Genomic DNA, 228,265 nt, shown 5'->3' with positions numbered 1-228,265 from the left:
AGCAAATCGGTTCGGGCTGGAATGTCATGACGTCCATCGAAGCCCCGGGCGATTTCAACGGAGACGGCAAGGCGGACGTCATTGCCCGCGATGGCAAAGGCGTTTTGTGGCTGTACCCCGGTAACGGCTCCGGCGGTTGGCTGACGGCCAAGCAAATCGGTTCGGGCTGGAATGTCATGACGTCCATCGAAGCCCCGGGCGATTTCAACGGAGACGGCAAGGCGGACGTCATTGCCCGCGATGGCAACGGTGTTTTGTGGCTGTACCCAGGTAACGGCTCAGGCGGTTGGCTGACGGCCAAGCAGGTAGGTTGGGGCTGGGGTGGCATGACCGCCATCGACGGTCCCGGTGACTTTGACGGCGACGGAAAAGCCGACGTCCTGGCGCGGACCTCCTCCGGAGGGCTGATGCTTTACCCGGGCAACGGTGCTGGCGGTTGGCTGGCAGCGAAGCAGATCGGTTGGGGCTGGGGCGGCATGACTGCGATCGAGGGTCCAGGTGACTTTGACGGTGATGGTCGAGTGGACATCCTTGCCCGCAACGGGGCCGGAGGCCTGGTTTTGTACCCAGGCAATGGTTCTGGAGGATTCCTCCCCGCCCGGCAAGTGGGGTCCGGCTGGAACGTCATGAGCATCATCTTGTAACCCAGTTCACAGGGCCTGGTTAGCGAGTTCCCGCTCATCACGCTTTGTCCAGACGCATCCATGAAGAGGCCACGATCGAGAGATCGTGGCCTCTTCATTTGATCTACGTCACTCTTCCGGATTTTTGCGCCACGATTCTTTGCCTTTACAGACGATTTCCTTGGTCAAGCTGCCCACAAGGGCGGTCCTCCGCACGGCGTAGCCCTTCAGGAGGATCCCCGTTGAGCCTTGTCCGGTTGGCGTACCAAGTAATCGACTGAAGGAAATCATGCTTAGAAGAATCGCCGCGGCCTTGGCTGCGACCACCATGCTTGCCGCGGGGGTGTTCGCAGCGCAACTGGCCATGCCAATTACCGCAAACGCGTCAGCCCCGCCAGCGGCTGCATCATCATTTGACGCCAAACCCTGCACCGGGCAAACGGACTATGAACCAAATCCTGACACCACGGTAACTGGGACAAACCTGGACGCCTACAACCAGGGATTGGTCGTGGAGTTGTACAACATCCACGGAGAGCCTCCTGGTGACAGCATCTCTACACTGCCGCCCCTATGTGGCGTGCGCTATGCATCCGAGGCCGAGGGTGGCCCGGTCGGCGGAGGTCCCGTAAGCGCTTGGATGTTCTGCACTGATTACGTTCTGCACTCTTGCTTCGACGGACGCGCCCTGGACGTGCATCCCGAAAAGAACGCGAACATGACCGACACTCAGCGTCGGGTCTTCGCTTACATCGTCCAGAACGGGTACCAGTTCAACGACGGATCCATCAACCGGTTCGTCACGGCGGACGGCGACGTTGATAACCGCTTCAGTCTGCAGCAGTTGGCATGGTGCGTCAAAGACTACAACGACCTGGGGGCTCGCGTTCAGAAAGCGTGTGACAACGGTGGGTTGAGCCCGGACAAGATCGACCAGACATTCGCGTTCCTCACGCAGCCGTACGTTCCGGCACTGACCATCACCCCCGCAGCTCAGACGATGACGGCTGGCCAGCAGGCGCAGGTCACGCTATCCACGAATGTGGCGCAGACGCCCATTGAGCTGACAACCAACGGAACCATTGAGCTCTGCGCTGGCGAGTCTGATGCGAATCTCAGTGGCAATATGCTCACCGTCAACACCCCGTCGTCGCCCGGCAGCACGGTTGATGTGGACCTTTGTACGACGAGCACAGTGTCTGGAACCGTCGACATTTCCGCGTCAGTTATTCCGGCGACGGAAGACAGTCTGAACTGGTACCACAATGGAGACTCGGACTGCCAGGTATTCGCCGTATTTGCGCGCGTAGACGCACAAACCATCAGTGCGTCCGCCGAAATTGCCTATGATGTGCCCCCTACGCCGACTCCGTCTGAGACGCCTACGCCGTCGGTAACCCCGTCGCCGTCGGAGACCCCGTCGCCGTCGGAGACCCCGTCGCCGTCGGAGACCCCGTCCCCGTCTGAGACGCCTACGCCGTCGGAGACGCCGAGCCCGTCTGAGACGCCGACCCCGTCTGAGACGCCTACGCCGTCGGAAACTCCGTCGGAGACCCCGTCGCCGTCGGAGACGCCGAGCCCGTCGGAAACCCCGACCCCGTCTGAGACGCCTACGCCGTCGGAAACTCCGTCGGAGACCCCGTCGCCGTCTGAGGCGCCGAGCCCGTCGGAGACCCCGTCGCCGTCGGAGACGCCGAGCCCGTCGGAGACCCCGTCGCCGTCGGAGACGCCGAGCCCGTCGGAGACCCCGTCGCCGTCGGAGACCCCGTCCCCGTGCGAGACGCCGAGCCCGTCTGAAGCGGCATCGCCGAGCCCGTCGGCGACTGCGTCTCCCGGCGAGACGCCTGAACCGTGCGTGACGCCTTCGCCGAGCAACCCGGTGATTGCTCCTCCCACAACGGGTACGCCGACTACGGACGCCCCGGTCACTGGTTCCCCCGTAACTGGCGGTCCAGAAACGGAAACTCCGGCTACCAGTGCTCCGGCAACCGATGCACCCACGACAGATGCTCCGGGTGGCGACCTCGCCTCCACCGGCTCGCACCTGACTCCGTACATCGCAGCCGCAGCAGCGCTCCTGGTCTTCGGCATCATTTTGATGATGATCACCCGCAGGAGAGCGGCCTCCCGGCAACACTAATCACCTGTCAGTCGATTAGTTCTGCCTGAACGTGTGGCCCGGAAGCAACAGCTTCCGGGCCACACGTTTCCCTCGGACAAGGGCATCGCCACGGTACTCGTTCCGCTACCTCCCAGCTTCCCGTGGGTAGAATCGAGGCCTGAACATCGCCGGATTGCACTGGATACGGAGAACTCATTGTCTGCATGGCTAGAACTTGGTCCGGACCACTACGTCCTTGAAACCGAGGGTTCCTTACTCAACACCGGACTTGTAGTGGGCACTGAGCTCGCCATGGTAATCGACACTGGTTGCGGTCCGCGCCAAGGTCGCGAGATCCTCGCTGCGGTCCGGGAGAAAACCCAGCTTCCGCTGGTGGTGGTGAACACCCACGCGCACTACGACCACTTCTTCGGAAACGCTGTCTTCGCGGACGACGGCGTCACAGAGTTTTGGGCGCACGCCAACTGCGCCGAAACCATCGAGAAGGACGGTGACCTGCAGCGTCGCTTCGTCACCACCAACGAGCCGGAGATGGCAGCGGGGGAGGGCGACGCCGTCGAAATCGTTGTCCCTAATGCGATCGTGCGCGATCAGCCGGTTCTCGTAGACCTGGGCGGCGTCACTGCTACCTTGTTCTACTTGGGCCGTGCGCATACGGACGGTGACCTCCTGGTGGGTACCAACTCCACGCTGTTCGTTGGTGACTTGGTTGAACAGGGAGCACATCCTTCCTTCGAAGACTCGTACCCCGAGGAGTGGGCAGACGTTCTCCGCCACATCTCGGCTCTGCGCCACCGGTACGAGCACCTTGTTCCCGGCCACGGCAAACCTGCCAGCGACGAATTCGTCAAGACCATGGCGAACACCATGACCACGGCCGTCCGGCAAGCCACGCAGTCTATTCGCGATATGCCGGCGGATGCCACGAAGGCCATCCCCGTACTGCCCTACGGGCCGGAGCAATCGCGCTGGTTCATCAAGCGGCTGCAGGAGACGCAGGCGCAGCAAGGCAAGACTGCGGGCGCGTCCTTGGGCGTGCCGGACTTTGGACCCGAGAAGACGGGCTTCTACCCCTCATAAAACAAAGGGTCCTTATAGAAAGTTCATCTCGACCCCTCCGAACCATGGACTATTGCGTTAGCCCAGTCCTAGGATGAAAGCGACCATCGGTTTGCGACTACCTGGGGGGTGTCGAGATGTAGGCCATACGCGTGTTTCCGCGCGGTACTCGGACTCTCCGCTCCGTCATGATCGCAGGGGCCGGCACCGCAGTTTGGATGGCTCTCTCGGCGGCCGCCGCCAACGCAGATTCCGGCAACCAGGACAACCACTCGTTGCTTGGTGGGATAACAAGTTCTGTTGCTTCCACCAGCGGTTCGCTGACGGCCCAGACCAATTCGACGCTGGGTGCTACAACCGAGGCTGTTAAGGAAACCCGAGCCACCGTTACGAAAGTCGTGGCGCCGAAGGCTCCCGCCGGCACTGTTCAGATTCCGTTGCCGGCGATTCCGCTTCCTGCGCCAATCAAAGCGATCGTGCCCACATCGACCGTCACGGTGGATGTTCCGGCGGTTACACCGGTTATCCAGCAAGTTGCAGCTTCCACTGACAAGGTTGTATCCACAGTCCCGGTTGTTGCTGAGGTTGCTCCAAGCGGCACCGTGGGCGGAGTCGTGGACGCAATCGCGACGCCGGTTGCTGAAACTGTGGACCACACAGTCGAGACGGTAATCCCTCCGGTGAACGAAGCTATTGAGCCCGTCGCCTTGGAACCCGTCACCAACATCACCAAGCCGATCGTGCAGCCAATCGTCGATATCGTCGACCCCCTCCTTCCTCCGGTGAACGGAGCGGTGCCTCCCGTAGCAGGGCCGGGCCCGGCAGTGCCATCACTGCCTGGGGGAGGAAGCCCCGTAGTCCCGGCAAAACCGGACGCAGGCATATCGCCGCCATCCGCCGTCGTGAGCTTGCCTGAAGCGGCCACTCCTGCTGCGTCGGTGGAGAAGGCAAAAGAATCCTGGACTGCTGCGGAGGTTACTTCCGCGTTTCTGCCTTCCAGGCTTTTGCAACTGAAAGCGGCTCAACCAGGCCGCACCGTGGGCACCGGTGCGGGTACCACCACCAACACGGATGACGAGACACCCCTGGAACTTCCGGGTGACCCAGAGGGCGCCCCGCTGAATTCGACCGGAAGCGGATCCGGAAGCTCACAGAACGGTCCTCCTAGCCCCGCGGCTGCCTACTTGGGCGGCGAAGTAGACATTCCTTCAGGCTCCATCTCTGGCCTCGCATCGGTCAGCACTGAACAACATCCAAAGCCGGTTTCATTCGATCCCGGCTCATCTCCTGATTAATTTCCCAACCTCGCCGCAACACCATCTGCGGCAGACGGTCATTGGACGCTCCGTACCCCGGACGTCACTGGGAACAAGACCTTCAGGAGAAGATCATCATGAATTCGACAGTACGCAAGTGCCTTCTCGGCACATGCTTTGCCGGTGGGCTGCTTGCCCTCGGCGCGACGGCGGCCAATGCCGCAGACACCACCAGCGGTAAGGACGGACTGTTGTCCGGGACGCAAGTGGTGGCACCAGTAACAGCACCAGTCACCCTCGGCTCCACATCGCTGGGCGTCTTGGGAGACTCTGCCGCAAGTTCAACGGCGCCCGCGGCCACCCCGGCCGCAGCTCGGCCGACTACCTCCGGTACCAGCGGCTCAAACGCCGTCGGGTCCGGAACGCAAGTAGTCGCACCGGTTTCGGCGCCGATAAACCTGGGCTCGTCCTCAGTGGGTCTGCTGGGGGGCTCCACTGCGACGGGCCCAGCCAATTCTGCCGCACCGGCTGCACCTTCACCGGCAGCTCCTGCGGCAAATACCAGTGGGTCGGGCGGAGCAGCGTCCGGTACCCAAGTAGTTGCACCGGTGACAGTCCCCGTGACTGTCGGTTCCACATCGGCGGGTCTGTTGGGGGACTCATCGGCGTCATCCGCACCAGCTGCAATTACGACTGCGCCGGCCCAACAGCCCGCGCAGGCAACAACGTCGGGGGGAGACAGTATCGCATCCGGCGCTCAGGTAGTGGCTCCGATTTCGGTCCCTGTTAACATCGGAGCCACTGCCGCGGGAATTGGGGGAGATTCCACCTCCACGTCCGCGGCTCCCGCTGCCACCGGTTCGGGTGCTGCGGCTCCGGCTGCTGTTGCTTCGGGTTCGGATGGTGTTGCGTCTGGTACCCAGGTTGTTGCTCCAATTACGGCCCCGGTGAATGTAGGTGCTGTTTCGGCAGGTGTGCTCGGTGATTCGGCGGCGGCGACGGGCTCGACTGCTGCCACCGGTTCGGGTGCTGCGGCTCCGGCTGCTGGTACTTCGGGATCGGATGGTGTTGCGTCTGGTACCCAGGTTGTTGCTCCGATTACGGCTCCGGTGAATGTGGGTGCCGTTTCGGCCGGTGTGCTCGGTGATTCCGTCGCCACGACTCCCGGTACTTCCACGGGTACTGGTACTACAGGCACACCCACTGGCGGAGCGACGTCCGGCGAGGGAGGAGTTCTCTCCGGAACTCAATTGATCATTCCTATTGCAGCTCCGGTCACGATCGGTTCGACTTCCGTCGGCATCGGCGGAGGTTCCGTGGGCACGGTTACCCCTCCGGTTGTGAACCCGCCGGTGGTGAATCCTCCGGTTGTGAACCCGCCGGTGGTGAATCCTCCGGTGGTGAATCCTCCGGTGGTGAATCCTCCGGTGGTGAATCCTCCGGTTGTGAACCCTCCTGTAGTGAACCCGCCGGTGGTAAGCCCTCCCATGACCGGTGGACCAAGCACAGGCGGAGCGACTGCCGGATTCAGTGCTAACCAGTCCAGCGGCGTCGAAGTTGCCATGAGCGGCACCCAGAGCGCGATGGCAGCGGGAGCTGCTGCCACGGTCAACAGCTCAGCAGCCCTGGCAAGTACGGGACTGAATCAGAGCTTCCTGCTCTGGGCAGTCGGACTGGTCCTCCTGGGCCTGGTCCTTGCGGCCAGCAGTCGACGCAAGGCAGTTGCAACCCGCAGCTAGAAACGAGGTGCAACCCGGCTGTTGTTGCGGTCCGTTCTCCGGAACCGCAACAACAGCCGGGGAGACCGCTCAGGCGGTCCTAGGATGAAAGGGATGACAAGCACCCAAGCAGACCAAAACTTCAGCCTCCGCAGCATTGCCCTCCCGGCCTTCGGTCCGGCTTTGCTGTTTTGTATCGGTGAAGGAGCGGTCCTGCCGGTCATAGCCCTCTCGGCGCGCGACCTGGGGGCGTCTGTGGCGGTTTCGGCGTTGATCGTCACGCTGATCGGTCTGGGATCGTGGCTCTTCAACATCCCCGCATCGATCATCACTATCAAGTTCGGAGAGCGCTGGGCGATCGTCGGAGCCGGTGCCGCCGGTGCCCTGGCGCTCGGAGCCGCAGCGTTCGCACCGCAGTGGGAGCACGGCATTTGGCTGCTGGCCGCGGCGATGACAGTGGTTGGCATGAGCTCGAGCGTTTTCAACCTGGCACGGCAGAAGTACATCACAGAGGCAGTACCAGTAGTCTATAGAGCCCGGGCGCTTTCGACGCTCGGCGGTGTGACCAGAATCGGTATCTTCATTGGCCCATTCATTGGCGCTGGCGTCATGCAGTTCGCCGGGATCAGTGGTGCTTACTGGGTGGGTTTCGTGGGGATGATGGCGGCTGCTGCGCTGTCGCTCACCATTCCGGATCTGGTTGCGCCGGACACCTCCGACGGCGGTGCGGCACCTGCTGCTTCCACGCTGCGACAGGTAGCGGCCTCCCACGCGGGTGTGTTCTTGTCGGTTGGCTTCGGCATCCTTCTGCTGAGCGCGTTGCGGGCATCCCGCCAAGTGGTTATCCCGCTGTGGGCGGACCATCTGGGCATGGACGCGACCCACGCCTCGCTGATCTATGGCTTGTCCGGAGCGATAGACATGCTGGTGTTCTATCCGGCGGGCAAGCTGATGGATCGGAAAGGCCGGCAATGGGTGGCCGTTCCCTCCACGTTGATCATGGGCATTGCCTTGGTGCTGATTCCGTTCACCGGCGGCTTCATGTCATTGCTCCTGGCAGCGCTATTGATCGGCTTTGGTAATGGCATCAGCTCCGGCCTGATCATGACGTTGGGTGCGGATTTCTCGCCGGACAATGGCCGCAGCCACTTCCTGGGGATCTGGCGGTTCATTGCGGACTCCGGAGCGACCGGCGGCCCTGTCTTGTTGTCCGGTCTGACGGCTGCGATCTCGCTGGCCGCGGGCGTATGGGCGACCGGCGTGCTGGGCTTCGCAGCCGCGTTAGTGCTCGCCATTGCCATTCCGAGACTGAAGCATCGACGAAATTATTGATTGGAGGCCCTGAATTCGTTTTCTGAGGTACAAATAGGACTGCTCTCTCGGAAATGTAAAAGGATCTTTCGTAAACTGCCAGCTATAAGCCTCAAATGCATAACGAAATACTCTGCATACCAAAAATGCCCTGTTCTGTCCTGTCATAGTTATCGCATGACTACACCTGAGCTCCCGGGGGCGGGCTCGCAGCAGCATTCGCCCCAGTACCAAGCACCGACTTCCTTCCCGCCGCAAGGTCCGGGAGGACCCACGCAGCCATTTTCGCCGCAGCCTCCGCAGGCTAAGAAGCAACTCAACGTGGTAGGCCTCGTAGCGCTCATCGCAGCTGTTCTCGGACTGATTTTCTCTTGCGTTCCCGGCGCGCTTATTGTCGGATGGATTCTTCTGCCGGTTGGCTTTATTTTGTCGATCGTCTCCTTGTTCCTGAAAGACAAAGCCAAGTGGATGGGCATCGCTGCTCTGGTGACCTCGGTTGTTGGGACGATCGTGGCGGTCCTGGTGTTCATAGCCGTGGTTGCCACCTCGTTCAACAGCGCATTCGGTAGCGGTGACACCAAGGTGGTTCAGCCTTCGGCTTCTGCCGGGGCCTCCAATGCTCCGTCGTCGAGCGGTGGAGCGTCCGAGCAAGGTACGCGTGCCAATCCGTATCCACTCGGTTCCACCATTGAATCCAAGGATTGGCGGGTTGTGGTCAACTCCGTCACTTTGGCAGCTACAGATGCGGTGATGGCCGCTAACCAGTTCAATGACCCACCCGCGGCTGGTTCGGAATACATCCTTATCAATTACTCCGTCACGTACATCGGCGACGACCCGCAGGGGCAGATGCCTTTCACTTCACTTGAATATGTAACGCCTCAAGGAAATAGCCTGAGCGGGAGCGATAAGTCTGTCGTGGCACCTGATGAGATCAATACGTTCAAAACTTTGTATTCCGGCGCTACCGTCTCAGGCAATGATGCCATCGAGGTTCCTTCGGCCACCGCCGGTCAAGGTGTCCTGGCAATACGTCCCGGCATGCTGGCTGACAAAGTTTTTGTTGCCGTGAAGTAGGCGCTGAAACTGCCACAAGCTCCGCTCTGAGATGAGGACCCCGGACAAATGTCCGGGGTCCTCATTCAATCTCACTTTTTCGATTTTCTTAGCGCCTCTTCACCTATGGGCCGCTCTGAGCCAGTACTGGCGTCTTCCATTTGCGGTCGGCAGTGCGCCGCCCACTCACCAGCGCAACAGCCACGACCATCAACACCAACCCCCACGACGCATTCCAAACATCCAGGGCACTCCGCATCACGACGAACGGCGGAATGATCGCCAGCACCGTGGCGAGGCCAATGCGCCACATGGCCGGACGGGAAGCCCCAGTTGCCAGTGCGGTGCTGGCGAGTTCAAGGCGGACGAGGGGCGCGGATACCAACAGCACCAGGGCCCAAGCTGCCACGTAGAAGGCTGGACGGCTCAGCCACCACTCGGTGCTCGCAGGTTCGGGGAAGGGGAGCCGCAGTACAAGGGCCAGCCCGAACATTGCGATGATCAACGGCAGATGCCACAAGTAGATGGTCATGGCCCGGCTCCCCACAACAAACATGACCTTCTGGACCCAGCCCTGCTGAACCACGCGCTGCAGCCAAGGGTACGCAGCCTTCACCAGCAGAACGTGCGCCAAGCCAACCAGTATCAACGGGAACATCGGAGGATTCTGGTTCGTCAGCATGTCCACTGGGTACAGTCCGTCCTGCGTGAGTGCCACCAGGGCGAGGTAGCACGCAACCGCCGACGCAATCAGCTTCCACCGCGCAAACCGATCGAAGAAGCCGTCCGCATAGAAGAACCCCAACTGCTGCAGCAAGCCCCACACGAACACCATGTTCAGCAGCCCGATCGGGTTCGAATCGAAGCCCCACGGGTTGCGTTCCAGCCCGAGTCGCAGGACATCGACGACGACGGCGCCCGTCACCAATGCGGCGACGGTTCTGTACGGCGCAACCTTATGGAATCGAGCCATCGTCGGGACCATCGCCTGGCAGATCAGATACGCGGCAAGGAACCAGAGTTGTACTCCAGCACCCGCGGCGATAACTTTCAGCAAGTCGCCCGGGACGCCCGCCGCCGTCGCAATCCAGAGCGCCAAGGCGAGGAAGGCGTACAGGGCGACCGTTGGCCGGACCAAACGAAGCACCCGGGTGCGGAGATAGTCGCCCGCGTCCCCGCCCTTCCGCTGCAGGCTACGCCACGACGTGAGGGATGCGAAGCCGCCAACGACGAAGAACAGGGGCATGACCTGTCCAAACCAGGTTCCTTGTGCAAACCAACTCAACGACGTCAGGGGATTCTCCACGCCGATGCCGGCGGGGCCTACGCTGATGCCCATCATGAGCAGGTGAACGGCAACCACGGCAAACATGCAGGCGACGCGGATGAAGTCCACCACGAGGTCCCGTGAAACGGGGACCGCTGCCAAGCGGGTTGCGCCACGGCCGGTCTGGGCTGAAGGCATGGGTCTCTCCTGACGATTAATCAAACGATTGGATTAATCGTATTCCAAGAGAGGGCCTGTCGCCATGGGGAGTTCTGATGCGGGCGCGCCGGAGAGTGAAAGCTGCCACCCGGCGTCGTGCGTTAACGCTTCCTGGCCGCCAGTCCGAAGAGCCACATCCCGCCCAAGGCGGAGAGGTAACCGGCGATCACTATGAAGGCGGTCCCGGCCCAGAAGTAGTCGGTAGTGCTGTCCGCGCTGAGGCCTGGCATGACCTGGAGCAGGGAGTAGGCGGCTACGGCGCCGGCCGCCAGCAAGGCAGCGAGTGTGAGGAAGGCCCATAGCCTGGACGAGGCCCAGTGCTCGCCGTAGCCGCGCCACACGTTCCAGCTGTTGCCGGAGCGCAGAATCAGCCATCCGGCAGGGAGCATCACGATGCCGACGACGAGGAAGGCGGCCACCACATCGGCAGGGCGGTGCCATTGGTTGATGAGCGTGGACACACCTGTGGCGACGGCGAAGGTACTCCCCAGGAACCCTGCGAGGGGCCGCCAACGCGGCGAAACCATCAGGAACACTGCGGCCGCCGCGGACGCTGCCAAGGTGGTGTGGCCGGACGGGAGCGAGTTCATCTCCAGCGTCTGGACGCCGCGGTCCGGACGGTCCGGGATGAGGAGTTTGAGGACTTGCGTGGCGATGTTGGCGGCGACGCAAGCGACGACGGCGATGCCCGCGGCTGTCCAGCGTCGGCGCGCAATGGTCACGAACAGCACCACGAGCGTGGCGATGATCAAGGAGGTGACGGGCAGGACGTCCAGGAATCCCGTGGAGGCTTTGCCTGCTGTGCCGCTGAGTTCGGTGGCTTCAACAAGGGCTGACTCGTCAATGAACTGGCCGGCGGTGGTGCGGACGAAGAAGTAGTACGTCGCTGCCAGGCCAACCATGCAGGCGAGGGTGATGAGGCAAAACAAAAAGCCCGTACCGGCGCCTGCTGGGCGCTCCTGACGTGGCCGTTTGCTCGACCTCCCGCTGACGCGGAATTGCTGGGAACTCATTCTCTCTACCCTGCCACAATTCGCTGGATGCCTCATGTGAGTCCGCTGTGCCCGCGAGTCCCGAAAGTGAGATCCACGCAACATTACTGTGACGCTTGACACGTGTTAGGTGACAGGTCTAGTGTTCCTAACACGTGTTAGGGAAGGAAATCTACAATGCCGGGAACCAACGGGGCTTTGCGTCAATTCACACGCAGAACCGCCCTCACAGCCCTCGGTGCTGGGATCGTCGGAGTAACGGCGGCGTCGTGGCCGCGACTGACCGGAACAGACATTCCAGGCCGGGGAGACAACAGCCTCAGCATCGCCATCATGGGCACCGCCGCAGACGCCGCAGCCCGCCAAAAGGTAGTGGACGCCTTCGCCAAGGTCCACCCCGAAATCAAAGTGAAGGTCCAGGCCATCCAGGCCGTGGACTGGAAGGACTTCTTCACCAAGATCCTCACCATGGTGGCCGCAGGCACGCCGCCGGACGTGGTCTACGTGGCCACCGAGGGCGCCCAGCTCTTCGCCGAGAAACTTGCCCATCCGCTGGACGAGTACCTCCGCCGGGACGCCGAGGACATGAAGGAGTACTTCCAGGACGTCCATCCGAGCCTGGTGGAAGCGTTCATGTACAAAGGCAGCCTGTTCCAGCTCCCCATCGACTGGAACGCCGCCAACATGTATTACAACGCCACGTCTCTGCGGCAGGCAGGCCTGGAGCGGCCGACCGACAACTGGACGCACACGGACTTCCGCGCCACTCTGGCCGCGATGAAGAAGGCCAACCCCAAGGACTTCACGCCCTACTACTGGACCAACCGCCTCTTCGGTGGAGTTGTGCCGTGGCTGTACGCGAATGACACCAGCTTCCTGAAGGAAACCAAGTCCGGCGGCGGCGAATGGCTGTGGGACGGCTTCTACGCCAACGACCCCTCCCGCAGCCTCCGCTCCGGTGGGTACCAGTGGTTGGAACCCAACGCGGACGATCCCCGCGTCTTCGAATCCTTCGATTACCTCCGCGGACTGGTCAAGGACGGGCTGGGCGTACGCCCCGAGGAGGGCGGCGGCAGCTCGCTGATCGGCCTCTTCGCCTCCAACCGGATAGGTACGACGCCGGCCGGCGGCTATTGGGTGCAGGGCCTCCATGAGGCGGGGATGACTGAGGATGCGTTCGACGTGCAGTTCTTCCCCAAGTGGCGGACCCAGCGTCACCAGTTCGGCACCGCCGGGTACGCGATCATGAAGACCGCCAAGGACAAGGACGCCGCCTGGGAATGGGTGAAGTTCAGCTCCAGCCTCGAAGCCATGCAGATCGTTTTCCCCACGCCGAACACCACACCCGCGCGGCGTTCCATGGTGAACGAACAGCTCTACGCGGGGACCGGCCCACGTCATTGGAAGGTCTTCTACGACACCCTCGACAGGTTCCCCACCACAGGGCCCATCCCGGCGCCTCCCCAGCAGGCCGCCGTCGAAACCGCGCTCATGAAGAACGTGTCCCTTGCCGTCAGCGGCGACGAACGCCAACTCAAAGATGCGCTCAACTCCATGCAGCGTGACCTCGAACTGGCCCTGAGGAGGCAGCCATGAGTACCGTCACCCGTACCCCAACGGGCACCGGCCGTGCTCCGTCCCACAAGGGTGGTCCGGCGTCCAGGCGCGGCCGCGTCCAACAGCGTTGGCTCCCGTGGGCGTTCCTGGCCCCCACCATCGTGGGCATGGGCATCTTCACCCTGTTGCCAATCGTTGCGTCCGTGGCCCTCGCATTCTTCCGCTGGGACATCATCTCGGCGCCGACGTTCGTGGGTTTCGATAACTTTGCCGAAGTGGTCCAGGATCCGACGGTCCGGGTGTCGTTCCTGAACACCATCGTCTTCGTCATTGTGGCTGTGGCACTCCAGCTCGGCCTGGCACTGGGCCTGGCCATCATGGTCCAGGAGAAGCTCCCCGCCTGGCTCAGGGTGTTCTTCCGTTCCGCGTTCTTCTTCCCGCTGATCCTGTCCGCGGCCTCGGTATCCATCTTCATGCGCTACCTCTTCAACGAGCAGTTCGGCGTGGTCAACTGGCTGCTGTCCCTCGTAGGCATCCCAGCGGTACCGTGGCTGACCACGCCAACCGGGTCTGCCGCCGTCGTGATTCTTGTGTATGTGTGGCAGAACTTCGGGTTCTCGTTCCTGCTGTTCATTGGTGGCCTGGCCTCCATTCCAGTGGAAACCTACGAGGCCGCGTCGATCGACGGTGCCACCGGATGGCGCAAGCATTGGTACGTCACCCTGCCGCTCCTGAGCCCTACCACGCTGGTGGCCTCCGTCATGGCCATCATCAACGCACTCCAAGTGTTCGACCAGCCCTACGTGCTCACCCGCGGCGGACCCGGCGACTCAACCCGTACCGCAGTCATGGTGATCTTCGAGTCGGCCTTCCAACGCCTCGAATTCGGCCAGGCCTCCGCGATCGGCGTGATCCTGACGCTCATCATCATGGCTATCACGGCCCTGCAGTTCCGGCTCAGCAAACGATTCGTCTTCTACCAGTAAGGCCCGCCATGACCACCATTTCTGACCGTGTGAAAACCACGGCACCCGTTGTAACGCGGAAGAAGCGCGACTGGTCAGTGGCCGCCCGGATCGTGGCCCTGCTGATCGCCGCCGTCTTTGTCCTGGGACCCGTTCTCTGGACGTTGTCCACCTCGCTTCGACCGCCGTCGGAGTCCTTCAAACTGCCGCCGTCGTTCCTGCCACTGAACCCGGACTTCACCTCCTACGGCCAAGTGTTCAAGCAACTCAACATCATTGGACTGGTGGTGAACAGTGCCCTGGTGACCGGCCTGATCGCCGTGGGCCAGATGATCACCGCAGCGTTGGCCGGTTACGCCTTTGCGCACCTGAAGTTCCGGGGCCGCGGAGCGCTCTTCTCGATCGTGCTGGCCACCATGATGGTGCCAGCCCAGGTGACGATCGTTCCCGTGTTCATGCTCATCCGCGGCGTTGGACTCTCCGACACGCTGCTCGCGTTGATCCTCCCGGCCATCCCGACGGCGTTCGGCACCTTCCTGATGCGGCAGTACTTCATGGGGCTCCCGGGTGAGCTCGCTGAAGCGGCCGCGATCGACGGCGCCTCGCCCTGGCGGACCTTCCGTTCCGTGTATGCGCCGCTGGCCATGCCCGGCCTGGCAATCGTGGGCATCCTGGCGTTCAACTTCCACTGGAACGAGTTCTTCAGGCCACTCATCATGACCATCTCGGAGCAGAACTTCACCCTGCCCCTGGGCCTGGTCTCCCTCCAAGGCAACCTCGGGACCGGAAGCATCTCCGTAGTCCTGGCCGGCGTTGTCCTCTCCATGATTCCCGCGCTGGTGGTGTTCATGTTCGGGCAGCGTGCCCTGCAGGACGGGCTCACCGCCGGTACGGGCAAGTAGATTCCCTTCTCTCTTCGAAAGGCATTTCCAATGACGGACCTTGCAGTTGTTTCTTCCCTGGCCCAGGCCGCTACGCACCCGGATCCCGCGTTCCCGCGCTTCCACCCGCGGCCTGCCCAAGGCTGGATCAACGATCCCAACGGCATCAGCTACATCAATGGCCGGTACCACGTGTTCTTCCAGTACAACCCGTCCTCTGCGCGGCACACCCAGATCCACTGGGGCCACGTGAGCACTGCTGACCTGGTGAACTGGGAAGAGCACCCCGCTGCCCTGGCACCGCAGGCAGGCGGGCCCGACTCTGCCGGCTGCTGGACGGGTGTGGTGACCCTTGATGGCGACGTTCCGACGGCCGCCTACTCCGGCGTTCAGGACCACGGCGGGCATTCCCAGGTTGTTATTGCCCGGGGCTCCTCGGACCTGGTGACCTGGACGCAGGACGGGCACGTTGCCGCGTCGATGCCTGCTGATTCCTCCGTGACCGCCGTGCGCGATCCTTTCATCTTCACGTTCAACGGATCCCGCTACGCCATCCAAGGTGCCGGACTCGCTGATGGACGGGCCGCTTTGCTGCTGTACACCGTGGACTCGCTGGATGATTGGAAGTACCAGGGCATTTGGCTGACGTCGGCCGACCCCGTCGCCGCCGTGCACACGCCCGCCGAGATCTGGGAGTGCCCGCAACTGGTGGAGGTGCCTTCATCCTCGGGTTCGTCCTCGGGTTCGTCCTGGGTGATGATGTTCTCGCTCTGGCTCTCCGGCGACGACCACGAGCATGCCAATGGCGTCGGGCACCTGATCGGTTCACTTACCTCGGATCCCGAGTCCGGGCTGCCTGTGTTTTCCGCCGTTTCGGGTGGGAAATCGGATCTGGGCCGCGACTTCTACGCACCCCAAATCGTCCAGCTTTCGTCTGGCTCTGAGCCGGCGGCTTTGCTGTGGGGCTGGGCCAACGAAGGTCCCGGCCGTGACGGTCGGCGGGGCCGCACCCAGGATGAAATCGACGACGCCGGGTGGTCGGGTGTGCTGACACATCCTCGCCTTTTGTCCGTGGTTGACGGGGCGTTGGTTGTTTCCCCTGCACCGCAAGTATCCGCGTACCGTGGGTCCTTGGTGGCATCCGATGCCTCGGGCCCGGTTGCCGTTCCTGCCTTTGCGGAGGTGCTGGTGGCCGGCACTGCCGGGACAGTTGAGCTGGTCCTTGGCTCCGGTACTGCAGAGCAGGTGGTTTATAAGGGAGAGCTCGCCGCAGGGGAGGAGCTCCGGATCTTCGTGGATGCCTCGCTCGTGGAGGTTTACTCGTCCAATTCAGTGGCCACCACGCTGCGGGCCTACCCTGCTCCCGGTGAATCCTGGACGCTCAACGTTCCCGCCGGCGCGACGGCAGATGTCTGGGAGCTGTCCCTCCCGCGCTGATTGCCTCCCGTTGTGGGGGCTGCTCTATTTGCTTCGCCAAGGTTTGGTGCGTAGAGCAGGCCCCGCAAGGTGGGGTTTAGCGGGGTGCTGGGCCTGTCGACTCGCGCAACACCAGGCGGCAGGGGACCATCGTCTCCAAGGTGGGCACCGCCGTCGTACTTTCGCTTCCCTCGATGGCACCCAACAGGGCCGACATGGCCGCCCGGCCAATCTCGCGCAAGGGGAGTGCCATGGTGGTGAGGGCGGGGACCATGGTGCTGGCGATGCGGTGTTCGTCGTCGTAGCCCATGACTGACAGATCACGCGGAATGCTCAAACCCAGGCGGGCGGCGGCGAGGGCTACGCCGACGGCCAAGCGGTCGTTGGCGCACATGATGGCCGTGGGGCGTTCCGCGGGGGCAACGCCGTCGAGGAGGCGCATGGCCCAGTTGAAGCCGTCGTTGATGTCCCAGCCCGCATGGGTGATGAGAGCCTCCCTGACGCCGAGGCTGGCTCCGACGAATGCGTCGCGGTAGCCCTGGACACGCAGGGGAGCCGCCGGGTCCACTTCCGCGCCGGCCAGCAAGGCAATGTCCCGGTGGCCGAGCTCCAGCAAATGTTCGGTGGCTTCGCGTCCGCCGGTGACCTCATCCGGGATGACGTGGTGGATCTGTGGCTCGGTGCGGCTGTCGTAGCAATTGGCCAGCACAGAGGGAACACGCTGCATGCCTGGAGGGACATCGAGCGGTTTGAGGCCTACCGTGACGTACATGAGTCCGTCCACTTGGCGGTCCAGCAGCGTCTCGATGGCGCTCGCATCCCGGGCGGCATCGCGTTCGGTATCCATCACCACCGTGACGAAGCCATGGCTGCGGGCAACATCGTCCGCGCCGCCGATGATGTTGCCGTCAAAGGGGCTGACCACCACTTCGTCGGACACGATCCCGATGACGCGGGAGCGCTGGTTCCGGAGGCTGAGTGCGATGGCGTTGGGGGAGTAGTTCAGCTCCTGCGCTGCCAACCGGATGCGGTCCTGACTCTCCTTGGCCACGTTGCCGTCACCGCGCCCGTTGAGGACCAACGAAACGGCGCTTCGGGAAACCCCTGCCCGTTTTGCGACGTCGAGTGCGGTGGCCTTGCGGTTCATGGTGGTCCTTTCCTGCGGCTAGGCAGCAGTCTACCTAACGCGTGTGAGGACTGGGTGCGGGACGTGGCGCCTACGAACCGTAGCCAACACCGGACACGATGCTTTGCATCAACAGGATGCCTTTGACGTAACCGACCACGATGTAAAGGATCCATCCCGCGGTGAGCATACCCAGCGGCCACCAGCCACGGCCCCTGGCCACCTTGTTCACGATGATCGCGCGGCCGATCACGTACACCACGCCTCCCATGTAGATGAACGCCCATGCCCAGTGGAAGGGCCGGACGACTCCAGCGGGCAGCAAGCGCCGGTAGTCGAAGAAGGCCAGCACAACCGAGGCGACATAGACCAACACCAAGGAGCCCGCGGTGAGGAAGTAGCCCACGGTGAAAATCGAAGCGGGATCCGGAGCGACGCCACCACGACTGGTGGCGTAGAAACGCAGGTCCGGGTTCCACGTCAACAAGGCGATGGCAGGAAGCAACGGCAGCACAGCCATGAGCCAGATGAAGACGTTGTACACGGGGTGTCCGGACCGATGAGCGGACGTTGGGCCAGCAACCGTGAGGCTGGCGGGCCCACGTGCGCCGTCCACGCAGAACCGTCCCACCACCTGTTGTAGCGCGGATCCGCAGGGTCGGCATACCAGCCGGGTGCCGCCGTCGTGCTTGGTTGCGGCAGTTGGCCCGGCGCCCTGGCGTCAGTCATTGGTGCCCGCCCTTAGGCGTTGATTGAGTAGCCGATTTGCGAATAGATCTGGTTGAAGAAGTTCGCCATCCAGATGCCAAACACGATGAACGACACCACGATGGTCCCGATCATGACCCAGATGGGTGCCAGGCCGCGGTCCAGGGCGACCTTGCGGACAATGACGGTCCGGCCAATGACGTAGACCAAGGGGCTCAGGAAGCACCAGGCCCAGTGGAAGGGACGGATCACCCCTGATTTGGCGAGCCGTTGATAGTCGAGGTAGGCGAAGAGGATGGTCGCGGCCCAGATGACGAAACTTGAGATCTGGAGGAGGAAGTAGCCGGGGGAGTAGATCGACGTGGGGTCGAGCGTCGTTGCGCCCGAGCGGGTGGTGATGAGGCGGAACTCCGGCTGCCACGTCAGGAGGAGAAGGACGGACACCAGGGGGATGAGCACGATTGCCCAGATGAACGGGTTGTAGACCGGCGTCTGGTTGCTGATCAGTACGCGTTGAAGCGGCATGAATTGAGGGTGCGCGGGGGCCAGGTGCGGCGTCCATTGCACGCCGTCCCACCATCGCATCTGCTGCGGATTGGAAGGGTCCGGATACCAGCCCGGAGGCGTCGTTGAACCGCTGTAGCCCTGAGTCATGAGTCCCCCTGAATGAGTGTCGATTCAGAGGATATCGCGGTTGTGGCCTCTCTCTTAGCAAGCGGTCCTCCCCATCGCGGTGAAGTCGGTGTATGCATGGAACATGACCTTCTTCGAGGACCTTCCTGTACCGCCAGAACGTCCGCGACATACCCAGCCCATACCGCCTGCCTGGGTGGGGCCGCCAACGGATGAATTGCCCGGAGTGGTGCCGGTCAGTTGGTTCGTGCACAGCAGCAACCGTATGGCGTTGGCGCTGAAATCCGTTGACGTTTACTCCACCGGTTGTGTTTTGGACCTGGTTTGGACAGTCCGGCGCGGAGACCAAACAGCAGGCGAATGGCGCGAAGCAATGGACAAAGCACTCACACCCCGCGGTCCGTTCCAACAAGGGCTGGACGGATTGTTGGTGGGGGTGGGATATCCGAACGGCCGGAAGGTTTTCGCGGGACTGGTGGAGCCCAGCCTGGGAGGCGGAATGGACGGCGACGTCACGGGGCCGGTACTCACGCCGCTGGGAGGTGGCGGGTCCGGCGGCAACGACGAATTCCTGCAGGGCACTTCACGGTACTGGTTATGGCCGCTGCCGTTGGACGTGGGAACCGTCCTTGTGGCCAAGTGGGATGGCCTGGGGATGCCCGAGAGCTCCGTGCCGTTGCCCGTCGAGTTGTTCGCCGAAGCAGCCCGTGCAGCCAGGAAGTTCTGGGTGGACTAGATTTCCACATAGCGCGCTTGGCCCCATCCGCGCCCGAAATGCCGCCGGTACAGTGGCACTATGCTCCCTTCCCTTGAAGAACTAGAGGACTCCGCTTACGTCGTTTCCTTGCCCATGCGGGTCAAATTCCGCGGCATCATGCAGCGTGAAACGCTCCTGCTGAAAGGACCACATGGTTGGGGCGAGTTTTGTCCGTTTCCGGAGTACGACGACGACGAATCCTCCCGTTGGTTGGCCGCCGCTTTGGAAGCGGGCTGGCAAGGGTTCCCGGTTCCGCTCAGGGACACCATTCCTGTGAACGCCACCGTCCCCGCCGTCGCCGCGGATCGGGTGCCCGATGTGCTCGCGAGGTTCGGACGCGTTGATGCGGTCAAGATCAAGGTCGCTGAGCGGGGCCAGAAATTGATCGACGACGTAGCTCGGGTGGTTGCCGTTCGGGAAGCCTTGCCGGACGCCGCCATCCGGGTGGACGCCAACGGAGGTTGGGACGTGGAGCAGGCCGTCGACGCATTGAGCAAGCTCTCTGCGGTGGGACTTGAGTACGCCGAGCAACCCGTGCCCACCATTGAGGGACTGGCAGAAGTGCGGCGGCGGCTTTCGGTTGCTGGAACACCCGTGCTTATCGCGGCGGACGAGAGCGTCCGTAAAGAAGACGATCCTCTGCGCGTGGCCCGTGCCGGCGCAGCTGACCTCCTGGTGGTGAAAGTCGCGCCGCTTGGGGGAGTGGCGCGTGCCCTGGACATCGTGGCCCAAGCCGGCCTTCCCGCCGTCGTCAGTTCAGCCCTGGACACGTCCGTGGGAATCCGCGCCGGATTGGCGCTCGCCGCCTCGCTGCCGTCCCTGCCGTACGCGTGTGGCCTCGGAACTGTTTCGCTTTTCGCTGCGGACATCACGCGTGACCCATTGGTCGCGGACGACGGCGCCATCCGGCTTCGCGGGGCAGCGGCCGATCCGGAGCTTCTTGAGCGGTATGCGGCACCCGCTGACCGGCGCGACTGGTGGTTGGAGCGGCTTGCCCGGGTTCACGCTGTCCTGGCCTCTGCCTGACGCGGTTTGTTCACCGTTCCGTAACCAGAGCGTCCTCTCGGCTTCGGATTACGCTGAAAGGCTCGGCGGGAAGCTCGTAACCATTCTGGAAGGTCCCCCATGTCTGAAACCACCGGACGCACGTTCCCGCTGCTCCCCATGCTTGGCCACACCAAGGGCAAGCGCAGCGCGGTGACCTGTGCGCTCAAGTGCGACAATGCCTGCGCAGGCGATGTATGCAACACCAGCTCCAACGGCTACTTCCGCGATATCGCCTCCACGGCCATGTCCCGCCGCGCCGCCCTGGGCTTGGGCGCCGCAGGTGCGCTCGCCGTCGTTCTCGGTGGCGCTGTCACCGGCGCTGACTCTGCTGTTGCGGACTCCGGCAATGGCCTGTCCGATGCAGCCAAGAAGGGCTTCGACAAGTCCAAGCTGAAGTTCACCGCCATCAAGCCCGTTGACTCCGCTGTTGACGCGTTCACGGTTCCCGAAGGCTTCGACTGGAACCCGGTCATCCGCTGGGGCGACCCGCTGTTCAAGGACTCGCCGGCGTTCGACCTGAACAACCAGAGCGCCGCAGCCCAGGCCCGCCAGTTCGGTTACAACAACGACTACACGGACATCCTGCCGATCCCCAACTCCAAGGATCGCCGTGCGCTGCTCTTCACCAACCACGAGTACACCAACGAGAACATCATGCTGCCGGTGGGCTTCGATGCTGCCGAGGCCCGCGCCATCGGTCGTGCCGCACACGGTCTGGCTGTTGTGGAACTCGAGCGCAAGAACAAGAACAAGCCGTGGAGCTACGTCCAGGGTGCAGCCCTCAACCGCCGCTTCCTGACGGACACCGTCTACGAGCTGACCGGTCCCGCCGCCGGCACCAACCTGGTGAAGACCATCGACGACCCCGCCGGCCGTTGGATCAAGGGAACCCTGGGCAACTGCTCCGGCGGTACCACCCCGTGGGGCACCATCCTCTCCGGTGAAGAGAACTTCAACGGCTACTTTGCCGCGCCGGGCACCAGCGACGGCGACAAGCGATACGGCCTGTCCGCCAAGGCAACCACCCGTCAATGGGAACTCGACGAGCCCCGCTTCGATACCCGCAACTCCGGCTACGCCAACGAGTCCAACCGATTCGGCTGGATTGTGGAGGTGGACCCCTTCGACCCCACGTCCACCCCGAAGAAACACTCCGCCATGGGCCGCTTCAAGCACGAGGGCGCCAACGTGATCGTCGCTCCCAACGGCCGCGTTGTGGCTTACATGGGCGACGACGAGCGCTTCGACTACCTCTACAAGTTCGTCTCCAAGGGCAAGTACCAGGCCGGCGACTCTGCCGCTGCCCGCAGGAACAACATGAACCTTCTTTCCGAAGGCGACCTGTACGTTGCCCGCTTCACCGGCGATTCCCCGGCCGCCGAGATCGATGGCACCGGCAAGCTCCCTGCTGACGGCGCCTTCGACGGTTCCGGCGAATGGTTGCCGCTGGTGGTCAACGGCCAGTCCGCGGTCCCGGGCATGTCCGTAGCCGAGGTCCTTGTTTACACCCGACTTGCAGCGGACAAGGTTGGCCCCACCAAGATGGACCGCTGCGAAGACGTCCAGCCAAACCTGCTCACCGGCAAGGTCTACGTGGCCTGCACCAACAACTCCGACCGTGGCAAGGCCGGCAGGGAAGGCGCCACGGAGGTCAACCCCCGCACCCTGAACCGCGACGGCCACATCGTGGAGATCACCGAGGCTCCGGGCCAGACCGGGACCAAGTTCAACTGGACCCTCCTGCTGGTGGCCGGCGACCCCGCCAAGAACACCTCCACCTATTTCTCAGGCTTCCCGGCGGACAAGGTCTCCCCGATCTCCTGCCCTGACAACGTGGCTTTCGACTCCGTGGGCAACCTCTGGATCTCCACCGACGGTGCCCCGTCCACCATCGGCTACAACGACGGTCTCTTCAAGGTCACCTTGGAAGGCCCGGAGCGTGGCAAGGTGGAGCAGTTCCTTGCCGTCCCGCGTGACGCCGAGACCTGTGGCCCGATCATCCACGATGAAGAGCGCACGGTCTTCGTCGCCGTCCAGCACCCGGGTGAAGAGGGCACGTTCGAGGCCCCGCACTCGTACTTCCCGGACTACGTCGGCGCGGGATCACGCCCGGCTGCCGGCTCCGTGCGTGCGCCGCGTCCGGCGATCGTCCAGGTGTTCCGCAAGTAGGCCTGTTCCGCGTAGGCGCTCCTCCAGCCCCTCGGGGTGGAGGAGCGTTTCCGTTTAAGGGGTGTTTGGTGAGAGAGCGTCGGTGGTATCCGACGCTCTCTCACCGAATCGCCGTTTTCGGTGATCGCTCTCTCACCGAATGGCCGTTTTCGGTGATCCCTCTCTCACCGTTCGGCCGCTTTCGGGTCGAGGGGCGCCCATAGACTGGGACGGTGACTTCCCAGGACTCTCTGACATCCATTGGCGCCGCCCGGGTTGCGGTATCCGCCCTGCTCGACGGCGGTGTGCGGCACGTGGTGGTGGCGCCCGGTTCGCGGTCGGCGCCTATGGCCTACGCCTTGGCGGAGGCAGAGGCTACGGGCAGGGTGATCCTCCACGTCCGGATCGACGAACGCGATGCCGGTTTCACGGCCCTTGGCCTGGCCCTGGCCACCGAAGCGCCAGCCGCCGTCGTCACTACGTCCGGGACCGCCGTCGGGAACCTGCTTCCGGCAGTGATGGAAGCCAATCACGCGGCGGTTCCGCTGATCGTTGTTTCGGCCGACCGGCCCGAGGAGCTGCACGGCACCGGGGCGAACCAGACCACCATCCAACTGGACCTTTTCGGCGATCACGTGAGGTTCGCCGTCGACGTCGCCGCCGGGGACAACCCGCAGCGGGCCGTCACCACGGCGCTTTACGCGGCCACCGGTGCGCTGGAAGACACGCCGCCCGGGCCCGTCCAGGTGAACCTCGCCTTCCGGGACCCTCTGGTGCCGGAACCCGACGACGCCCTGCCGCCCGCCGCGGGCCATGGCCCCTTCCATTACGACGCCGGTCCGCAGGCACTTGATCTTCCAGCAGCACCCAGCGACCTTCCGGAAAGAAACACCGTGGTCCTCGCGGGCCACGATGCCGGGCCGGTAGCGGAAGCCTTCGCCCGGGCCCAGGGCTTGCCGTTGCTTGCGGAACCTTCGTCGAACGCCCGCTTTGGCCCGAATGCAATCGGCCCGTACCGGTTGCTGCTCGAGCACTTCGGCCCCGGCTCTCCGACGCCCATTGACCGCGTTGTCCTGTTCGGCCGTCCCACGTTGTCCCGTCCGGTCAGCGCACTGTTGGCCCGTGAAGGCATCGAGTCCGTGATCTACCAGCCCGTTCCCGTGGCGTGGTACGACGAAGGCCGCCGCAGGGAAACGCCGATCGAAACCCTGCCGGAACTAGCGGAGTTCGCGGGCCGTGGGTCAGCCGAGTGGCTCGACTCCTGGCTCCTCGCGGGCGCCGCCGCCCAGCACTCGCTCGACGGCGTGCTGGCCGGCGAATCCGCTGCCAACGGACCGTCGGTCGGCGCAACGGTGTGGGAACATGCCCGCGGCAAGCTGGTGCTCGGTTCCTCCAACGGCATTCGCGATGTAGACCTGGCCGGGCAACCCCACCCCGATCCTCTTGCCACGGTTTACGCCAACCGCGGCCTCGCCGGCATCGACGGCACCCTCGCTACGGCTACCGGCATCGCCCTTGGCAGCGGCCGCGAAACCACGGTTCTGCTCGGTGACCTGACCTTCCTGCACGACGTCGGCGGCCTTCTCCTCGGCCAAGGCGAACCCACCCCGGACCTGCGCATCGTTGTCCTCAACGACGCCGGTGGGGCCATCTTCGGCCTGTTGGAACACGGTGTGGTGGAAGACTCAGGCGCCTACGGCACCGCCGTCGAACGCCTCTTCGGAACCCCGCACTCAGTGGACATCGCGGCACTCGCGGCGGCGTACGGCGTCGGGCACAGCGCGGTAAGTACGACGGCGGCACTGGCCGAAGCGCTCAGGGCGCCGCTCAAGGGACGCGCGATAGTGGAAGTGCGCGTGGATCGGGCGGGCCTGCGGGGACTCCATGCGCGGATCAAGGAAGCCATCAACGCAGCCGTGGGCAAGGTCCTCACGGCAGGCTAGGAATCGACCGCGCCCGTTCCCGCCGTCCGCGCCCGTAACCTCGGGGGCGCAAGGCGTGAAAGGGTGCGCCGCGGGCGAAGCAGGGGTGCGCCGGGCGGGAGTGGGTGCCTCAGGAACGATCGCAGGGTGCGCCGCGGGCGAAGCAGGGGTGCGCCGGGCGGGAGTGGGTGCGTCAGGAACGATCGCAGGGTGCGCCGCGGGCGAAGCAGGGGTGCGCCGGGCGTCAAATGGCGCGCTAAGAAACACGGAGGGCGGCACCCGAATGCGGGTGCCGCCCTCCTTCGTCGCTGAACGGGGGATTTAGTCCTCCACGACGTCGATGTGCGTCGGGTCCAGGACGCGGCGCAGGAATTCCTTGGTTCGTGGCTGCGTGGGGGCGCTGATGACCTGCTCGGCCACGCCCTCCTCCACTACAACGCCGCCGTCCATGAACACCACGCGGTCGGCCACTTCACGGGCAAAGCCCATCTCGTGCGTGACCACCAGCATGGTCATGCCTTCCTGGGCCAGCTTGCGCATGACAGCCAGGACGTCGCCCACGGTTTCGGGGTCCAACGCGGACGTGGGCTCGTCGAAAAGCATCAGCTGCGGATCCATGGACAACGCCCGGGCGATGGCAACGCGCTGCTGCTGGCCGCCGGAAAGCTGGTCCGGGTAACGGTCCGCAAGATGGCCAAGCCCCACGCGTTCCAGGTTGCGGCGGGCCACGTCGGCGGCCTCGGATTTGGACCGCTTGAGGACCTTGACCTGCGAGATGGTGCAGTTGTCCAGGACGCTCAGGTGCGGGAACAGGTTGAAGTGCTGGAACACCATTCCCACGCTCTGGCGCATGCGGTTGAGGTCCACATCCGGATCCGTGGCCTCGAACTTGCCCACGTTGATGGTGCCGGCGTTGGGCTGCTCAAGCAGGTTGACGCAGCGCAGGAGCGTGGACTTGCCCGAACCCGAAGGACCGATCAGGCAGACCACCTGTCCGGGCTCGACGGTCAGGGAGATGCCCTTGAGGACCTCATTGTTGCCGTACGACTTGCGGAGGTCCTTGATGTCCACGCCCGCAGCGCGGACTGTTGCGGAGTTGGTCATGACTGTCCGTCCTATCGCTTGGTCCGCGCAGAGCGGCTTTCGAACTTCCGGGCAAGGAGGCTCAAGGGGATGGTGATCACGAGGTAGAACGCGCCGGCCACCAGCAGCGGGGTCAGGCCTGCGCCCAGGCTGGAGATGCCGTCGCGGCCGAATTTGGTGAGCTCGTACTGGGACGCAGTGAGGCCCAGGACGTAGATCAAGGACGAGTCCTTGGTGAGCAGGATGATCTCGTTGGTCAGCGGAGGCAGGACGATCTTGAAGGCCTGCGGGATCACGATCGAGACCATGGCCCGCCAGTGCGGCATGCCGAGGGACCGGGCGGCTTCCATCTGTCCCTTGGGAACAGCCTGGAGGCCGGCGCGGAGGGTTTCAGCGATGTAGGCCGAAGCGACGATGCCCAAGGACACCATGACCACAATGTTGACGTCCCACTGCACACCGAAGGCCAGGGGCACGCCGTAGCCGAAGGCGATGAAGACCAGCAGGGCCGGAACACCGCGGAAGAACTCGATGTAGCCGGTGGCGATCCAGCGGTAAAGCGGGAAGGAGGAGAGCTTCATCAGGGCGAGCAGGAGGCCGCCTGAGAGGCCCACCACGAATGCCAGTGCGGTGTAGATGAGGGTGTTCTTGAGGCCAACCAGGAAGATTCCCGGGAACATGGGGCCGATCTTGGCGAAGTTGAAGACGCTGTTGCCAATGGTCTTCCAGTCCACGGCGATGATCACTGCGGCCACAGCCACAACGAAGATTCCGGCCTGGACGTAAAGACTGACTCTGGCTCGTTGACGTGCAGTCATTGCCATGGTGTTCTCACAATCATGTTGCGCAGCGGGGGCCCCGAACCGACTGCTTTAACAGAGAGTTACGGGGCCCCGCTTGCGTGGATATCGGGAGCCGGTTGCCTTACTTTGCGGCTTCGCCGAACCAGGTGGTCTTGAACTTTGCCAGCGTTCCGTCATCCGTGAGGCGCTTCAGGGTGGCGTTCACGGAGTCGGCCATGGCGGTGTTGCCCTTCTTGATGGCAATGCCAAGCTTCTCGCCGGTTGCGTAGTCCTCGATGCGCTTGATCTTGGAGTCATCCTTGATGGCGTAGCCCAGGACGGACTGGTTGCCGACGGCGGCGTCGATGGTGCCGGCCTTGAGGGCCTGGACCAGGAGGCCGGAGTCCTCGAACTGCTGGGCGTCAATTCCCTTGTCCTTGGCGTACTGGGCGCCGGTGGTGGCCTGCTGGACGCCCACCTTCTTGCCTTTGGCACCGTCAAGGTTGCTGATGCCGGAAGCGGTGGAGGCCACCAGGGTCAGGTCGTCATCCATGTAGGGGCTGGAGAAGTCCATGACGTTCTTGCGGACATCGGTGATGGAGATGGAGGAGATGGAAACGTCGCAGCCAGTGAGGGCCGTGCCGGTTTCGATAGCCTCGAAGGAGCTGTCCACCACGTTGAGTTCAGCCTTGAGGTCCTTGGCAACTTCGGCCGCGATGTCCATGTCGAAGCCGACGTTCTTGCCGTCCTTCTGGAACTCGAAAGGCTCGTAGGGGATGTCCGAGCAAACGGTCAGCTTGCCGGCGTTGATGAGCTGGGGGCCCGAACCTGAGGCGGCCGGAGTGGAGGAACCACCGCATGCGGTCAGGGCCAAAGCACCTGCTGCGAGCACGGCGGCCATCTTGGTACCGGACAGAACCGAACGGGAGATCTGCATATTTTTACCTTTTGTTGCAGTGGATGCTGGACTGAGTCGGTCTTTAGTGTAGTACCGAACGTGAGATGTGCATCACAGGAAACTAAGTTTCACTATTGGATAACCAGTTTAGCGAATATGCAAGGGGGGTCGGAGAGTCCCGGTCTGGAATCCCAGATTCAGCGGCGGATGCCGAGGGCTTCGAGCATCGGACGGAACTTGGCCCAGGTTTCGGCCAATTCAGCTTCGGGCTGTGAGCCTTCAACGATGCCGCAGCCCGCATACAGGCGCACGGTGTTGGCGTCCTCGATCACGGCTCCGCGCAGGGCGATGCCCCACTCGCCGTTGCCTGCCGCGTCCAGCCAGCCGACCGGACCTGCGTAGGGTCCTCGGTCCAGATGTTCCAGTTTCCTGATCAGCGCGCCGGCAACCAAGGTGGGTGTTCCGCATACGGCTGCGGTGGGGTGAAGGGCGTTGATCAAAGCGAGGCACGTTGGCACATGGCCTTCGATGTCCGCCAGTTCGGCCTTCACGTCCGAAGCCAGGTGCCACACGTTCGGCAGTTCCAGGATGAAGGGTTCGCTGTGCGAGTTCATCGCTTCGGAGAACGGGGCCAGCTGCCGGGTCAGGGAATCGATGGCGATCTCGTGTTCGTGCCGCTGCTTCTCCGACCCGGCCAGCACGCGTTCGGCGTATTCCATGGGGGAGCCGTCGATGCCCTCGGCGTCCCTGCGGTCGAGGGTCCCGGCCAGCACGCGGGCCTGGGCTGTGCGGCCCTCCACCTGGATCAGCATCTCCGGGGTGGCCCCCACCAAACCGTCCACGCCGTACGTCCAGCATTCCCGGTACCGTGCCGCGAGTTGGCGAAGCACCTCCGCGGCGTTGACCCCTGCTGGAAGGGTGGCAACGACGTCGCGCGCCAGCACCAGCTTCTCCAGCTTGCCGGCGCGGATTTCCTCCACACCGTTGGTCACAGCTTCCATCCACGCTGCTTCGGTAAGCGACCCGCGCCCAAGCGAGCCACGCGAACCGTTGAGCGCGTCGCCGTCAGGTGAGTGCCCGACGTCGGAAGTTACGACGGCGGGTTCGTCACCGTTGGTGCCGGACAGCCAGCGTTCCACAGTGGCCAGGACAGTCGCCTCGGTGAGGGGGCCGTCGTCGAACGTCAGCTGGGTGGCCCAGGCGCGGCCGTCGCGGATGCCGACCACAAGCTCCGGCAGGATCAGGCGGGAAACATGCGGCGAGGTCTTGGAAAAAGCGAAGGAGCCGAACGCCACCGGCCCCGTCCCAGGCAGCTCAACATGGTCGGTGATTTCGGCCTCAAGGATGAGGTGCCGCCACCAGATATCGGCCTCGAGGAAACGCTCCGGACCGGTGGTACTGAAGCGGGTCAGCTCCCCGTATCCCACCAGGCCGGCTTCGCGGCGGGACCAGCACAGAACGTCGTCACGCACCAGAAACGACGGCAGCCCCCCGGAGGATGAATCGACATCGAGGGGGACTGTCAAAGTGCGGAGCGTGCTGGTCATGATGGAACAACAGTACTCCCGGGTGCAGGCAGAACCCGCCCCTTCTTCTACAGCGCAGCAAACTTGGCTGTTTGTCTGAGACAATTGACGGGTGAACCGAGCATCCTTGGAAAAGCGTCCGGACGAAGTTGCGACGATGTTTGACGATGTCGCCCCTAAATACGATGTTGTCAACGACGTCCTCTCCATGGGGCAGACGCGGCGGTGGCGCCGGATCGTGGTGGATGCCATGGACGTGAAGGCCGGGCAGCGCGTGCTGGATCTGGCTGCAGGAACCGGTACCTCCAGCGAGCCCTACGCCGATGCCGGTGTGGATGTTGTGGCCTGCGATTTCTCCCTGGGGATGCTCAAGGTTGGCAAGCGCCGCCGCCCGGACATCGACTTCATTGCCGGTGACGCCACCAATCTCCCGTTCGCGGACAACAGCTTTGATGCCTCCACCATCTCCTTCGGCCTGCGCAACGTCGTTGAACCCCGCAAGGCCCTCCAGGAGATGCTCCGCGTGACAAAGCCCGGCGGTCGCCTGGTCATTGCTGAGTTCTCCCAGCCGGTGGTTCCGCTGTGGCGCACCATGTACACCGAGTACCTCATGCGTGCCCTGCCGGCCATCGCCACCAAGGTGTCCTCCAACCCGGACGCCTACGTCTACCTCGCCGAATCCATCCGCGCCTGGCCGGACCAGGACCACCTGGCCCAGTGGCTTGCCGACGCAGGATGGACGGACATCACTTACCGCAACCTCAGCGGCGGCATCGTCGCAGTGCACCGCGCGCAGAAGCCCTCCGAACACCGCGAAAGCGTTCCCGTGGCCAAGCTGCGCCGCCAGATCAAACCGCGCCGGACGGGCGCACAGTCAGGCTGACTTAGGACACCGTGAAAGTACTGATAGTTGGCGCGGGCCCCGCAGGGTCCACCGCCGCGTATTACCTGGCCCAGGCAGGCATCGACGTTACGGTCCTGGAAAAGACCTCCTTCCCGCGCGAAAAAGTGTGCGGGGACGGGCTCACTCCAAGGGCTGTCCGGGAGATCCAGAAGCTTGGATTGCCGCACACCGTTGAGGACGGGTGGCGCCGGAACAAGGGTCTCCGGTTGATCGCCGGTGGCCGCACCATCGAGCTGCCCTGGCCCGAGGTCTCCGGCTTTCCCACCTACGGACTCATTCGAACCCGCCTCGGCTTCGACGAATCCCTCGCCCGGCACGCGGAGGCGGCAGGCGCCGTCGTGCTTGAACGCCACAGCGTCACCACCGCACTGCAGGACGACGACGGCCGCGTCATCGGCGCGCGCGCCGCGATCCTTGACGAGTCCGGACGCAAGACGGGGGAAACGCGCGACTTCTTTGCCGACGTCGTGCTCGCCGCGGACGGCAATTCCACGCGGACCGCAGTCTCGCTGGGAATGCACAAGCGCGACGACCGGCCCCTCGGTGTGGCCGTGCGCACCTACTTCACCTCGCCCCGGCACAACGACGACTGGATGGAAGGCTGGCTGGAACTGCCCGGCAAGTCCGGCAAGCCGTTGCCCGGCTACGGTTGGGTGTTCGGCGTGGGCGACGGCACGTCCAACGTGGGCCTCGGCATCCTGAACTCCTCCAAGGAATTCGGCAAGCTCGACTACAAGCAGGTCCTGCGTGAGTGGACCGCCGCGATGCCGTCCGAATGGGGCTTCACCCCGGAGAACCAGGTGGGGGAGATCCGTGGCGCCGCGCTGCCCATGGGCTTCAACCGCACCCCGCACTGCTCGCCCGGGCTGCTCTTGCTGGGCGACGCCGGCGGCATGGTGTCCCCGTTCAACGGCGAGGGCATCTCCTACGCCATGGAATCGGCACGGTTTGCGGCGGAGTTCCTGATCGATGCTTCCTCCCGTACTGCCTCTGCCGGATGGAACACGCACGACGCCGATGCGCACCTTTCGCGGTACGCGGACTATGTGCGGGACCAGTGGGGTTCGCATTTCACGCTCGGACGGGCCTTTGCTTTCCTGATCGGCAAACCCGCCGTGATGAAGCTCGCCCTGCGGACCGGCATGCCCATTCCCGTGCTGATGCGCTTTGTGGTCCGGCTGCTGGCCAACCTCACGGACTCCTCGGCGAAGGGCTTCGAAGACCGGGTGATCCGGGTCCTGGAAATGCTCGTTCCACCCACGTCCAACACTTCCTCCACCCGCCCGTTTGCAGCGGCAGGGTCCGACACCGCGGTTTCCGCACCAACTAGTTAGGGTTAACCCGTGACGAACTCTGCCGAACACAGCTGGACCCATGCCGGGCACGGCCTGCCGGACTCCAACGAGCCCGCCCCCAACACCACCGCGATCGCAACGGGCCTTCAGCTGCCCGCCGGTTTTGCCGCCATCGCAGGCGACGCCGAGCTCGGCCCCGCCATCACCACCAACCTTGCCCGCGTGGAGAAGAAGCTTCGCGAGGCCATCTCCAACTCGGATCCGCTGGCTGACGCAACGTCGCGCCACCTGGTGGAGGCCGGCGGCAAGCGCATCCGTCCCTTGCTGACCCTGCTGTGCGCCCACCTTGGCGATGCTTCCCGTCCCGAGGTTGTCCAGGCCGCCGTCGTGGTTGAACTGACGCACCTGGCCACGCTGTACCACGACGACGTCATGGACTCCGCGCCCTTCCGCCGGGGAGCCCCGACGGCCCACGAAGTATGGGGCAACTCCGTCGCGATCCTCACCGGCGACCTCATCTTTGCCCGCGCCTCCATCCTGGTGTCCGAGCTCGGCTCCCGCGCACTTGGCATCCAGGCGCGGACCTTCGAACGCCTGTGCCTCGGCCAGCTCCACGAGACCGTCGGTCCCCGCGAGGACGAGGACGCCGTGGACCACTACCTCTCCGTCATCGCGGACAAGACGGGGTCCTTGGTTGCGGCTTCGGGCCAGCTCGGCGCGATTTTCGCCGGTGCCGCTCCTGAGTACGAGGACGTCCTGGTTGAATACGGCGAGAAGGTCGGCGTTGCCTTCCAGTTGGCTGACGACGTCATCGATGTCACTGGTGTGAAGGTCAAGTCCGGCAAGTCCCCGGGCACCGACCTTCGCGAAGGCGTGCCCACCCTTCCCGTGCTGCTGCTCCGCCGTGACGCTGCCGCTGGGGATGCCTCGGCCGTGGCTTTGCTTGAACTGGTGGATGGCGACCTGTCTTCCGACGCTGCCCTGGCTGAGGCTGTCGCCGGCCTCCGCGAACATCCCGTCACCGCCGAGTCCTGGAAGATCGCCCGCGAGTGGTCTGCCGAGGCCGTTGCCGCCTTGGCCCCGCTGCCGGAGGGTGTTGTGAAGTCCTCCCTGACCAACTTCGCCCACGCCGTGGTGGACCGGAGCAGCTAGCCTTTCTTCTGCGTTGAGGCAGGCCTCTGACCCTCCGGGGTTGGGGGCCTGCTTTTTGTTTGGTGTCGTTTGCCGTCGCGACCCGCTTTGGGTTGGCCGGGGCTTTGAGGGGCTCGGTTTTGCGGCGTGTCTTCGGCTGTCGGCGTCAAAGTTGGTCGTGACGGCACACCACGACGGCGGCGGTGCTCGGCTTTGGAGGGCACAGGGCGGCGGCGGTGCGACGGTTTGGTGGCTACACGGCGGCGGCTGGGCCAGGGTTTGGTGGCTTCCGTGGGTGCCGTCGCGACCCACTTTGGGTGGGCAGGGGCTTTGAGGGGCTCGGTTTTGGGGCGTGTCTTCGGCTGTCGGCGTCAAAGTTGGTCGTGGCGGTACACCACGACGGCGGTGCTCGGCTTTGGAGGGCACAGGGCGGAGGCACCTGGCTTTGGTGGCTTCCGTGGGTGCCGCTGCGACCCGCTTTGGGTGGGCCGGGGCTTTGAGGGGCTCGGTTTTGCGGCGTGTCGTCGGCGTCAAAGTTGGTCGTGGCGGCACACGACGACGGCGGTGCCACGGTTTGGTGGCTACACGGCGGCGGCTGGGCCAGGGTTTGGTGGCTTCCGTGGGTGCCGTCGCGACCCACTTTGGGTGGGCTGGGGCTTTGAGGGGCTCGGTTTTGCGGCGTGTCTTCGGCTGTCGGCGTCAAAGTTGGTCGTGGCGGCACACCACGACGGCGGCGGCACCTGTCTTTGGTGGCACACCACGACGGCGGCACCTGGCTCTGCTTGGCACACCACGACGGCGGCGCTCGGCTTTGGGCGCGCGGCTGGGCTGGCGGGTGGTGGCGAGGGCTAAAATGGAATGGCCCCGGCTCGCTGCAACGTTACGAGTCATACGCTGCACCGAACCGGGACCACAATCTCCGTTCGCATCAGACCCACCGGAGGCATTTAGTGGATCCGTGAATAGCTTATGACAACTCTGTCACATAAGCAACTCCGCGGGTCAAAGAAATTTCGATGGAAGTGCTGTCCTTTACAAAGGTCATCCGTGCCGTGACCACCAACTTTGGTGCCGACGAATCCATGACACGCCGGCTGAGGAGTCTCCGCCGGTGGGGACGCTGCAGAGTGGGTGGTGGGGGTACGGGGGTTTTCCACATACGGCTTTCTGAGTGCAGCGTGCGGCCTTGGCGGAGTCACAGCATGGGCTGATGGATGTCACTCAATTTCTCCGCAGCCGTCATGGGGCTGCGACCACCGCTTCCCTCTATGCAGCCGGATTCACCCGCAGGGGATTGGCTAAAGCAGTTAAGGAGGGCGATATCAGCAGGCTCCATCGAGGTGTGTACATCGGGAAGGACGCTGATCCGGACATCGTGGCGGCGTTCCGGGCCAATGGAAAACTGACATGCGTTTCCGCCGCCCGGTTCTATGGCCTGTGGACGCTCCAAGATGGTCCGCTCCACGCTGGTGAGCAACTCCACCTGAGCTGCGGCACCGGGCTTGCCAGGCGACGGATTGTCCACCACGGCCAGCGCCTGCACCCGGACCATCCCTATCTACCCGTGGCAGGAGTCGCCGACGTCCTGCTGCATGCCATGAGGTGTCTCCCCGAGTTGGAAGCCCTGGTCATGGTGCAGAGTGCTGTCAGTCATGCATTGCTGACCACGACTTTCCTGAAGACCAAGATGAACGGCAACCGGAACGGAGTAGCCAGGGCCATCCTGGACCTTGTCCTGCCGAGGGCCGACTCGCTCTTGGAGGTGCTCGCTCATACCCATTTCACGCGGGCCGGGTTGCAAGTCCGGATGCACGCGGATGTCCCAGGGGTCGGTGAAGTTGATTGCCTGATCGAGGAATGCCTGATCGTCGAACTCGACGGCGGGACTCATTTCGAGCCGAAACAGGTGAAGAAGGACCAATACCGGAACAATGCAGGACTCCTCGGAGGCCTCACGAGCCTGCACTACTACTATGCAGACGTCGTGTATCAGCCACAGAAGATGGTGGACGAAGTCCTGGCCGTGCTCCGGAACAGGGAGGCCGGGCGTTTCGGGCCGTTCCGATACCTGGCCAGCCAGCCGCCGTCGTAATTAATGTTCTGAGCGCTGTACCGCCACGACCAACTTTGAGGGCAAAAGGTAGCCGGGAGGCCCGTGCAACGGCGTGTTGCGTCGGTTTAGCGCTCAAAGTGGGTCGTGGCGGTACAGGGACCGGTGGATGGGGCGAAAGTGCCGGAGGAGCGGGTCGTGGCGGTACAGGGGCCGGATGGATGAGGCGAACAGGGACGGGGGAGTGTGGCGGGCCGTTCCGATACCTGGCCAGCCAGCCGCCGTCGTAATTAATGTTCTGAGCGCTGTACCGCCACGACCAACTTTGAGGGCACTAGACGGCCGGGAGGGCCGGGCACCGGAGTGTCGCGTCGGCTTCCCGCTCAAAGTGGGTCGTGGAGGCACACAGGCCGGGCGAAGGAGCTGGAGGAGTGGGTCGTGGAGGTACACGGGCCGGGCGAAAACGGCGAAGGGGCCCGGGCCAGCGGCGCCGCACAACAAAAACAGCCCCCGGCAACCACAACGGGCTGCCCGGGGGCTGCGAAACAAGAAAAACCTAGTCTTCGTCGTTGAATGCCCAATCGAACATGTCGAAGACGAACTCGGAGAACGTACCTTCCTCGCTCTTCCACTGGCCGCGGGCATTGTTGCGGCGGAAGACGATGGGGTCAGGGACGCCGAGGTCTGCGACGCGGAAGCCCCACGTGAACTGCTCGTCCTCGTCCTCGAGGAACATGAGGAAGCCTTCGTCATCGACTTCAAGTTCCTCGGGATCCCAGAAGTAGTGGTACGCCTCCATGAGGTCTTCGCAGCCGCCCAGGGCGAGGTAGAACTCGCGGAGAACCAGGGGGATGGTGAAGGAGTGCTCGGACAGTGCGTCATCGAGTTCGCCGGGCGTGAGGCCGTCTTCTTCCTGCCATTCATCCTCGAGATACTTTGGGACCAGCGCGCGGAACTTCTCGAGGAACATGTCAGTCATGCTCTAATCCTAGCTAATCGCGGACCCCGGAATTCGCCCCCGGGCCAACCCCTGCGCGGTGCCAACCGCGGACGGCCAATGGCACGTACCACCCGCGTCGCCAGGCGGTGACGCGGAAGGCGAAAACGATGCCCGCGACAAGGCAGGCCCAGAGTCCGTTGAAGTCACCCAGATGCCACAGCAATGTGGTCAATCCGGCGCCGACGAAGGCCGGGAGGGCGTAGATGTCGCGGTTGTTGAAGAGGGTGGGAATCTCGTTGGCCGTGATGTCCCGCAAGAGGCCGCCGCCAACAGCCGTGGTGACGCCAAGCAGGATGCAGGTCACGGGATTCATCCCCGCCGTGAGGGCCTTCAGCGTACCGGTGATGCAGAACAGGGCCAGCCCGCCGGCGTCGAACAGGGTCAAAAGGGAAGTGAACCGCTGGACCGAGGAGAACAAGTAGTAGACCAGCAGCGCGGCCAGCAAGGGCGGGGCCAGATAGGCGGGGTTGGTGAAGGAAGCCGGGGGACCGGCGTCGATGATGATGTCCCGGATGACACCGCCGCCCAGGGAAACAATGGAGGCAAGCAGCACTGAGCCAACAAAGTCGAACTGCTTCCGCGCGGCCAACAGCGAGCCTGAAACGGCAAAGAAGAACACGCCAATGAGGTCGAGCCAAAGAAGAACAATGTCGATGGAAATCAAGTGGACGGTTCTTTCTGGAGCGCGCTTCACAACAGGTGCTGGCTCAACGTTACGCTAGCTCCCATGAACAGCCCCGTCTTGATCGCTTGTGCCCACGGAACCCGCAACGCCGAGGGCCAGGCAGCCATTCGCCAGGTCATGGCCGAAATCGAGGAACTGCGGCCGGGGCTTCAGGTCCTGGAGGCCTACGTGGACGTCCAGGAACCCGAGCTGTCCGGGGTGGTGGAGGGGCTGCCCGAGGGGACCGAGGCCGTGGTGGTACCCCTTCTGCTCAGCACCGGGTTCCACATCAAGGTTGACGTGCCCAAAGCGATCAAGACCCGGCCCGAGGTAGTGGCCGCGAAGCCGATTGGGCCGGATCCGCGACTGGCGGAGCTGCTGGCCGCCCGCTTGCGCGCCTCCGGACTGCAGGAGAACGACGGCGTCCTGCTGGCTGCCGCGGGATCGTCCCTTCCGGACGGCTCGGTTGACTCGGAGGAGCAGGCTCGACTGCTCGCGGAACTGCTGCCGAACAAAGTCCGGGTGGCTTACGGTGCCAGCGCCCAGCCCAACGTGCCCGACGGCGTTGCCTCCTTGCGTTCAGAGCTCACCGGAAGCGGGGGCCGGGTTTTCATTGCGTCCTACCTCCTGGCGACAGGCTATTTCCACGACCAGTTGTTCAAGGCAGGGGCGGATATTGTGACGGACCCGCTGCTGCCCTCACCGGTTCTGGCCGAGATCGCGCTGGAGCGGTACGACGCAATAAAGGACAGCCTTTCCTAAACCATTCGGCCGCGAAATGACGGGGCGAGGGACTGCATAAGAAGCTGGTGCGGACAAGGCCCCAGGACTGTTCATGACGAAGTGTTTCCTTAGGTGACTCAACATTTCCGGACCTTTGCTGGCGAAATCTGGCCACACCTACCCTCGATATATGACAGAAACAGCTGTAGCCGGTGCGCCCGCGGACACCGAAGTCTCGAAGCGTCCCGCACGCACCCGCCCGGCCGCCAAGCCCCACGGTCAGTGGAAGGTTGACGGCACCACGCCCCTCAATGCCAACGAAACCTGGAAGCAGGAAGACAACGGGCTGAACGTCCGTGAGCGCATTGAGTCTGTCTATTCCAAGGAAGGCTTCGACTCGATCGACGGCACGGACCTGCACGGCCGGTTCCGTTGGTGGGGCCTCTACACCCAGCGCAAGCCCGGGATCGACGGCGGCAAGACGGCGACGCTTGAACCGCACGAGCTCGAAGACAAGTACTTCATGCTGCGCGTGCGCATCGACGGCGGTGCCCTCACCACCGAGCAGCTCCGCGTCATCGGCCAGATCTCCGTGGACTTCGCCCGCGGCTCCGCCGACCTGACGGACCGCCAGAACATCCAGCTCCACTGGATCCGCGTTGAAGATGTCCCGGAAATCTGGCGCCGCCTGGAAGCTGTGGATCTGTCCACCACCGAGGCTTGCGGCGACGTTCCCCGCGTCATCCTGGGCTCCCCGGTTGCGGGCATCGCCAAGGACGAGATCATCGATCCCACGCCCTTGATCCACGAACTGTCCGAGCGTTTCATCGGCGACCCGGAGCTGGCCAACCTGCCCCGCAAGTACAAGACGGCCATCACGGGCCACCCGTCACAGGACGTGGTGCACGAGATCAACGACTTTGCCCTGGTGGGCGTCGTCCACCCCGAGCTCGGTGCCGGCTACGATCTCTGGGTTGGTGGCGGCCTCTCCACCAACCCGCGCCTGGCTGAGCGACTTGGCGTGTTCGTCTCTGCCGATGTTGCCGCCGAAGTATGGCTCGGCGTCACCAGCATCTTCCGCGACTACGGCTACCGCCGCATGCGCACCAAGGCCCGCCTGAAGTTCCTCATGAACGACTGGGGTCCGGCCAAGTTCCGCCAGATCCTCGAGGACGAATACCTCGGCTTCAACCTCCCGGACGGCCCGGCCGCTCCGAAGCCCACCTCGCCGGGCGACCACATTGGCGTCCACGAGCAGAAGGACGGCAAGTTCTTCATCGGCGTTACCCCCACTGTGGGCCGCACGTCGGGTGAGTCCTTGGTCAAGCTGGCCGAAACGCTGGAGCAGCACGGCACCTACCGCCTGCGCACCACGCCGCACCAGAAGCTCGTCATCCTGGATGTTGAGAAGGACCAGGTGGAGCCGCTCATCGCCGAACTGGACACCCTGGGCCTCTCCGCCCGTCCGTCCGTGTTCCGCCGTGGCACCATCGCCTGCACCGGCATCGAGTTCTGCAAGCTGGCCATTGTTGAAACCAAGGTCACCGCTGCAACGGCCATCGCCGAACTGGAACGCCGCCTGGCCGACCTCGTGGAAACCAAGCAGCTGCCCCAGGCACTGTCCCTCCACATCAACGGCTGCCCCAACTCCTGCGCCCGCATCCAGACTGCTGACATCGGCCTCAAGGGCATGATGCTGCCGACGCCCGACGGCGACCCCACCCCGGGTTTCCAGGTCCACCTTGGTGGCGGGCTGGCGAACAACGAGCGCGAAGAAGCCGGTTTGGGGCGTACCGTCCGCGGCCTCAAGGTCACGGTCGAAAACCTGCCCGACTACGTGGAGCGTGTGGTCCGCAAGTTCGTCGAAGTTGGCGCCGAGGGCCAGACCTTCGCTGAGTGGGCACACTCCGCAGACGAAGGAGATCTCCAGTGACAGTGATTACCAAGCGCTCCAACGAAGAGCTCAAGGCACTGGCCGAAGCCGGCGCCGCCGAGCTCGACTGGAACGCGCCCGCAGCCGACGTGATTGCGTGGGTGGCACGGAACTTCGAACTGCCCGCCATCACGGTGGCCTGCTCCATGGCTGATGCGGTCCTGCCGGCCCTGGTGGCCGAGCAGATTCCCGGCGTCGACGTGCTGTTCCTGGAGACCGGCTACCACTTCAAGGAGACCTACCAGACCCGTGACGAGGTTGCGGCAAACCTGCGGGTCAACGTGGTGGACGTCCTCCCCGAACACACGGTGGAAGAGCAGGACAGCCTTTTGGGCAAGGACCTCTTTGCCCGCGATCCCGGCCAGTGCTGCGCGCTCCGCAAGGTGGCACCGCTCCGGCGTTCGCTTGGTGGCTACGAGGTGTGGTTCACCGGCGTACGCCGCGACGAAGGCCCCACCCGGACCAACACCCCCGTGGTCACGTGGGATGAAGGCTTCGGCCTGGTCAAGGTGAACCCCATGGTGGACTGGTCCTTCGATCAGTTGGTGGAGTACTCCGAGGACAACATCCTTCCCGTCAACCCCCTCCTGAGCCAGGGCTACCCGTCCATCGGATGCCAGCCCTGCACCCGCAAAGTGGCCCCGGGCGAAGACCCCCGAGCCGGCCGCTGGTCAGGTACCGACAAGACAGAATGCGGACTACACACATGAGCACTTCTACAACCAGCGAGGACCTCGAGTTGAACCAGTTGCAGAGCGAGACCGAGGAATCCGCCGCGGCGTGGCGGGCATCGCGAAGCGGGCACGGCGGATCCTCGGTCGAGCGACTCAGCTCACTGGACACCCTCGAGTCCGAGGCCATCCACATCATCCGCGAGGTTGTTGCCGAGTTCGAGAAGCCCGCGCTGCTCTTCTCCGGCGGCAAGGACTCCGTGGTGATGCTGCACCTGGCCACCAAGGCTTTCTGGCCGGGCAAGGTTCCCTTCCCGGTGCTCCACGTGGACACCGGCCACAACTTCCCGGAGGTCCTGGACTTCCGCGACCGCACGGTTGAGCGCCTGGGCCTGAAGCTCGTTGTGGGCTCGGTGCAGGAATTCATCGACCGCGGCGAACTGGCCGAGCGTGCCGATGGCACCCGCAACCCGCTTCAAACGGTTCCGCTGCTGGATGCGATCCAGAAGAACAAGTTCGACGCCGTTTTCGGCGGCGGCCGCCGCGACGAGGACAAGGCCCGTGCCAAGGAGCGCATCCTGAGCCTCCGCGACGAGTTCGGCCAGTGGGATCCGCGCAACCAGCGTCCCGAGCTGTGGAACCTGTACAACGGCCGCCACACGGTCGGCCAGCACGTTCGCGCGTTCCCCATCAGCAACTGGACCGAGCTGGACATCTGGCGTTACATCGAGCGCGAGAACATTGAGCTCCCCGGCCTGTACTACGCCCACGAGCGCGAGGTCTTCGCCCGCGACGGAATGTGGCGCGCGGTCGGCGAGGTTTCCCAGCCGCTCCCGCACGAGGACGTCATCACCAAGACGGTCCGGTACCGCACGGTGGGCGACATGTCCTGCACCGGTGCCGTCGAATCCGACGCGTACACCGTGGCCGACGTCGTTGTTGAAGTCGCTGCCTCCACCCTGACCGAACGTGGCGCCACCCGTGCAGATGACCGCATCTCCGAGGCAGCCATGGAAGACCGCAAGAAGGACGGCTACTTCTAAATGAGCACCGAAACCACCTTCCTGGAAGCCGGACTCGAGTCCGCGCCGCTTCCGTCCACGCTGTTCCGTTTCGCTACCGCCGGATCGGTGGACGACGGCAAGTCCACTCTTGTGGGCCGCCTCCTCCACGACTCGAAGGCGATCCTTGCCGACCAGCTCGACGCCGTTGCCCGCACCTCCGCGGACCGCGGTTTCGGCGGCGACAAGGGCGGCATCGACTTGGCGCTCCTGACCGACGGCCTGCGTGCCGAGCGCGAACAGGGCATCACCATCGACGTCGCTTACCGCTACTTCGCCACGGACCGCCGCAGCTTCATCCTGGCGGACTGCCCCGGCCACGTTCAGTACACCAAGAACACGGTGACCGGCGCGTCCACTGCGGATGCCGTCGTCGTACTGATCGACGCCCGCAAGGGTGTCCTTGAGCAGACCCGCCGCCACTTGTCCGTGCTGCAGTTGCTGCGCGTGGCCCACGTGATCGTGGCTGTGAACAAGATCGACCTGGTGGACTTCAGCGAGCAGGTGTTCCGCGACATTGAAGCGGACGTGCAGAAGGTTGCCCGCGAGCTGGGCCTTGGCTCGGATGGCGTAGCCGACCTCCTGGTGGTTCCCGTGTCGGCGCTGGACGGCGACAACGTGGTGGACCGCTCGGAGCGCACCCCCTGGTACAACGGCCCCGCCCTGCTGGAGGTCCTCGAAACCCTTCCGGCCGCCGACGAGCTCGAAGCCGAACTGGAAAGCTTCCGCTTCCCGGTCCAGCTGGTGATCCGCCCGCAAGGTGCGCTGGCTCCCGACGCCGTAGCCGGTGGACTGGACGTTGAGGCCTACCGCGATTACCGCGCCTACGCCGGCCAGATCACCGAAGGCTCGGTCAAGGTTGGCGACCAGGTCACGGTGCTGACTCCGGGACACGAACCGCGCAACACCACGGTGGTGGGCATCGACTTCGCCGGCCGCTCGCTTGAAGAAGCAGCTGCCCCGCAGTCCGTGGCGGTCCGTCTGGCCGATGAACTCGACATTGCCCGTGGGGACACGATCGCTGCAGCAGGCACCGTCCGCGAAGCTTCCGCAGACCTCTACGCCTCGCTGTGCTGGCTCTCGCCCAAGCCCCTGCGTGAAGGCCAGAAGGTCCTGGTGAAGCACGGAACCCGTACGGTCCAGGCACTGGTCCGCAGCGTGTCCGGCAAGCTTGACCTCGCCACCTTCAAGTCCGAGCCGGCGTCGAGCCTGGAGCTCAACGACATCGGAAACGCGCAGCTTCGCCTCGCCGCTGCGCTGCCCCTGGAGAACTACCTGCGCCACCGCCGCACGGGTGCGTTCCTGGTGATCGACCCGATCGATGGCAACACCCTTGCCGCCGGCCTGGTCAAGGACCACCCAGGCGACCACGAAGACGAACGTTACGTCATCTAAGGACACGCAAAGACACAGAACCGCGGCTTGTTCGCTGGTCCCGGCCATCAAAGGCGGGATATCCGAACAGGCCGCGGTTTCTTTTTTGGAAAGGCACCATGCCCCGGAACACCACCTTGAGCACCCTCCTTGACGCAGGAACTGACCTGGTCCTGGACGGCGCCCTGGCCACCGAACTCGAAGTCCACGGCTGCGATCTTGACGATCCGTTGTGGTCCGCCAAGGTCCTGCTGGAACAGCCGCACCTGATCAAGCAGGTCCACCGGGACTATTTCGACGCCGGTGCCTCCGTGGCGATCACGGCCAGCTACCAGGCCACGCCGGAAGGCTTCGCGCGGCGGGGCCTTTCCGTGGAGGAATCCCTGGAGCTTGTATCCCGGAGCGTCAGGCTGGCCGACGAAGCCCGGCAGGAGTACTACGCTGCGCACCCCGGTGCCCGCTCCCTCCTGGTGGCAGGGTCGGTGGGACCCTACGGAGCCTACCTCGCCGACGGCTCCGAGTACCGCGGCGATTACACGCTTTCTTCCGCGGAATTCCGGGATTTCCACCGCCCACGCATCGCCGCGCTCGTGGACGCCGGGGTGGACTTCCTTGCCTGCGAAACGTTGCCATCCTTTGCCGAGGCGGAGGCGCTGCTGGCGCTCGTGACGGAGTTCGACGTCGAAAGCTGGTTCACGTTTACGCTGCGGGACAGTGCCCGCATCAGTGACGGAACGCCCCTGACGGACGTGGCGGCGCTGCTCCGCACGGAACCGCGCGTTGCCGCCGTCGGGCTTAATTGCGTGCCGCTGGAACTTGTGACCCCGGCGTTGGGCACCCTCCGGAACCTCACCGACGCACCGCTGGTGGCATACCCGAATTCGGGTGAAACCTACGACGCCGTGACAAAGACCTGGGGAGCTTCCGAGGGTGCCGGTCGCGTCGGCACCCTGGCTGGGAACGCTGCTGACTGGCGGGCGCTGGGTGCCCGTTTGGTGGGAGGTTGCTGCCGCACGAATCCGCGGGATATTGAAGCCTTGGCGACGAATATGACGCCACATGAACCTTCATGAACCCCGATTTCTCCGGGATTGAAGCGAAATATGACAGTCCCTACTGTGAATTCATGACCTCCCTGGAACGGTCCTTCCTTGCCTTCGATGGGCGATGTTAGGGGCCCGATCTTCGCCCCGCTTCACATCCCCAAAGCTTTCTAAGGACCTCCCCATGGCAAACACCCCCGAGTCGCAGAAGCCTGATCCAGGCACCATCCGCATTGTTGCGGGTGAGTCCACCAAGCCCAAACGCCGCCGTGCCGTGGAGGTCGGTCTGGCTGTCGGCCTCGTCCTGCTGATCGGTGCGGGCGCGGCCGTGGCCTCGGTTGTTTCGAACAACAACCAGGCTGCCCCGGCTGTGACCACCTCGCCGGCGGCTGAGCTGAAGCTTGGTTACTTCAGTAACGTCACCCACGGCCCGGCGTTGGTGGGTACCAGCAAGGGCTTCATCGCCAAGGAGCTCGGCAGCACCAAGCTCAGCACGCAGGTGTTCAACGCCGGCCCGGCCGCGATCGAGGCGCTGAACGCCGGCGCGATCGATGCCACGTACATTGGCCCGAACCCGGCCATCAACTCGTTCGTCAAGAGCAACGGGGAGTCCATCAGCATCATCGCCGGTGCGGCCGCCGGTGGTGCCCAGTTGGTGGTCAAGCCCGGGATCACCTCCGCAGCGGACCTCAAAGGCAAGGTCCTGGCCTCGCCGCAGCTCGGTGGCACCCAGGACGTGGCGCTGCGGGCCTGGTTGGGGGACCAGGGGTATAAGACCAGCCCTGATGGCAGTGGTGATGTGACCATCAACCCGACCGAGAACGCCCAGACGTTGAAGTTGTTCCAGGACGGAAAGCTCGACGGCGCGTGGTTGCCTGAGCCGTGGGCCTCCCGTCTGGTGCTCGAGGCCGGGGCGAAGGTCCTGGTGGATGAGAAGGACTTGTGGGAGAAGGGTGATTTCACCACCACCATCCTGATCGTGAACAAGAAGTTCGCCGCCGAACACCCCGAGACCGTCAAGGCGTTGTTGAAGGGCCACGTTGAGTCGGTGAACTGGTTGAACTCGGCCTCGGCCGAGGAGAAGGCCACCACCATCAACGCCGTGTTGAAGGACACCGCGGGCAAGCCACTCCCGGCCAATGTGATCGACCGGGCGCTGCAGAACATCAAGTTCACCACTGACCCGCTGGCCGGGACCTACAAGAAGCTGCTCCAGGACGGCGTGGACGCAGGTACCACCAAGACCGCCGACATCAACGGCATCTTCGACCTCCGCACCCTGAACGAGGTGGAGGGCAAGAAGACCTCCGCCGCCGGACTCGGCCAGGACTAAGCACTACACAGGCCGGTCCGCTTCCACCCCGGACGCGGACCGGCCTTGGCCGCAACCGGACCACTCCGGTCGCGGCGCACGCAGTACCAGCTTCACGAACAACAAACGAAGGACGGGACCATGCCAGTCGTACTGGAGAACTTGGGCAAACGCTTCGGTGACGGCGCCCCCGTCCTGGACGACGTCAACGCCACCATCGGGCAGGGCGAATTCGTTGCCCTCCTCGGTGCGTCCGGCTGCGGCAAGTCCACCCTGCTGAACATCATCGCGGGACTGGAGCACCCGACGTCGGGCGCCCTTGAGGTGCCCAGCGACGGTGCGGCCTTCATGTTCCAGGACTCGGCACTGTTCCCGTGGCTGACGGCGCGCGGCAACATTGAACTCGCCCTGCAGCTCGCCGACAAGTCCAGCAGCAAGGCGAGCCGTCGTGCCCGGGCAACAGAGCTGCTGGAGCTCGTCCACCTCGGCGGTGCCGGTGACAAACGTCCGCACGAACTGTCCGGCGGCATGCGCCAGCGCGTGGCCCTGGCCCGTTCGCTTGCCCAGGACCGGCAGGTGCTGCTCATGGACGAGCCGTTCGCTGCCCTGGATGCCATCACGCGCGACCTCCTCCACGACGAACTTGAGCGGATCTGGAAGGAAACAGGCCGCACCATCATCTTCGTGACCCACAACGTCCGCGAGGCCGTGCGCCTGGGCCAGCGGGTGCTGCTGCTGTCCTCGCGTCCCGGCCGGGTGGTGGCTGAGTGGGATGTCACCGAAGAACACCGCACCGACGCCGGCCGGGCAGGGGAGCTCACCGGCGTCATTACCCGACGACTTCGCGAGGAGATCCGCCGCCATGCCAAGTAACCAGACCACCGAAGAGCGGACCCTCCCCGTGAGCGACCAGAACCACATCACCTCGCCGTCCATCAAGGGCAACCCTTCCGAGCTGCGGGACCTTGAGGCGGGCCTGGACAACCTCCAGTCGGACACACGGCGCAAGGCCGGCATTGACTGGAAGCGCATCCTGTTGCCAGTGGCGGCCTTGGTGGTCCTCGTGCTCGTTTGGCAGTTTTACGTTTCCCTGGGTTTGAAGCGCCGCGACCAGGTTCCCGGCCCGATTGATGTTCTCACCCAGCTGGGCGTCCTGTGGGGCGAAGGCAAGGTCCAGGAATCCGTGTGGACTTCGCTGCAGCGTGGCTTGGTGGGCTTCCTGATTTCTGTGGTGGTGGCAACTCCTGTGGGCTTGTTGCTGGCGCAGGTTGCTCCGCTCCGGCGCGCTTTCGGTCCTTTGATCTCCGGCCTGCAGGTCCTGCCTTCCGTGGCTTGGGTCCCCGCCGCCATCATCTGGTTCGGGCTCACGGATGCCACCGTCTATTTCGTGGTGCTCATGGGTGCCATCCCGTCGATCATCAACGGCCTGATTTCCGGCGTCGACCAGATCCCGCCGCAATACCGCAGCGTGGGAACTGTCCTTGGCGCCAACCGCGTGCAGATGGCGTTGCAGATCGTCCTTCCGGCCGCCCTCCCCGGGTACATCGGCGGCTTGAAGCAGGGCTGGGCGTTCTCATGGCGCTCCCTCATGGCCGCGGAAATCATTGCCGTGGGCGGCACCATCGGCTTCGGCTTGGGCTCCTTGCTCGACCAAGGCCGTGCGTTGTCCGACATGGCGATCGTGATGTCCGCGATCCTGCTCATCCTGTTTGTGGGCATCCTGATCGAGCTGCTCGTGTTCGGCCCGATCGAGAAGCGCCTCCTGCAGCGCCGCGGCCTGCTCGCAGGCAGCTCCCGCTAACCCTTTCGAAACGCGACGAGCCCTTTCGAAACGCGACGTGCCCTTTCGAAAGGCGACATAAAGCCCGACGGTGACTCCCGCCGTCGGGCTTTACCTTCGGACGCGCTCTCACCGAACACCCCTTTCTTGCGGACGCTCTCTCATCGAACACCCCTTTGTTGCGGACGCTCTCTCATCGAACACCCCTTTCCCAGCGATCCTCTCCCACGTATCGTCCGTTTTCCGCGGTTGCTCTCTCCCTTCTTCGTCTGCCCCGCAACCTTTCGCGCCCTGTGCTGCCGTTCCCGCCGTTCGCTCCCCTTCTTCGTCTGCCCCGCACCCCTTCGCGCCCAGTGCTCCCGTTCTAACGGGTGCGGATGGCGCGAACTGGTGCGGTCGGCGGCAACGTGGCGGGTTCAGTCGCGGGGTGCGGGGTGCGAGTGGCGGGAACGGGTGCCGCAGCGGGAGGCACCCGCTGACGCGCCCGCATCCGAGGGCTAGGATCGCCAGATGGGACTCCTTACTTTCAGCATCAACGTCACGCTGGATGGCTGCGTCGACCATCGGGAGGGCATCGCGGACGACGAGACGCATGACCACTTCACCCGCCTTTTGGACGAAGGCGGGGCCATGCTTTGGGGCCGCACCACCTACGAAATGATGGAAGCCTACTGGCCGCTGGTCGCCCTCGGTGAGGTCGATGCGCCGCCGGCCCTGAAGGAGTGGGCGGACAAATTGGAGACGAAGCCGAAGTACGTCGTTTCCGGAACGCGAAGCGAGTTCCCGTGGACCAACAGCCACCACTTGACCGGCGAGCTGCGGACAGCCGTCCAGGAACTCAAGGACAACACTCCCGACGGGGTGCTGGTGGGCAGCGGCAAGCTGGCCACGGAGCTGGACCGGCTGGACCTGATCGACGAGTACAAATTCCTGCTCCACCCCATGATCACCGGCCACGGCCCCACCCTCTATCAGGGCGGGCTGCCGGGCACCCGACGCCTCGAACTGGTCGAGGCGGTGCCGCTCAGCAACGGAGCCGTGGCCATGCACTACCGCCGGGCTGCTTAGGGTTTTACGCACGACGGCGGTGGCAGCCTGCGCGGGCACGGGAGGCACTTTGTACTCCGGGCACCGAGTGGTTCGCAGCACAAACCTGACCTGCGCGGAATGAGCGGGCACGGCACGGCGTTGTCCCGGACATGCACACGAAACGGATCGGCTTCCTGTCCTTCGGCCATTGGGCCCGCGTCCCCGGTTCGCTGGTTCCCACTGCAGGCGAAGCCCTCAAGCAGGGGATCGAGCTCGCTGTTGAGGCCGAGAAACTGGGCATTGATGGCGCGTTCTTCCGCGTGCACCACTTCGCCCGGCAGCAGGCTTCGCCTTTCCCGCTCCTGAGCGCCATCGCCGCACGTACCAGTCGCATCGAAATGGGCACGGGCGTGATCGACATGCGCTACGAAAACCCCTTGTACATGGCGGAGGAAGCAGCGGCCACAGACCTGATCAGCGACGGCAGGCTGCAGCTCGGCGTGAGCCGTGGTTCACCCGAGCCGGCGCTGAACGGCGCTTCCAATTTCGGTTACGTTCCTGAGGAGGGCGAGGACGGCGGCGACATGGCACGACGCCATACTGCCTTGTTCCGCAAGGCCATTGCAGGACACGGCGTAGCCCAGGCAGACCCGCATTACGCAGGAGGCGCTACCGGGCTGCTTCCCATCCAGCCACAGTCACCCGGCCTTCCACAACGGATTTGGTGGGGTGCCGGCACCAGGAAGACCGCAGTCTGGGCGGCCGAGCAAGGCATGAACCTGATGAGCTCAACACTCCTTACCGAGGACACCGGCGTGCCCTTCGACCAACTGCAGGCCGAACAGATCCAGATGTTCAGGGATGCCTGGGCAGCTGCGGGTCACGACTTCGAGCCAAGGGTTTCCGTAAGCCGCAGCGTCATTCCGATCGTGGACGCGGAAGACAACCACTACTTTGGTCTGCGCGCGCAGGCTGATCGCGAGGACCAAGTGGGAATACTCGACGGCGCCCTGTCCCGTTTCGGCAAGAGCTACATCGGCTCCCCGGAGCAACTGGCCGAGGAACTCGCGCAGGACGCGGCGGTGCAGGCAGCGGACACCGTGCTGCTCACGGTTCCGAACCAGTTGGGCGTGGAGTACAACGCAAAGCTCCTGGGGAATGTGGCCAAACACGTCGCCCCTGCGTTCGGCTGGAGTCCGGCACTGGAGGCACCGTAGCGGAAACTCCTTTTGTGACGCTGCATTACCCAGCGTTACCGGGTGTGTCCGGGCCTTTGAAGCATGTTACGCGCCAGCCCTACAGTTTTTTCATGGCAATACAGGACATTTACCCCACAGCACTGCGCCTCCTTGGCCGCCCGGTGCTGGTGGTGGGCGGCGGACCAGTCGCGGCGCGCCGCGCCAAGGGACTGCTCGACGCCGGAGCGAAAGTTACGGTCGTCGCTCCCATTGCCTCCGAAAAACTCCGCGGCCTGGTGGATTCGGGCCTGCTGGCCTGGGAGCAGCGCGAGTACCGCACGGAAGACCTCGACGGCGTCTGGTTCGTCCAGACTGCCACCGGCACTCCCGCCGTGGACACCCAGGTAGCGAACGACGCCGAAGCGCAGCGCATCTGGTGCGTCAACGCCTCCGACCATGAATCATCGGCCGCATGGACCCCCGCCGTGGCCGTGGTGGACGACGTCAAGATCGCCATCAACGCCGGGGGAGACCCGCGCCGTGCGATGGCCCTGCGTGATGCCGTTGCGACAGCCTTGGAGACCGGCGATCTCCCGCTGCGCCGGCACCGCAAGCCCGGAGCCAACGGTTCGGTAGCCCTCATTGGCGGTGGCCCGGGCGACTCGGGACTCATCACCGTCCGCGGTCGCCGCCTGCTGGGCCAGGCCGACGTCGTAGTTGCTGACCGTCTTGGCCCGCGCGGGCTGCTGGCAGAACTGGCGCCGGACGTCCGCGTGATCGAGGTGGGCAAGACCCCAGGCCACCACCCGGTCCCGCAGCTTGAGATCAACCGCATCCTCGTGGAGGAAGCCCTCAAGGGCAACCGCGTGGTCCGCCTCAAGGGCGGCGACCCCTACGTCCTGGGCCGCGGTGGCGAGGAAGCAGAATTCTGCCGGCAGAACGGCGTCGAGGTTGAAGTGGTGTCCGGCGTGACATCCGCAATCTCGGTTCCGGCCGCGGCCGGCATCCCCGTGACCCACCGTGGACTGGCCAAGGGCTTCAGCGTGGTGACCGGCCATGAAGAGTTGTCCGAAGTCCCCGCACGCCCCGACCACACTGTGGTGTTGCTCATGGGAGTGGCCCAAATGCGTGAGTCTGCGGCCGCCCTGGCAGGCTCGGGTCTGCCTTTGGACACTCCAGTAGGTATCGTAGAAAACGGGTATTTGCCGGAACAGCGCGTCACGATCGGCACGTTGGAGACTATCGCCGACCAGGCGGAAGCCGTCGGCGTGGCGAATCCAGCGGTGATTGTCATTGGCGATGTTGTCCGTGTCAGCCCGTTTGCGCCCCAGCACTTCAAGACCGCTGACTACAGCACCATTACCCCCAACCGTCCCCGCGTCCGCACCAACTAAGCCCCGCCCAACCCAACTAAGTCGCAATAGTGCGCGTTATGAGCCCTCAAAACGCGCACAACTGCGACTCAGTTGGGAGGACTGAGAAGAAGAAGGAACACAGCCGTGTCAACTAGCACCCCCGTAGGTTCTGCGGACCGTCCGCTTCGCGTCGCCGTCATCGGCTCCGGCCCTGCCGGCGTGTACGCAGCTGACATCCTGACCAAGAGCGAAGCCGTCAAGAGCGGCGAACTCACCGTCAGCATCGACCTCTTTGACCGCTACCCGGCACCGTACGGCCTGATCCGCTACGGCGTGGCTCCGGACCACCCCCGCATCAAGGGCATCGTCAACGCCCTCCATAAGGTGCTGGACCGCGGCGATATCCGTTTCTTCGGCAACGTGGACTACGGCACGGACCTCTCCATCGAGGACCTCCGCAAGCACTACGACGCCATCATCTTCGCAACAGGCGCCATCAAGGACGCGGACCTGAACATCCCGGGCATTGAGCTTGAGGGTTCCTTCGGAGGCGCCGACTTCGTCTCCTGGTTCGACGGACATCCGGACGTTTCCCGCGAATGGCCGCTGGAAGCCACCGAAATCGCTGTCCTCGGCAACGGCAACGTGGCCCTGGACGTGGCCCGCGTCCTTTCCAAGCACGCCGATGACCTGCTGGTCACCGAAATCCCGGACAACGTCTACGCCGGGCTGAAGGCTTCGCCGGTCACCGACGTGCACGTCTTCGGCCGCCGCGGCCCGGCCCAGGTGAAGTTCACCCCGCTGGAACTCCGCGAACTCTCGCACTCCAAGGACGTCGACATCATCCTCTACGCCGAGGACTTCGAGTTCGACGAAGCCTCGGACGAGGCCATCCAGAGCAACAACCAGGTTAAGACCATGGTTGGCACGCTCACCAACTGGATCGCCGAGCAGCCCGAGGACCTCTCCGAGCTCAAGGCTTCCCGCCGCCTGCACCTGCACTTCCTGCACAGCCCGGTGGAGATCGTCGACTCCCCGGAGACCCCGGGCAAGGTTGCCGGCATCAAGTTCGAGCGCACCGAGCTGGACGGCACGGGCAACGCCCGTGGCACCGGCGAATTCATCGACTACCCGGTCCAGGCCGTGTACCGCGCCATCGGCTACTTCGGTTCGGCCCTGCCGGACGTTGAGTTCGACCACAAGAAGGGCGTCGTAACGAACGACGGCGGCCGCGTCCTGGATGCCGACGGCCAGCACGTTCCGGGCCTCTACGCAACGGGCTGGATCAAGCGTGGTCCGGTTGGCCTCATCGGCCACACCAAGGGCGACGCGCTTGAGACCGTCACGTACTTGCTCGAGGACCGCGAAAACCTGCCGTTCGCCGAGGTTCCCTCCGCCGACGCCGTGGTGGACCTGCTCGACGCCCGCGGCGTGCAGTTCACCAGCTGGGAAGGCTGGCTGGCCCTGGACGCCCACGAGCTCGCCCTCGGCGCAGCGGCCACCGAGGCCGGCACGTCGCACGGTGTTGAGGTCAAGCGTGAGCGCATCAAGGTTGTTCCGCGCGAGGAAATGGTCAGCATCTCCCGCGACGGCGTAGCTGCGCAGGTCTAGTTTTTTATCCGGCAAGCGGGGTCACTCATTTCGAGTGGCCCCGCTGCTGCTTTAAAGGGGTCAACCGTCAGCGGTACCCTGAAGCATGGACGTCGTGGTCATCGAAACGCCCCAGTTGGGCGACCGCAGCTACTTGGTCCACGACGGCTCGGTTGCACTGGTGATCGACCCCCAGCGGGACATCGACCGCATCGAAGCAGCCGCCCTTGAAGCGGGCGTGCGGATCACCCATGTCGCTGAGACGCACCTGCACAACGACTACGTCACCGGTGGGCTGGTCCTCGCGGAGAAACAAGGCGCCTCCTACCTGGTCAACGCCGCGGACCAGGTTTCGTTTGCGCGGGCGCCGGTCATGGACGGCGATACCTTTTCCGTAGGACGCCTGTCCGTGCGGGTGGTCGCCACCCCGGGCCACACGCACACGCACCTTGCGTACGTGGTGCGGGATGAAACGCACGACGGCGGTGCGGAGGCCGTGTTTTCCGGCGGCAGCTTGCTGTACGGCTCGGTTGGACGGACGGACCTCGTGACCCCGAATGACACGGCCGCGTTGGCGCACGCCCAGTACGATTCGGTGCGCCGGCTTGTTTCCTCGGCATCTCCCGACGCGGCGCTCTACCCAACCCACGGCTTTGGATCCTTCTGTTCCATCGGTCCGGCGAGCCACCAGGATGCTTCCACCCTGGGGGAGCAGGCAACGTCCAACCATGCCCTGACCGACCCCAGTGAGGACCACTTCGTGGCAGAACTCCTGGCGAACATCACGGCCTACCCCGCCTACTACGCGCACATGAGCCCCCTCAACGCTGCGGGCCCTGCCGCCGCGGACCTGGATGTTCCGGAATCCGTTGAACCTTCAGAGTTGGCCCGCCGCCTGCACAACGGCGAGTGGGTGGTGGACCTCCGGCACAGGGTGGCTTTCGCGGAGGATCATCTGGAAGGCAGCGTGGCTTTCGAGTACGGCAACGGTTCCAACTTCACCAGCTACCTGGGCTGGGTGATTCCTTGGGAACAGCCGCTCACCCTTCTGGGGTCCCACGAAGAAGTGCACACGGCGATCCGGGACCTGGCGAGGATCGGCATCGAAAGTCCGGATGCCGCCGTCGGGCCTGAAACCCGCGACGGCGACGGCGCAGCCAGTGGCGTGCTGCAGGCCATGGCGCCGGGTGTGCGGCGAAGGAGCTACCCGCACGGCGACTGGAGGCTACTGCTGCGGGAGAGGGCGTCCCAAGACGTGGTCCTGGATGTGCGGAGGCCCGAGGAATTCAAGGTTTCCCATGTGCAGGATGCCGTGAACATCCCCGTTTATGAGCTCCTCACGAGGATCACTGAGTTGCCCGGGACGAGGATCTGGGTGCACTGCGCCACCGGGTACCGGGCCAGTGTTGCCGCGAGCCTGCTGGACCGGGCGGGCCGGGACGTGGTGCTGATCGACGCCCGGTTCCGGGACGCTGCCGGAGCGGGGATCGAGTTAGCTCGCTAGGACGTCGAAAGCCCGCGATTCCGTTGCTGGGCTGCAAGGGAATCGCGGGCTCACAACCTAAAAGTTCAGGACTGAACCGGGCTCTTGTCCGCGCAAAAGTCGAGGTTCCGGTACACGCTGGAGACGGCCGCCTCGGGATCGTGGGCTTCGAGGGCATCCACGAGTTCGTCGTGGCCTTCGCGCGGGATGCCGTTGAAGCCGTCCTGACGCTGCTGGCGGAGAAGGTCGTTGTGGAACACGCCGCCGAAGGATACGTACAGCTGGTGTAACAGGGGATTGCCGGACGCCTGGGCGACGCGCTCGTGGAATTCCCAATCGGCACCGGCCCACGTGGGGTAGTCCTTGGCAAGCCAAGCATCGTGGCGGAGCGCGAGCAGGCGGCGCATTTCGGCGATATCCTCGGCCGTGGCGTGCTTGACGGCAAGGCGGGCCGCCTGGGTGTCCAGCCCCAGCCGGACCTCCACGATGTGTTCCTGCGTGTGTTCCTGGTACATGCGTTGGGCAGCGCCGGAGATCTCGCTGTTGGCCCGCACATACGTGCCGTCGCCACGCCGGACCTCCAGCATGCCCGAGTGCGCCAGGGCCTTGATGGCTTCACGCAAGGTGCCCCGCGAAACGCCCAAGGTGGCCATGAGCTCAGGCTCCGCCGGGATGCGTTCCTGCAACGGCCATTCACCGGACTTGATCATGTCCCGCAGCTTGGCGGTGATCTCCTCGGCCAGGACCGGGCGATGCGAAGGGGTAAGGGTCATGCCGTCCTCGGTTGGGTCTTGGATGCTGTGCGCTTGCTGGTGAGCAGGTGGCAGGTGACCATGAGCGCCACGGCCACGATGGACAGCAGGCTCAGCGGCAACACCCAGCCACCGGTGGCGCTGTGAAGCAGCCCCATGCCGAAGGGGCCGATTGCCGCAATCAAGTATCCCAGTGATTGGGCGATGGTGGAGAGCGCAGTGGTCTCGGCCGTGGAGCCGCCGCTGCGGCTGATGATCACCAGGACCAGCGGGAAGATGCCCAGCCCGAAGCCGAACAGGACTGCCGGGATGACGGCGAGCGACGTGGGCAACCACAGCATGGTGCCGATGGCTACCAGGGTGGAGCTGCTGGCCAGGTACAAAGCAGGGCGCAGCATGCCGGGTCGGGAACCGAACGCCAGCAGGACCATGCCGGCAGCAACGGAGACCAGCTGCATCACGCCGAACTGCAGCCCACTCTCGGAGGCGCTCAGGCCCTGCGACGTGAGGATGTAGGCGAACCAGCTCATCACGGCGTAGGCAAGGAAGGCCTGGAAGGTGAAGATCGCGGTGATGAGGATGCCCAACCGGGTGCGCAGCAGCGGCCACATGGACACCCGGGGACGTTCGGTCTTGGCGGCATTGCGGTGGCTGTGCAGGACCACGGGCAGGAAGCCGAGGAGTGCGGCCACGCCCAGCAGTCCCCAGGCTGCCAGGCCCATGGACGGCGAACCAAGCTGCTGCGCCAACGGAACGCTGACGGCCGCTGCGAACGTGGCGCCACCGGACATGGTGAATGTGTAGAGCCCGGTCATCATGGAGGTGCGCTCGGAATAGTGCTCACGGATCAGCGAGGGCATGGCCACATTGCAGACAGCCAGCCCGGACATCGCCAGCACCGTGCCGCCCAGAAGTGCGCCAGTGGCGGGAACACCACGGACCAACAGGCCTGCCGCCAAGAGCGCCAAAGCGATGAAGATGGCTTTCTCTACGCCTACCCGGCGGGTCAGCCACGAGGTCCCCAGCCCGGCCACGGCGAAGCACAGCAGCGGGATGGAGGGCAGGATCGAGGCCACCAAAGCGCCATAGCCCAGGAACTGCTGCAGTTCGTGGAAAAGGGCAGCGGCGCTGGTGATGCCGGCACGCAGATTGAGGCCGATGAGCACCACGGCAATAATGCCGACGACGGCGACGACGCGCGGCTTGGGCGCGCGGGCACTGGCTACCGAAGCAGCAGCAGTGCCGGCGGGAGAGATCGTAGGGATGTTTCCTGTCGTCGTAGTGAGTGAAGTCGTCGCCATAGTTAAAGGTTAGACGTTTGACGTCTAATGTCTAGACTTCTGTGGCGAATCTCTCCAGCGTGAAACGCAGGGGGCGGTGCGGCACCCAACGGGAGTGCCGCCGTCGTACGTCCTACCGGGGGTTCCGCGACCCCAGGCGCTGGACCGCCAAGGCCAGCCACAACTGCACCCGGTCCTGGGTCTGGGATGGGTCGTAGCCGGTGAGTTCGGTGATCTGGGCCAGCCGGTAGCGGACCGTGTTCCGGTGCAGCGTCAGGGCCTCGGCGACGGCTGCAACAGAACCGTTGTGGTTCAGGTAGCTTTCGAGCGTGGCCACGAGTTCGGCACCATGGGCGGCATCGAACTTGCGCAGGGGAGTGAGGGACTCGCTCGCCATGTCCGCCAGCGGGACGTCTTCGCTCGCCAACAGCAACGACGTCAAACTAAGCCGCTCCGGCTCGTTGACCGGCAGGCCGTGCGCCACGGCGTCGCGCGCCTCGAAGTAGCTCCATCGCAGGCCGTTCGGCTTGGTGTAGGCGCCGCCGATGCCGATCACGGCGTGGATTCCTGCCTCCTGCAGGTGGTCGCTGAGGCTCTTTGCCAGCGAGGTGGCCGAACTGCCGTCGTCCGCCACCACTGCGACCAGGTCCTTTCCGACGACGGCGCTCACGCCGCCTTCCAGCGCCTGCGGCAGCGAGATGCTGACCAGTTGCTTGTGGTGGGCCGTGGATTCGGCAACCAGCACTACGTTTTTCCGGGTGCTGTTGATGCCCACGCCGGCCAAACGACGGGCGGCCTCGATGGTTTCCAGGGTCCCGTGGATGACGTCGTCCAGCACCTGGCCGGCCATGGCGCGCTGGGCCTGACGCTGCTTGACCATGTTGTTGAGTTCAACGCTGATGAGGTTTTGGGCATAGCTGACAATGCCGGAGTCGATGAAGGGCTGGCGCAACCACAGCGTGCAGGCGTCGCGGCGGCCCGTGGGAATCGGATAGGAGGCCCAGCCCTCCGCGGTGGGGGCAGGCTTCCCGGGCAGGCTGTTGTAGAGCTGCGCGCTGAACTGGGTGAGGACCACATCCGTGCGCAGCATGCTGCCGAGTTGCTTCAGTAGTTCTGCCAGTCCGCCGCCGGTGAGGAGGGCGCGGGCCAGGATTTGGTGGCCGGCCAGGAGTCTTTCCAGGTTGGAATAGTGGTCTGCTGAATGCGACTCGGCCACGAGCTTGCCGATGGCGATGAACGGAATCGCGTACGGCACCTCAACCAAGGGCAATCCCCAACGGTTGGCCTCGGCGATGAGGGGTTCCGGAACTGCCTCGTGGGTGAGCCCGATGCCAAAGCCGATGCCCACGGCGCCCGCACGCTGGACCTGCCGGACAAAGCGCCGTTGGTCCGCGGCACTCTTGAGGCGCAAGCCGGTGGTGAGGACCAATTCGCCGCCGCTGAGGAAACGTTGCGGATCCTCGAGTTCGGTCACTGCCACCCAGCTGATGTCCTGGTTCCACGTGGTCTCCGCAGCGCCCGTTTTCCGGAGTTTCAGGGAGGGGACAGCAAGGAGGGAAGCGAGGGACATAGCCATGGATACAAGGGTAACCCGGCACTGGGCAAGCGCACTAAGAGCCGGGTCAGTGAGTGTGCAGCTGGCTATTCCGTGGGGCACCTCACTGGCATAGGCTCTGATCAGCTAACCAGCCCATGCCAACACACCGAAAGAGGGTTGCACACCGTGGTTCAAACCTTGCAGAACTTCATCAACGGCGAATTCGTCACGCCGTCAGGTACGGGTCTCCTGGATGTCGTGAATCCCACGAACGGGGAGATCGTCGCCAAGTCGCCCATTTCGGTGCAGGCAGATGTTGACGCTGCCATGGCCGCCGCCAGCGAGGCTTTCAAGACCTGGAAGCACGTCACCCCCGGCCAGCGCCAGCTCATGCTCCTCAAGCTCGCCGACGCCGTGGAGGCCAACAGCGACGAACTCGTCGAAGCGCAGCACCGCAACACGGGTCAGGTCCGTTCCCTCATCGCCTCCGAGGAAATTGCCGCCGGCGCTGACCAGCTCCGCTTCTTCGCCGGTGCCGCACGCCTGCTGGAAGGCAAGTCTGCCGGTGAGTACTTCGAGGGCCACACCTCTTATGTGCGCCGCGAACCGATCGGCGTCGTGGCGCAGGTTGCGCCGTGGAACTACCCGTTCCTCATGGCCATCTGGAAGATCGGCCCCGCCTTGGCCGCGGGCAACACCGTCGTCCTGAAGCCCTCGGACACCACCCCGGAATCCACCTTGGTCCTGGCACGCCTGGCCGGCGAGATCTTCCCGGCCGGCGTCCTCAACGTTGTCCTGGGTACCGGAGAAACCGGCTCGCTGATGGTGGAGCACAAGGTCCCCGGCCTGGTGTCCATCACGGGTTCGGTCCGTGCAGGCATCGCGGTTGCCAGTGGTGCAGCCAAGGGCCTCAAGCGCGCACACCTGGAACTCGGCGGCAAGGCCCCCGCGATCGTCTTCAAGGACGCCGACATCAAGAAGAGCGCCGCGGCCATCGCCGAGTTCGCCTTCTTCAACGCCGGCCAGGACTGCACAGCGATCACCCGCGTGCTCATCGAGGACTCGGTCCACGATGACGTGGTGGCGGCAATGGTGGAGCACACCAAGACCCTGCAGACCGGCTCGCAGAACGACGAAGACAACTACTTCGGCCCGCTCAACAACGTGAACCACTTCAACGCCGTGACCTCCGTGGTGGAGAACCTGCCGGAGAACTGCAAGATCGTCACCGGTGGCCACCGTGCGGGCGAGAAGGGCTTCTTCTTCGAGCCCACCATCATCACCGGCGCCAAGCAGAGCGATGACATCGTGCAGAAGGAAACCTTCGGGCCGGTCATCACGGTCCAGAAGTTCACCACCGAAGCCGAAGCACTCGAGCTGGCCAACGACGTCGAATACGCCCTGGCTTCCAGCGTCTGGACCACGGACCACGGCACGGCCATGCGCATGAGCCGCGACCTGGACTTCGGTGCCGTCTGGATCAACACCCACATCCTCCTCACGGCCGAAATGCCCCACGGCGGCTTCAAGCAGTCCGGCTACGGCAAGGACCTCTCCATGTACGGCGTCGAGGACTACACGCGCATCAAGCACGTGATGAGTGCGCTGGACGCATAACCCCTTCGCATAGCCCCTCCGGCTCCCCACTTCGCTTCGCACCGGCCAGGACCCCGGCCGGTGCGGCCCCCATCAGTAAAGAAGGAAACTCCATGACCACCACCGCGAACGAACTCTCGTACCGCATCGAGCAGAAGCGCAACATCAACGGCGCTTTCCCCGGCCCCAAGTCGCAGGCACTGGCTGAGCGCCGCTCCGCCGTCGTTGCTGCCGGCGTCGCTTCCGGCGTCCCCGTCTACGTTGAAGACGCCGACGGCGGCATCATCCGCGACGTCGATGGCAACTCCTTCATCGACCTCGGCTCCGGCATCGCCGTGACCAGCGTCGGCGCGTCCGATCCCGCCGTCGTCGCCGCTGTCCAGGACGCAGCCGCGCACTTCACGCACACCTGCTTCATGGTGACCCCGTACGAGGGCTACGTCGCCGTTGCCGAGCAGCTGAACCGCCTCACCCCGGGCGACCACGCCAAGCGCACCGTGCTCTTCAACTCCGGCGCCGAAGCGGTGGAGAACGCCGTCAAGGTTGCCCGCCTGGCCACCGGCCGCGACGCCGTTGTTGCTTTCGACCACGCCTACCACGGCCGCACCAACCTGACCATGGCACTGACCGCCAAGGCCATGCCGTACAAGACCAACTTCGGCCCGTTCGCGCCCGAGGTCTACCGCATGCCCATGAGCTACCCGTTCCGTGAAGAGAACCCGGAAATCACCGGTGCCGAGGCCGCCAAGCGCGCCATCACCATGATCGAGAAGCAGATCGGTGGCGACCAGGTTGCCGCGATCATCATCGAACCCATCCAGGGCGAAGGTGGCTTCATTGTTCCGGCCGAAGGCTTCCTCCCGGCACTGTCCGCCTGGGCCAAGGAAAAGGGCATCGTCTTCATTGCTGACGAGGTCCAGTCCGGCTTCTGCCGCACGGGCGAATGGTTCGCTGTTGACCACGAGGGCGTTGTCCCGGACATCATCACCATGGCCAAGGGCATCGCCGGCGGCCTCCCGCTGTCCGCGATCACCGGCCGCGCCGACCTCCTCGACGCCGTCCACCCGGGCGGCCTCGGTGGCACCTACGGTGGCAACCCGGTTGCCTGTGCAGCAGCACTCGCCGCGATCGACACCATGGAACAGCACGACCTCAACGGCCGGGCACGCCACATCGAGGAACTCGCCCTGGGCAAGCTCCGCGAGCTGGCCTCTGAAGTTTCCGTGGTTGGCGATGTCCGTGGCCGTGGCGCCATGCTCGCCATCGAACTGGTGCAGGCCGGTTCCAAGGAGCCGAACGCCGAGCTCACCAAGGCTGTTGCCGCCGCTTGCCTCCAGGAAGGCGTCGTCATCCTGACCTGTGGCACCTACGGCAACGTGATCCGCTTGCTTCCTCCGCTGGTCATCAGCGACGAACTGCTGCTGGACGGTCTTGACGTCCTGGCGAAGGCCATCAAGGCGCACGCTTAAGGTCTTGCTGCGAGAGGCGGGCCGGGGGTTCCCCGGCCCGCCTCTTTTGCGTTGGACGTTACCGCTGATTTCGCGGGAAACCGTCGATTTCGCACGGAACCTTCCGGCGGTTTCGCAGGTTTCCGGGCGGGTTCGACGGCGGTGCTCGCCGGGCAGGTTCGACGGCGGAGCTCGCCTAGGCGCCCAGCGTCAGGTTCTTCTGGTGGCCATGACCGTCGAGCTGGACCTCGATGGTGTTGCTGCCCACCAGGGTGACGCCCTCATCGGCATTAAGCAGGGTGTTCCACGTGCCGGGAAGAGTGATCCGGACGCTGGCCTGCGTCCGGGACGGATCGGCAATCGAGACGGTGAGCTTGCCGCCTGTTTGATGTGTGGCGAGCGTACATGGACCGGATGCCGCATGACCGGCCGCATCAACTGCCGCAAAGAAATTGGCCAACACCAGGCCTTCCTTGCCCACCTGGATCATCTGGGCCTCCGCCGAGTTGGCCAGCACCTTCACGTCCGGGTTGGCCGACTGGGAAAACGTGGCGTCATGAGTCGCGGCAGGCAGCATCATGTAGGCGTAGCCGGACCCCAAGGGATCCTTGCCATGCCGGTGCGTCAGCGTCACGTAGTCCCGCGTGACGTTGTCCTTGCTGCCGCCCGTATCTGCTCCGGAGTTGACGTCATACCAACTGCCCGTACGGCGGACCACGGCCACTTCGGGACTGCCCGTGACTCCCGGTGCGTCAAGGAAAACATAACCACCGTGACCCTCAAGATGGAGCGAGCGCTTCAGGACCACGGCCGCATCCCCGGGGGCCATGGCGCGGTTCCGGGAGTCGGTCCGCAACGCCGGTACCTTGCCCTGGGCATAGGCGCGGTTTTCGATGGTGGTCTGCACCGAAGCGCCACCTGTGCCGGTGATGGCCGAACCCAGGCACACCACGGCGTCGTCGAGGAAGAACCACGACTTCCTGCCGGAGAGGGTCTTGTTGTGGTTGAGGTGGTCCATGCCGATGACACCCCAGCGGCCGTCGATTGTGAGCCCACCCGCGAAGGCCTGGTAGGCGCGGGGAATGCCTGTTCCTGCTCCGCCGGCACCGCTGGCACGTACCTGATCGTTGACCGTGGTGCCGGGCAGTCCATAGGGGTCCACGGTGGGCCAGAAATCGGCGCTGAACTGTGACGGGTCCTGCCTCGTGTACACGAACGTCATGCCGTCACCCTGGTACCAGCCCAGGTTGTTCTCGCTGTTGCCCCATTCGTAGCGGCCAATGCGCTTCGATGAGAGGTTGACGGTGCAGCCCCACGCTGGCCGGTGGTGCACCAGCCTGTCCTGGTCCGCGAACATACGGCTATAGACCGGAGCCGGGGCCGCCGTCACGGAGGCATCGGACAACACCGACAGGGACAGCAAGGACTTCGCCAGGCTTTGCGTGGGGTGGCCTACCAACTTCTGGTCCGCGCACCGTTCCAACCACCCCTTCGCCAGTGCCAGGAAGTGCGAACGGTAGGGCTCTTCGCAGCCCGGGGCCAGCAAGAGGACAGCGGAGATCAAGCCAAAGCCGCTCACGTAGTCCGGCTCGCGCTGGCGGGAAACGGCACGCCCGCGCACGGTGTCCATGATCCGGCCGTCCCATACGAACGGAGCGTACGTGTCTTCGATGGCGTCCAGGAGCACTGATTGCTTGGGGTCGTTGATGGCCCAAGTGCTGCCGCCCAGCATCGCGATGATTTCGGCAATGCCGGCCAAGGCCACCACCCCGTAGGTCCCCGCGTAGGGCAGGTAACTGTGCTGCACGAACGAGCCGTCCGTGTAGAAACCATCGCCGCTGGTCACGTAGGTGAACACGCTGTTGGTTCCTCCGCGCACGGTGTCGCTCAAGGCGTCCCTGCCCAAGGCGATCTCATCCGTGTTGTTGTCCAGGATGCCCCGCATGCTGCACGCCAAGGACTTGTCCACGCGGTTGGCTCCGGTCTCCGCCAAGGATGTAGCACGCCCGCGCCAATTCGGGTTCGGCGCGAACCAACGGACTGCGGCGAGCAGGGAAGTCCTGAGGGACTCAGGGATCTCCGCATACAGCAGGGTCAGGATGTCCACCGACTTCCGCGGAACCCCGATCTCCCAGAACCACCAGTTTCCGGCGGCTCGGATGCCGGGGTTGTAGGCAGTGTCGTTGAGCAGCTTGAGCCCGGCGACGATGTCCGCCGCGAGCTCCGCGTTGCCCGCGTAGGGGTTACCCGGCACGGCGTACCCCAAGGCCATGTCGTAGAGCCTGTTGAAGTGCAGCCCCAGGTTCCCCGTTGCCGTGGCGGATTGTCCGATTCCGGTCAACGGGATGTCGTTCCAGAGGGAGGTCCGGACGGGGGCTTTATCCATGGAAGTCCACCAGTTTCCGGCAGTTTGCCCCATTCCTTCCAGCTGGGTGGCGAGTTCGGGAACACCTTCTGCGCTCCGTGCGCCGGTGAGGACCAGCTTGCGGCGGTCGATGAGTTCCTTGAGCCCTGCCGGTGCTGCCAGGGCGGGGCTGGCCTTGGCCAACATGGCTCCGGCGAGGGCAGCTGCGCCTGCAACGTGGAAAAGGGTCCTGCGGCTCATGTGGTGTCCTGTTGAGTTCAAAACTGCTCCGTTTCGAGAGGTGTGGCCGCAACTAACTGGCAGTAGTGGTTGTTCCCAGCCCTGAGAACAACCACTAGTGCCAGTTACATGGGTGCGGCGGAAATTTTCAGCAACCCTACGATCAGGCGAGGCCCACCTCAACAGAAGTGAACAGAAGTGCTCAGGATCTGCTGGGTGGTGACACCGAATCGCGGATCACGATGTGCGTTCCGACGGTGAGGGTGTTGTCTGCGGTGGCACCGGCGTCGTGGGGAGTGGCTGCCAGTGCCAGCCGGACGGCTTCGCGCCCGAGTTCTTCCAGGGGGACCCGCACCGTGGTGAGGCGTGGCCGGAGTTCACTGGCCACCGGAACGTCGTCGTAGCCCACCACGGAAATGTCCTGGGGTACCCGGAGGCCCCGCTCTTCCAAGGCTTCCAGGATTCCGGCGGCAACAAGGTCGTTGGCGCCGAACACGGCCGTGAAGTGGAGGTCCTGGTCCAGCAGTTCCCTCATCCGGCTGTAGCCGAAGCCCCGGCCAAAGGCGCCCTCGTGTACCAGATCAGGATCCCGCTCGATGCCCCGGGCATCCAAGGCGCGGTAGAAACCTGCCAGCCGTGAGGCCGTGGTGGAGAAATCGCGGGGGCCGCCTACGTACAGGATCCTGCGGTGCCCCTGCGAGATGAGGTAGTCGGTAATAGCGAAGGCGCCTCCTTCGTTGTCATAGGTGACCATCTTGGTGGGGACACCAGGGCCCAGGGAAGGGCGGCCGCACAACACCAACGAGGAACCGGCGGCTGCCAGTGCCCGCGCGCGGTCGGCCATCTGCTTGCGGTACCGGGGATCGTCCGAGGCTCCACCCACCACGATCACGGCATCCGTCCGCTGCTCGCGCATGAGGTCCACCAGGGCAAGTTCGCGTTCCTTGTCCCCATGGGTTGCCGTGATCAGGCATAGCCGGCCTTCAGCGCTCGCCTGCCGTTCAACACCGCGGGCGATGTAGGCAAAGAAGGGGTCCGCAACATCATTGATGATGATGCCCACCGTGCGCGTGGTGGCTCCTGCGAGGGCCCTTGCGTGGGCATTGGCCACGTAGCCCAGTTCTGTCACGGAACGGAAGATGCGCTCACGGGTGGCCTTGGCCACGGGATAGTTGCCGCTGAGGGCCCGTGACACGGTGGCCACTGACACCCCGGCGGCCTGCGCGACGTCGGCAATGGTTGCGCCGGTGCCGCTGCGTCCGGGGAGCTGGTCTGTGGGGGAACTCTTTTCAGTCACTAGGCGATTCTCGCAAGATCCGCGGCCAATACCGGATAAGCCAGGGGTAAGCCCTCGCTCAACCTGCGAACTTCGGTCACCGCATGGCTGCCCAGGCGGTGCACCTCATTCCCCAAGGCGCCTGCGATATGGGGTGTGATGACCACGTTGGGCAGCCCATGGAGCGGAGAGCCCGACGGGAGGGGCTCGGGATCTGTGACGTCGAGGTAGGCATCCAGCCGGCCGGATACCAACTCTTCGGTCAAGGCGGCGGAGTCGATCAAGGCTCCCCGGGCCGTGTTGACCACCAGGGTCCCGTCCTTCATGAGTTCCAGTTGTCGCCGGCCGATCAGGCCACGCGTCTCGGCGATGTCCGGGGCGTGGACACTGACCACATCCGACAGTGAACAGAGTTGGTCCAGCCCCACAGACTCCACTCCCAGGCGGGAAGCCTCGACGGCGTCCAGGTAGGGATCGTAGACCAGGACCCTTGCGTCGAGGTTCTTGAGCAGGCCGATCACCAACCTGCCCACGCGGGAGGCTCCGATGAGCCCGATGGTGACGCCGTTGGTTCCGATGGACGGGAATCCCAAGGTGCTTCGTGAGGCGCCTGTGGTGCGGAGTTGCTCGCTGAAACGCCGGGCACGCTTCAAGCCCATGACGATCGCAGCAAACGTGAACTCCGCGACCGGGACGGCATTGGCTGAGGCCGACGACGACACGTCGATGCCGCGTTGGTACACCTCGGGTGTCAGGAAGGTCTTGACCGTTCCGGCGGCGTGGACAATGCAGCGAAGGCGGGGGAGTTGGTCCAGCACGCGGCCGTCGATGACGGGCGCACCCCAGCCGGTGATCAGGAGCTCCGTATCTGCGAGCTCCCCCAGGGCGCCAGGTGCCGAGAAGTCGCTGACGGGCTGGTCCCTGACAAGCCTCACGATGCCGCGCAACCTGGCTCGGTCCTCCGTGCTGAACAAGGTGGGCAGGACGTTGCGGCCCATCACAAAGGCGGCCTTGATGGTGCCGGCCTGCTGGAGCTTGGTGGTCACGTGGATCCCATCGCATCTCGTAGAAAGTTATAGAAAGCGTTTGCTATTTGATCGCCACAGTAGGTGCGTGGTCTGCCGCCTGTCAATCGCTCTACATACCGAAAAGTGCGGCTTTGGGCATGTTATTGACATCACATAGGTTCTCTGGATAGCTTGTCACGCATAGTAAACGCTTACTATTCCAACGCGGGGCGCCAGAGTACCCCAGCCACTCCACACCGCCCCGCACGCCAAGGGGCGCAGACAGAGGACAAGCATGAGCACCAACAGCCAGACACTGCCGCCCCAGGCGAGGTCCGACGTCGGCGGGCAGGCCCCGGTGGCGGAAGGCCGCCGTCGTTCACGGCCTCCGGGCGCAACGCTGCCCGGGCACCGCAAGCAAAGCCTCCTGGCCAGGATCCGGCGCGACAAGGTGATGTTGCTGCTGATCGCCCCGGGGTTCCTTTACTTCGTGGTGTTCCACTACGTTCCCTTGGCCGGCAACATCATCGCGTTCCTGGACTACAAGCCCTACCTCGGCTTCATGGACAGCGTGTGGGTTGGCCTGGAAAACTTCGCGGCGATGTTCCAGGACGGCGCCTTCTGGGAAGCCCTCCGCAACACGCTGGTAATCACGGGACTCCAGTTGGCGCTGTTCTTCCCGGTGCCCATTTGCCTGGCGCTGCTCTTGAACAGCATCGTCTCGGACAGGATCCGGAAGTTCGTCCAAAGCGTGGTCTACCTGCCGCACTTCATCGGCTGGGTGATCATCGTTGCGGTGTTCTCCGAAGTCCTGGGTGCCACGGGCGCCGTTCCGCACCTGCTGGAAAACCTCGGGCTGCCGCGCTTCGACGCGATGACCACTCCCGAATTCTTCCCTTTCCTGGTGACCATCCAGTCCATCTGGAAGGACGCTGGCTGGGGAACCATCATCTTCCTGGCGGCGCTCATGAACGTGGACCAGGAACTGTATGAAGCGGCCGCCGTGGATGGCGCGAGCGCGCGTCACCGCTTGTGGCACATCACGCTCCCCGGAATCATGCCGGTGATCATCCTGCTGCTCATCCTCAACCTCGGCAGCATTCTCTCGGTGGGCTTCGAACAGATCGTGCTGCAGCGGGACAACGTGGGCCCCGGCGCCGGTGAAGTGTTGGACACCTACGTCTACTTCCACGGCATCCAGGACGGACAGTGGGGTCCGGCCGCGGCGGTGGGACTAGTGAAGGGCGTTGTTGGCCTGGTCCTGGTCCTTGGCGCCAACAAGCTCGCGCATTTCTTTGGACAGGAAGGTGTCTATTCCAATGGCAAGTCAAAGTAGCACCCTGGTGGCCCGTCCGGGGCGCGCCGGCGCCAAGGCCAGGGTAAACCGCCGCAGCCAGCGGCCGGCCTGGATGGAGAAGCCCAACACTGCTGTCCAGTTGTCCAAGGCCATTGCCCTGGTGGCCATTTGCTTCCTGGCCCTCTATCCGCTGCTCGCCGTGCTGGCCACGAGCCTGTCCAGCCAGTCGGAGATCGCCGCCAACAACGGACTGGTGCTCTTCCCGAAAGAGCCCACGTTCGCCGCGTACCAAACCATCTTTGCCGGGGGCGTGGTCACGGACGCCTTGGTCCGTTCGCTCCTGATCACGACCGTTGGAACGGCCCTTTCCCTGCTGGTCACTGTTGCCATGGCGTACGGCCTGACCCGTCGGGACCTCGTAGGCGGGCGCTTCTTCCTCATGACGGCACTGTTCACCATGCTCTTCAGCCCCGGCATCATTCCCAGCTTCCTCATGGTCAAGGAACTCGGCTTGCTGGACAGCTACGCCGCACTGGTCCTCCCCACGCTGATGAGCGCGTTCAACCTGGTGGTGGTCCGCTCCTTCTTCATGAACCTCCCGCAGGAACTCTTCGAGGCCGCAAGGATCGACGGTGCCGGGGACTTCCGCATCCTGGTCCAGATGGTGCTGCCCCTCTCCCGGGGTGTGCTGGCCGTCGTCGGGCTTTTCTACGCGGTGGGGTACTGGAATGCCTTCTTCAACGCGATGCTCTACCTCAACGACGACAAATGGCCGCTGTCCATGATCCTTCGCCAGTACGTCCTCCTCGGCCAGCCCATGGGGGACTCGGCAGTCGCCGAAGTGGCGGTGCCGTCCCAAGCGATCCAGATGGCCGTCGTCGTGATTTCCCTGGTCCCGATCGTGATCGTTTTCCCGTTCCTCCAGCGCTACTTCACCAAGGGCGTCCTCACCGGCGCCATCAAAGGCTAATCAACCATTCCACTTGAAAGGGAAGCCCCATGAACGCAGTACCCTCTGCCGGCCCCAGCCGCCGGAACTTCCTCTCGGTCGCAGGCATCGGCGCCTTGGCCCTGTTCGGCGGCGGCGCCCTGGCCGGTTGCGGCCAGCGAACCACCGGCGTGGCCTCCAACGCGAGCGAAGCCCTGCTGCCCACCACCGTTCCGCTGAAGGCGTCCATGGCAGACATTCCAGGCACTGCCGAGGGCGTTCCGGCCGCGTTCTACAAGTACCCCGCCCCTTTCCGGAGCGTCGCGAAGGCGCCCTTGAACGGCGGCAGGATCACGGCGATCACCAACCTCTTCGGCACGGCCCCGAATGGCCGTGCCGACAACCCGGCATGGCAGGCGATCGAAAAGCGACTGGGTGGGCAAGTGGACATCACGTCCGTGTCCTCGGACGATTACGCCACCAAGTTCAACACCATCATTGCCGGCGGCGAACTGCCGGACCTCATGCTCAACGACGGTGCCGCCGTGCCGAACATCGTGGAGTTTCTCCAAGCGAAATGCGCTGATCTCACTCCGTTGCTGGGCGGGGACAAAGTCAAGGACTACCCCAACCTGGCTGCCATCCCGGAGGTCTTCTGGAAGCAGACCGTCCAGGCCGGAAAACTGTACTCCTTGCCCATCCCGCGGAACCTCACGGGCGGCTCGGGCTTCGTCAACCAGACTCTCCTGGAAGCCGTGGGCCTGAAGTCCACCGAGGACATCAAGGACAAGGACGATTTCTACCGTGTGGCCAAGGAACTGACCAACCCTGCCAAGAACCAGTGGGCCCTGGGCAGCACCAAGTTCGGGCTGACGATGCTCCACCACATGTTCCGCACCCCGAACGTCTGGAAGAACGACGGCGGCAAACTCACCAGGGCGTTCGAAACGGACGAATACTTTGCCGCGATCGAATTCGCCGCCAAGCTCTACAAGGACGGCCTGTATGTCCCGGGTTCCGAGGGCTGGACCAAGTCGCAAATGGTGAACTCCTTCATCTCAGGCAAGGTAGCCATGATCTATGACGGCTTGCCCGCGTACATCGGTCCCACGGGCTACGGGCGCAGTGTTCCGGCAGCGAACAAGGCCAACAAGGCGGTCCCGTTCATTCCGGTGGGCCACGACGGCGGCAAGGCCCAGACGTGGCTGGACAACATCACTTTCGCCACCGTGATGCTCAAGAAGGCCGATGAGGCCAAGCTCAAGGAAGTCCTGGCCGTGGCCAACTTCCTGGCCGCACCGTTTGGCAGTGAAGAGTACCTGCTGCTCAACTACGGTGCAGAGGGCGTGGACTACACGCTGGATGCCAACGGCAACCCCGTGGTCACCGACCGCGCGCTCCTGGACAACGCCGTGCCGTGGAAGTACCTCGCAGCTCCCCAGCAGGTGGTCTACGATCCCAGCAACAAGGACATTGTGGACGTCATGCACAACGCCTATTCCAAGCTCATTCCCCTGGGCGTGGAAGATCCGTGCGGCACGTTGTTCAGCCCCACGAATGCGAGCAAGGGGGCCAAGCTCGGCCAGCCAGTCTCCGATGCTGCCACGGCGGTCATTGCGGGCCGTGGTTCCATGGACGCACTCAAGACTGCGGTGGCGGACTGGAAGAAGAACGGCGGAGACACCATCCGCGGCGAATACGAATCCGCCCTGGCCAAATAGCGCTCCGGCCGCAATCAGACTCATCAGCGTGCATCAGCCCTCCCGCACCAGACCCAAGGATCCAGCACCGTGAAACAGCCCTTCCCCACCAACCTGCCCTGGCTGCCCAAACCACAGACCGCACCCTCCCCGTTCACGGGCTGGACGCGGGCACAGTGGGAGGCCACAGCCGATCACTGGCTGGAGCACATCCGGAACTATTCCAGCCCGCTCAAGGCCAGTCCAAGGCTCCCCGGGCGCGTCACCCGCGACGGCGAGCGCCGCGAGGGCATGGAAACCATTGGCCGGAGCCTGTTGCTGGCGGCTCCGCGCATCGTCGGAGCCCGCGGCCAGGACCGTTTGGCTTTGGCGGAGTGGTACCGCGAGTCGTTGCTGGCCGGTACTGATCCCGTGGGCAAGGAACGGTGGCCGTTGGGCGTGACCTGCAAGTCGCCGTTGCTGGGGGTGACCAATTCGATCGTGGAGGCGGCCAACATAGCCTTCTCACTGTTCATTGCCCGTGAGTGGTTGTGGGATCCGTTCACGGAGTCGGAGAAGAAGCAGGTGGCCGGCTGGTTGCGGCACCACGCCCGCTTGGAGGTGTGGGGCAACAACTGGCAGCTGTTCCCTGCCATGGCCGAGGGGTTCCTTCGCTCGGTGGGCGAGGATGTCTCCGGCTGCACGGGCGGGCGCAACGTTGCCCGGGTGGAATCCTGGTACCTGGGCGATGGGTGGTACACAGATGGTCCGGAACATTCGATCGACTACTACAACGCGTGGGCCATCCACCCCTATCTCTGGGCCTGGTACAAGATGACAGGGCGGGAGGAAACCCCTGACGGGCAGCGGCATCTGGAGCGTTTGCGTGAGTTTGTCTCGACGCAGAGCCTGATGTTTGCCACGGACGGGGCGGTGCTCCATGTGGGGCGTTCCCTGGCGTACCGGACAGCCGTCCTGGCAGCGTTGTGGTGCGCTGAAATGTCCGGAGTGAATCCGTTGTCCTCCGGGGCCACGCGGAGGTTGGCGTCAGGGGTCTTGGCGAACTTCACCGCCCACGGCGTGGGTGTCGACGAACCCCTGAGCCTGGGGTGGTACGGTCCGCATGAAGGATCGTGCCAGGCCTACAGCGGTTTTGGCTCGCCCTATTTGGCCGGCATTGGTTTCCTGGGGCTGGCCCTTCCGCCGGAACACCCGGTGTGGCAGGACGTGGAGGAGCCGCAGCCCAGCGATGGTCCGCCCATCGTTCGCCCGCTGCCGGACCTGGGGTGGACGTTGGGTACCCACGGAGGCCTGTCCCGCCTGACCAACCACGGCAGCGACCATTGCGGCCTGCCAGTTGGCGGTGGACCGGATCCGGACGATCCGCACTATGCCAAGTTCTCCTATTCCACCCACACCGCGCCGGGAACGGGACAGGCGTGGGCGGACAACATTGACGGCCACCTCGCGTTGCTGGGATCCGACGGCGTGGCGAGCCGGCGTTGTGCGCTCCGAGGCAGCCGCACGGACGGCGTGGTCAGTGGCTCGGTCCATGTTCCGCAGTTGTACGGCAAGGCGCTCGCGGGTACTGCCGTCACCACGGTGTCGGTAACCAGGGGGATCCACGAAGTGCGCTGCCATCTGGTGCGCGGTCCGGTGGATTACCGGGTCCGTGAGGGTGGCCACGCGGTTGCAGGCAACCAGCATGTGTCCGTGGGAACGTCCTGCGCTACCGCCTGGGTGGACAATGGCGACGTCTTCGCGGCGGTCACCGGGCTGCATGGCTGGGAGGACGCTGGAACCACCTGGTACACGGGGGCCAACGCCATGGGTGAACACTCGGCGGTGCCGCATCTCGCTGCCCGGCGGAGCACGGAGCAAACAGTGCACGTGGCCCTGCACACGCTTACCCGGGGTCCTGCCCCGGCACCCGAATCGCTGGAGGCGATGGCCGCCGTCGTGGTTTCCGGTACGGAAGTTACGGTGAGGTGGGCGGACGGCGGTACCCAATCCGTTGACCTGGCGTCGTTCGTGCCGTGGGACGGGCAGGTGGGGAAGTGATCGAGCTCAAGTACGGTGCTTCACGCGAGAATCCCCGCGAGGATGACGCCATGCGGCGCTTCCGCGGACACCGCGTGGGCCAATTCATCCACTGGGGTCTCTACTCCTTGCCCGCGGGCCGGTGGGAGGGCAAGGACGTGGAGTTCGCGGCCGAGTTCCTCCCGCGGATCGCCGGCATTCCGCAGGCGCGGTGGGAGGCGCTGGCCAACGACTTCACGCTGGCGGACTTCGACGCCGGCGCGTGGGCAGACACAGCGGTGGCCCTTGGAGCCAAGTACATGACCATCACCACCAAACACCACGACGGTTTCTGCCTCTGGCCCAGTGCCTACACGGACTTCCACATGGGCAACACTCCGTCCGGCCGTGATGTCCTGGCCGAACTCATCGAGGCCTACACGGCCCGTGGGATCGATGTCTGCTTCTACTATTCCGTGCTCGATTGGCACCACCCGGACTGGCGCTTCACGTTGGAGAACGACGGCGACCACGCGGCTTTCGCACGCTACCTTGACTTCGCGATGAAACAGTTGGAAGAGCTGGCGGACAGGTATCCGGACGTGAAGGGGTTCTGGTTCGACGGGACCTGGGACGAGTCGGTGAAAGCCAACGGCTGGTGGACGTGGGAGGTGGAGAAAATGCTCAAGGAACGCATCCCCGGCGTGGTGGTCAACAGCCGCTTACGGGCCGACGATTTCGGTGCGCGGCACGTGGATTCCAACGGCCGGCTCATGGGCGACTACGAGAGCGGATACGAGCGCAGGCTGCCCGAACCCTGGAACACCGGCGTTGCCAAGCGCGATTGGGAAGCGTGCATGACCATTCCGCAGGCATCGTGGGGTTACCACCAAGGCGAATGGGCGCAGTCCACGCTCAAGCACCCCCTGGACATTGTGGACATGATCGCCCACTGCACTTCCCTGGGCGGGAACCTGCTCTTGAATTTCGGGCCCCGTGGCGACGGTTCCATGGCTCCCGCCGAGGTGGACATCGCACGCGGCGTGGGGGAATGGCTCGCGGTGAACGGTGAGGCGGTGTACGGCTGCGGCTTTGCTGACGGTTGGGAATACCCCGGCTGGGGGTACTTCACCGAGGACCAGTCCACAGGCAGGGTTTTTGCGATCGTCACGCGTATGCCTGCCTCAGGGCGGATCCGGATCCAGCTGCCGGGCGGATTGGCCCTCGTGGGCCTCCGCTTGCTGGGCTCTGGAGCCCATTCGTTCAAGCCGTTGGCGGATTCCTTGGTGGAGGTGGACGTTTCCGGGATGCGGGGTGTGCCCGTGTTGGGCCTGGAAACCGCCGAACGCGCGGGGGAGGGCTTGAGGGAGCCAAACCCGGACGTGCTCACGTAGGGGCCCGTACTGTTCCCACGAACCCGGCCAACTCCCGGGAAGCCTGCGCTTTCGCCGGGAAACTTCCAGCGAACCTGCAGGGTTCCCACGAACGCGGCGAAACCCGGCGCAACCCGGCGCAGCGTTCCCAGAACCCGGCGAAACCCCGGGACTCAGGCAGCCGCGAGCTTCGCCTGCCTCCGGAGCACCGCGTTCTTCCGGGCGGTCCGGAGCATGTCGATGGTGAGGAGCACCAGGGCCAGCCATACCACGCAGAAACCGATCCAGCGGGCCGAGGTCATGGCCTCGTGGAACACGGTGAGCGCCACGATGAACTGGAGCACCGGGGCAAAGTACTGGAGCAGGCCGATGGTGGTCATGGGCAGGCGGCGGGCGGATGCTCCAAAGAACAGCAAGGGAACCGCGGTGATGACGCCCGAGGCCAGGATGAGCCAGAAGTGTCCCGGACCTTGGGTGGTGAGCGTGGCAACGCCGGTAGCTCCGAGGACCACCATGGTGATGGCTGCGAAGGGGGCCAGCACCACGGTTTCAACGGAGAGGCTGGTGAGCGCGTCCACCTTGGGTCCCACCTTCTTCTTGACGAAGCCGTACAGGCCAAAGCTGAAGGCCAGGAGCAGCGCGATCCACGGGAGCTGCCCGTAGGAGAACGTCAGCACGCCAACGGCGACGAAGCCGATTCCCACGGCGGCCCACTGCAGTGGCCGCAGCTTTTCCTTCAGGACGAACACGCCCAGGAGCACGGACACCAAGGGGTTGATGAAGTAGCCGAGGGAGGTCTCCACCGCATGGCCGGTGGTGACACCGAAGGTGTAGGTGAGCCAGTTGACCGCGATCAGGCCTGCTGCCAAGGCCAGCGGTCCCATCACTGAGCGATCCTTCACCGCAGCAAAAAGGGTTCTCCAGGACCGCGTGATCGTGATCAGGAGGGCACAGAAAACCAAGGACCAGACAATCCGGTTGGCGACGATCTCGATGGCTCCGGCCGGTTGCAGCACGAAGAAGTAGAGGGGGAGCAGACCCCAGAGCCCGTACGCGCCGATACCAAACAACACACCCGTGGTGGTCTCACTCCGAACCGGTTTCACCGCAACAGCACCCGAATCCGTACTGCTGCCACCGCCGCCCGCCGTCGTGGGCTGGTTCGAAGAGGACGTGGCTGCGGTGGTTTGTTCGGGTGTCGACACAAAAGCGCCAACACCACCCGCGGACGCAATATTCCGCAATATTCCCTGAAACATTAGGAATTTGTGTGAGTCCTGCCATATGAGCGGCCGGGGCAGGGGTCGAGATCTAGAATTGGAAACCTGCGCGCCCCAACAACGGGCGTGGCTCACTGCTTCGGAAGGGCTCCCGGTGTCTGACTCAGCCGCAACAACCCCCAGTCGTCCACTTCGCGTTGCGATCGTCGGCGCAGGCCCGGCCGGTGTGTACGCCGCGGACATCCTGACCAAGTCCAACGAGGTCAAGGACGGGCAGGTGGATGTCAGCATCGATCTCTTCGAGGCGTACCCCGCGCCGTATGGCCTGATCCGTTATGGCGTAGCGCCGGACCACCCGCGCATCAAGGGAATCGTCAACGCGCTCCACAAGGTGCTGGACCGGGGCGATATCCGCTTCCTGGGTAATGTGACGTACGGCCGGGACCTGACGCTGCACGATTTCCGGGCTTTCTACGACGCCGTGATCTTCTCCACCGGAGCCATCAAGGACGCCGACCTGAACATTCCGGGGATCGAACTCGGAGGTTCCTTCGGCGGCGCGGACTTTGTCTCCTGGTACGACGGCCACCCGGACGTTCCCCGCGACTGGCCCCTTGAAGCCAAGGAGATCGCGGTGATCGGCAACGGCAACGTCGCACTCGACGTCGCCCGCATGCTGGCCAAGCACCCCGAAGAACTCCTGGTCACCGAAATTCCGGACAACGTGTACCAGGGCCTGAAGAAATCGCCGGTCACGGACGTCCACGTGTTTGGTCGCCGCGGCCCTGCGCAGGTGAAGTTCACCCCGCTGGAACTGCGCGAACTCTCGCACTGCAAGGACGTTGACATTGTCCTGTACCCGGAAGACTTCGAGTTCGATGACGCCTCGGATGAGGCCATCCGCACCAACAACCAGATCAAGACCATGGTCAACACCCTGACCAACTGGCTGGTGGAGGAACACGCCGAGTCGGAGCAGCCGTCCTCCCGCCGCTTGCACCTGCACTTCCTGCACAGCCCCGTGGAGATCCTGGATTCGCCCGATAACCCGGGCACGGTGTCCGCCATCAAGTTCGAACGCATGGAATTGGACGGCACGGGCAACGCCAAGGGCACCGGCGAATTCATCGAGTACCCCGTCCAGGCCGTCTACCGGGCCATCGGCTACCACGGCTCGCCCCTTGAGGAACTGCCGTACGACGCCCGCCGCGGCGTCATCCCGAACGACGGCGGTCGCGTCCTGGGTGCCGACGGCCAACCCGTACCGGGAATCTACGCCACGGGCTGGATCAAGCGCGGTCCGGTGGGCCTGATCGGGCACACCAAGGGGGACGCACTGGAAACCATTGGCTGCCTGCTCGAGGACCGGCTGAACCTGCCCCCGGCGGAGAACCCCGACCCCCAGGCCATCATCAACCTCCTGGAGGAGCGTGGCGTCGAGTACACCACGTGGGAGGGCTGGAACCGGCTGGACGCCCACGAGGCCGCCCTGGGTGAGGCGTGGTCCGGTGGCGCGGACAATGGCGACGGCGTGGTCCGGGAACGCATCAAGGTGGTCCCGCGCGAGGAAATGATCCGCATCTCCCGCGGCTGAACCCCGGCGCAACCTGGCCGGCGGCAGGCATCGCTGTACCCAAAGCCCGGGTGCCGAACTAGACTGGCCCGTACCGCCCGCCGTGAACGCCGCCCCGTTACCGCGGCATGTACCGCAGCCAGGGAGTTCGATGAAGAGCCCAGTCCACCCGCCGCTTCCGGGTAGCGAAGCCGCCAAGCTGCTGCAGCGGCGTGCCCTTACGGGCCACGAGCACCTGGAGTCCGGGGATCCGGCGGACCTGGCCGGCCTCCGCAGCCTGGTGCGCGAGTCCTGGCAACGTTCGGCCATCCTGCAAGCCAACCCGGACGTGGCCGAAGCGCCGCTCGCCATGGACCTTGACGAACTTGAGGACTACCGCGCGCGGCATCCGCTCGCCACCATCATGCCGGTGATCCGTAAGCTCCTGATCCAGCCCAGCCATGACAGCGGCCTGCTGGTGGCCGTGGGGGACGACGTCGGCCGCCTCCTCTGGGTTGATGGCGACCCCGTGATGCAACGCAGGGCTGAAGGCATGATGTTCGTTGCCGGGTCGGATTGGTCCGAGGCCTCCGTGGGGACCAGCGCACCCGGTACCGCGCTCGCCTTGGACCGCAGCATCCAGATCTCCGGCGCTGAACACTTCAAACGTTCGGTCCATCCGTGGAGCTGCACGGCCGTTCCGTTCCACGATCCCGATTCCGGGGCCCTTCTGGGTGTCGTCGACATCACGGGCACGGAGACAGCCGTGGCCCCACACACGGTTTCGCTGGTGGAAGCCACCGTGGCGGCGGCCCAGGCACAGTTACGGATCGAACGCCTGCAACTCGCTGCGACAGCAAACGCAAAACCACGACGCCGGAGCTCACCTTCCGCCGCAAGCGCCGGTTCCGGGGACAAACCTCACAAGCAGTCGCTGTACCGCAACAGCCTCCAACTCCTGGGCCGCGACCAGGCGTTGCTCAGCATCGACGGCAGGACGGCGACGCTGTCCGCACGGCACAGCGAAATCCTCGCGATCCTCGGCAACCACCCCGCAGGCCTGAGCGCAGATGACCTATGCACCCAGCTGTACCCCGGGGAAGGTTCAGCCGTGACGCTCCGGGCCGAGATGGTCCGGCTGCGCAAGGTCATCCACGAACTCAGCCCGGAAGCGGTCCCTGAATCCCGGCCCTACCGCTTGCCTGTGGAGCTCTTGCCCGACTCAGGCCAGGTCCTCACCTGCTTGCAGCGCGGAGCCCACCGGATTGCCTTGGAGATCTACAAAGGTGCCGTCCTCCCACGATCGGAGGCGCCCGGCGTCGTGCAGTTGCGCGAACGGGTCTCGCACCTGCTGCGCGAGGCGCTGCTGAGCGACGGCAGCGCCGATTCGCTGCTCAAGTACGCCGAACTGCCCGAGGCAAGGTTCGACGTCGAACTCCGCCTTGCGATCCTGAAGCTCCTGCCGCCGCGCTCGCCCAAGCGGGCTGCGATCGTGGCCGATCTTGAGCGGCTGGAGGACGAGTTGGCCGTCTGAGTGACTCGCCTCACAGGGTTGCAACGTAGCTGCAACCTTCCCGCTCCTAGGCTCGGATCAATGGCGACAGCCACCGTGATTCGCAGCAAAGGAGCTAGCAATGACTGTTTATGCACAGCCAGGTGCAGAGGGATCGAAGGTCACCTTCAAGGACCGTTACGAGAACTGGATCGGCGGGGAATGGGTAGCCCCGGTCAAGGGCGGCTACTTCGAAAACATCACTCCTGTCACTGGCAAGGCCTTCTGCGAAGTTGCCCGCGGCACGGCCGAAGACATCGAATTGGCCCTGGATGCCGCGCACAAGGTGGCGCCGTCGTGGGGCAAAACCTCAGCCACTGAACGCGCAGCCATCCTCAACAAGATCGCCGACCGGATCGACGAGAACGTGGAGCTCCTGGCCGTCGCCGAAACGTGGGACAACGGAAAGCCCGTCCGCGAGACCCTCAACGCCGACATCCCTTTGGCCGCCGACCACTTCCGCTACTTCGCCTCCGCGATCCGCGCCCAGGAAGGCCACCTGTCCCAGCTCGACGATGACACCACGGCCTACCACTTCCACGAGCCGCTCGGCGTGGTGGGGCAGATCATCCCTTGGAACTTCCCCATTCTTATGGCCGTGTGGAAGCTCGCCCCGGCGCTGGCCGCAGGCAACGCAGTGGTCCTGAAGCCGGCAGAGCAGACGCCCACGTCGATCCTGGTCCTCATGGAACTCATTGGTGACCTGCTGCCCGCCGGTGTCGTGAACGTGGTCAACGGTTTCGGCGTCGAGGCGGGCAAGCCGCTCGCTTCCAGCCCGCGCATCAGGAAGATTGCCTTCACCGGTGAAACCACCACGGGTCGCCTGATCAGCCAGTACGCTTCCAACAACCTCATCCCCGTCACGCTGGAGCTGGGCGGCAAGAGCCCCAACATCTTCTTCGACGACGTCGCATCCCAGAACGATGCCTTCTACGACAAGGCCCAGGAAGGCTTCACGCTTTTCGCGTTCAACCAGGGTGAAGTGTGCACCTGCCCGTCCCGTGCTCTGGTCCAGGAAGGCATCTACGACTCCTTCATGGCCGACGTCGTCGCCCGGACCAACAAGATCATCCAGGGCAACCCGCTGGACACCGAGACCCAGATCGGCGCGCAGGCCTCCAACGACCAGCTCGAGAAGATCCTCTCCTACATCGACATCGGAAAGCAGGAAGGCGCAAAGGTCCTCACCGGCGGTGCCCGGGCCGAGCTTCCAGGCGACCTGGCCGGCGGCTACTACGTCCAGCCCACCATCTTCGAAGGCCACAACCGGATGCGGATCTTCCAGGAGGAAATCTTCGGCCCCGTGGTCTCGGTGACGCGCTTCAGCGACTACAACGACGCCATCGGCATCGCCAACGACACCCTCTACGGCCTCGGCGCCGGCGTCTGGTCCCGCAACGGCAACGTCGCCTACCGGGCGGGCCGCGAAATCCAAGCCGGACGCGTCTGGGTCAACAACTACCACGCGTACCCCGCAGGAGCTGCCTTCGGCGGGTACAAGTCATCAGGCATCGGCCGTGAGAACCACGCCATGATGCTGGACCACTACCAGCAGACCAAGAACCTGCTGGTCAGCTACAACGAGAACAAACTCGGCTTCTTCTAAAGAGCTTGTGCACGGCAGCCGTCCGTCAGCTGGTCCCTGTGGCGGCCGCCGTGCACAACACATCCTGTTGTTCATCTGAAAGAGGGAGATCGTCAATGTCGACGACCATGCAAGCAGCAGTAGTTACCGAATTTGGAACCGACCTGAAGGTCATGGAAGTGGAACGTCCGACGCCGGGTCCCGGCCAGGCGCTGGTCCGCCTCCTGACGTCGGGGGTCTGTCATACCGACCTGCACGCCGCCGAAGGCGACTGGCCGGTCAAGCCGACGCCACCCTTCGTTCCCGGCCATGAGGGTGTGGGCGAAGTGGTGGAACTGGGCGAAGGCGTCACGGACGTTGCCGTAGGAGACCTCGTAGGCAACGCCTGGCTCTGGTCCGCTTGCGGCGACTGCCAGTACTGCCGCACAGGCTGGGAGACGCTGTGCGAGTCGCAGAAGAACGGCGGCTACAGCATCGATGGCTCGTTCGGGGAGTACATGCTGGTGGACACCCGTTTCGCCGCGCGCATCCCGGAAGGCTCGGACCCCGTGGAAGTTGCTCCCGTGCTCTGCGCCGGAGTCACCGTCTACAAGGGCCTGAAGATGACCGAAGCCAAGCCCGGCCAATGGGTCACCATCTCCGGAATCGGTGGACTGGGCCACATAGCCGTCCAGTATGCCGTGGCCATGGGCCTGCGGGTGGCGGCCGTGGACATTGCGGATGACAAGCTGGCACTCGCCCGGGAACACGGCGCTGAACTGACGGTCAATGCCCTGCACGAGGATCCAGCCGAGGTCATCCAGCGGGAAACCGGCGGTTGCCACGGAGTCCTGGTCACCGCTGTCCATCCCTCCGCCTTCGGCCAGGCGATCGGCATGGCCAGACGCGGCGGAACGATCGTCTTCAACGGACTGCCTCCCGGAGACTTCCCGGCGCCGATCTTCGACATCGTCTTGAAGGGCCTCACCGTCCGGGGTTCGATCGTAGGCACCCGGCAGGACCTGGAGGAAGCGCTCGAGTTCTACGCGCAGGGGAAGATCAAGCCAACGGTCTCCACCCGCGAACTCTCTGAAGTGAATGCCGTCTTCGACGAGATGAAGCACGCCAAGATCGACGGCCGAGTGGTCTTGAAGTTCTGATGACCGCAACCCCGGACATCCTGGAAGCTTCGGTGACACTGCCGGGGGAGGGCTTCTCCCGGGTGGCACTGACCCCGGCCGCAGTGGAAATGCTGCGCAAGCTCTGGGAGCAACACGGACCCTTGATGTTCCACCAGTCCGGTGGCTGCTGCGACGGGTCTGCGCCCATGTGCTATCCGGCCGGTGACTTCCTGACGGGAGACTCCGACGTCCTGCTGGGCAGGTTCGATCTCGGCGATGACGGAGACTCCATTGGGGCCAAGCCCCTTGAGTTCTGGATGTCCAGGGAACAGTTCGCCTACTGGTCCCACACGCACCTGACAGTGGATGTTGTCCAAGGCCGGGGGAGCGGCTTCTCCGTGGAGGCACCCGAAGGGAAACGGTTCCTGATCCGCTCCACCATCATGGACTGGGACGTGCCAGGTGTCTGACAGCAAGCATTCCTGAACGTCCAAGCCTGAGTACCTGGAAGGCCCCATGACGGCGAATTTCCGCCTGAATGGGGCCTTTCGCATGATGTGGCGGGGGCATTAGCGGAAGTCACAGCAGCACCATCAGCCCCACTAGTCCATTTGTTGTCTCATTATTTGGGACAAATATGGCCGTCCATTGGCCGGACACTATCCTTGATGAGTCCTATACCACCCCCATCCAGAATGTGGCATATTTATGAACATTTTCAGGACCAAATCAATCGAGCAGTCGATCGCCGACGCCGATGAGCCCGGTCGCAAGCTCAAGCGAAGCCTGAGCACCTGGGACCTGATGATCATGGGCGTCGCCGTCGCCGTCGGCGCCGGTATCTTCTCCGTGGGCGCCAAGGCAGCGGCAAACTTCGCAGGCCCGGCGGTCACCATTTCCTTCGTGGTTGCGGCTGTCACCTGCGCCTTGGCCATCATGTGCTACGCGGAATTCGCCACGGCGATCCCCGTGGCAGGCTCCGCCTACGTCTTCACCTACGCCACCATGGGCGAGGTGCTCGCGTGGATCATCGGCTGGAACCTTATCCTTGAACTTTTCACCGCTGCGGCCGTGATCGCCAAGTACTGGGGCATCTACCTCAGCAAGGTCTTTGGCCTCATGGGAGTGGACATGCCTCCCGCCATCAACATCGGAGGCGTGGACCTCTACTGGGGCGCCTTCCTCATTGTCGCCATCTTCACGGTGCTGCTGGTGCTGGGGACAAAGTTGTCCGCCCGCGTCGGCAACATCTTCACGCTGATCAAGATCGGCGTGGTCCTGTTCGTGATCGTCGTCGGCTTCACCTACGCGAAGTTCTCCAACTACACCCCGTTCGTTCCTGCCTCGCAGCCCACCGCGGGCAGTGGCGTGGACGACGTCATGAAGCAGTCCTTCTTCGGATTCCTGACCGGTGCCGTACCGGCGCAATACGGAACCCTCGGCATTTTCGCGGGCGCAGCACTGGTGTTCTTCGCTTTCATCGGCTTCGACGTCGTTGCTACCTCCGCTGAAGAAGTGAAGAACCCGCAGAAGACCCTTCCGCGCGGCATCTTCGGCGGCCTGGCCCTGGTGACGCTCCTCTACATCCTGGTCTCCCTGGCCTTGACCGGCATGGTCTCCTACACGCAGCTCGCGGCCGAGAAAGCCCCGACGCTGACTACGGCCTTCGAGGCCGTGGGTAACAACGATGCCGCCAAGGTCATTGCCTTCGGTTCACTGGTGGGCCTGACCACCGTGATCATGGTGCTCCTCATGGGCCTGGCGCGCGTGGTCCTCGCCATGAGTCGGGACGGTCTCCTGCCCCGTGCCCTGTCCAAGACCAGCGAGAAGCGCGCCACGCCTGCCCGGCTGCAGATCATTTGTGGTGCGGCGGTGGCCCTGGTTGCCGGGCTTACCGCCGTTGACCTGCTCGAGGAAATGATCAACATCGGCACGTTGTCCGCGTTCGTCATGGTGAGCCTGGGCATCCTGGTGCTTCGCAAGAAGCGCCCTGACCTCAAGCCTGCCTTCCGTGTGCCCTTCGGCAAGGTAGTGCCGTGGATCTCCGCGATCCTCTGCCTCTACCTGATGACCAACCTGGCTGTGCAGACCTGGATCTTCTTCGGCATCTGGCTGGTTGTTGGCATGGTCATCTACTTCGCCTACGGCCAGCGCCACTCACGGTTGAACGAGAAGTTCGCCGCGGCCAAGGAGGCTGTGGACTCTCCCGTGGGCTAGGGTACGGCATGTTCGCTGACCCAGTCCACCAATGGCCGGAGGGTTTCCCAGCGGGCGGCGATCTCCTGGCGGGCCGCTGCGGTGGAGAGCCACTCCGGCTCACCCACCTCCACGCCTGCTGAGAGTGACTTATGCTTCAGGAGTTCGGCCCGTGGATGGTCTTTGTCGAACCCGCGGGGCACGGTCTTGAGCTTTTCGCCTTCGATGGCAAAGCCCGCAGCGGCCACTGCGTCAACGATCTTCCGGAGTTCTTCGCCGCTGCCCGGGGCATCCACGGCGGCGCGGAACCGGGCCAACTGCGCAGGGGTATGTGAGTGGTAGCCGCCGCCGATCAGGAGTCCGTCGGCGCTGATCTGGACGTAGAAGCCCACGCCTTCCTTGCTTTCGGCGAAGGCACCTTGGGCCGTCTTGTACGGCGACTTGTCCTGGGAAAACCGGATGTCCCTGTTGGGCCGGAAAATCTTAGCCGGCCCGAACTCCGGTTCCAGCCCCGAGAGGAGAGCCGAAAGCGGCTCTCTCACCTCGGCGTCGTACGTCTTTTTGTGCTCCAGCCACCACTCGCGGTTGTTGTTCCCTTCCAATTCCTCGTAGAAGCGGAAAGCGGCAGAGGGGATTCCTTCAAATGTGCTCATGCAAGGATCCTAGGGATGCGCTACCGGGCGAAGCCATAGCGGGAAAAGCCTATGTGGAAAAGAAAAACACCCCGCCGCGGAGAAGAATCCGCAGCGGGGTGTTCCCGTTAAGGCTGACGCTTAGAGCTTGTTGGCTGCTTCTGCGTCGGAGGCACCTTCGCCGGCGCCGAGGTTGGCGCGCAGCTTGGCGCCGAGTTCGGCATCAACGTTGGTCCAGTACTGGATGGCGCGTTCCTTGATGTCGGCGCTCTTCACGCCGCCAACAGCACCGGTGATGGTGTCGAGGAAGCGTGCCTTGGCAGCCTCGTCGTAGACCTCGCGGTACAGCGCACCGGCCTGGCCGAAGTCGCTGTCCTCAGCGTGCAGGGAGTGTGCGGAGAGGGTGAGCTCGCCGTCGTTCTCCCAGCCACCGGCCGGGGAAGCCGGCTCAACAGCAGCCGGGCCACCAACGGTGTTCGGAGCGTAGACCGGGGTGGACGGGGAGTTGAACAGGTAACGTCCCTGGCCATCCTGGCTGTAGTTGTGGACCGGGCTCTTGGGCTGGTTCACGGGGATCTGGGCGTGGTTGGTGCCAACGCGGTAGCGGTGTGCGTCAGCGTAGGAGAAGATGCGGGCCTGCAGCATCTTGTCCGGGGAAGCAGCGATACCCGGCACGAAGTTCGACGGCGCGAAGGTGGCCTGCTCGATCTGCGCGAAGTAGTTCTCCGGGTTCTTGTTCAGCTCCATGGTGCCCACGTGGATCAGCGGGTAGTCAGCGTGCGGCCACACCTTGGTGAGATCGAACGGGTTGAAGCGGTAGGTCTTGGCGTCCTCGTAAGGCATGACCTGGACGTGCAGTTCCCAGGACGGGAAGTTGCCGGCCTCGATGTTCTCGTGGAGGTCGCGGATGTAGAAGTCTGCATCCGAACCGGCCAGGGCTTCAGCCTGCTCGCCGGTGATGGAGTTGACGCCCTGGTTGGACTTGAAGTGGTACTTGACCCAGAAGCGCTCGCCCTCGGCGTTGATCCACTGGTAGGTGTGCGAGCCGTAGCCCTGCATTTCACGCCAGGAAGCCGGGAGGCCACGGTCGCCCATGAGCCAGGTGACCTGGTGTGCGGACTCGGGGGAGAGGGTCCAGAAGTCCCACTGCATGTCAGCGTCACGCAGGTGGGTACCCGGGAGGCGCTTCTGGGAGTGGATGAAGTCCGGGAACTTGATGCCATCGCGGATGAAGAACACCGGGGTGTTGTTGCCCACGAGGTCGTAGTTGCCCTCGGTGGTGTAGAACTTCACGGCGAAACCGCGGGGGTCGCGCCACGTGTCGGGAGAGCCGTTCTCGCCGGCCACGGAGGAGAAGCGGATCAGCATGTCCGTCTCGGCACCCGGCTGCAGGAAAGCGGCCTTGGTGTACTTGGAGACGTCAGAGGTGGTCTTGAAGGTACCGAAAGCGCCGCCACCCTTGGCGTGCACAACACGCTCCGGAACCCGCTCGCGGTTGAACTGTGCGAGCTTTTCCACCAGGTAGTGGTCGGTGAGGATGATGGCACCGTCGGCGCCGACGGACTTGGAGTGCGCGTCCGACGTAACGGGGGCACCTGACTGTGTGGTCGAAATGGCAGTCATGTTTCTCCTATTTCTGGGTTGCTGGTTGTTTGGGAAGCTGTTGTTTGGCTTGGCAGTCCTGGCAGATTCCCTGGTAAAGGACGTCTGCGATCTGGATGGTCATTGGCTTGGAGTTCTCGTCCCAGTGCGGCGTGAGGCACGGTGCGTGTCCCACCGCGCAATCCACGTCCTCCACCCGGCCGCAACTGATGCACACGGCGTGGTGGTGGTTGTCGCCTACCCGCGTTTCGTACAGCGCGGGTGAGTGCGGGGGTTCGAAGCGTCGCAGCATCTGCAAATCCGTGAGGTCGCTGAGCACCACGTAAACGGACTGCGCCGTCAGTTCAGGAAGCTCTTCGCGTGCAGCGGCAAGGATGCCCTCTGCCGGAGAGTGCGGATGATGCTGGACCGCAGCCAACACTGCCAGCCGCTGTTTGGTCACGCGCCGTCCATGGGCATGCAGGGCTGCGGCCCATGCTTGCTGGTCGGTCGTGTGATCGGTCATGCATTCATTGAAACACTTATTTTGATGAGTTCACAATAAGGCGAGACTAACTTCCGGTAAACGGAACACATCCAACAGCGGACTCCCGTCTTCGGCCCCGGATCTGCCCACGGCATGGATCCGCACGGCAGAACCGGCGCGTTCGCCTTCCACGGCTACACAACTGAAGCCGCTCAGGCCGCTCGTCAGGGGCAGTGCACCAAGCGACGCGGCCATGGCCACCAGTTCGCCGGGAAGCAGCCCGGCTATGGAGGCGGCTCCACTGGCAGGTTCAATGACGCTATGGTGCCGGGAGGCATCCACCGCCGCCACCAGGGGCACCAGCGTCCGGGCACGCACGACGCCGGCGCCTGGGCCAGGTGCGAACGGCACCCCCGGCGGCGGTTGGGTGCGTGGGTGGTGGACAGCCGAAGGTTGTTCCGGCAGGAAGGGGCCCTCCGCAAAGAAACGAAGCGACTCCCGAAGTTCCGAGTCCACCCTTTCCAGGGTTTCCTCTGGTTCGGCCAGCCGCCGGTGGGCAGGCAGCGCAAGCTGGCGTCCCGGCGTCGTGGTTTCAGAAGCCCAACGGCCGAAAAGGTGGAACGTGGGGGTGGAGGATTCCGCGACCGGCTCACCCAGGGCCGAGCCGAGCGGATGCCAGCGGTGCGCGAACATGACGGCGCACCGGACGACACCCAGGACATCCTGCAAAGCGGCCCGGGCGAGGTTATGGCACAGCAGCCAGTCGGCAGCGGAGGCCTCGCCGAATTCGGTGGAAGGATCGGACAACCGGACCACAAGGTGTCCCGCCGTCAGCGGGTGGCGGGGCCGGGCTATTTCCCAGATGGCGGAACGGAACAGCAATTGACGTGACAACGCCATACGTACCCCTCCTTCCTTCCCCGGGTGAGCCTACCAAGGGTGTGGTTACGCCGGGAGTCCTGCCCACGCCGGGCACTGGGTAGGGTTGCTGGGTGGCAAGACTCCTGGCAGATATCACTCCCCTCAAAGAAAGCCCGGCCTTCCGGAGGCTCTGGTTGGGGGCATCGGTAGCTGCCGTGGGCACGCAGCTGACGCTGGTGGCCGTCAGCCTGGAGGTTTACCGACTCACCCAGGAGAGCCTGTACGTGGGGCTCCTGGGCATTTTCGCCTTGGTTCCTTTGGTCATTGCCGGGCTCTACGGCGGATCGGTGTCGGATGCCTATGACCGCCGAAAGGTGGCGTTGGTGGCCTCCCTGGTCCTCTGGGTTACCACCGCAGGATTGGCGCTCCAGGCTTGGTTCGAGGTTGGCAACATCTGGCTGCTCTACGCCTTGGTTGCCGTGCAGAGCGGAGCGCAGGGCATCAACGGTCCCGCGCGCAGTGCCATCATCCCGCTCCTGGTGCGCAAGGACCTGCTGCCGGCCGCCAATGCCCTGAACATGCTGACCTTCGGCTTGTCCATGACGGCGGGGCCGTTGCTGGCGGGCGTCCTGGTGGCGACCATCGGCTTCGGTTGGACCTACACCATCGACGTCGTCAGCTTCACGTTCGCGTTGTGGGGCCTTCTCAAGCTTCCGCCGCTCCCGCCCTCCAAGGACGCCGTGCGGCCAGGCCTCCGTTCGGTGGTTGAGGGCTTCAGGTTCCTGGGCACCCGGCCGAACGTCCGCATGACCTTCATCATCGACCTCATCGCCATGATCTGCGCCCAGCCCCGCGCCCTCATGCCGGCGATCGGGGCGGTAATGATCGGCGGGGGTGAGACCACCGTGGGTGTGCTTCTTGCCTCCACGGCTGTAGGTGCCTTCCTCGCTGGCCTGTTTTCCGGTCCCCTCGGCCGCGTACGCCGCCAAGGCAGCGCCGTGGTTTTCGCCGTGGTGGGTTGGGGCGCCTCCATAGCCGCATTCGGCGCAGTGGTGCTCATGGCGGGGGATTCCGGGCGGAATGGCGTGACGTTATGGCTCATCCCTGCTGCAGCTTGTTGCGCGCTCGCAGGAATCTCGGACTCAGTCAGCGCCGTGTTCCGCACCACCATCCTGCAGTCGGCCACCCCGGACCACATGCGGGGACGGTTGCAAGGCGTGTTCATCGTGGTGGTGGCCGGCGGTCCCCGAGTGGGGGATCTGTTGGCCGGCGGTGTCACCCAGTTCCTGAGCGAAGGTGGCGTGCTGCTGATCGGCGGGGTGCTCTGCATGGTCCTGGCATGGCTGGCGTCGCGCGTACAGCCGGGCTTCGTGGCCTACGATGCGAAGCATCCGTTGCCGTAGGCGTCGGCGCCGAATGCCGGAACATGCTGGCCGGCGTCGACGTTAATCCAGACAGAACTCCAGCAAAAGGGCCAACGAAAGCGAAAGAACACCGTGCACAAACACAACAATGGACTCAAAACCGCCGCGCTGTTCGGTGTGCTGTGGGCTGTGCTGTTGGGTTTGGGGGCCATCATCGGCGCCGGCACCCGCAGTTCCGCGCCCATCGTCATCATGGCGCTGATCGGCGTCGCCACCACGGCCTACGGCTACTGGAACAGCGACAAGATCGCCATCCGGTCCATGGCTGCCTACCCCGTCAGCGAAGCGCAGGCACCCCAGCTCTACCAGATCGTGCGGGAACTCTCCGTCCGGGCCAACAAGCCCATGCCGCGGATCTACCTCTCGCCCACCATGACCCCGAACGCCTTCGCCACGGGCCGCAACCCCAAGAACGCGGCCGTGTGCTGTACGGAGGGAATCCTGCACCTGCTGGATGCGCGCGAACTCAGGGGCGTGCTGGGCCATGAACTCATGCACGTCTACAACCGGGACATCCTGACCTCCTCGGTCGCAGCGGCCGTTGCCGGTGTCATTACTTCTGTCGGCCAGATGCTGCTGTTCTTCGGGGGAGGGGACCGGCGGAACGCCAACCCGATTGCGATGATCGCCATGGCCTTGCTGGCGCCCTTCGCAGCTTCATTGATCCAGATGGCCATTTCCCGGACCCGCGAGTACGACGCCGACGAGGACGGGGCCGAGCTGACCGGAGATCCGTTGGCCCTCGCCTCTGCCCTGCGCAAGATCGAATCCGGAGTGACCCAGGTGCCCCTGCCGCAGGACCAGCGCCTGGTCAATGCCTCGCACCTGATGATCGCCAACCCCTTCCGGGGAGGCGGAATGCGGCGGATGTTCGCTACCCACCCGCCCATGGCGGACCGCATCCGCAGGCTCGAACAGATGGCCGGGCGCCCGCTCTCCTAAAAGCGCGGCACGAAGTGCCGAAAATGCCTGAAGCCCGCTGTTCTGTTGCTGGGCGGCAACGGGACAGCGGGCCAGCAACGGGCAGCTAGGCGAACAGCCCTTCGCCGATGTATCCGCCTTGCTGTACACCCGGCGGTACCGCGAAGAGCCCCGATCCGGTGTGCTTCAGGTACTCGACGGACAGGGTGTCGCCCTTGGCCAGCGCCAACTGCATGGGCACGTAGTGTGTCCTGGGGTCCTTCACGAAGGCGATGAAGAACAAGCCCGCATCCAGGTGGCCCAGTCCGTCCGAGCCGTCGGTGAAGTTGTAGCCGCGGCGCAGCATCCGGACCCCACCGTTCTGCTCCGGGTGGGCGAGCCGAACGTGGGAATCCAGCGGGATCAGCGGATCGCCGTCGCGCCCGGCGATCTTGAAGTCCGGGGCCGTGAACTCGTCGCCGCCGGACAACGGCGCACCCACGCCCTTGGTCCGGCCAATCAGGCCCTCCTGCTCCCGCAAGGAGGTGCGGTCCCAGATCTCGATGTGCATCTGGATGCGGCGTGCCACGAGGTAGCTTCCGCCCGTCATCCAGTTCTCCTCCGGGCTATCGCCGGATGGCACCCACACGTGCTCGTTCAACAGCGATTGGTCCTCAACCTTCAGGTTGTTGGTGCCATCCTTGAAGCCGAAGAGATTGCGCGGCGTCACCTGGGCCCTTGACGTGGACGACGTCCGGCCGAAGCCGAGCTGCGACCACCGGACACGGACCTTGCCGAAGCCGATCCTGGCCAGGTTGCGGATTGCGTGCACAGCCACCTGGGGATCGTCGGCGCAGGCCTGGACCACCAGGTCCCCGCCGGTCCGGCCGGGCTGAAGATCGTCGCCCGGGAAGTGGGGGAGGTCGATCAAAGCCCCGGGCCGGCGGCCATCCAAACCGAAGCGTGCCTTGCCGTTCTTTTCGAACAACCCGGCACCGAAGCCAAACGTGAGCGTCAGCTGGGAAGCTTCCAGGTCCAGGGCTTCCCCGGTGTCTTCGGGTGGCGCGTCGTAAGGACCATCGACAGCACCCGTGGCGCCCGTTGCCCTGCCCGCGGTCATCGCCTCGGCGGCTGCGGTCCAGTCCTTCAGGAGTTTGACCAGTTCCTTACGGTCCTCGGTGGTCACATCAAAGGCGGCCATATGCAGGCGATCCTGCGCCGGCGTGCTGATTCCGGCCTGGTGCTCACCGAAGAACGGGACCACCGAATCCGCGGCGGGCGTGGCAGCGCTCGCGCTCCCCGCTGTCACGGCGTCGTGGCCCAGGAAGCCTGCGGCCAGCCCCGCCACGGCACCGGCGCCGCCTACGCCGGCGAGCGAGAGCAGCCCGCGCCGGGACAACCGCGAGGCACCACCGCCGGCGGCAGCACCGCCGTCGGACGTTCCGTGGTTTGCCTCCCCGGCAGAAGGCACGACGGCGGCGCCCTCACCGGAGCCGGTGGCGGCATTCAGTTGGTCCGGGCGGTGATCACCATCGGTGTGCCCGAAGGGGCAGCCGGTCACAGGACTACGGCTGAGGTGAGCTTGGACAGCGGTTCGCCGAGGGAATCGACCAGGGCAGCGAGTTGCTGCACCTGCTCCTGGCTGAGCTCGTTGTAGTAGGCAAAGCCATCACCCTTGGCGTGCTTCTTGAGCTCGGTCTGCAGGGCAGCGAACTTCTCGTCCAAGGACTTGGCGAGCTCGGCGTCCTTCTGCTCCAGGGCAGGCTTCAGGCTCTCGAACGCGATCCGAGCGCCGTCCACGTTGGCCTGGAAGTCCCAGAGGTCCGTGTGGGACCAGATTTCTTCCTCACCCGTAACCTTGCCGGTGGCGACTTCGTCCAGGAGTTCCTTGGCCCCGTTGCCCAGCTTGTCGGCGGTGAGTTCCACAGTGCGGGTGCGCTGTCCCAGGTCCTCGGTGTCGGCGACGAGCTGCTTGGCGATCGCGCTGCGCTCGGCCTCGGTCATGGCGGTGTAGCCCGCCGGCGGGAACAGGTCCTTCTCTGCCTTGTGCCAGCCGGTCCATTCCTGGCCGGGCTCAAGGTCCGCTTCACGGGCGTCAAGCTTGGGGTCGAGGTCGCCGAAGGACTCAGCCACGGGTTCGATCCGCTCCCAGTGCATGCGGGTGGAGGCGTAGAGTTCGCGGGCCTTGGCCGCATCCCCGGCAGCGAAGGCGTCGGCGAAGGCCTTGGTGCCCGTGACCAACTGTTCGGTCTGGTCCTTCACGTAGGCGGCGTACTGCTGGGTTCCCGTGTCCAGGAGCTTCTGGAAGTCGGCGTCCACACTGGGCTTGTTTCCGGACTCGGTGACCTCGAACGAGGCACGGATGCCATCGCCCTGCATGCCGGGCTTGCAAGCGGTGTTGTACTTGCCGGCCGGTGCGGTGACCACCAGGTTGCGGGAGATCCCCGGGCCGATGTTCTCCACTTCGCCAATGATCCGCAGGCCGTCCTCGGCCAGCAGGTAGAACTCGGTGACTTCGTTGCCGTCGTTCTTGACCTGGAACGTCAGGTTGCCGCTTGGCGCCGTTGCCGAGGACACCTTGCATTCGCTGGCCGTGCTGCTGACCTGGATGGGGCCATCCGTGGCATTCGAGGAGGTCTTGGTGTTGTCCGTGCAACCGCTCAGAACCAGGGGTACAGCTGCTGCGGCACCGATCACGGCGAGGGTCTTGCGGAAAGCGGAGGACGACGCGGAGCGCCGGAAAGTTCCAGACATTGAGGGATCCTTGGATTCGGAGGAAAGTGCCACGCGGGCTACGGGTGGGCCGTGACAGTTGAAGAGGACGGGGAGTTCTTTGCCTTGGGAGGTGCAGCCCGGTTGGCCCTGATGTACAGGAAGAGCACCGGAATGACGTAGAGCAGCCAGGCTGCCGCTTCAAGCCACGTGGTGGCGGGGGAGAAGTTGAGCGTGCCCTTCAGCAAGGTGCCGTACCAGGACGACGGCGGGATCGCGGCTGAGACGTCGAAGGCGAGGTTGTGGAGTCCTGGCAGGATGCCAGCCTCTTGGAGATCGTGGATGCCGTAGGCAAGCACGCCTCCGGCGATGATGATCAGGCCCACGCCGGTCCAGGTGAAGAATTTGCCGAGGTTCACTTTCAGGACGCCGCGGTGCAGCAGGTATCCCAGGCCGGCCGCGGTCAACAGGCCCAGGAGGGCGCCGAGCAGGGGAAGTGTGCTTTCGCCGGTTGCCTGGGCAGCGGCCCAAATGAAGAGTGCTGTTTCCAGGCCTTCACGGCCAACGGCCAGCGCTGCCACGAGCACCAGGCCCCACGCGGCCCCGTCGGCGGCTTTGTCCACATGCGAGCGGAGTTCGCCTCCCAGCGTGCGCGCGGTCCGGGCCATCCAGAAAACCATCCACGTCACCAGGCCGACGGCGACGATGGACAGTCCACCACCGATCGCTTCCTGGGCTTCAAAGGTGAGGCCGCGGGGGCCGAACGTCAGGAGGGCACCGAACCCCAGGGAGACCGCAACGGCCAATCCCACGCCGGCCCAGAGCCGGGGGATCAGCGCCTTCCTGTCCGTCTTGATGAGGTAGGCCATGAGAAGCACCACCACGAGTGATGCTTCGAGGCCTTCGCGCAGGCCGATCAGGAAGTTGGCGGTCATCAGGGTGTCTTTCGTTCAGGGAGCCTTACTTAGGCTCGCCTAAGCAAGAAGGATACTGGCGAGACTGCATTACGCAAAACCTTTGTGCGCTAAATAGTTGCCTCCATTACGGCGATCGATGGACTTATGGGCGCAAAAAAGCCGGGGTCCGGCTCTGTGGTCAGAGCGGACCCCGGCTTTCGCGGTGCCCGGACGGGCGTTGTTCGCTGATGCAGGGTGGGCGCTATCCGGCGAGGCGTTCAACGAGGTAGCGGTTCAGCGAGACCCCTTGTTCCTGGGCGAGAATGACCAATTGGCGGTGCTTTGCGGGAGAAACGCGCACCCTGAGATTTCCACTGAACTCGCGCTCAGCCAAGGGGAGCGGTACTTGCTCACCTTCGCTGATCATGTCCTGTACTACTTCGTTGACCAACTTTTCCAGCCCGTGCAGAGCCTCGTCCTTGTCGGCAGACAGCCAGGAGAGCGACGGGAACTCAGTAACTTGAGCGACATACTCCTGGTCCTCAGGGGACCAGGAGACTGTGTAGCGGTAGTGCGCCACCTTCGGTATTTCAGTTGTCGCCATCATCGTCTGCCTCTTCTGCCAAGTCGGCGAAGTTCACGTTCTTCGGAGAATTGCGGGCTGCAGCTTCTATGTCCTCAACTCTGACCGCAGACAATGGTCACACTATTGGGACCATTTGGCCAGTCACTCACAGCGGCAATGTGGCATCGCGGGTGGGTTCTTTTCGCGGTCGATCTGCAGTCAGGCTATTGCCATAATGAAACGAGGACCGCAGGGTCAAGGCTGATCGCTGCGGTCCTCGGAGATTCTGCGGACTCTGTGCGGACTACTGGAACAAGCGCCCAGTGATTACGCGGCAGAATGCCCTTTAGCTGCGGAAGTTCACGAACTGCAGGTCGGCTTCCTCGAACTTCTTGAGGATCGCCATGGTCTCCTGCAGGTCATCGCGGGACTTGGAGGTGACGCGGAGTTCGTCGCCCTGGATCTGGGACTTGACGGACTTGGGCGCTTCGTCGCGGATGATCTTGTTGATCTTCTTGGCGATGTCCTGTGCGATGCCTTCCTTGATGGTGCACTCCAGGCGGAATTCCTTGCCCGAAGGGAAGGGTTCGCCCTGCTCCAGGGACTTCAGGGAGATGCCACGCTTGATGAGCTTGGACTGGAAGACGTCCAGTACCGCAAGCACACGGTCTTCGGAGTTGGCCTTCATGAGGATCTTCTCGCCGCTGAAGTCAATCTCCGCGCCGACGCCCTTGAAGTCGTAGCGCTGTGCGATTTCCTTTTGCGACTGGTTGAGCGCGTTGGCGACTTCTTGCTTGTCCACCTTGCTGACGACGTCGAATGTTGATTCGCCTGCCATGACTCTCCTTAGGTTGGGGGCCCGGTAAGGGCGGTTTTTCTGCCATCAAGCCCTGTTTGTCTGCCATCAAGCCTAGTACGGAAGCAGGTGGATGTGGCTGGGGATCCCTTTCACAGTTCGCTCACAGCACACGCATGGTTGGAACCGAGCCGGCTGCCTGAGAGTTGTACCAGTTGGAAAAGCCACCCTGGAGGTAAGCATGAGCAACAAGGCCGTCCACTACGTCAGTAAGTCCGCAAGCGCTGCGGCCGGTTCCATCGGAACGGCGGCGGCAGCCGCGGCAAGCGCAGTGGCAGCGGCCGCCGTGGCAGCGTCGATCGTGCTGAGCCCGGTCCCGAATGCTGCGGCACGGATGGATGGCGTCCACGCGGACCTGCAGAGGGCCGTGGAGCTCAACCAAATCACCGCCGAACAGGCTGCGAAGTTCGAGGCCAAACTGGCCGGCCGGATCCTTGGTGAAGCCTGAAAATACGGGCGAATTCCGCACCTCGGGACTCGATTAGATTCTTGGCCGGAAGTTCTGTAAGGTTGTCTCTGCCTTCGGTTACCGGATCGAAAGAAATGGTCTTCCGGAAGTGATCTTCTTTTGAAGTTCGGCAGATTACCCGAGCGGCCAAAGGGGGCTGACTGTAAATCAGCTGGCACTGCCTACGGGGGTTCGAATCCCTCATCTGCCACCCAAACGGGAAATCCCCGGAACCACTGGTTCCGGGGATTTTTTGTTTGCCCACGCGGTCATCTTCGCCAAGCGTCCTTGGAACCTCCCCGGCTGTGTCGCCCGGCCCACTCCAGCGCGGCAGGCGTGTACCGCCACGACCTACTTTGACCGCCATGCCGGGCGACTAGCCGCAGCCCAGGGGCGTGTCGCGGGAGCGGAGACTCCAAAGGGGGTCGTAGCGGTACGGGCCGACGCCGACTCCCCGCCGATCTGCGGCCCGCCAGGCCGCCGTCGTATGCCTGTCAGTCCCTGGCGGCGCTTGTCAATCGCGGCCCGGGCGGCCCGTGCTGACGAGCCCGGGCGTGTGCAAGCAACCCCGGACCTATCGGCGCTCCTCGTTTAACTCCCGCAGCTCGGCGATCTCCTGGCGCAGGGCCGTGATCTCGGTCAGCAGGACCGCAATCTCGGCACGCACAGGCGCCTCAGCGGCCAGGGTCTTGTCTTCGACGGCGGCTGCCACGCCTTCAGCGTTTTCCTCGATGCGCTGCACCAGCCACGAGGCAATGGAAGCGGTGACAATACCCAGGACGGCAATGCCACTCATCATCAATGCGGCAGCCACCACGCGGCCCATGGGTGTTACGGGGTAGAGATCGCCGTAGCCCACGGTGGTAATGGTGGTGATGGCCCACCATAAGGCGTCGCCGAACGTCACGATTTTCGCGTCGGGGGCGCCCTGTTCAACGTCCAGGACGGCGAGCGCACCCACCAGCACCAGCATTGCGGCTGAGCCGGCCACGTAGGTGGCGATGCGTCCGCGCAGGGTTTCTCCCACGGTGCGGTGCAGCACCGAGAGCAAGGTGACGAGCCGAAGGAGCCGGAGGGGCCGGAAGAAGGGGAGCACCACGATGAGGAGCTCGTGCAGGTTCCAGAAGAACCATCGCTTGCGGTCGTCGGCGAGCCAAAGGTTGGCGATGTAGTCCAGGGCGAAGATGCCCCACGTGATCCAGAGGATCACTTCGAAGGGCTGGGCCGCGGCGCCATCGACGCGCCCAATGACCTGCCAGGCGTAGGCACCCAGGAAGATCAGGGCCGTGATCATGAGGGGCCACTCGACGAGGTCCCGGTATCGCGCTTGCGTCATACCGGAATACTAGTCACGGTGTGGCCCTGCACGGCCGTGGCAACTACGCCGCCGGGGTTTCGAGCCAGTAGCCGTCCAGGTGGTGGACCAATTGGCGGCCCAGACCGCCCTTGAGCTGGACCCACAGGGTGCTGCGGTCATCGGTCATGCCGTCGATGGTTCCTTCGATGCGGTTCCCTCGGGCGTCCGCCAGGACCACTTCCTGGCGGATGGCGAGCTCGGGCCAGACGTCCCCGCCGGCCGTGGTGGTTTGCAGTGTGCTCAAGGGAGCCCCCCGTTTGTTGTACGTGTTCATGAGTTCCAGATATTGTGCACGGTTTTCGTGAACCTGCGGTAAACGTTTGTGCAAACGTTGGACATAAACCCACCTTGACTGGCGGGTGCGGTCCGCCAGATGGATACCTCTTTCCGGCACATGTTACTCATGGGTAACATGAAAGGCATGCACCTGCTTCTCCGCACGATCATGCTGCTCTTTACCTCCGCCAAGCGTTCACCGCTCGCTGTCTGGGATACCTCGTCCCTGCCCTTGCGCGTCCTGCCTACTGACATCGACATCGCGATGCACGTCAATAACGGCATGTACTTCTCGCTCATGGACCTGGGCCGTTTCGACCTCATGGTGCGCAGCGGCATTTGGCGCAGGATGCGCAAGCGCGGCTGGAGCCCGGTGGCCGCGGGGGAGACCATCGCCTTCCGGAAATCGCTTCAGCTATGGCAGCGCTACACGGTGGAGACCAGGATCATCGGCCTGGACGCCAAAGCCATTTATTTTGAACAGCGCATGGTGGTGGACGGCGAAATCTATGCGCGGGCCCATATCGCCACGCGCCTGGTTGCCAAGGGAAAGCCGGTGAGCCAGGAGGACATTATCGCGGAGTTCGGCGCTCCGCCCGCGGATCTGGAACTTCCGGAATGGATCCACGAATGGCGCGAACACAATGCCCTCCCAGGCGCCCGTCGTCCGGCCCCGCATACCTGGGGCGCGGCCGAGGCGCGGGAGCACACTCGAGGCAACAGCTAGACGCCCACGTCGCGCCGCTGCAGGGCCACAGCGCCCACGGCAATGAGCGCCGCCGAAATGCCCAGCAGGCCAACCGCGGCTCCCCAATCGGCGCCGTTCGTCACCGGCGAATTGCCGTAGGCCCAGTGGTAGGGCGAGAGGTTCAGCAACCACTCCATGTTCGGGCTCTGCCTGCCCACTGCGTTGAAAACGTACCCCAAGACAGCCACTGCCGCGCCGGCGGCGATCCCGTAGACCTTCCTGCCGGTCAGCGCCCCAAGGCACAAGGCAGCGGTTCCGCTGAGCAGTGCCAGCCCGGCGAACAGCACCACGGCTCCGGCGAGGTGCCCGACGTCGATACCCAGTTGCGCTGGTCCGTTCAGTACCAGCACCAGGACGAAGACGAGCAGCGCCAGCGCGGCGACGCGGACCACCAGTGCCAGGGCCCGTTCCAGGACCACCTGGATGCGCGTGACGCTGTGGGCCAACGTGAGCTCCAGCAGCCCGGATTCCTCGTCGCCGCCCACGGCTGCGGCACCCCAGCCCACGGATGCCAGGGACATGAGCAGGAAGCCGATCAGCCCGAACAGCGTGGCCTGGGTGTAGCCGGTTCCCGTGGCGATTTGGTCGTAGTTCAGGGCCTTGGTCATCCCCTGTGGCAAGGCATCGATCATCTGCTGCATCTGCGAGCTGCCCCCGATGGACGGGTAGAGAGGCAGGTAGAGCAAGATGGCGCCTGTCAGTCCCAGCCCCCATGCGATGGTGGAGCGCCAGGAATCCGTCAGTGCCTTGGTGAAAAGGGGCAGGATCCTAGGCATGATGGGCTTCTTCCTTGGGTGCGGCGGCTTGGCCGGTGACAGCCGAAGTACCGGGTGAATGGTGGCCGTTGCCCTCGTAGTGGCCCGTGTAGAGCGTGAGCACGGCTTCTTCGAGGTCCGGTTCCTCCAACACCAGGTCAGTGAGTTCCAGCCGGGCCAACTCGTGCACCAGCGGTTGGACCTGGCCGGACAGGGTGGCAGTGGCCTCCACGGCAGGGCGGGAGGCGCCGTCGGGGGAAACTTCCCGCAGCGCCACGTTGGCGACGCCCGGCACCCGGGCCAGCAGCGCGCCGACGTCGTGCGTTTCCGTTCCCGTGACGTTGAACTTCACCTGCCGCACGGCCGCGTTCCGCAGGGCTTCCACGGTGGAAATGGTGACGATGCCGCCGTCGCGCAGGATCGCGACAGCGTCCGCGGCCTGCTGGACTTCGCTCAGGACGTGGGAGCTGAGGAAAACGGTGGCGCCGTTGTCCACGGCCTCGCGGACCATGGCGTGGAATTCCTGCTGGACCAGTGGGTCCAGGCCACTGGTGGGCTCGTCCAGCACCAGGAGTTCGGGCCTGTGCATGAAGGCTTGGAGCAGCCCCAGCTTCTGCTTGTTGCCCTTGGAAAGCTTCCGGGTTTGCCGGTCCAGGTCGAGGTCCAAACGGTCCGCGAGCGCCTTGACGTCGGCGCGGTCCACGGGGCCGCTGATGGCCTCGAAGTGTTCCACGACGCGTCGGCCGGTGGTCCGGTTCTCCAAGTGCAGTTCGCCCGGAAGGTACCCGATCCGGCGGCGCAACGCGGTTCCGCCCCGGCGTGGATCCTGGCCCAGGACGGAGATGCTTCCTGAGCTCGGACGGATGATGTCCAGCAGGCAGCGCATGGTGGTGGTCTTGCCCGCGCCATTCGGTCCGATCACGCCGAACACTGTGCCGGCGTCCACGGCGAAGTCCAGTCCGTGCAGGACTTCGCGGTGGCCGAACTTCTTACGCAACCCCTCGACGACGATTGCCTGGGTCACGGGGCATGCTCCCTTCGGTGGTGCTTGGTTGGTGGTGGAGGGCTTCGCGGGCCGATTCGAGGAACCGCGAGTCTGTGTAGAAACCGTGGGTGTAGATGTCCAGGGCGGGAAGGGTCAGGTGCCGCAGGAGCTCGGGGCCAATGCCGTGTGGCTCGGAGACCGGCGTGCCGAGCGCCCGGGAAACATGCCGGCCCAGCATGAGCATGGACAGGCTGTTGGACGCGATGACCACGGCCGTGGCGCGGACGTCCTCGAAGGCGCGGATGGTGCCGGCTTTGATGCCAGTGTGGATGATGTCCTCCGTTTGGCTGACCACCCCGTCGAAGAAGGCATCTCCAGCGTCCGACTCGTCGCCCAGGGATTGGCGGATGTAGGCGATCTCGTCGGCGTACTCGTGCGGGTTGTTCAGGTAGTCCTGGATGAGGAGCCGGGTGGTCCCGGGGTCGGCCTTCTCGCGTCCCTGGCTGGCTGTTTGGGCCAGGACGTGCTGGTCGCAGACGTCGCGAAGGCCGGCTTTGCTGCCGAAATGGTGGATCACCAGGCCGGGGCTCACTCCCGCCTCCGCTGCGACGGACCGGACGGTGGCGCGGGCAAAGCCGTCCCGGCCGAACAAGCCGATGGCGGCGTCCCGGATACGTGCCCGGGTGGTCAAATCCTCTGCGGTTGAACGCATGTTTCAAAGACTAAACACATGTTCAACACGCCGCAAGAGCTTTCGGAAAATAACGATGTTGCACCAATGGCCGCGTCGATTAACAGGTAGGCGCCGCCGTCGAACATACTTGCCTGACTGTGTCCGGTGGGGAGGCAGCAGCCGGGCGTTCCGCCCAAGTTTTTATGGGGTAGCAGTATGGGTTCCACAGGGTCAAAAAGTGGCCATGCCCGCCGCGGGCTTTCAATCTGCGCAAGCGTTCTTTTGCTGGCCGGGGGTGTGTTTGGAACAGCGGTTCCGGCAGTAGCCACGGATACACAGGCGCCGTCCGTGTCAGGTGCCATCGGCCAGTTGTACAACACGAGTGCCTGGGCGCGGAGCGTCCTGCTCAAGCCAACTGCCAAAGAGGAATGTGCGGCCTCCGGATGCGTGCAGCGCTTCACCGGTGGAGACATCGCCTGGTCAGCCCGGACCGGTGCGCGGGTAGTGGTCAACGGTCCGGTCCGCACCGCATGGTGGGACAACGGCGGCCCGGCGGGATACCACGGCTACCCGACGACGGACACGGCCCTGGGCCTTCGCAACGGTGGCTCCAAGCAGGTGTTTGAACGCGGAGCCATCACGTCTTCTCCGGGTACCGGGGCGCAGCGCACCACCGGTGCCATCCATCTTGCCTGGGTCCGTTCGGGCACTGACAGCGGGTACCTTGGCTACCCCGTCACCGGGGAACGGACAGGACTGCCCGACGGCGGTGCGTACCAGGTCTTCGAGCGCGGCTTCATTGTGTGGTCGGCAGCCAGTGGGGCGCATCCCTCCATGGGAGCCATCCGTGGGCGCTGGCGGGAATCCGGCCTGGAGGGCGGAGAGCTCGGCTACCCCACCTCGGATGAGGCCGCCGGGCTGAAGAACGGGGGATCGGCGCAGCAATACCAACGCGGAACCATCGTTTGGTCTCCGGCCACCGGGGCCCGTGTGCTGACCGGGGCCATCCGGGCTTACTGGTCCTCAACGGGGGGACAGAACGGGGCGCTTGGTTACCCCGTGGGAGAAGAGAACCGCCAGGCGAATTTCGTGTACCAGCAGTTCCAGGGCGGCACCGTGTACTGGTCCGCGGCCACAGGAGCCCACTCCACCACGCATGGTGACATCCACAACCGCTACGTGGCACTTGGCGGCGGGGCAGGGCAACTGGGACTGCCGTTGACGGACAAGATTCCCAAGGCCGGGGGGCTGGTCCAGCAGTTCGCCAACGGCTGGATCGTATGGGGTCCAGGTTCAGGAACCCGGATTGTCGGCCATCCAAGCTACAAAGTGTGGTCCGTGAACCCGGGCGACTTCGGCTGGCCCGTCCGCGACACCTGGACCGATTCCCGTGGCGACCACGTTGCCTTCCAAAAGCTGGAGACCATCTGGAACCAAACCACCCAGGAACTGTATTCGGCGGAGGCAGTGGATGCTTCCACGGCCGTAATCCTCGGAGACTCGCAGCTGGACCTCGACTCCTGGGGTGAACAGGGGGCCCGCGCGGCAGGCTACCCACGCCAGGTGGTCCGCAGTATCGGCGGGATGGGCTACGTCTCCGGGAGTTCGGTTGGTTCCGCGACGGACGCCGTCCTCCTGGACCGGATCCTCCTGCCGCAGGGGAACCCCGGAGTGGTGATAGTGAACCTGGGCGGAAATGATGCCCGGATCATGGCCACCGACGCCGCCATCCTTTCCCAGGCCAACAAGTTGTGGGATGAGCTGCGGCGTAAGTATCCGCGGAGCACCATCGTCATCAACGGCGTGCTCTCCCGCTACGATTCCACCCACTTCCAGCGCCGCTGGGTGGATGGCATGCTGATGCGCGAGGCCGCGCTCCGGGGCTGGCCGCACGTTTCCATGGCCGGCACCGCCACCATCGCCGGAGCAGACGGAAACTACCTTGACAACATCCACATGAACCAGACCGGCCATAACAAGGTGGCGCCACTCTACGCCTCGGCCCTGAAATACGTGCTGGGCAGGTAGGCACCCGGTGCCCGGCGGTTAGGCACTCCCGTGGCGGGGCCTGCTTTGCGTTCTTTGCGGCGCTGTTGGAGCGCACGGCGGGCCCCGCAACGGAGCAGGTTCCGTGGTTATTCCCGGTGACGCGGGAAGCGAACAGGCGGTCCCCGCACGGGACTTCCAGACCAGGGTCGCGTACGGTGGAATCATGGCTACAGTTGACATCACTGGAGAACAGTTCGCACAGACCATTGAGGGCAACGACATTGTCCTGGTGGATTTCTGGGCCGCCTGGTGCGGCCCGTGCCGCCAGTTTGCCCCCGTTTACCAGGCGTCGTCGGACAACCACTCCGACGTCTTCTTCGCGAAGGTGGACACCGAGGCCGAGCAGCAGCTCGCCGCCGAGGCCGGAATCACCTCCATCCCCACGCTGATGGCTTTCCGTGAAAAAGTCCTGGTCTTCTCGCAGCCAGGTGCCCTGAACGGTCCGCAGCTCGAGCAGGTCATCGAGGCCGTGAAGGGCCTGGACATGGAAGAGGTCCACGCCCACGTCGCCAAGCAGCGCGCTGCACAGGCCGAAGAAAACTAGAACTTCCCCGGCGATCGACGGGATCGCCGGAAACGCAATGAGGTCGCCGGACAATTCCGGCGACCTCATTGCGTTTGCAGCGACTTCGGGATCAGAGGCGTTCCAGCTGGACCGGCTCTGCCAACAGGGCGCTCAGGGATTCGTTCAGGTCCTGGACGGCGATGCCCTTGGAGTGCTTCTCCAGCAGTTCCTCGGACTCCCAACGCTCGGTCAGGACGAGCTTCTCTTCCGTGGCTTCGGTCAGTTCGTAGCGGATGCAACCGGGCTCGTTGACCACCTCGTCGATCGCGATCTCGAGGGCGAGCTTCACACGGAAGAATTCGCCGTCATTGGGGATGAACGTTGCCTGCAGGTCGATGGGTGCACTCATGCCCTCAACACTACCGGGAGGACACGTTCACCTTTGAGCTGTTTACGGTTCTGTTGCGGGCGACGGCTTGGTAGCGTTCCGTCATGTTGTCCTACACCGCCGGTGACACTGACGTCCCGCTGCTTGAAGAGACCATTGGCGCCAATTTTGAACGCGTAGCCGCCCAGTTCCCGTTGCGCGACGCCTTGATAGAGGCAGCAGCTGCGCCGGGCGGGGAAGCCCGCCGCTGGAGCTACCAAAAGCTGAACGACGACGTCGACCGTCTCGCCCGCGCGCTGCTCGCCTTGGGCGTGGCCAAGGGAGACCGGATTGGCATCTGGAGTCCCAATTGCGCCGAGTGGACCATCCTCCAATACGCCACCGCCAAGGTCGGCGCGGTGCTGGTCAACGTCAATCCGGCCTACCGGAGCCACGAGCTGGAGTTCGTGGTGAAGCAAAACGGCATGCGGACGCTGGTCACTGCACCCACGGACAAGAACAGCGACTACGTGGGCATGGCCAGGGCGGCCCTCGCCTCATGTCCTGAGCTCAAGGAATTGGTGTTCCTCCCCGGCGATCCGCTCCTGGGCCTGCGCTCCGGCGTACCGGAAACCGGCCACGAACTGACGTACGCCGAACTGCTGACCCGGGCCGACGCCGTCGGGCCTTCCGCGCTGCGTGAGCGAATGGCGCAACTGGGCCCGCACGATCCCATCAACCTGCAATACACCTCCGGCACCACGGGGTTCCCCAAAGGTGCCACGCTGACCCACCACAACATCCTCAACAACGGTCACTCGATCGGGCGGCTCCTCGGCTACACCGAACACGACCGTGTGGTGATTCCCGTGCCGTTCTACCACTGCTTTGGCATGGTGATCGGAAACCTCAACGCACTCAGCTTCGGTGCCGCCACGATTATTCCTGGGAGGGGCTTCAATCCGTCGGCCGCGCTGGAAGCCGTGCAGGACTTCGGCGGGACCTCGCTGTATGGCGTGCCCACCATGTTTATAGCCGAACGGGCGCTGGAAGACTTCGGATCCTACGATCTGTCCACGCTCCGGACCGGCGTCATGGCCGGCTCCCTGTGCCCCATCGAGGTGATGCGGCGCGTGATCGGCGAGATGCACATGGTGGACGTGGCCATTTGCTACGGCATGACGGAGACCTCGCCCGTTTCCACCATGACCCGCGCGGGCGACACCTTGGAACAGCGGACCACCACCGTTGGCCGCACCATGCCGCACCTGGAAAGCCGGATCGTTGACCCCGGGAGCTGGGAGGCGGTGGAACGGGGAACGATCGGGGAGTTGTGCACGCGTGGCTACGCCGTGATGCAGGGCTACTGGGGGCAACCGGACAAGACCACGGAAGCGATTGACGCCGACGGTTGGATGCACACCGGAGACCTCGCCCGCATGGACCAGGACGGGTACGTAGTGATCGAGGGCCGCATCAAGGACATGGTGATCCGGGGCGGGGAGAACATCTATCCGCGCGAGATCGAGGAGTTCCTGTATCTGCACCCGTCCATCCAGGACGTCCAAGTGATCGGCGTTCCGGATGCCAAGTACGGCGAGGAGCTCATGGCCTGCATCATCCTCAAACCCGGGGCAGCCGCCCTCACTGCCGAGGACGTGGCGGCGTATTGCCGGGGCAAGCTGGCCCACTTCAAGATCCCGCGCTATGTGGATGTCCGCGAGAGCTTCCCCATGACCGTCTCGGGCAAAGTCCGGAAGATCGACATGCGCCAGGAAGCGGTGACGCGCCTCCACCTCTAAAAGCAACGCGGGGTCACTTGCAGCCCAAAAATAGCGGTCGAATGGGCCGTAGGTGACCCCGGGTTGCGTTAGTGGGAGCGGTGGTCCTGGACCGTCATGCGGGGGCCGAACGTGGGTTTCCGGAAGCCGCTCAGGTAAAGCATGCGGACCAGCCGTTGCCGTTGCCCACGCCAGGGTTCCAGGAGTTGGAGCATCCCGGCGTCGTCCGTCTTTCGGCCGGTCAAGGCGTACCCCACATAGGCCGCCAAATGGTAGTCACCCACGGAAATCGAATCCGGGCAGCCATGGGTCCGCTGCACCACCTCGGCGGCCGTCCAGATGCCGATGCCAGGAATGGTCTGCATTTTGGCTCCGGCTTCAGCAGCGCTGAGCGCACCCAGGCGGTCAAGCCCGACGGCGGACTGCAGCGCCCGCATCACCGTGGCCGAACGCTGTGGTCCCACGCCGGCCTTGTGCCACTCCCATGAGGGGACGGCAAGCCACTGCCGGGCCGTGGGCGGAACCAGGAGGCCCTGCGGTGCTACCCGGCCCGGTGCTTTGGTGCCGTAGCGGTACATCAGATACCGGTACCCGCGGCGCGCCTCCAAAGTGGTGACCTTTTGCTCCAAAATGGTGGGCACCAGTGAATCGACCACCCTCCCGGTGGAGGGCAGCCGCAAAGCCAGGTTCCGGCGTCGTGCTTCAGTGACAAGGCGGGGGAGGGTGGAATGGAAGGCGGGCTCGTCGAAAGCTGCCCAATCGTCGTCGGCGCCCAACAGGCGCGGGACACCGGCGATGGCGTCTTCCGCACCTGGACCCCAGGCCTGTGCGTCCACCCATGAGCCGGACCCCAAACCGCCGGAGGAAAGCCGCAGCGTCACAGGTCCGGAAGCGGTAGTGAATGCCAGCCAGTATCCGCTGGGGTGGGCTGCGAAGGAAGGGTCGCCGTTGCCTCGCTGCAGCGGGAACAGCGTTTGATCCAGGCGGTAAGGGGTTCCCGGATGCCACCTGAGCGATGCGTCCGCCGCGGCCGCAACAAGCGGCGGAGCTTCAGCAATGGTCATGCTTTCATGGTCCCATGCCGGGCTGACAATTTGCCCCGTGAAGCCCTTACCGCCGCTGGGGTACGCGGCTAGACTCCCTGATGTGGCGTGGAACAGGCCGCGCCACCCCAGGAAAATCCCCAGGAATAAGGAGCGCCAGCCATGGCCGCGATTGTGCATTTCGAAATTCCCACGGACAACAAAGAACGGGCCAACACCTTTTACCAGAGCACCTTCGGCTGGAACCTCAGCCCCATGCAGGGGATGGACTACACGATCGCCCTCACCACCGACTCTGATGAGCAAACCGGCATGCCCAAAGAGCCTGGGGCCATCAACGGAGCCCTCTTTCCCCGGTCGGAGAACCTGAAAACGCCTATCCTCACCATTGATGTTGACGACATCGACGCCGCCCTCGGCCAGGTGGAACAGGCCGGCGGTTCGGTGGTGCAGGGCAAGGACGCCGTGCCAACCATGGGTTGGTACGCGTACTTCAAGGACACGGAAGGCAACATCCTGGGACTGTGGCAGACGGACCAATCCGCGGGAAGCTAAGCAGATGCGGCTGGCCCGGGAGGCCCCGGAACGGGCCGATCCCGGGCAGACGGTAACTTTGTACCTATGAAGTACGCCCAGTCCGTGTTGGACCTCATCGGCAATACACCGCTCATCAAGCTCAACCACATCACGGACGGGATCAAAGCCACAGTCCTGGTGAAACTCGAGTACGTCAACCCCGGCGGATCCATCAAAGACCGGATCGCCGTGAAGATGATCGAGGACGCTGAAAAGGACGGTCGGCTCAAGCCGGGCGGAACCATCGTTGAACCGACCTCGGGCAACACGGGCGTGGGGCTGGCCCTCGTAGCCCAGCAGAAGGGCTACAAATGCGTATTCGTGGTGCCGGACAAGGTGGGCGAGGACAAACGTGCCGTCCTGCAGGCGTATGGCGCCGAGGTCGTGGTGACGCCCACCGCCGTCGCTCCCGACAGCCCGCACAGCTACTACGGTGTGTCCGACCGGCTGGTCCGCGAGATTCCCGGTGCCTTCAAGCCGGACCAGTTCTCCAACCCCGCCGCGCCGGGCAGCCACTTCGAGTCCACCGGGCCGGAGATCTGGCGGGACACGGATGGCCGCGTCACGCATGTGGTGATTGGGGCCGGAACCGGCGGCACCATCACCGGCACAGGCCGGTTTCTCAAGGAAGTTTCGGCAGAGCGCCCCGAGTCCGACGGCGGCCGGGTCAAGGTCATCGGCGCGGACCCGGCGGGGTCGGTCTACTCAGGCGGGACCGGACGCCCCTACTTTGTTGAGGGCGTCGGGGAGGACATGTGGCCGGACAACTACGACCAGTCCGTCCCGGACGATGTCATTGCGGTCTCCGACGCTGACTCCTTTGCCATGACCCGGCGCCTGGCCCGCGAGGAAGGGCTGCTGGTGGGCGGCTCGTCCGGCATGGCCGTGGTAGCTGCCCTGCAGGCCGCCAAGGACCTGGACGAATCCGCCGTGGTGGTGGTGATCCTGCCGGACTCCGGCCGCGGATACCTGGCCAAGATCTTCAACGACCAGTGGATGCGCTCCTACGGCTTCCTCTCCGGCGGCGAAGAAGCGTCAGTTGGCGAGGTGCTGAAGTCCAAGACCGGAGAATTGCCGGACCTGGTCCATATCCACCCCAACGAGTCCGTCCGCGATGTCATCAACATCATGAATGAGTTCGGCGTGTCCCATATCCCTGTCCTAACGCAGGAGCCGCCCGTGGTGATGGGCGAAGTGGTTGGTGCCGTGGATGAGCGGAGCCTCACCTCCAAGCTGTTCAAGGGCGAAGCGAAGCTCACGGACAAGATCGCCGAACACATGGGCGAGCGCCTGCCCGTGATCGGCTCTCTGGAGACCATTTCCGCCGCGCGTGAGCTGCTGTCCGACGTCGATACCGTCATGGTCACGTTCGCCGGAGCCCCCGTGGGGATCCTGACCCGCCACGACCTGCTCGCGTACCTGAGCAACTAAGCGCCGAGCCAGAAGCACAGAAAGAGGAGCCTTCATGTCTGCCAACACCAACGCAGGTTTCAACACGCGCGCCGTCCACGCCGGCCAGGACTTCGAACCCCGTACCGGTGCCGTGGTGCCGCCGCTGCACTTCAGCTCCACGTATGCCCAGGACGGCATCGGGGGCCTGCGCTCCGGCTACGAGTATGGCCGAGGCGGCAACCCTACCCGTGACGCCTTGCAGGAGCAGCTCGCGGCACTCGAAGGAGGCACGGCCGCGTTTTCCTTCGGATCCGGGCTCGCTGCCGAGGATTCGCTGATCCGCGCCATCGCACGGCCGGGCGACCACATTGTGCTCGGCAACGACGCCTACGGTGGAACCTACCGGCTCATCAACCGGGTCCTCGGCGACTGGGGGATCGGCAACACTCCCGTTGACATGTCCGACCTCGACGCCGTTGCGCGCGCCGTGGCGGCGAACCAGACCCGCATTGTTTGGGTGGAAACGCCGTCCAACCCGATGATGAAGATCACGGACATCGCGGCGCTCGCCACCGTAGCGCACGATGCCGGTGCCCTCCTGGTGGTGGACAACACCTTCGCTTCTCCCTACTTGCAGACCCCGCTCGCCTTGGGTGCCGACGTGGTGGTCCACTCCACCACCAAATACATTGGTGGCCACTCCGACGTGGTGGGTGGCGCGATCGTGGTCAAGGACGCCGAGTTGGCGGAGAAGATCGGCTTCATCCAGTTCGCAGTGGGTGCCGTATCAGGGCCCATGGACGCATTCCTGACCACCCGAGGCCTCAAGACGCTCGGCGTGCGGATGGACCGGCACAGTGAAAACGGCCAGGCAGTTGCCGAGTGGCTCCTGACGCGCCCCGAGGTGGAGGCCGTGCTCTACCCGGGCCTCCCGGACCACCCGGGACACGATCTCGCCGCCAAGCAGATGAAGAAGTTCGGCGGCATGGTGTCCGTCCAGTTCAAGGGCGGGGAAGCGGCGGCGCGCACTGTGGCCGAATCCACGTCCGTGTTCACGCTCGCGGAATCCCTGGGCGGCATCGAGTCCCTCATGAACTACCCGTCCGAGATGACCCACGCCTCGGTCAAGGGAACCGAACTGGCCGTCCCTGTGAACCTCCTGCGCCTGTCCTGCGGGATCGAGGAATCAGAGGACCTGATTGCCGACCTTGAGCAGGCTTTCGCCAAGATCAGCAATGGCTAGGACCGTGGCATCTTCTACACGTGCGGTTTCCCAACCGGCGACGCGTTCCACGGCCCAGCGCGGCTGGATCCTGACCATGGCCGCCGCGTTGACGTTGGCCGTGGCGGTCTGGTTCCTGTACACGGACTACGAGCCGGCGCTGAACGACTTCGAGGTCTACTACTACGGTGGCGGAAGGGTCCTTGAAGGCGGCGAGCTGTACGCCGTCCGCGATGGCCTGCCGTTTACCTACCCGCCCTTCGCTGCGTTGCTGTTCACGGGACTGGCCGCACTGGGTTTCTTCGGTGGGAGCCTGGTCTTCATCCTCGCAGCGCTTTTTGGGGCCGGCGTGGTGGCCGCCTGGCTGGCTCGCCACTACTTCTTCGGCCTGACCTCCTGGCGGGTGGCATTCGCCGACTACCGGTTCCGGACCACCGCGTTGTTGGGGACAGGGGCCATCCTGCTCCTGGGGCCGTGGCGCGATACGTTCGTCTTCGGCCAGATCAACATTGTGTTGATGGGCGTCATCCTGGCCGACTTCGCCCTGCACGGTAAGTCCCGGGCCGGTTTGATCCGTTGGCCTGCCGGATTGCTGATCGGCATGGCGGCAGGTGTGAAGCTCACGCCCCTGGCGTTTGGCCTCTACTTCCTGGTGCGCAAGGACTTCAAGGCCCTGGGGTGGATGGCCGCCGGGTTCTTTGGATCGATCGCCTTTGCCTGGGCCGTCTTGCCGCAGGCGTCCTTGGCGTTCTGGACGCAGATCCTGCCGGATACGGGACGTATCGGTGGGCCTGGCTACGTGGACAACCTGTCGCTCAAAGGCCTCCTGATCCACTTCGGCATGCCTGATTCCTCAACCACCAGCCTGGTATGGCTGGTCCTGTCCCTGGGGCTGGCAGCCCTTGCCGCCCTGATCATCAAGTGGGCCGTGGACGTCGAGGAGAATTTCGTGGCAGTCTCAGCCACTGCCGTGTTGATGCTGCTGGTCAGCCCGGTTTCGTGGTCCCACCACTGGGTGTGGGTTGCCGTTGCGCTGCCGAGCATGGCCTTCGCGATGCACCGGGTGCCTTCCCGCAACGGCCGGATGCGGACGGCGGGCTGGATCATTGTGGCCTTCTCCACTATTGCCTTCTACATGACCCCCAAGAACCTGGCTGTGTGGGCGGGAGCCGCCGAATGGGGGAAGGATCCGCAGACGCAGTGGCAGCTCATGGTGTCCAGCCTGGGCGTGGTGTGCGGGATCGCGATGATGGTGTACTGGGCACTTGCCTACCACCCGTCCCGGGCCGGGCTGAGGAACGGGTTGCCGGGACCTGTCGTCGAGCCCCGGTAGCCCAGTCGAGCCGTCACCACTGACTTTGGCGACAGCTGGCCGGCTGAGCAATCGAATGAGGTTGCTTTCACACTCCCGGCCCGGCAAAGAAGGTCGCGAAGGTACGCCCATGTAGCTTTCTTTAGAAAAGTCAGCTAGCTTTCAGGGTATGCCTTTGCGATCTGACTGGTCTGCACGCACCTGCAGCCTTGCCCGCGGCCTCGATGTCCTCGGTGACCCCTGGGGAAGCCTCGTCCTCCGCGAGGTCTTCTTCGGGAACGGCCGGTACGACGCCATCAAAAAACGCCTGGAAGTGGCGGACAATGTGCTGAGCAAGCGGCTTGGCTGGCTGGTGGAGTCCGGACTCCTGGCACAGCGGCCCTACAAGGATGGCGCACGGACCAGGCAGGAGTACGTCCTCACGCCCAAGGGGGAGGACTCGCTCCCGGTCCTCAACGCCATCATCATCTGGGCCGAGAAGCACCTGGATGCGCCCAACGAGGTTTCGCATATGCGGGTCATCCACACCGACTGCGGCAAGCCAACCTCGTCGGCAGATACGTGCACCCACTGCGGCGCGGCACTGACTGCCGCCAACACCAGCTGGCACAGCCTCAAACGGAGCGAACAGCCCATGCCACTCGCCGTCGCACCGCCCACGGCCCACGAACACGCCGAAACGGAGCTTCCCGCATGACCGCCCCAGAAACCACCGAGGTCCCCACCAGCAAACGGCGGCGCCTGCACCCGGCTTGGATGGTGGCCGCGGTGGCTTTCCTCGCCTTGGTCGGTGCCGCAGGATTCCGGGCCGCGCCGGGCGTCCTCATGGTCCCGCTCCAGCAGGAATTCGGCTGGTCCACTACCGTCTTGTCCCTGGCAGTCAGCATCAACCTGGTCCTCTTCGGACTGACGGCGCCCTTCGCGGCGGCCCTCATGGAGCGCTTCGGCATCCGAAGGGTCACTGCGATTGCCTTGTGCCTCATCGGTTTGGGATCTGCACTGACGGTGTTCGTCAACCAGTCGTGGCAGATTCTCCTCACGTGGGGTCTGCTCATCGGGCTGGGCACCGGTTCCATGGCCCTCGTGTTTGCCGCAACCATCGCCAACACATGGTTCGCCAAGAGCCGCGGACTGGTGATCGGCATCCTCACTGCAGGCAGTGCGGCCGGCCAGTTGGTCTTCCTTCCCTTCATCGCCATGCTGGCCCAGGATCCCGGCTGGCGCGGGGCCTCGCTGCTCATCGCCGCCGGTGCGCTCGCCGTAGTTCCGCTGGTGCTGCGGTGGCTGCGGAACTCGCCCTCCGACGTCGGCGTCCTGCCCTACGGTGCGGAACCCGCTTTGGAAAGCACGACGGCGGCCCCCGCCGCTGCGGACAGCGCTGCGGTTAAGGGGGAATCACCGAACGCGGCAGTCCGGGCGCTCCAGGTCCTCAAGCGCGCCAGCAAGGTCCGTACCTTCTGGGCTTTGGCTGCAGGCTTCGCGATCTGCGGGGCCACCACCAACGGTCTGATCGGTACGCACTTCATTCCTTCGGCCCACGACCACGGCATGCCCGAAACCACGGCCGCGGGCCTGCTGGCCGTCGTCGGAATCTTCGACATTGTGGGGACCATCGCTTCCGGTTGGCTGACCGACCGGTTCAACCCCCGTATTTTGCTGGCTGTCTACTACCAGTTCCGGGGCATCGGACTGCTGGTGCTGCCGCTGTTGCTGGGCTCGTCCGTTGAGCCAAGCATGATCATCTTCGTGGTGGTGTACGGGCTGGACTGGGTGGCCACCGTGCCTCCGACTGCCGCGATCTGCCGCCAAGTGTTCGGGGCCGACGGCTCCGTGGTTTTCGGCTGGGTATTCGCCGCGCACCAGCTCGGCGCCGCTGCGGCCGCCCTGCTTGCCGGATACATCCGCGATGCCACCGGACACTACAATTACGCCTGGCTGGGGGCAGCCGCGATGTGCACGGTGGCTGCCGTGATCAGTGCGACGATCCGCAAGGACGCTGCCCGGAAAGAACCTGTAGCTGTCCAGTAGCCGCGTTGTTGGGCCTGCTCTGCGCGCTATCTTCGTCCGAAAGCGCGCAGAGCGGGCCAGGCAACCTTCGTCTACAGCCGGGTCACGCGGAACGTCAACGTCCGGGCTTCGGGCCGGAGCGTATAGTCGGGCCACACGTCCGGACCGCAGGCCCTGGACCCCAAACCATGCTGGGCGGCGTCCAGGTACAGGTAACTGCCGCTGCTGGATGGCAGTTCGTGTGGATGCGCTGCTCCCGAGATTTCCTGGGCCGTGTGCCTGGCGAGGGTGAAGCCCGGCAAGCGATCCCTGGAGTCCGGCAGGGCCTCAAACCCAAGCCACGGAGAGCCGGCGTTGTGCAGTTCCAGGGATCGGACGCTGGAGCGGTGGCCGGACTCCTGCGGCTTGGAATAACGGACGGACAGCTCATCGATGCCGGAGGAGTAGCGCCCCACGAGCGCTGAGTGGACGCTGTCCGGATACGACTCCCGTGGACCGCTTCCGAACCAGGAGGCGTGATCCACGGACGCCGGCAGGTCGAGACGAACGCCCACCCGGGGCCACACCATGTCCCAGCCCGAGCCCGGCACGATCTCCAGGCGCAGCCAGAGCCCGCCTTCGCAGAGTTGCCATTCTTCGGCAACGGACACCCACTGGCGGCTGTTGGCAGCGGAGTACCGGGTCCGCTTGTGAATGCTGTCCGTGCCTGCCGCGACTTCCTCAACTCGGCCAACCAAGCGGTCCAACCCGGCTTTGCGCCACGTCTCCGCGAGTGAAGGAGCCGGGACGCCGTCGCCGTTGTTGAGCCACGGATCGGCGGGGTCGTAACTGCCACGCCCCGCGCCGGCGTCGTTATCGGTGGGTGCCCGCCACAGTTCCAAGCGCGGACCGGCTACCGGGAGGCCGGCCAGTTCAACAAGCTTTCCGCCGTGGAATGTTGCCGGCCCCAGGGAGAGAGTGCCAGCCGGAATGCCCGCGGGGCTGGAGATAGGCATGGGGCGGGGTCCGGTCCTGCGGTTTCGGGGCCGGACGGGTTGCAGCTGGGCAGCGGAGACCACGTGACCGGCATCCGCCCACTCGGTGTCCTTGCGCAGCACAACCTCGGCCGTGAACCACTGTTCTCCGTCACTCCCGGACGCAACCGGAGGGACGTCAAAGCGCGCCGTTTCGCCGGCACCAAGCGGCTGACCGGCTGCATTGACCGCTTCGAGTTCGCCCGAAGAGGTCACATGGCCGTCTGTTTCCCATCGCCAGCGAATCACGACGTCGGATGCATCCGCCGTATGCCGCAGGTTGGCGAGCGTCAGGACCTGGTGCGTCCCGCCGTCGTGCGGTTCAGACAAGAAGCCCACGCGCAGGGGAGCCACAACCTGCTTGTACTCGAACAGGCCGGGACTTGGCGTCGAGTCGGAGAGGACCATTCCGTCCATCACGAAGTTGCCGTCGTGGACCACCTCGCCAAAATCGCCACCATAGGCGAAGAACTCCGTACCATCCGCGGCTGTGGTGCGGATGCCATGATCGCGCCACTCCCAGACAAAGCCACCGTGCAGGCGCGGGTAGCGGTCCACGAGCTCCTGGTACTGGTCGATCGCCCCGGGACCGTTGCCCATCGCGTGCACGTATTCGCACAAGATGAACGGCTTGGTGCGTTGGCGCGCCGATTCAGCGGCGGAGCAGCCCAGCAGCAGCGCGCCCGTATCATCGCGGCCAATTGACGCGGTCTCCGGCACGGAGGAGTACATCCTCGAGTACACGTCCGTGTAGGCGCCGGTGTAGTCGCCTTCGTAGTGGACCGGCCGCCCGGCGTCGCGGGCATGCGTCCAGGCGGACATGGCCGCCAGGTTGGAACCGGTCCCCGACTCGTTGCCCAGGGACCACATGACGATCGAGGGATGGTTCTTGTCCCGCTCAACAGTCCGCTCCATCCTGTCCAGCAAGGCCGCACGCCAGGCAGGATCGTCGCTGGGATTCCCCGCCCAGCCCTGTGCCTCGAAGCCGTGCGTCTCCAGGTCGCATTCCAGGATGACCCAAAAGCCGAGCTCATCGGCGAGGTCCAGCAGCCGCGGGTGGGGCGGGTAGTGGCTGGTGCGAATGGCGTTGACGTTGAACCGCTTCATCATGGCCAGATCCTCGCGGGCGAACGCCTCATCGAAGACCCTGCCCCGGTCCGGGTGGGTTTCGTGCCGGTTCACTCCGTTGAAGACCACCCGGCGGCCATTGACCAGGAAGCGGTCGCCGCGGATCTCCACAGTGCGGAAGCCCAGCCGCAGCGTGATGGTCTCGGCCTCGCTGCTTACGGTGGCCGAATACAGCCGCGGCAGTTCCGCGGACCAGGGCTCGACGGCGGCGATCGCCACCGGGGCGACGTCGGCAGGCGAGTTCCAGACGACGTCGACATCCAACTCAGGTACCGTCAAACGGATCGGGAACGCGGCCGGGGATGCGGTAATTTCCGGCTCGATGGTTCCTCCACCGGTGCTCGAATACCCCGTGCGCAGCCACACGTCCTCGATTCCTCCGTGCGGCCGGGCATGCAGCGTCACATCGCGGAAAATCCCCGGCATCCACCACTGATCCTGGTCCTCGACGTAACTGGACGCCGACCATTGATGGACGCGGACCGCGATCAGGTTGGTCCCTGTCCGCACCGCATCCGTGACGTCGAACTCCTGGGCCAGCCGGCTGCCCGCGCCGACGCCGATCTCCACGCCGTTAACCCATACCTTGTAGCGGGATTCAACACCATCGAAGCGCAACACAACCCGTTCGGCCGCGGCCCAGTCGGCGGGCAGTTCGAAGGTCCTCCGGTAATCTCCCGTCGGATTTTCGTCCGGTACGAACGGTGGATCGATGGGGAACGGGAACTGGACATTCGTGTAGATGGGCCGTCCGTGCTGGCCGTCTCCTTCCAGGACCCAGTGGGCGGGAACCGGGATCTGGTCCCAGCCTGAGTCGTCCAGGCCTTCGGCCGCAACGCCTTCTGTGCTCTCACCGTGGGGAAGGACTCCGTGCCCGCCGGGTGTTCCTGGCGCTCCGGGCAGGAGACGGAATCGCCACTGTCCGTTCAATGACAGGGTGGGTGCGTTGGTGTGCAGCCACGAGCATGCGGGTAAACGGTTGCCTGATCCGGGGCCTGGATCGGTGATGTAGGCAGTCTCTGGGGACACGGTCATTACTTGACGGCTCCTTCTGTCAGCCCGCCGCGCCAGAAGCGCTGCAGGACGATCATCGCGATGCTGAGCGGGATGATGGACAGCAACACCCCGCCGGTAGTGAGTTCATAGAATTCGGGCAAACGGTCAACCTGGCTGAGCCAGTTGTTCAGGCCGAGCGTGATGGGGTAGAGATCGGAATCGGACAACATGACCAGCGGCAGGAAGTAGTTGTTCCAGATACCCACCAGTTGGAACAGGAATACGGTGACCAGGGCCGGAGTGAGGACTTTAAGGCCGATCGTGTGGAAGATCCGCAATTCCCCGGCACCGTCGATCCTCGCTGCTTCGATCAAGGCCGTGTCCACCGTGGCGTCCGCGTAGATCCGGCACAGGAAAAGACCGAACGGTGAGACCAGGGACGGAAGCAGCACGCTCCAGTAGGTGTTGGCGAGCCCCATCTGGCTGAACAGCAGGAACAACGGGAGGGCCGTAGCCGTGCCGGGAACCAGGACGCCGCCAAGAATGGTTCCGAACACGAGGTTCCTGCCGCGGAATTGGTACTTGGCCAGTGCGTACCCGCCGGCGGCCGCGAAGTAGGTTGCCAGCAGGGCGCCCGCACCGGCGTAGATGGCCGAGTTCAGGAACCAGCGGCCGAAGATGCCGCCGTCGTAGCTCAGGACCTTGCCGAGATTCTCCCCGAGGGCGAACGTGGGAGCGAACCAGAACCCGTTGGTGGAGAACAGGTCCGCCGTGGATTTGGTGGAGGCTACGAAAACCCAATACACGGGGATGAGGAAGTAAAGGGCGACCACCACCAGGATGGCCGTGACGATGATGGTTGATGAACGACGGCGGCCTGCCGAGCGGTCCGGGCCTGTCGCCGGCCGTTTGACCGGCCCGGCGGTACCGGCTGTGGAGGCTTTGGTTTTGCTGGTGGCTGTTACGGTCATGATGACTTCCTGTTCGTGAATGCGAGGAAGGCGAAGGACAGGGCGAAGGCTGCGACGGCGATGATGACCGATTGCGCGGCCGCGACGTTGTAGTCGTTGTAGGCAAACGCCGTCGTGTAGGCGCTGAGGTTGGGCGTGTACTGGCTGTCGATCGCAGGCGCAACCGTCTTGAGGACCTGCGCCTCGGCGAACAACTGGAGGGTGCCGATGATGGAGAACACGGTGGTCAGGACCAGTGCCGGGCGAATCAAGGGGAGCTGGATGCTCCAGGCGACCCGCCAGCTTGAGGCGCCATCGACTTTGGCGGCCTCGTACAGTTCACCGGGAATGGCTTTCAGCTGGGCCACGATGATGAGCATGTTGTAGCCGGTGTAGCTCCACGTCACGATGTTGGCGATGGACCACAGGACGCTGTTGGCGCCGAGGAAGTCGGGCGTGATGCCGACGATCTTGGCTGCATCGAACAATGGACTGAGCCCCGGCACGTACAGGAAAGACCACAGAATGGTGGCGATGACTCCGGGAACGCCGTAGGGCAGGAAGTAGGCGGCTCGGAAGAAGCCGGGCCAGCGGGCGGAAGCCGATTCGAGGAGCAGGGCCAGGATGGTGCAGAGGACGATCATCACCGGCACCTGGACAATGCCAAAAAGGAGCATCCGGCCGATCGAGGCCACAAAACTGCCGTCACCCAGGGCGAGGGCATAGTTGCTGAAGCCGGCGAACTCACTGGTGACACCTGCTTCACCGAACAGGCCGCTGCGCGTGACCTTGGTGAAGCTGGAGCCGACGGCGGCCAGGATGGGCAGCACGAAAGTCAGGGCAAAGAGTGCCAGAAAGGGGGCCATCAGGATCCAGGGTGCGCGGGTGGCGGCGCCGTTGCGCTTGCTCCGGTTCGTCGACGGTGCCGGACGCAGCGCTTTAGGCGAAGGACGGGTAGTGGTGGTCATGCCGATTCCTTCCGGATGGTGAGCCCCTTGTTCTTGAAGACGCTGATGATTTGCTGCTCTGACGCCACCACGGAGTCCACCAGACTGGTGCCCGAGGCCTTCTTGCGGAAACCGTCGCTGAGGATGTTGAACGACTGCTGGGTGACCGGCCACCAGGACCATTCGGTGTTCTGCTGCTGGGTAGCGGGTACGAAGACTTCCTCGTTGTAGCGCTGTCCGCCGAAGAACTCCGAGGCCTGTTGCCGCGGGGTGCCTATGAACTCCGGATTGGGCGACCAGCCGATGCCGCTGTACTTGATCTCCGCGTCGATGCCTTCCTTGGACGTCGTGAGCCACACCGCGAAGTCGAGGGCTTCCTTGGGATGCTTGCTGTTGGCAAGGACGGCCGCCGAGGAACCGCCGAGGTAGGTGGAACCGAAACCGCTGCCGCCCCATGTGGGCATGGGGGCCACCTTCCATTTGCCCGAAGCTCCGCTGACTCCCTCAATAAGGGCATCGCCCCAACTGCCTGTGATGGTTGAAGCAATGCCACCCTTGGCCGCAGCGGCAAACCATGCGGGGGAGAAGGCTCCGTAGGCGGTGTTGACGATGTCCTGGTCAATGGCCCGGTCAAAGAAGCGGGCAGTGTCCAGGGTGGCGTCGTCGGTCATGTTGATGACCCAACCGTTCTCCTCGGGACGCAGCCAAACGGCTCCTGCCTGGGACGCGTACGAAGCAAAGGGCGAAGCGTCGCTGATGGGGAAACAGTCGATGTAGGCATCCTTCGATCGGAGTTCCTTTCCCAGGGCCGCCCACTCATCCCAGGTTGCAGGTGTCTTTCCGCCCACGGACTCGAGGATGGCCGGCTGGTAGAACAGCGCCATGGGTCCCGAGTCCTGGGGGATGCCGTAGACACCTCCTGCGTAGCTCACCTGGTTCCACAGCGTCTTGTCGTAGAGGTGGGCGTGATCGTTGGCGCCATACCGGGACACATCAACCAGGCCGTTCACCAGGAGGAACTCGGGAATCGATCGGAGTTCCACCTGGGCAAGGTCCGGCCCGCCGCCGGCTGCCAGGGCTGAGTAAAGCTTTTGGTACCCGCCTGAGTTGCCGCCGGGAATCCAAACCACATCCACCTGAACGCCGGGGTTTTTGGCGTTCCAAATGTCGGCCACCTTCTGGAAGTCCTTGAGCCACGCCCAGTAGGTGAGCCGCACGGGCCCTTCCGCGGGCGGGATGGTGGCCAGGGTATTGACTGACTGGGTTCCGGGGGTTGCGCACCCTGCCAGGAAGCCCATGGCGGCAGTACCCAGTCCGGCGCCAAGCAGTTGTCTTCGCGTGAGAGCGGTCATGTGCCTTCACCTCTTTGTGTCGGTTAGTGAGGCCGTTGGGCGCAGGGAGGAGACACCCATCCGACGGCCGAATGTGACCACGGTAACATAAAAGTCGAGTGACTACTCGAAATTCGTGGTGGCCGGCATATCCGCCTGTACACTGGCATGCCATGACCACAAAGGAAGGGAACCGCTCGGGGCGACGCGGTCCCTATGCCAAGTCGGAGGCCCGCAGGCGGACGATTTTGGATGCCGCCCATGCGGTTTTTGCGGGCAGGGGCTACCGCGGAGGGTCCTTGCAGGAAGTTGCTGACCAAGCCGGCATGAGCCAGACCAGCCTGCTGCACTACTTTCCTTCGAAGAGCGATCTGCTCATGGCAGTCCTTGCCCGGCGCGACGAGATCACAGAGACAGCAAACCCGGCGGACATGGCGGAAGGCTTCGCCGAGGTGGTGTTCCGGACGGCGAAGTACAACGAGGACATTCCAGGGGTCATTGAGCTGTACACAGTGCTGTGCGCGGAGTCCCTGACGGAAGGGCACCCTGGCCGGGAGTACTTCATGGATCGCTTCGACCGCCTGCGCAGGAGTTACACCCGGCGGTTCACGGAACTGCAGGGCGAAGGAAGGCTGCGGCCCGGGGTCGAACCAGCGCAGGCGGCAGCATCATTGGTGGGGCTGTGGGACGGACTGCAGACGCAGTGGCTCTTGGCCCCCGATGAGATTGACGTCGCGCAGGGTCTCCGTGGATTTTTCGAGCTGGTTCTCCTGCCGGAACCGGTAGCCGGTCAGGATTCAGGCAAGTAGTCCCATTGGGGGCCACTCGAAAGCGCGCAGAGCAGGCCCAGCAACGCAGGGGATCAGCCGCGGAAGGCCCCGATGCCCGTGATGTGCTGGCCGAGGATCAGGGTGTGGACTTCGTCGGTGCCCTCGTAGGTCCGGACGGACTCCAGGTTGTTCGCGTGCCGGAGCGGTGAATAGTCCAGGGTGACACCATTGCCGCCCAGGATGGTGCGTGCTTCACGGGCTATGGCGAGTGCTTCGCGGACGTTATTGAGCTTCCCCACGGAGATCTGGTGCGGTTCAAGGCGACCCGCGTCCTTGAGCCTGCCCAGATGAAGGGCAAGCAGGGTTCCCTTCTGGATTTCCAGGAGCATGTTCACGAGCTTCTCCTGCGTGAGCTGGTACCCGGACAAGGGGCGCCCAAATTGCAAGCGCGTCCCGGCATACTCGAGCGCGGCCTCATACGAATCGCGGGCCGCGCCCATGGCTCCCCACGCGATTCCGTACCGCGCCTCGTTCAGGCAGGAGAACGGGCCGCGCAGTCCGGAGGCTCCAGGAAGGATGGCATCGGGACCCAGCCTCACGCCGTCGAACTTCACATCGCATTGGATTGAAGCACGCATTGAGAGCTTCGGCTCGATCGGTGCAGCGGAAACGCCAGGGGTACCGGCCGGTACCAGGAATCCACGGATGCCGTCCTCGGTACGGGCCCAAACCACCATCACGTCAGCGATGGAAGCCAGCCCGATCCAGCGCTTGGCGCCGTCCAACACCCAACCGTCAGCAGTTCGCCGGGCAGAGGTGGCCATGGAAGAAGGATCTGAACCCGCGCTTGGCTCGGTCAGCGCGAAGCAACCGATCAGCTCGCCGGCTGCCATCCGGGGGAGCCACCGCTCCTTCTGTTCCTCGGAACCCCACGTGTGGATGGCCGTCATTGCAAGCGAGCCCTGTACCGAGACGAACGTGCGGATGCCGGAGTCGCCTGCCTCCAGTTCCATCGCGGCAAGGCCATATTCGACGGCGGTCCGGCCGGGGCAGCCGTAGCCGTCCAGGTGCATGCCCAGAACTCCGAGCTCACCGAGTTCCGGGACAATCTCCCGCGGGAATTCGGCCTTTTCGAACCAGCGCGCGATGTTCGGCTTGATGCGCTGGACTGTGTAGTCCCGCACCTTCTCCCGCAGGGCGAGTTCGTCGTCGCTCAGGAGCGAATCCAGGTCAAGGACGTCCGAGGTCGAGGGGCCCACGCTACTCGCCCCGGACGATTCCCATGTCCGCGTGCTCACCGGTGAAGTACCCGCGGGTGGCCGGTGCGAAGCGGCACACGATGGCCAGCACCACGCCGAGGAGCAACAGCAGTACGCCGCTGACAAACGCTCCGCCGATGCCGAAAATCTGGGTGTCCCCGTACGCCGGGTCCCACATCTGGACGGCGGAAACGAAGAACGCTACCGTCAAGGCCACAGCTCCGAGGAGCGGAAAGATTCCGCGGAACCACAAGTTGCGGGCCGACTCGCGAAGGGTGGTCCGGAAGAACCAGACACAGGCGAAACCGGTCAACGCGTAGTAGAAAGCGATGAACAAACTGATGGCGCTGATGGAATCGGCCAGCAGGTCCTCGCTGAGGAAGCTCATGGCCACGTAGTACACCACGGCAGCGACGCCCATCACTTGCGTGGAGAAGCCCGGAGTCTGGAAGCGCTCGTGGACTTTTCCGAACCTGGCAGGCAGTGCGCCGTGGACCCCCATGGACAGCGTTCCACGGGCCGTGGGGAGGATGGTGGTCTGCGTGGAGGACAGCACCGAGGCCAACACGGCCACAACGATCAGCCACCCCCACGGACCCAGCACAACGTCCTTCATTGCCAGGAACACGTCGTCCTGGTTGGCGGAGTTGCCCAGTCCGATCCCGTCCGTGCCGATCGTCGCATACATCATCACCAAGAGCGCCATGGAAACGTAGATGGCTACGAGCACAAAGGAGGAAATCACGGCACCGCGGCCGGGAGTCTTTGAAGGGTTCTCGGTTTCCTCGTTGAGGGCCAGGCACGTGTCCCAGCCCCAGTAGATGAACAGGGCCAGGAGGACGCCATGGACCACGGCACTGGGATCGTTGAACGCGCCTACCGGGTTGAACCACTCAAAGTCGAAGGCCTGGCCCTCCGGCACGCCGCCGGCGATGCGGATAATGATCGCCAGCGCGAAGATGCCCAGGGAGATGTATTGGATGTAGGTCAGCGTCCGCTGGACATGCTCGCCCAAGCGGATGCCCCGGTGGTTGACGAACGTCATGAAAGCTATGAACAGCACACCCGTGGCCGTGACAATCCACGTGTTCCCAGCGAGGGAGCCATCGCCGATCAAAAGCCACAGATACTTTCCGGCCACCTGGGCCAGGTTGGCCAAAACCACGATGCCTGCAAGGGCCACGCCCCAACCGCCCAGCCAACCGGCCCACGGACCGAAGGCCCTCCGAGCCCAGATGAACGTGGTGCCGCAGTCCGGCATGGCGCTGTTCAGCTCCCGGAACGCGTAGGCAATGAACAGCACAGGGATGAAGCCGAGGACCAGGATCAGCGGGGTGTAGTTGCCGTTGACGGCAACGATCAGGCCCAACGTGGCAGCGAGCGAATAGACCGGTGCAGTGGAGGCCAGGCCCAGCATGACGGAGTCACCCAGGTCCAGGATTCCTGCCCGCAGGCCTTTGGAAGGAACGACGGCGGTTCCGTCGCCGCCCGGGGCGCCGCCCGGCGTCGAGGTTTCAGTGCTCATAGTGCGGCTCCAAAGAGGGAAGTCGAGGTTGGGCCCTGGGGTGCAGGTGCGTCGATGGTGTTGGGAACGAAACGGCAGAAGTAATCAGTGATGGGTCCATCGGACTCCCGGATGCCGCAGCCCACGGATTCACCGTCAACCACCCACAGGCCCAGGACAGGATGGTTGCCATCGAAATCGGGCAGCGCGTGGTACTGCTGGTAGCACCAGCCTTCGCGCCCGTAGCCACCGGGCTGCGTGATGTCGATGCCCGCAGCGTGGATGCGGACGTTGTCCCCTTCGCGCCCGTGCAAAGGTTTGGCAACCCACTCCTTGAGCGGACCGGGGTCGCCGAGGTAAGCGGGCAAGAGACTCTCGTGGCCGGGGTAGAGGTGCCACAGGGCGGCCAGCAGCGCCTTGTTGGAGAGCAGCATCTTCCAGGCCGGCTCCACCCAACGCGGGTTGTGGGCACGTTGCAGGAGGCGGTGGCCGAACGGCTCCTTCATCATCAGTTCCCACGGGTACAGCTTGAACATGGTGCTGATCATGAAGTTGTCCAGGTCCACGAACCGGTTCAGGTTGGGGTCCCAGCCGATATCCGACATGTTGATGCCAATGGTGGTCCAGCCGCCCTGGCTGGCAACGTCCCGCATGTAGGCCGCGGTCATCCAATCTTCGCCGGACTCCTCGGCCTCGGAGTGTGCCACGTGCAGGGTGCTCATGCCGGTGCGGAACTGCAACTTCTTCCACTGCCGGATCAGGGCCTCATGGATGCCGTTCCATTGGTCTTTCTCCGGGAACACATCCTGGAGCCAGAACCACTGCGCCACTGCCGCTTCGATCAGGCCTGTTGGCGTGTCAGCGTTGTACTCCAGCATCTTCGCCGGGCCGCCCTGGCCGTCATAGATGAAGTCGAAGCGGCCGTAGATGTCCATATCACCGGCCTGCAACGACTCCGCCGCGAGCTCCAAGGCCTGCCTGCCAATGCCGATGTCTCCCATGGCTCCGGTGGCCAGGTACTTCGCGGCTTCCAGGCACATGAGATGCATGTCCTCGGCGGTCTTCTCGAGCGTTTCCACCTCGTCCATGGAGAACTCGTAGTAGGCCGACTCGTTCCAGTATTCGATTTTCCGGCCATCGGGCATGGTGGTGGTTGAAAAAACCAGGCCCTGCTCTTCGATCTTCTTCTTCCAGTCCGGCCGTGGCACGGAGGAGAGTCGCCGCACGCTTAGCCTCCCGAGCTTCCGCCGCTTTTCGAACTGCTGCCAAAGCCGCCACGGCTCACCGTTCCGCCCTTGCTGCTATAGCCGGTGGAAGTCTTTGCACCCTGAGGAACCGTTTTGGTGGCGCTCGGGTAGGAGCTGCGGTTCTGGCCAATGCCGGGCACACTTGCACCCCTGGAGTAGAAGTACCAGGCATAGACGCCGGAGCTTCGACCCGCCGAGCTGCTGTTGTTGCACTGGTCGTCGTCGACGCGCTCGCCGGTTTCCTCGTTGAAGCACACCTGTGCGTAATCGGCCTCGGCCTCGTTGCTGGCCACGATCGCGGTAATCGTTCCAGCCAGCAGCGCGGTAACGCCCAGACCCACGACGACGGTGCGGCGCTGCGACCGCTTCTTGCGCGCCGCGGCATCGCGTTCTTTGCGTTCGCGTTCCTTTTCGAAGGGATCGACGACGGGGAGCGGTCCGTTGGGGCGCTGGGCCTTCCGTCCGGTGGGCGCCGCGCCAGGGGCCTTCCCCTCCGTGGCTTTCCCGTCTTCGGGCACAGGTGTGCTCAATTCGGGGTGGAGTTCGGGTTTCGGCACTTGCCACGGTGGAGGCTTGGGGGCGTTGTTGCCGACGCCCGGCTCGCCGTTGGCACCCAGTCCACCGGCATTGGTGCCGTGGCCGTCAGGGCCTTCTTTTGGGTCCATGTGTATCCCCCTGGATAGACCGTAGGAGTGTCCGGCCCGCGCCGGACAGGAATTCTGAATGCAAGCCTAGTCCTTGCGGTGGTCGTGGGCACCGATGACATAGCCCGGTGGGTAGAACTACCCGTCTGCCGGACGTGCAAGGATGTAGCCATGCCTGCCGCCGACTCCCACAGTGACGACGCCGAGGGGTTGTTGTTGCGGCTTCCGCCGGTGCGGGGCATTGGACGACGCCGGGTGCTCAGCGGCCTGGTCCTGGCGCTGTTGCTGCCACCCGCCGTCGAACTTTTGGTGACGGTCCTCAACTTCCGTAACTTCTCCATGATCATGCTGCTGCAGTTGGCCGTGGCGGTGGCCGTAGCGGCGATCGGGGGACTGTGGCCAGCAGTGGTGGCGGCCGTTCTGGGCAGCTTCCTCCTGAACTACTTCTCCGCAGATCCTGTGGGGTCCCTTTCCATCGCGGACCCCACCACCCTGTTCACTGTGGTTGTCTTCCTTGCTGTCGCCTGCGGAGTGGCGCTCGCTGTAGGACTGGCCACCCGTCGGGCCCAGGAAGCAGCGCGGTCCGGCGCCGAAGCCACGGCCCTCAGCGCGCTGGCCCTCCGGATCCTCAGCTCGGACGGGAGCCTTGAATCCTTCCTCGAGAAGGTGCGGGGGAACCTGGGAATGGAGGCGGTCACCCTCCTGGGCGCCGCGACTCCTGCCTCGGCCGGGGTTCCAGCCACATGGCGGGTCCTGGCGAGTGCCGGCCCCAATCCACCGGTGACCCATGCTGCGGCCGACCATGCCGCCGTCGTCGATCCCCACTACACGCTGTTGCTGCGCGGAGGGCCGCTGACGTTGCAGCACCAGCGGCTGCTGGCCGCCTTCGGTGCGTTCGTGGTGGCGGTGCGGGAGCGGCAGCAATTGGTGAAGAGCCGCAGGGACAATCTCCGCCTGGCCGAGGGCAACAAGATGCGGACGTCCATCCTTCGCGCCGTCTCGCACGATCTGCGGACACCGCTTGCGGGCATCAAGCTGGCCGTCAGCAGCCTGCGGCAGGAAGACGTGCAGTTCCCTCCGGATGTGGAGCGCGAACTGCTGGAGACGATCGAAAGCTACGCAGACCGCTTGGACCATCTGGTGGACAACCTGCTGGACATGTCCCGCATTACGGCCGATGCCGTCAACCCGTTGCTGGCCGGCATTGCGTGGGCCGAAGTGCTGCCGGACGCGCTGCGTGGTGTTCCCGCGGACAGGCTCCGCAACGAACTGCAGCCCAATCTCCCGCCGGTGCAGGCCGACGCAGGGATGCTGGAACGAGTGGTGGCGAATATTGCGGAGAATGCGGTGAAGTACGCGGCAGGTTCGGACGTTGTCCTGACGGCACGTGCCGGGGCGGGCATCACTGTGGGGGACACCCCAGCCAGTGAACTTCGCATCACGGACCATGGCAAGGGAGTGGGACAGGCTGAAGTCCTGGAGATGTTCCAGCCCTTCCAACGCCTTGACGATTCGGCCGGAGGCGGCCCGGGGGTCGGGTTGGGCTTGGCGGTTGCCAAGGGTTTCACGGAGGCCATGGGCGGTACCCTGCGGGCGGAGCCGACGCCGGGTGGCGGCTTGACCATGGTGGTCACCCTCCCGCTCTGGACCGGGCACCAGGAAAGCATGGAATGACGCGCGTACTGATCGTGGAGGACGAGGCCCAGATTGCGCGGGCCATGCAGATCACCCTTCAAGCACACGGCTACCAGGCATTTTCTGTCGGGACGGGAGCAGATGCCCTTGTTGCCGTGGCCAAGGGGAAGGTGGACATTGTGGTCCTGGACCTGGGGTTGCCGGACATGGATGGGGTGGAGATCATCCGCCGCGTCCGCGGCTGGAGCAGCATGCCCATTATTGTGCTCTCCGCCCGGCATGCCTCGGAGGACAAAGTTGAAGCGCTCGACGCCGGTGCGGATGACTACGTGACCAAGCCCTTCGGCCTCGATGAGCTGCTCGCGCGGCTGCGGGTTGCCTCGCGCAGGCACGTCACCTCGCAGGAGGAACCCACCTTGGCTACGGCCGACTTCATGGTGGACCTCGCGGGGAAGAAGATCGTCAAGGACGGCGTAGAGGTCCGCCTGACGCCAACAGAGTGGAACATCCTTGAGCTGCTGGTCCGGAACAAAGGCAAGCTGGTGAGCCAACAGCAGCTCCTGACCCAGGTGTGGGGGCAGGCGTATGCCAAGGAGACCCAGTACCTTCGCGTCTACATTGCGCAACTCCGGCGGAAGCTGGAACGCGATCCAGCGGCTCCACGCCACCTGCACACGGAGGCAGGGATGGGATACAGGTTCGATCCGTAATTCGGTGACGCCTGTTCTCGGCACCACCTAGATGATTTTTCGTAGCACCTAATTTTTGGTTTTTACCACCTAATTTCCCTTGTTTGGGTCTAGGGAGAGCCTTTTTCGCCACCTAGGGCCGTTTTTGTGTGTTCACAATGTCCCCGGTTGCGTGGCCATTTCCGGTCACGGGCACCCCTTCTTTTGTTCGGGGTTTGGTTTGTCGAGGGCTATTGGGGGCCTTTTGTATGGCTGTTTTTGATCTGGGCGCGCAGACGCTCCCTACTCTTGTTCGGCAGTCGGATGCCTCGCATCAGGACCTAGGGGCGTTGGTGCGCCGGTTCGTGGACGCCGTGTCTCCAGTCGAGGTGCTGTCGATGTCCGCGTGTGCCTCTGAATTTACGACGGACGGTGCCTCACACTTCAACGATGGGGGTAACAAATGAGATCCAGGTCGCTTCTTTCATTGGTAGTTGCCTCGACGACGGCAATATCGATTCTGGGGCCCTGTAACATCGCCGTTGCCGACGACACCAGAGAGCACTCGTCCCACACCGCCGAAGCTAAGAAAGTCGCTGACAATCCACTTCCTGCGCTCCAGGCACTATCGGCAGGATCATCCTCCGCAGCAACGGACGTGCTGTCCGATGTCGCAAGTGTCGTCGCTGATGACAGCGGCAGCAACGCGATTGAGGCCACGGTCAACGACATCCGTGTCGTAGTTCCGACGGACCCTGCCGATCCGGTTTCGCTCGAATCAACAACGGGAACGACCATCAAGATTTCACTGCCGTTCGCAGGCGAAGCGGCCGACGCCAAACCAGTCCAGGACGGCGTTGTTTCCTACGATAACGACAACGGTTCCGCCACGGTGCCGGTTGTGAAGAACGATGGCTCGGTTCAAATCATGACCGTCATCAATGACTCCGCCGCACCGACCCGTTACACCTACAACGTTGGTCTTGCACCCAACGCATCACTCAAGCTTGAAAAGGACGGAAGCGTTTCAGTTCTAGGCCCTGATGGATCACGTCTCGGCGGATTCGCACCAGCGTGGGCAAAGGACGCCAATGGCAACGATGTCAGAACCCACTATGAGGTTGTTGGCACGACGATAGTTCAGGTTGTAGAGCACGCTGTGGCCGGAGTCGCATATCCCGTCACTGCCGACCCCTATTTTGGCATCGATCTCCTTGCCTCCGCATATTGGTCAGGCGGCACCTTCGTGGTGACGCCCACATGGTGGGCACGCGCCAACGGAAACAGCCCGTTGGCGCACCAAGCTCTTCTCGAGGAGTTTTGCAGTAAGTACGGCAGCGCATGCAACACTCAGATGTGGTGGCAGCTGGCCTGCCACGCTCAGTTCGCTCCGTTCAAGGAGACATGGAATTTGGACTCATGGCGGTGGAGGGACTCCTATTACGCCTACGTCTTCAACTGGTGCAATTAGTGTGGACCGACAAGCTTGGATAGAGGGTAAATGATGACATTCAATGCCTCTTCACATCGCAAAATGACGATTCTTCCAGTAGGACTGATCGTAGTAGGTGGGCTTCTCTTTATTGGCTGGATAATTGCCATGTATATCACTGGAATCGTGGTCGATCAGCAGAAAATCGATCCCGCAGACTCTCCGTTGCCCGTGTTGTGGCTCGGTTTCTTCGGGGGACCTGTTGTTGCGGCCGTCGGCGCTGGATGGTTGCGGAAAAGGCGCAAAGGCTAGAGGCAGGAGTAGTCTGCGCCGAGTTCCAGCGGAGCTTCGTCAAACGGCCCGACTTCAGTTCCATCTCTGCGGCGCCAAGTTGGCGACAAGCCGGCGCGTGCTGCAGCACGGCACAGTGGCCGTGCTCAGGGGATGGACGCCTAAGGCCAACTTGGACAACGAGAAGGCGTTCGCCGCAGTGACGCCGAGCCCGGAACCACGGGGCGGGCCAACTATTCATCCAACTTCCGAAAACGGCTTTCGACCGGAGCGCCCGGTCCTTCACAACGAAAGTGAGCCTTGTGGGTTTTTTCAAGAAGAGGGTCCCTGCCCCCGAACCAATGGACGAGGAACTGACCTTTTTCACAGTTGCCAGGGCCAATAGGTTCCGTGGGCTCATACGCGAGCTCCTTGCCGAGCTGGGTTATGAAGTACAGATCCATGCCCTGCATGCTATCGACGCCCAGGGCCGCGGCTACGGTTTCCGGAACGTGGCAGCCCGATGTAATGCCCAAGATGAAGTCGAGTGGCGCGACACCATCGCGGAACACCTTCAGCGTGTCTTGGCCGGCTTCGAGAATCCGGATCCCTTCGAATACCTTCATCCTGGCCATATCGCGAAGCAAACGTTCGCCCGTCTCTACGGGGAGAACCATCTGCCCAAAATGGAGCGGTATCCGCACAGGGAGTTCGCTCCGGGCATCGTCGAGGTGCTGGCCCTCGACCTTCCAGACTTAGTCCAAATGTTTGATCACGACCATGCCAGGAAATTCGGCGGCTGGGAGGCACTGCGGGCACAGGGTATAGCCAACCTGCGCGAGTTGGAAGTAGAGCGGCTTGAAAGGTTTGAGGCTCCGGGCGGTGGATTTTTCCACGTGCTCATGGGCAACAATGTCTACACCGGAAGCCGCGCCTTGATGCTGCCTGGGCTTTCTGCGGAGGTGGCGGGCAAGCCGGGCGCCACCCACCACGGGTGGTTGATGAGCGTTCCGAACCGCCACCAGCTTGCCTGGCATCACATCGAGGATGGCAGCGTGATCCATGTCCTCGACGCAATGGCGAGATTCACCCTGAGCGCCTACAGTGAGGCGCCCGGACCGGTGAGCCCACACGTCTACTGGTGGAATGGCGGTGGTTACGACCAACTGACCAACCTGGCCGATGATGGAGCATTTTCCGTTCGTGTCAGTCCAGGTTTCCAATCGGTGCTGATGGAAGTTCTGTCGCGCGACTGAAGTTTCGTCTCCGGCAGGTTCGCTGCTCAGCCGGCCAGCCGCCGTCGTGATCCACTGCGCACTGCTGTACCGCCGCCACCAACTTTCAGGGCGAAAACCGGCCTGCAACTCTGTGAAACGGCGTGTTGTGCAGGATCCCAATCCAAAGTGGGTCGTGACGGAACGACGACGGGTGCAACACGGGGTATAAAGCCAAAGGTGATAGAGCGTCCGGCGTGAAGGGGTGTTTGGTGAGAGAGCGTCCGGCGTGAAGGGGTGTTTGGTGAGAGAGCGTCGGGCGGGGAGGGTGGTTTGGTGAGAGAGGGTTGGGGTGGGTGGCTCGTAGACTAATCCCCATGAACACCGCATCCCTTCTTGCCGTCTGCCGGGTCCACCAACTGTTGCCGGACCCGGAAGGCAGCGTGGGCGTGACCGCGATCGACAAACGCGCGGTGGAGGGACCCGTCAAGGTGCACAAGCTGGGCCTTCACGGCGATGTCCAAGCCAGCCGCAAGGATCACGGGGGAGAAGACCAGGCCCTCTACGCCTACTCGCAGGATGACGCCGACTTCTGGTCCGCTGAACTGGGTCGCGAGCTGCCGCCGGGAATCTTCGGCGAGAAGCTCCGCGTAGCCGGCATCGACGCCACCGGAGCAGTGATCGGGGAACGCTGGAAGATCGGCCTGGACCTGGAAGTTGAAGTGACCTCGCCGCGTGTTCCGTGCGCCACGTTCCAACGGGTGCTGGGGGAGCCGCAGTGGGTCAAGCGGTTCACCAACGAGGGGCGGGTGGGAACGTACCTGCGCGTGATCAAGACCGGAAGCATTTCTGCCGGCGACCACATCCATCGTGTGTTCGTCCCCAGGCACGGCATCACAGTGGGCCAGTGGTTCAGCGAACCGACCCCGGAAATCGTCCAGGCCCTGCTCGATGCCGAAGCCGATGGAGAGATCCGTTTGCAGGATGAATACCACTCAAAGTTCGAGAAAATCCTGCGCCGCAACGGCCTCTAGCACCGCCCCACACAGAGGAGTGTGCGCAAGCTCTCACCGCCGCCGGCGCAGTATAAGTCGCGGTGGACCGTGCCTGTGCCCTACACTGGATACATCCCCCACTCCGGAATTCCCTTTATCCTGCCCAATTTTTGAGGCAGGACTGGTAAGTGTTGGGGCCCGCAAACTGTGTGCGGGCATTTTCATAGGGAGCGCCGGCTAAAGAAAACGCTGTACAGACTGCTGGGATAGCAGCCAAGAGATGCAGCGCGAAGTCCTGCCATGGGATTGCGACAGCGCCGGACTTCTGCGAAAGCAGGGCACCCTTGCCGGGCTTTCGCGTGTACTGCGGCCAAGCCCAACCGGGCCGCGCCGACGCCCTATGGATGAGGATTTTCCCCACATGCCCGAGACTCTCAACGAGAACCTTGACGCCGAGACCGCAGAGACCGTGAGCGACGCTCCGGAAGCACCGGCCGCCGTCGAAACCCCTGCCGACGAAACCGCAGCCGCTCCTGCTGCCGAAACCGAAGAAGAGGGTGTCCGCTTCTCCGACCTCGGCCTTGACGGCCGCGTCCTTGCAGCCCTGCAGGATGTTGGCTACGAGAAGCCGTCCCCCATTCAGGCCGCCACCATTCCGCTGCTCCTGGAAGGCCGCGACGTCGTTGGCCTGGCCCAGACCGGTACCGGCAAGACCGCAGCCTTCGCTGTTCCTGCGTTGTCCCGGCTTGCCGAACTCCACGACCTCAACGGCCCCTCCCGCAAGACCCAGGCACTGGTCCTGGCTCCGACCCGTGAGCTCGCCCTGCAGGTGGCCGAGGCCTTCACCTCCTACGCCAAGCACATGGATGACTTCACGGTCCTGCCCGTCTACGGTGGCTCGGCTTACGGCCCGCAGCTCGCCGGCCTGCGCCGCGGTGCCCAGGTTGTAGTGGGTACGCCCGGTCGCGTGATCGACCACATCTCCAAGGGTTCCCTGGACCTCTCCGAACTCCAGTACCTGGTGCTGGACGAAGCCGACGAGATGCTGCGCATGGGCTTCGCCGATGACGTGGAGCAGATCTTCCAGCAGACCCCGGAGACCCGCCAGGTGGCGCTCTTCTCTGCCACCATGCCCGGCCAGATCCGCCGCATGTCCAAGCAGTACCTGAACGACCCCGCCGAGATCTCAGTCAAGTCCAAGACCTCCACGGGCTCCAACATCCGCCAGCGCTACGTGCAGGTCATGGGCCCGCACAAGCTGGACGCGATGACCCGTATCCTCGAGGTGGAAGAGTTCGACGGCGTCATCGCCTTCGTGCGTACCAAGATGGCCACCGAGGACCTCGCCGACAAGTTGAAGGCCCGCGGCTTCCAGGCTGCCGCCATCAACGGCGACATCCCGCAGCAGCAGCGTGAGCGCACGGTCGACGCACTGCGCGAGGGCCGCATCGATATCCTGGTGGCAACCGACGTCGCCGCCCGTGGCCTCGACGTGGAGCGCATCAGCCACGTCGTGAACTACGACATCCCGCACGACACCGAGTCCTACGTCCACCGCATTGGCCGTACAGGACGTGCAGGCCGCAGTGGCGACGCGATCCTCTTCATGACCCCGCGCGAGAAGTACTTGCTCCGTGCCATCGAGAAGGCAACCCGCCAGTCGGTGGAACAGATGCACTTGCCGACCGCGGAGACGGTCAACTCCCTGCGCCTGGGCAAGTTCGCCGAGCGCATCACCGAAACCCTCGAGTCGGAAGATGTTTCGCTGTTCCGCGACCTCATCGCTTCCTACGAGGAGGAGCACAAGGTTCCGGCCGCCGAGATCGCCGCAGCCCTGGCCGTGATGGCACAGGGTGGCCAGCCGCTCCTGGTCAAGGACCTCCCTGCAGCACCGGAATTCCAGAAGCGCGAGCGCAAGGACGGCTTCAACTCCCGCGGCCCGTCCCGTGCACTGACCGAGGGCAACGCCACGTACCGGATCGCCGTCGGACGCCGCCAGCGCGTCATGCCGGGTTCGATCGTGGGCGCCATCGCCAATGAGGGTGGCATCTCGTCCTCGCAGATCGGTGGTATCGACATCCGTTCGGACCACTCCCTGGTGGAGCTCCCCGCGGACCTGAGCCCCGAGCAGCTGCGCGCCCTGTCCCGTACCCGGATTGGTGGCGAGCTGATCCACCTCGAGCTGGACACGGGACGGAAGCCCCGCGGTGAAGGCGATCGCGGCGGCTACTCCGGTGGCCGCGGCGGCGGAAACTTCAAGGGCAACGGTGGCTTCAAGAAGGAGTTCCGCCGTAACGACGGCGAGCGTTCCTCGGCGGATCGTGGCGGCCGCTCGTACAGCGAGCGTACGTCCGGCAGCTACGGCGACCGTGACCGCGGCCAGTCCAGCGGATCGCGGTTCGGCGGTCACGGCGACGGTGCCCGCAAGCCCCGTGGCGGCGGCGAAGGCGGTCACCGCGACTTCAACCGCAAGGGCAAGTGGTAAACACTCTGCAGCATCCTGACCGAGGGGTCGGCTTTCGAGCCGGCCCCTCGGCCGTTTAACGCGGCGGGTTCCCTGCCACTGGCACCCGCCGTACCATCGAGCCATGGGATTCCTGGACAACGTGAAGAAGAACCTCGGTTTGGGACACAAGGACCACGCTGCCGGGGAATCGGCAGCGCGCCAAGCGGCTCAGGACGCTGCCGCCGTCGAGGTTTCCGCCTCGGACACGGCGGCCGCGGAGGCCGCGGCAGCGCAGGCTGCCGAACAGCAGGCTGCAGCCACCGCTGCGGCCGCGCAGGAGGCGCACGACGTCGGCCTGGAGCCTTCGGACCCGGAAGTGCGGCAGGCGGGCCAGGACGCCGCCGTGGAGGCCGCTGCAGGGGCCGGACAGACCGGGAGGGTGGCTCCCCGCGTCACGGAGGTGGTGGTGGAACCGGGGGACACCATGGGCGGCATCGCGGCCCAGTTCAAAGTGGACCTTGGAGCGCTGATTGCGACGAACGCAGACAAGGTGCCGAACCCGGATGCGATCTACCCCGGACAGGTGCTCCGCCTGCCCTGAAATGGCCCCTTTGAGAACAGGAAATTGGCCGGTTCGCAAATTGTGTCGGAGCTGTTTTTCCCCGTCATTGCACCGATTTGGAGCTTCGGAAAACCTCCGGTAGAGTATTTACTCGTTGCCCCCCTAGCTCAGTGGTAGAGCGCGTTCTTGGTAAGAACGAGGTCACCGGATCGATTCCGGTGGGGGGCTCTGGATGAGGGCCTGCGTCAAGGCGGTTTTGACCGGCTGACGCAGGCTTTTCTCATCCGTGGCGGTGTAGCTCAGTTGGTTAGAGCGCACGACTCATAATCGTGAGGTCGGGAGATCGAGCCTCCCCACCGCTACAAAGCAAGGCCCCGCAGGTTTTCATCTGCGGGGCCTTTTTTGTTGCCGCGCCGCGTGGGGCCGATCTGGGACAGAATGGGTGCATGAGCCGAATCGCAATCATTGGCGGCCACGGCAAGGTGGCCCTGCATCTGTCCAGGATTCTTAGTGGCGAAGGTCACGATGTCACGTCGTTCGTGCGGAATCCCGATCATGTGGCTGATGTCACGGAAACCGGGGCCGCCGCCGAGGTCCTGGACGTGGAAAGTTCGACGACGGCGGAACTCGCCCAGGCGCTCGCGGGCCATGACGCCGTGGTCTGGTCGGCGGGTGCCGGGGGAGGCAACCCGGAGAGGACGTATGCGGTGGACCGGGACGCGGCGATCCGTTCCATGGACGCAGCCGCCGAAGCCGGCGTCAACCGCTACGTGATGGTTTCCTACCTCGGCGCCGCGAAGGACCACGGAGTCCCCGAGGACCACGGATTCTTTGCGTACGCCGAAGCCAAGGCGGCCGCCGACGACTACCTGCGAAATACCTCGCTGGACTGGACGGTGTTGGGCCCAGGGGCACTGACGGATGTGCCGCCGACGGGCCTGATCGAGGTGGATCCAGCGAACCCGGACGACGGTACGCAGACTTCCCGGGCCAATGTGGCCCTGGTGGCGGCTGCGGTCCTGGAACTTCCGGACACAGTCCACCGCACTATCAGGTTCAAGGACGGTGCCGTGGACGTCGTGGACGCCCTGACCGGGGAGTGAGGCCCGGCCCCCGGGATATGTTGGTAGGGAACTTTCGCGGCCGGGTCCGCTGAAGTACCGGACATACTCATGGGGAAGCGGGACTATGGATCAATTGGCGCTGATTATCGGATTGCTGCTTGCAACGGTGGTGGCTGTTGGTTTGGGGGACCGGCTGAGGCTTCCCTACCCGGTGCTGATGCTGCTGCTGGCGGTGGCCCTGACGTTCATTCCGGGGTTCCCCGAGTTTGAGATCTCCCCGGAGCTGATCCTCCCCATCTTCCTTCCGCCGTTGCTTTTCGCCACGGCACAGAAGAGTTCCTGGGCCGTGTTCCGTGTGCGGTGGAGGACGTTGCTGCTCATGGCCGTGGCCCTGGTGGTGGTCTCCACCGCAGCAGTGGCGGGAGCCGCCTGGCTCATGATCCCGGGGATCGGTATTCCTGCGGCGATCGCCTTGGGCGCCATGGTGGCGCCGCCGGACCCCGTGGCGGTGGAATCCGTTGCCGGCCGGGTCCATATGCCGCGTCGATTGATCACTGTGCTGCAGAGCGAGGGATTGTTCAACGACGCGGCCGCCATTGTGATCTTCCAGGCGGCAGTGGCGGCCACACTGGCCGGCAGCGAGGTAGGCCCGGGAATCATCCTCCAGTTCGTCATCGGCGCGGCACTCGCCGTGCTGATCGGCATCGCCATGGGCTGGCTCACCAAGGTCATCACCAAGCTGGTGTCCTCCATGGTGGCCAGGAGCGCTGTGACGCTGGTTGTTCCGTTCGCCGCGTACATCCTGGCGGAAGAGCTGCACGCCTCAGGCGTGGTGGCCGTCGTCGTCACGGCCTTGGAGCTGCAACGCCACGCCCGGCCGCAGGACGCCGCCGAGCGGGTTACCCGGAACGCCTTCTGGGATGTGGTGGAACTCCTGGCCACGGGACTGGCGTTCGGTTTGGTGGGCCTGGAGATCCGTCACGTCATCCGGGATGAGGGCACAGCCATCTTCGGCATGATCGGCATGGCCGTGGTGATCTGCGTGCTGGTGTTCGTGGTGCGCTACCTCTGGCTGGGTCTCTTGGCGCTGTCTGCCAACAGGCGCCGGAACCTCCTGCAGCCTACGACGCCGAAGGAAGTACTCATCCTGACGTGGTGCGGCATGCGCGGGCTTGCCACCCTGGCCCTGGCGTTGGCGCTTCCGCTCACCCTCCCGGACGGCAGCGATTTCCCGGCCCGGCACGAGATCCTGGTGATTGCCTGTGCCGTGCTGCTGGCCACGCTGGTGGTGCCGGGGCTGACACTTCCATGGCTCATGCGTGTCCTCAAGGCCACCGAGGATGGCTCGCACGAAAAGGACGCGGCCCGGTTGCTGGCCAAGCGTGCCCAGACGGCCGCGGTGGCGGCACTCAAGGAGCACGACCTCATGAAGGAGTTGCCGCCGGAAAAGGTGGCCCTGGTCAAGGAAAAGATGCGCCGCCTGCACGCCGAGCTGCTGGATGGAACGCTCAAGAACGAGTCCGCCGCGGAGAAGCGCGAGCGTGGCCGGGAATTGGCCATCACGGTGCAGACCATCGCCTTGGACGCTGCCAGGCTGGAAGTGGTGCAGGCCCGCAACGAGCCGGGGACGGATCCGGAGGTTGCCGACCGGGTGCTCCGGCAACTGGACCTGCGGACCATGTCCATGCCGGAGTAGGCCGGAGCCTCCAGCGGGGTGGTGTCAGGAAGCCCGCTTTGGCAGGGACGAAGGGGAGAGATCCAGTGCGTGCTCTTCCACGTAGTCCAGGGCATGCCGGATGGCTCCGAGCGAGACAATGCCTTCCCCCAGGGTGGACGTGGCCAACCTCGGGGGAGTGAAGGTGAACTCCGGCAGGTGTTGCTGGATGCCCGGAAGCAATGTCCTCGCGGAGGCTGCCACCCCTCCGGCGAGCACCACGAGTTCCGGGTTGACCAGCGTGCTGATGGAGCCGATGACCCTCGCCATGCGCAATGACACCCGGTCCAGGGCGCTGAGGGCGGCACCGTCTCCATCGGCCGCTGCTGCGAAGACCATCTCGGCGGTCAGGTCATCCGGGTTGCCGCCACAGAGTCCGCGGAGGGTTGTCCCGTCCGCCTCTTCCATGGCTTCTCGGCCCGCCAGGGCGGCGTAGAAGGCGATTCCATACGTGTTACCCACGCCGTCCACGTTGTCGAGGAATCCCAGTTCACCGAAGCCGCCCACCTGGCCGTGGAGGAGACGGCCGGATTCCAGGATCCCGGAACCCAGGCGGTCTCCGGCCAGCATGACCACCAGGTTGTCCACCCCCTGGGCCGTCCCTTGCCATCGTTCGGCCAGGGCCGCGAGGTTGGCGTCGTTTTCGAGGAGAACATGCCACCCGTGGCGCTCGGACACGGTCCGGCGGACGTCGAAGGATTTCCAGAATTCCTGGACGGTGAGGACTTCGCCCTCCCGGCTGACGGGTGCGGCCACGCCAACCGATACTGCCAGGACGGAGTCCGCAGGAACCCCGGCCTCCTGCAAGGCGTTGGCTGCGATCTTGTCCAGCACGTCGGCGCGTTCGGCCGCGGAGACGTTGTACGTCCGGAAGGGCATGGTGACCTGCGAGAGGGGGTTTCCGGCCATGTCGGCGACGATCGTGGTGATCTTGTTGGCGCCGATGTCGATGCCCAGGACGCTGGCGGCGCCGTCGTCGAACACGAAACGCCGGGCCGGGCGTCCCTTGACGTAATCGCCCGCGCCGCGCCGGTTCTCGAGTTCCCGAAGCCAGCCGAGCCGGACCAGCTCGTCGCAAATGGAAATGACGGTTGCCCGGGAGAGTCCCGTCCGGGCCATCAGCTCGGTTCCGGTGACAACCCCTGCCCCGCGCATGGCCTTGAGCATTGCCCCGGCGTTGAGCCTGCGGACCAGCTGGGTTGAGGGCGCCGTTCCAGTGAGCATGGTGTGTTCCCACCTTTCCTGGCCGCCGGGGGAGAGAGGTATCGGCCTCTCTAAATTTAGTACATAAATTTAGACTTCGCCGTGTTACGGCTCCGGGCTTGACGGTGTGGCGGCCCTCACATAATACTTGCGACAGGTAATAAATTTATCTCCTATCTAAAATCCCGGGGTGGTGTCGCGCGCCATCACCCCGTTGGCATGCGGCAGAGGGGCCGCACGACGAAAGGATCACGTGTCTGTGAAAGTGACACGCAAGAAACGTTGGGCCGCCATGGGCCTTGGGCTGGCATTGCTTGCCGGTCTTCTTTCGGGATGTGCAGGAGAGCACGGGAAGGAAACCATCCGCTTCACCTTCAGCAAGCGGGAAGCGATTGGTTTCATGACCAAGCTCGTCTCCGAGTACAACGCCTCGCAGGACCACACGGAAGTGGTGCTGGATACGTCCGGCGTCGATGTGGTCTCGGCAAGCTTTGTCCGCGGCAATCCGCCGGACATCGCCTTGGCGAACTACAACATGGAGACTTCGCGCTTCGTCCAGCGGGGTGCGTTGAGCGATCTCTCCGGCACGGGTGCAGCCAGCCGCGTCCGCGAAGACCTCCAGCCGCTTATGGACCAGTACGGTTCCTACCCCGGCCGCACCAGTGCCCTGCCATATTCGGTGATGGCCTCCTCGGTGATCTACAACAAGCAAATCTTCGCGGCCAACAACATCAAGGTGCCTACCACCTGGAGCGAGCTGATTGCCGCGTGCGAGAAGCTCAAAGCTGCCGGAGTGACGCCTTTCTATGCCACGTGGAAAGATGACTGGACCATCGCCCAGGGCTGGTTCGACTATGCGGTGGGTGGCCAAGTGGACACACTTGGCTTCTTCGACAAGCTGGCCTCCGAAGGTACGGCCGTTGGATCCGGCTCCGAGGCTTCGTTCCAGAAGGATTTTGGCCAGCCGGTGGAAAAGATGCTGACGCTGGCCAAGAAATACGTCAACAAGGACGCTGCCAGCAGGGCTTACGGGGATGGAAACCTTGCCTTCTCCCAAGGCAAGGCTGCCATGTACCTGCAGGGGCCGTGGGCTTTCAGCGAAGTGGCCAAGACGGCTCCCAACCTGGAACTGGGAACCTTCCCGCTCCCCATGACTGACAACCCGCAGGACCTGCGCGTCCGCGTCAATGTGGATCTCGCTGCGTGGATTCCGGAGGCGTCCAAACACAAGGACGCCGCCCGCGACTTCCTGGAGTACCTGTACCGACCCGAAGTCATCGACGCCTACAACCAGTCGCAACTGGGTTTCACGCCCACCAAGGACGCTGCCGGCGCTGCCGATCCCCGGATAGAGGGAATGGTGAAGTACTACGACAACGCCCAGGTGTACCAAGGGCCGTCCGTGCTGGTTCCCAAGACCATCCCGATCATGAACTACACCCAGGCGCTCGTGTTTGGCGCAGACCCCACATCCACCCTCCGCACACTCGACGCAGACTGGGCACGCCTGGCCTTCCGCCAGTAGCGCAGACACAGGGAGCCAGATAAATGTCCGTCCTTACCACTTCAACGTCACCCAAACGCCCCGCGAGTGGACGCAGTGCCCAAGCGAATCCCGCACCCACACGCCGTCGGCCCCGGAGGGTCGAGCCGATCTTCTACCTGTTCCTCCTGCCGAGCCTTGTTCTTTTCACCTTGGCGATCACCGTGCCCGGCGTCATCGGTATCTTCTTCAGCTTCACCGACTCCATTGGAATCGGCGACTGGGAGTTCGTGGGCCTGACCAACTACATCGCCATTTTCAGCGACCCTGCGATCCTGCAGAGCTACCTCTTCACCTTCGGGTTCTCGATCGTCACGGTGATCGTGGTGAACGTGATCGCGTTCCTGCTGGCTGTGGGACTGACCTCCCGCGTCCGGATGAAGTCTGCGCTGCGGACCGTCTTTGTCATTCCCATGGTGGTCTCCGGCATCATCATCGCCTACGTTTTCAACTTCCTCTTCTCCAATTCGCTCCCGGCGCTGGGCTCGGCCGCCGGGATTCCTTGGCTGGAAGGCAGTCTCCTGGCCAATCCGGATCTCGCCTGGGTCGCCGTCGTGTTGGTCACTGCCTGGCAGGCTGTCCCCGGTTCCCTGCTGATCTACATCGCGGGTCTCGTGGCCGTTCCCGGCGACGTTTACGAGGCTGCGGAGCTCGATGGTGCCGGCAAGGTCCAGCAGTTGCTGAAGATCACCCTCCCGCTCGTAGCGGGATACGTGGTCATCAACGTCATCCTGGGGTTCAAGGGCTTCCTCAACGCCTACGACATCATCGTGGGGCTGACCAACGGAGGTCCGGGGACCTCAACGCGGAGCATCGCCATGACCGTCATCACCGGCTTCAACGGTGGCGACTACGCCTACCAGATGGCCAATGCCACCATCTTCTTCCTGGTGGCGATCGTTATCTCCCTTGTCCAGCTTTCCCTGACCCGCGGACGGAATGCCCTCTGATGAGCACACAAGCAACCCTCGGACGTGAGGGCACCACCAAAGCCGCCGACAGTACCCGTCGGTCAGCCAACAGGCCGGAACGGATCAACTGGTCCGGAACCACCATCCTCATCCTGTGCGCGGTAACGGTCCTGTTACCCCTCTACGTCACGGTATCCATGGCGTTCAAGACGCAGGCCCAGGCCGTGGACGGCAACGCCTTCTCCTTGCCTGCTCCCTTCAGCCTGGACGGTTTCGTGCAGGCCTGGAGCCTGACCAACTTCCCGGTCGGCGCGGCAATGTCCTTGCTGGTGACCGCGGGAACAGTTGTCGCCACCATTGTCCTGGCAGCGTTCGCCTCCTATGCGATTGTCCGGAATTGGGACCGCCGCCTCTTCCGGTATTCGTTCTTCTACCTTCTGGCAGCCATGTTCATCCCCTTCCCGGTGGTGGCCCTGCCGCAGATCCAGCTGACCGGTCGCCTGGGCCTGGATAATCCGCTCGGCGTGATCCTCCTGGCCACCATGTTCCAGTTGAGCTTCAGCGTGCTCCTGTTCACCGCCTTCCTCCGCTCGATCCCCATGGAGTTGGAGGAGAGCGCCAGGATCGACGGGGCAACCACGTGGCAAACGTTCTGGAAGCTGATCTTCCCGCTGCTGGCGCCCATGAGTGCAACTGTGGGGATCTTCGCCTTCCTCTATGCCTGGAACGACTTCATGATGCCTTCGCTGATCATTTCCGATCCTGCGCTGCAAACCCTTCCCGTGCGGCAAAGTCTGTTCCAGACTCAGTTCAGCAACAACTACCACGTGTCCTTTGCGTCCTACTTGATGGCCATGGCTCCGGCGATTGTTGCCTACCTGTTTACGCAGAGATGGGTCATGGCGGGCGTGACCCAGGGAGCCGTCAAGGGCTGAGTGTTGACCTGCCGGGCCAGCCGTCAGATACTGGTTCGGGAACTAAATTTAGAATCTAAATCAAAGGAGTTTCGTGAGCACCTCCGCCACCAAGGCAAACCTGTCCCACTCCGACCGCATGGCCGACCCCAACTGGTGGCGCCAGGCGGCGGTGTACCAGATCTACCCGCGCAGCTTCTACGACGCGAACGGTGATGGGCTGGGCGACATCAAAGGCATCACTGCCAAGGTTCCGTACCTGAAGGAACTTGGCGTCGACGCCGTGTGGCTGAGCCCGTTCTACCCCTCCGCGCTCGCCGACGGCGGGTACGACGTGGACGACTACCGCAACGTGGACCCCAAGCTTGGAACGCTGGAGGACTTCGACGAGATGGCCGCAGCCCTGCACGCAGCAGGCATCAAGCTCGTGGTGGACATTGTGCCCAACCACTCCTCGGACCGGCACGAATGGTTCAAGGAGGCCCTGGCCTCGCCGAAGGGGTCCGCGGCCCGCAACCGCTACATCTTCCGCGACGGCAACGGCGAAAACGGCGAATTGCCGCCGTCGGACTGGGACTCTGTTTTCGGCGGCCCCATCTGGGAGCGCATCACCGAACCTGATGGCACACCCGGCCAGTGGTACATGCACATCTTCGCCAAGGAACAACCGGACTTTAACTGGGAAAACCCGGAAATCCGCGAGGACTTCCTGAAGACCCTGCGCTTCTGGTCCGACCGTGGCGTGGACGGCTTCCGGATCGACGTTGCCCACGGCATGGCCAAGGACCTCTCCGAGCCGATGCCCATGAAGGCTGACCTGGCTGCCAAGGCACACAACACCGATGGCTTCACCGACGGTTCGCACCCCTTCTGGGACCGCGACGAAGTCCACGAGGTCTACGCTGAGTGGCGCAAGCTCTTCAACGAGTACAACCCGCCACGCACCGCCGTCGCCGAAGCCTGGGTCCACGAGTCCCGCCGTGCCCGCTATGCCAGCCCGGAAGGACTTGGCCAGGCGTTCAACTTCGACCTCCTGCAGTCGGACTTCGACGCCGCCTCCTTCAAGAAGATCATCACGGACAACCTGGTCGCCGCCAAGGAATCCGGCGCGTCTTCCACGTGGGTCTTCTCCAACCACGACGTCGTCCGCCACGCCACCCGCTACGGGCTGCCGAAGGGTGGGTCCGTAGCCCAGGGAACCAACGCAGCGCAGGACATCACCGGCACCGAGCCCAAGGGCCAGGATGGCAAGGGCTGGCTGCTCGCGGGTGCCCCCGCCGACGAACTGGACATCGAGCTTGGCCTGCGCAGGGCACGCGCTGCTTCGCTGCTCCTGCTCGCGCTCCCCGGTTCGGCGTACCTGTACCAGGGCGAAGAGCTCGGCCTCCGCGAAGTCACGGAAATTCCCGACGCCGAGCGCCAGGATCCGTCGTTCTTCCGCAACAAGGGCGTGGAGATCGGCCGCGACGGCTGCCGCGTTCCGCTGCCCTGGACCCCGGAAGGTTCCGCCTTCGGTTTCGGCGGCGACACGGCCCACCTGCCGCAGCCTGCCTGGTTCAAGGACTACGCAGTATCCACCCAGGAGGGCGTGGAAGGCTCCACGCTGGAGCTGTACCGCAAGGCTCTGCGCCTCCGCAGTGAACTGCAGACGGACGAAGAACTCGAATGGGTGGAGACCGGCAACCCGGACGTGCTGCACTTCAGCCGCCATGGTGGCTGGGAGACGGTGACCAACTTCGGAACGGAAGCCTTCGAGCTTCCGGCGGGGACCGTCGTCGTCAGCAGCGGACCGTTGGAAGACGGCAAGCTGCCCGCCGACACCACGGCGTGGGTAGTCCGGGACGCATAGGCATCCCTGGAAGATGACTGAAACGAACGGGCGGGGACGCCTCATTTACGGTTGCATGGGACTCGGTGGTCCGTGGGACGGCACATCCTACGGCGCCACGGAGATCGACCAGGCTGCTGCCGTGATCGAAGCCGCGCAGGGCATCGGGATCGAACTGTTCGATCATGCCGATATCTACCGCAGCGGCAAATCGGAGGCCGTCTTCGGGGAAGTCCTCGCCCGTTCGCAGGGTTTGCGGGAATCGGTCCAGCTTCAGACCAAGTGCGGAATCCGGTTGGGGGAGCGAGGTTTGGATACCCACTACGACCTCAGCCGCGAAGCCATCTTGGAGCGGGTCAACCAGAGCTTGAAACGGCTCCAGACGGAGTACGTGGATATCCTCCTGCTGCACCGGCCGGATCCCCTCATGGACGCGCGCGAGGTGACTGACGCCGTCGGGCAGTTGATGGCCGAAGGCAAGGTGCGGCAACTGGGTGTGTCCAACATGTCCGGGGCTCAGATCGCCTACCTGCAGGACCGGCTGGAGACGCCCATCGTGGCCAACCAGTTGGAAATGAGCCTGCTTCGCCGGGATTGGCTGGAGAGCACGGTGCTGGTCAACCATCCTGAGGGCACCGCGTACAGCTTCCCCCATGGAACGCTGGAGCATTGCATGGCAAACGGGATCGAGTTGCAGGCCTACGGTTCCCTGGCGCAGGGGCGTTACACGGGTGCCGGCGGACAAACCCCCGCTGATACAGCAACGGCAGCAATGCTGGAACGGTTGGCGGGGGAGAAGAACACCACTCCTGAATCCGTCCTCCTGGGCTGGCTCATGAAGCACCCTGCGGGCATCTCGCCGGTGGTGGGCACCACCAACCCGGGCCGGATCGGTGCCTGCGCCCAGGCCATCGACGTCGCAGAGAACATGTCCCGTGCCGAGTGGTACGGCCTCTGGACCGCTGCCCGCGGAAGCAATCTCCCGTAAACCCAACTGAGTCGCAGTAGTGCGCGTTATGAGAGCTCAAAACGCGCTTAACTGCGACTCAGTTGGGTGACAACAGCAACACATAAGGCCCCCTACGAAGCGTCAGCCACCACGGAGTAGGTGCTCGAATCGCCCTGGAGGGACTGGCTCAGCTTGCCGTCCACACCCACCGGGATGTCACCGGCAATGGTCACGCGGTTCAGCTTGCGCGGCTGGCCGTCGTAGTTGTCCGGAGCGTAGTGCTGGGTGATCCTGTTGTCGAACAGCACCACCTGGTTGGGTTCCCAGTTCACGCGGACCACGTTCTCCGGACGGGTCACGTAAGCCTGCAGCAACCGGATGATGTCCTTCGACTCAGTGTTGGACAGGCCCACAATCCGCAGCCGCTGCGCGAAGCCCCCAATGAACAATCCGCGCTCGCCGGTCAACGGGTGTACACGTACCACCGGGTGGGCCGTCTCGAACTTCAGGCGGGTGAACTCCTTGCGGCGTTCCTCGGCGTTGGCGTGCTCCAGGTTCTTGGGCACGGAGTAGTCGTAATCATTGGTGTGGATGGCCCAGAGGGTATCCGCGAAGTTGCGCAGTTCCTCCGGCAGGTCCTGGTAGGCGCCGGCCGAGGAAGCAATCAGCGTCTCGCCGCCGTACGCCGGGAGGTCGATGCTCCGGAGCGTCGAAGCCTGCGGCGGGTTCACCACGAACGTGACATCCGTGTGCCAGTTGTTGGCCGAACCGTTCTCGCTGTCCACGGGCAGGACGTTCTCCTCGCCATCAACCGACGCCACCGTGGGGTGCGCCTTGGTCAGCGGACCGAAGTGCGAGGCGAACTTCACTTGGGCCTCGTCCGTGAGGATGTTTGCCTCCCTGAACACCAAGGCTTTGTGCTCGTTGAGGGCGGAACGGATCTGTGCGACGGTCTCCGCGCTGAGGTCACCGGAGATGTCGAGTCCACGGATCTCGGCGCCGATGCGGGAGCCCAGCTTGGCAAATTCGAGCTTGGTTTCGGTAATGACAGTCATGGTTCTTTCCTTTTCTTTCGGTGATGGTGTGGCGAGGTGCCACGGGTACAAAAATCAGGCGGCAGAACCAACGGCGGTCCGCCAACGGGAGAAGTGCCGTTCCAGGGCGACCAGCAGGAAATTCACGGCGAGCCCCAGCAGGGACACGGTGAGGATGCCCGCGTACATGTCCGGGATGAGGAAGCTGCTCTGCGCGTTCACGATCAAGTAGCCCAAGCCAGCCTTGGCTCCCACCATTTCCGCAGCGATCAGCACCAGGATGGACGCGGTGCCGGCCATGCGGATACCGGTGAAGATGGTGGGCACTGCAGAGGGCAGGATGACCTTTTGGAAGAGCCGGAAGTTGTTCAGTCCCAGTGAGCGTGCGGCCCGGATGAGCAGGGGATCCACGGTTTTGACGCCGGCGATCGTGTTGAGCAGCACCGGGAAGAACGCAGCGTAGGCCACGATGCTGATCTTCGATTCCTCGCCGATGCCCAGCAGCAGCGTGAACACCGGCAACAAGGCCAGCGCGGCAGTGTTGCGGAACAGTTCCAGCAGCGGGTTCAGGACGGCGTTCAGCTTCCCGTACCAGGCGATGAGCAGGCCCAGCGCCACACCCGCCACCAGTGCAGCACCGAATCCGGCAACCGAACGGGTCAGGCTCGCGGCGATGTGCCCTTGGATGGTCCCGGCATCGAACAGCTTGCCCCAGGCTGCGAGGACTTCATGCAGCGGCGGAAGGAACACCCGCGTGGACGGGCTCGCCAGGTACGTCGGCCCGAGTTCCCACAGTGCCAGGAAGGCAAGGACGGCCGCGGACTTCCACGCCGCCGATCCCGCAACTGCGGTGACGCGGCGCGCCACGGCGCGGACCGGCGTCGTGCGTTCCGCCTCCACACGGACTGAAGGTTCGACGGCGGCAGTCGGCTGGGGTGCGGCGGCTGCGGTTTCTGCGTGCGTCAGGGTGGTCGTCATCAGGCCGCGCTCCTTTCAAGGGTGGTTGGTTCGTCGGGGGCACTGCCGTCCGGCAGGATCTTGCGGTGTCCGGCATCCTGCGCTCGCCGGACCTCGTCGTGGAGGAGTGTCCAGACCTGGTGCCGGTGCTCCACGAAGGCCGGGTTGGAGCGGATGTCCTCGTCTCCGGCGCGGTCCGGAATGTCGATGTCCACGATTTCCTTGAGCCGGCCGGGCCGGGCGCTGAGCACGGCAACCCGTTGACCCAGGTACACGGCCTCGTCGATGCCGTGCGTGATGAAGATGATCGTCTTGCCGGTGGCCTTCCAGATCCTGAGCAGTTCGTCCTGCAACTGCTCGCGGGTTTGTGCGTCCAGGGCCGCGAACGGCTCGTCCATCAGCAGGATGTCGGGCTCGTAGGCCAGGCTCCGGGCAATGGCCACGCGCTGCTTCATGCCGCCGGAGAGCTCGTGCGGGTAGCGGTCCTCGAAGCCCGCCAACCCTACGAGTGCAAGGTACTCACTGGCTTTGGCAGCACGTTCCCGGCGGCTCAGCTTTTTGCCGTCGGGTCCCTTGCCTTCGAGCCCAATGGACACATTGGCCGAGGCCGTCCGCCACGGGAAGAGTGCGTATTGCTGGAACACCACGGCGCGGTCCTTGCCCGGTCCGGTCACGGGTTTGCCGTCCACCAGGACCTCTCCCGAGGTCGGCGTGGAAAGGCCCGCCAACAGGTCCAGCAGGGTGGTCTTGCCGGAGCCGCTGGGCCCTACCAAGGTGAGGAACTCGCCGTCGCGCACGTCCAGGCTGAGCCCATCGATGGCCGTGAGGCGGGAAGCGGGTGCTCCTTTCGTGGCGCGGACGGTGAATTCTTTTGTGACGTCTTTCAGGCTGATTTTCGCGGTCATTGCTATCCCTTCGTCGTTCCGCTGGAAGCCGTGGCGCTGGCCGCAGGCTGCTTGGCAAGATCGTTGAAGTCGTTGGTGTAATACTTGGACGGCGTCAGGTTGCCCTTGACGATGCCCGAGGAATTCAGCCACGCCTCCCAACGGGTGAAGTCCTCATCCTTGATCACGCCGTTGTTGGGCACGCCTGGGCTCTTCCAGAACTTCAGGTTGGCCGTGCTTTCGTTGCGTCCACGGCTTTCGATGATTTGGTGAAGCGTGCGATCACTTCCTCACGCGGCGTTTCCGTGGCCCACTTCAGGGCTTTGGCAATGGCGGTGGTGAACTCGCGGGTGGTGTTCGGGTTCTTTTCGATGAAGTCGTTCCGGAGCACGATCTGGCCGCCGGCGAACGTCCCAAACAGCTCGTAGTCGTTGAACAGGGACCGCAGCCCGCCGGCTTCGATGGCCCGGTCCTGCAGCACGCCGCCCAGGGTTCCGGCGTCAACCTGTCCGCGACGGATGGCTTCCTCGGTGTCGTTCGGCGGCAGCGGCACCAACTGGACCTGCTTGATGTCGTCTTGGCTGAGGCCGTTCTTGGTGAGGTAGGTGTTGATGACGGCCTCATGGTGGGCGCCCAGGGTGTTGACGGCGATCTTCTTGCCGATCAGGTCCCGGGGTCCTTTGATGTCGCTGTCGGCTTTGACGTAGTAGCCGCTGAAGTTCTTGGCGTCTGCGCCGTAGTAGTTGATGACGCCCTTCACGGGTGCGCCGGCTTCGATGAGCTTGGTCACCGCGCCGGTGAACGCCCCGCCAAAGTCGGTCTGGTTGGTCGCCGCCGACTGGATGTCCTGCGGACCGCTGGTGGTGTTGCCCACCCAGTTAAGCTTGATGTCGCCCAGGTAGCCCAGGTCCGCGGCGAGCTCCGGGAAAGTGACCTGGTTGGCCCAGCCCTGGTAGCGGAGTTCCTTGACTTCGGGGCCCGCTTGGCTGGCTTGACCGGCGTCGGCTGAACCGCCGCAGCCGCTCACCGTCAGCGCTAGTACGACGGCGGCCGCGACGCTCAGGAGGGGCAGTTGCAGTTTCATGGGAGCTACTTTCGGGTGGTTGGTTTGTGGTTGGGGAAGCCATCTGCGAAACGGCTTGGGAACGATGAAAGCCCATTTCGACGGCGGCAGGGAAGCGATCCGGTAACGGCCGGAAACGCGGGGAAACAGCGGGCAACGCAATGAAATCCGGGGCCACCGGAGGCAACGGGAAGACACAAAGTCCTCTGGTTGAGCCGCGTGAAGGCTGTGTTCCGCGAGGTGACGTCCGGCGACAGGCAGGACCAAAGCGACTGGCCCGTACCGGCGTCGGGCAGTCATACTGCGGGACCCCACAGCAATATGGGGTTTAGTTCGTATTGATCCTCACAACCGGGCGCAATTCTTCGCCCCGCGGGCCGGTGGGCGGATACGGTAGATACATGACGTCTAGCATCGCCGCCGAGTCCGTTCGGCCTACCCGCAACATTCCTGCCGATATCGCCCGTTCCTGGCTCCTCGTGAACGCCATGAAGACGGAGCTTTTTGACGAATCGGCGGGCTCGCGTGCAGACGCCATCATCCTTGACATCGAAGATGCCGTTGACCCGTCCCAGAAGGACAAGGCCCGCGAGAACGTGGTGAACTGGCTGGCCAACGGCGGCCAGGCCTGGGTCCGCATCAACGACGCCACCAGCCCGTTCTGGGCCGACGACCTCGCAGGCCTGCGCGGCACGCCCGGCCTGCTCGGCGTGATGCTGGCCAAGACCGAATCCGCGGACCAGGTCACCGAGTCTTACCACCGCATGGACGGCAAGACCCCCGTGATCGCGCTCGTGGAGTCCGCCCTCGGCATCGAAGAGGCCAACCACATTGCCCGCGCCCAGGGTGCGTTCCGCCTGGCGTTCGGTTCGGGCGACTTCCGTCGCGATACCGGCATGGCGGCAACCCCGGAGGCCATGGCCTACCCGCGGGCCAAGCTCGTGGTCGCCAGCCGCGTCGGCAACCTGCCGGGCCCGATTGATGGCCCCACCGTGGGCACCAACCACCCGATCCTGCGCGAGCAGACCGGCATCACCGTGACCATGGGCATGACCGGCAAGCTGTGCCTGGCCATCGACCAGACCACCGTCATCAACGAGGTCATCAGCCCCACGCCGTCCGATGTCGCCTGGGCCACCGACTTCATGAACGACTTCGAAGCCAACGGCCGCGTGATCCGCGACGGCTCGGACCTCCCGCGCTTGGGCCGTGCCGAGAAGATCATGAAGCTCGCGGTGGCCTTCGGGGTCCAGCCTTCGCTGTAGGCATGCTCGTCCACGGCGTCGTCTGGGACTCGTCCGCCCCAGCGTTGCGCCTCCACACTCCTGCCGGGGAGTTCAGTGACCTTGCGTTGGCCCAGGGATCATCCCTGGGCCTGCGCGTTATCCCGGGGCTGTGGTGCCTCGGCCACGTCAAAGTGCATGGGCCAGGGGATCGGACCCACGTTCCCTGCCGCAGTTCTTCCCCTGCCGAACGAGGCAAGCAGTGTGGCGCCTGCTTTGCCAAGGACGATTCCCGGCTCATGCACGACTTCCACCGCGGCGGTTCCGTCCCGCCCGGGCTTCGGGCCTACCTCATGCAGCCGCACTGGCTCTACGTCGCCACGTTTGCCAATGGCGCCACCAAGATAGGGACGGCGTCTGCTCCGAGAAAGTGGAACCGGCTCGCCGAGCAAGGAGCCGTTCACGCCTCCTACGTTGCTAACGCCGAGGACGGCCGGATTGTCCGTGTACTCGAAGACCTCGTGACGCGGGACCTGGGGCTCGTCCAGCAAGTCCGCTCCGCTGCCAAGGCGACCTCGCTCGTGGAGCCGCGTCCCGGCGTCGAACTCCAAGCGATCAACCGGAAGCAGGCCGCCAGCGTGCGGGAATTGCTGGGTGGCTTGGCCATGACCGGTTACACGGTTGTGGAGGAAGAGTGGGAGCGCCCTGCTTTGGCCGACCGGCTGTGCAACGCCCGCGCCTCCGGCGCCATCCGCCACGCCTACCCTGCAACGTTCGACGACGGCGGTCACGGACTGCGGGTCCGCTCGCTGTCAGGGGCTATCGCCTTGGCCGGGCTCCCGGACGCTTCCGGCGTTGAGGTGGAGGGCAGCTTCGTCGCAGACCTCGGAGCGCTGAAGGGCCGCAGGATCGAACTCGGCCAGCACGTCACGGAGATCCCCGCGCTGCAGGACTCCCTGTTCTAAGGCGTTGAGTGGCCGCCGGTAGACTTGGACGGTGCTGAACGAATTCTGGGCCTCTGCCTCCACCGGGTACAAAGCGCTGGTCTTCAGCGCCATGGGGCTGATCGCCGTCGGACTGATCCTCTCGATCGCAGGCAATACCTCCGGAAACCAAGGGCTCGCGCTGGCCTCGCTGCCCGTCATTGGCCTGGGCCTGGTGCTCCACGTAGTGGGCCTGGTGGTCCGCGGCCAGAAGATCCGCAAGAGCTACAAGAAATAACCGCTTCATCAGGCGGTATCGGCGCTGCATCCGGCAGTGGCTGGCCGATAGGGTTGGAACCATGAGTATCAATCCGGACCTGCAGGGCCGAAGCTACCCTGCCGCAGAGGTTTACGACGTTGGCCGTGAAAAGATCCGCGAGTTCGCGAAGGCCGTGAAAGCCACCAATCCCGCGCACTTCGACGTAGAAACGGCGCGCGCCTTGGGCCACCGCGACCTCGTTGCGCCGCCGACGTTCGCCATCATCATTGCCCAGCGCGCCGACGCCCAACTGGTGGAAGACCCCGAGGCCGGGATCGACTTCTCCCGAGTGGTCCACGCCGACCAGCGTTTCACGCACCACCGCGCCATCGTGGCCGGCGACCGGCTGGTGGCCGAGCTCCATGTGGACGGTGTCCGCGCCATGGGCGGCGGTGCCATGATTACCACGCGTTCGGAAATCTATGCTCTGACCGACGTCGACGACCGTGAGAAGGTAGCCACTACCACCTCATCCATCCTGGTCCGCGGAGAGGGACAGTAATGCCAAAGTTCGAAGACCTGTCAGTCGGCCAGGAAATTGGCTCCACAAGCATCGAGGTCACGCGCCAGGACCTGGTCAAGTACGCCGGGGCATCCGGTGACTTCAACCCGATCCACTGGAACGAAGCCTTCGCCACCTCCGTGGAACTTCCGGGCGTCATCGCACACGGCATGTTCACCATGGGCTCCGCAGTGCAGCTCGTGAGCGACTGGGCAGGCGACCCTGCCGCCGTCGTCGATTACCAGACCCGCTTTACCAAGCCCGTCCTGGTCACCGACACCACCGGTACCACTGAGGCGGGAGCCGTCATTGACGTCACAGGCGTCGTTGGCGCGCTCGACGCCGAGGCCCGCACCGCCCGCATCGACCTGACCGTGGTTGCCGCCGGGCAAAAGGTCCTCATGAAATCCCAGGCGGTTGTCAAGGTCGCCTGACCCAGCGCCGTACTGCAACGCAGCGGCGCGCCACCACGGCAGGAATGCCAGGTGGCGCGCCGCTGTTGTTGCCCCTACGCGGCCAGCGGCGGAGCCCGCTGCCAATCCCCGTTAGGCTTGATGGGTGACCCAGACGCTGCTTTCCGAACTGACCACGGCTGCTGTCGGCGGCCCCGCAGGTACCTATGTGGAGGCCCATACCGAGGCTGAGATCATCGACGCCGTCCGGTCGGCTGACGCTGCGGGGGAGAAGCTGCTGATCATCGGCGGCGGCTCCAACCTCCTCGTTTCGGATGCAGGCTACCCCGGGACGGTCCTCAAGATCGCCTCCGAGGGGTTCACGGTGGACTCCGAGGACAGCTGCGGGGGAGTGTCCTTGGTGGTCCAGGCAGGCCACAACTGGGATGCCCTGGTTGAATACACCGTCCTTCATGCCTGGTCAGGCCTCGAAGCATTGTCCGGGATTCCCGGTGCCACGGGCGCTACGCCCGTCCAGAACGTGGGTGCCTACGGTGCCGATGTCTCGCAGACCATCGCCTCGGTCCGTACCTGGGACCGCGAACGCCATGCCGTCCAGACTTTCACCTCTTCCGAGCTGGAGTTTGGCTACCGTGATTCCATCCTCAAGCAGACCACTGTGGAGGGCTCGCCGCGATACGTGGTGCTGACGGTCGAATTCCAGCTGGCACTGGGCAGGATGAGTGCTCCGATCCGCTACGCCGAGCTGGCCCGCGTCCTCGGAGTTGAGGTGGGCAAACGCGCCTACGCCAACGATGTCCGCCGCGAAGTCCTGAAGCTCAGGGCGTCCAAGGGAATGGTCCTGGACACCGAAGACCGTGACACCTTTTCCACGGGCTCGTTCTTCACCAACCCGATCGTGCCGGCCGAGCAGGCTGCGCAGTTGCCGGAGAACGCGCCCAAGTACCCGGCGGGGAGCGACGGACTGGTGAAGCTTTCCGCGGCTTGGTTGATTGACCAGGCGGGATTCACCAAGGGCTTCGGGCTGGAGGAGTCGAGTGTTTCCGGTGGCCGGGCCTCCCTGTCCACCAAGCACACCCTGGCCATCACCAACCGCGGCTCAGCCCGTGCCGCAGACATGGTGGCGATCGCCCGCGAGGTGCGTGCCGGCGTCGTGGACCGCTTCGGAATCGAGCTCCACCCGGAGCCGCTGCTCATTGGGGTAGAGCTCTAGGGCTTTCCGGAAGGTTGGGCGTCAGCGGACGCGTCGCTCCGCGATGGGCAGAACCTTGTTGAGCAGCAGGAAGGTCAGGCCACAACTGACAGCCCCCAGCAGGAAGATCTGGCTGAAAGCGATGCTCTGCGGCGAGGGGCCGCTCGGGAGGAAAAGCCCGGCGGTTGCGAAGCCCACCAAGCCGAGCATCATGACGATGGAACCCAGCAGGAAACTGCGGACCTGGGCCGCGGCGGCAGGGTAGAACCATGGTTCGGGGGCGTCGTCGTCGCGGTTTGATACAGGCTGGCTCACGGCCGCGGTGCCAATCAGGAGGGCAGCTGCGGCTGTGGCAACGAGTCCCGCCAGCTGGATTCCCTGCATGGAGGGGGACAGGCTTACTCCCGTGCCGACGGCAACGATGAGTCCGGCGCCGAGCCCAATGGCGGTGCAGCACCAACCGGCGGCGGCGAGCCAACGGCTGAGCGGCCGCACCAGAGGGGCAAGATCACCAAAAAGCATGTAGCCATCCTAGGAAACGGTTCTGGAAGGCCGCTGGGAGGCGCGGCAAGGTTCCCTGTGCCCCCGGGCGGCCCATAGGATGAAGCATGCCTGCGAAGCCGCTTTCCTCCAGCACGCTGTCCGTCCGGCCGCAGGTCATGGGCCGTTTACGCCTGGTGAGCCAGGGACTGCTGGGCGGTGGGTTTCCTTCCGTGCCCGATGCTGTCCGCTGGATGACGGCCATGCAGGCGCAGGATCTTGGCCACGCATTGTGGGCCGTGGGACAGCGGGTGCCCGGGACAGCGGCCTCCCACGTCCGGGCCGCCCTGGACGCTGGAACCATCGTCCGTTCGTGGCCCATGCGCGGCACGCTGCACCTGTTGGCGCCGGAAGATCTTCGCTGGATTCTTGCCATCACCCGTCCGCGACTCCTGAAGTCGTTGACCGGCCGGCACCGCGAACTGGCCATCACCCCGGACGACATCAGCCATGCCAGGGATATCGCACTGAAGACCTTGGAGACACTGAAGAACTCCGATGGGACCACCGGAGCCAGCCGTGAACAGCTCTTCGCGGCCTTCGAGGAAGCCGGACAGGTCACCACGGGGCAACGCGGAATCCACCTTCTGGGCAGCCTGTGTCAGGAGGCGTGGCTGGTCCAAGGTCCAATGGCGGGGAGCAACGGCAAGGTGGGCGTCCAGCAACTGTTCGTGCCCTTCGACCAGTGGGTCAAGGAATCCCGTGACCTGGACCGGGAGGAAGGCATCGCCGAGCTGCTGCTGCGCTACATCCGAGGCCATGGACCGGCCACCATCCGCGATTTCGCCTGGTGGAGCCAGGTGCCTCTAACGGAGGCCCGGAAGGCACTGACTGCGGTGCAGGAGCAGATGGTGGAGCTGGCTTTCGACGGTGCCAGCTATTGGCTCTCGCCAGAGACTGCCGCCATGCTCGACGCCGGCGTGCCCGGCTCCCGCTCGTTGCTGGCCCTCCCCGGCTTCGATGAGTACCTGCTCGGGTACCAGGACCGGAACCTGGTGCTGGATCCCGAGCATGCCGAATTGGTGGTCCCGGGCCGGAACGGAGTGTTCAAGCGCATCATTGTCTCCGGAGGCGTGGTGGTGGGGACGTGGGCGCGGACCGGCAACGGGAAGGACGTGGGCGTGGTTCCGGAGCCTTTCCTCGGCGAACTCGGTCCAGCCGCAAGCCGCTCGTTCCAAGCGCAGGGCCGGGCTTTCGCTAAGTTCATGGCAGGCTGAGACGTCGAAAGCCCGCTTCTCCGTCGCTGGGCAGCAACGGAAAAGCGGGCTTGGGACGTGAACGCGAAGAAAGCTTAGAGCTTGCCCGTCACGATGTTCAGCATGCGGCGCAGCGGCTCCGCTGCACCCCACAGGAGCTGGTCGCCCACGGTGAAGGCGCTGATGTATTCCGGGCCCATTTCGAGCTTGCGGATACGGCCCACCGGGATGTCCAGGGTGCCGGAAGCTGCCACCGGGGTCAGGTCCGCCATGGAGGCTTCCTTGGTGTTGGGCACAACCTTGGCCCACTCGTTGTCCTTGGCCAGGAGGTTTTCGATCTCCGTGACGGACAGGTCTTCGCGGAGCTTCAGGGTCAGTGCCTGCGAGTGCGAACGCATGGCGCCGATGCGGACGCAGAGTCCGTCCATGGCAATGTGTTCCTTGCCCGCGGCGCCCTTGGCGGTGCCGAGGATCTTGTTGGTTTCCACACCGGCCTTCCATTCTTCCTTGGACTGCCCGTTGCCGAGGTCGGCGTCGATCCAGGGAATCAGGGAGCCGGCCAGCGGGACGCCGAACTGCGTTGCGTCAACGCCGGTGCGCTGGGTGGCGAGCACCTTGCGGTCGATCTCCAGGATGGCCGACGCGGGGTCATCGAGCTCGCTGCTGACCTCGTTGTTGAGGGTGCCGAACTGGTTGAGGAGTTCGCGCATGTGGCGGGCGCCGCCGCCGGATGCAGCCTGGTACGTCATGGACGTACCCCACTCCACGAGGTTGTTCTTGAACAGGCCGCCCAGGCCCATCAGCATGCAGGAAACCGTACAGTTACCGCCGATGAAGTCCTTCACGCCGCCGGAGAGCCCGGCATCGATGACGTCCCGGTTGATGGGGTCCAGCACGATGATCGAATCGTCGTTCATGCGCAGGGTGGAGGCAGCGTCGATCCACAAGCCGTCCCAGCCACGGTTGCGGAGTTCGCCGTGGACCTGCTTGGTGTAGTCGCCGCCCTGGGCGGTAACAATAATCGGCAGCTTGGCAAGCGTCTCAATATCGAACGCATCCTCGAGCTTGCCGGCCCCATCAGCGAAGGACGGGGCGGCACCTCCTGCGTTCGAGGTGGAGAAAAATACCGGGTTGATGTTGGCGAAGTCGTTCTCTTCCTGCATGCGGTGCATCAGGACGGAGCCGACCATGCCACGCCAACCGACCAGTCCAACGGACGGATTAGCTGCTGTAGTCATTCACCCAGTCTAAACTTTCGGGCCCGCCCGCCGCTGTTGGTTACGTCACCCGCACAACGTACGACGACGGCCCGCACCACAGCGCGCGGTGGCCACAAAAAGCGGGTCTACTGGCCGGCGTCGTGCTCCTGCAGGAGGGCCGTTTTCCGGGCCCGCAGCGCAAAGAAGGCGCCGAAGGCGAAAACCTGCGTGACTACCACGAGCACGATGATCCCCAGGATCTTGTTGCCACCCAAGATCATGGTCAACCCGACGATGGCCGAGAGCAGGGCGAAGAGCGGCAGCAGCATGTAGCCCAGCACGAAGAGGGTTTCGGGTTTCTTGAGCATGCTGTTCCTAGCTTTCCGTCCGGCGCCATGTGGTGAACCGGTATTTCGTGCCATTGTTGGCGGTGAGCCAGCCCTCGGCCGGCGCCATGGTGTCAAACTTCCAGTCGTCGCCCAGTTCCGGAGCGAAGGTATCGCCGTCGAGCCCGGCATCGATGATGGTGATCACCGCAAGGTTGGCGATGCCCATGGACTGTTCGAAGATTTCTCCGCCGCCGATGATCCAGACCTTTTGGCCGCCGGGGGCGAATTGGGATTCCAGCAAGGCGGCGTCGAGTGAGGACACGACAGTGGCGCCTTCGGCCTCGGGAGTTGATGCCCACTCCTGGTTCCGGGTGACCACAATGTTGGTTCGTCCCGGCAGCGGCCGGTACTTGTCCGGGAAGGACTCCCAGGTCTTCCGGCCCATGATCACGGGGTGGCCCGTGGTGAGTTTGCTGAAGTGCTTCAGGTCCTCCGGCAGGTGCCAGGGCATGCTGCCGTCCTTGCCGATCACGCCGGCTTTGGTCTGTGCCCAGATCAGGCCGATGCCGGTCATGGCGGCGGCGGTCTCCTCGGTGAAGATGACGCCCGGAAGCTGTCCCGGATTCCCGGTGGAGGGAGTGCTCATACGGCGATCGGTGCCTTGATGGTGGGGTGGTGCTGGTAGTTGACTACTTCGAAGTCGTCCAGCGTGTAGTCGAAGATAGAGTCCGGCTTCCGCAGGATGTTCAACTGCGGGTATTCGTACGGCTCGCGGCTGAGTTGTTCGGCCACCTGTTCCACGTGGTTGTCGTAGACGTGGACATCGCCGCCGGTCCAGACGAATTCGCCCGGTTCCAGGCCAAGTTGCTGGGCCACCATCCGCGTGAGCAGGGCGTAGGAGGCGATGTTGAACGGGACGCCCAGGAACGTATCCGCCGAGCGCTGGTAAAGCTGGCATGAGAGCTTGCCGTCGGCGACGTAGAACTGGAAGAACGCGTGGCACGGCGGCAGTGCCATGTCCTTGAGCTCCGAGACGTTCCACGCCGAAACGATGTGCCTGCGTGAGTCCGGGTTGGCTTCCAAGCCCTTCATGAGCTCGGAGATCTGGTCGATGTGGCCGCCATCGGGGGTAGGCCAGCTGCGCCACTGCACCCCGTAGACCGGCCCGAGTTCACCCTCGGCGTCTGCCCACTCGTCCCAGATGCTCACGCCCTGGTCCTGCATCCACTTGACGTTCGAATCGCCCCGCAGGAACCACAGGAGCTCGACTGCCACGGACTTGAAGTGGACGCGCTTGGTGGTGATGAGCGGGAAGCTCGTGCCCAGGTCGAAACGCAGCTGGCGCCCGAAGACACTCCGGGTTCCGGTGCCGGTGCGGTCCGATTTGTGCGTGCCATTCGCCATGACGTCACGCAGAAGGTCTTCGTAAGGGGTGGGAATGCTCACGAGTCCAGCTTACTGGCTTGTCGCCAGCGAAGCAGATCAATGAGGGCCGCGTCACCCACGCCGCCGCGGCGGGCCGTTTCAATCAAATGGTCGACGGCGGCCATCACCGCCGCATCGCGCCCGCCCGACCCGTCCGGGGCGGCCGGCGGCCCGACGACGACAGTCCCGTTCCGCCGTCGTGCTTCAATCACGCCGGCCTGCTCAAGTTCGCGGTAGGCGCGAGCCACTGTGCCCACTGCGATGCCGAGGTCTGCCGCGAGGCTGCGGACGGTAGGCAGGCGGCTTCCCGGTTCCAAAACGCCGACGGTGATCAGCGAAGCCAGCTGCCTGCGGATTTGTTCGTACGGTGGGACGGGATCCGTGAGGTCGACCGTGATGCCCGCTGTCATGGTGCCGGCTCAGTGACGCTGCCCCGGCGGGGAATGCCTCGGAACAAACGACGGACGGGCGTAACCACTACCGCAACGGAGGCAGCCAACAAGATGGCACCGACCACCGGGGCGGGGCTCGGGGCCAGACGATCGAACGCCGGATAAAGCGCTCCCCAGGCCTCGACGTTGGTCAGTAGCAGCATCGCAGATTGCGCCAGGAAGTATGCAGCGAGAGTTCGCACAATCCGATACATGCTGATGGCCCGCAGCGCCGCATCGAGACCTTGCTCCCCTGGAGACTCAGGAACACCACGACGACGGCGGACGGCCAGGATCGAGGCGATGCCCACTACTCCCACGCCGAAGGTGAGCAGCAGGTTGGTCGGCCACGATGGCGATGCTGCCACGAGGCCCTGGCCTGCACCGGTCATGACGATGGCAATGGCAAAGATGGCAGCGGAAACAATCGCGAAAGTGAGCAGTCCCCTCGATACTGCTTGCCGCGGCCAGTGCAGGGGTGCTTCCGGGTCCCCGTAGTTGCGGGCCAATAGCAGTTCCCCGACGGCGATGGACAAAAGGACGAGGGAGGCCATGGCGGCCACGAGGATTGCCAGTCCCAAGGTTCCCTCACCTTGCGCGGGTACGAAGCTGTACCAAAACACGATGGTCAGGAGGGGGGCCGCCCCCATGATCCCCATCAAAGCGCCAATGGAGATGCTGAGCTTCGCCGCGCCGTGGGTCCCGGGATCGGCGCGGAGGGCCTTGCCGCTCACGGTATTGCTGCCAGCGACGAGAGAGGGGAGCATCGGTACCCGCCACCACCACATGGCCAGCAGCACGCCCATGTTGATGAAGCCGAGCATGGTGAACCACGAGGATTGCCACACGGCTCCGGGCGCCGGGAGGGCTGCGAAGTTGCCTGCGATGGCGGCAAGGCCCGCCGCGATCGTGGAGACCGTCCTCAGGAGGCGGTTGGTGGCGATGGTTCGCAGGACCCTGTTGTCATCGCTGTCCAGGGTTTCCAGCTGGCGCCGCCGCGCAATGAGCACCAGCACCAGCCACGTCCCGGCTGCCAGGACCGCCAAGGCGCCACCGAGCCATCCGGCGAGTTCCGATCCGGCGATCCTGCCGTCCTGGCCCTGGCCCATGTAGACGGTGGTCCCCTCCGCCGACGGGGCAGCGGGGGTGGGAAGGACGGCAGCGTAGGCAGGCAGCGCCGCGATCGAAGCTACTGCGGCAGCGGCGTAGGCAAAGATCACGAGTGTGGTCCAGGCCAGTTTCCGGGGGAGGAAATCGCGAATCCTGCGGACGGTGAGCTCAGCGTACCTGCGGGGTGCTTTCGGTGCCGGGTAGCTCCATTGGCCCAGGGCGTGGACGAGCAAAACCGCGGCGATCGGCCACGACAATGCCGACAGGAGCGCCTCCGAGGTGAAGGGCGCATTCGACGCTCCGGGATTGGCCGGGATGATGCCTGCGCTCATGGCACCCTGAAGGGAGCTGGCCATCCAGCCGATGATGCCCACCCACAATCCGTGCGATTCCACGGACTTGGAATCAGGGCTGGACCAGACCTGCACCCTGAGGAACAGGTAAACGAGGAGCGCGCCGATGACTGGAGCGAGCAACAGCAGAGGCGGCAGGTAGAAGGACACGGTCAAGACCCCCAAGTCTTCGAATCAATGTGTCAAGTATTTGATACAAAAACCCAAGGGGTCAAACTAGCTCAGTCGTCGAAGGGCCTGACCTGCTCCACGGACACCACTTTCCGTTCGCTGCCGCGGACCACCTGGCACACAATCACTTCGCCCGGGGTCAGGAAGGGATCTGAATCGGGCAGCAGCTTTCGCAGGGACCCGGACATGTGCAGGCCAAGTTGCTTCAGCACGGTTGGCAGGGCCGGACGATGCGTGCACACGGCGATGGGCACCTGCTTGTCGAAGAGGGCCTCCACCGCTGCCGCGGTCTTCTTCGGCGACCTGTCGTGGTTGTGTTCGGTGAGGGCTTCCACCAGTTTCACCTTGGCTCCGCTGGCCTTGGCATAGGGAGCGATGGTGGCGACGCAGCGCACCCACGGGCTGGTCACGATGCGCTGGGGTTTCCATCCCTGCAGGAGGCGCTGCACGGCAACGGCTTGCCGCTGCCCCGTGGCAGCCAAGGGACGGTCTCCTTCGGCCTTGGTCCACGACGATCGCGGCTTGGCCTTGGCATGGCGGATCAATACCAGCGGCCAGGTGTCGAGTTCTCCTTTGACGTGCGCTTTCTCCAGGTACTCGAGTGGCGCTACGTCCGAAGGGTTGCTCAGGAAGGTGGCCGCCCTGTCCGGGCTGCACCACATGACACTGTCCACTTCCTTGCCGTCCGGACGGAGAAGATCTCCATTAACCCGGACAGCCCAATAACGGACAACCTTGAGGCCGGCATTCACGTGGTAGTGGATGGGTGGCAAGGGGATGCCCAGGGTGGCATCCAGCCCAATCTCTTCACGCACTTCCCGGACGGCGCACTCCGGAACCGTCTCGCCGTCGTCGAGCTTTCCTTTGGGCCAGGACCAATCGTCGTAGCGTGGTCGATGGATGAGCAGCACTTCGAGGGCACCTTTGTTGATGCGCCAGGGAATGGCGCCGGCCGCCACGACGGCTACCGGTTCGCCCGGATGGTCCGTCTGGTCGGCCACAGGGGTATCGCTGTTCAACTCTTCCCTTACCGCCGCGCTGCTGCCCGCTGACGCGAACGCGAAGCCAGGAGCCAGGACTGCATGTCCAGCAACGGTTCGCCGTTACCGTCCAGGTGGTGGCGGGTCCAGTGGCCTTGGTTGTCCAGGTGCCAGCTGGCCGTACCGTCGTCCACGTAGCGGCGCATCAGGTCCAGGACCGTGTTCACATCGTCCTTGCTGGCGAGTTGGACCAACGCTTCCACACGCCTGTCGAGGTTGCGGTGCATCATGTCCGCGGAACCGATGTACACCACCGGGTCCCCGCCGTTCGCGAAGGCAAAGACGCGGGAATGTTCGAGGAACCGTCCCAAGATGGAACGGACCGTAATGTTCTCGCTGAGCCCGGGAACGCCGGGCCGCAGCGAGCAGATGCCACGCACCACGACGTCTACCTTCACGCCCGCCTGGGACGCCCGGTAGAGGGAGTCGATGATGGCTTCGTCCACCATGGAGTTGACCTTGATCTGCACCCGGGCAGGTATACCTTTGCGGGCGTTGCGGATCTCCGTCTCGATCCGGTCCACCAGGCCGGAACGTACCGAACGCGGTGCCACGAGGAGCCGCTTGAACGTGGACTTCGGGGCGTAGCCGGAAAGCTGGTTGAAGAGCTTGGAGAGGTCCTCGCCCACCTGCTCATTGGACGTCAGCAGGCCCAGGTCCTCGTAGTAGCGGGCCGTGCGCGGATGGTAGTTGCCCGTCCCGATGTGGCAATAGCGCCGCAGTCCGTCCACTTCCTGGCGGACCACCAGGGACAATTTGCAGTGGGTTTTGAGGCCCACGATGCCGTACACCACGTGTACGCCGGCCTGCTCGAGCTTTCGTGCCCAGGAAATGTTGGCTTGCTCGTCGAAGCGTGCCTTGATCTCCACGAGGGCCAGTACCTGCTTGCCGGCCTCGGCAGCATCGATCAGGGCGTCCACGATCGGGGAGTCGCCTGAGGTCCGGTACAGGGTCTGCTTGATGGCCTGGACCTTGGGGTCGGCAGCAGCCTGCTCAAGGAACGCCTGGACCGAAGTGGAGAACGAGTCGTAGGGGTGGTGCAGCAGGATGTCGCGGCGGCGCATTGCGGCGAACACGTTGGCGGCCTTGGACGTCTCGGATTCGTTCAGGTACCGGGACGTGTGCGGAACGTGCTTGGGGTAGTGCAGGTCCGGGCGGTCGATGCCGCCGATGACCGAGAGGCCCCGGAGGTCCAGCGGAGCCGGGACGGAGTAGACCTCGGATTCGTCCACGCCGAGTTCGCGGACCAGCAGCGCACGGATGTTCGGGTTGATGTCCGTGGTGACTTCAAGGCGCACGGGCGGGCCGAAACGGCGGCGCAGGAGTTCCTTCTCCAGTGCCTGCAGCAGGTTCTCGGCGTCGTCTTCTTCCACCTCGACGTCTTCGTTGCGGGTGACGCGGAAGGTGTGGTGCTCCAGGACCTCCATGCCGGGGAAGAGCTTGTCCAGGTGGACGGCAATGAGTTCTTCAAGGGCGATGAAGCGGGCCACGCGGCCGGGAACTGCACCGGCGCGGGGTCCGTCCACCGAGATGAGCCGCGGGAGCTGGTCCGGAACCTTCACACGCGCAAAGAGTTCCTTTTCGCTCACCGGGTTGCTCACGATCACGGCCAGGTTCAAGGACAGGCCCGAGATGTACGGGAAGGGGTGTGCCGGATCCACAGCCAGGGGTGTGAGGATGGGGAACACCTTTTCCTGGAACATGAGGCTAAGGCGGTGCCGGGCCTCTTCGTCGAGCTCGTTCCAGTGCATGATGTGGATGTGCTCGTAGGCGAGGGCAGGGCGGATCTGCTCGGCGAAGACGCGGGCGTGGCGTTCCTGGAGCTTGTGGGCTTCCTCGCCGATCTGTTCAAGAACCTCTATGGGGCTGAGCCCGGCAGGGGAGGGGACGGCCAGGCCCGTGGCGATGCGGCGCTTGAGGCCGGCCACGCGGACCATGAAGAACTCGTCCAGGTTGGAGGCAAAGATGGAAAGGAAGTTGACCCGCTCCAACAGGAAGAGGTCCGGATCTTCGGCGAGTTCCAGGACGCGCGAGTTGAACGCCAGCCAGCTGAGTTCGCGGTCGAGGAACCGGTCCGGCGAAATGTCGCCTTCGGGCTCCAGGCTCGGGGCGAACTCCGGAATGTCAATGCGATCCTGGGTGGCCCGTGCGGCGGGCACTTCCGATGAGCCGAAGCGCGCGGGCAGCGTGGCGCCCTTTGAGGTGGATCCGGCGGTGCCGACGGGGTCCGGCTGCATGGGTTTCTCCTAAGCTCAGGACTGGGGTTTCCTCCCACATTACAAGCAATTGGGCGGCTCGAATCGATGATGTCCAGCCCTTTCCGGCAGATGGACGCTCGTGGTTAATTTTTGGTTAACGGTCCATACAAAACGTCCGTGTCCCAACGGACGAAGCCCAGTTTTTGGTATAGGGCCACGGCGGCTTCATTGTCCGCGTCCACGTACAGCATGACCGCGTGGAGGTCCTGGTCCTGGAGGTGCCGGATGCCCGCCACAGTGAGTGCCTTACCAAGCCCAAGCCCCTGTGCTTCCGGCGTGACACCCACGACGTAGACCTCACCGATCGCCGGGTGGGCTCCCTGCCGTGGATGAACTTTGGTCCAGTGGTAACCCAGGAGTTCCCCGCCGGCGTTTACGGCGAGAAGGAAGCCCTCGGGGTCGAACCAGTCCTCGGCCTCGCGTGCCTGCACATCTGCCAGCGTCATGGAGCCCTGCTCCGGATGGTGCGCGAAAGCGGCGCGGTTGGCAGCCAGCCAGGCTTGCTCATCCTGACCCGGCACGAACGCGCGCAGCGAAACATCCGGCGGCAGGACGACGTCGGGCAGTGCTGCGGTGGAGGACATCAGCCGCATCTTCCGCAGCTCCCGGACCGGGCCGTAACCGAAGCGCGCGGCCAGTTCGGCGGCTGCCTCGTGGTTGCCGTGGGACCACGCCGTCAGGCCTGCGAAGCCGCGCTTTTCCCGGAGTGCCGCCAGGAGGCGGCCCGCTACGCCCTGGTTCCGGTAACTGGGGTGCACGGCCAGTTCCAGGACGCCGCTCCCGTCGGGCGCTTCAACGACGACGGCGATGCCGGCGAGGTCGTCCGCGGTGGACGGATCCGAATCTTCATCGGGTGCATAGAGTGCCAAGGAAAGGAGGGCATGTCCGCCGCCGTCCGCGCCGCGCAAGGTGACCAGCGTCTGCTCCGAGAGCGGGGGATTCCCGTCCGACTCGCCGGCAGCAGCCGCGAGCGTGCTGAAGTCCTTGAAGAGTCCGGGGTCAAGTGCGCCGGTGACGTGCAGTACGGGCCAGTTCTCGGGGTGCGCGTGACTCATGATGCAAGGCTATACGCCCGGGGCAAGCCCCGCGATTTGGCATGCCCGGCCAACAGGGGTAGTCTCGTTATCTCGTTCGGCTTCCCGAAGCCGGGCACGAGGGGGATCCACCAGTGGGGTGGCTTCGATACGTTCGACCCGTATGTCCTCCACAACACGGAAAAGGGCCGGGAATCACAGTGATTCCCGGCCCTTTTTGCTGTGGTGTCAGGCTTCGGACAATTCGTCATCCGGAAGCCGGACCAGCGTCAGGCGGTAGCCTACGTTGCGGACGGTGCTGATGAGGTTCTCGTGGTCGACGCCGAGCTTGGCGCGCAGGCGGCGGATGTGGACATCCACGGTGCGGGTGCCGCCGTAGTAGTCGTAGCCCCACACCTCGGTGAGCAACTGCTGGCGCGTGAAAACGCGGCCGGGGTGCTGGGCCAGGTACTTCAGGAGCTCGAACTCCTTGAAAGTAAGGTTCAGCGGCTGCCCGGCTACGCGGGCTGTGTAGCTGGCCTCGTCAATAACGACGCCGGCTGCCCGGATTTCGGTCTGCGTTTCCTCTTCGCCCGGCGTGGCGCGGGCCATGGCCAGGCGGATGCGGGCCTCCACCTCTGCGGGGCCGGCGGAATCCAGCACGATGTCGTCTACGGACCAGGCCGAGGAGACGGCAGCCATGCCGCCCTCGGTCAGGATCAGCATGAGGGGTGCGCTGAGGCCGGTGGCCTTGAGCAGTTGCGTCAGGGAACGCGCCCCTACCAGGTCCTTCCGGGCATCGAGGAAGACGATGTCCGTAGGGTCGGTTTCAAGCAGGGCTGTGGGTTCTGCCGGGAGGATGTGCACACGGTGGTTGAGCAACTCCAAGGCAGGCAGGATGTCCACCGAAGATCCGGTGCTGTTCGTCAGGAGCAGGATGTGCGACATAGTTCCTCCAATGGGCTGTCCGCGCATCATCGGGCGTCGAAACCGGAGTTTCACCGGCCGGTCACGGCGAACTGGGATCACCCTTGCCGTTGTAACGGGATCGAGGCGATGACAGTGCACTGTTGATGTCCGAGTATACCCACCAGGGCCCGTGCAGTCAGGGATTCGTGACGGTCCGGCACCGGAATTACGACATATCGGGCCGCCATGAGGCAGGATTGACGAGAGGTCGTTAGGCGCATCGAATTGAGGATCGGGCACACAGTGAAGTCTTGGAGCATTGGGGTATTCGGACTTGTGGCGCTCGCAGCCATCGTGTCCAGCACCTTCGTTTCCCGGGAGGCCATGGTGGGCGTGGGAATCGTTGCCTCCGCCGCCGTGGGAATCGGCTGGCCCCACTTCCTTGCCGTCCCCGCCAAGAAAACCCTGGCTTCGGTCATCGCGTTGGCCGGCGCCGGTTCGGCCGTGACTGCCGCCTATATGCCCGCGCCGGGATTCCTGGACGGCACCCCTGCCTTCATCGCCGTGGGCGTGATGGCCGTCTTTATCATCCAGTTGATCCGGGGAACCGGGCAGGCGCAACGGCTTGAATCAACCCTGGGTTGCTGCGCCGGCGTGCTGCTCAACTGCCTCGGTGCGGGCTGGATCGCCGGTGCGCGGTTCAACGGCGTCAAGGAGATGGTCCTCGTGGCCGGACTCAGCGCAGCCGTGGCACTCCTGGTGGGCGTCATCCGCTGGCCGGACCGGATCGTCGCACCCCTGGGCGTCGTCATGGCCGGGCTCATGGCGCCGCTGGCCGGGTTGGTTTTCTCCGACATCGCGGTCCTCCCTGCGGCCCTGGTTGGCGTTGTCGTGGGCTCGGTCCTGGTGTGCTTCCGCCGCATGACCACCCTGCGGCGCGGTCGCCTCAATCTTCCTGCGGCACTGGGCATGGGTGTTGCACCCGTCTGGGCTGTGGGGGCGCTGGCTTACTTCATAGACAAACTACTCATCTACTAACGGTTAGGATGGCATCATGTCTGTTCTCGCATTTGAAATCTTCTTCCTGGTCCTCCTTGGCCTCGCCAGCATCTCCATGGCCTGGTTCGCCGGCTTTGTTGTGTACCGCCTTTTCAAGGGCCAGAAGTAATCACCCCCTTCACGCCCTTCAACAGAGGTAGTGGTTGTGCCTATTGAGATCCCAACGGACCTGACCCCTGAACTCGTCCCCCTTTCCTGGCTCATTGGCGAGTGGGAAGGCCGCGGCCGGCTCGGCAGCGGCGACGAGGACTCGGAGCACTTCGTCCAGCATGTTTCCTTCACCCACAATGGCCTGCCCTACCTGCAGTACCGGGCCGAGAGCTGGATCAGTGACGACGCCGGCACAAAGTTGCGCCCGCTGACCGTCGAGACCGGATTCTGGGCGCTGGAACGGGAACTCCAAGAGGGCGATGGCGGCCCCGGACTGGTTCCTGCGGACATCGTTCCCGTACTCAAGACGGCAGACGACGTGGAAGAGCGCCGGAACAAGGACGGCGGCTTCGACCTCTCCGTTTCGATCTCCCACCCGGGTGGCATCACGGAGCTGTACTACGGCCAGATCAAAGGGCCCCAGATCCAGCTCAGCACCGACATGGTGATGCGGGGCAGCCACTCCAAGGAGTACACGGCGGCAACCCGTATCTTCGGCCTGGTGGATGGCAACCTGCTGTGGCGGTGGGATGTAGCCGCCAACGGCAAGTCACTTGAAGCCCACGCTTCGGCGTTCCTCCATAAAGCCTCCTGAGGCACCGGCCTGACGGCCGCCCAATCCGCGGCGAGGCCTCACTGAACGTTCCATAAAGCAACCAGCAAAAGGAGCAGCAAGTGACAGACAACCTCAAGCCCGGGGGCTACGAGGGCCTTAAGGCCGTGTTCTTTAACGGAACCTTGAAGCCCTCGCCGCAGCTCAGCAACACCGACGGCCTGATCCGCATCAGCCGGGACATCATGGAGAAGCAGGGCGTCTCCACCCGGCTGTTCAGGACCGTGGACCATGACATCGCCAGTGGCGTCTATCCGGACATGCGGGAGCACGGCTGGAAGAGCGACGAATGGCCGGAGATCTACCCTTCGGTGCAGGAAGCGGACATCGTGGTGGTGGCCGGCCCCATCTGGCTGGGCGACAACTCCTCCCAGACGAAAAAGCTGATCGAGCGCCTGTACGCCCACTCGGGCCAGCTCAACAGCAAGGGCCAGTGGGCTTTCTATCCAAAAGTCGGCGGCTGCCTGATCACCGGTAACGAGGACGGCATCAAGCACTGTTCCATGAACGTGCTTTACAGCCTCCAGCACGTCGGCTTCACCATCCCGCCGCAGGCCGATGCCGGCTGGATCGGTCCCGTGGGCCCCGGTCCCAGCTACCTGGACGAAGGTTCGGGCGGCCCGGAGAGTGATTTTACTAACAGGAACACCACCTTCATGACGTGGAACCTGCTGCACCTGGCCAAGCTCCTGCGCGACGCCGGTGGCATTCCCTCCTACGGGAACCTGCCGGATGAATGGAAAGCCGGAACGCGCTTCGATTTCGAAAACCCCGAGTACCGCTGAGGAACCGTACCCCTCAGGGAATATGCCCGAACACCAAGGACTTCTACTACATATGACTTACAAGAGCCCTCTGTTGTCGCGCCCTGGCGCAGTCGAGGACACCGGCCTCGATGCCGGCGTCGCGGCCCACTACGGCGAGCCGCTGCGCGAGCAACGCGCCCTCGCAACCGGTACCGCCGTCGTCGATCTGTCCAACCGCGGCGTGGTGACGGTGGCCGGACCTGACCGGCTCAGCTGGCTCAACACCCTGTCGTCGCAGCAGCTCACCAACCTCCAGCCGAAGGTGGCCAGCGAACTGCTGCTGCTCAGCGTCCAGGGCCGCATCGAATTCGATGCGCGGGTTATCGACGACGGCGGCACCACCTGGCTGATCGTCGAGGCAGCGGAAGCCCAACCCCTTGCGGAATGGCTGAACAAGATGAAGTTCATGCTGCGCGTGGAGATCGCCGACGTTTCTGCGGACTGGGCCGTGGTTGGCTCCACCAGGCCGGTGGAGCAACTCGCCGACCGCCTGGTGTGGGAAGACCCGTGGCCGCATGTGGGTCCGGGTGGTTACTCCTACAGCTTGGTTCCCGAAGAATCGCATCCGGGGTTGGAACGTCCCTGGTTCGAGTACCTCGTGCCGGTTTCCGGGCTTGAAGCTGCGGTCGAGGGCCTGCCCTTGGCTGGTGCCATGGCGGCCGACGCCCTCCGCATCGCCGCCTGGCGTCCCCGTTTGGGTGCCGAAACGGACGACAAGACCATTCCCCACGAACTCGACCTGATCCGTACGTCCGTGCACCTGAACAAGGGTTGCTACAAGGGCCAGGAAACCATTGCCCGCGTCCACAACCTAGGCCATCCGCCGCGGCGGTTGGTCTTCCTCCAACTGGACGGTTCGCAGCACACCCTCCCCGCCGCTGGCAGCGTCGTATTTGCCGGGGAACGCAAGGTGGGTACTCTGACATCTGTGGCGCAGCACTTCGAGATGGGCCCGGTGGCTTTGGCTGTCATCAAGCGTTCGGTGTCTGCCGAAGATACGTTGACGGTGATGGACGGCGATGAGCCGTACGTCGCAGCCCAGGAAGTGATCGTCGCCCCCGACGCCGGCCAGGTGGTCGGGCGCCAGACCGGATTCCTGAAGGGACCCCACCGATGACCCAGCCCACCACGCCGGAGGCGGCGGACGCCCAGCCTTCGAACCAGGCCGACGACGAAACGTTGGCTTTGGCGCACGCGCTCTTTGACGCCGCCCGGGAAGGCAACTCCGAACTCTTGCGGGGTTACCTCGGCGCCGGTGCTCCCGCAATGCTGACCAACGCGGCGGGGGATTCGTTGCTCATGCTGGCGGCTTACCATGGCCACGAGGAAACCGTTCAGATCCTGGTGCATCACGGCGCCGACGTGAATGCGGCCAACGACCGTGGGCAGACTCCACTCGCCGGGGCGGTTTTCAAGGGCTACGCAGGCGTAGCCAGGGTCCTGGTGGACGCTGGCGCGGATCCCGACGCCGGAACGCCCAGTGCCCGGGACGCAGCGAAGATGTTCGCGCGCACCGAGATCCTGGATTTGTTGGGCTAGCCGCAAGGCCGTTCAAGAGAACCCTGTTGCCTGTGGCAACAGGGTTTTCTTGCGTCTGACTATTCCACGTGGAATAGTTGTAGTGGAATATTTGCTGTGGAAGGGGTTTTGCCGTGCCAAAAGCCGCTGACCTGACGCCCCTGGGTGTCGCCGCGCTGGCGCTGCTGGCCGAAGGACCCATGCACCCTTACGAGATGTACCAGGTCCTGATGGCACGCCATGAGGACCGCCTGGTCAAGGTCCGTCCCGGAACGCTTTACCACGCCGTCGGACGCCTGGCTGAGAACGGTCTGGTGGAAGCTGCCGGTACCGAACGCGAAGGGAACCGGCCGGAGCGCACTACATACCGGATCACGTCCGCCGGCCATGAAGCCCTGGATACGCGGCTGCAGGACATGCTGGCGACTCCCATCAATGAATACCCCACCTTTCCCCACGCCATCGCGGAGGCCCACCACCTCCCGGCGGAGGTGGTGGCCGAACTGCTCGAGGGGCGGCTGGCGGCCCTCGGTGCCGATCTCGACTTCCTCCAGCAGGCCGAGGTGGCTGTGACGGCCAAGGGCCTCGAACGCAAATATTGGATAGACGTCACCTATCAACAAGCCATGCTTCGAACAGAGATCTCGTGGATCCGCGAGCTCCTTGCGGAGTTGCGCAGCGGTCAGCTGCCCTGGGACAACCCCCAGCCAACTCCGTCCGCACTTTCCACCAAGCCAAAGGAATCCCTTGGAAAACGTAGCTAAGCCGTGGCCGGCCCTCTGGTCACTCGTGGTTGGCTTCTTCATGATCCTGATCGACACCACCATTGTGTCGGTCGCCAATCCACGGATCATGGAAGGCCTTAACACCGATATCAACGCCGTGATCTGGGTAACCAGCGCGTACCTCCTGGCCTACGCGGTGCCCCTGCTGATCACCGGCAGGCTTGGTGACCGCTTCGGTCCCAAGAACCTGTACCTCATTGGCCTGGTGGTGTTCACCCTGGCCTCTCTGTGGTGCGGACTCTCCGGAGACGTCGTCATGCTCATCGCCGCACGGGCCGTCCAAGGCCTGGGTGCGGCCATGATGACGCCCCAAACCATGGCCGTCATCACCCGCATCTTCCCGCCGGACCGCCGCGGTGCAGCCATGGGCCTGTGGGGCGCCACTGCCGGCATGGCCGTGCTCGTCGGCCCGATCCTGGGAGGCGTCCTGGTGGACGGACTGGGCTGGGAGTGGATCTTCTTCGTCAACGTTCCCATCGGCATCGTGGCCTTCATTCTGGTCACCCGCTTCGTGCCCAAGCTGACCACCCACAGCCACTCCTTCGACATCCTCGGTGTGGTGCTCTCGGCCCTTGGCATGTTCCTGCTGGTCTTTGGTATCCAGGAGGGCCAGACCTACAAGTGGGGAGTGGTCAACGGCTTCATCACGGTGTGGGGACTCATCATCGCCGGCATCGTCGTTTTGGCTGTGTTCATAGCCTGGCAGTGGTGGCTCGAACGCCGCGGTGGTGAGCCGCTCCTGCCGCTTGGCTTGTTCAAGGACCGCAACTTCTCCCTGGGCAACTCCACCATCATGGCCGTGGGCTTCACGGTCACCGCGTTCCCGCTTCCCACGATCTTCTACTACCAGGTGGTCCGTGGACTGACGCCCACCCAGTCAGCCCTGCTGATGATCCCCATGGCCGTGATCTCCGGCGGCCTGGCCCCGTTCGTTGGAAAGCTGATCGACCGCGCCAACCCCCGCTGGTTCGCTGCGTTCGGATTGCTCTGCCTGTCCGGTGCACTCTTCTGGACAGCATCGCTCCTTGGGCCGGACACTCCCATCTGGATGTTCCTCCTGCCCAGCGCCCTCCAGGGTGTGGCCAACGCCTTCATCTGGGGTCCCGTGTCCAACGCCACCACCAGGAACCTGGCGCCCCGCCAGGCCGGCGCAGGATCCGGCGTGTTCAACACCACCCGGCAAATCGGCGCAGTGCTGGGTTCAGCAGCCATCGCCGCCCTGATCCAGTCCCGGCTTGCCGCGGAACTTTCCGCTGCGCCGGCAGGAGCCCCGGTGGGTGAAGCGTCCATGACCGGCGTGCTCCCGGAATTCCTGCACGCAGGTTTCTCGACGGCCATGAGCCAGTCCATCCTGCTGCCCGCGTTCGCGATCCTGATAGGTGCGATGATCGCGCTGTTCTTCGCCAAGCCAAAGTCGGTGGAAAGCTGGGGCGCCAAACCAGCGGAGGCGGCCGCTCCTGCGCAGGATCCCGCGGCGCAGGACGCCCGCCACTAGCCGGTTTACAGGCTTGGCGGCCAAGAAGAGAGTGTGCACCGCGGTTGCCCCCGTCAAAGGGGCAGCAGTGGTGCACACTTTTTGCTTCGCGGGGTTGGCACTAACCGAGCAGCACTCCCGCGTGAAGCCCTCCGGTGGCAAAACCGAGGCTGCGGGCCATGGCCAAGGCTCCGGTATTGCTGACGTCGGCCGTCCACTGAAGGGTGAGGCCGGAGGCCAAGGCCTCGTGCGCGGCGATGGAGGCGGCAAGCTTTCCCACGCCCCGGCGGCGCCATGCGGGAGCCACCAGCACACCCATATCCGCCAGCAGGCCTTCCCACTCCGCGTAGGCGCCGCAGGCTACCGGCGAGGCTTGCTCGTCTTCGGGGTGCATGATCGTGAAACGGTGTTCCAGCGACTGGAGGCCAACCTCGTTGACGTCATCGGGAGGGCACAGGCTCTCCAGGGCGATCGCTTCGGGATTTCCCCGGGATACCGTCAGGTCTTCGGACGGTTGGTTCAAAGGAAGGTCATCGGCGAAGAACAACGCCGATGATCCCAGTCCGTGACCGCCGTGCGTCCGGGTGAGGGTCAGCAGCGTGACGTGCTGTGCCAGTTCGGCATCGGGTATGTCCGCTGCCGCCTCAAGGGCCCAAGGGGGACCCACCAGCGCTGACACGCCGAACAGGCGGAGGAACTGGACGGCGCGGGCTGACTCATCGACCAGCGTGATCCGATCGCGCGGGCCCGCCGGGGATAAGGCGAGCCGGTCCGCGGCGGTGGCGAAAGCAGCGTCGTCGAGCCCTAAACGGCGAGCCCACGCCAGCTGGATAATGGCAGCGGACGTGGGCTCGAGAGTCATGGATTCAGACTAGCCGAACAACACACTCGCTTCGTCGTAGCGGTGCTGCGGCACGGTCTTGAGCTTGCCCAAGGCCTCTTCGAAGCCAACGTGGGAGATGTCCGTGCCCTTCAGGGCAACCATGGTGCCCCAGCGTCCGTCCACGACGGAGTCGATCGCGGCCATGCCAAGGCGGGTTGCCAGGACACGGTCGTAGGCGGTGGGGACGCCGCCGCGCTGGATGTGGCCCAGGATGGTGGCGCGGGTTTCGATCCCGGTGCGGGCCTCGATTTCCGGGGCGAGCTGGTCGGCGATGCCGCCCAGGCGGGGACGGCCAAAGGTGTCCAGGCCACGCTCGGAGTGCGGGGATTCCATGTGGTCCGGCACGAAGCCTTCGGCCACCACAACCAGGGGCGCACGGCCACGGTCATGGGCTTCCTGGACCCATTCGGCGATCTGTTCGATGCTGACCTTCTGCTCGGGGATCAGGATGGCGTGTGCGCCGGAGGCCATGCCGGAGTGCAGGGCGATCCAGCCTACGTGCCGGCCCATGACCTCGGCGATCATGCAGCGGTGGTGGGACTCGCCGGTGGTGCGGAGACGGTCGATGGCCTCGGTGGCGATTTCGACGGCGGTATCGAAGCCGAAGGTGTAATCGGTGGCGTCGAGGTCGTTGTCCACGGTCTTGGGGACGCCGACGATCTTCAGTCCGGCGTCGGTCAGCCGCTTGGCCGCGGCGAGGGTGCCTTCACCACCGATCGCGATGATCGCGTCGATGCCCAGGCGTTCCATATGCTCTTTGATGACCTCGGGTCCGCCGCCGTTTTCGAAGGGGTTGGTGCGCGAAGTTCCCAGGATGGTGCCGCCCTGCTTGGCGATGCCGCGGACCATGGTGCGGGGGATGTCGATGACATCACCTTCAACTACGCCGCGCCAGCCGTCGCGGAAGCCTACGAACTCCTGGCCATGGATGGCGATGCCCTTCAGGACTGCACCCCGGATCACTGCGTTGAGGCCGGGGCAGTCGCCACCGCTGGTAAGAATGCCAATTTTCATGTTTGCTCACTCATGGCTTGGAGGAATACGTGCCGAGCGCCACGCTGAGCTCCCCACGATTCTAGACGTGCATGTGGGGTGGGACACAAATGGTTACTTTTCACCCCGGGCGTGCGGTATTGGAAACCTGCCCACAACATGCGAACGCCCTGCGTCCCGTGAAGTCTCCACGGGAGGCAGGGCGTCTTTCAACCGAAGACCCGGATATCAGCGCGAACGCCGGCTGATGAACGATTCCAAGGGGATCTTGTTTCCCTGGTCCGGAAGGATGAGCCAAGCAAGGACGTAGAACACGATGGCCGGTCCCGGCAGGAGGCAGAAGAGCAGGAAAGCCACCCGGACATAGGCCACATCGACCTTGAGTTTGGCCGCGATGCCTCCGCAGACGCCACCCAACCAGCGTTGCGGTCCGCGCTTCAGGCCGAAGCCCCTGACGATGCTGAAGAACTTGTCCATGGCTACACCCTTCCTTGTTGGGAGCTCTTTGTCACTCGCTTGGAGCCCCGGCTGGCTGCCAGGAGGCCGCCGACCACCAGGGCTGCGCCGGCGCCGATCATGAGGCCGATCAGCACGTAGGTTCCATTCAGCACCACCCAGCCCAGGGTGGAGACGAGCAAAAGTGCTGACAGTGCGATGACCACCAGGCCCCACACCACGGTGCCGATCCGCGCCTGCCGGGGTTCGTCGTCGTCCGCTTCCCGGTCCATTTTGTACGTGGGCTCCAGGTGCGGTGTCAGGGGGATCTGCTGCAGGCGGGGCGATGGGATGGGCTCCGTGGGACGGGTCTCCCGGGGAAGGGGCGCCGTGTGTGCTTCGGCCTTGGAATCGTGGGTTCCGTTCGGCTCATTCGTGCTCATGTCAGTTTCCTTCCTGGATGGTCACGTTGCTGAAGGTGCCATCGATCTTCACCACGAGGTTGGCTCCTGGTTTGTCCGTGTTGTACAGCGTCCGGTCGTCCTGCAGCCTGCCGCCGCGGTCCGTGCCGCGCTCGTTCAGGTTGCCGAAGGTCATGTCCGCCTGGACTTCCACCGGCACGTTGTCCGGGATGACCACGGTGACGTTGCTGGCGGTCGCGTCCACCGGGATGGTGACCGGTGTGGTCAGCGGCGGGGTCAGGTTCAGGTCCGTGAGATCCACGGTTCCGCTGGCCCCCGTAACGTTGAATCCCGAGCGGGCCTGTTCGATGCTGGCCGGTGCCCAATTGACGTCATGGAACGTGAAGCGGTCACCGTTGCGGGGGATCACGTTGAAGATGCCGCCGATCACCAGCGCAACGATCGCCAGGAAGCCCATGAAACCGGAGGTGCGTCCTCGAAGACCCGCCACCAGGATGCCAAGGCCCAGGACAGCAGCGCCCACAGCCCAAACCACGGCGTTGGCAGCATTGCCCAGGTCGATCACGTTGCCGGCGTCGAGGGCCTTCAGGGTGCCACCGGCCAAGAGCGCGGTTCCGGCGGTGACGGCCACAATGGCAGCCCCCGGACCCTTGCGCTTGGGCCGGGCCGGCTTGGGCTCGCCACCCTGCGGCGGGGTGGGGCCGTAAGGCGGCCGCGGACCCGAGGGGTTATACGGACCTGTCGGGTTGTAGGGTCCTGCCGGATGGTACGGACCGGCGGGGTTGGCTGATCCTGCCGGGGCCTGGGAGGTGCCGGGTGCACCTGGCTTGCCTGACCCCGCCCCATACACGGGGACGCCGGTGTTGGCGCCCGCCGGGCGGGTCACCGTGGGGGCGGAGCCGGCGCTGCCATAGGCCGTAGCGGAGGGGACCGAGGCGCCGAAGTCTTGCCGGTTCACGGGCTGCGTCGCTTTCTGGTTCTTGTTGCGTTGCACGAGGTAGTAGACCAAATAGGCAACGGCGCCTATCCAGAAGAGGGTCCAGAACAAGCCGGGAAGTCCGTTCCAGCCCCAGCCCCAGAAACCGCGGCCCAGGCTCGGCAGGCCGATGAACGTGGTGATCAGCGCACCGGTCATGCCCCCTGACCAGCGTCCTGCGCCGGCTTCCTGCACATGGATGCGGCCATCGGGTTCGGGAAGGAGTGCCCACGCCAGGCCGTATAGGAGAACGCCGACGCCGGCGAACAAGGCCAGGACAATGAAGATCCCGCGGACAATGAGCGGATCGATGCCGAAGCGGTGGGCAATGCCGCTCGCGACGCCGCCAACCCAGCGGTCCGGTCCACGGCGGATGCCCTGGTTGCGGATCCAATCGAAGAAGTTCTGCTGTGGAGCGGCGGGACCGCTGCCCGGCGTCCAGGACCGTCCGGAGTGACCTTCGGATTCGCCGCTGGGTGTGCCGGCAGGTGCACCGGTCGTGGCGTCGGGACCCGGGGAGCCCGCGTTGGCGGGGCGGCCGGATTCCTCGGGGTTCATGCTGTTCGCGTTCATACTTCGATCCTGCCGCTGGTGCCTGCCTGGCCTCTACTGGGGGATACCCTGAATGATCCCTGAGGGACCCCCGAACAAGGCTCGTTTCCGGTCCGGGCAACCCTGATCCGTGTTTGGATGGGTACATGAGCACTGCCGTACAACGCCCGCCGCTGGTCCGCAGCAGCGACCGCATGATCGCGGGCGTCTGCAGCGGACTCGCCGCGCATTTGGGCTGGCCGGTCAAGTACGTCCGGGTGGGCATGGTCCTGGCCTGTTTCGCCGGCGGAGCGGGCCTGGCCTTCTACGCCTGGTTGTGGACCATGGTTCCCACCGCTGATGAGAACGCACGCCGCAATGCCAAGCGGCCGGCGTCGCCCATTGCTCCTGCGGTGAGCCAGCCGCCGTCGGCGTCCGCAGCAGAAGCAAGGTACGACGCCGGTCCGTCGCCTGCCGCTTTTGGCGCACCGCCGGAGTCTCCGGCTTTTGGGACAGCGACGGCATCCTCACCGTTCGGCGCGCCATCCGGAACCGCTGCGTATGTGGCGGCTCCGGGAACTCCGGAAGAACCCGTCGCCGGTGCAGCCGGGTGGCTCAGGCCGGCGGACGGCAGTGCACCTTGGTTTACGTTCCGACGCATCCAGTACGGGAAGGAGATCCTGCTGGGCGCGGGGCTGCTTCTGGTGGCTGCCATCCTGGTGGCCCGGCAATTCGGCGTGGACCTTCCCCTGGGAACGCTCATCCCTGCCGCGGCGATCCTGGGCGGCGCAGCCATAGCGTGGATGCAGCTCGACGAAACACGCAGGGCCGGCCTGGTGGACAAGACCAAAGCAGACCAGGCCGGGGGCTGGGTCCGCCTGGCGGCAGGCCTGGCCCTGGTGGTGGCCGGTGTCCTCGTGATGGTTTCCGGCTCGGGGTCCTGGGAGCAAACATGGCTGGCCCTCCTTGCTTCGGTGGCCGTGCTGGGCGGTGTGGCCTTGGTGCTGCTCCCTTGGGGCCTGAAGTTCTGGAAGGACCTGGAAACCGAGCGCGCCGGGCGCGTGCGCGAAACCGAGCGCGCGGAGATCGCTGCCCACCTGCACGACTCCGTCCTGCAGACCCTCGCGCTGATCCAGCGGCGGGCCGGCTCCGAGCAGGATGTGGTCCGCCTGGCGAGGGCCCAGGAACGTGAACTGCGTTCGTGGCTCTTCAGCGATTCCACCAAGGAATCCGGGCTCCTGGCCGAGCGGATCAAGGCCGTCGCGGCCGAAGTGGAGGACGCCCACGGCCATGCCGTGGAAGTGGTGAGCGTTGGTGACACGGAGATGACCGACAGGCATGAGGCCCTTGTCCAGGCCGCCAGGGAGGCGATGCTGAATGCGGCGCGCCACGGCGGCGGTACGGTTTCGGTCTATCTGGAAAGCACGGCCGGTGGTACGGAAGTCTTCGTCAAGGACCGTGGTCCCGGATTCGACCCCGACGCCGTGCCGGATGACCGGATGGGCGTCAAGGAATCCATTATTGGCCGCATGAAACGCCACGGCGGCACCGCGAAGATCATCAGCAGTGCCGACGGCACGGAGGTCCGCCTGGCGCTGCCCGCGGCCACCGCCGAGAACGGCGATTCACGGAACGGAGAGACCAAGCCATGAACAATACCCTCCAGGACGGCACCGGGCGGAGCGTACGCGTGGTGATCGTGGACGACCACACCATTTTCCGGTCCGGGTTGAAGGCCGATCTCGACCAGAGGATGCACGTGGTGGGCGAGGCCGGCACCGTGGAACAGGCCATCGCCGTGATAGCAGAGACCCGGCCCGAGGTGGTCCTTCTCGATGTCCACCTTCCCGGTGGACTGGGCGGCGGCGGCCGCGAAGTCATCGCGGGTTCCGCTGCCTTGCTGGGCTCCACGAGCTTCCTGGCGCTCAGCGTGTCCGACGCTGCCGAGGACGTCGTGGCCGTGATCCGTGCCGGTGCGCGAGGCTACGTCACCAAGACCATCTCCGGTGCCGAGATTTCGGATGCCGTGATCCGCGTGGCCGATGGTGACGCCGTCTTCTCGCCCCGGCTCGCGGGGTTTGTCCTGGACGCGTTCGGGACGGCCCCGGCGGACATCGCGGACGATGAGCTGGACAAGCTGTCCGCCCGCGAACTGGAAGTCATGCGCCTGATCGCCCGGGGCTACAGCTACAAGGAAGTGGCCAAGGAACTGTTCATTTCCATCAAGACCGTGGAGACGCACGTCTCCGCGGTACTCCGGAAACTCCAGCTCTCCAGCCGCCACGAGCTCACCAAGTGGGCAGCCGAACGCCGCCTCCTCTAACCCCGCCCACCCCACCCCCCACCCCCCCCCACGCACCCCCGGACGCTCTCTCACCTAACGCCCCCTTTTTCGGCAACCCTCTCTCACCGAATCCCGCTTAAACAGAAACGCTCTTCCACCAAACGAGGTGGAAGAGCGTTTCGGTGAAGTTTCGCTACTTGGCCTTGCCCAGGAATTCCTGGATGCGCCGCACACCTTCGGCGAGGTCGTCGTCGCCCAGCGCGTAGGAGAGGCGGACGTAGCCGGACGGACCGAAGGCCTCGCCGGGGACCACAGCGACCTCAACCTCGTCCAGGATGAGCGCGGCAAGCTCTGCCGACGTCGTCGGACGGGCGGTACCGTTGGAGGTTTCGAATTCCTTGCCCAGCAGCCCGCGGACGTCCGCGTACACGTAGAAGGCGCCTGTCGGCGTCGGGCATTCAACGCCGTCAATCGCGTTCAGGCCAGCCACGATCGCCTTGCGGCGGCGGTCGAAGGCAACCTTCATCTCGTCGACGGCGGTCAGTGGGCCTGTGAGGGCGGCGGCAGCAGCCACCTGCATGATGTTGGAAACGTTCGACGTCGCGTGCGACTGCAGGTTGGTGGCGGCCTTGATGACATCGGCGGGCCCGATCATCCAGCCCACGCGCCACCCGGTCATGGCGTACGTCTTGGCGACACCGTTCAGGATGACAACCCGGTCGCCGAGTTCAGGTGCGGCGGTGGCGATGGAGGTGAATTCCACGCCGTCGTAGGTCAGGTGCTCGTAGATCTCATCCGTGACAACCCACAGGCCCTTGGATGCGGCCCACTTGCCGATTTCGGCAACCTGTTCCGGGCTGTAGACGGCGCCGGTCGGGTTGGAAGGCGACACGAACAACAGGATCTTGGTCTTGTCGGTCACGGCGGCCTCGAGCTGCTCGACGGTCACCAGGTAGCCCTGCTCCGGACCGGCGAAGACCTCAACGGGTACACCGCCTGCCAGGCGGATGGCCTCGGGGTAGGTGGTCCAGAAAGGCGTGGGGATGATGACTTCGTCGCCCGGGTCAACCAGGGTGGCAAAGGTGTTGTACACGGCCTGCTTGCCGCCGTTGGTCACCAGGACCTGGGACGGATCCACCTGGTATCCGGAGTCGCGCAGTGTCTTGTCCGCAATGGCTTTCTTCAGCTCGGGAAGGCCGGACGCCGGGGAGTACCGGTGGTACTTTGGCTGGTTGGCGGCCTCAATGGCAGCCTGCACAATGTAATCCGGGGTGGGGAAGTCGGGTTCACCGGCACCGAAGCCAATCACGGGGCGGCCCGCGGCCTTCAGTGCCTTGGCCTTGGCATCAACGGCAAGGGTGGCGGACTCGGCAATGGCGGAGATTCGTTGTGAAATGCGGGCGGCAGGTGTTCCGGCAGACATCTATGTACCGTTCTTCGCAGGCAGCTCGTGGGCTGGATGATGGGATTCGACGTAAACTACCTTATGCTGTTCTGCGGAGCTCCCGGGTGAGTGGCAGGCAATGTGACTGATGGTGCTGGTCACAGCGCATGCAACACGCCGGAAAGCCCCGGAATCGAGCCGGTTCGACTATCGCGAAATTCTTGCGTAGACTGGTTCACCGGTGTTGAAAAGCATCACAGGCTGTTCTGCGGCCTGAAACATGGATTCGATCCATAGGGTAGTGGCGCAATTGGTAGCGCAGCGGTCTCCAAAACCGCAGGTTGCAGGTTCGAGTCCTGTCTGCCCTGCGCAGGCTGTTCCGGCGGAAACGCCGGGACAAGCGCAGCAACCATGGCTCTGATCAGGGCCGGGTCAACGACTTTTCAAGGTGAGTGAGGACCAGGTGACCGAAACAGCTGCCAGCAGCTCGAAGGGCCGTCCTGCCAAGAAAGCCGAAGCCGGTTTCTTTGCCCGGATCGCACTCTTCGTCCGCCAGGTCATCGGCGAGCTGAAGAAGGTCGTCGCTCCGACCCGTAAAGAACTGATCAACTACACGCTCGTGGTGCTGGTGTTCGTCGTCATCATGATGGTCATCGTGACCCTTCTGGACCTTGCCTTCGGCACGGGTGTCAGCTGGGTCTTCGGAGGGTCAGGCGCTACGGACCGCTAAGCGGATCTGTCCGCAAGCCATGTGAAACCCCTGGAAGCAGGGATTTTGCGGGGCTTGCGGAATTGAGCCATTTAAATAGGCATGTTAGGCAATGAGGAAGCAGGAGACCAAGTGTCTGAGCAGGAGCTCGAGGTAAACGAGACTGAGCTGGATGGGACCGAAGAGAACACGACCGCTGCCGCGGACGAGTCCGAGGTCGATTCCGCTGCACCCGAAACTGCCGACGTCGACGATTCCGAAGAGGCTTTCGAGGCTGACGTAGACGACGAATCCGACGATGAGTCGGACAGCGACGAAGCAGACAGCGACGACGACGAAGCGGAAGGCGTTTCCCTGGAAGCCGCTGCCGCTGCCGCGCCGGTTGACCCCGCCGAGGAGTTCAAGTCCAAGCTTCGTCGCCAGGAAGGTGACTGGTACGTCATCCACTCCTACGCCGGTTACGAAAACCGCGTCAAGGCGAACCTGGAGACCCGCATCCAGACCCTGGACATGGAAGATTACATCTTCGAAATCCAGGTCCCCATGGAAGAGGTCGTGGAGATCAAGAACGCGCAGCGGAAGGTCATCAACCGCGTGCGCATCCCCGGCTACGTGCTGGTCCGCATGGACCTGACGGATGCTTCCTGGGGCGCCGTCCGGCACACCCCGGGTGTCACCGGCTTCGTGGGCAACGCCCACAACCCCGTGCCGCTGCGCCTGGACGAGGTCTTCTCCATGCTTGCTCCGGTCTTCGAAGAAGAGCAGGCCGAGAAGGGCAAGCCGGTCAACAAGCAGCACCAGGCTCCCGTGGCTGTCGACTTCGAAGTCGGCGAGTCCGTCATCGTCAAGGAAGGCCCGTTCGAGACCCTTCCGGCTACGATTTCCGAGATCAAGCCCGAGTCGCAGACCCTCGTGGTGCTGGTTTCGATCTTCGAACGCGAAACCCCGGTTACGCTCGCCTTCAACCAGGTCACCAAGATCTAGTCGATTCAAAGATTTCGCTCCCGGCCGCCTGCTTAGCGGTACGGAAGCGGCCGGCCGCCTTGCCATGGCGGCCACCAACCTGGGACGCGCTCCTGTGCCCCAGGAAGCTATTGAGAGAAGGACCCTACATTGGCTCCCAAGAAGAAGGTCACCGGCCTCATCAAGCTGCAGATCCAGGCAGGTGCCGCTAACCCGGCTCCGCCGATCGGTCCTGCGCTTGGCCAGCACGGTGTCAACATCATGGAATTCTGCAAGGCGTACAACGCTGCTACGGAATCCCAGCGCGGAAACGTTATCCCGGTGGAAATCACGGTCTACGAAGACCGTTCCTTCACCTTCATCACCAAGACCCCGCCGGCTGCAGAGCTCATCAAGAAGGCTGCAGGCGTCGCCAAGGGTTCGGCTACCCCGCACACCGTCAAGGTTGCCAAGCTGACCCAGGCACAGGTCGAGGAAATTGCTTCCACCAAGATGGAAGACCTCAACGCCAACGACATCGCGGCAGCAGCCAAGATCATCGCAGGCACCGCCCGTTCCATGGGCATCACCGTCGAGGGCTAATCACCTCAAAGGCTCCGTTGAGCCTTCCCGCCGGGCAACCGGCATCTGAAACATTGAAATGTCGCAGGATCCTTGCCGGATCCACGACTGTGGCAGGGCCCAGCGCGGTCCGCAGACCACAACTGCACAAGGAGAAACAAGCAGCATGGCAAAGCGCAGCAAAGCATATGAGGCAGCCGTAGCCAAGATCGAGGCGGACAAGGTCTACGCCCCGTTCGAGGCCATCACCCTCGCCAAGGACACCAACCCGTCCAAGTTCGACGCAACCGTTGAGGTAGCTTTCCGCCTCGGCGTTGACCCCCGCAAGGCCGACCAGATGGTCCGCGGTACGGTCAACCTCCCCCACGGCACCGGCAAGACCGCCCGTGTCCTGGTCTTCGCAACCGGTGACAAGGCTGAGGCAGCAATCGCAGCCGGCGCCGACTTCGTGGGTTCCGATGACCTGATCGAAAAGATCGCAGGCGGCTGGACCGACTTCGACGCAGCCGTTGCCACCCCTGACCTCATGGGCAAGGTTGGCCGCCTCGGTAAGGTCCTCGGCCCGCGTAACCTCATGCCGAACCCGAAGACCGGTACGGTTACCCCGGATGTCACCAAGGCTGTCAACGACATCAAGGGCGGCAAGATCGACTTCCGCGTCGACAAGCACTCGAACCTGCACTTCATCATCGGCAAGGTTTCCTTCGACGCCATCAAGCTGGCCGAGAACTACGCAGCAGCACTGGAAGAGGTGCTTCGTTTGAAGCCGTCCGCTTCCAAGGGCCGCTACATCCAGAAGGCCACCGTCGCCACCACGTTCGGCCCGGGCATCACCGTTGACCCGAACGTCACCAAGGTTCTCACCGAGGCGTAAGCTTCGTAGGGCTCTGGCTCTGAAGAAGGACCGTCCGGCTTTTGCCGGGCGGTCCTTTTCGTTGTCCCGGAAGAGACAGTCCGCACTCTTGTCCCCGCCAAAGGCGGGCCATAGGCTGTGGGGCGTGACGTCGTCGAACGTTTCTCCCAGCAACCGCCTTACCGTAGAACGCATCAACGTTCCCCCAGGCCCGGATGCCGACGTGTCCGCCGACTTCCTGGCCTTCCACAGGATGCGCGTTGCCCACGAAACTGCACTGTGGGGGACCGCCGACCGGGCACCCACCCTCGCCGAAGACATCATGTTCTGGCTGGGCAACGAATACGAAGAACGCCACGTGTACCTCGCACGGCTCGGCGGCACCGTGGTGGGCAGCGGAACGCTGACGCTTCCCCTGAGCGAGAATACGACGACGGCGGGCGTGGACGTGCTGGTGGACGCCGGCTACCGGCGGCGAGGCTTTGGAACGGCGATCCTGCAACATCTGGAAGATACAGCCCGTGCGCGGGACCGGGTGTCCTGCGACGGCTATTGCGGAGCACCGATAGAGGCCGGTGTCCCGTTGGTGGACGCGAAGTCGGGCAGCGGTGGATTTCCACTGGACTCCGACGCCACCGGTTTCGCATTACGCCATGGCTATTCGCTGGAGCAGGTGGAGAGCAACAGCACGCTGTCTTTGCCTCCTGATGGGGAACTTCTGGCTTCTCTCGAGTCCGGGGCCTTGACGTCAGCGCAGGGCTACAGCGTCATCGTTTGGCAGGACAGGTGTCCGGATGGGTTGGTAGAGGCGTTCGCTGCCCTGAAAAGCCTGATGAGTACCGAGGTTCCCATCGCGGGATTGGGGTGGGAGGGGGAGGACTGGGACTCAGCCCGTGTCCGGCAAGAGGAAGCGACGTGGCGGTCAAGCGGCATCGACGCGATCGTGGCGGCGGCGCGGCACGACGAATCGGGCGAACTGGCTGCCTACACGGTGCTGATCCACCGCGCGGAAGCGCCGGCCGTGGTCTACCAGGAAGACACCCTGGTGGCGCCCGGGCACCGTGGGCACCGGCTGGGCATGCTGGTGAAGATCGCCAATCTCCGCCAGGCCGGAGTGACGTGGCCGGACGCCACCTGGGTCATGACATGGAACGCCAGTGAAAACCGGCATATGCTGGCCATTAATATCGCCCTGGGATTCAAGCCTTCCGGCTTGGAAGGCGAATGGCAGAAACGGCTGGGATGACTGTAGACGAGGCGAAGACCGTTCAGGTGGAGCAAGTGTGGGTGCCGGATAACCTGGACAGCCCCAATGCCAAGGACTTCCTGGACGCGGTGGAAGTTGGCCGGCGGGTCCGCATGCAGACGTGGGGGAGCGACGACCTCGCCTACACACCCTTGGAGAAACTGCTGGAGTTTTCCGATCCCTATGAGCGCCAGATCATCCTCGTCGCCAAGATTGACGGCGAGATCGTGGGCACCGTGGACATCGCTCTTCCCTTAATGGACAACATGGACCTCGCCGAGTTCACCTTGGACATCCTTCCCGAATACCAACGGCAGGGCGTTGGCCGCCAACTCCTGGACGCGGCCGAGCAACTGGCCCGCGCCGAGGGTCGCACCATGATCCTGGTGGACACCAACCATCCGGCGACGTCCCTGACCGAGATCCCCGAGGACCAGTTGATCCCCGGCAGCGGCCCGGGGTTTGTCCCCGTCAGCAGCCGGGAAGTGGATTTTGCCCAGCGCGCGGGTTACACCCTGCAGCACATTGAGCAGTTCAGCTCCTGCATCCTTCCGCTCGACACCAAGCTGGTAGGCGATCTCCAGGCCGAGGCCGAGGAGACGAACGCCGGCCGCTACGCGCTGCACCACTGGACGGACCGTTGCCCGGCTCCGTGGCTGGAAGCAGTCGCCGAGCTTGAGAATGCAGCCGGTGAGGTAGTCCATGGCGAAGACGAGGAGGAAGACCCGGCAGCCGGGAGTCCCGGGATGGTTTTCGATGTCGGTGTCCTGCGCGAAACGGAAGACGCCGCCTTGGCGCAGGGCCGGCGCACGGTGGTGACCGCCGTCGAGCATCTCGCGTCCGGTCGTCTGGTGGGCCTGACCACGATCAGTGTCCTGGCGCATCGCCAGGACGTGGTGTTCCAGGACGATACCTTGGTGCTGCAGGAACACCGGGGGAACAAACTGGGCCTGCTCATCAAGGTGGCCAACATGGAACGCCTGAGCGAGCAGTTCCCGGACGCCCGGGTGATCTACACCTGGAACGCGCCGGAGAACCGCTACCTTTTGACCGTGAACAAGCAGTTGGGGTTCACGACGGCGGGAGTCACCGGTCTGTGGCAGAAGGAACTTCCGGATCGGGGACCCAAGGTCACGTCATCGGACTAGGTCCCGGGCCCCGATTTGGTTTGCTGAACACTCTCCCGTAACCTTGAAGTACCAAAGACCGTCGGTTGATGGAAATCCACCCTTTCGAGCACAGCTCAACTCTGTAGCCACGCCCGTGAGAACCAGGTGAATTTCTTGACGAAGGACCCTGACATAGGGCGGCCAACGCAGGTGAACGAGTTGAGTCTCCACAGCCAAGCTGTGTTGAGCCAAGCCCCGTGCATCTGCGCGGGGCGTTTTTAGTTTTAGCTCTCTTGAGCGGGGACCCGGAAGGCCGGCTTTATTCCCCGGAAGGAGGGTTATGACAACGCCTAGCAAGGTCTCCGCAGTTGCAGAGATCACCAACGATTTCAAGGAATCGACCGCGGCTGTCCTGACCGAATACCGTGGGCTCTCTGTTGCGCAGCTCAAGGAACTCCGTGTTGCTCTCGGCCAGGACACCAAGTTCTCGGTCGTGAAGAACACCCTGAGCGCCATCGCAGCCAAGGAAGCTGGTGTCGACGCATTCGACGGTCAGCTTTCCGGCCCCACTGCGATCGCCTTCATCAAGGGCGACGCCGTTGCTGCTGCCAAGAGCCTCACGGACTTTGCCAAGGCCAACAAGCAGCTGGTCATCAAGACCGGTCTGTTCGAAGGCAAGGCACTTGACTCTGAGGGTGTTGCCGCACTGGCTGCCCTTGAGTCCCGCGAGTTCCAGCTTGCACGTGTTGCCGGTGTCCTCAAGGCTCCTGCATCCGCTGCTGCACGCATCATCGATGCCCTGCGCCTCAAGCTTGAAGAAGAGGGCGGCGCACCTGCTCCGGCCGCTGAAGAAGCACCGGCCGCTGAAGAGGCTGCTGCTGAGGAAGCTGCGGCTCCGGCCGAAGCTGCTGAAGCCGCAACCGAAGAGAACTAAGTTCTCCCCCCATCAAACTCCGGTGCATGGAGCGGCAGAGTCCGGATCCGCACCACCTAATGGAAGGACGCCACCATGGCGAAGCTCAGCAACGAAGAGCTCATTGAAGCTTTCAAGGAACTGACCATCATCGAGCTCTCCGAGTTCGTCAAGCTCTTCGAAGAGACCTTCGAAGTTACGGCTGCTGCTGTTGCAGTTGCTGGCCCCGCTGCCGGCGGTGCCGCTGAAGCTGCTGAAGAGAAGACCGAATTCGACGTCATCCTCGAAGCTGCTGGCGACAAGAAGATCGCAGTGATCAAGGAAGTTCGCGCCATCACCTCCCTCGGCCTCAAGGAAGCCAAGGACCTGGTTGACGGTGCACCGAAGGCTGTTCTCGAAGGCGCCAACAAGGAAGCCGCAGAGAAGGCAAAGGCTCAGCTCGAAGAAGCTGGCGCAACGGTTACCATCAAGTAACTCGTTCTGCCTGGGAAGCCCCGTCCGGTTCGCCGGGCGGGGCTTCCTGCGTTTAACAGCAACGCGGAGTCACGTACGGCCCACCCCAAGGGGATTCAGGGGCCGTAAGTGACGCCGCGTTGCTTTAGGAGGGTTCGCTGATGTCCGCGACGACCGCACCGAGTGCAGACGTGAGGGCGTCCGCGTCCACGAAGGCGCTGCGGCCGTGCGCGCCGGCGCCCATGGAGATCCGCCGTCCCGTGATGGTCGCATCCGCGTAGACCGGCCACGCGGTGGTGCTGCCCAGGGGAGTGATGGTTCCCCGTTCGTAACCGGTCGCGGCAAGGGCCACGTCCGCGTGCGGCAGCGAGAGCTTGTTCACGCCCACCAGCGCCCGCAGCTTGGGCCACGAGATCTGCCGGTCACCCGGAATCAGGGCGAACAGGAAGCTGCCGTCCCGGTGCTTGACCACGAGGGACTTGACGATGTCGCCGGGGTTGATGCCCAGGATTCCGGCCGCCTCTTCGAGGCTGCGGGCGGCGGGACGTTCGACGACGTCCACCTCCAGTCCGCGTGCGGCGGCATCCTCAAGGAAGCGCTCCGCTCCGTTGGCTGTCTGGGTCATGGGTTTCGGTCCTCGTTGGTCGCTGATGATACGGTCGCTGGAGTTTCAGTCACGGTAGAGGAGGAGGGCCTCACCCTGGCCTCCACCGCCGCACAGGGAAACTGCGGCCTTGCCGGTTCCCCGGCGCTTGAGTTCGTGGGCCGCGTGCAGGGCAAGACGGGCGCCGGATGCGCCGATGGGGTGGCCAAGGGCGATGGCGCCGCCGTGGATGTTGCACTTCTCCAGCGGGTACTGCAGGTCCTTGAGCGACTGGACGGCCACCGAGCCGAAAGCCTCGTTGATCTCGATGAAGTCAAGGTCCTCCGCGGTCCAGCCCGCCTTCTTCAAGGCCTGCGCAACGGCATTGGAGGGCTGCGAATGGAGGGAGTTGTCCGGCCCGGCCACCTGGCCCGGCTTGCCCACGACGGCGAGATAGTCCAGGCCGTTGTCCCTGGCGAAGCGGCGGCTGGCCAGCACCAGTGCAGAGGCGCCGTCGGACAGGGGAGAGGAGTTGCCCGCCGTGATGGTGCCGTCTGTGGCGAAGGCCGCCTTCAGGGGGGCCAGAGTTTCGATGGTGGTGTTGGGGCGGACGCCTTCGTCGGTGGTAAGGACCAGCGGCTCTCCCTTGCGCTGCTTGACGCTCACCGCAGCGATCTCGACGTCGAAAATTCCATCCGCGGCCGCAGCGGCGGCGCGTTGGTGGGAAGCTGCTGCCACCTCGTCCTGTGCGCGGCGGTCGATGCCGAGCGTCACGTTCTTGGACTCCGTGGAGAGACCCATGGACTGGCCGTCGAACGCATCAGTGAGGCCGTCGTGCGCGGCGGCATCCAGGGCCTGGATGGAGCCATAGGTCCACCCCTGGCGTGAGCCCGGCAGCAGGTGCGGGGCGCGCGTCATGGATTCCTGTCCGCCGGCCACCACCACCGTGGCATCGCCGCTGCGGATCATCCGGGCAGCGTCAATGACGGCCGTCAGCCCGGAGAGGCACACCTTGTTGATGGTCACGGCAGGGATGTTCCAGCCCACACCGGCCGCGATCGCGCTCTGCCGGGCGGGATTCTGGCCCGCGCCGGCTTGCAGGACCTGGCCCATGATCACGGCGTCCACCTGTTCGGCTTTGACGCCGCTGGACGCCAAGGCGGCAGTAATGGCGAGGGCGCCAAGGTCGACGGCGGTGAATCCCGCCAACTGCCCGTTGAGGCGGCCCTGCGGAGTCCGGGAAGCGGCAAGGATGACAACGTCATTGTCGTCAGCGGAGGTGGTCATGGTCTCTCTTCCAGTCCGGTGGTGTTAGTGCAAGGCTATCGCGGGGCGCGTCACCAGGTATCCGTTCCAACGAATGTGGGCGCCGCCGCATTCCTGGGCTTAGGTGCCTGCAGCAACGGTGCTTGCATTCACGGACGATCTGGGGTAGACAGGAAGGCTGCTTTGCCGTATTGTAGATATTTGCGTCTTCCCTGTTAACCTTCAGCCTTCATATAGCGGTGGGCTTTACCTCTCAGCTGCGTCAATTGGCATGCCGTCCATAGCGTGCAAATGCCTTTTGCGGGGCTGGGTCCGGGTCATATAGCGGAACCGGATTAAGTATGTTGCGGAGCACTCCGCAACATGCAAACGGGGGAGATCTGAAAACGCCTGAAGGTCTGTGGAAGGATCCCTCTTGGTCGCCTCGAGCACCTCTAATAACGAAACCGCTAACACGGCAAGCACCGATGGTGCCACCCGCCGCCTCTCATTCGCAAAGATTCACGAACCCCTTGATGTTCCGAATCTTCTCGCCCTGCAGACAGACAGCTTTGACTGGCTGGTCGGAAACGAACGCTGGCAGGCGCGGGTAGCGAAGGCTGTCGAGGAGGGCGACCTCAGCGTCGCCACCACCTCCGGACTTGCCGATATCTTCGAAGAGATCTCCCCGATCGAGGACTTCCAGGGCACCATGTCCCTGAGCTTCTCCGAGCCGGAGTTCGCTGACCCGAAGTACACCATGGCCGAATGCAAAGACCGTGACGCCACCTACTCGGCTCCCTTGTACGTCAAGGCCGAGTTCATGAACAACAACACGGGCGAAATCAAGCAGCAGACCGTGTTCATGGGCGACTTCCCGCTCATGACCGAAAAGGGAACCTTCGTGGTCAACGGCACCGAGCGTGTTGTTGTTTCCCAGCTGGTCCGCTCGCCCGGTGCCTACTTCGAGCGCGCTGCCGACAAGACCAGCGACAAGGACATCTTCACCGCGAAGATCATTCCCTCGCGTGGTGCTTGGTTCGAGCTCGAAATCGACAAGCGCGACCAGGTGGGCGTCCGCCTCGACCGCAAGCGCAAGCAGTCCGTGACGGTACTGCTGAAGGCCCTCGGCTGGACCGAAGGCCAGATCCTGGAAGAGTTCGGCCAGTACGACTCCATGCGCGCAACGCTGGAGAAGGACGCCACCGAAACCCGCGAAGACGCGCTTCTGGACATCTACCGCAAGCTGCGTCCGGGCGAGCCGCCCACAGTCGAGGCTGCCCAGTCCCTGCTGGACAACCTGTACTTCAACCCGAAGCGCTACGACCTCGCCAAGGTTGGCCGTTACAAGATCAACCGCAAGCTCGGCATCGACCGCTCCCTTGGCGACAAGGAAGCTTCGGTCCTGCACGTCGAAGACATCGTTGCCATGATCAAGTTCCTCGTTGCGCTGCACGCCGGCGAGAAGACCATCATGGGCAAGCGCGATGGCGAAGACCACGAGCTCCGCGTCGAGATCGATGACATCGACCACTTCGGCAACCGTCGCATCCGCGCCGTGGGCGAACTGATCGAGAACCAGGTCCGCACCGGCCTGTCCCGCATGGAGCGCGTCGTCCGCGAACGCATGACCACGCAGGACGTCGAGGCCATCACGCCGCAGACCCTGATCAACATCCGTCCGGTTGTGGCAGCCATCAAGGAGTTCTTCGGAACGTCCCAACTGTCGCAGTTCATGGACCAGAACAACCCGCTCTCGGGCCTGACGCACAAGCGTCGTCTCTCGGCCCTTGGCCCCGGTGGTCTGTCCCGTGACCGTGCAGGCATGGAAGTCCGAGACGTTCACCCGTCCCACTACGGACGTATGTGCCCCATCGAAACCCCTGAAGGCCCGAACATTGGTCTGATCGGTTCGTTGGCTTCCTACGGCCGCATCAACCCGTTCGGCTTCATCGAGACCCCTTACCGCAAGGTTTCCAACGGTGTGGTTTCCGACGACGTCGAGTACCTGACTGCCGACGACGAAGCCGAGGTCCTGATCGCACAGGCCAACGCTCCGCTGGACGCTGACAAGCGCTTCTCCGAAGAGACCGTCCTTGTCCGTGCCCGTGGTGGTGGAGGCGAGCCGGTTCTGGTTCCCGCCGCAGATGTCCAGTTCATGGACGTTTCCCCGCGCCAGATGGTGTCCGTGGCAACTGCCCTGATCCCGTTCCTCGAGCACGACGACGCCAACCGCGCACTCATGGGTGCCAACATGCAGCGCCAGGCTGTGCCGCTGGTCCGTTCCGAGGCTCCGTTCGTGGGCACCGGCATGGAGCGCGCCGCAGCAGTCGACGCCGGTGACGTGGTCATCGCGAAGAAGGCCGGTGTGGTCACCGAGGTTTCCGCCGAGCTCGTAGTCATGATCAATGACGACGGCACGGAGACCAACTACCGCATCAACAAGTTCGCCCGTTCCAACCAGGGCAACTGCTACAACCACCGCGTCCTGGTCAACGAAGGCCAGCGCCTGGAAGTTGGCGGCATCATCGCTGACGGTCCCGCAACGGACCAGGGTGAGCTCGCCCTCGGCAAGAACCTCCTCGTGGCATTCATGTCCTGGGAAGGCCACAACTTCGAGGACGCCATCATCCTGTCCCAGCGCATCGTCGCTGAGGACGTCCTTTCCTCCATCCACATCGAAGAGCACGAGATCGATGCCCGCGACACCAAGCTTGGTGCCGAGGAAATCACCCGTGACATCCCGAACGTGTCCGAGGAAGTCCTTGCAGGACTGGACGAGCGTGGCATCATCCACATCGGTGCCGAGGTTGAAGCCGGCGACATCCTGGTAGGCAAGGTCACCCCCAAGGGTGAAACCGAACTGACCCCGGAAGAGCGCCTGCTCCGCGCCATCTTCGGTGAGAAGTCCCGCGAAGTCCGTGACACCTCCCTGAAGGTTCCCCACGGCGAGTCCGGTACGGTCATCGGCGTCCGCGTCTTCGACCGCGACAACGACGACGAACTGCCCCCGGGCGTGAACCAGCTGGTCCGCGTCTACGTGGCAGCCAAGCGCAAGATCACCGACGGCGACAAGCTCGCCGGCCGCCACGGCAACAAGGGTGTTATCTCCAAGATCCTTCCGGTCGAGGACATGCCCTTCCTTGCAGACGGTACTCCGGTGGACATCGTCCTGAACCCGCTTGGTGTTCCGGGCCGTATGAACGTTGGACAGGTCCTGGAAACCCACCTCGGTTGGGTTGCCAAGACCGGTTGGAAGATCGAAGGCGAGCCGGAGTGGGTCAAGAACCTCCCGAACCTGCCCCGTGAAACCGGCCAGACCACCGTTGCCACCCCGGTGTTCGATGGTGCCCGCGAAGAGGAAATCACGGGCCTGCTCGATTCCACCAACGTGACGCGCGACGGCGACCGCCTGATCGACTCCTCCGGAAAGACCCGTCTGTTCGACGGCCGCTCCGGCGAGCCGTTCCCGGACCCGATCTCCGTCGGTTACATGTACATCCTGAAGCTCCACCACCTGGTGGATGACAAGATCCACGCACGTTCCACCGGTCCGTACTCCATGATCACGCAGCAGCCGCTGGGTGGTAAGGCACAGTTCGGTGGCCAGCGCTTCGGTGAAATGGAAGTGTGGGCGCTCGAAGCTTACGGTGCCGCCTACACCCTTCAGGAACTCCTCACGATCAAGTCGGATGATATCCACGGCCGCGTGAAGGTCTACGAAGCCATCGTCAAGGGCGAGAACATCCCTGAGCCTGGCGTTCCGGAGTCCTTCAAGGTCTTGATCAAGGAAATGCAGTCGTTGTGCCTGAACGTGGAAGTCCTTTCCACCGACGGAACCACGATCGAAATGCGTGACTCTGATGACGCAGTCTTCACGGCTGCGGAGGAACTGGGCATCGATCTGTCTCGTGCAGAGCCCAGTTCCGTAGAAGAGGTCTAGCAGCCGTTCCGGCAGGCGGCACCAAGAATGCCGCCTGCCGGGCAGCTCCCTCTTTCCGTAACCAAGACTTCAGAATTTAGAGAACAAGAGAGAACAGGGACCATATGTCCAGCGAATCCTCCTTCGGCCTCATGCAGATCGGCCTCGCCACCGCGGAAGACATCCGTGGTTGGTCATACGGTGAGGTCAAGAAGCCGGAAACCATCAACTACCGCACTCTCAAGCCTGAGAAGGACGGTCTTTTCTGCGAGAAGATCTTCGGACCTTCCCGCGACTGGGAATGCTACTGCGGCAAGTACAAGCGCGTCCGCTTCAAGGGCATCATCTGTGAGCGTTGTGGCGTGGAAGTTACCCGCGCCAAGGTACGCCGTGAGCGCATGGGCCACATCGAGCTCGCCGCTCCCGTGACCCACATCTGGTACTTCAAGGGCGTTCCGTCGCGCCTTGGCTACCTCTTGGACCTGGCTCCGAAGGACCTTGAGAAGGTCATCTACTTCGCTGCCTACATGATCACCAGCGTTGACGAGGAAAACCGTCACGCCGAACTGCCCAACCTCCAGGTCGAGCATGACCTTGAGAAGAAGCAGATGGTGGACAACCGCGACAGCGACATCGCCACGATTGCACGCGACCTTGAAGACGAGCTTGCCCGTCTTGAAGGCGAAGGCGCCAAGGGTGCAGACAAGAAGAAGGCCCGCGATTCCGCTGACCGCCAGATGGCGAACGTCCGCAAGCGTGCCGACGCCGACATCGAGCGCCTTGAGCAGGTCTGGGACCGTTTCAAGAACCTCAAGGTTGCCGACCTCGAAGGCGACGAAGGCCTGTACCGCGAACTGCGTGACCGCTACGGCATGTACTTCGAAGGCTCCATGGGTGCAGAGGCGATCAAGAAGCGCCTCGAAACCTTCGACATGCAGGCTGAGGCCGAGTCGCTGCGCGACACCATCCAGAACGGCAAGGGCCAGCGCAAGACCCGTGCGCTCAAGCGCCTCAAGGTTGTCAACGCATTCCTGACCACCAACAACAGCCCGCTCGGCATGGTTCTCGACGCCGTCCCGGTGATCCCGCCGGAACTGCGCCCGATGGTCCAGCTGGACGGTGGCCGCTTCGCGACCTCCGACCTCAACGACCTCTACCGCCGTGTGATCAACCGCAACAACCGACTCAAGCGCCTGCTTGACCTCGGTGCCCCGGAGATCATCGTCAACAACGAGAAGCGCATGCTTCAGGAAGCTGTTGACAGCCTCTTCGACAACGGCCGTCGTGGCCGTCCCGTCACCGGTCCGGGCAACCGTCCGCTGAAGTCCCTGAGCGACATGCTCAAGGGCAAGCAGGGCCGTTTCCGCCAGAACCTGCTCGGCAAGCGTGTTGACTACTCCGGCCGTTCGGTCATCGTCGTCGGCCCGCAGCTGAAGCTGCACCAGTGTGGCCTGCCCAAGCAGATGGCCCTGGAGCTCTTCAAGCCGTTCGTGATGAAGCGCCTGGTTGACCTCAACCACGCCCAGAACATCAAGTCGGCAAAGCGCATGGTTGAGCGTTACCGTCCGCAGGTCTGGGACGTGCTGGAAGAGATCATCACCGAACACCCGGTGCTGCTCAACCGTGCACCTACCCTGCACCGCCTCGGCATCCAGGCCTTCGAACCGCAGCTTGTTGAAGGTAAGGCAATCCAGCTTCACCCGCTGGTTTGTGGCGCCTTCAACGCTGACTTCGACGGCGACCAGATGGCAGTCCACCTGCCGCTGAGCCCGGAAGCCCAGGCCGAAGCCCGCATCCTGATGCTGTCCTCGAACAACATCCTGAAGCCGTCCGATGGACGTCCGGTGACCCTGCCTTCGCAGGATATGATCATCGGCCTGTACCACCTGACCACCAAGCGCGTCGGTTCCGCCGGCGAGGGCCGCGTGTTCTCCTCGGTGTCCGAGGCCATCATGGCCTACGACGCCCGCGATCTTCACCTGAACTCCCAGGTCAAGATCCGTCTGGAGGACTTCGTTCCCTACGCAGGGTGGGAAGCTCCGGAAGGTTGGGAGCCCGGCCAGCCGGCGCTCGTTGAAACCTCCCTTGGCCAGGTCATCTTCAACCAGACGCTGCCTGAGGATTACCCGTGGGTCGAGGCTGTTGCCGACAAGGGCGAACTGTCCCGGATCGTCAACGACCTCGCCGAGCGCTACCCGAAGGTCGTCACGGCTGCCACGCTGGACAACCTGAAGGACGCCGGTTTCTACTGGGCAACCCGTTCGGGCGTCACGGTGGCGATCTCCGACATCGAGGTTCCGGACACCAAGCCGGGCATCCTGGCCGGTTACGAGAACATGGCTGCCAAGATCCAGGGCCAGTACGACAAGGGCCTGATCGACGACGACGAGCGTCGCCAGGAACTGATCGAGATCTGGAACAAGGCAACCAACGAGATCGCCCAGGCGATGCGTGACAGCCTGTCCCCGATGAACACCATCAACCGCATGGTGTCCTCCGGTGCACGTGGTAACTGGATGCAGGTCCGCCAGATCGCGGGTATCCGTGGTCTTGTGGCCAACCCGAAGGGTGAGATCATCCCGCGTCCGATCAAGTCCTCCTACCGTGAGGGCCTGTCGGTGCTGGAATACTTCATCGCCACGCACGGTGCCCGTAAGGGTCTGGCCGATACCGCTCTCCGTACCGCCAACTCGGGTTACCTGACCCGTCGTCTGGTGGACGTTTCGCAGGACGTCATCGTCCGCGAAGAGGACTGCGGTACCGAGCGCGGCCTGGTCACGCCCATCGCCGTTCCGGACTCCAACGGTGAGTTGGTCCTGGACGAGAACGTCGAGAACAGCGCCTACGCACGTACCCTGGCTGTCGACGTCGTCGATTCCGAGGGCAACGTCCTGGCACCTGCAGGCACCGACTGCGGCGACGTCGTCATCGACCAGCTGCTGGCTGCCGGCATCACCGAGGTCAAGGTCCGCTCCGTACTCACGTGTGAGTCCAAGGTGGGCACCTGTGCGCTTTGCTACGGCCGCTCGCTGGCTACCGGCAAGACCGTGGACATCGGCGAGGCCGTCGGCATCATCGCCGCACAGTCCATCGGTGAGCCCGGTACCCAGCTGACCATGCGTACGTTCCACACCGGTGGTGCTGTTTCCGCGGGTGGTGGCGATGACATCACCCAGGGTCTGCCCCGTATCCAGGAACTGTTCGAAGCCCGTACTCCGAAGGGTGTGGCACCGATTGCGGAAGCAGCCGGACGCATCACCATCGAAGAGTCCGAGCGCCAGATGCGCCTGGTGATCACTCCGGACGATGGTTCCGAAGAGATCGCCTACCCGGTGCTGCGCCGGTCCCGCCTCCTCATCGAGGACGGCGACCACGTCAGCGTCGGCCAGAAGCTGATCAACGGTCCGGTGGACCCGAAGCAGGTTCTGCGCATCATGGGTCCGCGTGCCGCACAGAAGTTCCTCGTGGACGAAGTGCAGGGCGTGTACCGCAGCCAGGGTATTGGTATCCACGACAAGCACGTGGAGGTCATCGTCCGCCAGATGCTGCGCCGCGTGACCGTCATCGAATCCGGCGACTCCGAGCTGCTCCCGGGTGAGCTCGCAGAGCGCGCCCGCTTCGAGGACGAGAACCGCCGCGTCGTGTCCGAGGGCAAGGCACCGGCTTCCGGCCGTCCGGAACTCATGGGTATCACCAAGGCTTCCTTGGCTACCGAGTCCTGGCTGTCGGCAGCTTCCTTCCAGGAGACCACCCGCGTCCTGACGCAGGCGGCCATGGAAGGCAAGAGCGATCCCTTGCTCGGCCTCAAGGAAAACGTCATCATCGGTAAGCTCATCCCGGCTGGTACGGGTCTGCCCCGCTACACAGAGGTCACTGTGGAGCCGACGGAAGAAGCGAAGGCAAGCCTGTTCACGGGCCCCAGCGCTTTCACCGACTTCTCCTATGACGCCCTGGGCGGCGACGGTGCTCCCGAGTTCCACGCCATCCCGCTGGATGACTACGATCTCGGCAACGACTTCCGCTGAAATATAAGGCAGTAGTCAGTGACTGAAGGCCAGGCCCCGCATTCATCGAGTGCGGGGCCTGGCCCGTTAACGCGTTGGTCCGCCCGGTGAGGCGGGGGAGTGAACCACGACGGCGGCAGCCGCCTGCCGCCGTCGTCCTCCATACACCCGATTAAGGTGCCGGATCAAGCCGTGCTAGACTTTTGGTAATTGTTCTGTGTGGCAGTGGATGATGGCCGCCGCAACATCATTTTGGTTTTGTTCTCATGATGTTGGGTGGAGCCTGTTTCCGGGTTGCGGGCAACTTGCGCAACGAATGCCGCACTTTTGCACGCCTACCGGGAGTTCCGGCTGGCCGCGAGAGCAACGCCAAAGTTCCCACTGAGCACCGGCTGGCGCCTGTGTGTGGGGGCAGAGATCAAACAAACGGAGAACACGAAAGTGCCTACGATTAACCAGCTGGTCCGCAAGGGCCGCACGCCGAAGGTCTCCAAGACCAAGGCTCCCGCGCTGAAGGGCAGCCCGATGCGCCGCGGTGTTTGCACCCGCGTCTACACCACCACCCCGAAGAAGCCGAACTCGGCTCTCCGTAAGGTTGCACGTGTGCGCCTCAACGGTGGTGTGGAAGTTACCGCCTACATCCCCGGTGTTGGCCACAACCTGCAGGAGCACTCCATCGTGCTCGTCCGTGGTGGTCGTGTGAAGGACCTCCCGGGTGTCCGCTACAAGATTGTCCGCGGCGCCCTTGACACCCAGGGTGTCAAGAACCGCAAGCAGGCCCGCAGCCGCTACGGCGCAAAGATGGAGAAGAAGTAATATGCCTCGCAAGGGTCCGGCCCCCAAGCGGCCGCTCGTTTCAGATCCCGTTTACGGCTCCCCGTTGGTCACCCAGCTGATCAACAAGGTCCTCATCGACGGCAAGAAGTCCACCGCAGAGCGCATCGTTTACGGTGCCCTTGAAGGTGCCCGCGCCAAGACGGGCGGCGACCCCGTCGCAGCCCTGAAGAAGGCCATGGACAACGTCAAGCCTTCCCTCGAGGTGCGCTCCCGCCGTGTTGGTGGCGCCACCTACCAGGTTCCGGTTGAGGTCAAGCCGGGTCGCTCCACCGCCCTCGCTCTGCGTTGGCTCGTGGGCTACTCCAAGGCCCGCCGCGAAAAGACGATGACCGAGCGTCTCCAGAATGAAATCCTGGATGCGTCGAACGGTCTCGGTGCCGCTGTGAAGCGTCGCGAAGACACCCACAAGATGGCCGAGTCCAACAAGGCCTTCGCACACTACCGCTGGTAAAACTTCCCGGACGCCGCCGGCTCGACCGAGCCGGCGGCGAACGTGTAGTCCATCCGAAAGGGAGACCCCGTGGCACAGGACGTGCTTACCGACCTTAACAAGGTCCGCAATATCGGCATCATGGCCCACATCGATGCCGGCAAGACCACCACTACCGAGCGCATCCTGTTCTACACGGGTGTGAACCACAAGATCGGCGAAACGCACGACGGTGCTTCGACGACCGACTGGATGGAACAGGAAAAGGAACGCGGCATCACCATCACGTCCGCGGCCGTGACCTGTTTCTGGAACAAGAACCAGATCAACATCATCGACACCCCGGGCCACGTGGACTTCACGGTTGAGGTTGAGCGCTCCCTGCGCGTCCTCGACGGTGCAGTTGCCGTGTTCGACGGCAAGGAAGGCGTGGAGCCGCAGTCCGAGACTGTTTGGCGCCAGGCCGACAAGTACAACGTTCCGCGTATCTGCTTCGTCAACAAGATGGACAAGCTCGGCGCTGACTTCTACTTCACCGTGGACACCATCGTTTCCCGCCTTGGCGCCAAGCCGCTGGTCATGCAGCTGCCGATCGGTGCCGAGAACGACTTCGTTGGCGTTGTTGACCTCCTTGAAATGCGCGCACTGGTTTGGCCGGGCGACGCCAAGGGTGACGTGACCATGGGCGCTTCCTACGAGGTCCAGGAAATTCCTGCCGACCTCAAGGAAAAGGCCGAGGAATACCGCGCACAGCTCGTTGAGACTGTTGCCGAGGCTTCCGAGGAACTCATGGAGAAGTACCTCGAAGGTGAAGAACTCACCCTCGAAGAGCTCAAGGCCGGCATCCGCAAGATGACCATCAACTCCGAGCTCTACCCGGTCTTCTGTGGTTCTGCGTTCAAGAACCGCGGTGTCCAGCCGATGCTCGACGCCGTTGTGGACTTCCTGCCGAACCCGCTCGACGTTCCTGCGATGATCGGCCACGATCCCCGCGACGAAGAGAAGGAACTGACCCGTAAGCCTTCCGCTGACGAGCCGTTCTCCGCTCTTGCGTTCAAGATCGCAGCACACCCCTTCTTCGGCCAGCTCACCTTCGTCCGCGTGTACTCCGGTCACGTCGACTCCGGTGCGCAGGTGGTCAACTCCACCAAGGGCAAGAAGGAGCGCATCGGCAAGCTCTTCCAGATGCACGCCAACAAGGAAATGCCTGTTGAGGGCGCTACCGCCGGCCACATCTACGCAGCGATCGGCCTGAAGGACACCACCACCGGTGACACCCTGTGCGATCCCGCAAACCAGATCGTCCTCGAGTCCATGAGCTTCCCGGAGCCCGTGATCTCTGTTGCGATCGAGCCGAACACCAAGGGTGACCAGGAGAAGCTCTCCACGGCCATCCAGAAGCTCTCCGCTGAGGACCCGACCTTCCAGGTCTCCCTCAACGAAGAAACCGGCCAGACCGTTATCGCGGGTATGGGTGAACTCCACCTCGACATCCTCGTTGACCGTATGCGCCGCGAATTCAAGGTTGAGGCCAACGTCGGCAAGCCGCAGGTTGCTTACCGCGAAACCATCAAGCGCGCTGTGGAGAAGGTTGACTACACCCACAAGAAGCAGACTGGTGGTTCGGGTCAGTTCGCAAAGGTCCAGGTCTCCTTCGAGCCCCTGGAAACCACGGACGGTACCTTCTACGAGTTCGAAAACAAGGTCACCGGTGGCCGTATTCCGCGTGAATACATCCCCTCCGTTGACGCTGGTATCCAGGATGCCATGCAGTTCGGTATCCTTGCCGGCTACCCGATGGTAGGCGTCAAGGCCAGCCTGATCGACGGCGCATACCACGACGTCGACTCCTCGGAAATGGCGTTCAAGATCGCCGGTTCCCAGGTGTTCAAGGAAGGTGCCCGCAAGGCCAACCCCGTCCTGCTCGAACCGCTGATGGCCGTCGAAGTACGTACCCCTGAGGAATACATGGGCGACGTCATCGGTGACCTCAACTCCCGCCGTGGCATGATCCAGTCGATGGAAGATGCTGCAGGCGTGAAGGTGGTCCGTGCGAACGTGCCGCTGTCCGAAATGTTCGGCTACATCGGTGACCTCCGGTCCAAGACCCAGGGTCGCGCTGTGTACTCGATGACGTTCGACAGCTACGCGGAGGTCCCGAAGGCTGTTGCCGACGAGATCATCCAGAAGACCCGCGGCGAGTAATCACCCCGGTAACGGATGCAATTCCGGTCCCGGGAAGGCATCTCAGCGTGTGTGGCAGGGCCACGGCGAAAGTCGTGGCCCGGCCCCCTGCGCAAACAGACTCCAGGAACTAAGATTGGTTCCTGAATCTGAAATTTCACCAAAACCAAGCCCCCAAGTAGACTTGCATGAGTTTCTGCCGCGAAAAGCGCGGCCGAGGAGCACGTCACTTGAAATCGTTCTAGGAGGAACCTGTGGCAAAGGCAAAGTTCGAGCGGACTAAGCCGCACGTCAACATCGGCACCATTGGTCACGTTGACCACGGTAAGACGACGCTGACTGCCGCCATTTCCAAGGTGCTGTACGACCAGTACCCGGATCTCAACGAGCAGCGCGACTTCGCGTCCATCGACTCTGCTCCGGAAGAGCGCCAGCGCGGTATTACCATCAACATCTCCCACGTGGAGTACCAGACCGAGAAGCGTCACTACGCACACGTTGACGCCCCGGGTCACGCTGACTACATCAAGAACATGATCACCGGTGCTGCCCAGATGGACGGCGCAATCCTCGTGGTTGCCGCTACCGATGGTCCGATGGCACAGACCCGTGAGCACGTTCTGCTCGCCCGCCAGGTTGGTGTTCCCTACCTGCTGGTCGCACTGAACAAGTCGGACATGGTTGAGGACGAGGAACTCCTCGACCTCGTCGAAATGGAAGTTCGTGAGCTCCTGAGCTCGCAGGGCTTCGATGGCGACGACGCTCCCGTTGTTCGCGTTTCCGGTCTGAAGGCTCTGGAAGGCGACCCGGTTTGGGTCAAGTCCGTCCAGGACCTGATGGCAGCTGTCGACGAGTCCGTTCCGGACCCCGTACGTGACCGCGACAAGCCGTTCCTGATGCCGATCGAAGACGTCTTCACCATCACCGGCCGTGGCACCGTTGTTACGGGCCGCGCCGAGCGTGGTACCCTCGCCATCAACTCCGAGGTTGAGATCGTCGGCATCCGCCCGATCCAGAAGACCACGGTTACCGGTATCGAGATGTTCCACAAGCAGCTCGACGAAGCATGGGCCGGCGAGAACTGTGGCCTCCTGCTCCGTGGCCTCAAGCGCGACGATGTCGAGCGTGGCCAGGTTGTCGTCAAGCCGGGTTCCATCACCCCGCACACCGACTTCGAGGCAAACGTCTACATCCTTTCCAAGGACGAAGGCGGACGTCACAACCCGTTCTACTCGAACTACCGCCCGCAGTTCTACTTCCGTACGACGGACGTCACCGGCGTTATCACCCTGCCCGAGGGCACGGAAATGGTTATGCCTGGCGACAACACTGAGATGACCGTTGAGCTCATCCAGCCGATCGCAATGGAAGAGGGCCTCGGCTTCGCTATCCGTGAAGGTGGCCGCACCGTTGGTTCGGGACGTGTTACCAAGATCATCAAGTAGTTTCTGCTTGTAGATCGGGACGCTGCCGTTTCGGAAGCAACCCACAGAAGAACCCCATCGCCTCGGCGGTGGGGTCCTTCTTTGCTATCATTAATCCATCGTCTTGATTAATGCGGGCAGGTCTGTGCAAACAGCCGTGCCCTGGGCACAATAGGGGGCTGCCGTGTACGGATTCATGGGCACAATCGGGGGCTTGCTGTTCCTGGTGCTGGTCGCCGCTGGCGGATTTGCGCTGGGCCTGGTGCGTGGACGCGGGCGGTCTCCCAAGGGTTCCGCACAGCAAACGGACGACGGCGGCGCCTACCGCGCGGGCTATCTCGCCGGCCATATGGCTGGTTGGCGCGATGCCTTGGCGAAGACGCAGGCTGCTCCGCGTGGCTCGGCCAGCCCGACCCGTGGCGGGGCGGGAACGTGGACCCCGCCGCCGGGATGGCCCGGGCAGACAACGGGTCCCCACCCGCCCACCCACCCCGTCCCGTCGATGGGTTGGCGGCAACCCGCGCCGCCGATGCAGCCGCAACAACCCGCGCCGCCGATGCGGCCGCAACAACCCGCACAGCCGGGGTTTGCAGCGCAAACCATGGCGCCGCCGTCGTCCGTTCTTGCAGGACAGCCGCTGCCACCTGCGCCGCAGCACGCACGTGTCCGTCCTGAAAGCGCGGAGGAGGTGGCCGCGCGCAAGGACAAGCGCGACCGGCAGAACATCAACATCACTCTCTACGTGGCAAGCCTGCTGCTGGTGGCTGCGGGTGCGTTGTTCGTGGGTACGAGCCTGCCGGAGATGTTCAGGTTCGTTGCGTTGTGGGGGATCACGGTCCTGTTCTACGTGGCCGGTTTGGTCCTTCATCCCCGCGTTCCACGGCTTCGTCCGGCGGCTCTGGCGTTCACTGGCACCGGCCTGGCCCTGGTGCCGATCACTGGCCTGGCGATGTACAACTTTGCCCTGCACAACGGACCGCTCGCTTGGTTGGCAACATCGTTGCTTGGTACAGGCGCTTACGTGTTTGCGGCCGTGCGCTTGAACAACAAAGTCTTGGCCTGGCTCTCCTTGAGCTTCGTGGTGTCAACCGCCTGGTCCGGAGTGTCCGTGCTTGGCGGTGCCTTGGTCTGGTACTTCATTTCCTTGATCGCTGTAGCGGTCGTCCTGACGTTGCTCGCCCTGGCCCACCCCCGCTGGGTATCGCCGCTGTACGTACAACCACTGATGGCCCTGCATCCCTTTGTTGTTCCAGCAGTAGGGCTGGCCGCAACTGTCACGCCAAACGTTCTTGCCAAAGGCGAGTACCCGCTGGTGATGGCCATCTGCGGCACCTACTTTGCGGTGATGATGCTGGTCCCCGCGGCCCGATACCGGAATGGCCACTTCTTCGCCGCGCGTGCAGCGTTCACGCTCGCCATCATTGCCTCGGTGTGGGACGGCACCTCGGATGTCAGCTTGGCCATGCTGGCGGCAGTTGCCTGCCTGGGTGTCCAGGCGATCGGGATGTCATATGCCGGCAAGGCGGTCACGCCCAGGACCTGGTGGAACGACGCCGTGTCCTGCTTGGGATTTCAACTCCTTGTTGCCTTGGTCTTGACGGTGGTGCTTGGCGTCGGGGCCTTCGACCTGCCCAAGTACGTACCTTTCCTGGTTGTGCTGCCCACGGCGATGGTGCTGGGGTGGAGGCTGCGGCAAGGCGTCGCCTTCGCGCCGGCGGCAGTGCTTTGCTGTTCCCTGGTGCTCGCTGACTTGGTGGGCGCCTGGCCGTTGGCTTTGATGCTTGGCGCCACCGGGGCTTACTGGTTTGCGTTGGCGGCCCTTGCCCGCGGATTCCTTGGCAGGTGCCTGGTGCTGGCTGGGCGCCTTGCTTTCACCTTTGCCGTCCCCGCAGTCGTGGCCGGGGTGCTCGTGGGTCACCAGGAGCGGGTTCCGCTGACCGTGCTGGCGTTCGTGGTGGTGGCCGGAGTTCAGCAAGTGCTGAGTGCTGTCTTTGAGCGACGGGGCTTCGGCGTGGTGGCGGCGCGGGCCAGTACCGGACTCTTCGGCTGTGCTGCGGCTCTTGGATTGTTGGTTCTTGCCGTCCTGGAACATCTTCCGGGACACCCTGTGTTGGTTTCCGGAGTGCTGGCGCTGCTGGTCGCGGGGCTTGCCTCGGGATGGATGGCCTTCCCCCGGGTGCTGGTGCCACCAACCACCGGACAAAGCCGGACCCCTTGGCGCCTGACCATCGGCGAACTCCTTGCACCGGGTGCAGGCATGGTGGCTTTGTTGGTTTCTGCCACTGCTGTCTCCCGCGGAGCCGCCAACCTGGTGTTGCTGGCGATAACAGCCTATCTGCTGGCTACGGCCCTGCGCCTTCCCGTCTCGGTCCATCGGAGGGTCTACTGGTGGCTTGCCCGTGCCGCGGGCACAGTCCTCGTGGCATCGGCCTACGCCGATCTGCAGGGGCACGGGTGGGCCTTGGGCCTCGCTGGTGAGGACGTGACCGTGGCCTCCGTCGTGGTGTGGGTCCTGGCCGGGCAATTGCTGGTGGTCCTGGTGGCCGGGCGACGCGGAACTTCGCTCCAAACAGTCACTGCGGATGTGGGTGTACTTCTGGCAGCGATGGCAGTGGCAACCATCTCATTCAACGTTGCCACGCGGGTGCCCGCCCTCACGGCGTACGGTGGTTGGCAGCCCGGAGCTGCGGCCATCGTGACCACCCTCGCAGCGGCAATCTGCTCGATAGCTCTGCGCAGCCACCGGATCGCGTGGATCTTTGCGCCGGCGTCCGTGGCCCTGCTGCTGCTCCGGGCAGGCTCTGTGAGGGACGTCGAAATCATGCTCGGCATCCTCCTGGCCTACGGTTGCATCATGGCCGTGCTGGCTCAGGCCAAGCCGGTTCGCGGAGCCTACCTCGTGGCGGTCCGCGTAGCATCCGCGGCTCTGGTGACGCTTGTTGCCGCGGACGTTGCCGATTCGACGGCGGTGCCCTGGTTGGCGCTCGGGTTGGTCACTTTCCTGCAGCTCATCACGCATTGCCTGGCGCATCGCAGGCTTGATGACGTTCCCTTCCAACGGGTTGCTCTCTGGTCCACGCTGGGCCTCCAGGCCGGACTGCCGCTCGTTTACCTCCTGGTTGGCGATTTCGACGGCGGCGGCCGTTGGGTGCTCCTGCTGGGCTTGGCACTCGCTGGCCTCGCGTCGTTGTTGGTGCGCCGGACGCTGCGTGCTGCGGTGGCACTGTATCCCGGACTCGCGGCGGTCACCTTGACGGTGGTTTTCGCTGGGCCATTCCTGAACTTCCCGTCCACCACGTTCCTGCACCACGCGGTGTTGGACAGGTTCCAGGTTCCGGTTCTCCTGCTGGCATGCGCCATGGTGGTGACGCTCGCAAAGACGTTGCTGCGGGGCCGTCCTACCCGTGGCGCCGGAGGAGCGGACCGATGGCTGTGGTTTGTCTCGGCTGTGGTATTCGCCGGCACTGCTTGCTTGGCCACTGTTGATACGTCACCGGGCATGGTGGGTGGGGCTGTCCTGGCCGTCGCGATTGTCTTCTTCGCTGCCTCCCACCTGGAATCAATACCCTCCTTCTACGCGGGCGCGGCGCCCACCGCCTTGGTGGGTGCCGTTACCGCCGTCGGGGGTTTGCTCGATGCGGGAGCAGCGGGTCCGTGGGCCGACTTCCTGCCGTGGCTCGTTGGGGGAGTGGGCATGGGGTCCCTGCTGTACGGCCTCCGTTGGTTTGGCGGTCTCAACGTGGCTGGCCAGCCAGGAAGGCGGGCATCGCTGGCTGCGACCACGCTGGTGGCCTACCTTGCAGGGGCAGCTGTGGGCTTGGCCCACGACTCCACGGCACTGGCGGGCGCGTTCCTGCTGGCAATCGCTGGCGGCATCGCTGCGGCGGAAGTGCCGCATCAGAAGCACTTGGTGGCGGAAGTTGCTGCCATTGTTGCACTGGTCGGTTTTCAGCGGGCACTGCTGTTCGTGGACGGCGCCCGCCCGGATTGGTTCTGGGCAGCCCAGTGGTACGTGGTTACCGCAGTTGTTTTGGCAGGGGTGCGCTATGTGCGGGGCCACCGGGGAGACGCCATCCTGCGACTGGGCGTTGCTTCCGGATTCTTGTCGCTCAGTTCAGTGGCCACCATTTTCGGCGGAACGCCCCCGCAGCAGGTCTACGTCCTGGCGGCCCATGCCGCACTCCTGGGCGTGGGATTGCTGTTGTCCGAAAGGCTCTTCACGGCGTGGGGCGCAGCCGGGGTGGCCGCGAGCGTCATGTGGGCCTTGAGGTCATATGCCTTTGCCCTGCTGGCACTCGTTGCCGTGGCCCTCATTGTCCTCGCCGTCTGGCGGTTGAACCGCGGACCCCGTCCATCCGATCGCGCTGCATCCGATGGCAGTGGGCGCGGCGGGGAGGGAGTCGGATAGTGTTGCTTGGGTAGAAAGGATCAGCATGGAATTCCTGATTTTCCTGGTCATCGTTGTTGGCATCGGCGGAGGCGTCCTGTGGGGTCGCAAGTACTTCCGGAATGAGATCGACCGGGCCAAGCGCATCAACCGGGCCAACAAGAACAAGTAGGTTTTTAACCCGATCGGGTTAAGCGTGGTGCCTCCGGGCGCGCTCAAGTGCCCTGAGCCAGTAGAACGATTCCTTGGGCGTCCGTTCGAGGGTTTCGAAGTCCACGTGAACCAGTCCGAAGCGCTGGGAGTACCCGGCGGCCCATTCGAAATTGTCCAGCAACGTCCACACGTAATAGCCGCGGAGGTCCACGCCCTCGGCTTGCCCGCCTGGTCCCGTTGCCGTGAGGGCATGGCCCAGGTGCTCTGCCAGGTACGTGATCCGGTCGGTGTCCTGGACTGGGCCGCTGACATGGTCCGGCTCCGGGAAGCTCGCGCCTCCTTCGGTGATGTAGATCGGCGGGAGCGACGCCCCGTACCGCCCTTTCATCTCCTGCAGCAGCGTTGCCAGCTGTTCAGGCGCCTCGGGCCAGCCGAATCCCGTGACCGGGTATTCCTGGTAGGCGGCCAGATGGAAAGGAACGTTCACCATTTCCTCGGCCGTGCCGGTGGGTATTTCCGCCGGTCCGCGGCCAGAGGCCACCTTGATGGGGTAGTAGTAATTCACGCCGTAGAAGTCCAGCGGCTGGGCGATCACTGCGAGGTCGCCGTCCTGGACCGGACCCAGGGAGCGGAACCATGGCCACAGCGCGAAATGTGGCTTGGGGTATTGGCCCAGCAGAATGGCATCGGCATAGATGCGGTTGAGGATCAGGTCGAGGGCCTCGGCCATGAGCCGGTCGGAGAGCTTGTTGGTGGCAGGGCGGACCGGGGAGTGCATGTTGGAAATGCCGATCTGTCCGGAAACCCCTGCGGCGCGCAGTGCCTGCACGGCCATGCCATGGCCAAGGAGTTGATGGTGGGCCGCGGGCAGGCAATCGAAGAGGAGTTGGTGACCCGGGGCGTGGGCGCCCAAAGCGTATCCCTGCAACGTGACTGACACCGGTTCGTTGACAGTGACCCACGAGTCCACCCGGTCGCCGAAACGCTCAGCGACGATCGCACTGTAGGCGGCAAAGCGCAACGCCGTCTGCCGGTTCAACCAGCCACCGGCGTGCTCCAGCGGGAGGGGAGTGTCCCAGTGGTAAAGCGTGACCATGGGGGAGATCCCGGCAGCGAGCAGCTTGTCGATCAAGCGGTCGTAGAAATCCAGGCCCCGCTGGTTGATGGATCCCTGGCCATCAGGCTGGATCCTTGGCCAGGACAAGGAGAAACGGTACGAGTCCACCCCGAGCTCCTGCATCAGGGCGATGTCCTGGTCGGCACGGTTGTAGTGGTCGCAAGCAATGGCGGGGGAGCCGCCGTCGACGATTGCTCCCGGCTTTTCCGAGAAGGCGTCCCAACCCGACGGGCCCCGGCCGTCAGTAGTAAGGGACCCTTCGATCTGGAACGCGGCTGATGCGACGCCGAGCGTGAATCCCGGACGAAGGCGCGCGGCAAGATCTTCCACAGAACCCGTATCCTGGACGGTCATTCACCTATCATCCATACCGCGGCTCGGCTGTGGCAATGGGCTGAAGAGGCCCGATTAGCCATCGGCTCCGATTTCCGGCATACTGGATGAGTTGTTCAAGCGCTTCTTCGCGTCCCGATCCGGATAATGCCGGGTGCCAGGGTCCAAGCTGAAGCCCAAACATAACCCTGAACCCCATGGAATGCGGTCGAGTTTGCGTGAAAATCGCGACACGCCCGACCGCGGGGGTCGGTGCGCCGGCAGGTTGAGGAACCCGGAATTATCCGGATTCAGCTTGTGCGGCGTGTGGTGGTAAATCCTCAAACGCTTCGGCGGCCACAACAACAGGTAAGTAAACAGAGCAGCCCTAACTAGAGCAGCACTAGCTGAAAGAGAGTCAGGCGACATGGCGGGACAAAAAATCCGCATCCGGCTGAAGTCATATGACCACGAGGTCATTGATGTTTCAGCGCGGAAGATCGTTGAGACGGTCACGCGCGCAGGCGCAACGGTAGTCGGCCCGGTGCCGCTGCCCACGGAGAAGAACGTTTACTGCGTTATTCGCTCTCCTCACAAGTACAAGGACAGCCGTGAGCACTTCGAAATGCGTACTCACAAGCGTCTGATCGACATCATCGACCCCACGCCGAAGGCCGTTGACTCGCTTATGCGTCTCGACCTGCCTGCCGACGTGAACATCGAAATCAAGCTCTAGGGAGGTGCTGAGAGACTATGACCGCAACCCGTAACGTAAAGGGCCTGCTGGGCACGAAGCTCGGCATGACCCAGGTCTGGGACGAGAACAACAAGCTCATCCCGGTAACTGTTGTCCAGGCTGACTCCAACGTCATCACCCAGCTCCGCAACGCTGAGTCCGATGGCTACGTCGCCGTACAGATCGGCTACGGCCAGATCGACCCCCGCAAGGTCACCAAGCCGCTGGCTGGTCACTTTGAGAAGGCAGGCGTAACTCCTCGCCGCCACGTCGTCGAACTGCGTACCGCAGACGCCGCATCCTACGAGCTGGGCCAGGAGCTCTCTGTTGAGATCTTCGAAGCCGGCCAGAAGATCGACGTCGTCGGCACCTCCAAGGGTAAGGGCTTTGCCGGTGTTATGAAGCGTCACGGCTTCTCCGGTGTTGGCGCTTCCCACGGTGCCCACAAGAACCACCGTAAGCCTGGCTCCATCGGTGGCGCATCCACCCCGAGCCGCGTCTTCAAGGGTCTGAAAATGGCCGGCCGCATGGGCGCCGTTCGTCACACCACGCTGAACCTCACGGTTCACGCTGTTGACGTTGAGAAGTCGCTGCTCCTTATCAAGGGTGCCGTCCCCGGTGCCCGCGGCCAGGTCGTACTCGTACGTTCCGCCGTGAAGGGAGCCTAGTTCAATGACTAGCACTGTCAAGGTTGACCTGCCTGCAGAGATCTTCGACGTCCAGACCAACGTGCCCCTGCTGCACCAGGTTGTCGTCGCCCAGCTCGCTGCTGCCCGCCAGGGAACCCACAAGACCAAGACCCGCGCCGAGGTTTCCGGTGCCGGTCGCAAGCCGTTCAAGCAGAAGGGCACCGGCCGCGCCCGTCAGGGTTCCATCCGTGCTCCGCACATGACCGGCGGTGGCATTGTCCACGGTCCCACCCCGCGCGACTACAGCCAGCGCACCCCCAAGAAGATGAAGGCTGCTGCTCTCCGCGGCGCCCTGTCTGACCGCGCCCGTAACGACCGCATTCACGTCATTGAGGCCCTGGTTGCCGGCACCAAGCCGTCCGCCAAGGAAGCCCTGGCGTCGCTGCGTGCGGTTTCCGAGCGCAAGAACCTGCTCGTTGTGATCGAGCGCGCCGAAGACGTTGCCGCACTGTCCGTGCGCAACCTCGCAGATGTTCACGTTCTGTACGCAGACCAGCTGAACACCTACGACGTGCTGATCTCTGACGACGTGGTCTTCACCAAGGCTGCTTTCGATGCGTTCGTCGCTGACAAGGCAAAGAACGAGGAGGCCTCCAAGTGAGCGTAACCACCATCAAGGACCCGCGCGACGTCGTGCTTGCACCCGTCGTTTCGGAAAAGAGCTACGGTCTGATCGACGAAGGCAAGTACACCTTCCTGGTGGACCCCCGCTCGAACAAGACCGAGATCAAGCTGGCCGTGGAGAAGATCTTCTCCGTCAAGGTCGACTCGATCAACACCATCAACCGTGCCGGTAAGCGCAAGCGCACCAAATTCGGCTGGGGACAGCGCAAGAGCACCAAGCGTGCAATTGTCACCCTCAAAGAAGGCACAATCGACATCTTCGGCGGTCCGCTCGCGTAGCGGAGACCACTTTAACGAGGAAATAAATTATGGGAATCCGTAAATACAAGCCGACTACCCCGGGCCGTCGTGGCTCGAGCGTAGCCGACTTTGCTGAAATCACGCGGTCGACTCCGGAAAAGTCGTTGCTGCGTCCGCTGCACAAGACCGGCGGCCGTAACAACACCGGTAAGATCACCACCCGTCACAAGGGTGGCGGACACAAGCGCCAGTACCGTCTGATCGACTTCCGTCGTCACGACAAGGACGGCATCAACGCCCGCGTTGCCGAAATCGAGTACGATCCGAACCGCACGGCTCGCATCGCCCTCCTGCACTACGTTGATGGCACCAAGCGTTACATCATCGCCCCGAACAAGCTGTCCCAGGGTGACTTCGTCGAGGCTGGTCCCGACGCTGACATCAAGCCGGGCAACAACCTGCCGCTGCGCAACATCCCGGTTGGTACCGTTATCCACGCAGTTGAACTGCGTCCGGGTGGCGGCGCCAAGATGGCCCGCTCCGCAGGTGCTTCGGTTCAGCTCGTCGCCAAGGAAGGCCGCTTCGCACAGTTGCGCCTGCCCTCCGGCGAAATCCGCAACGTTGACGTGCGCTGCCGCGCAACCGTCGGCGAGGTTGGCAACGCCGAGCAGTCGAACATCAACTGGGGCAAGGCCGGCCGTATGCGCTGGAAGGGCGTTCGCCCGACCGTCCGTGGTGTAGCCATGAACCCGGTTGACCACCCGCACGGTGGTGGTGAAGGTAAGACTTCCGGTGGTCGTCACCCGGTCAACCCGAACGGCAAGCCCGAGGGCCGTACCCGCCGTCCGAACAAAGAGAGCGACAAGCTTATTGTTCGTCGCCGCCGTACTGGCAAGAACAAGCGATAGGAGCCTGGACACATGCCACGCAGCCTGAAAAAAGGTCCTTTCGTTGACCAGCACCTCTTTGTGAAGGTCGCACGGGAAAACGATAAGGGCACCAAGAACGTCATCAAGACCTGGTCCCGCCGTTCGATGATCATCCCCGACATGCTCGGGCACACGATCGCCGTACACGACGGACGCAAGCACATCCCGGTGTTTGTCACTGAGTCGATGGTCGGGCACAAGCTCGGCGAATTCGCTCCTACGCGGACATTCCGCGGCCATGTTAAGGACGACCGTAAGGGCAAGCGCCGCTAAGGCGCCTGACCTTACGTCTTAGACGAGAGAAGGAAAGCAATGGAAGCCAAGGCAATTGCGCGTCACATCCGCGTAACGCCTATGAAGGCCCGGCGCGTCGTCAACCTTGTTCGTGGCAAGCAAGCGAATGAGGCTCTGGCAATTCTGAAGTTTGCCCCCCAGGCAGCTTCGGAGCCGGTATTCAAGGTACTTCAGTCGGCAATGGCCAACGCACGCGTCCTCGCGGACCGTGACGGCGTTGCATTCGACGACAGTGACCTCTTCATCAGCGAAGCATTCGTTGATGAGGGCCCGACCATGAAGCGGTTCCAGCCGCGTGCCCAGGGCCGCGCCTACCGCATCAAGAAGCGGACCAGCCACATCACCGTGGTCGTCGCAACCCCGGAGAAAGAGGAGGCTCGCTAAGTGGGACAGAAAGTAAACCCGCACGGGTTCCGACTCGGCATCACCAGCGACCACGTTTCGCACTGGTTTGCTGACAGCAACAAGCCGGGCCAGCGCTACAAGGACTTCGTCCGCGAGGACATCAAGATCCGTCAGCTCATGTCCACGGGCATGGAGCGCGCCGGCATCGCCAAGGTCGAGATCGAGCGCACCCGCGACCGTGTCCGCGTGGACATCCACACGGCACGTCCGGGCATCGTCATCGGCCGCCGCGGCGCTGAAGCAGACCGTATCCGCGGCGAGCTCGAAAAGCTCACCGGCAAGCAGGTCCAGCTGAACATCCTCGAGGTCAAGAACCCGGAGATCGAAGCACAGCTCGTTGCCCAGGGCATCGCAGAGCAGCTGACTTCCCGCGTGGCTTTCCGCCGTGCGATGAAGAAGGCCATGCAGTCCGCACAGCGCGCAGGTGCCAAGGGTATCCGTGTTGCTTGCTCCGGCCGTCTGGGTGGCGCAGAAATGTCCCGCTCGGAGTTCTACCGCGAAGGCCGTGTGCCCCTGCACACCCTCCGCGCGAACATCGACTACGGCTTCTACGAAGCCAAGACCACCTTCGGCCGCATTGGTGTGAAGGTTTGGATCTACAAGGGTGACGTCACCGCCAAGGAACTGGCACAGCAGGCAGCTGCTGCTCCGTCCCGTGGCCGTGGAGGAGACCGTCCGGGCCGCCCGGGTGGCGACCGCCGTCGTCGTAACGACCGTCCGGCAGCTGAGGCAGCACCCGCTGCCGTTGAAGCACCGGCCGCTGAAGCTGCTGCTCCGGCAGCAGAAGGAGGACAGGCTTAAATGCTTATCCCACGTCGAGTCAAGCACCGTAAGCAGCACCACCCGGGTCGTTCCGGCGCTGCTACGGGTGGCACCAAGGTCACTTTCGGTGAGTACGGCATCCAGGCCCTGAGCCCGGCATACGTCACCAACCGTCAGATCGAGTCCGCCCGTATCGCGATGACCCGCCACATCAAGCGTGGCGGTAAGGTCTGGATCAACATCTACCCGGACCGTCCGCTGACCAAGAAGCCTGCCGAAACCCGTATGGGTTCCGGTAAGGGTTCCCCGGAATGGTGGGTCGCAAACGTCAAGCCGGGCCGGGTTCTCTTCGAACTCTCCGGTGTCAATGAAGAGGTAGCTCGCGAGGCCCTGCGCCTGGCAATCCACAAGCTCCCGTTGAAGGCACGCATTGTGCGTCGCGAAGGTGGTGAATAGAAATGGCAGTAGGGTCGAAGGATCTCGCACCCGCACAGCTGGACGGTTTCGACAACGAGCGTCTCGTTGAAGAACTCCGCAAGTCCAAGGAAGAGCTGTTCAACCTGCGTTTCCAGTCCGCCACCGGTCAGCTGGAGAACCACGGTCGTCTGCGCGCGGTAAAGAAGGACATCGCACGCATCTACACCGTTCTTCGTGAGCGCGAGCTGGGCATTCGTGCCGAGGTTGCCGCACCGGTTGTGGAAGCCAAGGAAGAAAAGAAGTCCAAGAAGGCTGCCAAGGCAGAAGCTGCCGAGGTTGAAGCTGGAGAGGACGCCAAGTGAGCGAGAAGGAAAACGTGACGGAAGCAGCAGCCAGCGCTGAACAGCGCGGTTACCGTAAGACGCGTCGCGGCTACGTAGTCTCCGACAAGATGGAAAAGACCATCGTTGTTGAGGTTGAAGACCGCGTGAAGCACGCTCTGTACGGCAAGGTTATTCGCCGCACCTCGAAGATCAAGGCTCACGACGAGCAGAACACCGCCGGCATCGGCGACCTCGTTCTGATCGCCGAGACCCGCCCGCTGTCCGCTACCAAGCGGTTCCGCCTGGTGGAGATCCTCGAAAAGGCCAAGTAAATCCGACGCCGGGCATGCCCGGCCGGGCTTACTGGAAGGGCCCGCGTTCCTTACGGAGCGCGGGCCCTTCCGCTTTTCCTGCCAGTTATGGTATGGCCTCAAAGCATGCTAAGATTTTGAGTTTGTATGGCGCCATTTGTGCGTCATCAACCACCTCGTAAACAATCGTGCCACTGCATACTGCCCCGCGCAGGGTTTTCCTGCAAGGGAAGCTGATGCTTGTGGCACGGGCGTTTAGGCCTGTTCTGGCAAAATCCAGGCAGGTCCAGAGACACCCCGATCAACCGTTCCGCAAGGCTCATTCCGTATGCATGATTTCGGTCTGAGAACCGGCGCGACGCAAGGAGTAAAAATTGATTCAGCAGGAGTCGCGACTCAAGGTCGCCGACAACACGGGTGCTAAGGAAATCCTTACCATTCGCGTTCTCGGTGGATCCGGCCGTCGCTACGCAGGCATTGGCGACGTCATCGTCGCAACCGTCAAGGACGCTATCCCTGGCGGCAACGTAAAGAAGGGTGACGTCGTCAAGGCTGTCATCGTTCGTACCAAGAAGGAACGCCGCCGTGCGGATGGTTCCTACATCAAGTTTGACGAGAACGCAGCTGTGATCCTGAAGAACGACGGTGACCCCCGCGGTACCCGTATCTTCGGCCCGGTTGGTCGTGAACTTCGCGACAAGAAGTTCATGAAGATCGTTTCGCTGGCCCCGGAGGTGCTTTAGTCCATGGCTAAGATCAAGAAGGGTGACCTGGTTCAGGTCATCACCGGCGCCAAGCAGGAACGCGGCGGCGACCGCGGCAAGCAGGGCAAGGTCCTGCGCGTATTCCCGGACACCAACCGCGTGTTGGTCGAGGGCATCAACCGCGTCACCAAGCACACCAAGGTTGGTCAGTCCCAGCGCGGCACCAAGACCGGCGGCATCGAGGTTGTTGAAGCCCCGATCCACGTGTCCAACGTTGCTCTGGTAGACCCGTCGACCAAGAAGCCGACCCGCGTTGGTTTCCGTCTCGACACCGTTGAGAAGGACGGCCGCACCAAGACCGTTCGTATCCGCGTGTCCAAGGCCACCGGGAAGGACATCTAATGACTGAGACTCTCGAGACTCCAGTGAAGATCGTTCCGCGTCTGAAGACGAAGTACGCAGAGACCATCAAGAAGTCCCTGCAGGACGAGTTCAACTACGCGAACGTGAACCAGGTTCCCCGCCTGGTGAAGGTTGTTGTGAACATGGGTGTTGGAGATGCCGCCAAGGACTCCAAGCTGATCGACGGCGCTGTCCGCGATCTCACCCTGATCACCGGCCAGAAGCCGCAGGTAACCAAGGCCCGCAAGTCGATTGCACAGTTCAAGCTGCGCGAAGGCATGCCGATCGGTGCACACGCAACCCTGCGTGGCGACCGCATGTGGGAATTCGTGGACCGTCTGGTATCGCTGGCACTGCCGCGTATCCGTGACTTCCGCGGCCTCAACGGCAAGCAGTTCGATGGCAACGGCAACTACACCTTCGGTCTGACCGAGCAGGTTATGTTCCACGAAATCGACCAGGACTCCATCGACCGCGTTCGCGGCATGGACATCACGGTCGTCACCACCGCCAAGACCGACGACGAAGGCCGCGCGCTGCTCAAGGCGCTTGGTTTCCCGTTCAAGACTGAAAACTAACTACGTAACAGGTCCGGCAGCGCAGGCTCATGAGAGCAAGCGCCGCGGAAACCATTACGAGGAAGGGCTATAGCCCAAATGACTATGACAGATCCTGTCGCAGACATGCTCACGCGTCTGCGCAATGCAAACTCGGCATACCACGACTCCGTGACCATGCCGTACAGCAAGCTGAAGGCACGCGTTGCCGACATCCTGAAGGCAGAAGGCTTCATCGCCGGCTGGAAGGAAGAGGAAGCCGAAGTTGGCAAGAAGCTGACCATCGACCTCAAGTTCGGTCCGAACCGCGAGCGTTCGATCGCTGGTGTCCGCCGCATCTCCAAGCCGGGTCTCCGCGTTTACGCGAAGTCCACCAACCTGCCTCACGTGCTGGGTGGCCTGGGTATCGCAATCCTGTCCACCTCTTCCGGCCTCCTGACTGACAAGCAGGCCGGCAAGAAGGGCGTGGGCGGCGAAGTCCTCGCTTACGTCTGGTAACGGGAAAGGAAGAGAATAATGTCACGTATTGGACGTCTCCCCATCACCGTTCCCGCCGGCGTTGAGGTCAAGCTTGATGGCTCCGTCATCAGCGTCAAGGGTGCCAAGGGAGAGCTGAGCCACACTGTTGCCAGCCCGATCGAGGTTTCCCTCGAAGAGAACACCCTCACGGTCACCCGCCCGAACGACGAGCGCAACTCGCGTTCGCTGCACGGCCTGACCCGTACCCTGATCGCCAACATGATCCAGGGCGTCACCGAGGGCTACGAGAAGAAGCTTGAAATCGTCGGTACCGGTTACCGCGTTCAGGCCAAGGGCGCTGACCTGGAGTTCGCTCTGGGCTACAGCCACCCGGTCAACGTCTCGGCTCCCGAGGGCATCACCTTCGCAGTGGAGGGCCCCACGAAGCTCTCTGTTTCGGGTATCTCCAAGCAGCAGGTCGGCGAGGTTGCTGCCAACATTCGCAAGCTGCGCAAGCCCGACCCCTACAAGGGCAAGGGTGTCCGTTACGCCGGCGAAGTCATCCGCCGCAAGGTCGGAAAGGCTGGTAAGTAAACCATGGCCATCGCAATTAACAAGAAGCGTTCGAACAAGAGCAAGTCTGCTGCACGCAGCCGCCGCCAGCTTCGTATCCGCAAGCGCATCACGGGCACGGCTGTTCGTCCCCGCCTGATCGTCAACCGTTCGGCACGTCACGTGTTCGTTCAGGTTGTCGATGACAGCAAGGGCGTCACCGTGGCTTCGGCTTCCACCCTCGAAGCCGACCTCCGCGCTTTCGACGGTGACAAGACGGCCAAGGCCAAGCGCGTTGGCGAACTCGTCGCCGAGCGTGCCAAGGCTGCAGGCATCGAAGCTGTTGTCTTCGACCGTGGCGGTAACAAGTACCACGGCCGCATCGCCGCCGTCGCTGACGGTGCTCGCGAAGGTGGGCTGGCACTGTGACCGCTGAAAACAACGAAAAGGACATTCAGGTGACTGAAGCTGCAGCTGCTGAAGCAACTGAGACCGCAGCCGCTACCGACGACCGCCGCGGCGGACGTCGTGGCGAGCGCGGCGAGCGTGGCCAGGGCCGCGGCGACCGTGGTGGCCGTGGTGGCCGCGACGGCGGCCGTGAGGCCGAGAAGAGCCAGTTCGTAGAGCGCGTTGTAACCATCAACCGCGTTGCCAAGGTCGTCAAGGGTGGTCGTCGCTTCAGCTTCACCGCTCTCGTCGTCGTCGGCGACGGCAACGGTCTGGTTGGCGTTGGCTACGGCAAGGCCAAGGAAGTTCCCGCAGCAATCGCCAAGGGCGTTGAAGAGGCCAAGAAGTCCTTCTTCCGCGTACCGCGCGTTGGCAGCACCATCCCGCACCGCGTGCAGGGTGAAGCTGCTGCAGGCGTTGTCCTGCTGCGTCCGGCTTCCGCTGGTACCGGTGTTATCGCCGGTGGTCCGGTCCGTGCAGTACTGGAGTGCGTGGGTATCCACGACATCCTCTCCAAGTCGCTCGGTTCGTCCAACGCGATCAACATCGTTCACGCGACCGTTGACGCCCTGAAGCAGCTCGAAGAGCCCGCTTCCGTGGCAGCCCGCCGTGGCCTGCCGCTGGACGAGGTTGCTCCGGTTGCCCTGGTGCGTGCGCTCCAGAACCAGAAGGCAGGTGTCTAGTCATGGCTAAGAACCTGACTCCTTCCGACGCTAAGTTGGAAATCACCCAGATCAAGGGCGTCATCGGCGCCAAGCAGAACCAGCGCGACACCCTTCGGTCCCTCGGCCTGAAGCGCATCGGACACACCGTTGTCCGTGACGCCGACGCCGTGACCGTTGGCATGCTCAACACGGTTCCGCACCTCGTGAATGTTGAGGAGGCGAAGTAATGGCAGAGAACAAGACCGCCGCAGAGGCTGCTGAGAAGCAGAACGCTCTGAAGGTCCACCACCTGCGTCCCGCCCCGGGTGCCAAGACCGCCAAGACCCGTGTTGGTCGTGGTGAAGGCTCCAAGGGTAAGACCGCTGGTCGCGGTACCAAGGGTACGAAGGCCCGCTACCAGGTAAAGGCTGGCTTTGCCGGCGGCCAGCTGCCGCTGCACATGCGCCTGCCGAAGCTGCGCGGCTTCAAGAACCCGTTCCGGGTTGAGTTCCAGGTTGTGAACCTGGAGAAGCTCAACGAGCTGTTCCCGGAAGGTGGCGCTGTCACCGTTGAGTCCCTGGTTGAGAAAGGTGCCGTTCGCAAGAACCAGCCCGTCAAGGTGCTGGGCACCGGTGGCATCACCGTCAAGGTCGACGTCACCGCCCACGCATTCTCTTCCAGCGCGGCTGAAAAGATTGCTGCAGCAGGCGGAAGCACCACCGCTCTCTAAGAGTCGGCGGGGCAAAAGCCCGTTGTGAAAGGATCCCGGTTTGCGGGGCTTCGGCCCTGCAGGCCGGGATTTTTTTCGTGGTTGTGGACTCTCGATTATTACGACGGCGTCACAAGCGGCTAGACTCGGTTGTTGGGTTTCATTGAGCCCATCCACATCCTTGTACTTAAACTCAGGAGGACGCTTGCTCAGCGCATTCGGACGGGCGTTTCGGACGCCCGATTTGCGACGCAAGTTGTTGTTCACGCTGGGAATCATCACAATCTTCCGCTTGGGAGCTTTCATCCCCTCGCCTGGTGTGAACTACCAGAATGTCCAGCAATGCTTGAATAACGGTGAAACCTCGCAGGGCATCTACCAGCTGGTGAACCTGTTCAGCGGCGGTGCTTTGCTGCAGGTATCCATCTTCGCGCTCGGCATCATGCCGTACATCACGGCGAGCATCATCGTGCAGCTGCTCCGGGTGGTCATTCCCCGGTTCCAGCAACTGTATGAGGAAGGCTCGTCCGGCCAGTCGAAGCTCACCCAGTACACCCGGTACCTGACCATCGCGCTGGGCCTCTTGAACGCGACCACCTTGGTGTCGCTGGCCCGCTCTGGCCAATTGTTGCCGGGCTGCAACCTGCCGATCATTCCCGATGACAGCATCGTTACCACGATCCTCATCATCATCACCCTGACGGCCGGCACCGGCCTTATCATGTGGATGGGCGAACTGGTTACGGAGAAGGGCGTGGGCAACGGTATGTCCCTGCTCATCTTCACGTCCATCGCAGCCGGCTTCCCGCGCTCCCTGGGCTCCATCTGGGAGTCGAAGGGTCCGGGTACGTTCTTCATCGTGCTGGCCATCGGCTTGGTCACTGTGGCGTTGGTTGTCTTCGTGGAGCAGTCGCAGCGGCGCGTTCCGGTGCAGTACGCGAAGCGCATGATTGGCCGCCGCACGGTTGGCGGAACCAGCACCTACATTCCCATCAAGGTGAACATGGCCGGCGTCGTGCCCGTCATCTTCGCTTCCTCCATGCTTTACCTGCCCGGCCTGATTGCCCAGTTCAACCAGCCCAAGGCAGGGGAGCAGATGGCGCCCTGGGTTGAGTGGATCAACAACAACCTCACCCGTGGCGACCACCCCATCTACATGGCGCTCTACTTCGCCATGATCGTGTTCTTCACCTACTTCTACGTGGCCATCACCTTCAACCCTGAAGAAGTGTCGGACAACATGAAGAAGTACGGCGGGTTCATTCCGGGCATCCGGGCGGGTAAACCGACCGCGGACTACCTGCAGTACGTGCTTTCCAGGATCACCCTGCCTGGAGCCCTTTACCTGGGCTTCGTGGCGCTGATTCCGCTGGTTGCACTCGTCCTGATCAACGCCAACCAGAACTTCCCGTTCGGTGGCACGTCAATCCTGATCATGGTGGGTGTGGGCCTGGAAACCGTCAAGCAGATTGATGCGCAGCTACAACAACGTCACTACGAAGGGCTTTTGCGATGACGAGAATGCTGATTATCGGACCTCCGGGTTCAGGCAAGGGTACGCAGGCTGAGCGGATTTCCGAGCGCCTTGGCGTAGTCGCCATCTCCACCGGCGACATCTTCCGGGCCAACGTCAAGGGCGAAACACCTTTGGGCATCGAGGCCAAGAAGTACATGGACGCCGGGGACTTCGTTCCGGACAGCGTCACCAACAAGATGGTCCGCGACCGCCTGGGCGAATCCGACGTCGAGAACGGGTTCCTCCTTGACGGCTACCCGCGCACCACGGCCCAGGTGGACTACCTGGACCACATCCTCGCCGAGGGCGAGCAGGAGCTCGACGTCGTGCTCCAGCTGACCGCCGACGACGAGGAACTGGTGCAGCGCCTTCTCGGTCGCGCCAAGGAAACCGGCCGTTCTGACGACAATGAAGCCGTCATCCGCCACCGCCTTGACCTGTACCACGAGCAGACCGAGGCCGTTGTTGCGAAGTATGCCGAGCGTGGCATCCTGACGCAGGTGGACGGCATCGGCGGCATTGACGAGGTCACCGACCGTGTCCTCACCGCTATCGAGTCGGCGAAGGCCGTCTAAGCAGGTTTGTCCACATAGCCCGTGAAACGGCTCCGGACGCAAAGGGTGTGTCCCGTACGATTGGTGCGGGACACACCCTTTTCCTTTTCCGCGGCAATCTTGGGGGAACCGCATGCATGGAGTCTTTTCCGGGAACAGCCGGATCGCGGGCCTGGAGGTCTACCTGCCACCCGCTCGCCTGGACACGGCCGCCGTCGAGCGTCGCATCGCTGAGTCAAGCCCCGGGTTCCGCGTACCGAGAGGCCTCATTGGACGGGTCACCGGGATCAGGACACGCAGCGTCATGGCTGAGTCCGAGCAGGCCTCCGATCTTGCCGCCAACGCCGCGGCAAAGGTTCTGGCAGGGTGCGGGCTGCAGGCCCCGGACGTTGACCTGCTGATCTTCGCCTCGGCCAGCCAGGACATGGTGGAGCCGGCTACCGGCCACATGGTCGCCGCAAAACTGGGGCTGCAATGCCCCGTGATGGACGTCAAGAACGCCTGCAACAGCTTCCTGAACGGTGTAGAGGTGGCAGACTCGCTGATCGCTGCCGGGCGTTATGCGCGGGTTCTGGTGGTCACGGGTGAGTCGCCGTCACGGGCTGTACGGTGGTCGGTGCCGGACTTCCAGACGTTCGCAGGCAGCTTCCCCGGGTACACCATGAGCGACGGCGGTGCCGCCGTGCTGCTTGAGGCTGCGCTCCCGCCCGCCGCGGGCACCGGTTCGGCGAAGGCCGGGTCGGAAGGAATCCTCGCCATGGCGTTCACGGCCAAGAGCAGCCACTGGTCCGTGGGGACGTTGGCCGGGGGCGGATCGGCCTTCCCCCGTGACCCCGAAGCCACCTACTTCACCATGGATGGGGAGAAGCTCAAGGACGCGTTCCTGGACCTTGGCTGTGAAGTGCTGGACCACACCCTGGAGAGCCTGGGCATGAAATGGGAGGACTTCGCTGTTGTCTGCGTGCACCAGGTCAGCGCCCCCTACCGGGAAATCTTTGCTGAGCGCGCAGGAGTACCGCAGGGCAAATTGGTGCCCACAGTAGAGGAGTTCGGCAACCTCGCGTCCGTGAGCTTGCCGCTGCAGCTCAAAATGGCGATTGATGGAGGGCGTTGCGGCCCGGGTGACGTGGTGGCACTGGTTGGTTTGGCCGGCGGGGTGAGCCTGGGAATGGCCGTGGTGCGGCTGTGAACCCAGCGCAGTCCGGATCCCTGGGCAGCCTGGCTCCCACCCGGCGTTTGTCCATCGCCGTGCCCATGCTCAACGAAGCGAAGCTGGTCCGGCAGACCTTGGAGTCGCTCGCTGCCCAGGTCGAGGCCAACTTCACGGTTGTGGTGGTGGATAACGGTTCCACTGACGGCAGTTGCGGCATTGTGGAGGCGTTCGCCGCAGAGAACCCCGGCATGGATATCCGCCTCCTGCACGAGGCGGAGAAGGGCACTGGCGCGGCCGCCGATACCGGGATGCGCTTCGGCGTTGACCACGGCGCCACGTGGCTGGCACGGATCGACGCCGACTGCCTCGCCGCGAGCGATTGGACGGCCCGCATCGTGGCCGGATTCGAGGCGGGGCTTGAACTCATCGCCGGGCAGCTTGTACCGCGGGATGACGAGGGCATCACGGCCGCAGAGCGGAGGATGATGCTGCTGGCTGTTGAAGTGGCGTCGTTCTTCGGCAGGATCCGTCCCGGCAACAAGGGAGAGGGTTACCTGGGTCCCTACCAGATGCTGCCGGGTTGCAACATGGCCATCACCTCCGACATGTACCACCGTTCCGGAGGCTTTCCGAGGACCCGCATCGAGGATCTGCACGAGGACCGGGCACTGTCCAACCAAGTACGGAAACTGACCCGCAACTACGCGCTGCGCCGGGATGTGGTGGTGTACGGCTCTTCCCGGCGGGTGAAGGCTTGGGGGCTGAAAAACACCCTGGCCTGGTATGCGGACCACCGCTACCGTCCCGAGCACGTAGACATCCGATGACGGGTTCCGTCATCGCAGCAGAGCGCTGGGAACGCAGGGTCCAGCTGGGCGCCCATCCGGTGCTCTATCCGCTGGTCCGTTCGCTGGGTGCGTTGGGTCCCGTGCTTCGTCTCCCAGGGCTGGGCGTTTTGGTCAGCGAAGCGTCCCTGGTCCGTGGTGTGCTGATGGACGGGGAGCGATTCGTGAAGAACGGAGCCTCGGCCTCGGGTGGCTTGTGGACCCCGGTGGTGGGTCCGCGGGCGCTGGTCAACATGGACGGAAAGGACCACCGTGAACTGCGGCGGAAGCTGGCCGACCTCTTCACTCCGGGCTCCGTCGCGGCCATGGTGGAACCGGCCAAGGAAAGTTTCCTCTCCCGCGTGGAGCAGGGACTGGACAACGGGGCCGGGGTGGACCTGGTGGACTGCGTTAAGGAGTTGGCCGGGGGAGTCATATCCCGGCTGTTGGGCGTGCCCGATGACGCGCCTGGGCGTTTGCCGGACAGGGAACTGTTCAATCTCGGTTCCTCGATTTCCTCGCTGGTCCGCTTGGGTCGCCCCAGCCTGACGCCACGGCAGGCGGCCAAGGGGCGTGCCGCCGTCGAGCTTCTGGCCGGTCCGGCGAGGGCGGCCTTCCACGGGAATGACCCCAGAACGTTCCCCGGCCGGCTTCGCAGCTTGGGCATGACCGAGGAAGAAGCCTTGGGCATCATCAGTGCCTTCGTCATGGTGGGGACGGAGACGCTGGTTTCCTTCGTGCCGCGGTTGGTGGCCTTGCTGAGCGATTCCGGACGGGTTTCTGCGCTCGCGGCCGATCGTTCCGGCCTACCTGCGGCGGTCAACGAGGCTTTGCGGTACACCGTGCCGTCACCCATGATGCTCCGGAACGTCGTTGTTGACGGAGCAATCGGGGCAAAGGCAGTCCGCACCGGCGATCGTATCCTCTTGTCCACCGTGCATGCCGCGAAGAGCCTGGGAGGATTTGATCCGGACCAGCCCACGCCGCCGCAGGCCCGGCAGTTGTGGTTCGGGGCCGGTCCCCACTTTTGCATCGGCATGCCGCTTGCCATGGCGGAGATCAACGCTGCCCTGGACGTGCTGCTGGACAGGTACCTCAGGAAGCCCTGGACCATCCCGTCCAGGAAGGTCAGCACGGGCGTGCTGATCCCGGGTTACCAGAAACTGGAGTTGGCCAATGAAAGCTGACGGGCACACGGATTTGGTGGAGGCTGTGTATGCAGCAGCCGCGAAGGTCCCGGACCATCCTGCAATCACGGCCCCCGGCCGGGCTCCCGGAAAGCGCAGCCAAGGAAAACCCGGAAAGACCATTACCTACCGCGACCTTGTGGCCGGAATCGAGGCGACCTCCACCCGGCTCCAGGACCAGGGCTTTGGCTCCGGAGAGCGGATGCTCTTTTCCGTCAGGCCAAGCCCCGCCGCCTTCATCCTCGCCTTGGGCGCCGTCAGGGCCGGCGGCTCGGTAGTGTTCATCGATCCAGGCATCGGTCCTCCCCTCTTCCACGACCGGGCCGAACTCGCCGCTCCCCGCTGGGCGGCCGCGGAATCGCTGCTGTATGCGCTCAGCACCAGAAGTCCCCTGCGGCCACTGGCCCGTCGGCGGGGCCTGCTCCTTCCCGATTACGGGGCCATGAACGTCCGGCACTATTACGCGGGACCGTGGCTACCCGGAGTTCCGGGCGGAGCCACGGCGGTGGGGAAGTTGCGGCGTCCGTTGCCTCAGGCCGTAAAGGCTCCCGGAATACCGGCGGGCTCGGACTCGGAACTCCCCTCCGGCGATTCCGGACAGGAAGCGGTGATCATCTTCACCTCGGGGACCACAGGAGCCCCCAAAGGTGTGGTCCACACACGGGGTTCGCTTGCCGCGGGCTTCAGCCAACTCACCCGCCGCTGCACCTTCGGGGAAGGCGACCGGATCCATTCGGAGCAGCTCATGATGGGCCTTCCCGCCCTGATCGCCGGTGCCCATTGGACCATGCCGGCCTATGGCTTCTCCGCCCACATCGACCCCCTCCGGTTGGCACGCGAGCTGGGGCCGGTTGTTGGGAAACGAGACGGCTATGGCGCGGCAACCCATCTCTTCCTTGTTCCCTCGCAATTGGCGCCCATCCTGGACGCGGTGGAGGACGGCACTGTCCGGCTTCCGGCTACGTTGAAGACAGTGATGCTGGGTGCGGCTCCTGTCCTGGCGCCTTTCCTCCAACGTGCCATGCACCTGCTGCCGGGCGTCGATTTCAAGCTCATCTACGGCATGACGGAACTGTTGCCCATAGCGATCGCCGACGGCCCGGAAAAACTTGCCTTCGCCGCGGGAACCACTGCCGAGTTCACTGCGGCTGATGGAAGCGGTGAAGGAGACTTCCTCGGGGAACCGCTGCCCGCCGTCGGCATCCGCGTGGGGGAGGACCACGAACTGTTCGCGCACGGCCCCAACATGTGCCTGGGCTATCTTGGCGAGAAACCCATGGCGGAACACGCCACGGGGGACCTGGTTCGCCTGGACCACGGGAAGGACGGGGCAGATGGGCGGGCCCGGTTGGTGATGATCGGCCGGAAGAAGGACATGATCATCCGTGGAAAGACCAACATCTATCCGGCCTTGTATGAACCGGTGATCGCCGGCGTGGAGGGCGTGCAGCATGCCGTGATGATTGGCGTTACCGACTCCATTGGCGACGAGTCGGTGTGGCTCGCCGTGGTGCCGGCACCGGGTCATAGCGCCGAAGTCCTCCGGGCCCGGCTGGCGAAGGACCTGCCCCGGCTGATCGACGAATCCGCCCTTCCGGACCGGGTGGAAATACTGGACACCATCCCGGTCGCCGGACGCCACAGGAAGCCTGACCGCGCAGCCCTTCGGCGGCAGTTCGCTGACACAGCGCTTGCCGTGGACCACGCATGAAAATCGCCGTCACGGGAGCTACCGGATTCATCGGGGCAGCCGTAGCCCAGGCAGCGGAAGCCCGGGGCTGGGAAGTGGTCCGCTTTGCCCGGCGCACAGGTGATGGCCTTTCCTACTGGGATCTCGCTGGCCTTGCGCCGGCGCGCTTACCGGATGTAGACGCCGTCGTCCATGCCGGTGCCTTCGTCGCTGACTGGGGCGACGCCGGGCAGTTCCACCGCACCAACGTCCTGGGGACACGGGCGGTGGCTGAGGCGTTTGCGGGAACACGCCTGGTGCACATCTCAAGCTCAAGCGTCTACCCATGGTGGGAGCCTTGCCGCAACCGTCGCGAAGAGGAGCCTGCAACACGCCACCTCAACGCCTATGGTCGCAGCAAGGCGCTCGCGGACATCGAGGCCAGGAAGCACGGCAATGCCCTGGTCTTGCGGCCGCACGGTGTCTATGGCCCAGGGGACCGTACCCTCTTGCCGAGGCTCGTCGGTAACATCCGTGGGGGACAACTCCTCAGTGTTGGCCACCCCGCGGTGAGGCACCAACTCACGCACATCAGCAACCTGACCGGCGCCGCGCTCGCTGCCTGCACCTCAGGGCTTCGGGGAGCAGTCAACGTCGCTGACGCAGAACCGGTGGAGCTCGGTGACGTGCTGCGGCAGGTACTGGACGTGACCGGACATGGGGACGTGCGGATCCGCTGTATCCCCGTCGCCGGGGCTATGGCCATGGCGCGTGTTTCGGAGACAGCCGCCTTGGCAAGCAACAGGCCGCCGCGGCTGACGCGGTACGCCGTGAGCCAGTTGGGACGCGAACGGACTTACTGCTTGGACAGGCTTCGGGGCGGCCTGGGGGTCGAGCCAATTTCGACCTCGCTGTCGGATGCTGGAAAATGGTTGGAGCATGGGGCCCGATCGGCACCCGTATAAACATCCCAGAGGAGAACATGGCGTTCGGTCAGCCCCGCATTGAATACAAGTCCAACGAGCAGATGCGCAAGATGCGCGAGGCCGGCCTGGTGCTGAGCCGTGCGCTGGATGCTGCAGTTGCGGCGGCAAAGGCGGGTGTGACCACCAAGGACCTTGACGACGTCTTCGCTGCTGTCCTGAACGACGCCGGAGCCAAGTCCAACTTCCTCGGTTACCACGGCTTCCCCGCCACTATCTGCACCTCCGTGAACGAGGAAGTGGTGCACGGGATCCCGGGTGGCCGTTTGCTGCAGGACGGCGACATCATTTCGATCGACGGCGGCTGCATCGTGGACGGGTGGCACTCGGACTCCGCCCGTACCGTGATTGTCGGCACGGCCGATCCGGAGGACCAGCGCCTCTCGGACGTCACGCAGGCAGCCATGTGGCGGGGCATCGCCGCGCTCGCCAAGGGCAAGTTCGTGGGGGACATCGGCAACGCGATCGATGATTACGTTTCCTCCGTTCCCGGCAAGCCGCTGGGCATCCTTGAGGACTACGTAGGCCACGGCATCGGTTCCGAGATGCACATGGCACCGGATGTCCTGAACTACCGCACCAACCACCGGGGTCCCAAGATCCGTCCCGGGCTGTGCCTGGCCATCGAGCCCATGCTGGTGCGCGGTGGCATCGAGACCGCCACCCTTGACGACGATTGGACCGTGGTGACCACCGACGGCAAGCGATCCTGCCAGTGGGAACACTCCGTCGCTGTCCACGAAAAGGGCATCTGGGTCCTGTCCGCGCCGGACGGTGGCGCAGAGCAATTGGCGCCGCTCGGCGTCGTGCCTGTTCCGATTCCGTAGCAAACCCAAAAGAAAGCGCGGAGCTGCCATGCAGCCCCGCGCTTTTTCATGCAGCCGGGAGGCTACGCCTTCAGCTTGGGCTTCACATCCTTGGTGAAGATGCCTTCAAGCGTCTTCTTGAGTTCGGTCATGGTTGCCTTGACATCGCCCTGCTGGGTGAGGATCTTGGCGGCAGCCTTGGCCATTTCCTGGTCCGCACCGGGCAGGAAAACACGGGCGTTGTCCTGGACACGGGTGACCGCGAGCTGGTCCATGGCGGTCTTGATCTGCGGGGTGGCTGCCAGGACGGCCGACATGTCCGCCGAAAGCCGCGTGGGCATGTAGCCGGTTGCGGCGGAGAACGCGGCAGTGTTCTCGGGTTCGGTCATGAACTTGAGGAACGTGGCTGCGGCGAGCTGCTCTTCCTTGCTGATGCCGCTGGGGATGCCCAAGCCTGCACCACCGGTGGGGCACACGCCCGTGGCAACCTCGGGGCCGCCCGGCAGGAAGCCCACGCCGACGTTGAACTTGGCGGCCTTGAGCACGCCGAGCAGCGAACCGGTGGAGGAAATCGTGGCGGAGGCGATGCCCGCAGCGAAGTCGTCGGCAGCTTCCTTGGAGGAAACGCCGGCCCATGCGTCCTTGTAGATGGAATCCTGCGCCCACTGGAGGGCAGCCACTGCTTTGTCCGAATCACACGTGATGTCCCAGTCCTTGGACCAGCTGCCACCCCAGCCCCACAGGTTGTTCTGCAGGGTCCAGCCTGCATAGCCCGCCAGGGCGGGGTACATGTAGGCGTGCTGCGCACCGGAGGATGCCTTGAGCTTGGGTGCCCACTCGGCGAATTCCTGCCACGTGGCCGGAGCACGGTCCGGAAGGCCAGCAGCCTTGAAGTGGTCCTTGTTGTAGTAGAACAGCGGGGTGGAACGGCCGTAGGGAAGGGCCCACTGCTGGTTGTCGTACTTGTAATCGTCAACCAGCGATTTCTGGAAGTCTTCGAGCTTGATGTCCAGCTGCTGCACAAGCCCATCCAGGGGGATGATGCTGCCGTTGGAGAAGTAGCGGAACCACCACACGTCGGAGAGGACAACCAGGCCGGGCAGACCGGTCTTGGCAGCTTGGGAGGTCTGGAACTTCTGGGCAATTTCCTCGTAGTTGGCGCCGGCGGTCACCAGGTTCACCTTGATGTCGGGGAACTTGGCGTGGAACTTGTCGATGATGGACTTTTCCACGTCTTGGGACTTGCCAGGGTGGTTGGTCCAGAAATCGATGGACGCGGCTGGCTTGACGCCGCTGAAGTCGACGGCCGCCGATTCGACGGTTGTTCCGGGGCCCGCCGTCGACGGTCCACCGCAGGCGGCCAGTGCCGCTGCTCCGGCGCCCAGGCCTGCGAGGCCAAGGAAATGCCGACGGTCAAGATTCGTGCGCATAGTGCTTCCTCTCAATGACTGACTTCGATGCGAAATAGTGCGGGTGGAGTTGTTAGCCGGTGACGCTGCCTTGCGTCAGGCCGGCGACGATGTAGCGCTGCAGGGCGGCGAAGACCAGAAGGATGGGGACAATCACCAGGACTGCGCCCGCCATGAGGATTCCCCAGCCCGCGCCGTTGCCCTCGGAGTTCTGCAGCAAGGTCAGGCCCACCGGGAGCGTCATGGTCTCGGGCCGGTCGGTGATGATGAGCGGCCAGATGTAGTCGTTCCATTCACTGACCACGGTTACCAAGGCCACGGTCGCCACCGAGGGCAGGGAAACAGGCACAATGATTTGCCACAGACGTCGCCAGTGTCCGGCGCCGTCGATCTCGGCCGCTTCCAGGATGGACGGCGGGAGGGTGAGGAAATGCTGCCGGAGCAGGAAGGTTCCGAATGCCGTACCCAGGCCGGGGAGGATGATGCCCCATAACGTGTTCTTTCCTCCCATGCCTGCGATCAGGATGTAGTTGGGCAGGATCGAAACCTGCGCCGGAACCATGAGGGCCACCAGGATCAGCACGAAGATGACGTTCTTGTACGGGAACCGGACGAACACCAAGGCATACGCCGTCAGGATCGCCAGGACCACCTTGATGGTGGAACCGACGGAGGTGACGATCAGGCTGTTGGCGAAGAACTGCGCGAACGGGACGGTGGTCATCGCAGTGGCATAGTTCTCCAGGTTCAGCGACTGAGGCAGGATCTTCAGGTCCGTGGTGACAATCTCGCCGGGCTGTTTGAAGGAGCTCAGCAGCATCCACAGCAAAGGCAGGAAGACCACCAGCGTTGCCACGACGAGCGGGACGTATCCGGCGGCCAGCGTCTGGACCAGGTTGGACCTGGACAGCGGCCGCGGTACGTGGGGTGGCTGCGGTGCTGCTTGGTCCGGGTCCGTGGGACGTACGACGGCGGCGGGAGACTGGGCGCTCACGAGTAGTGGACCTTTCGCTCAACAAAGCGCAGTTGGAGGACGGTGATGACCAGCAGGATGGCGAAGAGGACCACCGAAATCGCGGCCGAATAGCCTGCCCGGTTGTAGGCGCCGAAGGCCTGCAGATAGGCCTCGTAGATCAGCGTGCTGGTGCCGTTCCCCAGCGGCGTCATGATGCGGATGAGGTCGAACGCCTGCAGGGAGCTGAGCATGGTGGTGATCAGGAGGAAGAACGTGGTGGGGGAGAGCAGGGGCACCGAGATGTTGAAGAACCGGCGGATGTTGTTGGCTCCGTCCAACGCCGCAGCTTCCATGACGTCGCGGGGGAGGGACTGAAGGCCCGCGAGATACACCACGGCGCAGTAGCCGAGGTTCTTCCAGACGTACACGATGATGACCATCACCAAGGACAACTGGGGATCGTTGATCCACTGCGGGCTCTGCTGTCCCAAGCCACGGAGAATCCACGCGAGGACTCCGTAGCCGGGGTCGAAGATGAACAGCCACACCAGGCCCACACCCACGCCGGAGAGCACGTACGGTGCAAACACCGCCGAACGGGCGAACGTGGTGCCGCGGACCTTCGAGTTCAATGCCAGGGCCACCAGCAGCCCGAGCACCATGGAACCGCCCACCGTCACGACCGTGAAGATGCCCGTGGTTCCGAGGACCTTGGCTGCGTCCTCGCTGGTGAAGAACGTGATGTAGTTCTGCAGCCCCACCACCGTTGCCGACGCCGAACCCAGCGTCCAGTCCAAGGTGGAGTAGTAGATGTTGTTGATCAGCGGCCAGTAGGTGAACGTGGCAATCAGGGCGATGTTGGGCAGGGCCATGGCGAGGAAAACGACGAAGTCCTTGCGGCTGCGGCCGGACCACCGCTTGGCGTAGCGGCCAGGTGCGGACCCGTTTGGGGGCGGCACCGCGACCGGAACGCCCGAACGGTCAGGGAGGGTGTTGACGAGTCGGGTAGTCATGGATCACTTACGTTGTGAGGCGAACTTTGGGTGCCGGCCCGGATCGGGGCGGCGGGAGACAGCCCTAGCTCACCACAGGGCCGAGGCTCCGTTGGACCAAAAACGGGCACCGTACCGATAGTTGGCTGACACTTCCGGACCCGTTTACTCACCGTTACTCCGGAGTTCGAATTCGAGGCCGGGCTACCAGTTGGCCGCACCGCTTCAGGTGGAGAATGGAGCCATGGGTCAGATAACCGATGTTCCAGGAATCCGGATTGGCCACACCCAAAAGAACGACGGCGGGTGGCTCAGTGGCGTGACCGTCGTCCTTCCGCCTCCGGGAACCGTAGGGTCGGTGGACGTGCGGGGCGGGGGACCAGGGACGCATGAGACCGACGCCCTGGACCCGACCACCTTGGTTTCCACTGTGGACGCCGTTGTCCTCACGGGTGGGAGCGCCTTCGGATTGGTGTCCGCGCATGGGGCGCAGCAGTGGTGCGAAGAACAGGGGAGGGGCTTCGAGGTTCCCGGGACCGTTGTTCCGATCGTTCCTGCCGCCGCTATTTTCGACCTCGGCCGCGGTGGTGACGTTCACGCCCGCCCTGACGCCGGCATGGGTTACCAGGCAGCCGCCGCAGCGTTCGCCTCAGGCGACCATGCCGCCGTCGTGCGCGGAAACGTCGGTGCCGGAACCGGTGCCGTCATAGCCAGAGGCCAGTACAAAGGGGGCGTGGGCACGTCGTCGATCTCGCTGGAAAACATCTCGGCCCATGGACTTGTCATCGTGGGGGCCATTGCCGTGGTCAATGCGCTGGGGACTCCTGTGTTCGGTGCGGCGGGGCCGCAACCCTCTGCGCGCTCGGTCGTTCCTCCCTTAGACGCGCGCGGCCGGGTTCCAGCCCCGCCGCAGGGGCTCAACACCACGCTCGTCGTCATTGCTACCAACGCTGTTTTGGATGTCGCCGAGTGTAAGCGGACCGCCAGTTCGGGTCACGCTGGCCTGGCCAGGGCCCTCGACCCGTCCCATACCCTCGCGGACGGTGACACCGTGTTCGCCCTGGCGACTGGCGCCGTCGGGCTTGACCGCAGTACCGAGCAGGCGCGGCAGGTATCCCTGATAACCCTCCAGAGCGCGGCGGCGGAGGCAGTGCGGTTGGCGATACTGGACGGCGTTTCGGCCGCGGAAAGCATCACGACGGCGGCGGGCACCTTCCCTGCCTACCTCGCCTCTGGAGGGTGACGAGGAAGCCCGGGTGCGCTACCATGATCGGATTTAACTTTCCCGCCCGAGTGGCGTAGAGTTGTCTGTTGGTTGTCTGTACAGCCACGCCCTTTTTGGTGTGGTGGTTCCAAGAGGACCAAAGCAAACAAAAAACGTCCGCTGGATCGCCGGTGCCTAACCGGAGGACTGCGGCAAACAACAGTTAGCGGAGGATATGGCCAAGAAGGACGGGGTCATTGAGATCGAGGGCGTTGTGACTGAGGCGCTGCCCAATGCGATGTTTCGCGTTGAGCTCACCAACAAGCACGTCGTTCTCGCGCACATCTCTGGGAAGATGCGTCAGCACTACATTCGTATCCTCCCCGAGGACCGGGTAGTGGTGGAGCTGAGCCCGTACGACCTCACACGTGGTCGTATCGTCTACCGCTACAAGTAAATTGCTGGGCGGCTAAGGCAAGGCCTTGGTTGCTCCAGCTGATCAACTGCTAAACACGCAAAGGAACGCCATGAAGGTCAAGCCGAGCGTCAAGCAGATCTGCGACAAGTGCAAAGTGATCCGCCGTAACGGCCGGGTCATGGTGATCTGCGAGAACCCGCGCCACAAGCAGCGCCAGGGCTGATTCCCCGCAAGGGAACCAGCGCCCGCAAGGGCAAACCTGGGTTGCTTAACCCACGCAAGTAAATAAAGGCAGCACAAGCTGAGCTGGGACGCTTTACAGAGCCCGGACAGCGAACCCCCGGTCGGAGGCTGGGGCCGCATGGAAAATGCGGGTGTACTGCCTACGACCTCCGGTTTATTCAAGGAGTACCGCCACTATGGCTCGTCTCGCTGGCGTAGACATTCCCCGCGAAAAGCGGTTGGAAATTGCGCTTACTTACATCTACGGCGTGGGTAAGACCCGTGCACACGAAACCCTGGCTGCCACCGGCATCAGCCCTGACGTTCGCGTCAAGGACCTGACTGACGCCGAACTGGTTCAGCTGCGTGACTACATTGAAGGCAACTACAAGGTTGAGGGTGACCTTCGCCGCGAGGTAGCCGCCGACATCCGCCGCAAGGTTGAGATCGGCAGCTACGAAGGCCTGCGCCACCGCAAGGGCCTGCCCGTACGCGGTCAGCGTACGAAGACCAACGCTCGTACCCGCAAGGGCCCGAAGCGCACCGTCGCCGGCAAGAAGAAGGCCGGACGTTAATCCCTCGGGATTGACCTGGTTTTCCCCCGATAACTTTCTGTAGGAGAAACAATGCCCCCGAAGACTCGTGGAGCGGTCCGTAAGCCGCGTCGCAAGGATAAGAAGAATATTGCGCTTGGACAGGCGCACATCAAGAGCACCTTTAACAACACCATCGTGTCCATCACGGACCCGACTGGCGCTGTGATCTCCTGGGCTTCCGCCGGTGAGGTTGGCTTCAAGGGCTCCCGTAAGTCCACCCCGTTCGCTGCCCAGATGGCTGCCGAGGCTGCTGCAAAGCGCGCCCAGGAGCACGGTCTGCGCAAGGTTGACGTTTTCGTCAAGGGACCGGGTTCGGGACGCGAAACCGCAATCCGTTCGCTCCAGGCTGCTGGCCTTGAGGTTGGCTCCATCCAGGACGTCACCCCCAGCGCCCACAACGGTTGCCGCCCGCCGAAGCGCCGCCGCGTCTAATTAGGTTCAACCTGCCTGACGGCCGGGCCTGCTTGTGGATCCACAAGCATGGTCCGGCTGGTCAGGCTGGAAACCGAAGCCGATTTCCACCACCTGTGTTGCGTCATATAGCGGATGCTCGCCGAAAGGAAACCTAAGTGCTCATTGCACAGCGCCCCACTCTGTCTGAAGAAGTTGTAGCCGAGAACCGCTCCCGTTTCATCATTGAACCGCTGGAGCCGGGCTTTGGTTACACCCTCGGAAACTCCCTCCGCCGTACCCTGCTCTCCTCCATCCCCGGTGCCGCTGTTACCAGCATCCGGATCGATGGCGTGCTGCACGAGTTCACCACGGTTCCGGGTGTCAAGGAAGATGTCACTGAGATCATCCTGAACATCAAGAACCTTTCGGTTTCCTCCGAGCACGATGAGCCGGTTGTTGCGTACCTGCGCAAGCAGGGCCCCGGAGTCGTCACCGCCGCGGACATCGCTCCGCCGGCCGGCGTCGAATTCCACAACCCGGATCTGCACATTGCCACCCTCAACTCGAAGGGCAAGTTCGAACTCGAACTGACCATCGAGCGCGGCCGTGGCTACGTTTCGGCAGCTCAGAACAAGTCCGGCGACTCCGAGATCGGCCGTATCCCGGTCGACTCGATCTACTCGCCGGTCATGAAGGTAACTTTCCGCGTGGAAGCTACCCGTGTTGAGCAGCGCACCGACTTCGACAAGCTCATTGTCGACGTCGAGACCAAGCAGGCTATCGCTCCGCGTGACGCTGTTGC

The 228,265-nt window shown here is 63.9% G+C and carries 213 protein-coding genes and 4 tRNA genes (1 of these 217 running past the window's edge); 145 read left to right on the top strand and 72 right to left on the bottom strand.

What is annotated here, in order from left to right; genetic code table 11:
- From ACIQT2_RS07275 to ACIQT2_RS07245, 7 genes are all read left to right on the top strand, one after another.
- The coding region (locus ACIQT2_RS07275) for an FG-GAP repeat domain-containing protein (protein ID WP_402944971.1) at positions 1-644 on the top strand (644 nt) is incomplete at its 5' end.
- 697 nt (positions 645-1,341) lie between these two features.
- Complete coding sequence (locus ACIQT2_RS07270) at positions 1,342-2,763, top strand: hypothetical protein (RefSeq protein ID WP_402944968.1); 1,422 nt, start codon at positions 1,342-1,344, stop codon at positions 2,761-2,763.
- Between the two features lie 177 nt (positions 2,764-2,940).
- Entirely contained in the window at positions 2,941-3,825 is an 885-nt protein-coding gene (locus tag ACIQT2_RS07265) for an MBL fold metallo-hydrolase (protein ID WP_400328664.1), read from the top strand.
- Positions 3,826-4,022: 197 nt separating this feature from the next.
- Positions 4,023-5,099 carry a hypothetical protein gene (locus ACIQT2_RS07260; protein WP_402944965.1) on the top strand — a complete coding sequence of 359 codons (1,077 nt, stop codon included), beginning with the start codon at positions 4,023-4,025 and terminating at the stop codon, positions 5,097-5,099.
- 98 nt (positions 5,100-5,197) lie between these two features.
- A complete protein-coding gene (locus ACIQT2_RS07255; RefSeq protein WP_402944963.1) occupies positions 5,198-6,799 on the top strand; it encodes a cell wall anchor protein in 1,602 nt (533 codons plus the stop codon).
- Between the two features lie 93 nt (positions 6,800-6,892).
- A complete protein-coding gene (locus ACIQT2_RS07250; protein WP_402944961.1) occupies positions 6,893-8,110 on the top strand; it encodes an MFS transporter in 1,218 nt (405 codons plus the stop codon).
- Positions 8,111-8,266: 156 nt separating this feature from the next.
- A complete protein-coding gene (locus ACIQT2_RS07245; protein ID WP_402944958.1) occupies positions 8,267-9,166 on the top strand; it encodes an MgtC/SapB family protein in 900 nt (299 codons plus the stop codon).
- Positions 9,167-9,269: 103 nt separating this feature from the next.
- On the opposite strand, the gene ACIQT2_RS07240 is transcribed toward ACIQT2_RS07245, so the two are convergent.
- Both ACIQT2_RS07240 and ACIQT2_RS07235 read right to left on the bottom strand, forming a co-directional pair.
- On the bottom strand, positions 9,270-10,610 hold the full coding sequence (locus ACIQT2_RS07240; protein ID WP_402944955.1) for an acyltransferase: 1,341 nt from the start codon (positions 10,608-10,610) through the stop codon (positions 9,270-9,272).
- 122 nt (positions 10,611-10,732) lie between these two features.
- Complete coding sequence (locus ACIQT2_RS07235; protein WP_402944953.1) at positions 10,733-11,746, bottom strand: phosphatase PAP2 family protein; 1,014 nt, start codon at positions 11,744-11,746, stop codon at positions 10,733-10,735.
- A 54-nt stretch (positions 11,747-11,800) separates the two neighbouring features.
- Between ACIQT2_RS07235 and ACIQT2_RS07230 the strand changes: the two genes are divergently transcribed.
- Genes ACIQT2_RS07230 through ACIQT2_RS07215 form a run of 4 tightly spaced genes read left to right on the top strand, consistent with a single transcriptional unit; the run spans position 11,801 to position 16,463 of the window.
- The gene (locus ACIQT2_RS07230; protein ID WP_402944951.1) at positions 11,801-13,219 is read left to right on the top strand and encodes an extracellular solute-binding protein; all 1,419 of its coding nucleotides are present in this window, start codon (positions 11,801-11,803) and stop codon (positions 13,217-13,219) included.
- The gene (locus tag ACIQT2_RS07225) at positions 13,216-14,166 is read left to right on the top strand and encodes a carbohydrate ABC transporter permease (RefSeq protein WP_402944948.1); all 951 of its coding nucleotides are present in this window, start codon (positions 13,216-13,218) and stop codon (positions 14,164-14,166) included. The genes ACIQT2_RS07230 and ACIQT2_RS07225 overlap by 4 nt, the downstream gene beginning before the upstream one ends.
- An 8-nt stretch (positions 14,167-14,174) precedes the next feature.
- A complete protein-coding gene (locus ACIQT2_RS07220) occupies positions 14,175-15,047 on the top strand; it encodes a carbohydrate ABC transporter permease (RefSeq protein WP_397325565.1) in 873 nt (290 codons plus the stop codon).
- 30 nt (positions 15,048-15,077) lie between these two features.
- The gene (locus tag ACIQT2_RS07215) at positions 15,078-16,463 is read left to right on the top strand and encodes a glycoside hydrolase family 32 protein (RefSeq protein WP_402944946.1); all 1,386 of its coding nucleotides are present in this window, start codon (positions 15,078-15,080) and stop codon (positions 16,461-16,463) included.
- Between the two features lie 76 nt (positions 16,464-16,539).
- Here the strand turns inward: ACIQT2_RS07215 and ACIQT2_RS07210 are convergent, their stop codons facing one another.
- From ACIQT2_RS07210 to ACIQT2_RS07195, 4 genes are all read right to left on the bottom strand, one after another.
- Positions 16,540-17,589 carry a LacI family DNA-binding transcriptional regulator gene (locus ACIQT2_RS07210; protein WP_402944943.1) on the bottom strand — a complete coding sequence of 350 codons (1,050 nt, stop codon included), beginning with the start codon at positions 17,587-17,589 and terminating at the stop codon, positions 16,540-16,542.
- A gap of 70 nt (positions 17,590-17,659) precedes the next feature.
- Positions 17,660-18,112 carry a DUF2510 domain-containing protein gene (locus ACIQT2_RS07205; RefSeq protein ID WP_402944940.1) on the bottom strand — a complete coding sequence of 151 codons (453 nt, stop codon included), beginning with the start codon at positions 18,110-18,112 and terminating at the stop codon, positions 17,660-17,662.
- The gene (locus ACIQT2_RS07200) at positions 18,049-18,297 is read right to left on the bottom strand and encodes a DUF2510 domain-containing protein (protein WP_402944938.1); all 249 of its coding nucleotides are present in this window, start codon (positions 18,295-18,297) and stop codon (positions 18,049-18,051) included. The genes ACIQT2_RS07205 and ACIQT2_RS07200 overlap by 64 nt, the downstream gene beginning before the upstream one ends.
- Positions 18,298-18,309: 12 nt before the next feature.
- Positions 18,310-18,930 carry a DUF2510 domain-containing protein gene (locus ACIQT2_RS07195; protein WP_402944935.1) on the bottom strand — a complete coding sequence of 207 codons (621 nt, stop codon included), beginning with the start codon at positions 18,928-18,930 and terminating at the stop codon, positions 18,310-18,312.
- Positions 18,931-19,033: 103 nt separating this feature from the next.
- Here ACIQT2_RS07195 and ACIQT2_RS07190 point away from each other — a divergent pair, with 103 nt between their 5' ends.
- From ACIQT2_RS07190 to menD, 4 genes are all read left to right on the top strand, one after another.
- Positions 19,034-19,645, top strand: a complete 612-nt coding sequence (locus tag ACIQT2_RS07190) for a hypothetical protein (protein WP_402944933.1) — start codon at positions 19,034-19,036, stop codon at positions 19,643-19,645.
- Between the two features lie 60 nt (positions 19,646-19,705).
- Positions 19,706-20,692, top strand: coding sequence for an o-succinylbenzoate synthase (locus ACIQT2_RS07185; protein WP_402944931.1), 987 nt, complete (start codon positions 19,706-19,708; stop codon positions 20,690-20,692).
- A 99-nt stretch (positions 20,693-20,791) separates the two neighbouring features.
- Complete coding sequence (locus ACIQT2_RS07180; RefSeq protein ID WP_402944928.1) at positions 20,792-22,882, top strand: PhoX family protein; 2,091 nt, start codon at positions 20,792-20,794, stop codon at positions 22,880-22,882.
- Between the two features lie 212 nt (positions 22,883-23,094).
- On the top strand, positions 23,095-24,804 hold the full coding sequence (gene menD / locus ACIQT2_RS07175) for a 2-succinyl-5-enolpyruvyl-6-hydroxy-3-cyclohexene-1-carboxylic-acid synthase (protein ID WP_402944926.1): 1,710 nt from the start codon (positions 23,095-23,097) through the stop codon (positions 24,802-24,804).
- 300 nt (positions 24,805-25,104) lie between these two features.
- Here menD and ACIQT2_RS07170 read toward each other — a convergent pair whose 3' ends face one another.
- From ACIQT2_RS07170 to ACIQT2_RS07155, 4 genes are all read right to left on the bottom strand, one after another.
- Positions 25,105-25,887, bottom strand: coding sequence for an amino acid ABC transporter ATP-binding protein (locus ACIQT2_RS07170; protein WP_400328733.1), 783 nt, complete (start codon positions 25,885-25,887; stop codon positions 25,105-25,107).
- Positions 25,888-25,898: 11 nt separating this feature from the next.
- The gene (locus ACIQT2_RS07165; RefSeq protein WP_397324438.1) at positions 25,899-26,690 is read right to left on the bottom strand and encodes an amino acid ABC transporter permease; all 792 of its coding nucleotides are present in this window, start codon (positions 26,688-26,690) and stop codon (positions 25,899-25,901) included.
- A 100-nt stretch (positions 26,691-26,790) separates the two neighbouring features.
- A complete protein-coding gene (locus tag ACIQT2_RS07160; RefSeq protein ID WP_397324437.1) occupies positions 26,791-27,585 on the bottom strand; it encodes an ABC transporter substrate-binding protein in 795 nt (264 codons plus the stop codon).
- 158 nt (positions 27,586-27,743) lie between these two features.
- Positions 27,744-29,093, bottom strand: coding sequence for an isochorismate synthase MenF (locus ACIQT2_RS07155; RefSeq protein ID WP_402944921.1), 1,350 nt, complete (start codon positions 29,091-29,093; stop codon positions 27,744-27,746).
- Between the two features lie 91 nt (positions 29,094-29,184).
- Here ACIQT2_RS07155 and ACIQT2_RS07150 point away from each other — a divergent pair, with 91 nt between their 5' ends.
- From ACIQT2_RS07150 to ACIQT2_RS07135, 4 genes are all read left to right on the top strand, one after another.
- Positions 29,185-29,955 (top strand): demethylmenaquinone methyltransferase, encoded by a 771-nt coding sequence (locus ACIQT2_RS07150; protein ID WP_402944920.1) that lies wholly within the window; start codon positions 29,185-29,187, stop codon positions 29,953-29,955.
- Between the two features lie 11 nt (positions 29,956-29,966).
- Positions 29,967-31,310, top strand: coding sequence for a geranylgeranyl reductase family protein (locus ACIQT2_RS07145; RefSeq protein WP_402944917.1), 1,344 nt, complete (start codon positions 29,967-29,969; stop codon positions 31,308-31,310).
- A gap of 9 nt (positions 31,311-31,319) precedes the next feature.
- Positions 31,320-32,423, top strand: coding sequence for a polyprenyl synthetase family protein (locus ACIQT2_RS07140; protein WP_402944913.1), 1,104 nt, complete (start codon positions 31,320-31,322; stop codon positions 32,421-32,423).
- A gap of 1,189 nt (positions 32,424-33,612) precedes the next feature.
- Positions 33,613-34,494, top strand: a complete 882-nt coding sequence (locus ACIQT2_RS07135; RefSeq protein WP_402944911.1) for a type IV toxin-antitoxin system AbiEi family antitoxin domain-containing protein — start codon at positions 33,613-33,615, stop codon at positions 34,492-34,494.
- A 514-nt stretch (positions 34,495-35,008) separates the two neighbouring features.
- Here ACIQT2_RS07135 and ACIQT2_RS07130 read toward each other — a convergent pair.
- Positions 35,009-35,431, bottom strand: coding sequence for a hypothetical protein (locus ACIQT2_RS07130; RefSeq protein ID WP_397324428.1), 423 nt, complete (start codon positions 35,429-35,431; stop codon positions 35,009-35,011).
- Positions 35,432-35,444: 13 nt separating this feature from the next.
- Positions 35,445-36,116: a trimeric intracellular cation channel family protein gene (locus ACIQT2_RS07125; RefSeq protein WP_400328761.1), complete on the bottom strand. Its 672-nt coding sequence runs from the start codon at positions 36,114-36,116 to the stop codon at positions 35,445-35,447.
- Positions 36,117-36,179: 63 nt separating this feature from the next.
- Between ACIQT2_RS07125 and ACIQT2_RS07120 the strand changes: the two genes are divergently transcribed.
- From ACIQT2_RS07120 to ACIQT2_RS07055, 14 genes are all read left to right on the top strand, one after another.
- Positions 36,180-36,878: a sirohydrochlorin chelatase gene (locus ACIQT2_RS07120; RefSeq protein WP_400328767.1), complete on the top strand. Its 699-nt coding sequence runs from the start codon at positions 36,180-36,182 to the stop codon at positions 36,876-36,878.
- Between the two features lie 151 nt (positions 36,879-37,029).
- Entirely contained in the window at positions 37,030-38,772 is a 1,743-nt protein-coding gene (locus ACIQT2_RS07115; RefSeq protein ID WP_402944906.1) for a nitrite/sulfite reductase, read from the top strand.
- On the top strand, positions 38,769-39,482 hold the full coding sequence (locus ACIQT2_RS07110) for a phosphoadenylyl-sulfate reductase (protein ID WP_400328772.1): 714 nt from the start codon (positions 38,769-38,771) through the stop codon (positions 39,480-39,482). Before ACIQT2_RS07115 ends, ACIQT2_RS07110 begins: the two co-directional genes overlap by 4 nt.
- Positions 39,479-40,486: a sulfate adenylyltransferase subunit CysD gene (gene cysD, locus ACIQT2_RS07105; protein WP_400328775.1), complete on the top strand. Its 1,008-nt coding sequence runs from the start codon at positions 39,479-39,481 to the stop codon at positions 40,484-40,486. Before ACIQT2_RS07110 ends, cysD begins: the two co-directional genes overlap by 4 nt.
- Positions 40,487-41,899, top strand: a complete 1,413-nt coding sequence (locus tag ACIQT2_RS07100; RefSeq protein ID WP_402944903.1) for a sulfate adenylyltransferase subunit 1 — start codon at positions 40,487-40,489, stop codon at positions 41,897-41,899. It begins immediately after the preceding gene.
- Between the two features lie 98 nt (positions 41,900-41,997).
- A complete protein-coding gene (gene mmuM, locus ACIQT2_RS07095) occupies positions 41,998-42,951 on the top strand; it encodes a homocysteine S-methyltransferase (protein WP_402944900.1) in 954 nt (317 codons plus the stop codon).
- A 154-nt stretch (positions 42,952-43,105) separates the two neighbouring features.
- Positions 43,106-44,254 carry an ABC transporter substrate-binding protein gene (locus ACIQT2_RS07090; RefSeq protein ID WP_402944898.1) on the top strand — a complete coding sequence of 383 codons (1,149 nt, stop codon included), beginning with the start codon at positions 43,106-43,108 and terminating at the stop codon, positions 44,252-44,254.
- Positions 44,255-44,374: 120 nt separating this feature from the next.
- Complete coding sequence (locus ACIQT2_RS07085; RefSeq protein WP_397324415.1) at positions 44,375-45,106, top strand: ABC transporter ATP-binding protein; 732 nt, start codon at positions 44,375-44,377, stop codon at positions 45,104-45,106.
- Entirely contained in the window at positions 45,096-46,034 is a 939-nt protein-coding gene (locus ACIQT2_RS07080) for an ABC transporter permease (RefSeq protein WP_400328787.1), read from the top strand. The genes ACIQT2_RS07085 and ACIQT2_RS07080 overlap by 11 nt, the downstream gene beginning before the upstream one ends.
- Positions 46,035-46,523: 489 nt before the next feature.
- Positions 46,524-47,081: a dihydrofolate reductase family protein gene (locus ACIQT2_RS07075; protein WP_402944893.1), complete on the top strand. Its 558-nt coding sequence runs from the start codon at positions 46,524-46,526 to the stop codon at positions 47,079-47,081.
- A gap of 131 nt (positions 47,082-47,212) precedes the next feature.
- Positions 47,213-48,259 carry an LLM class flavin-dependent oxidoreductase gene (locus tag ACIQT2_RS07070; RefSeq protein WP_402944892.1) on the top strand — a complete coding sequence of 349 codons (1,047 nt, stop codon included), beginning with the start codon at positions 47,213-47,215 and terminating at the stop codon, positions 48,257-48,259.
- A 92-nt stretch (positions 48,260-48,351) separates the two neighbouring features.
- On the top strand, positions 48,352-49,614 hold the full coding sequence (gene cobA, locus ACIQT2_RS07065; protein ID WP_402944889.1) for a uroporphyrinogen-III C-methyltransferase: 1,263 nt from the start codon (positions 48,352-48,354) through the stop codon (positions 49,612-49,614).
- A 105-nt stretch (positions 49,615-49,719) separates the two neighbouring features.
- On the top strand, positions 49,720-51,186 hold the full coding sequence (locus tag ACIQT2_RS07060; protein ID WP_402944887.1) for an FAD-dependent oxidoreductase: 1,467 nt from the start codon (positions 49,720-49,722) through the stop codon (positions 51,184-51,186).
- 85 nt (positions 51,187-51,271) lie between these two features.
- A complete protein-coding gene (locus ACIQT2_RS07055; RefSeq protein WP_402944884.1) occupies positions 51,272-52,669 on the top strand; it encodes a rhodanese-like domain-containing protein in 1,398 nt (465 codons plus the stop codon).
- Positions 52,670-52,734: 65 nt separating this feature from the next.
- Here the strand turns inward: ACIQT2_RS07055 and ACIQT2_RS07050 are convergent, their stop codons facing one another.
- The 3 genes from ACIQT2_RS07050 to ACIQT2_RS07040 form a co-directional block, all read right to left on the bottom strand.
- Complete coding sequence (locus ACIQT2_RS07050; protein ID WP_402944881.1) at positions 52,735-53,421, bottom strand: FadR/GntR family transcriptional regulator; 687 nt, start codon at positions 53,419-53,421, stop codon at positions 52,735-52,737.
- The gene (locus ACIQT2_RS07045; RefSeq protein ID WP_400328811.1) at positions 53,418-54,701 is read right to left on the bottom strand and encodes an MFS transporter; all 1,284 of its coding nucleotides are present in this window, start codon (positions 54,699-54,701) and stop codon (positions 53,418-53,420) included. Before ACIQT2_RS07045 ends, ACIQT2_RS07050 begins: the two co-directional genes overlap by 4 nt.
- A gap of 112 nt (positions 54,702-54,813) precedes the next feature.
- Complete coding sequence (locus ACIQT2_RS07040; RefSeq protein WP_402944878.1) at positions 54,814-56,256, bottom strand: PucR family transcriptional regulator; 1,443 nt, start codon at positions 56,254-56,256, stop codon at positions 54,814-54,816.
- Positions 56,257-56,403: 147 nt separating this feature from the next.
- Between ACIQT2_RS07040 and ACIQT2_RS07035 the strand changes: the two genes are divergently transcribed.
- Both ACIQT2_RS07035 and gabT read left to right on the top strand, forming a co-directional pair.
- Positions 56,404-57,834 carry an aminobutyraldehyde dehydrogenase gene (locus tag ACIQT2_RS07035; protein WP_397324399.1) on the top strand — a complete coding sequence of 477 codons (1,431 nt, stop codon included), beginning with the start codon at positions 56,404-56,406 and terminating at the stop codon, positions 57,832-57,834.
- A gap of 92 nt (positions 57,835-57,926) precedes the next feature.
- Positions 57,927-59,282, top strand: coding sequence for a 4-aminobutyrate--2-oxoglutarate transaminase (gabT, locus tag ACIQT2_RS07030; RefSeq protein ID WP_402944875.1), 1,356 nt, complete (start codon positions 57,927-57,929; stop codon positions 59,280-59,282).
- Positions 59,283-59,457: 175 nt separating this feature from the next.
- On the opposite strand, the gene ACIQT2_RS07025 is transcribed toward gabT, so the two are convergent.
- The 3 genes from ACIQT2_RS07025 to ACIQT2_RS07015 form a co-directional block, all read right to left on the bottom strand.
- Positions 59,458-61,866, bottom strand: a complete 2,409-nt coding sequence (locus ACIQT2_RS07025) for a polysaccharide lyase 8 family protein (RefSeq protein ID WP_402944872.1) — start codon at positions 61,864-61,866, stop codon at positions 59,458-59,460.
- 181 nt (positions 61,867-62,047) lie between these two features.
- On the bottom strand, positions 62,048-63,142 hold the full coding sequence (locus tag ACIQT2_RS07020; protein WP_402944870.1) for a LacI family DNA-binding transcriptional regulator: 1,095 nt from the start codon (positions 63,140-63,142) through the stop codon (positions 62,048-62,050).
- Positions 63,142-64,167 carry a hydroxyacid dehydrogenase gene (locus tag ACIQT2_RS07015; protein ID WP_402944867.1) on the bottom strand — a complete coding sequence of 342 codons (1,026 nt, stop codon included), beginning with the start codon at positions 64,165-64,167 and terminating at the stop codon, positions 63,142-63,144. The genes ACIQT2_RS07020 and ACIQT2_RS07015 overlap by 1 nt, the downstream gene beginning before the upstream one ends.
- 256 nt (positions 64,168-64,423) lie before the next feature.
- Here ACIQT2_RS07015 and ACIQT2_RS07010 point away from each other — a divergent pair, with 256 nt between their 5' ends.
- From ACIQT2_RS07010 to ACIQT2_RS06990, 5 genes are all read left to right on the top strand, one after another.
- The gene (locus tag ACIQT2_RS07010; protein ID WP_400328830.1) at positions 64,424-65,464 is read left to right on the top strand and encodes an ABC transporter permease; all 1,041 of its coding nucleotides are present in this window, start codon (positions 64,424-64,426) and stop codon (positions 65,462-65,464) included.
- Positions 65,448-66,395 carry a carbohydrate ABC transporter permease gene (locus ACIQT2_RS07005; RefSeq protein ID WP_402944864.1) on the top strand — a complete coding sequence of 316 codons (948 nt, stop codon included), beginning with the start codon at positions 65,448-65,450 and terminating at the stop codon, positions 66,393-66,395. The genes ACIQT2_RS07010 and ACIQT2_RS07005 overlap by 17 nt, the downstream gene beginning before the upstream one ends.
- A 29-nt stretch (positions 66,396-66,424) precedes the next feature.
- On the top strand, positions 66,425-68,074 hold the full coding sequence (locus ACIQT2_RS07000) for an extracellular solute-binding protein (RefSeq protein ID WP_402944861.1): 1,650 nt from the start codon (positions 66,425-66,427) through the stop codon (positions 68,072-68,074).
- A 69-nt stretch (positions 68,075-68,143) separates the two neighbouring features.
- Complete coding sequence (locus ACIQT2_RS06995; protein ID WP_402944858.1) at positions 68,144-70,093, top strand: DUF2264 domain-containing protein; 1,950 nt, start codon at positions 68,144-68,146, stop codon at positions 70,091-70,093.
- Positions 70,090-71,445, top strand: a complete 1,356-nt coding sequence (locus ACIQT2_RS06990) for an alpha-L-fucosidase (protein WP_402944855.1) — start codon at positions 70,090-70,092, stop codon at positions 71,443-71,445. The genes ACIQT2_RS06995 and ACIQT2_RS06990 overlap by 4 nt, the downstream gene beginning before the upstream one ends.
- A gap of 152 nt (positions 71,446-71,597) precedes the next feature.
- On the opposite strand, the gene rarD is transcribed toward ACIQT2_RS06990, so the two are convergent.
- On the bottom strand, positions 71,598-72,668 hold the full coding sequence (gene rarD / locus ACIQT2_RS06985; protein ID WP_402944990.1) for an EamA family transporter RarD: 1,071 nt from the start codon (positions 72,666-72,668) through the stop codon (positions 71,598-71,600).
- A gap of 130 nt (positions 72,669-72,798) precedes the next feature.
- Here rarD and ACIQT2_RS06980 point away from each other — a divergent pair, with 130 nt between their 5' ends.
- The 6 genes from ACIQT2_RS06980 to ACIQT2_RS06955 all read left to right on the top strand — a co-directional run bounded on the left by ACIQT2_RS06980 (position 72,799) and on the right by ACIQT2_RS06955 (position 80,650).
- Positions 72,799-74,238, top strand: a complete 1,440-nt coding sequence (locus tag ACIQT2_RS06980) for an FAD-dependent oxidoreductase (RefSeq protein WP_402944852.1) — start codon at positions 72,799-72,801, stop codon at positions 74,236-74,238.
- A 130-nt stretch (positions 74,239-74,368) separates the two neighbouring features.
- A complete protein-coding gene (locus tag ACIQT2_RS06975) occupies positions 74,369-75,730 on the top strand; it encodes a GAF domain-containing protein (protein ID WP_402944850.1) in 1,362 nt (453 codons plus the stop codon).
- A 100-nt stretch (positions 75,731-75,830) separates the two neighbouring features.
- A complete protein-coding gene (locus ACIQT2_RS06970) occupies positions 75,831-77,354 on the top strand; it encodes an aldehyde dehydrogenase family protein (protein WP_402944847.1) in 1,524 nt (507 codons plus the stop codon).
- Between the two features lie 95 nt (positions 77,355-77,449).
- Complete coding sequence (gene adhP / locus ACIQT2_RS06965; protein WP_400328852.1) at positions 77,450-78,472, top strand: alcohol dehydrogenase AdhP; 1,023 nt, start codon at positions 77,450-77,452, stop codon at positions 78,470-78,472.
- Positions 78,472-78,903, top strand: a complete 432-nt coding sequence (locus ACIQT2_RS06960) for a DUF779 domain-containing protein (RefSeq protein WP_402944844.1) — start codon at positions 78,472-78,474, stop codon at positions 78,901-78,903. The genes adhP and ACIQT2_RS06960 overlap by 1 nt, the downstream gene beginning before the upstream one ends.
- A 238-nt stretch (positions 78,904-79,141) precedes the next feature.
- Positions 79,142-80,650, top strand: a complete 1,509-nt coding sequence (locus ACIQT2_RS06955; RefSeq protein ID WP_402944841.1) for an amino acid permease — start codon at positions 79,142-79,144, stop codon at positions 80,648-80,650.
- Here ACIQT2_RS06955 and ACIQT2_RS06950 read toward each other — a convergent pair.
- The 4 genes from ACIQT2_RS06950 to ACIQT2_RS06935 form a co-directional block, all read right to left on the bottom strand.
- Positions 80,647-81,282: a DUF2461 domain-containing protein gene (locus ACIQT2_RS06950; RefSeq protein ID WP_402944839.1), complete on the bottom strand. Its 636-nt coding sequence runs from the start codon at positions 81,280-81,282 to the stop codon at positions 80,647-80,649. The genes ACIQT2_RS06955 and ACIQT2_RS06950 overlap by 4 nt on opposite strands.
- A 120-nt stretch (positions 81,283-81,402) precedes the next feature.
- On the bottom strand, positions 81,403-82,884 hold the full coding sequence (locus tag ACIQT2_RS06945; protein WP_402944837.1) for a catalase: 1,482 nt from the start codon (positions 82,882-82,884) through the stop codon (positions 81,403-81,405).
- Between the two features lie 7 nt (positions 82,885-82,891).
- Positions 82,892-83,368, bottom strand: a complete 477-nt coding sequence (locus ACIQT2_RS06940; protein WP_400272665.1) for a Fur family transcriptional regulator — start codon at positions 83,366-83,368, stop codon at positions 82,892-82,894.
- A gap of 30 nt (positions 83,369-83,398) precedes the next feature.
- Positions 83,399-84,229, bottom strand: coding sequence for a hypothetical protein (locus ACIQT2_RS06935; RefSeq protein ID WP_402944835.1), 831 nt, complete (start codon positions 84,227-84,229; stop codon positions 83,399-83,401).
- A 92-nt stretch (positions 84,230-84,321) separates the two neighbouring features.
- Between ACIQT2_RS06935 and ACIQT2_RS06930 the strand changes: the two genes are divergently transcribed.
- Entirely contained in the window at positions 84,322-85,593 is a 1,272-nt protein-coding gene (locus ACIQT2_RS06930) for an MFS transporter (RefSeq protein ID WP_402944832.1), read from the top strand.
- A gap of 93 nt (positions 85,594-85,686) precedes the next feature.
- Entirely contained in the window at positions 85,687-86,556 is an 870-nt protein-coding gene (htpX, locus tag ACIQT2_RS06925; protein WP_400328871.1) for a zinc metalloprotease HtpX, read from the top strand.
- 85 nt (positions 86,557-86,641) lie between these two features.
- On the opposite strand, the gene efeB is transcribed toward htpX, so the two are convergent.
- The 5 genes from efeB to ACIQT2_RS06900 all read right to left on the bottom strand — a co-directional run bounded on the left by efeB (position 86,642) and on the right by ACIQT2_RS06900 (position 91,525).
- The gene (gene efeB / locus ACIQT2_RS06920) at positions 86,642-88,075 is read right to left on the bottom strand and encodes an iron uptake transporter deferrochelatase/peroxidase subunit (protein ID WP_402944828.1); all 1,434 of its coding nucleotides are present in this window, start codon (positions 88,073-88,075) and stop codon (positions 86,642-86,644) included.
- Entirely contained in the window at positions 88,072-89,268 is a 1,197-nt protein-coding gene (efeO, locus tag ACIQT2_RS06915; RefSeq protein ID WP_402944825.1) for an iron uptake system protein EfeO, read from the bottom strand. The genes efeB and efeO overlap by 4 nt, the downstream gene beginning before the upstream one ends.
- A gap of 38 nt (positions 89,269-89,306) precedes the next feature.
- The gene (gene efeU / locus ACIQT2_RS06910) at positions 89,307-90,161 is read right to left on the bottom strand and encodes an iron uptake transporter permease EfeU (RefSeq protein ID WP_402944822.1); all 855 of its coding nucleotides are present in this window, start codon (positions 90,159-90,161) and stop codon (positions 89,307-89,309) included.
- Positions 90,162-90,384: 223 nt separating this feature from the next.
- Complete coding sequence (locus ACIQT2_RS06905; RefSeq protein ID WP_400328883.1) at positions 90,385-90,729, bottom strand: type II toxin-antitoxin system HicB family antitoxin; 345 nt, start codon at positions 90,727-90,729, stop codon at positions 90,385-90,387.
- A 304-nt stretch (positions 90,730-91,033) separates the two neighbouring features.
- Positions 91,034-91,525 carry a YajQ family cyclic di-GMP-binding protein gene (locus ACIQT2_RS06900; protein ID WP_397324373.1) on the bottom strand — a complete coding sequence of 164 codons (492 nt, stop codon included), beginning with the start codon at positions 91,523-91,525 and terminating at the stop codon, positions 91,034-91,036.
- Positions 91,526-91,724: 199 nt separating this feature from the next.
- Here ACIQT2_RS06900 and ACIQT2_RS06895 point away from each other — a divergent pair, with 199 nt between their 5' ends.
- Both ACIQT2_RS06895 and ACIQT2_RS06890 read left to right on the top strand, forming a co-directional pair.
- On the top strand, positions 91,725-91,991 hold the full coding sequence (locus ACIQT2_RS06895) for a hypothetical protein (RefSeq protein ID WP_397324371.1): 267 nt from the start codon (positions 91,725-91,727) through the stop codon (positions 91,989-91,991).
- A gap of 129 nt (positions 91,992-92,120) precedes the next feature.
- Positions 92,121-92,202, top strand: a tRNA-Tyr gene (locus ACIQT2_RS06890).
- A 363-nt stretch (positions 92,203-92,565) separates the two neighbouring features.
- Here ACIQT2_RS06890 and ACIQT2_RS06885 read toward each other — a convergent pair.
- Both ACIQT2_RS06885 and ACIQT2_RS06880 read right to left on the bottom strand, forming a co-directional pair.
- Entirely contained in the window at positions 92,566-93,327 is a 762-nt protein-coding gene (locus ACIQT2_RS06885) for a potassium channel family protein (protein WP_400328890.1), read from the bottom strand.
- 43 nt (positions 93,328-93,370) lie between these two features.
- Entirely contained in the window at positions 93,371-93,592 is a 222-nt protein-coding gene (locus tag ACIQT2_RS06880) for a hypothetical protein (protein WP_400328893.1), read from the bottom strand.
- Positions 93,593-93,769: 177 nt separating this feature from the next.
- Here ACIQT2_RS06880 and ACIQT2_RS06875 point away from each other — a divergent pair, with 177 nt between their 5' ends.
- Positions 93,770-94,351, top strand: coding sequence for an acyl-CoA thioesterase (locus ACIQT2_RS06875; RefSeq protein WP_402944817.1), 582 nt, complete (start codon positions 93,770-93,772; stop codon positions 94,349-94,351).
- Here the strand turns inward: ACIQT2_RS06875 and ACIQT2_RS06870 are convergent.
- From ACIQT2_RS06870 to ACIQT2_RS06860, 3 genes are read right to left on the bottom strand one after another with little or no spacing between them, the layout of a single operon-like run.
- On the bottom strand, positions 94,348-95,148 hold the full coding sequence (locus ACIQT2_RS06870) for an ABC transporter permease subunit (RefSeq protein ID WP_400328899.1): 801 nt from the start codon (positions 95,146-95,148) through the stop codon (positions 94,348-94,350). The two genes, ACIQT2_RS06875 and ACIQT2_RS06870, sit on opposite strands and share 4 nt — an antisense overlap.
- Positions 95,141-96,151, bottom strand: a complete 1,011-nt coding sequence (locus ACIQT2_RS06865; RefSeq protein WP_402944815.1) for an ABC transporter ATP-binding protein — start codon at positions 96,149-96,151, stop codon at positions 95,141-95,143. Before ACIQT2_RS06865 ends, ACIQT2_RS06870 begins: the two co-directional genes overlap by 8 nt.
- Positions 96,117-96,824 carry a TetR family transcriptional regulator gene (locus ACIQT2_RS06860; protein ID WP_402944813.1) on the bottom strand — a complete coding sequence of 236 codons (708 nt, stop codon included), beginning with the start codon at positions 96,822-96,824 and terminating at the stop codon, positions 96,117-96,119. Before ACIQT2_RS06860 ends, ACIQT2_RS06865 begins: the two co-directional genes overlap by 35 nt.
- 309 nt (positions 96,825-97,133) lie before the next feature.
- On the opposite strand from ACIQT2_RS06860, the gene ACIQT2_RS06855 reads away from it, so the two are divergent.
- Both ACIQT2_RS06855 and ACIQT2_RS06850 read left to right on the top strand, forming a co-directional pair.
- Positions 97,134-98,813: a GDSL-type esterase/lipase family protein gene (locus ACIQT2_RS06855; RefSeq protein ID WP_402944811.1), complete on the top strand. Its 1,680-nt coding sequence runs from the start codon at positions 97,134-97,136 to the stop codon at positions 98,811-98,813.
- Positions 98,814-98,997: 184 nt separating this feature from the next.
- Entirely contained in the window at positions 98,998-99,378 is a 381-nt protein-coding gene (locus ACIQT2_RS06850) for a thioredoxin family protein (RefSeq protein WP_400328912.1), read from the top strand.
- A gap of 91 nt (positions 99,379-99,469) precedes the next feature.
- Here ACIQT2_RS06850 and ACIQT2_RS06845 read toward each other — a convergent pair whose 3' ends face one another.
- Entirely contained in the window at positions 99,470-99,748 is a 279-nt protein-coding gene (locus ACIQT2_RS06845; RefSeq protein WP_385665677.1) for a putative quinol monooxygenase, read from the bottom strand.
- An 83-nt stretch (positions 99,749-99,831) separates the two neighbouring features.
- Here ACIQT2_RS06845 and ACIQT2_RS06840 point away from each other — a divergent pair, with 83 nt between their 5' ends.
- Complete coding sequence (locus ACIQT2_RS06840) at positions 99,832-101,508, top strand: AMP-binding protein (RefSeq protein WP_402944809.1); 1,677 nt, start codon at positions 99,832-99,834, stop codon at positions 101,506-101,508.
- A gap of 68 nt (positions 101,509-101,576) precedes the next feature.
- Here the strand turns inward: ACIQT2_RS06840 and ACIQT2_RS06835 are convergent, their stop codons facing one another.
- Entirely contained in the window at positions 101,577-102,551 is a 975-nt protein-coding gene (locus tag ACIQT2_RS06835; RefSeq protein WP_402944807.1) for a DNA-3-methyladenine glycosylase family protein, read from the bottom strand.
- Positions 102,552-102,692: 141 nt separating this feature from the next.
- On the opposite strand from ACIQT2_RS06835, the gene ACIQT2_RS06830 reads away from it, so the two are divergent.
- The 6 genes from ACIQT2_RS06830 (at position 102,693) to ACIQT2_RS06805 (ending at position 109,060) form a co-directional block, all read left to right on the top strand.
- Positions 102,693-103,085, top strand: a complete 393-nt coding sequence (locus tag ACIQT2_RS06830; RefSeq protein ID WP_397324358.1) for a VOC family protein — start codon at positions 102,693-102,695, stop codon at positions 103,083-103,085.
- 66 nt (positions 103,086-103,151) lie between these two features.
- A complete protein-coding gene (locus ACIQT2_RS06825) occupies positions 103,152-104,537 on the top strand; it encodes a cystathionine beta-synthase (protein WP_402944804.1) in 1,386 nt (461 codons plus the stop codon).
- A gap of 34 nt (positions 104,538-104,571) precedes the next feature.
- Positions 104,572-105,741, top strand: a complete 1,170-nt coding sequence (locus ACIQT2_RS06820) for a cystathionine gamma-synthase (protein ID WP_402944802.1) — start codon at positions 104,572-104,574, stop codon at positions 105,739-105,741.
- A gap of 4 nt (positions 105,742-105,745) precedes the next feature.
- Entirely contained in the window at positions 105,746-107,053 is a 1,308-nt protein-coding gene (locus tag ACIQT2_RS06815) for a glycosyltransferase 87 family protein (RefSeq protein WP_402944800.1), read from the top strand.
- A gap of 148 nt (positions 107,054-107,201) precedes the next feature.
- Positions 107,202-107,729 (top strand): winged helix-turn-helix transcriptional regulator, encoded by a 528-nt coding sequence (locus tag ACIQT2_RS06810; protein WP_402944797.1) that lies wholly within the window; start codon positions 107,202-107,204, stop codon positions 107,727-107,729.
- Entirely contained in the window at positions 107,726-109,060 is a 1,335-nt protein-coding gene (locus ACIQT2_RS06805) for an MFS transporter (RefSeq protein ID WP_402944794.1), read from the top strand. Before ACIQT2_RS06810 ends, ACIQT2_RS06805 begins: the two co-directional genes overlap by 4 nt.
- 71 nt (positions 109,061-109,131) lie before the next feature.
- On the opposite strand, the gene ACIQT2_RS06800 is transcribed toward ACIQT2_RS06805, so the two are convergent.
- Genes ACIQT2_RS06800 through ACIQT2_RS06785 form a run of 4 tightly spaced genes read right to left on the bottom strand, consistent with a single transcriptional unit; the run spans position 109,132 to position 115,425 of the window.
- Positions 109,132-112,215 (bottom strand): glycoside hydrolase family 2 TIM barrel-domain containing protein, encoded by a 3,084-nt coding sequence (locus ACIQT2_RS06800; RefSeq protein WP_402944792.1) that lies wholly within the window; start codon positions 112,213-112,215, stop codon positions 109,132-109,134.
- On the bottom strand, positions 112,215-113,147 hold the full coding sequence (locus ACIQT2_RS06795; protein ID WP_400328944.1) for a carbohydrate ABC transporter permease: 933 nt from the start codon (positions 113,145-113,147) through the stop codon (positions 112,215-112,217). The genes ACIQT2_RS06800 and ACIQT2_RS06795 overlap by 1 nt, the downstream gene beginning before the upstream one ends.
- Complete coding sequence (locus ACIQT2_RS06790; RefSeq protein ID WP_402944789.1) at positions 113,144-114,094, bottom strand: carbohydrate ABC transporter permease; 951 nt, start codon at positions 114,092-114,094, stop codon at positions 113,144-113,146. The genes ACIQT2_RS06795 and ACIQT2_RS06790 overlap by 4 nt, the downstream gene beginning before the upstream one ends.
- Positions 114,091-115,425, bottom strand: coding sequence for an ABC transporter substrate-binding protein (locus ACIQT2_RS06785; protein WP_402944786.1), 1,335 nt, complete (start codon positions 115,423-115,425; stop codon positions 114,091-114,093). Before ACIQT2_RS06785 ends, ACIQT2_RS06790 begins: the two co-directional genes overlap by 4 nt.
- A gap of 152 nt (positions 115,426-115,577) precedes the next feature.
- Here ACIQT2_RS06785 and ACIQT2_RS06780 point away from each other — a divergent pair, with 152 nt between their 5' ends.
- Positions 115,578-116,213: a TetR/AcrR family transcriptional regulator gene (locus ACIQT2_RS06780; RefSeq protein WP_402944783.1), complete on the top strand. Its 636-nt coding sequence runs from the start codon at positions 115,578-115,580 to the stop codon at positions 116,211-116,213.
- Between the two features lie 53 nt (positions 116,214-116,266).
- Here ACIQT2_RS06780 and ACIQT2_RS06775 read toward each other — a convergent pair whose 3' ends face one another.
- The 4 genes from ACIQT2_RS06775 to ACIQT2_RS06760 are packed head-to-tail and all read right to left on the bottom strand — an operon-like array spanning position 116,267 to position 120,849.
- Positions 116,267-117,433 (bottom strand): acyl-CoA dehydrogenase family protein, encoded by a 1,167-nt coding sequence (locus ACIQT2_RS06775; RefSeq protein WP_402944779.1) that lies wholly within the window; start codon positions 117,431-117,433, stop codon positions 116,267-116,269.
- A 1-nt stretch (position 117,434) separates the two neighbouring features.
- Positions 117,435-118,958 carry an APC family permease gene (locus tag ACIQT2_RS06770; protein WP_402944776.1) on the bottom strand — a complete coding sequence of 508 codons (1,524 nt, stop codon included), beginning with the start codon at positions 118,956-118,958 and terminating at the stop codon, positions 117,435-117,437.
- Positions 118,955-120,163: a glutathionylspermidine synthase family protein gene (locus ACIQT2_RS06765; RefSeq protein WP_402944773.1), complete on the bottom strand. Its 1,209-nt coding sequence runs from the start codon at positions 120,161-120,163 to the stop codon at positions 118,955-118,957. Before ACIQT2_RS06765 ends, ACIQT2_RS06770 begins: the two co-directional genes overlap by 4 nt.
- Positions 120,164-120,165: 2 nt before the next feature.
- Complete coding sequence (locus ACIQT2_RS06760) at positions 120,166-120,849, bottom strand: Tat pathway signal protein (RefSeq protein ID WP_402944770.1); 684 nt, start codon at positions 120,847-120,849, stop codon at positions 120,166-120,168.
- A 150-nt stretch (positions 120,850-120,999) separates the two neighbouring features.
- Between ACIQT2_RS06760 and ACIQT2_RS06755 the strand changes: the two genes are divergently transcribed.
- The 12 genes from ACIQT2_RS06755 to ACIQT2_RS06700 all read left to right on the top strand — a co-directional run bounded on the left by ACIQT2_RS06755 (position 121,000) and on the right by ACIQT2_RS06700 (position 132,810).
- Complete coding sequence (locus ACIQT2_RS06755) at positions 121,000-122,502, top strand: ATP-binding protein (RefSeq protein WP_402944767.1); 1,503 nt, start codon at positions 121,000-121,002, stop codon at positions 122,500-122,502.
- Positions 122,499-123,173: a response regulator gene (locus ACIQT2_RS06750; RefSeq protein WP_402944765.1), complete on the top strand. Its 675-nt coding sequence runs from the start codon at positions 122,499-122,501 to the stop codon at positions 123,171-123,173. Before ACIQT2_RS06755 ends, ACIQT2_RS06750 begins: the two co-directional genes overlap by 4 nt.
- A 616-nt stretch (positions 123,174-123,789) precedes the next feature.
- Positions 123,790-124,602 carry a DUF2599 domain-containing protein gene (locus ACIQT2_RS06745; RefSeq protein ID WP_402944762.1) on the top strand — a complete coding sequence of 271 codons (813 nt, stop codon included), beginning with the start codon at positions 123,790-123,792 and terminating at the stop codon, positions 124,600-124,602.
- Between the two features lie 30 nt (positions 124,603-124,632).
- Positions 124,633-124,875, top strand: coding sequence for a hypothetical protein (locus tag ACIQT2_RS06740; protein ID WP_402944760.1), 243 nt, complete (start codon positions 124,633-124,635; stop codon positions 124,873-124,875).
- 320 nt (positions 124,876-125,195) lie between these two features.
- The gene (locus ACIQT2_RS06735; protein WP_402944757.1) at positions 125,196-126,089 is read left to right on the top strand and encodes a hypothetical protein; all 894 of its coding nucleotides are present in this window, start codon (positions 125,196-125,198) and stop codon (positions 126,087-126,089) included.
- Positions 126,090-126,424: 335 nt separating this feature from the next.
- Complete coding sequence (locus ACIQT2_RS06730) at positions 126,425-127,081, top strand: MOSC domain-containing protein (RefSeq protein ID WP_402944754.1); 657 nt, start codon at positions 126,425-126,427, stop codon at positions 127,079-127,081.
- A gap of 382 nt (positions 127,082-127,463) precedes the next feature.
- On the top strand, positions 127,464-129,527 hold the full coding sequence (locus ACIQT2_RS06725) for a DEAD/DEAH box helicase (RefSeq protein WP_402944751.1): 2,064 nt from the start codon (positions 127,464-127,466) through the stop codon (positions 129,525-129,527).
- 103 nt (positions 129,528-129,630) lie between these two features.
- Positions 129,631-130,089 carry a LysM peptidoglycan-binding domain-containing protein gene (locus ACIQT2_RS06720; protein ID WP_402944748.1) on the top strand — a complete coding sequence of 153 codons (459 nt, stop codon included), beginning with the start codon at positions 129,631-129,633 and terminating at the stop codon, positions 130,087-130,089.
- Between the two features lie 117 nt (positions 130,090-130,206).
- A tRNA-Thr gene (locus ACIQT2_RS06715) sits at positions 130,207-130,278 on the top strand.
- Between the two features lie 60 nt (positions 130,279-130,338).
- Positions 130,339-130,412 (top strand) — tRNA-Met (locus tag ACIQT2_RS06710).
- Between the two features lie 84 nt (positions 130,413-130,496).
- Positions 130,497-131,153: an NAD(P)-binding oxidoreductase gene (locus tag ACIQT2_RS06705; RefSeq protein WP_402944745.1), complete on the top strand. Its 657-nt coding sequence runs from the start codon at positions 130,497-130,499 to the stop codon at positions 131,151-131,153.
- Positions 131,154-131,238: 85 nt separating this feature from the next.
- Complete coding sequence (locus ACIQT2_RS06700) at positions 131,239-132,810, top strand: Na+/H+ antiporter (RefSeq protein ID WP_400269526.1); 1,572 nt, start codon at positions 131,239-131,241, stop codon at positions 132,808-132,810.
- A gap of 24 nt (positions 132,811-132,834) precedes the next feature.
- Here ACIQT2_RS06700 and ACIQT2_RS06695 read toward each other — a convergent pair whose 3' ends face one another.
- On the bottom strand, positions 132,835-134,052 hold the full coding sequence (locus ACIQT2_RS06695) for an ROK family protein (protein ID WP_402944742.1): 1,218 nt from the start codon (positions 134,050-134,052) through the stop codon (positions 132,835-132,837).
- Between the two features lie 232 nt (positions 134,053-134,284).
- Here ACIQT2_RS06695 and ACIQT2_RS06690 point away from each other — a divergent pair, with 232 nt between their 5' ends.
- The 5 genes from ACIQT2_RS06690 to ACIQT2_RS06670 all read left to right on the top strand — a co-directional run bounded on the left by ACIQT2_RS06690 (position 134,285) and on the right by ACIQT2_RS06670 (position 140,215).
- Positions 134,285-135,556 carry an ABC transporter substrate-binding protein gene (locus tag ACIQT2_RS06690; RefSeq protein ID WP_402944740.1) on the top strand — a complete coding sequence of 424 codons (1,272 nt, stop codon included), beginning with the start codon at positions 134,285-134,287 and terminating at the stop codon, positions 135,554-135,556.
- A gap of 23 nt (positions 135,557-135,579) precedes the next feature.
- On the top strand, positions 135,580-136,524 hold the full coding sequence (locus ACIQT2_RS06685; RefSeq protein WP_402944738.1) for a carbohydrate ABC transporter permease: 945 nt from the start codon (positions 135,580-135,582) through the stop codon (positions 136,522-136,524).
- Positions 136,524-137,420 (top strand): carbohydrate ABC transporter permease, encoded by an 897-nt coding sequence (locus ACIQT2_RS06680; RefSeq protein WP_402944735.1) that lies wholly within the window; start codon positions 136,524-136,526, stop codon positions 137,418-137,420. The genes ACIQT2_RS06685 and ACIQT2_RS06680 overlap by 1 nt, the downstream gene beginning before the upstream one ends.
- Before the next feature lie 73 nt (positions 137,421-137,493).
- On the top strand, positions 137,494-139,248 hold the full coding sequence (locus ACIQT2_RS06675) for a glycoside hydrolase family 13 protein (RefSeq protein WP_402944732.1): 1,755 nt from the start codon (positions 137,494-137,496) through the stop codon (positions 139,246-139,248).
- Between the two features lie 13 nt (positions 139,249-139,261).
- Positions 139,262-140,215 carry an aldo/keto reductase family oxidoreductase gene (locus ACIQT2_RS06670; protein ID WP_402944730.1) on the top strand — a complete coding sequence of 318 codons (954 nt, stop codon included), beginning with the start codon at positions 139,262-139,264 and terminating at the stop codon, positions 140,213-140,215.
- Positions 140,216-140,307: 92 nt separating this feature from the next.
- Here ACIQT2_RS06670 and ACIQT2_RS06665 read toward each other — a convergent pair whose 3' ends face one another.
- From ACIQT2_RS06665 to ACIQT2_RS06645, 5 genes are read right to left on the bottom strand one after another with little or no spacing between them, the layout of a single operon-like run.
- Positions 140,308-141,231 carry a TauD/TfdA dioxygenase family protein gene (locus tag ACIQT2_RS06665; RefSeq protein ID WP_400329009.1) on the bottom strand — a complete coding sequence of 308 codons (924 nt, stop codon included), beginning with the start codon at positions 141,229-141,231 and terminating at the stop codon, positions 140,308-140,310.
- Between the two features lie 54 nt (positions 141,232-141,285).
- Entirely contained in the window at positions 141,286-142,188 is a 903-nt protein-coding gene (locus ACIQT2_RS06660) for an ABC transporter permease (protein WP_402944727.1), read from the bottom strand.
- Positions 142,188-143,072 carry an ABC transporter ATP-binding protein gene (locus ACIQT2_RS06655; RefSeq protein WP_402944724.1) on the bottom strand — a complete coding sequence of 295 codons (885 nt, stop codon included), beginning with the start codon at positions 143,070-143,072 and terminating at the stop codon, positions 142,188-142,190. The genes ACIQT2_RS06660 and ACIQT2_RS06655 overlap by 1 nt, the downstream gene beginning before the upstream one ends.
- A gap of 2 nt (positions 143,073-143,074) precedes the next feature.
- On the bottom strand, positions 143,075-143,254 hold the full coding sequence (locus tag ACIQT2_RS06650; protein ID WP_402944722.1) for a hypothetical protein: 180 nt from the start codon (positions 143,252-143,254) through the stop codon (positions 143,075-143,077).
- Between the two features lie 20 nt (positions 143,255-143,274).
- Positions 143,275-144,135 carry an ABC transporter substrate-binding protein gene (locus ACIQT2_RS06645; RefSeq protein ID WP_402944720.1) on the bottom strand — a complete coding sequence of 287 codons (861 nt, stop codon included), beginning with the start codon at positions 144,133-144,135 and terminating at the stop codon, positions 143,275-143,277.
- Between the two features lie 380 nt (positions 144,136-144,515).
- Between ACIQT2_RS06645 and ACIQT2_RS06640 the strand changes: the two genes are divergently transcribed.
- From ACIQT2_RS06640 to ACIQT2_RS06615, 6 genes are all read left to right on the top strand, one after another.
- Positions 144,516-145,379, top strand: a complete 864-nt coding sequence (locus ACIQT2_RS06640) for an HpcH/HpaI aldolase/citrate lyase family protein (RefSeq protein ID WP_400329021.1) — start codon at positions 144,516-144,518, stop codon at positions 145,377-145,379.
- Between the two features lie 2 nt (positions 145,380-145,381).
- A complete protein-coding gene (locus ACIQT2_RS06635; RefSeq protein WP_402944716.1) occupies positions 145,382-146,302 on the top strand; it encodes a DUF2797 domain-containing protein in 921 nt (306 codons plus the stop codon).
- Between the two features lie 31 nt (positions 146,303-146,333).
- Entirely contained in the window at positions 146,334-146,558 is a 225-nt protein-coding gene (locus ACIQT2_RS06630; protein WP_400329027.1) for a DUF3188 domain-containing protein, read from the top strand.
- Positions 146,559-146,619: 61 nt separating this feature from the next.
- Positions 146,620-147,081 carry a MaoC family dehydratase N-terminal domain-containing protein gene (locus tag ACIQT2_RS06625; protein WP_402944714.1) on the top strand — a complete coding sequence of 154 codons (462 nt, stop codon included), beginning with the start codon at positions 146,620-146,622 and terminating at the stop codon, positions 147,079-147,081.
- Positions 147,081-147,515, top strand: coding sequence for a MaoC family dehydratase (locus ACIQT2_RS06620; RefSeq protein ID WP_402944711.1), 435 nt, complete (start codon positions 147,081-147,083; stop codon positions 147,513-147,515). Before ACIQT2_RS06625 ends, ACIQT2_RS06620 begins: the two co-directional genes overlap by 1 nt.
- A gap of 124 nt (positions 147,516-147,639) precedes the next feature.
- Complete coding sequence (locus ACIQT2_RS06615; protein WP_402944708.1) at positions 147,640-148,707, top strand: UDP-N-acetylmuramate dehydrogenase; 1,068 nt, start codon at positions 147,640-147,642, stop codon at positions 148,705-148,707.
- 21 nt (positions 148,708-148,728) lie between these two features.
- Here ACIQT2_RS06615 and ACIQT2_RS06610 read toward each other — a convergent pair whose 3' ends face one another.
- Positions 148,729-149,208, bottom strand: coding sequence for a hypothetical protein (locus ACIQT2_RS06610; protein WP_402944705.1), 480 nt, complete (start codon positions 149,206-149,208; stop codon positions 148,729-148,731).
- 86 nt (positions 149,209-149,294) lie between these two features.
- Here ACIQT2_RS06610 and ACIQT2_RS06605 point away from each other — a divergent pair, with 86 nt between their 5' ends.
- The gene (locus tag ACIQT2_RS06605; RefSeq protein ID WP_402944703.1) at positions 149,295-150,443 is read left to right on the top strand and encodes a winged helix DNA-binding domain-containing protein; all 1,149 of its coding nucleotides are present in this window, start codon (positions 149,295-149,297) and stop codon (positions 150,441-150,443) included.
- Between the two features lie 74 nt (positions 150,444-150,517).
- On the opposite strand, the gene asd is transcribed toward ACIQT2_RS06605, so the two are convergent.
- From asd to ACIQT2_RS06555, 10 genes are all read right to left on the bottom strand, one after another.
- Positions 150,518-151,660, bottom strand: a complete 1,143-nt coding sequence (gene asd, locus ACIQT2_RS06600; protein WP_402944700.1) for an aspartate-semialdehyde dehydrogenase — start codon at positions 151,658-151,660, stop codon at positions 150,518-150,520.
- Positions 151,661-151,767: 107 nt separating this feature from the next.
- Positions 151,768-151,989 carry an NF038396 family protein gene (locus ACIQT2_RS06595; RefSeq protein WP_400330578.1) on the bottom strand — a complete coding sequence of 74 codons (222 nt, stop codon included), beginning with the start codon at positions 151,987-151,989 and terminating at the stop codon, positions 151,768-151,770.
- Positions 151,990-151,996: 7 nt separating this feature from the next.
- Positions 151,997-152,596 carry a dihydrofolate reductase gene (locus tag ACIQT2_RS06590; protein ID WP_402944697.1) on the bottom strand — a complete coding sequence of 200 codons (600 nt, stop codon included), beginning with the start codon at positions 152,594-152,596 and terminating at the stop codon, positions 151,997-151,999.
- Positions 152,593-153,396 (bottom strand): thymidylate synthase, encoded by an 804-nt coding sequence (locus tag ACIQT2_RS06585; RefSeq protein ID WP_402944695.1) that lies wholly within the window; start codon positions 153,394-153,396, stop codon positions 152,593-152,595. Before ACIQT2_RS06585 ends, ACIQT2_RS06590 begins: the two co-directional genes overlap by 4 nt.
- Positions 153,393-153,785, bottom strand: coding sequence for a GntR family transcriptional regulator (locus tag ACIQT2_RS06580; protein ID WP_402944694.1), 393 nt, complete (start codon positions 153,783-153,785; stop codon positions 153,393-153,395). Before ACIQT2_RS06580 ends, ACIQT2_RS06585 begins: the two co-directional genes overlap by 4 nt.
- Positions 153,782-155,425: a hypothetical protein gene (locus ACIQT2_RS06575; RefSeq protein WP_402944691.1), complete on the bottom strand. Its 1,644-nt coding sequence runs from the start codon at positions 155,423-155,425 to the stop codon at positions 153,782-153,784. Before ACIQT2_RS06575 ends, ACIQT2_RS06580 begins: the two co-directional genes overlap by 4 nt.
- A gap of 65 nt (positions 155,426-155,490) precedes the next feature.
- Positions 155,491-156,459 (bottom strand): NUDIX domain-containing protein, encoded by a 969-nt coding sequence (locus tag ACIQT2_RS06570; protein WP_400329055.1) that lies wholly within the window; start codon positions 156,457-156,459, stop codon positions 155,491-155,493.
- 8 nt (positions 156,460-156,467) lie between these two features.
- Entirely contained in the window at positions 156,468-158,717 is a 2,250-nt protein-coding gene (locus tag ACIQT2_RS06565; protein WP_397324289.1) for an RNA degradosome polyphosphate kinase, read from the bottom strand.
- A 104-nt stretch (positions 158,718-158,821) separates the two neighbouring features.
- Positions 158,822-159,793, bottom strand: a complete 972-nt coding sequence (gene mshD / locus ACIQT2_RS06560; RefSeq protein WP_402944688.1) for a mycothiol synthase — start codon at positions 159,791-159,793, stop codon at positions 158,822-158,824.
- A 207-nt stretch (positions 159,794-160,000) separates the two neighbouring features.
- Complete coding sequence (locus ACIQT2_RS06555; protein ID WP_397324286.1) at positions 160,001-160,699, bottom strand: winged-helix domain-containing protein; 699 nt, start codon at positions 160,697-160,699, stop codon at positions 160,001-160,003.
- Positions 160,700-160,963: 264 nt separating this feature from the next.
- Between ACIQT2_RS06555 and ACIQT2_RS06550 the strand changes: the two genes are divergently transcribed.
- The 7 genes from ACIQT2_RS06550 (at position 160,964) to ACIQT2_RS06520 (ending at position 167,086) form a co-directional block, all read left to right on the top strand.
- Positions 160,964-161,698: a permease gene (locus ACIQT2_RS06550; protein WP_397324284.1), complete on the top strand. Its 735-nt coding sequence runs from the start codon at positions 160,964-160,966 to the stop codon at positions 161,696-161,698.
- A gap of 166 nt (positions 161,699-161,864) precedes the next feature.
- Positions 161,865-162,464 carry an FABP family protein gene (locus ACIQT2_RS06545; RefSeq protein WP_397324283.1) on the top strand — a complete coding sequence of 200 codons (600 nt, stop codon included), beginning with the start codon at positions 161,865-161,867 and terminating at the stop codon, positions 162,462-162,464.
- 80 nt (positions 162,465-162,544) lie between these two features.
- Complete coding sequence (locus ACIQT2_RS06540; protein WP_400329062.1) at positions 162,545-163,267, top strand: flavodoxin family protein; 723 nt, start codon at positions 162,545-162,547, stop codon at positions 163,265-163,267.
- Positions 163,268-163,319: 52 nt separating this feature from the next.
- Entirely contained in the window at positions 163,320-164,405 is a 1,086-nt protein-coding gene (locus ACIQT2_RS06535) for a YgfZ/GcvT domain-containing protein (protein ID WP_402944684.1), read from the top strand.
- Positions 164,402-164,827: an ankyrin repeat domain-containing protein gene (locus tag ACIQT2_RS06530; RefSeq protein ID WP_402944681.1), complete on the top strand. Its 426-nt coding sequence runs from the start codon at positions 164,402-164,404 to the stop codon at positions 164,825-164,827. The genes ACIQT2_RS06535 and ACIQT2_RS06530 overlap by 4 nt, the downstream gene beginning before the upstream one ends.
- A 113-nt stretch (positions 164,828-164,940) precedes the next feature.
- Positions 164,941-165,570: a PadR family transcriptional regulator gene (locus ACIQT2_RS06525; RefSeq protein WP_402944678.1), complete on the top strand. Its 630-nt coding sequence runs from the start codon at positions 164,941-164,943 to the stop codon at positions 165,568-165,570.
- Positions 165,554-167,086, top strand: coding sequence for a DHA2 family efflux MFS transporter permease subunit (locus ACIQT2_RS06520; RefSeq protein WP_402944676.1), 1,533 nt, complete (start codon positions 165,554-165,556; stop codon positions 167,084-167,086). Before ACIQT2_RS06525 ends, ACIQT2_RS06520 begins: the two co-directional genes overlap by 17 nt.
- A 100-nt stretch (positions 167,087-167,186) precedes the next feature.
- Here the strand turns inward: ACIQT2_RS06520 and ACIQT2_RS06515 are convergent, their stop codons facing one another.
- From ACIQT2_RS06515 to ACIQT2_RS06495, 5 genes are all read right to left on the bottom strand, one after another.
- Positions 167,187-167,927: a GNAT family N-acetyltransferase gene (locus ACIQT2_RS06515; RefSeq protein WP_402944673.1), complete on the bottom strand. Its 741-nt coding sequence runs from the start codon at positions 167,925-167,927 to the stop codon at positions 167,187-167,189.
- 9 nt (positions 167,928-167,936) lie between these two features.
- Positions 167,937-168,962 (bottom strand): 6-phosphofructokinase, encoded by a 1,026-nt coding sequence (locus ACIQT2_RS06510; RefSeq protein WP_387435091.1) that lies wholly within the window; start codon positions 168,960-168,962, stop codon positions 167,937-167,939.
- 207 nt (positions 168,963-169,169) lie between these two features.
- Positions 169,170-169,418: a PspC domain-containing protein gene (locus ACIQT2_RS06505; RefSeq protein WP_402944670.1), complete on the bottom strand. Its 249-nt coding sequence runs from the start codon at positions 169,416-169,418 to the stop codon at positions 169,170-169,172.
- 2 nt (positions 169,419-169,420) lie between these two features.
- A complete protein-coding gene (locus tag ACIQT2_RS06500; protein ID WP_402944667.1) occupies positions 169,421-169,819 on the bottom strand; it encodes a hypothetical protein in 399 nt (132 codons plus the stop codon).
- 1 nt (position 169,820) lies between these two features.
- Positions 169,821-171,347, bottom strand: a complete 1,527-nt coding sequence (locus tag ACIQT2_RS06495; protein ID WP_402944664.1) for a PspC domain-containing protein — start codon at positions 171,345-171,347, stop codon at positions 169,821-169,823.
- Between the two features lie 125 nt (positions 171,348-171,472).
- Here ACIQT2_RS06495 and ACIQT2_RS06490 point away from each other — a divergent pair, with 125 nt between their 5' ends.
- Both ACIQT2_RS06490 and ACIQT2_RS06485 read left to right on the top strand, forming a co-directional pair.
- Entirely contained in the window at positions 171,473-172,957 is a 1,485-nt protein-coding gene (locus ACIQT2_RS06490; protein WP_402944661.1) for a PspC domain-containing protein, read from the top strand.
- A complete protein-coding gene (locus ACIQT2_RS06485; RefSeq protein ID WP_402944658.1) occupies positions 172,954-173,628 on the top strand; it encodes a LuxR C-terminal-related transcriptional regulator in 675 nt (224 codons plus the stop codon). The genes ACIQT2_RS06490 and ACIQT2_RS06485 overlap by 4 nt, the downstream gene beginning before the upstream one ends.
- Before the next feature lie 154 nt (positions 173,629-173,782).
- On the opposite strand, the gene ACIQT2_RS06480 is transcribed toward ACIQT2_RS06485, so the two are convergent.
- Positions 173,783-175,012 (bottom strand): pyridoxal phosphate-dependent aminotransferase, encoded by a 1,230-nt coding sequence (locus tag ACIQT2_RS06480; protein WP_402944656.1) that lies wholly within the window; start codon positions 175,010-175,012, stop codon positions 173,783-173,785.
- A gap of 256 nt (positions 175,013-175,268) precedes the next feature.
- Here ACIQT2_RS06480 and ACIQT2_RS06475 point away from each other — a divergent pair.
- The 9 genes from ACIQT2_RS06475 to rplL all read left to right on the top strand — a co-directional run bounded on the left by ACIQT2_RS06475 (position 175,269) and on the right by rplL (position 181,801).
- Positions 175,269-175,341 (top strand) — tRNA-Trp (locus ACIQT2_RS06475).
- An 80-nt stretch (positions 175,342-175,421) separates the two neighbouring features.
- On the top strand, positions 175,422-175,703 hold the full coding sequence (gene secE, locus ACIQT2_RS06470; protein ID WP_387435083.1) for a preprotein translocase subunit SecE: 282 nt from the start codon (positions 175,422-175,424) through the stop codon (positions 175,701-175,703).
- 111 nt (positions 175,704-175,814) lie between these two features.
- Positions 175,815-176,666 carry a transcription termination/antitermination protein NusG gene (gene nusG, locus ACIQT2_RS06465; RefSeq protein ID WP_402944654.1) on the top strand — a complete coding sequence of 284 codons (852 nt, stop codon included), beginning with the start codon at positions 175,815-175,817 and terminating at the stop codon, positions 176,664-176,666.
- 129 nt (positions 176,667-176,795) lie between these two features.
- Positions 176,796-177,227: a 50S ribosomal protein L11 gene (gene rplK / locus ACIQT2_RS06460; protein ID WP_166183617.1), complete on the top strand. Its 432-nt coding sequence runs from the start codon at positions 176,796-176,798 to the stop codon at positions 177,225-177,227.
- A gap of 145 nt (positions 177,228-177,372) precedes the next feature.
- Entirely contained in the window at positions 177,373-178,080 is a 708-nt protein-coding gene (gene rplA, locus ACIQT2_RS06455) for a 50S ribosomal protein L1 (protein WP_400329096.1), read from the top strand.
- A gap of 124 nt (positions 178,081-178,204) precedes the next feature.
- Positions 178,205-179,305, top strand: coding sequence for a GNAT family N-acetyltransferase (locus tag ACIQT2_RS06450; protein ID WP_402944651.1), 1,101 nt, complete (start codon positions 178,205-178,207; stop codon positions 179,303-179,305).
- A complete protein-coding gene (locus ACIQT2_RS06445) occupies positions 179,284-180,453 on the top strand; it encodes a GNAT family N-acetyltransferase (RefSeq protein WP_400329101.1) in 1,170 nt (389 codons plus the stop codon). Before ACIQT2_RS06450 ends, ACIQT2_RS06445 begins: the two co-directional genes overlap by 22 nt.
- 301 nt (positions 180,454-180,754) lie before the next feature.
- Positions 180,755-181,348, top strand: a complete 594-nt coding sequence (gene rplJ, locus ACIQT2_RS06440) for a 50S ribosomal protein L10 (protein WP_400269568.1) — start codon at positions 180,755-180,757, stop codon at positions 181,346-181,348.
- A 75-nt stretch (positions 181,349-181,423) separates the two neighbouring features.
- Complete coding sequence (gene rplL, locus ACIQT2_RS06435) at positions 181,424-181,801, top strand: 50S ribosomal protein L7/L12 (RefSeq protein WP_387435074.1); 378 nt, start codon at positions 181,424-181,426, stop codon at positions 181,799-181,801.
- A 124-nt stretch (positions 181,802-181,925) separates the two neighbouring features.
- Here rplL and ACIQT2_RS06430 read toward each other — a convergent pair whose 3' ends face one another.
- Both ACIQT2_RS06430 and ACIQT2_RS06425 read right to left on the bottom strand, forming a co-directional pair.
- A complete protein-coding gene (locus tag ACIQT2_RS06430) occupies positions 181,926-182,405 on the bottom strand; it encodes an aminoacyl-tRNA deacylase (protein ID WP_402944646.1) in 480 nt (159 codons plus the stop codon).
- A 45-nt stretch (positions 182,406-182,450) separates the two neighbouring features.
- Entirely contained in the window at positions 182,451-183,650 is a 1,200-nt protein-coding gene (locus ACIQT2_RS06425; protein ID WP_402944643.1) for an acetyl-CoA C-acetyltransferase, read from the bottom strand.
- A 394-nt stretch (positions 183,651-184,044) separates the two neighbouring features.
- Between ACIQT2_RS06425 and rpoB the strand changes: the two genes are divergently transcribed.
- The 8 genes from rpoB to ACIQT2_RS06385 all read left to right on the top strand — a co-directional run bounded on the left by rpoB (position 184,045) and on the right by ACIQT2_RS06385 (position 200,968).
- Entirely contained in the window at positions 184,045-187,551 is a 3,507-nt protein-coding gene (gene rpoB, locus ACIQT2_RS06420; RefSeq protein ID WP_397325854.1) for a DNA-directed RNA polymerase subunit beta, read from the top strand.
- A gap of 104 nt (positions 187,552-187,655) precedes the next feature.
- Positions 187,656-191,555 (top strand): DNA-directed RNA polymerase subunit beta', encoded by a 3,900-nt coding sequence (locus ACIQT2_RS06415; RefSeq protein WP_400329110.1) that lies wholly within the window; start codon positions 187,656-187,658, stop codon positions 191,553-191,555.
- 420 nt (positions 191,556-191,975) lie between these two features.
- A complete protein-coding gene (rpsL, locus tag ACIQT2_RS06410; protein WP_009358312.1) occupies positions 191,976-192,350 on the top strand; it encodes a 30S ribosomal protein S12 in 375 nt (124 codons plus the stop codon).
- A 1-nt stretch (position 192,351) separates the two neighbouring features.
- Positions 192,352-192,822: a 30S ribosomal protein S7 gene (gene rpsG, locus ACIQT2_RS06405; RefSeq protein WP_021472399.1), complete on the top strand. Its 471-nt coding sequence runs from the start codon at positions 192,352-192,354 to the stop codon at positions 192,820-192,822.
- Positions 192,823-192,891: 69 nt separating this feature from the next.
- Positions 192,892-195,006 carry an elongation factor G gene (gene fusA, locus ACIQT2_RS06400; RefSeq protein ID WP_397325852.1) on the top strand — a complete coding sequence of 705 codons (2,115 nt, stop codon included), beginning with the start codon at positions 192,892-192,894 and terminating at the stop codon, positions 195,004-195,006.
- Positions 195,007-195,239: 233 nt separating this feature from the next.
- Positions 195,240-196,430 (top strand): elongation factor Tu, encoded by a 1,191-nt coding sequence (gene tuf, locus ACIQT2_RS06395; protein ID WP_021472401.1) that lies wholly within the window; start codon positions 195,240-195,242, stop codon positions 196,428-196,430.
- Between the two features lie 175 nt (positions 196,431-196,605).
- The gene (locus ACIQT2_RS06390) at positions 196,606-200,817 is read left to right on the top strand and encodes a hypothetical protein (RefSeq protein WP_402944637.1); all 4,212 of its coding nucleotides are present in this window, start codon (positions 196,606-196,608) and stop codon (positions 200,815-200,817) included.
- 25 nt (positions 200,818-200,842) lie between these two features.
- Positions 200,843-200,968: a hypothetical protein gene (locus ACIQT2_RS06385; RefSeq protein WP_400329118.1), complete on the top strand. Its 126-nt coding sequence runs from the start codon at positions 200,843-200,845 to the stop codon at positions 200,966-200,968.
- Positions 200,969-200,986: 18 nt separating this feature from the next.
- Here ACIQT2_RS06385 and ACIQT2_RS06380 read toward each other — a convergent pair whose 3' ends face one another.
- A complete protein-coding gene (locus ACIQT2_RS06380) occupies positions 200,987-202,420 on the bottom strand; it encodes a GH1 family beta-glucosidase (protein ID WP_402944634.1) in 1,434 nt (477 codons plus the stop codon).
- Positions 202,421-202,805: 385 nt separating this feature from the next.
- Between ACIQT2_RS06380 and rpsJ the strand changes: the two genes are divergently transcribed.
- From rpsJ to map, 28 genes are all read left to right on the top strand, one after another.
- Positions 202,806-203,114: a 30S ribosomal protein S10 gene (gene rpsJ / locus ACIQT2_RS06375; RefSeq protein WP_003803825.1), complete on the top strand. Its 309-nt coding sequence runs from the start codon at positions 202,806-202,808 to the stop codon at positions 203,112-203,114.
- 17 nt (positions 203,115-203,131) lie between these two features.
- Positions 203,132-203,782 (top strand): 50S ribosomal protein L3, encoded by a 651-nt coding sequence (gene rplC, locus ACIQT2_RS06370; protein WP_347108077.1) that lies wholly within the window; start codon positions 203,132-203,134, stop codon positions 203,780-203,782.
- Between the two features lie 4 nt (positions 203,783-203,786).
- Positions 203,787-204,404, top strand: coding sequence for a 50S ribosomal protein L4 (gene rplD, locus ACIQT2_RS06365; protein ID WP_400329124.1), 618 nt, complete (start codon positions 203,787-203,789; stop codon positions 204,402-204,404).
- A complete protein-coding gene (rplW, locus tag ACIQT2_RS06360) occupies positions 204,401-204,706 on the top strand; it encodes a 50S ribosomal protein L23 (RefSeq protein ID WP_011775593.1) in 306 nt (101 codons plus the stop codon). Before rplD ends, rplW begins: the two co-directional genes overlap by 4 nt.
- Before the next feature lie 29 nt (positions 204,707-204,735).
- Positions 204,736-205,575 (top strand): 50S ribosomal protein L2, encoded by an 840-nt coding sequence (rplB, locus tag ACIQT2_RS06355; RefSeq protein WP_021472409.1) that lies wholly within the window; start codon positions 204,736-204,738, stop codon positions 205,573-205,575.
- Between the two features lie 12 nt (positions 205,576-205,587).
- Entirely contained in the window at positions 205,588-205,869 is a 282-nt protein-coding gene (gene rpsS, locus ACIQT2_RS06350; RefSeq protein ID WP_011775591.1) for a 30S ribosomal protein S19, read from the top strand.
- 39 nt (positions 205,870-205,908) lie between these two features.
- The gene (rplV, locus tag ACIQT2_RS06345) at positions 205,909-206,274 is read left to right on the top strand and encodes a 50S ribosomal protein L22 (RefSeq protein WP_021472410.1); all 366 of its coding nucleotides are present in this window, start codon (positions 205,909-205,911) and stop codon (positions 206,272-206,274) included.
- Entirely contained in the window at positions 206,275-207,096 is an 822-nt protein-coding gene (gene rpsC / locus ACIQT2_RS06340) for a 30S ribosomal protein S3 (protein WP_387435059.1), read from the top strand.
- Complete coding sequence (rplP, locus tag ACIQT2_RS06335) at positions 207,097-207,513, top strand: 50S ribosomal protein L16 (protein ID WP_021472412.1); 417 nt, start codon at positions 207,097-207,099, stop codon at positions 207,511-207,513.
- Between the two features lie 2 nt (positions 207,514-207,515).
- Entirely contained in the window at positions 207,516-207,836 is a 321-nt protein-coding gene (gene rpmC, locus ACIQT2_RS06330) for a 50S ribosomal protein L29 (protein ID WP_347108074.1), read from the top strand.
- Positions 207,833-208,129, top strand: a complete 297-nt coding sequence (gene rpsQ, locus ACIQT2_RS06325; protein ID WP_144659419.1) for a 30S ribosomal protein S17 — start codon at positions 207,833-207,835, stop codon at positions 208,127-208,129. The genes rpmC and rpsQ overlap by 4 nt, the downstream gene beginning before the upstream one ends.
- Before the next feature lie 353 nt (positions 208,130-208,482).
- A complete protein-coding gene (rplN, locus tag ACIQT2_RS06320) occupies positions 208,483-208,851 on the top strand; it encodes a 50S ribosomal protein L14 (protein WP_003803789.1) in 369 nt (122 codons plus the stop codon).
- A gap of 3 nt (positions 208,852-208,854) precedes the next feature.
- Entirely contained in the window at positions 208,855-209,214 is a 360-nt protein-coding gene (gene rplX, locus ACIQT2_RS06315) for a 50S ribosomal protein L24 (protein ID WP_144659420.1), read from the top strand.
- Positions 209,214-209,792, top strand: coding sequence for a 50S ribosomal protein L5 (rplE, locus tag ACIQT2_RS06310; RefSeq protein ID WP_144659421.1), 579 nt, complete (start codon positions 209,214-209,216; stop codon positions 209,790-209,792). Before rplX ends, rplE begins: the two co-directional genes overlap by 1 nt.
- Positions 209,793-209,870: 78 nt before the next feature.
- Complete coding sequence (rpsH, locus tag ACIQT2_RS06305) at positions 209,871-210,269, top strand: 30S ribosomal protein S8 (protein WP_397325848.1); 399 nt, start codon at positions 209,871-209,873, stop codon at positions 210,267-210,269.
- 18 nt (positions 210,270-210,287) lie between these two features.
- The gene (gene rplF / locus ACIQT2_RS06300; protein WP_347108069.1) at positions 210,288-210,824 is read left to right on the top strand and encodes a 50S ribosomal protein L6; all 537 of its coding nucleotides are present in this window, start codon (positions 210,288-210,290) and stop codon (positions 210,822-210,824) included.
- A 3-nt stretch (positions 210,825-210,827) separates the two neighbouring features.
- Positions 210,828-211,211 (top strand): 50S ribosomal protein L18, encoded by a 384-nt coding sequence (gene rplR / locus ACIQT2_RS06295; RefSeq protein WP_397325847.1) that lies wholly within the window; start codon positions 210,828-210,830, stop codon positions 211,209-211,211.
- A gap of 29 nt (positions 211,212-211,240) precedes the next feature.
- On the top strand, positions 211,241-211,912 hold the full coding sequence (gene rpsE / locus ACIQT2_RS06290) for a 30S ribosomal protein S5 (RefSeq protein WP_397325846.1): 672 nt from the start codon (positions 211,241-211,243) through the stop codon (positions 211,910-211,912).
- A gap of 2 nt (positions 211,913-211,914) precedes the next feature.
- Positions 211,915-212,121, top strand: coding sequence for a 50S ribosomal protein L30 (gene rpmD / locus ACIQT2_RS06285; protein WP_347108066.1), 207 nt, complete (start codon positions 211,915-211,917; stop codon positions 212,119-212,121).
- Positions 212,121-212,603, top strand: coding sequence for a 50S ribosomal protein L15 (gene rplO, locus ACIQT2_RS06280; protein ID WP_402944624.1), 483 nt, complete (start codon positions 212,121-212,123; stop codon positions 212,601-212,603). The genes rpmD and rplO overlap by 1 nt, the downstream gene beginning before the upstream one ends.
- 184 nt (positions 212,604-212,787) lie before the next feature.
- Positions 212,788-214,098, top strand: coding sequence for a preprotein translocase subunit SecY (gene secY, locus ACIQT2_RS06275; protein ID WP_402944621.1), 1,311 nt, complete (start codon positions 212,788-212,790; stop codon positions 214,096-214,098).
- Positions 214,099-214,103: 5 nt separating this feature from the next.
- Entirely contained in the window at positions 214,104-214,673 is a 570-nt protein-coding gene (locus ACIQT2_RS06270) for an adenylate kinase (protein WP_397325868.1), read from the top strand.
- Positions 214,674-214,785: 112 nt separating this feature from the next.
- Positions 214,786-215,841, top strand: coding sequence for a 3-oxoacyl-ACP synthase III family protein (locus ACIQT2_RS06265; protein WP_402944618.1), 1,056 nt, complete (start codon positions 214,786-214,788; stop codon positions 215,839-215,841).
- On the top strand, positions 215,838-216,632 hold the full coding sequence (locus ACIQT2_RS06260) for a glycosyltransferase family 2 protein (protein WP_402944615.1): 795 nt from the start codon (positions 215,838-215,840) through the stop codon (positions 216,630-216,632). The genes ACIQT2_RS06265 and ACIQT2_RS06260 overlap by 4 nt, the downstream gene beginning before the upstream one ends.
- Positions 216,629-217,816 carry a cytochrome P450 gene (locus ACIQT2_RS06255; protein ID WP_402944613.1) on the top strand — a complete coding sequence of 396 codons (1,188 nt, stop codon included), beginning with the start codon at positions 216,629-216,631 and terminating at the stop codon, positions 217,814-217,816. The genes ACIQT2_RS06260 and ACIQT2_RS06255 overlap by 4 nt, the downstream gene beginning before the upstream one ends.
- Positions 217,806-219,527, top strand: coding sequence for a class I adenylate-forming enzyme family protein (locus ACIQT2_RS06250; protein ID WP_402944610.1), 1,722 nt, complete (start codon positions 217,806-217,808; stop codon positions 219,525-219,527). The genes ACIQT2_RS06255 and ACIQT2_RS06250 overlap by 11 nt, the downstream gene beginning before the upstream one ends.
- Positions 219,524-220,450 (top strand): NAD-dependent epimerase/dehydratase family protein, encoded by a 927-nt coding sequence (locus ACIQT2_RS06245; RefSeq protein WP_402944607.1) that lies wholly within the window; start codon positions 219,524-219,526, stop codon positions 220,448-220,450. The genes ACIQT2_RS06250 and ACIQT2_RS06245 overlap by 4 nt, the downstream gene beginning before the upstream one ends.
- Positions 220,451-220,467: 17 nt before the next feature.
- On the top strand, positions 220,468-221,295 hold the full coding sequence (gene map, locus ACIQT2_RS06240) for a type I methionyl aminopeptidase (RefSeq protein WP_402944605.1): 828 nt from the start codon (positions 220,468-220,470) through the stop codon (positions 221,293-221,295).
- Between the two features lie 62 nt (positions 221,296-221,357).
- Here map and ACIQT2_RS06235 read toward each other — a convergent pair whose 3' ends face one another.
- The 3 genes from ACIQT2_RS06235 to ACIQT2_RS06225 all read right to left on the bottom strand — a co-directional run bounded on the left by ACIQT2_RS06235 (position 221,358) and on the right by ACIQT2_RS06225 (position 224,651).
- Positions 221,358-222,704, bottom strand: a complete 1,347-nt coding sequence (locus tag ACIQT2_RS06235) for an ABC transporter substrate-binding protein (RefSeq protein WP_402944603.1) — start codon at positions 222,702-222,704, stop codon at positions 221,358-221,360.
- 52 nt (positions 222,705-222,756) lie between these two features.
- Positions 222,757-223,593, bottom strand: coding sequence for a carbohydrate ABC transporter permease (locus tag ACIQT2_RS06230; protein WP_402944987.1), 837 nt, complete (start codon positions 223,591-223,593; stop codon positions 222,757-222,759).
- 80 nt (positions 223,594-223,673) lie between these two features.
- On the bottom strand, positions 223,674-224,651 hold the full coding sequence (locus ACIQT2_RS06225) for a carbohydrate ABC transporter permease (RefSeq protein ID WP_402944601.1): 978 nt from the start codon (positions 224,649-224,651) through the stop codon (positions 223,674-223,676).
- 223 nt (positions 224,652-224,874) lie between these two features.
- Here ACIQT2_RS06225 and ACIQT2_RS06220 point away from each other — a divergent pair, with 223 nt between their 5' ends.
- The 6 genes from ACIQT2_RS06220 to ACIQT2_RS06195 form a co-directional block, all read left to right on the top strand.
- Positions 224,875-225,873, top strand: a complete 999-nt coding sequence (locus tag ACIQT2_RS06220; RefSeq protein WP_402944599.1) for a P1 family peptidase — start codon at positions 224,875-224,877, stop codon at positions 225,871-225,873.
- Between the two features lie 196 nt (positions 225,874-226,069).
- Positions 226,070-226,291, top strand: a complete 222-nt coding sequence (infA, locus tag ACIQT2_RS06215; RefSeq protein ID WP_011775571.1) for a translation initiation factor IF-1 — start codon at positions 226,070-226,072, stop codon at positions 226,289-226,291.
- Between the two features lie 70 nt (positions 226,292-226,361).
- Entirely contained in the window at positions 226,362-226,475 is a 114-nt protein-coding gene (rpmJ, locus tag ACIQT2_RS06210) for a 50S ribosomal protein L36 (RefSeq protein WP_011775570.1), read from the top strand.
- A gap of 196 nt (positions 226,476-226,671) precedes the next feature.
- The gene (gene rpsM, locus ACIQT2_RS06205; RefSeq protein ID WP_021472434.1) at positions 226,672-227,049 is read left to right on the top strand and encodes a 30S ribosomal protein S13; all 378 of its coding nucleotides are present in this window, start codon (positions 226,672-226,674) and stop codon (positions 227,047-227,049) included.
- A gap of 51 nt (positions 227,050-227,100) precedes the next feature.
- Positions 227,101-227,502: a 30S ribosomal protein S11 gene (rpsK, locus tag ACIQT2_RS06200; RefSeq protein WP_021472435.1), complete on the top strand. Its 402-nt coding sequence runs from the start codon at positions 227,101-227,103 to the stop codon at positions 227,500-227,502.
- A 137-nt stretch (positions 227,503-227,639) separates the two neighbouring features.
- Positions 227,640-228,265, top strand: the 5' portion of a protein-coding gene (locus tag ACIQT2_RS06195) for a DNA-directed RNA polymerase subunit alpha (protein WP_347108054.1). It continues 385 nt past the right edge of the window; 626 of the gene's 1,011 nt are visible here — the first part of the coding sequence; it begins with the start codon at positions 227,640-227,642; its stop codon lies off the right edge, out of view.

The sequence above is a fragment of the Paenarthrobacter sp. NPDC090522 genome, assembly GCF_044769225.1.
In the GTDB taxonomy this organism is placed as follows: Bacteria; Actinomycetota; Actinomycetes; order Actinomycetales; family Micrococcaceae; genus Arthrobacter.
Note: the sequence above shows the minus strand (reverse complement) of the source record. Positions and strands in the feature narration are given on the sequence as shown.

Bases quoted from the DNA above. Each gene is read 5' to 3' on its own strand.
- ACIQT2_RS06415 (WP_400329110.1), top strand. From the start codon at position 187,656: ATGTCCAGCGAATCCTCCTTCGGCCTCATGCAGATCGGCCTCGCCACC.
- ACIQT2_RS07270 (WP_402944968.1), top strand. From the start codon at position 1,342: ATGACCGACACTCAGCGTCGGGTCTTCGCTTACATCGTCCAGAACGGG.
- map (WP_402944605.1), top strand. From the start codon at position 220,468: ATGGCGTTCGGTCAGCCCCGCATTGAATACAAGTCCAACGAGCAGATG.
- ACIQT2_RS07085 (WP_397324415.1), top strand. From the start codon at position 44,375: ATGCCAGTCGTACTGGAGAACTTGGGCAAACGCTTCGGTGACGGCGCC.
- ACIQT2_RS06685 (WP_402944738.1), top strand. From the start codon at position 135,580: ATGTCCGTCCTTACCACTTCAACGTCACCCAAACGCCCCGCGAGTGGA.
- rpmJ (WP_011775570.1), top strand. From the start codon at position 226,362: ATGAAGGTCAAGCCGAGCGTCAAGCAGATCTGCGACAAGTGCAAAGTG.
- rpsK (WP_021472435.1), top strand. From the start codon at position 227,101: ATGCCCCCGAAGACTCGTGGAGCGGTCCGTAAGCCGCGTCGCAAGGAT.
- ACIQT2_RS07250 (WP_402944961.1), top strand. From the start codon at position 6,893: ATGACAAGCACCCAAGCAGACCAAAACTTCAGCCTCCGCAGCATTGCC.
- cysD (WP_400328775.1), top strand. From the start codon at position 39,479: ATGAGCACTTCTACAACCAGCGAGGACCTCGAGTTGAACCAGTTGCAG.
- ACIQT2_RS06265 (WP_402944618.1), top strand. From the start codon at position 214,786: ATGCATGGAGTCTTTTCCGGGAACAGCCGGATCGCGGGCCTGGAGGTC.
- ACIQT2_RS07120 (WP_400328767.1), top strand. From the start codon at position 36,180: ATGAACAGCCCCGTCTTGATCGCTTGTGCCCACGGAACCCGCAACGCC.
- ACIQT2_RS06730 (WP_402944754.1), top strand. From the start codon at position 126,425: ATGAACACCGCATCCCTTCTTGCCGTCTGCCGGGTCCACCAACTGTTG.
- ACIQT2_RS07195 (WP_402944935.1), bottom strand. From the start codon at position 18,930: ATGACTCAGGGCTACAGCGGTTCAACGACGCCTCCGGGCTGGTATCCG.
- ACIQT2_RS07005 (WP_402944864.1), top strand. From the start codon at position 65,448: ATGGCAAGTCAAAGTAGCACCCTGGTGGCCCGTCCGGGGCGCGCCGGC.
- ACIQT2_RS06905 (WP_400328883.1), bottom strand. From the start codon at position 90,729: ATGATGGCGACAACTGAAATACCGAAGGTGGCGCACTACCGCTACACA.
- ACIQT2_RS07100 (WP_402944903.1), top strand. From the start codon at position 40,487: ATGAGCACCGAAACCACCTTCCTGGAAGCCGGACTCGAGTCCGCGCCG.
- ACIQT2_RS06820 (WP_402944802.1), top strand. From the start codon at position 104,572: ATGTCTGCCAACACCAACGCAGGTTTCAACACGCGCGCCGTCCACGCC.
- rplJ (WP_400269568.1), top strand. From the start codon at position 180,755: ATGACAACGCCTAGCAAGGTCTCCGCAGTTGCAGAGATCACCAACGAT.
- ACIQT2_RS06970 (WP_402944847.1), top strand. From the start codon at position 75,831: ATGACTGTTTATGCACAGCCAGGTGCAGAGGGATCGAAGGTCACCTTC.
- rplP (WP_021472412.1), top strand. From the start codon at position 207,097: ATGCTTATCCCACGTCGAGTCAAGCACCGTAAGCAGCACCACCCGGGT.
- ACIQT2_RS06960 (WP_402944844.1), top strand. From the start codon at position 78,472: ATGACCGCAACCCCGGACATCCTGGAAGCTTCGGTGACACTGCCGGGG.
- ACIQT2_RS07185 (WP_402944931.1), top strand. From the start codon at position 19,706: ATGCTCCCTTCCCTTGAAGAACTAGAGGACTCCGCTTACGTCGTTTCC.
- ACIQT2_RS07225 (WP_402944948.1), top strand. From the start codon at position 13,216: ATGAGTACCGTCACCCGTACCCCAACGGGCACCGGCCGTGCTCCGTCC.
- ACIQT2_RS06655 (WP_402944724.1), bottom strand. From the start codon at position 143,072: ATGACCGCGAAAATCAGCCTGAAAGACGTCACAAAAGAATTCACCGTC.
- ACIQT2_RS07040 (WP_402944878.1), bottom strand. From the start codon at position 56,256: ATGGCTATGTCCCTCGCTTCCCTCCTTGCTGTCCCCTCCCTGAAACTC.
- ACIQT2_RS07090 (WP_402944898.1), top strand. From the start codon at position 43,106: ATGGCAAACACCCCCGAGTCGCAGAAGCCTGATCCAGGCACCATCCGC.
- ACIQT2_RS06235 (WP_402944603.1), bottom strand. From the start codon at position 222,704: ATGCGCACGAATCTTGACCGTCGGCATTTCCTTGGCCTCGCAGGCCTG.
- ACIQT2_RS07055 (WP_402944884.1), top strand. From the start codon at position 51,272: ATGGACGTCGTGGTCATCGAAACGCCCCAGTTGGGCGACCGCAGCTAC.
- ACIQT2_RS06825 (WP_402944804.1), top strand. From the start codon at position 103,152: ATGAAGTACGCCCAGTCCGTGTTGGACCTCATCGGCAATACACCGCTC.
- ACIQT2_RS06740 (WP_402944760.1), top strand. From the start codon at position 124,633: ATGATGACATTCAATGCCTCTTCACATCGCAAAATGACGATTCTTCCA.
- rplO (WP_402944624.1), top strand. From the start codon at position 212,121: ATGGCAGAGAACAAGACCGCCGCAGAGGCTGCTGAGAAGCAGAACGCT.
- ACIQT2_RS07200 (WP_402944938.1), bottom strand. From the start codon at position 18,297: ATGACTGACGCCAGGGCGCCGGGCCAACTGCCGCAACCAAGCACGACG.
- ACIQT2_RS06780 (WP_402944783.1), top strand. From the start codon at position 115,578: ATGACCACAAAGGAAGGGAACCGCTCGGGGCGACGCGGTCCCTATGCC.
- ACIQT2_RS06390 (WP_402944637.1), top strand. From the start codon at position 196,606: ATGGGCACAATCGGGGGCTTGCTGTTCCTGGTGCTGGTCGCCGCTGGC.
- ACIQT2_RS06790 (WP_402944789.1), bottom strand. From the start codon at position 114,094: ATGACCACCACTACCCGTCCTTCGCCTAAAGCGCTGCGTCCGGCACCG.
- ACIQT2_RS06490 (WP_402944661.1), top strand. From the start codon at position 171,473: ATGAGCACTGCCGTACAACGCCCGCCGCTGGTCCGCAGCAGCGACCGC.
- ACIQT2_RS06750 (WP_402944765.1), top strand. From the start codon at position 122,499: ATGACGCGCGTACTGATCGTGGAGGACGAGGCCCAGATTGCGCGGGCC.
- ACIQT2_RS06620 (WP_402944711.1), top strand. From the start codon at position 147,081: ATGCCAAAGTTCGAAGACCTGTCAGTCGGCCAGGAAATTGGCTCCACA.
- adhP (WP_400328852.1), top strand. From the start codon at position 77,450: ATGTCGACGACCATGCAAGCAGCAGTAGTTACCGAATTTGGAACCGAC.
- ACIQT2_RS07135 (WP_402944911.1), top strand. From the start codon at position 33,613: ATGGATGTCACTCAATTTCTCCGCAGCCGTCATGGGGCTGCGACCACC.
- ACIQT2_RS06975 (WP_402944850.1), top strand. From the start codon at position 74,369: ATGAAGAGCCCAGTCCACCCGCCGCTTCCGGGTAGCGAAGCCGCCAAG.
- rplA (WP_400329096.1), top strand. From the start codon at position 177,373: ATGGCAAAGCGCAGCAAAGCATATGAGGCAGCCGTAGCCAAGATCGAG.
- ACIQT2_RS06755 (WP_402944767.1), top strand. From the start codon at position 121,000: ATGCCTGCCGCCGACTCCCACAGTGACGACGCCGAGGGGTTGTTGTTG.
- ACIQT2_RS06935 (WP_402944835.1), bottom strand. From the start codon at position 84,229: ATGGCGTTGTCACGTCAATTGCTGTTCCGTTCCGCCATCTGGGAAATA.
- ACIQT2_RS06270 (WP_397325868.1), top strand. From the start codon at position 214,104: ATGCTGATTATCGGACCTCCGGGTTCAGGCAAGGGTACGCAGGCTGAG.
- ACIQT2_RS06225 (WP_402944601.1), bottom strand. From the start codon at position 224,651: ATGACTACCCGACTCGTCAACACCCTCCCTGACCGTTCGGGCGTTCCG.
- ACIQT2_RS06800 (WP_402944792.1), bottom strand. From the start codon at position 112,215: ATGACCGTGTCCCCAGAGACTGCCTACATCACCGATCCAGGCCCCGGA.
- rpsJ (WP_003803825.1), top strand. From the start codon at position 202,806: ATGGCGGGACAAAAAATCCGCATCCGGCTGAAGTCATATGACCACGAG.
- infA (WP_011775571.1), top strand. From the start codon at position 226,070: ATGGCCAAGAAGGACGGGGTCATTGAGATCGAGGGCGTTGTGACTGAG.
- ACIQT2_RS06535 (WP_402944684.1), top strand. From the start codon at position 163,320: ATGACTTACAAGAGCCCTCTGTTGTCGCGCCCTGGCGCAGTCGAGGAC.
- ACIQT2_RS07155 (WP_402944921.1), bottom strand. From the start codon at position 29,093: ATGACCAGCACGCTCCGCACTTTGACAGTCCCCCTCGATGTCGATTCA.
- ACIQT2_RS06795 (WP_400328944.1), bottom strand. From the start codon at position 113,147: ATGACCGTAACAGCCACCAGCAAAACCAAAGCCTCCACAGCCGGTACC.
- ACIQT2_RS07075 (WP_402944893.1), top strand. From the start codon at position 46,524: ATGGGACTCCTTACTTTCAGCATCAACGTCACGCTGGATGGCTGCGTC.
- asd (WP_402944700.1), bottom strand. From the start codon at position 151,660: ATGACTACAGCAGCTAATCCGTCCGTTGGACTGGTCGGTTGGCGTGGC.
- mmuM (WP_402944900.1), top strand. From the start codon at position 41,998: ATGCCCCGGAACACCACCTTGAGCACCCTCCTTGACGCAGGAACTGAC.
- ACIQT2_RS06680 (WP_402944735.1), top strand. From the start codon at position 136,524: ATGAGCACACAAGCAACCCTCGGACGTGAGGGCACCACCAAAGCCGCC.
- ACIQT2_RS06670 (WP_402944730.1), top strand. From the start codon at position 139,262: ATGACTGAAACGAACGGGCGGGGACGCCTCATTTACGGTTGCATGGGA.
- ACIQT2_RS06605 (WP_402944703.1), top strand. From the start codon at position 149,295: ATGCCTGCGAAGCCGCTTTCCTCCAGCACGCTGTCCGTCCGGCCGCAG.
- ACIQT2_RS07115 (WP_402944906.1), top strand. From the start codon at position 37,030: ATGACAGAAACAGCTGTAGCCGGTGCGCCCGCGGACACCGAAGTCTCG.
- ACIQT2_RS06760 (WP_402944770.1), bottom strand. From the start codon at position 120,849: ATGGACCCAAAAGAAGGCCCTGACGGCCACGGCACCAATGCCGGTGGA.
- ACIQT2_RS06845 (WP_385665677.1), bottom strand. From the start codon at position 99,748: ATGAGTGCACCCATCGACCTGCAGGCAACGTTCATCCCCAATGACGGC.
- efeO (WP_402944825.1), bottom strand. From the start codon at position 89,268: ATGTCTGGAACTTTCCGGCGCTCCGCGTCGTCCTCCGCTTTCCGCAAG.
- ACIQT2_RS07210 (WP_402944943.1), bottom strand. From the start codon at position 17,589: ATGAACCGCAAGGCCACCGCACTCGACGTCGCAAAACGGGCAGGGGTT.
- rpsS (WP_011775591.1), top strand. From the start codon at position 205,588: ATGCCACGCAGCCTGAAAAAAGGTCCTTTCGTTGACCAGCACCTCTTT.
- ACIQT2_RS06495 (WP_402944664.1), bottom strand. From the start codon at position 171,347: ATGAACGCGAACAGCATGAACCCCGAGGAATCCGGCCGCCCCGCCAAC.
- ACIQT2_RS07260 (WP_402944965.1), top strand. From the start codon at position 4,023: ATGGCTCTCTCGGCGGCCGCCGCCAACGCAGATTCCGGCAACCAGGAC.
- ACIQT2_RS07230 (WP_402944951.1), top strand. From the start codon at position 11,801: ATGCCGGGAACCAACGGGGCTTTGCGTCAATTCACACGCAGAACCGCC.
- ACIQT2_RS07160 (WP_397324437.1), bottom strand. From the start codon at position 27,585: ATGCAGATCTCCCGTTCGGTTCTGTCCGGTACCAAGATGGCCGCCGTG.
- rplV (WP_021472410.1), top strand. From the start codon at position 205,909: ATGGAAGCCAAGGCAATTGCGCGTCACATCCGCGTAACGCCTATGAAG.
- ACIQT2_RS06810 (WP_402944797.1), top strand. From the start codon at position 107,202: ATGCCTTTGCGATCTGACTGGTCTGCACGCACCTGCAGCCTTGCCCGC.
- ACIQT2_RS07025 (WP_402944872.1), bottom strand. From the start codon at position 61,866: ATGAGCCGCAGGACCCTTTTCCACGTTGCAGGCGCAGCTGCCCTCGCC.
- mshD (WP_402944688.1), bottom strand. From the start codon at position 159,793: ATGAGTCACGCGCACCCCGAGAACTGGCCCGTACTGCACGTCACCGGC.
- ACIQT2_RS07010 (WP_400328830.1), top strand. From the start codon at position 64,424: ATGAGCACCAACAGCCAGACACTGCCGCCCCAGGCGAGGTCCGACGTC.
- rplB (WP_021472409.1), top strand. From the start codon at position 204,736: ATGGGAATCCGTAAATACAAGCCGACTACCCCGGGCCGTCGTGGCTCG.
- ACIQT2_RS06380 (WP_402944634.1), bottom strand. From the start codon at position 202,420: ATGACCGTCCAGGATACGGGTTCTGTGGAAGATCTTGCCGCGCGCCTT.
- ACIQT2_RS06830 (WP_397324358.1), top strand. From the start codon at position 102,693: ATGGCCGCGATTGTGCATTTCGAAATTCCCACGGACAACAAAGAACGG.
- ACIQT2_RS06770 (WP_402944776.1), bottom strand. From the start codon at position 118,958: ATGAGCACTGAAACCTCGACGCCGGGCGGCGCCCCGGGCGGCGACGGA.
- ACIQT2_RS06425 (WP_402944643.1), bottom strand. From the start codon at position 183,650: ATGACCACCTCCGCTGACGACAATGACGTTGTCATCCTTGCCGCTTCC.
- ACIQT2_RS06530 (WP_402944681.1), top strand. From the start codon at position 164,402: ATGACCCAGCCCACCACGCCGGAGGCGGCGGACGCCCAGCCTTCGAAC.
- ACIQT2_RS06940 (WP_400272665.1), bottom strand. From the start codon at position 83,368: ATGACCGATCACACGACCGACCAGCAAGCATGGGCCGCAGCCCTGCAT.
- ACIQT2_RS06635 (WP_402944716.1), top strand. From the start codon at position 145,382: ATGCTCGTCCACGGCGTCGTCTGGGACTCGTCCGCCCCAGCGTTGCGC.
- ACIQT2_RS07050 (WP_402944881.1), bottom strand. From the start codon at position 53,421: ATGACCCTTACCCCTTCGCATCGCCCGGTCCTGGCCGAGGAGATCACC.
- ACIQT2_RS06705 (WP_402944745.1), top strand. From the start codon at position 130,497: ATGAGCCGAATCGCAATCATTGGCGGCCACGGCAAGGTGGCCCTGCAT.
- ACIQT2_RS06385 (WP_400329118.1), top strand. From the start codon at position 200,843: ATGGAATTCCTGATTTTCCTGGTCATCGTTGTTGGCATCGGCGGAGGC.
- ACIQT2_RS06505 (WP_402944670.1), bottom strand. From the start codon at position 169,418: ATGGACAAGTTCTTCAGCATCGTCAGGGGCTTCGGCCTGAAGCGCGGA.
- ACIQT2_RS06430 (WP_402944646.1), bottom strand. From the start codon at position 182,405: ATGACCCAGACAGCCAACGGAGCGGAGCGCTTCCTTGAGGATGCCGCC.
- rpmC (WP_347108074.1), top strand. From the start codon at position 207,516: ATGGCAGTAGGGTCGAAGGATCTCGCACCCGCACAGCTGGACGGTTTC.
- ACIQT2_RS07215 (WP_402944946.1), top strand. From the start codon at position 15,078: ATGACGGACCTTGCAGTTGTTTCTTCCCTGGCCCAGGCCGCTACGCAC.
- ACIQT2_RS06870 (WP_400328899.1), bottom strand. From the start codon at position 95,148: ATGCCTAGGATCCTGCCCCTTTTCACCAAGGCACTGACGGATTCCTGG.
- ACIQT2_RS06895 (WP_397324371.1), top strand. From the start codon at position 91,725: ATGAGCAACAAGGCCGTCCACTACGTCAGTAAGTCCGCAAGCGCTGCG.
- ACIQT2_RS06945 (WP_402944837.1), bottom strand. From the start codon at position 82,884: ATGACTGCCATTTCGACCACACAGTCAGGTGCCCCCGTTACGTCGGAC.
- ACIQT2_RS07220 (WP_397325565.1), top strand. From the start codon at position 14,175: ATGACCACCATTTCTGACCGTGTGAAAACCACGGCACCCGTTGTAACG.
- ACIQT2_RS06515 (WP_402944673.1), bottom strand. From the start codon at position 167,927: ATGACTCTCGAGCCCACGTCCGCTGCCATTATCCAGCTGGCGTGGGCT.
- ACIQT2_RS06665 (WP_400329009.1), bottom strand. From the start codon at position 141,231: ATGACTGTCATTACCGAAACCAAGCTCGAATTTGCCAAGCTGGGCTCC.
- ACIQT2_RS06590 (WP_402944697.1), bottom strand. From the start codon at position 152,596: ATGAGCACTCCCTCCACCGGGAATCCGGGACAGCTTCCGGGCGTCATC.
- ACIQT2_RS06255 (WP_402944613.1), top strand. From the start codon at position 216,629: ATGACGGGTTCCGTCATCGCAGCAGAGCGCTGGGAACGCAGGGTCCAG.
- ACIQT2_RS06640 (WP_400329021.1), top strand. From the start codon at position 144,516: ATGACGTCTAGCATCGCCGCCGAGTCCGTTCGGCCTACCCGCAACATT.
- rplF (WP_347108069.1), top strand. From the start codon at position 210,288: ATGTCACGTATTGGACGTCTCCCCATCACCGTTCCCGCCGGCGTTGAG.
- rpsM (WP_021472434.1), top strand. From the start codon at position 226,672: ATGGCTCGTCTCGCTGGCGTAGACATTCCCCGCGAAAAGCGGTTGGAA.
- ACIQT2_RS07245 (WP_402944958.1), top strand. From the start codon at position 8,267: ATGACTACACCTGAGCTCCCGGGGGCGGGCTCGCAGCAGCATTCGCCC.
- ACIQT2_RS06860 (WP_402944813.1), bottom strand. From the start codon at position 96,824: ATGCGTTCAACCGCAGAGGATTTGACCACCCGGGCACGTATCCGGGAC.
- ACIQT2_RS06250 (WP_402944610.1), top strand. From the start codon at position 217,806: ATGAAAGCTGACGGGCACACGGATTTGGTGGAGGCTGTGTATGCAGCA.
- gabT (WP_402944875.1), top strand. From the start codon at position 57,927: ATGACCACCACCGCGAACGAACTCTCGTACCGCATCGAGCAGAAGCGC.
- ACIQT2_RS06245 (WP_402944607.1), top strand. From the start codon at position 219,524: ATGAAAATCGCCGTCACGGGAGCTACCGGATTCATCGGGGCAGCCGTA.
- ACIQT2_RS06445 (WP_400329101.1), top strand. From the start codon at position 179,284: ATGGCAGAAACGGCTGGGATGACTGTAGACGAGGCGAAGACCGTTCAG.
- ACIQT2_RS06835 (WP_402944807.1), bottom strand. From the start codon at position 102,551: ATGACCATTGCTGAAGCTCCGCCGCTTGTTGCGGCCGCGGCGGACGCA.
- ACIQT2_RS06885 (WP_400328890.1), bottom strand. From the start codon at position 93,327: ATGACGCAAGCGCGATACCGGGACCTCGTCGAGTGGCCCCTCATGATC.
- ACIQT2_RS06700 (WP_400269526.1), top strand. From the start codon at position 131,239: ATGGATCAATTGGCGCTGATTATCGGATTGCTGCTTGCAACGGTGGTG.
- rplD (WP_400329124.1), top strand. From the start codon at position 203,787: ATGACTAGCACTGTCAAGGTTGACCTGCCTGCAGAGATCTTCGACGTC.
- ACIQT2_RS06645 (WP_402944720.1), bottom strand. From the start codon at position 144,135: ATGAAACTGCAACTGCCCCTCCTGAGCGTCGCGGCCGCCGTCGTACTA.
- efeU (WP_402944822.1), bottom strand. From the start codon at position 90,161: ATGACCGCCAACTTCCTGATCGGCCTGCGCGAAGGCCTCGAAGCATCA.
- ACIQT2_RS06220 (WP_402944599.1), top strand. From the start codon at position 224,875: ATGGGTCAGATAACCGATGTTCCAGGAATCCGGATTGGCCACACCCAA.
- ACIQT2_RS06840 (WP_402944809.1), top strand. From the start codon at position 99,832: ATGTTGTCCTACACCGCCGGTGACACTGACGTCCCGCTGCTTGAAGAG.
- ACIQT2_RS06695 (WP_402944742.1), bottom strand. From the start codon at position 134,052: ATGCTCACTGGAACGGCGCCCTCAACCCAGCTGGTCCGCAGGCTCAAC.
- ACIQT2_RS06725 (WP_402944751.1), top strand. From the start codon at position 127,464: ATGCCCGAGACTCTCAACGAGAACCTTGACGCCGAGACCGCAGAGACC.
- rpmD (WP_347108066.1), top strand. From the start codon at position 211,915: ATGGCTAAGAACCTGACTCCTTCCGACGCTAAGTTGGAAATCACCCAG.
- ACIQT2_RS06555 (WP_397324286.1), bottom strand. From the start codon at position 160,699: ATGTCGCACATCCTGCTCCTGACGAACAGCACCGGATCTTCGGTGGAC.
- ACIQT2_RS06500 (WP_402944667.1), bottom strand. From the start codon at position 169,819: ATGAGCACGAATGAGCCGAACGGAACCCACGATTCCAAGGCCGAAGCA.
- ACIQT2_RS06625 (WP_402944714.1), top strand. From the start codon at position 146,620: ATGAGTATCAATCCGGACCTGCAGGGCCGAAGCTACCCTGCCGCAGAG.
- ACIQT2_RS07240 (WP_402944955.1), bottom strand. From the start codon at position 10,610: ATGCCTTCAGCCCAGACCGGCCGTGGCGCAACCCGCTTGGCAGCGGTC.
- ACIQT2_RS07130 (WP_397324428.1), bottom strand. From the start codon at position 35,431: ATGACTGACATGTTCCTCGAGAAGTTCCGCGCGCTGGTCCCAAAGTAT.
- ACIQT2_RS06595 (WP_400330578.1), bottom strand. From the start codon at position 151,989: ATGCTCAAGAAACCCGAAACCCTCTTCGTGCTGGGCTACATGCTGCTG.
- ACIQT2_RS07080 (WP_400328787.1), top strand. From the start codon at position 45,096: ATGCCAAGTAACCAGACCACCGAAGAGCGGACCCTCCCCGTGAGCGAC.
- ACIQT2_RS06735 (WP_402944757.1), top strand. From the start codon at position 125,196: ATGGACGAGGAACTGACCTTTTTCACAGTTGCCAGGGCCAATAGGTTC.
- ACIQT2_RS07255 (WP_402944963.1), top strand. From the start codon at position 5,198: ATGAATTCGACAGTACGCAAGTGCCTTCTCGGCACATGCTTTGCCGGT.
- cobA (WP_402944889.1), top strand. From the start codon at position 48,352: ATGGCAATACAGGACATTTACCCCACAGCACTGCGCCTCCTTGGCCGC.
- ACIQT2_RS06565 (WP_397324289.1), bottom strand. From the start codon at position 158,717: ATGCAGCCGGACCCCGTCGGCACCGCCGGATCCACCTCAAAGGGCGCC.
- ACIQT2_RS06510 (WP_387435091.1), bottom strand. From the start codon at position 168,962: ATGAAAATTGGCATTCTTACCAGCGGTGGCGACTGCCCCGGCCTCAAC.
- ACIQT2_RS06955 (WP_402944841.1), top strand. From the start codon at position 79,142: ATGAACATTTTCAGGACCAAATCAATCGAGCAGTCGATCGCCGACGCC.
- ACIQT2_RS06610 (WP_402944705.1), bottom strand. From the start codon at position 149,208: ATGCTTTTTGGTGATCTTGCCCCTCTGGTGCGGCCGCTCAGCCGTTGG.
- ACIQT2_RS06785 (WP_402944786.1), bottom strand. From the start codon at position 115,425: ATGACCGCTCTCACGCGAAGACAACTGCTTGGCGCCGGACTGGGTACT.
- rplL (WP_387435074.1), top strand. From the start codon at position 181,424: ATGGCGAAGCTCAGCAACGAAGAGCTCATTGAAGCTTTCAAGGAACTG.
- ACIQT2_RS06850 (WP_400328912.1), top strand. From the start codon at position 98,998: ATGGCTACAGTTGACATCACTGGAGAACAGTTCGCACAGACCATTGAG.
- ACIQT2_RS06485 (WP_402944658.1), top strand. From the start codon at position 172,954: ATGAACAATACCCTCCAGGACGGCACCGGGCGGAGCGTACGCGTGGTG.
- ACIQT2_RS07045 (WP_400328811.1), bottom strand. From the start codon at position 54,701: ATGGCGACGACTTCACTCACTACGACGACAGGAAACATCCCTACGATC.
- ACIQT2_RS07180 (WP_402944928.1), top strand. From the start codon at position 20,792: ATGTCTGAAACCACCGGACGCACGTTCCCGCTGCTCCCCATGCTTGGC.
- ACIQT2_RS06900 (WP_397324373.1), bottom strand. From the start codon at position 91,525: ATGGCAGGCGAATCAACATTCGACGTCGTCAGCAAGGTGGACAAGCAA.
- ACIQT2_RS06580 (WP_402944694.1), bottom strand. From the start codon at position 153,785: ATGACAGCGGGCATCACGGTCGACCTCACGGATCCCGTCCCACCGTAC.
- ACIQT2_RS06660 (WP_402944727.1), bottom strand. From the start codon at position 142,188: ATGACGACCACCCTGACGCACGCAGAAACCGCAGCCGCCGCACCCCAG.
- rplR (WP_397325847.1), top strand. From the start codon at position 210,828: ATGGCCATCGCAATTAACAAGAAGCGTTCGAACAAGAGCAAGTCTGCT.
- ACIQT2_RS07165 (WP_397324438.1), bottom strand. From the start codon at position 26,690: ATGGCAATGACTGCACGTCAACGAGCCAGAGTCAGTCTTTACGTCCAG.
- ACIQT2_RS07070 (WP_402944892.1), top strand. From the start codon at position 47,213: ATGCACACGAAACGGATCGGCTTCCTGTCCTTCGGCCATTGGGCCCGC.
- ACIQT2_RS07000 (WP_402944861.1), top strand. From the start codon at position 66,425: ATGAACGCAGTACCCTCTGCCGGCCCCAGCCGCCGGAACTTCCTCTCG.
- rplE (WP_144659421.1), top strand. From the start codon at position 209,214: ATGACTGAGACTCTCGAGACTCCAGTGAAGATCGTTCCGCGTCTGAAG.
- ACIQT2_RS07170 (WP_400328733.1), bottom strand. From the start codon at position 25,887: ATGACCAACTCCGCAACAGTCCGCGCTGCGGGCGTGGACATCAAGGAC.
- ACIQT2_RS06950 (WP_402944839.1), bottom strand. From the start codon at position 81,282: ATGAGCACATTTGAAGGAATCCCCTCTGCCGCTTTCCGCTTCTACGAG.
- ACIQT2_RS06875 (WP_402944817.1), top strand. From the start codon at position 93,770: ATGCACCTGCTTCTCCGCACGATCATGCTGCTCTTTACCTCCGCCAAG.
- rplC (WP_347108077.1), top strand. From the start codon at position 203,132: ATGACCGCAACCCGTAACGTAAAGGGCCTGCTGGGCACGAAGCTCGGC.
- ACIQT2_RS06480 (WP_402944656.1), bottom strand. From the start codon at position 175,012: ATGTCTGCCGGAACACCTGCCGCCCGCATTTCACAACGAATCTCCGCC.
- rpsH (WP_397325848.1), top strand. From the start codon at position 209,871: ATGACTATGACAGATCCTGTCGCAGACATGCTCACGCGTCTGCGCAAT.
- ACIQT2_RS07190 (WP_402944933.1), top strand. From the start codon at position 19,034: ATGACCTTCTTCGAGGACCTTCCTGTACCGCCAGAACGTCCGCGACAT.
- ACIQT2_RS06805 (WP_402944794.1), top strand. From the start codon at position 107,726: ATGACCGCCCCAGAAACCACCGAGGTCCCCACCAGCAAACGGCGGCGC.
- rpsG (WP_021472399.1), top strand. From the start codon at position 192,352: ATGCCTCGCAAGGGTCCGGCCCCCAAGCGGCCGCTCGTTTCAGATCCC.
- rplX (WP_144659420.1), top strand. From the start codon at position 208,855: ATGGCTAAGATCAAGAAGGGTGACCTGGTTCAGGTCATCACCGGCGCC.
- ACIQT2_RS06720 (WP_402944748.1), top strand. From the start codon at position 129,631: ATGGGATTCCTGGACAACGTGAAGAAGAACCTCGGTTTGGGACACAAG.